Annotated in this window: 209 protein-coding genes and 9 tRNA genes (2 of these 218 cut by a window edge); 150 read left to right on the forward strand and 68 right to left on the reverse strand. The window is 71.7% G+C overall.

The genetic code is table 11. The features are described from left to right. Both QSJ60_RS10495 and QSJ60_RS10500 read left to right on the forward strand, forming a co-directional pair. Nucleotides 1–500, forward strand: partial view of a sensor histidine kinase gene (locus tag QSJ60_RS10495; RefSeq protein WP_285463577.1) — the end only. Its footprint begins 955 nt before the window's first position; 500 of the gene's 1455 nt are visible here — the last part of the coding sequence; its start codon lies off the left edge, out of view; the stop codon is at nt 498–500. A 38-nt stretch (nt 501–538) separates the two neighbouring features. Further along, nucleotides 539–1201, forward strand: a complete 663-nt coding sequence (locus tag QSJ60_RS10500) for a response regulator transcription factor (RefSeq protein ID WP_189084854.1) — start codon at nt 539–541, stop codon at nt 1199–1201. Between the two features lie 76 nt (nt 1202–1277). Here the strand turns inward: QSJ60_RS10500 and QSJ60_RS10505 are convergent, their stop codons facing one another. After that, nucleotides 1278–1763 carry a Dps family protein gene (locus tag QSJ60_RS10505; protein WP_189084855.1) on the reverse strand — a complete coding sequence of 162 codons (486 nt, stop codon included), beginning with the start codon at nt 1761–1763 and terminating at the stop codon, nt 1278–1280. Nucleotides 1764–1964: 201 nt separating this feature from the next. On the opposite strand from QSJ60_RS10505, the gene QSJ60_RS10510 reads away from it, so the two are divergent. The 7 genes from QSJ60_RS10510 to clpX all read left to right on the forward strand — a co-directional run bounded on the left by QSJ60_RS10510 (nt 1965) and on the right by clpX (nt 7250). After that, nucleotides 1965–2035: transfer RNA gene (locus QSJ60_RS10510), tRNA-Gly, on the forward strand. Between the two features lie 146 nt (nt 2036–2181). Continuing rightward, nucleotides 2182–2256, forward strand: a tRNA-Pro gene (locus tag QSJ60_RS10515). A 49-nt stretch (nt 2257–2305) separates the two neighbouring features. Next, complete coding sequence (gene tig / locus QSJ60_RS10520; protein WP_285463578.1) at nt 2306–3754, forward strand: trigger factor; 1449 nt, start codon at nt 2306–2308, stop codon at nt 3752–3754. A gap of 84 nt (nt 3755–3838) precedes the next feature. After that, nucleotides 3839–4336: a tetratricopeptide repeat protein gene (locus QSJ60_RS10525; RefSeq protein ID WP_230763307.1), complete on the forward strand. Its 498-nt coding sequence runs from the start codon at nt 3839–3841 to the stop codon at nt 4334–4336. 74 nt (nt 4337–4410) lie between these two features. Continuing rightward, complete coding sequence (locus QSJ60_RS10530) at nt 4411–4998, forward strand: ATP-dependent Clp protease proteolytic subunit (protein ID WP_189084858.1); 588 nt, start codon at nt 4411–4413, stop codon at nt 4996–4998. A 25-nt stretch (nt 4999–5023) separates the two neighbouring features. Then, nucleotides 5024–5701 (forward strand): ATP-dependent Clp protease proteolytic subunit, encoded by a 678-nt coding sequence (locus QSJ60_RS10535; protein WP_189085153.1) that lies wholly within the window; start codon nt 5024–5026, stop codon nt 5699–5701. Between the two features lie 271 nt (nt 5702–5972). Further along, the gene (clpX, locus tag QSJ60_RS10540) at nt 5973–7250 is read left to right on the forward strand and encodes an ATP-dependent Clp protease ATP-binding subunit ClpX (protein WP_189084859.1); all 1278 of its coding nucleotides are present in this window, start codon (nt 5973–5975) and stop codon (nt 7248–7250) included. Between the two features lie 91 nt (nt 7251–7341). Here clpX and sepH read toward each other — a convergent pair whose 3' ends face one another. Continuing rightward, complete coding sequence (gene sepH, locus QSJ60_RS10545; RefSeq protein ID WP_285463579.1) at nt 7342–8442, reverse strand: septation protein SepH; 1101 nt, start codon at nt 8440–8442, stop codon at nt 7342–7344. A 194-nt stretch (nt 8443–8636) separates the two neighbouring features. Between sepH and QSJ60_RS10550 the strand changes: the two genes are divergently transcribed. Continuing rightward, complete coding sequence (locus QSJ60_RS10550; protein ID WP_189084861.1) at nt 8637–8930, forward strand: DUF4193 domain-containing protein; 294 nt, start codon at nt 8637–8639, stop codon at nt 8928–8930. Nucleotides 8931–8945: 15 nt separating this feature from the next. On the opposite strand, the gene QSJ60_RS10555 is transcribed toward QSJ60_RS10550, so the two are convergent. After that, a complete protein-coding gene (locus tag QSJ60_RS10555; protein WP_230763311.1) occupies nt 8946–9392 on the reverse strand; it encodes a DUF3093 domain-containing protein in 447 nt (148 codons plus the stop codon). 38 nt (nt 9393–9430) lie between these two features. Here QSJ60_RS10555 and dut point away from each other — a divergent pair, with 38 nt between their 5' ends. The 5 genes from dut to dxs all read left to right on the forward strand — a co-directional run bounded on the left by dut (nt 9431) and on the right by dxs (nt 16391). After that, nucleotides 9431–9889: a dUTP diphosphatase gene (gene dut / locus QSJ60_RS10560; protein WP_230763313.1), complete on the forward strand. Its 459-nt coding sequence runs from the start codon at nt 9431–9433 to the stop codon at nt 9887–9889. Then, nucleotides 9886–10509 (forward strand): DUF3710 domain-containing protein, encoded by a 624-nt coding sequence (locus tag QSJ60_RS10565; protein ID WP_230763315.1) that lies wholly within the window; start codon nt 9886–9888, stop codon nt 10507–10509. Before dut ends, QSJ60_RS10565 begins: the two co-directional genes overlap by 4 nt. Next, a complete protein-coding gene (locus QSJ60_RS10570) occupies nt 10509–11354 on the forward strand; it encodes a DUF3159 domain-containing protein (RefSeq protein WP_285463580.1) in 846 nt (281 codons plus the stop codon). Before QSJ60_RS10565 ends, QSJ60_RS10570 begins: the two co-directional genes overlap by 1 nt. Nucleotides 11355–11510: 156 nt before the next feature. Then, nucleotides 11511–14321, forward strand: coding sequence for an aconitate hydratase (locus QSJ60_RS10575; RefSeq protein ID WP_285463581.1), 2811 nt, complete (start codon nt 11511–11513; stop codon nt 14319–14321). 123 nt (nt 14322–14444) lie between these two features. Next, nucleotides 14445–16391 carry a 1-deoxy-D-xylulose-5-phosphate synthase gene (dxs, locus tag QSJ60_RS10580; protein WP_230763319.1) on the forward strand — a complete coding sequence of 649 codons (1947 nt, stop codon included), beginning with the start codon at nt 14445–14447 and terminating at the stop codon, nt 16389–16391. Nucleotides 16392–16462: 71 nt separating this feature from the next. Here the strand turns inward: dxs and QSJ60_RS10585 are convergent, their stop codons facing one another. The 4 genes from QSJ60_RS10585 to QSJ60_RS10600 form a co-directional block, all read right to left on the reverse strand. Next, the gene (locus QSJ60_RS10585; RefSeq protein ID WP_285463582.1) at nt 16463–18604 is read right to left on the reverse strand and encodes a 3-hydroxyacyl-CoA dehydrogenase NAD-binding domain-containing protein; all 2142 of its coding nucleotides are present in this window, start codon (nt 18602–18604) and stop codon (nt 16463–16465) included. Between the two features lie 5 nt (nt 18605–18609). After that, entirely contained in the window at nt 18610–19815 is a 1206-nt protein-coding gene (locus QSJ60_RS10590; protein ID WP_285463583.1) for a thiolase family protein, read from the reverse strand. A gap of 77 nt (nt 19816–19892) precedes the next feature. Further along, entirely contained in the window at nt 19893–21089 is a 1197-nt protein-coding gene (locus tag QSJ60_RS10595; protein ID WP_189084869.1) for a ribonuclease D, read from the reverse strand. Then, a complete protein-coding gene (locus QSJ60_RS10600; RefSeq protein WP_189084870.1) occupies nt 21082–21666 on the reverse strand; it encodes a DUF3000 domain-containing protein in 585 nt (194 codons plus the stop codon). Before QSJ60_RS10600 ends, QSJ60_RS10595 begins: the two co-directional genes overlap by 8 nt. A gap of 91 nt (nt 21667–21757) precedes the next feature. Here QSJ60_RS10600 and QSJ60_RS10605 point away from each other — a divergent pair, with 91 nt between their 5' ends. After that, nucleotides 21758–22927 (forward strand): alpha/beta hydrolase family protein, encoded by a 1170-nt coding sequence (locus QSJ60_RS10605; protein WP_285463584.1) that lies wholly within the window; start codon nt 21758–21760, stop codon nt 22925–22927. 10 nt (nt 22928–22937) lie between these two features. Here QSJ60_RS10605 and QSJ60_RS10610 read toward each other — a convergent pair whose 3' ends face one another. Both QSJ60_RS10610 and QSJ60_RS10615 read right to left on the reverse strand, forming a co-directional pair. Then, nucleotides 22938–23372 (reverse strand): SufE family protein, encoded by a 435-nt coding sequence (locus QSJ60_RS10610; RefSeq protein WP_285463585.1) that lies wholly within the window; start codon nt 23370–23372, stop codon nt 22938–22940. 59 nt (nt 23373–23431) lie between these two features. Continuing rightward, nucleotides 23432–24331, reverse strand: a complete 900-nt coding sequence (locus tag QSJ60_RS10615; protein ID WP_285463586.1) for a sulfurtransferase — start codon at nt 24329–24331, stop codon at nt 23432–23434. Between the two features lie 142 nt (nt 24332–24473). Here QSJ60_RS10615 and zapE point away from each other — a divergent pair, with 142 nt between their 5' ends. The 3 genes from zapE to QSJ60_RS10630 all read left to right on the forward strand — a co-directional run bounded on the left by zapE (nt 24474) and on the right by QSJ60_RS10630 (nt 27561). Beyond that, complete coding sequence (gene zapE, locus QSJ60_RS10620; protein WP_189084873.1) at nt 24474–25529, forward strand: cell division protein ZapE; 1056 nt, start codon at nt 24474–24476, stop codon at nt 25527–25529. A gap of 146 nt (nt 25530–25675) precedes the next feature. Beyond that, nucleotides 25676–26938 (forward strand): ammonium transporter, encoded by a 1263-nt coding sequence (locus QSJ60_RS10625; protein WP_189084874.1) that lies wholly within the window; start codon nt 25676–25678, stop codon nt 26936–26938. A gap of 41 nt (nt 26939–26979) precedes the next feature. Continuing rightward, nucleotides 26980–27561: a type II toxin-antitoxin system PemK/MazF family toxin gene (locus QSJ60_RS10630; protein ID WP_285463587.1), complete on the forward strand. Its 582-nt coding sequence runs from the start codon at nt 26980–26982 to the stop codon at nt 27559–27561. A 69-nt stretch (nt 27562–27630) separates the two neighbouring features. Here QSJ60_RS10630 and QSJ60_RS10635 read toward each other — a convergent pair. Continuing rightward, nucleotides 27631–27706 (reverse strand) — tRNA-Val (locus QSJ60_RS10635). A gap of 271 nt (nt 27707–27977) precedes the next feature. Between QSJ60_RS10635 and QSJ60_RS10640 the strand changes: the two genes are divergently transcribed. From QSJ60_RS10640 to QSJ60_RS10660, 5 genes are all read left to right on the forward strand, one after another. Next, nucleotides 27978–28050 (forward strand) — tRNA-Gly (locus QSJ60_RS10640). A gap of 55 nt (nt 28051–28105) precedes the next feature. Further along, nucleotides 28106–28179, forward strand: a tRNA-Cys gene (locus QSJ60_RS10645). A 24-nt stretch (nt 28180–28203) separates the two neighbouring features. Beyond that, nucleotides 28204–28278: transfer RNA gene (locus QSJ60_RS10650), tRNA-Val, on the forward strand. A gap of 221 nt (nt 28279–28499) precedes the next feature. Beyond that, on the forward strand, nt 28500–30494 hold the full coding sequence (gene thrS, locus QSJ60_RS10655; protein WP_285463588.1) for a threonine--tRNA ligase: 1995 nt from the start codon (nt 28500–28502) through the stop codon (nt 30492–30494). Beyond that, the gene (locus QSJ60_RS10660) at nt 30491–31048 is read left to right on the forward strand and encodes an HIT family protein (protein WP_285463589.1); all 558 of its coding nucleotides are present in this window, start codon (nt 30491–30493) and stop codon (nt 31046–31048) included. The genes thrS and QSJ60_RS10660 overlap by 4 nt, the downstream gene beginning before the upstream one ends. A 30-nt stretch (nt 31049–31078) precedes the next feature. On the opposite strand, the gene QSJ60_RS10665 is transcribed toward QSJ60_RS10660, so the two are convergent. Both QSJ60_RS10665 and QSJ60_RS10670 read right to left on the reverse strand, forming a co-directional pair. Then, a complete protein-coding gene (locus QSJ60_RS10665; protein WP_229781603.1) occupies nt 31079–31708 on the reverse strand; it encodes a response regulator transcription factor in 630 nt (209 codons plus the stop codon). Next, complete coding sequence (locus tag QSJ60_RS10670; protein WP_230763341.1) at nt 31705–32910, reverse strand: sensor histidine kinase; 1206 nt, start codon at nt 32908–32910, stop codon at nt 31705–31707. Before QSJ60_RS10670 ends, QSJ60_RS10665 begins: the two co-directional genes overlap by 4 nt. A 160-nt stretch (nt 32911–33070) precedes the next feature. Between QSJ60_RS10670 and QSJ60_RS10675 the strand changes: the two genes are divergently transcribed. Next, nucleotides 33071–33547 (forward strand): hypothetical protein, encoded by a 477-nt coding sequence (locus QSJ60_RS10675; protein WP_285463590.1) that lies wholly within the window; start codon nt 33071–33073, stop codon nt 33545–33547. Nucleotides 33548–33616: 69 nt separating this feature from the next. Here the strand turns inward: QSJ60_RS10675 and pdxY are convergent, their stop codons facing one another. Together pdxY and QSJ60_RS10685 are read right to left on the reverse strand one after the other, a co-directional pair. Continuing rightward, nucleotides 33617–34468, reverse strand: coding sequence for a pyridoxal kinase PdxY (pdxY, locus tag QSJ60_RS10680; protein WP_285463591.1), 852 nt, complete (start codon nt 34466–34468; stop codon nt 33617–33619). 7 nt (nt 34469–34475) lie between these two features. Then, entirely contained in the window at nt 34476–35867 is a 1392-nt protein-coding gene (locus QSJ60_RS10685; RefSeq protein WP_285463592.1) for an aminotransferase class I/II-fold pyridoxal phosphate-dependent enzyme, read from the reverse strand. Between the two features lie 83 nt (nt 35868–35950). On the opposite strand from QSJ60_RS10685, the gene pdxS reads away from it, so the two are divergent. From pdxS to QSJ60_RS10740, 11 genes are all read left to right on the forward strand, one after another. Further along, nucleotides 35951–36841 carry a pyridoxal 5'-phosphate synthase lyase subunit PdxS gene (gene pdxS, locus QSJ60_RS10690; protein ID WP_279399732.1) on the forward strand — a complete coding sequence of 297 codons (891 nt, stop codon included), beginning with the start codon at nt 35951–35953 and terminating at the stop codon, nt 36839–36841. Then, nucleotides 36838–37473, forward strand: a complete 636-nt coding sequence (gene pdxT, locus QSJ60_RS10695) for a pyridoxal 5'-phosphate synthase glutaminase subunit PdxT (RefSeq protein ID WP_285463593.1) — start codon at nt 36838–36840, stop codon at nt 37471–37473. The genes pdxS and pdxT overlap by 4 nt, the downstream gene beginning before the upstream one ends. A 9-nt stretch (nt 37474–37482) precedes the next feature. Further along, complete coding sequence (locus tag QSJ60_RS10700) at nt 37483–38019, forward strand: DUF1697 domain-containing protein (protein WP_285463594.1); 537 nt, start codon at nt 37483–37485, stop codon at nt 38017–38019. An 87-nt stretch (nt 38020–38106) separates the two neighbouring features. After that, on the forward strand, nt 38107–38862 hold the full coding sequence (locus QSJ60_RS10705) for a YebC/PmpR family DNA-binding transcriptional regulator (RefSeq protein WP_230763351.1): 756 nt from the start codon (nt 38107–38109) through the stop codon (nt 38860–38862). A 10-nt stretch (nt 38863–38872) separates the two neighbouring features. Further along, nucleotides 38873–39487, forward strand: coding sequence for a crossover junction endodeoxyribonuclease RuvC (ruvC, locus tag QSJ60_RS10710; protein ID WP_189084885.1), 615 nt, complete (start codon nt 38873–38875; stop codon nt 39485–39487). After that, a complete protein-coding gene (ruvA, locus tag QSJ60_RS10715; RefSeq protein ID WP_285463595.1) occupies nt 39484–40104 on the forward strand; it encodes a Holliday junction branch migration protein RuvA in 621 nt (206 codons plus the stop codon). The genes ruvC and ruvA overlap by 4 nt, the downstream gene beginning before the upstream one ends. Then, nucleotides 40101–41156 carry a Holliday junction branch migration DNA helicase RuvB gene (ruvB, locus tag QSJ60_RS10720; protein WP_285463596.1) on the forward strand — a complete coding sequence of 352 codons (1056 nt, stop codon included), beginning with the start codon at nt 40101–40103 and terminating at the stop codon, nt 41154–41156. Before ruvA ends, ruvB begins: the two co-directional genes overlap by 4 nt. A 71-nt stretch (nt 41157–41227) precedes the next feature. Next, nucleotides 41228–41638, forward strand: a complete 411-nt coding sequence (gene yajC / locus QSJ60_RS10725) for a preprotein translocase subunit YajC (protein WP_285463597.1) — start codon at nt 41228–41230, stop codon at nt 41636–41638. 63 nt (nt 41639–41701) lie between these two features. After that, complete coding sequence (secD, locus tag QSJ60_RS10730; RefSeq protein ID WP_229781605.1) at nt 41702–43429, forward strand: protein translocase subunit SecD; 1728 nt, start codon at nt 41702–41704, stop codon at nt 43427–43429. After that, nucleotides 43429–44433 (forward strand): protein translocase subunit SecF, encoded by a 1005-nt coding sequence (gene secF / locus QSJ60_RS10735; RefSeq protein ID WP_285463598.1) that lies wholly within the window; start codon nt 43429–43431, stop codon nt 44431–44433. The genes secD and secF overlap by 1 nt, the downstream gene beginning before the upstream one ends. Before the next feature lie 67 nt (nt 44434–44500). Then, a complete protein-coding gene (locus QSJ60_RS10740) occupies nt 44501–46747 on the forward strand; it encodes a RelA/SpoT family protein (protein WP_189084890.1) in 2247 nt (748 codons plus the stop codon). Nucleotides 46748–46756: 9 nt separating this feature from the next. On the opposite strand, the gene QSJ60_RS10745 is transcribed toward QSJ60_RS10740, so the two are convergent. The 3 genes from QSJ60_RS10745 to QSJ60_RS10755 all read right to left on the reverse strand — a co-directional run bounded on the left by QSJ60_RS10745 (nt 46757) and on the right by QSJ60_RS10755 (nt 49521). Continuing rightward, a complete protein-coding gene (locus tag QSJ60_RS10745) occupies nt 46757–47299 on the reverse strand; it encodes a type IV toxin-antitoxin system AbiEi family antitoxin (protein ID WP_285463599.1) in 543 nt (180 codons plus the stop codon). A gap of 95 nt (nt 47300–47394) precedes the next feature. Continuing rightward, on the reverse strand, nt 47395–48627 hold the full coding sequence (locus tag QSJ60_RS10750) for a DUF349 domain-containing protein (RefSeq protein WP_285463600.1): 1233 nt from the start codon (nt 48625–48627) through the stop codon (nt 47395–47397). 120 nt (nt 48628–48747) lie between these two features. Then, the gene (locus QSJ60_RS10755) at nt 48748–49521 is read right to left on the reverse strand and encodes a peptidylprolyl isomerase (RefSeq protein ID WP_230763365.1); all 774 of its coding nucleotides are present in this window, start codon (nt 49519–49521) and stop codon (nt 48748–48750) included. 113 nt (nt 49522–49634) lie between these two features. On the opposite strand from QSJ60_RS10755, the gene QSJ60_RS10760 reads away from it, so the two are divergent. The 13 genes from QSJ60_RS10760 to nusB all read left to right on the forward strand — a co-directional run bounded on the left by QSJ60_RS10760 (nt 49635) and on the right by nusB (nt 62236). Then, a complete protein-coding gene (locus tag QSJ60_RS10760) occupies nt 49635–51143 on the forward strand; it encodes a replication-associated recombination protein A (RefSeq protein ID WP_285463601.1) in 1509 nt (502 codons plus the stop codon). A gap of 180 nt (nt 51144–51323) precedes the next feature. After that, nucleotides 51324–51947 (forward strand): 30S ribosomal protein S4, encoded by a 624-nt coding sequence (gene rpsD, locus QSJ60_RS10765; protein WP_189084895.1) that lies wholly within the window; start codon nt 51324–51326, stop codon nt 51945–51947. Nucleotides 51948–52094: 147 nt separating this feature from the next. After that, nucleotides 52095–52289 (forward strand): hypothetical protein, encoded by a 195-nt coding sequence (locus tag QSJ60_RS10770; protein ID WP_189084896.1) that lies wholly within the window; start codon nt 52095–52097, stop codon nt 52287–52289. 69 nt (nt 52290–52358) lie between these two features. Then, nucleotides 52359–55016, forward strand: coding sequence for an alanine--tRNA ligase (gene alaS, locus QSJ60_RS10775; protein ID WP_285463602.1), 2658 nt, complete (start codon nt 52359–52361; stop codon nt 55014–55016). Between the two features lies 1 nt (nt 55017). Then, on the forward strand, nt 55018–55497 hold the full coding sequence (ruvX, locus tag QSJ60_RS10780) for a Holliday junction resolvase RuvX (RefSeq protein WP_285463603.1): 480 nt from the start codon (nt 55018–55020) through the stop codon (nt 55495–55497). Then, nucleotides 55494–56933 (forward strand): endolytic transglycosylase MltG, encoded by a 1440-nt coding sequence (mltG, locus tag QSJ60_RS10785; protein ID WP_285463604.1) that lies wholly within the window; start codon nt 55494–55496, stop codon nt 56931–56933. Before ruvX ends, mltG begins: the two co-directional genes overlap by 4 nt. Further along, nucleotides 56930–57778 carry a shikimate dehydrogenase gene (locus QSJ60_RS10790; RefSeq protein WP_285463605.1) on the forward strand — a complete coding sequence of 283 codons (849 nt, stop codon included), beginning with the start codon at nt 56930–56932 and terminating at the stop codon, nt 57776–57778. Before mltG ends, QSJ60_RS10790 begins: the two co-directional genes overlap by 4 nt. A gap of 84 nt (nt 57779–57862) precedes the next feature. Beyond that, nucleotides 57863–59092, forward strand: a complete 1230-nt coding sequence (gene aroC / locus QSJ60_RS10795) for a chorismate synthase (protein WP_285463606.1) — start codon at nt 57863–57865, stop codon at nt 59090–59092. Continuing rightward, on the forward strand, nt 59089–59622 hold the full coding sequence (locus QSJ60_RS10800; protein WP_230763378.1) for a shikimate kinase: 534 nt from the start codon (nt 59089–59091) through the stop codon (nt 59620–59622). The genes aroC and QSJ60_RS10800 overlap by 4 nt, the downstream gene beginning before the upstream one ends. Beyond that, complete coding sequence (aroB, locus tag QSJ60_RS10805; RefSeq protein WP_285463607.1) at nt 59619–60713, forward strand: 3-dehydroquinate synthase; 1095 nt, start codon at nt 59619–59621, stop codon at nt 60711–60713. Before QSJ60_RS10800 ends, aroB begins: the two co-directional genes overlap by 4 nt. 34 nt (nt 60714–60747) lie before the next feature. Further along, nucleotides 60748–61185: a type II 3-dehydroquinate dehydratase gene (gene aroQ / locus QSJ60_RS10810; protein ID WP_230763380.1), complete on the forward strand. Its 438-nt coding sequence runs from the start codon at nt 60748–60750 to the stop codon at nt 61183–61185. Between the two features lie 74 nt (nt 61186–61259). Beyond that, entirely contained in the window at nt 61260–61823 is a 564-nt protein-coding gene (gene efp, locus QSJ60_RS10815) for an elongation factor P (protein WP_230763382.1), read from the forward strand. Further along, a complete protein-coding gene (gene nusB / locus QSJ60_RS10820) occupies nt 61823–62236 on the forward strand; it encodes a transcription antitermination factor NusB (protein WP_285463608.1) in 414 nt (137 codons plus the stop codon). Before efp ends, nusB begins: the two co-directional genes overlap by 1 nt. 64 nt (nt 62237–62300) lie before the next feature. Here the strand turns inward: nusB and QSJ60_RS10825 are convergent, their stop codons facing one another. Both QSJ60_RS10825 and QSJ60_RS10830 read right to left on the reverse strand, forming a co-directional pair. Beyond that, the gene (locus QSJ60_RS10825) at nt 62301–63659 is read right to left on the reverse strand and encodes an 8-oxoguanine deaminase (protein WP_285463609.1); all 1359 of its coding nucleotides are present in this window, start codon (nt 63657–63659) and stop codon (nt 62301–62303) included. A gap of 127 nt (nt 63660–63786) precedes the next feature. Beyond that, nucleotides 63787–65127 (reverse strand): MFS transporter, encoded by a 1341-nt coding sequence (locus QSJ60_RS10830; protein ID WP_285463610.1) that lies wholly within the window; start codon nt 65125–65127, stop codon nt 63787–63789. Nucleotides 65128–65231: 104 nt separating this feature from the next. Between QSJ60_RS10830 and pyrR the strand changes: the two genes are divergently transcribed. The 30 genes from pyrR (at nt 65232) to QSJ60_RS10980 (ending at nt 99622) form a co-directional block, all read left to right on the forward strand. Further along, a complete protein-coding gene (gene pyrR / locus QSJ60_RS10835) occupies nt 65232–65789 on the forward strand; it encodes a bifunctional pyr operon transcriptional regulator/uracil phosphoribosyltransferase PyrR (RefSeq protein ID WP_189084907.1) in 558 nt (185 codons plus the stop codon). Next, on the forward strand, nt 65786–66739 hold the full coding sequence (locus QSJ60_RS10840; RefSeq protein ID WP_189084908.1) for an aspartate carbamoyltransferase catalytic subunit: 954 nt from the start codon (nt 65786–65788) through the stop codon (nt 66737–66739). Before pyrR ends, QSJ60_RS10840 begins: the two co-directional genes overlap by 4 nt. Continuing rightward, nucleotides 66736–68076: a dihydroorotase gene (locus QSJ60_RS10845; RefSeq protein WP_285463611.1), complete on the forward strand. Its 1341-nt coding sequence runs from the start codon at nt 66736–66738 to the stop codon at nt 68074–68076. Before QSJ60_RS10840 ends, QSJ60_RS10845 begins: the two co-directional genes overlap by 4 nt. After that, nucleotides 68069–68617 carry a PH-like domain-containing protein gene (locus QSJ60_RS10850; protein WP_285463612.1) on the forward strand — a complete coding sequence of 183 codons (549 nt, stop codon included), beginning with the start codon at nt 68069–68071 and terminating at the stop codon, nt 68615–68617. Before QSJ60_RS10845 ends, QSJ60_RS10850 begins: the two co-directional genes overlap by 8 nt. Continuing rightward, nucleotides 68610–69764, forward strand: a complete 1155-nt coding sequence (gene carA / locus QSJ60_RS10855) for a glutamine-hydrolyzing carbamoyl-phosphate synthase small subunit (protein ID WP_230763399.1) — start codon at nt 68610–68612, stop codon at nt 69762–69764. Before QSJ60_RS10850 ends, carA begins: the two co-directional genes overlap by 8 nt. Continuing rightward, nucleotides 69764–73054: a carbamoyl-phosphate synthase large subunit gene (gene carB / locus QSJ60_RS10860; protein ID WP_285463613.1), complete on the forward strand. Its 3291-nt coding sequence runs from the start codon at nt 69764–69766 to the stop codon at nt 73052–73054. The genes carA and carB overlap by 1 nt, the downstream gene beginning before the upstream one ends. Continuing rightward, the gene (pyrF, locus tag QSJ60_RS10865; protein WP_285463614.1) at nt 73051–73929 is read left to right on the forward strand and encodes an orotidine-5'-phosphate decarboxylase; all 879 of its coding nucleotides are present in this window, start codon (nt 73051–73053) and stop codon (nt 73927–73929) included. Before carB ends, pyrF begins: the two co-directional genes overlap by 4 nt. After that, nucleotides 73922–74836 carry a guanylate kinase gene (gene gmk / locus QSJ60_RS10870; protein ID WP_230763405.1) on the forward strand — a complete coding sequence of 305 codons (915 nt, stop codon included), beginning with the start codon at nt 73922–73924 and terminating at the stop codon, nt 74834–74836. The genes pyrF and gmk overlap by 8 nt, the downstream gene beginning before the upstream one ends. Before the next feature lie 78 nt (nt 74837–74914). Next, entirely contained in the window at nt 74915–75172 is a 258-nt protein-coding gene (rpoZ, locus tag QSJ60_RS10875) for a DNA-directed RNA polymerase subunit omega (RefSeq protein WP_189084914.1), read from the forward strand. 30 nt (nt 75173–75202) lie between these two features. After that, nucleotides 75203–76447, forward strand: coding sequence for a bifunctional phosphopantothenoylcysteine decarboxylase/phosphopantothenate--cysteine ligase CoaBC (coaBC, locus tag QSJ60_RS10880; protein ID WP_285465303.1), 1245 nt, complete (start codon nt 75203–75205; stop codon nt 76445–76447). 2 nt (nt 76448–76449) lie between these two features. Beyond that, nucleotides 76450–77643: a methionine adenosyltransferase gene (metK, locus tag QSJ60_RS10885; RefSeq protein WP_285463615.1), complete on the forward strand. Its 1194-nt coding sequence runs from the start codon at nt 76450–76452 to the stop codon at nt 77641–77643. A 1-nt stretch (nt 77644) separates the two neighbouring features. Continuing rightward, a complete protein-coding gene (locus QSJ60_RS10890; protein ID WP_285463616.1) occupies nt 77645–79600 on the forward strand; it encodes a primosomal protein N' family DNA-binding protein in 1956 nt (651 codons plus the stop codon). A 60-nt stretch (nt 79601–79660) separates the two neighbouring features. Next, nucleotides 79661–80596 carry a methionyl-tRNA formyltransferase gene (gene fmt / locus QSJ60_RS10895; RefSeq protein ID WP_285465305.1) on the forward strand — a complete coding sequence of 312 codons (936 nt, stop codon included), beginning with the start codon at nt 79661–79663 and terminating at the stop codon, nt 80594–80596. Between the two features lie 112 nt (nt 80597–80708). Then, a complete protein-coding gene (locus QSJ60_RS10900; RefSeq protein WP_285465306.1) occupies nt 80709–82079 on the forward strand; it encodes a transcription antitermination factor NusB in 1371 nt (456 codons plus the stop codon). Between the two features lie 30 nt (nt 82080–82109). Continuing rightward, entirely contained in the window at nt 82110–82778 is a 669-nt protein-coding gene (gene rpe / locus QSJ60_RS10905; RefSeq protein WP_243568256.1) for a ribulose-phosphate 3-epimerase, read from the forward strand. Nucleotides 82779–82787: 9 nt separating this feature from the next. After that, nucleotides 82788–83051, forward strand: coding sequence for a phosphoribosyl-ATP diphosphatase (locus QSJ60_RS10910; protein ID WP_230763413.1), 264 nt, complete (start codon nt 82788–82790; stop codon nt 83049–83051). A 44-nt stretch (nt 83052–83095) separates the two neighbouring features. Next, complete coding sequence (gene hisG / locus QSJ60_RS10915; protein WP_189084919.1) at nt 83096–83935, forward strand: ATP phosphoribosyltransferase; 840 nt, start codon at nt 83096–83098, stop codon at nt 83933–83935. 10 nt (nt 83936–83945) lie between these two features. Continuing rightward, the gene (hisF, locus tag QSJ60_RS10920; RefSeq protein WP_285463617.1) at nt 83946–84707 is read left to right on the forward strand and encodes an imidazole glycerol phosphate synthase subunit HisF; all 762 of its coding nucleotides are present in this window, start codon (nt 83946–83948) and stop codon (nt 84705–84707) included. Next, nucleotides 84704–85084 (forward strand): phosphoribosyl-AMP cyclohydrolase, encoded by a 381-nt coding sequence (hisI, locus tag QSJ60_RS10925; protein WP_285463618.1) that lies wholly within the window; start codon nt 84704–84706, stop codon nt 85082–85084. The genes hisF and hisI overlap by 4 nt, the downstream gene beginning before the upstream one ends. Beyond that, nucleotides 85081–86610, forward strand: coding sequence for an anthranilate synthase component I (locus QSJ60_RS10930; RefSeq protein ID WP_285463619.1), 1530 nt, complete (start codon nt 85081–85083; stop codon nt 86608–86610). Before hisI ends, QSJ60_RS10930 begins: the two co-directional genes overlap by 4 nt. Continuing rightward, nucleotides 86607–87308, forward strand: a complete 702-nt coding sequence (locus QSJ60_RS10935; protein ID WP_285463620.1) for a Trp biosynthesis-associated membrane protein — start codon at nt 86607–86609, stop codon at nt 87306–87308. Before QSJ60_RS10930 ends, QSJ60_RS10935 begins: the two co-directional genes overlap by 4 nt. Before the next feature lie 31 nt (nt 87309–87339). Beyond that, nucleotides 87340–87570, forward strand: a complete 231-nt coding sequence (locus QSJ60_RS10940; RefSeq protein WP_189084924.1) for a DUF6704 family protein — start codon at nt 87340–87342, stop codon at nt 87568–87570. Nucleotides 87571–87572: 2 nt separating this feature from the next. After that, the gene (gene trpC / locus QSJ60_RS10945; RefSeq protein ID WP_189084925.1) at nt 87573–88343 is read left to right on the forward strand and encodes an indole-3-glycerol phosphate synthase TrpC; all 771 of its coding nucleotides are present in this window, start codon (nt 87573–87575) and stop codon (nt 88341–88343) included. A 1-nt stretch (nt 88344) separates the two neighbouring features. Next, entirely contained in the window at nt 88345–89550 is a 1206-nt protein-coding gene (gene trpB, locus QSJ60_RS10950) for a tryptophan synthase subunit beta (protein ID WP_189084926.1), read from the forward strand. Next, a complete protein-coding gene (gene trpA, locus QSJ60_RS10955) occupies nt 89550–90335 on the forward strand; it encodes a tryptophan synthase subunit alpha (RefSeq protein WP_285465309.1) in 786 nt (261 codons plus the stop codon). The genes trpB and trpA overlap by 1 nt, the downstream gene beginning before the upstream one ends. Nucleotides 90336–90394: 59 nt before the next feature. Further along, on the forward strand, nt 90395–91381 hold the full coding sequence (gene lgt / locus QSJ60_RS10960; protein ID WP_285463621.1) for a prolipoprotein diacylglyceryl transferase: 987 nt from the start codon (nt 90395–90397) through the stop codon (nt 91379–91381). A 109-nt stretch (nt 91382–91490) separates the two neighbouring features. Further along, nucleotides 91491–96065 (forward strand): glutamate synthase large subunit, encoded by a 4575-nt coding sequence (gltB, locus tag QSJ60_RS10965; protein WP_285463622.1) that lies wholly within the window; start codon nt 91491–91493, stop codon nt 96063–96065. Between the two features lie 53 nt (nt 96066–96118). Continuing rightward, complete coding sequence (locus QSJ60_RS10970; RefSeq protein WP_285463623.1) at nt 96119–97576, forward strand: glutamate synthase subunit beta; 1458 nt, start codon at nt 96119–96121, stop codon at nt 97574–97576. 67 nt (nt 97577–97643) lie between these two features. Continuing rightward, entirely contained in the window at nt 97644–99059 is a 1416-nt protein-coding gene (gene pyk / locus QSJ60_RS10975) for a pyruvate kinase (RefSeq protein ID WP_189084930.1), read from the forward strand. Nucleotides 99060–99154: 95 nt separating this feature from the next. Beyond that, a complete protein-coding gene (locus tag QSJ60_RS10980; RefSeq protein WP_285463624.1) occupies nt 99155–99622 on the forward strand; it encodes an SRPBCC family protein in 468 nt (155 codons plus the stop codon). A 38-nt stretch (nt 99623–99660) separates the two neighbouring features. On the opposite strand, the gene QSJ60_RS10985 is transcribed toward QSJ60_RS10980, so the two are convergent. After that, nucleotides 99661–99746, reverse strand: a tRNA-Leu gene (locus QSJ60_RS10985). A 36-nt stretch (nt 99747–99782) separates the two neighbouring features. Here QSJ60_RS10985 and QSJ60_RS10990 point away from each other — a divergent pair. The 5 genes from QSJ60_RS10990 (at nt 99783) to rpsA (ending at nt 107557) form a co-directional block, all read left to right on the forward strand. Beyond that, nucleotides 99783–100388: an ANTAR domain-containing response regulator gene (locus QSJ60_RS10990; RefSeq protein WP_189084931.1), complete on the forward strand. Its 606-nt coding sequence runs from the start codon at nt 99783–99785 to the stop codon at nt 100386–100388. Nucleotides 100389–100543: 155 nt separating this feature from the next. Then, nucleotides 100544–103222, forward strand: coding sequence for a DNA polymerase I (gene polA / locus QSJ60_RS10995; RefSeq protein ID WP_285463625.1), 2679 nt, complete (start codon nt 100544–100546; stop codon nt 103220–103222). A gap of 79 nt (nt 103223–103301) precedes the next feature. Continuing rightward, nucleotides 103302–104969, forward strand: coding sequence for a DUF885 domain-containing protein (locus QSJ60_RS11000; RefSeq protein WP_285463626.1), 1668 nt, complete (start codon nt 103302–103304; stop codon nt 104967–104969). After that, on the forward strand, nt 104966–105997 hold the full coding sequence (locus QSJ60_RS11005) for an epimerase (protein ID WP_285463627.1): 1032 nt from the start codon (nt 104966–104968) through the stop codon (nt 105995–105997). Before QSJ60_RS11000 ends, QSJ60_RS11005 begins: the two co-directional genes overlap by 4 nt. 108 nt (nt 105998–106105) lie before the next feature. Then, nucleotides 106106–107557 carry a 30S ribosomal protein S1 gene (gene rpsA / locus QSJ60_RS11010; RefSeq protein ID WP_189084935.1) on the forward strand — a complete coding sequence of 484 codons (1452 nt, stop codon included), beginning with the start codon at nt 106106–106108 and terminating at the stop codon, nt 107555–107557. A 67-nt stretch (nt 107558–107624) separates the two neighbouring features. On the opposite strand, the gene QSJ60_RS11015 is transcribed toward rpsA, so the two are convergent. Beyond that, nucleotides 107625–108239, reverse strand: coding sequence for a DUF4126 domain-containing protein (locus QSJ60_RS11015; protein ID WP_285463628.1), 615 nt, complete (start codon nt 108237–108239; stop codon nt 107625–107627). Between the two features lie 47 nt (nt 108240–108286). Here QSJ60_RS11015 and coaE point away from each other — a divergent pair, with 47 nt between their 5' ends. The 12 genes from coaE (at nt 108287) to QSJ60_RS11075 (ending at nt 122511) form a co-directional block, all read left to right on the forward strand. Next, on the forward strand, nt 108287–108898 hold the full coding sequence (gene coaE, locus QSJ60_RS11020; protein WP_230763433.1) for a dephospho-CoA kinase: 612 nt from the start codon (nt 108287–108289) through the stop codon (nt 108896–108898). Nucleotides 108899–108970: 72 nt separating this feature from the next. Next, nucleotides 108971–111037 carry an excinuclease ABC subunit UvrB gene (gene uvrB, locus QSJ60_RS11025; protein ID WP_285463629.1) on the forward strand — a complete coding sequence of 689 codons (2067 nt, stop codon included), beginning with the start codon at nt 108971–108973 and terminating at the stop codon, nt 111035–111037. 95 nt (nt 111038–111132) lie between these two features. Further along, complete coding sequence (gene uvrA / locus QSJ60_RS11030; RefSeq protein WP_285463630.1) at nt 111133–114039, forward strand: excinuclease ABC subunit UvrA; 2907 nt, start codon at nt 111133–111135, stop codon at nt 114037–114039. Between the two features lie 3 nt (nt 114040–114042). Next, a complete protein-coding gene (uvrC, locus tag QSJ60_RS11035; RefSeq protein ID WP_285463631.1) occupies nt 114043–115998 on the forward strand; it encodes an excinuclease ABC subunit UvrC in 1956 nt (651 codons plus the stop codon). Between the two features lie 35 nt (nt 115999–116033). Next, complete coding sequence (gene rapZ / locus QSJ60_RS11040) at nt 116034–116909, forward strand: RNase adapter RapZ (protein WP_285463632.1); 876 nt, start codon at nt 116034–116036, stop codon at nt 116907–116909. A gap of 42 nt (nt 116910–116951) precedes the next feature. Then, nucleotides 116952–117932 (forward strand): DNA-binding protein WhiA, encoded by a 981-nt coding sequence (gene whiA, locus QSJ60_RS11045; RefSeq protein WP_189084942.1) that lies wholly within the window; start codon nt 116952–116954, stop codon nt 117930–117932. A 104-nt stretch (nt 117933–118036) separates the two neighbouring features. After that, the gene (locus QSJ60_RS11050; RefSeq protein ID WP_189084943.1) at nt 118037–118663 is read left to right on the forward strand and encodes a superoxide dismutase; all 627 of its coding nucleotides are present in this window, start codon (nt 118037–118039) and stop codon (nt 118661–118663) included. Between the two features lie 99 nt (nt 118664–118762). Next, on the forward strand, nt 118763–119767 hold the full coding sequence (gap, locus tag QSJ60_RS11055; RefSeq protein ID WP_285463633.1) for a type I glyceraldehyde-3-phosphate dehydrogenase: 1005 nt from the start codon (nt 118763–118765) through the stop codon (nt 119765–119767). A 34-nt stretch (nt 119768–119801) separates the two neighbouring features. Further along, complete coding sequence (locus tag QSJ60_RS11060) at nt 119802–121016, forward strand: phosphoglycerate kinase (protein ID WP_285463634.1); 1215 nt, start codon at nt 119802–119804, stop codon at nt 121014–121016. After that, complete coding sequence (gene tpiA / locus QSJ60_RS11065) at nt 121007–121795, forward strand: triose-phosphate isomerase (RefSeq protein WP_230763441.1); 789 nt, start codon at nt 121007–121009, stop codon at nt 121793–121795. The genes QSJ60_RS11060 and tpiA overlap by 10 nt, the downstream gene beginning before the upstream one ends. Before the next feature lie 99 nt (nt 121796–121894). Then, a complete protein-coding gene (secG, locus tag QSJ60_RS11070; RefSeq protein ID WP_189084947.1) occupies nt 121895–122146 on the forward strand; it encodes a preprotein translocase subunit SecG in 252 nt (83 codons plus the stop codon). Continuing rightward, on the forward strand, nt 122146–122511 hold the full coding sequence (locus QSJ60_RS11075) for an RNA polymerase-binding protein RbpA (RefSeq protein ID WP_189084948.1): 366 nt from the start codon (nt 122146–122148) through the stop codon (nt 122509–122511). The genes secG and QSJ60_RS11075 overlap by 1 nt, the downstream gene beginning before the upstream one ends. Nucleotides 122512–122591: 80 nt before the next feature. On the opposite strand, the gene pgl is transcribed toward QSJ60_RS11075, so the two are convergent. From pgl to tkt, 6 genes are read right to left on the reverse strand one after another with little or no spacing between them, the layout of a single operon-like run. Further along, the gene (gene pgl / locus QSJ60_RS11080) at nt 122592–123362 is read right to left on the reverse strand and encodes a 6-phosphogluconolactonase (RefSeq protein WP_189084949.1); all 771 of its coding nucleotides are present in this window, start codon (nt 123360–123362) and stop codon (nt 122592–122594) included. Continuing rightward, entirely contained in the window at nt 123359–124318 is a 960-nt protein-coding gene (locus QSJ60_RS11085) for a glucose-6-phosphate dehydrogenase assembly protein OpcA (protein ID WP_189084950.1), read from the reverse strand. Before QSJ60_RS11085 ends, pgl begins: the two co-directional genes overlap by 4 nt. Next, a complete protein-coding gene (gene zwf / locus QSJ60_RS11090) occupies nt 124315–125856 on the reverse strand; it encodes a glucose-6-phosphate dehydrogenase (RefSeq protein WP_229781610.1) in 1542 nt (513 codons plus the stop codon). The genes QSJ60_RS11085 and zwf overlap by 4 nt, the downstream gene beginning before the upstream one ends. Before the next feature lie 17 nt (nt 125857–125873). Beyond that, complete coding sequence (locus QSJ60_RS11095) at nt 125874–127478, reverse strand: glucose-6-phosphate isomerase (protein ID WP_285463635.1); 1605 nt, start codon at nt 127476–127478, stop codon at nt 125874–125876. Further along, nucleotides 127475–128584, reverse strand: a complete 1110-nt coding sequence (tal, locus tag QSJ60_RS11100) for a transaldolase (protein ID WP_285463636.1) — start codon at nt 128582–128584, stop codon at nt 127475–127477. The genes QSJ60_RS11095 and tal overlap by 4 nt, the downstream gene beginning before the upstream one ends. A gap of 25 nt (nt 128585–128609) precedes the next feature. Further along, entirely contained in the window at nt 128610–130700 is a 2091-nt protein-coding gene (tkt, locus tag QSJ60_RS11105) for a transketolase (RefSeq protein ID WP_230763454.1), read from the reverse strand. A gap of 312 nt (nt 130701–131012) precedes the next feature. On the opposite strand from tkt, the gene QSJ60_RS11110 reads away from it, so the two are divergent. Further along, nucleotides 131013–131933, forward strand: a complete 921-nt coding sequence (locus tag QSJ60_RS11110) for a heme o synthase (RefSeq protein WP_230763456.1) — start codon at nt 131013–131015, stop codon at nt 131931–131933. A 273-nt stretch (nt 131934–132206) separates the two neighbouring features. Here QSJ60_RS11110 and QSJ60_RS11115 read toward each other — a convergent pair whose 3' ends face one another. Then, nucleotides 132207–133139 (reverse strand): COX15/CtaA family protein, encoded by a 933-nt coding sequence (locus tag QSJ60_RS11115; RefSeq protein ID WP_230763458.1) that lies wholly within the window; start codon nt 133137–133139, stop codon nt 132207–132209. Between the two features lie 226 nt (nt 133140–133365). Here QSJ60_RS11115 and sufB point away from each other — a divergent pair, with 226 nt between their 5' ends. The 6 genes from sufB to QSJ60_RS11145 all read left to right on the forward strand — a co-directional run bounded on the left by sufB (nt 133366) and on the right by QSJ60_RS11145 (nt 138394). Beyond that, the gene (gene sufB / locus QSJ60_RS11120; RefSeq protein WP_189084955.1) at nt 133366–134784 is read left to right on the forward strand and encodes a Fe-S cluster assembly protein SufB; all 1419 of its coding nucleotides are present in this window, start codon (nt 133366–133368) and stop codon (nt 134782–134784) included. A 3-nt stretch (nt 134785–134787) separates the two neighbouring features. Continuing rightward, complete coding sequence (gene sufD, locus QSJ60_RS11125) at nt 134788–135969, forward strand: Fe-S cluster assembly protein SufD (RefSeq protein ID WP_373292254.1); 1182 nt, start codon at nt 134788–134790, stop codon at nt 135967–135969. A 1-nt stretch (nt 135970) separates the two neighbouring features. Further along, nucleotides 135971–136297, forward strand: a complete 327-nt coding sequence (locus QSJ60_RS11130) for a non-heme iron oxygenase ferredoxin subunit (protein ID WP_230763462.1) — start codon at nt 135971–135973, stop codon at nt 136295–136297. A gap of 68 nt (nt 136298–136365) precedes the next feature. Then, nucleotides 136366–137136 carry a Fe-S cluster assembly ATPase SufC gene (gene sufC, locus QSJ60_RS11135; RefSeq protein WP_189084957.1) on the forward strand — a complete coding sequence of 257 codons (771 nt, stop codon included), beginning with the start codon at nt 136366–136368 and terminating at the stop codon, nt 137134–137136. Nucleotides 137137–137157: 21 nt separating this feature from the next. Next, on the forward strand, nt 137158–137487 hold the full coding sequence (locus QSJ60_RS11140) for a metal-sulfur cluster assembly factor (RefSeq protein ID WP_189084958.1): 330 nt from the start codon (nt 137158–137160) through the stop codon (nt 137485–137487). Between the two features lie 94 nt (nt 137488–137581). Further along, nucleotides 137582–138394, forward strand: coding sequence for a methyltransferase domain-containing protein (locus QSJ60_RS11145; RefSeq protein WP_285463637.1), 813 nt, complete (start codon nt 137582–137584; stop codon nt 138392–138394). 27 nt (nt 138395–138421) lie between these two features. Here the strand turns inward: QSJ60_RS11145 and QSJ60_RS11150 are convergent, their stop codons facing one another. From QSJ60_RS11150 to QSJ60_RS11180, 7 genes are all read right to left on the reverse strand, one after another. Then, nucleotides 138422–138661, reverse strand: coding sequence for a hypothetical protein (locus QSJ60_RS11150; protein ID WP_189084960.1), 240 nt, complete (start codon nt 138659–138661; stop codon nt 138422–138424). Next, the gene (locus QSJ60_RS11155; protein ID WP_230763469.1) at nt 138661–139110 is read right to left on the reverse strand and encodes a GNAT family N-acetyltransferase; all 450 of its coding nucleotides are present in this window, start codon (nt 139108–139110) and stop codon (nt 138661–138663) included. Before QSJ60_RS11155 ends, QSJ60_RS11150 begins: the two co-directional genes overlap by 1 nt. A gap of 20 nt (nt 139111–139130) precedes the next feature. Then, nucleotides 139131–141713 (reverse strand): valine--tRNA ligase, encoded by a 2583-nt coding sequence (valS, locus tag QSJ60_RS11160; protein WP_285463638.1) that lies wholly within the window; start codon nt 141711–141713, stop codon nt 139131–139133. Between the two features lie 101 nt (nt 141714–141814). Further along, nucleotides 141815–143443: a dipeptide ABC transporter ATP-binding protein gene (locus QSJ60_RS11165; RefSeq protein WP_285463639.1), complete on the reverse strand. Its 1629-nt coding sequence runs from the start codon at nt 143441–143443 to the stop codon at nt 141815–141817. Then, entirely contained in the window at nt 143440–144240 is an 801-nt protein-coding gene (locus QSJ60_RS11170) for an ABC transporter permease (RefSeq protein ID WP_285465311.1), read from the reverse strand. Before QSJ60_RS11170 ends, QSJ60_RS11165 begins: the two co-directional genes overlap by 4 nt. 89 nt (nt 144241–144329) lie before the next feature. Next, nucleotides 144330–145274, reverse strand: coding sequence for an ABC transporter permease (locus tag QSJ60_RS11175; protein ID WP_285463640.1), 945 nt, complete (start codon nt 145272–145274; stop codon nt 144330–144332). A gap of 4 nt (nt 145275–145278) precedes the next feature. Next, a complete protein-coding gene (locus QSJ60_RS11180) occupies nt 145279–146946 on the reverse strand; it encodes an ABC transporter substrate-binding protein (protein WP_285463641.1) in 1668 nt (555 codons plus the stop codon). A gap of 72 nt (nt 146947–147018) precedes the next feature. On the opposite strand from QSJ60_RS11180, the gene QSJ60_RS11185 reads away from it, so the two are divergent. The 5 genes from QSJ60_RS11185 to ndk all read left to right on the forward strand — a co-directional run bounded on the left by QSJ60_RS11185 (nt 147019) and on the right by ndk (nt 153378). After that, entirely contained in the window at nt 147019–147693 is a 675-nt protein-coding gene (locus tag QSJ60_RS11185) for a TetR/AcrR family transcriptional regulator (protein WP_285463642.1), read from the forward strand. A 216-nt stretch (nt 147694–147909) separates the two neighbouring features. After that, complete coding sequence (gene ileS, locus QSJ60_RS11190) at nt 147910–151215, forward strand: isoleucine--tRNA ligase (protein WP_285463643.1); 3306 nt, start codon at nt 147910–147912, stop codon at nt 151213–151215. Beyond that, nucleotides 151212–152588 carry a bifunctional folylpolyglutamate synthase/dihydrofolate synthase gene (locus tag QSJ60_RS11195; protein ID WP_285463644.1) on the forward strand — a complete coding sequence of 459 codons (1377 nt, stop codon included), beginning with the start codon at nt 151212–151214 and terminating at the stop codon, nt 152586–152588. Before ileS ends, QSJ60_RS11195 begins: the two co-directional genes overlap by 4 nt. Next, nucleotides 152585–152959 (forward strand): DUF4233 domain-containing protein, encoded by a 375-nt coding sequence (locus QSJ60_RS11200; RefSeq protein ID WP_189084970.1) that lies wholly within the window; start codon nt 152585–152587, stop codon nt 152957–152959. Before QSJ60_RS11195 ends, QSJ60_RS11200 begins: the two co-directional genes overlap by 4 nt. Continuing rightward, a complete protein-coding gene (gene ndk / locus QSJ60_RS11205) occupies nt 152956–153378 on the forward strand; it encodes a nucleoside-diphosphate kinase (protein ID WP_189084971.1) in 423 nt (140 codons plus the stop codon). The genes QSJ60_RS11200 and ndk overlap by 4 nt, the downstream gene beginning before the upstream one ends. Nucleotides 153379–153468: 90 nt before the next feature. On the opposite strand, the gene QSJ60_RS11210 is transcribed toward ndk, so the two are convergent. After that, on the reverse strand, nt 153469–154095 hold the full coding sequence (locus QSJ60_RS11210; protein WP_189084972.1) for a vitamin K epoxide reductase family protein: 627 nt from the start codon (nt 154093–154095) through the stop codon (nt 153469–153471). 297 nt (nt 154096–154392) lie between these two features. Here QSJ60_RS11210 and QSJ60_RS11215 point away from each other — a divergent pair, with 297 nt between their 5' ends. Further along, complete coding sequence (locus QSJ60_RS11215; protein WP_285463645.1) at nt 154393–156981, forward strand: Rne/Rng family ribonuclease; 2589 nt, start codon at nt 154393–154395, stop codon at nt 156979–156981. Nucleotides 156982–156987: 6 nt separating this feature from the next. Here QSJ60_RS11215 and QSJ60_RS11220 read toward each other — a convergent pair whose 3' ends face one another. Next, complete coding sequence (locus QSJ60_RS11220) at nt 156988–157272, reverse strand: DUF4031 domain-containing protein (protein ID WP_189084974.1); 285 nt, start codon at nt 157270–157272, stop codon at nt 156988–156990. Between the two features lie 243 nt (nt 157273–157515). Between QSJ60_RS11220 and rplU the strand changes: the two genes are divergently transcribed. From rplU to QSJ60_RS11270, 10 genes are all read left to right on the forward strand, one after another. Then, nucleotides 157516–157824 carry a 50S ribosomal protein L21 gene (gene rplU, locus QSJ60_RS11225; RefSeq protein ID WP_189084975.1) on the forward strand — a complete coding sequence of 103 codons (309 nt, stop codon included), beginning with the start codon at nt 157516–157518 and terminating at the stop codon, nt 157822–157824. A 27-nt stretch (nt 157825–157851) separates the two neighbouring features. Continuing rightward, entirely contained in the window at nt 157852–158109 is a 258-nt protein-coding gene (gene rpmA, locus QSJ60_RS11230) for a 50S ribosomal protein L27 (protein ID WP_189084976.1), read from the forward strand. An 83-nt stretch (nt 158110–158192) separates the two neighbouring features. Beyond that, entirely contained in the window at nt 158193–159701 is a 1509-nt protein-coding gene (gene obgE / locus QSJ60_RS11235; protein WP_285463646.1) for a GTPase ObgE, read from the forward strand. Beyond that, on the forward strand, nt 159698–160516 hold the full coding sequence (proB, locus tag QSJ60_RS11240) for a glutamate 5-kinase (RefSeq protein ID WP_285463647.1): 819 nt from the start codon (nt 159698–159700) through the stop codon (nt 160514–160516). Before obgE ends, proB begins: the two co-directional genes overlap by 4 nt. A gap of 9 nt (nt 160517–160525) precedes the next feature. Continuing rightward, nucleotides 160526–161788: a glutamate-5-semialdehyde dehydrogenase gene (locus tag QSJ60_RS11245; RefSeq protein ID WP_285463648.1), complete on the forward strand. Its 1263-nt coding sequence runs from the start codon at nt 160526–160528 to the stop codon at nt 161786–161788. A gap of 82 nt (nt 161789–161870) precedes the next feature. After that, the gene (locus tag QSJ60_RS11250; protein ID WP_189084980.1) at nt 161871–162077 is read left to right on the forward strand and encodes a hypothetical protein; all 207 of its coding nucleotides are present in this window, start codon (nt 161871–161873) and stop codon (nt 162075–162077) included. A 10-nt stretch (nt 162078–162087) separates the two neighbouring features. Continuing rightward, on the forward strand, nt 162088–162684 hold the full coding sequence (gene nadD / locus QSJ60_RS11255; RefSeq protein ID WP_189084981.1) for a nicotinate-nucleotide adenylyltransferase: 597 nt from the start codon (nt 162088–162090) through the stop codon (nt 162682–162684). Further along, a complete protein-coding gene (locus QSJ60_RS11260; RefSeq protein ID WP_285463649.1) occupies nt 162681–163730 on the forward strand; it encodes a hypothetical protein in 1050 nt (349 codons plus the stop codon). Before nadD ends, QSJ60_RS11260 begins: the two co-directional genes overlap by 4 nt. Before the next feature lie 48 nt (nt 163731–163778). Beyond that, the gene (rsfS, locus tag QSJ60_RS11265) at nt 163779–164174 is read left to right on the forward strand and encodes a ribosome silencing factor (protein WP_285463650.1); all 396 of its coding nucleotides are present in this window, start codon (nt 163779–163781) and stop codon (nt 164172–164174) included. Between the two features lie 90 nt (nt 164175–164264). Further along, nucleotides 164265–164340 (forward strand) — tRNA-Ala (locus QSJ60_RS11270). 93 nt (nt 164341–164433) lie between these two features. Here the strand turns inward: QSJ60_RS11270 and QSJ60_RS11275 are convergent. Beyond that, entirely contained in the window at nt 164434–165252 is an 819-nt protein-coding gene (locus QSJ60_RS11275; protein ID WP_285463651.1) for a TspO/MBR family protein, read from the reverse strand. A 226-nt stretch (nt 165253–165478) separates the two neighbouring features. On the opposite strand from QSJ60_RS11275, the gene QSJ60_RS11280 reads away from it, so the two are divergent. Next, on the forward strand, nt 165479–165994 hold the full coding sequence (locus QSJ60_RS11280) for a tetratricopeptide repeat protein (RefSeq protein WP_285463652.1): 516 nt from the start codon (nt 165479–165481) through the stop codon (nt 165992–165994). A gap of 20 nt (nt 165995–166014) precedes the next feature. On the opposite strand, the gene QSJ60_RS11285 is transcribed toward QSJ60_RS11280, so the two are convergent. Next, on the reverse strand, nt 166015–166338 hold the full coding sequence (locus tag QSJ60_RS11285; RefSeq protein WP_285463653.1) for a metal-sensitive transcriptional regulator: 324 nt from the start codon (nt 166336–166338) through the stop codon (nt 166015–166017). After that, a complete protein-coding gene (locus tag QSJ60_RS11290; RefSeq protein WP_285463654.1) occupies nt 166335–167987 on the reverse strand; it encodes an FAD-dependent oxidoreductase in 1653 nt (550 codons plus the stop codon). Before QSJ60_RS11290 ends, QSJ60_RS11285 begins: the two co-directional genes overlap by 4 nt. Before the next feature lie 98 nt (nt 167988–168085). Here QSJ60_RS11290 and QSJ60_RS11295 point away from each other — a divergent pair, with 98 nt between their 5' ends. Next, the gene (locus QSJ60_RS11295) at nt 168086–168220 is read left to right on the forward strand and encodes a DUF8730 family Cys-rich protein (protein ID WP_268243559.1); all 135 of its coding nucleotides are present in this window, start codon (nt 168086–168088) and stop codon (nt 168218–168220) included. 76 nt (nt 168221–168296) lie between these two features. On the opposite strand, the gene QSJ60_RS11300 is transcribed toward QSJ60_RS11295, so the two are convergent. Beyond that, nucleotides 168297–168809, reverse strand: a complete 513-nt coding sequence (locus QSJ60_RS11300) for a hypothetical protein (protein WP_230763504.1) — start codon at nt 168807–168809, stop codon at nt 168297–168299. Nucleotides 168810–169151: 342 nt separating this feature from the next. On the opposite strand from QSJ60_RS11300, the gene QSJ60_RS11305 reads away from it, so the two are divergent. After that, the gene (locus QSJ60_RS11305) at nt 169152–169619 is read left to right on the forward strand and encodes a hypothetical protein (RefSeq protein ID WP_285463655.1); all 468 of its coding nucleotides are present in this window, start codon (nt 169152–169154) and stop codon (nt 169617–169619) included. 24 nt (nt 169620–169643) lie between these two features. Here QSJ60_RS11305 and QSJ60_RS11310 read toward each other — a convergent pair whose 3' ends face one another. From QSJ60_RS11310 to QSJ60_RS11335, 6 genes are all read right to left on the reverse strand, one after another. Then, the gene (locus QSJ60_RS11310) at nt 169644–170954 is read right to left on the reverse strand and encodes a dihydrolipoamide acetyltransferase family protein (RefSeq protein ID WP_285463656.1); all 1311 of its coding nucleotides are present in this window, start codon (nt 170952–170954) and stop codon (nt 169644–169646) included. After that, nucleotides 170951–171979 (reverse strand): alpha-ketoacid dehydrogenase subunit beta, encoded by a 1029-nt coding sequence (locus tag QSJ60_RS11315; RefSeq protein ID WP_285463657.1) that lies wholly within the window; start codon nt 171977–171979, stop codon nt 170951–170953. Before QSJ60_RS11315 ends, QSJ60_RS11310 begins: the two co-directional genes overlap by 4 nt. After that, nucleotides 171976–173103: a pyruvate dehydrogenase (acetyl-transferring) E1 component subunit alpha gene (gene pdhA / locus QSJ60_RS11320; RefSeq protein WP_285463658.1), complete on the reverse strand. Its 1128-nt coding sequence runs from the start codon at nt 173101–173103 to the stop codon at nt 171976–171978. Before pdhA ends, QSJ60_RS11315 begins: the two co-directional genes overlap by 4 nt. A gap of 108 nt (nt 173104–173211) precedes the next feature. Continuing rightward, entirely contained in the window at nt 173212–173703 is a 492-nt protein-coding gene (locus QSJ60_RS11325) for an Lrp/AsnC family transcriptional regulator (protein ID WP_285463659.1), read from the reverse strand. A gap of 16 nt (nt 173704–173719) precedes the next feature. Beyond that, nucleotides 173720–174532, reverse strand: a complete 813-nt coding sequence (locus tag QSJ60_RS11330) for an oxygenase MpaB family protein (RefSeq protein ID WP_285463660.1) — start codon at nt 174530–174532, stop codon at nt 173720–173722. Nucleotides 174533–174611: 79 nt separating this feature from the next. Beyond that, a complete protein-coding gene (locus QSJ60_RS11335; protein WP_285463661.1) occupies nt 174612–175766 on the reverse strand; it encodes an aggregation-promoting factor C-terminal-like domain-containing protein in 1155 nt (384 codons plus the stop codon). Nucleotides 175767–175857: 91 nt separating this feature from the next. Here QSJ60_RS11335 and QSJ60_RS11340 point away from each other — a divergent pair, with 91 nt between their 5' ends. Both QSJ60_RS11340 and QSJ60_RS11345 read left to right on the forward strand, forming a co-directional pair. Next, entirely contained in the window at nt 175858–177021 is a 1164-nt protein-coding gene (locus QSJ60_RS11340; RefSeq protein WP_285463662.1) for a glycoside hydrolase family 3 N-terminal domain-containing protein, read from the forward strand. A gap of 133 nt (nt 177022–177154) precedes the next feature. Continuing rightward, entirely contained in the window at nt 177155–177718 is a 564-nt protein-coding gene (locus QSJ60_RS11345; protein ID WP_230763522.1) for a YceI family protein, read from the forward strand. Nucleotides 177719–177807: 89 nt separating this feature from the next. Here QSJ60_RS11345 and QSJ60_RS11350 read toward each other — a convergent pair whose 3' ends face one another. Next, nucleotides 177808–178914, reverse strand: coding sequence for a winged helix DNA-binding domain-containing protein (locus QSJ60_RS11350; RefSeq protein ID WP_285463663.1), 1107 nt, complete (start codon nt 178912–178914; stop codon nt 177808–177810). Nucleotides 178915–179031: 117 nt separating this feature from the next. On the opposite strand from QSJ60_RS11350, the gene QSJ60_RS11355 reads away from it, so the two are divergent. After that, complete coding sequence (locus QSJ60_RS11355) at nt 179032–180630, forward strand: ABC-F family ATP-binding cassette domain-containing protein (protein ID WP_285463664.1); 1599 nt, start codon at nt 179032–179034, stop codon at nt 180628–180630. A 54-nt stretch (nt 180631–180684) separates the two neighbouring features. Here QSJ60_RS11355 and QSJ60_RS11360 read toward each other — a convergent pair whose 3' ends face one another. Genes QSJ60_RS11360 through QSJ60_RS11370 form a run of 3 tightly spaced genes read right to left on the reverse strand, consistent with a single transcriptional unit; the run spans nt 180685 to nt 182098 of the window. Next, complete coding sequence (locus QSJ60_RS11360; RefSeq protein WP_285463665.1) at nt 180685–181545, reverse strand: SURF1 family cytochrome oxidase biogenesis protein; 861 nt, start codon at nt 181543–181545, stop codon at nt 180685–180687. Further along, complete coding sequence (locus QSJ60_RS11365) at nt 181542–181784, reverse strand: hypothetical protein (protein WP_189085001.1); 243 nt, start codon at nt 181782–181784, stop codon at nt 181542–181544. Before QSJ60_RS11365 ends, QSJ60_RS11360 begins: the two co-directional genes overlap by 4 nt. Further along, nucleotides 181781–182098, reverse strand: a complete 318-nt coding sequence (locus QSJ60_RS11370) for a DUF3099 domain-containing protein (RefSeq protein ID WP_285463666.1) — start codon at nt 182096–182098, stop codon at nt 181781–181783. Before QSJ60_RS11370 ends, QSJ60_RS11365 begins: the two co-directional genes overlap by 4 nt. A 144-nt stretch (nt 182099–182242) precedes the next feature. Between QSJ60_RS11370 and QSJ60_RS11375 the strand changes: the two genes are divergently transcribed. Both QSJ60_RS11375 and QSJ60_RS11380 read left to right on the forward strand, forming a co-directional pair. Further along, on the forward strand, nt 182243–182953 hold the full coding sequence (locus tag QSJ60_RS11375; RefSeq protein WP_189085003.1) for a beta-ketoacyl-ACP reductase: 711 nt from the start codon (nt 182243–182245) through the stop codon (nt 182951–182953). Between the two features lie 113 nt (nt 182954–183066). Next, entirely contained in the window at nt 183067–184533 is a 1467-nt protein-coding gene (locus QSJ60_RS11380) for an HNH endonuclease signature motif containing protein (RefSeq protein WP_285463667.1), read from the forward strand. 321 nt (nt 184534–184854) lie between these two features. Here QSJ60_RS11380 and serB read toward each other — a convergent pair whose 3' ends face one another. Both serB and glgC read right to left on the reverse strand, forming a co-directional pair. Next, nucleotides 184855–185523 carry a phosphoserine phosphatase SerB gene (serB, locus tag QSJ60_RS11385; protein WP_285463668.1) on the reverse strand — a complete coding sequence of 223 codons (669 nt, stop codon included), beginning with the start codon at nt 185521–185523 and terminating at the stop codon, nt 184855–184857. Continuing rightward, nucleotides 185520–186767 carry a glucose-1-phosphate adenylyltransferase gene (gene glgC / locus QSJ60_RS11390; protein WP_189086808.1) on the reverse strand — a complete coding sequence of 416 codons (1248 nt, stop codon included), beginning with the start codon at nt 186765–186767 and terminating at the stop codon, nt 185520–185522. Before glgC ends, serB begins: the two co-directional genes overlap by 4 nt. Nucleotides 186768–186859: 92 nt before the next feature. Between glgC and glgA the strand changes: the two genes are divergently transcribed. The 3 genes from glgA (at nt 186860) to QSJ60_RS11405 (ending at nt 189299) form a co-directional block, all read left to right on the forward strand. Beyond that, complete coding sequence (glgA, locus tag QSJ60_RS11395; protein ID WP_285463669.1) at nt 186860–188047, forward strand: glycogen synthase; 1188 nt, start codon at nt 186860–186862, stop codon at nt 188045–188047. A gap of 65 nt (nt 188048–188112) precedes the next feature. Further along, nucleotides 188113–188901 (forward strand): ABC transporter ATP-binding protein, encoded by a 789-nt coding sequence (locus QSJ60_RS11400; protein WP_189086806.1) that lies wholly within the window; start codon nt 188113–188115, stop codon nt 188899–188901. 143 nt (nt 188902–189044) lie between these two features. Next, the gene (locus tag QSJ60_RS11405; RefSeq protein WP_189086805.1) at nt 189045–189299 is read left to right on the forward strand and encodes a type B 50S ribosomal protein L31; all 255 of its coding nucleotides are present in this window, start codon (nt 189045–189047) and stop codon (nt 189297–189299) included. A 128-nt stretch (nt 189300–189427) separates the two neighbouring features. On the opposite strand, the gene QSJ60_RS11410 is transcribed toward QSJ60_RS11405, so the two are convergent. Beyond that, a complete protein-coding gene (locus QSJ60_RS11410; RefSeq protein WP_189086804.1) occupies nt 189428–190126 on the reverse strand; it encodes an exonuclease domain-containing protein in 699 nt (232 codons plus the stop codon). A 60-nt stretch (nt 190127–190186) separates the two neighbouring features. On the opposite strand from QSJ60_RS11410, the gene QSJ60_RS11415 reads away from it, so the two are divergent. Beyond that, nucleotides 190187–191077 carry an alpha/beta fold hydrolase gene (locus QSJ60_RS11415; RefSeq protein ID WP_189086803.1) on the forward strand — a complete coding sequence of 297 codons (891 nt, stop codon included), beginning with the start codon at nt 190187–190189 and terminating at the stop codon, nt 191075–191077. Continuing rightward, nucleotides 191074–192171: a glycosyltransferase family 4 protein gene (locus QSJ60_RS11420; RefSeq protein WP_285463670.1), complete on the forward strand. Its 1098-nt coding sequence runs from the start codon at nt 191074–191076 to the stop codon at nt 192169–192171. The genes QSJ60_RS11415 and QSJ60_RS11420 overlap by 4 nt, the downstream gene beginning before the upstream one ends. 7 nt (nt 192172–192178) lie before the next feature. Here the strand turns inward: QSJ60_RS11420 and QSJ60_RS11425 are convergent, their stop codons facing one another. Further along, nucleotides 192179–192787, reverse strand: coding sequence for a histidine phosphatase family protein (locus tag QSJ60_RS11425; RefSeq protein WP_285463671.1), 609 nt, complete (start codon nt 192785–192787; stop codon nt 192179–192181). Nucleotides 192788–192817: 30 nt separating this feature from the next. Continuing rightward, a complete protein-coding gene (locus tag QSJ60_RS11430) occupies nt 192818–193663 on the reverse strand; it encodes a Sir2 family NAD-dependent protein deacetylase (protein WP_189086800.1) in 846 nt (281 codons plus the stop codon). A gap of 103 nt (nt 193664–193766) precedes the next feature. Here QSJ60_RS11430 and QSJ60_RS11435 point away from each other — a divergent pair, with 103 nt between their 5' ends. Both QSJ60_RS11435 and QSJ60_RS11440 read left to right on the forward strand, forming a co-directional pair. Further along, entirely contained in the window at nt 193767–194594 is an 828-nt protein-coding gene (locus QSJ60_RS11435) for a TrmH family RNA methyltransferase (RefSeq protein WP_285463672.1), read from the forward strand. An 11-nt stretch (nt 194595–194605) separates the two neighbouring features. Then, entirely contained in the window at nt 194606–195967 is a 1362-nt protein-coding gene (locus QSJ60_RS11440) for a D-alanyl-D-alanine carboxypeptidase family protein (protein ID WP_285463673.1), read from the forward strand. Nucleotides 195968–195991: 24 nt separating this feature from the next. Here QSJ60_RS11440 and QSJ60_RS11445 read toward each other — a convergent pair whose 3' ends face one another. Further along, the gene (locus QSJ60_RS11445) at nt 195992–196834 is read right to left on the reverse strand and encodes an SGNH/GDSL hydrolase family protein (RefSeq protein WP_189086797.1); all 843 of its coding nucleotides are present in this window, start codon (nt 196832–196834) and stop codon (nt 195992–195994) included. Between the two features lie 113 nt (nt 196835–196947). Between QSJ60_RS11445 and QSJ60_RS11450 the strand changes: the two genes are divergently transcribed. Then, nucleotides 196948–198753 carry a DEAD/DEAH box helicase gene (locus QSJ60_RS11450; protein WP_285463674.1) on the forward strand — a complete coding sequence of 602 codons (1806 nt, stop codon included), beginning with the start codon at nt 196948–196950 and terminating at the stop codon, nt 198751–198753. A 12-nt stretch (nt 198754–198765) separates the two neighbouring features. Here QSJ60_RS11450 and QSJ60_RS11455 read toward each other — a convergent pair whose 3' ends face one another. Beyond that, on the reverse strand, nt 198766–200001 hold the full coding sequence (locus QSJ60_RS11455; RefSeq protein WP_285463675.1) for a trans-sulfuration enzyme family protein: 1236 nt from the start codon (nt 199999–200001) through the stop codon (nt 198766–198768). A gap of 109 nt (nt 200002–200110) precedes the next feature. Here QSJ60_RS11455 and QSJ60_RS11460 point away from each other — a divergent pair, with 109 nt between their 5' ends. The 3 genes from QSJ60_RS11460 to QSJ60_RS11470 all read left to right on the forward strand — a co-directional run bounded on the left by QSJ60_RS11460 (nt 200111) and on the right by QSJ60_RS11470 (nt 202704). Next, nucleotides 200111–200587, forward strand: coding sequence for an Lrp/AsnC family transcriptional regulator (locus QSJ60_RS11460; RefSeq protein WP_189086794.1), 477 nt, complete (start codon nt 200111–200113; stop codon nt 200585–200587). 206 nt (nt 200588–200793) lie between these two features. Next, on the forward strand, nt 200794–201882 hold the full coding sequence (locus tag QSJ60_RS11465) for a VIT1/CCC1 transporter family protein (RefSeq protein ID WP_189086793.1): 1089 nt from the start codon (nt 200794–200796) through the stop codon (nt 201880–201882). Nucleotides 201883–201957: 75 nt separating this feature from the next. Next, a complete protein-coding gene (locus QSJ60_RS11470; RefSeq protein ID WP_285463676.1) occupies nt 201958–202704 on the forward strand; it encodes an SDR family oxidoreductase in 747 nt (248 codons plus the stop codon). A 30-nt stretch (nt 202705–202734) separates the two neighbouring features. Here QSJ60_RS11470 and QSJ60_RS11475 read toward each other — a convergent pair whose 3' ends face one another. From QSJ60_RS11475 to QSJ60_RS11495, 5 genes are all read right to left on the reverse strand, one after another. Further along, nucleotides 202735–203601 (reverse strand): DUF3097 domain-containing protein, encoded by an 867-nt coding sequence (locus QSJ60_RS11475; RefSeq protein ID WP_230768804.1) that lies wholly within the window; start codon nt 203599–203601, stop codon nt 202735–202737. Nucleotides 203602–203672: 71 nt separating this feature from the next. Beyond that, nucleotides 203673–207104: an error-prone DNA polymerase gene (locus QSJ60_RS11480; protein ID WP_285463677.1), complete on the reverse strand. Its 3432-nt coding sequence runs from the start codon at nt 207102–207104 to the stop codon at nt 203673–203675. 13 nt (nt 207105–207117) lie between these two features. Beyond that, the gene (locus QSJ60_RS11485; protein WP_285463678.1) at nt 207118–208656 is read right to left on the reverse strand and encodes a Y-family DNA polymerase; all 1539 of its coding nucleotides are present in this window, start codon (nt 208654–208656) and stop codon (nt 207118–207120) included. Continuing rightward, nucleotides 208653–209354, reverse strand: a complete 702-nt coding sequence (gene imuA' / locus QSJ60_RS11490) for a DnaE2-dependent mutagenesis accessory factor ImuA' (protein WP_285463679.1) — start codon at nt 209352–209354, stop codon at nt 208653–208655. Before imuA' ends, QSJ60_RS11485 begins: the two co-directional genes overlap by 4 nt. Nucleotides 209355–209484: 130 nt before the next feature. Continuing rightward, nucleotides 209485–209569: transfer RNA gene (locus QSJ60_RS11495), tRNA-Leu, on the reverse strand. A 200-nt stretch (nt 209570–209769) separates the two neighbouring features. Here QSJ60_RS11495 and QSJ60_RS11500 point away from each other — a divergent pair. Continuing rightward, nucleotides 209770–211095, forward strand: coding sequence for a M20/M25/M40 family metallo-hydrolase (locus QSJ60_RS11500; protein WP_285463680.1), 1326 nt, complete (start codon nt 209770–209772; stop codon nt 211093–211095). 70 nt (nt 211096–211165) lie between these two features. After that, nucleotides 211166–211984, forward strand: a complete 819-nt coding sequence (locus tag QSJ60_RS11505) for an undecaprenyl-diphosphate phosphatase (protein WP_285463681.1) — start codon at nt 211166–211168, stop codon at nt 211982–211984. Nucleotides 211985–212030: 46 nt separating this feature from the next. On the opposite strand, the gene QSJ60_RS11510 is transcribed toward QSJ60_RS11505, so the two are convergent. Further along, nucleotides 212031–212942 carry a PAC2 family protein gene (locus tag QSJ60_RS11510; RefSeq protein ID WP_230768747.1) on the reverse strand — a complete coding sequence of 304 codons (912 nt, stop codon included), beginning with the start codon at nt 212940–212942 and terminating at the stop codon, nt 212031–212033. A gap of 77 nt (nt 212943–213019) precedes the next feature. Between QSJ60_RS11510 and QSJ60_RS11515 the strand changes: the two genes are divergently transcribed. The 9 genes from QSJ60_RS11515 (at nt 213020) to lnt (ending at nt 222945) form a co-directional block, all read left to right on the forward strand. Beyond that, nucleotides 213020–213727, forward strand: a complete 708-nt coding sequence (locus QSJ60_RS11515; protein WP_230768746.1) for an HAD family hydrolase — start codon at nt 213020–213022, stop codon at nt 213725–213727. Beyond that, complete coding sequence (locus tag QSJ60_RS11520) at nt 213724–214734, forward strand: tRNA (adenine-N1)-methyltransferase (RefSeq protein WP_189086785.1); 1011 nt, start codon at nt 213724–213726, stop codon at nt 214732–214734. Before QSJ60_RS11515 ends, QSJ60_RS11520 begins: the two co-directional genes overlap by 4 nt. Nucleotides 214735–214795: 61 nt before the next feature. Next, nucleotides 214796–215770 (forward strand): FKBP-type peptidyl-prolyl cis-trans isomerase, encoded by a 975-nt coding sequence (locus tag QSJ60_RS11525; protein WP_189086784.1) that lies wholly within the window; start codon nt 214796–214798, stop codon nt 215768–215770. A gap of 49 nt (nt 215771–215819) precedes the next feature. Next, nucleotides 215820–216836 (forward strand): helix-turn-helix transcriptional regulator, encoded by a 1017-nt coding sequence (locus QSJ60_RS11530; RefSeq protein WP_285463684.1) that lies wholly within the window; start codon nt 215820–215822, stop codon nt 216834–216836. Then, nucleotides 216836–217846, forward strand: coding sequence for a helix-turn-helix transcriptional regulator (locus tag QSJ60_RS11535; protein ID WP_285463686.1), 1011 nt, complete (start codon nt 216836–216838; stop codon nt 217844–217846). The genes QSJ60_RS11530 and QSJ60_RS11535 overlap by 1 nt, the downstream gene beginning before the upstream one ends. A 39-nt stretch (nt 217847–217885) precedes the next feature. Next, the gene (tatA, locus tag QSJ60_RS11540) at nt 217886–218116 is read left to right on the forward strand and encodes a twin-arginine translocase TatA/TatE family subunit (RefSeq protein WP_189086781.1); all 231 of its coding nucleotides are present in this window, start codon (nt 217886–217888) and stop codon (nt 218114–218116) included. 51 nt (nt 218117–218167) lie between these two features. Next, a complete protein-coding gene (tatC, locus tag QSJ60_RS11545; protein ID WP_189086813.1) occupies nt 218168–218920 on the forward strand; it encodes a twin-arginine translocase subunit TatC in 753 nt (250 codons plus the stop codon). Nucleotides 218921–218929: 9 nt separating this feature from the next. After that, nucleotides 218930–221362 (forward strand): DEAD/DEAH box helicase, encoded by a 2433-nt coding sequence (locus QSJ60_RS11550; RefSeq protein WP_285463688.1) that lies wholly within the window; start codon nt 218930–218932, stop codon nt 221360–221362. A 59-nt stretch (nt 221363–221421) separates the two neighbouring features. After that, on the forward strand, nt 221422–222945 hold the full coding sequence (gene lnt / locus QSJ60_RS11555; protein WP_285463689.1) for an apolipoprotein N-acyltransferase: 1524 nt from the start codon (nt 221422–221424) through the stop codon (nt 222943–222945). Between the two features lie 69 nt (nt 222946–223014). On the opposite strand, the gene QSJ60_RS11560 is transcribed toward lnt, so the two are convergent. The 4 genes from QSJ60_RS11560 to QSJ60_RS11575 form a co-directional block, all read right to left on the reverse strand. Beyond that, a complete protein-coding gene (locus QSJ60_RS11560) occupies nt 223015–223380 on the reverse strand; it encodes an RNA polymerase-binding protein RbpA (protein WP_189086779.1) in 366 nt (121 codons plus the stop codon). 85 nt (nt 223381–223465) lie between these two features. Beyond that, nucleotides 223466–224230 (reverse strand): glycerophosphodiester phosphodiesterase family protein, encoded by a 765-nt coding sequence (locus QSJ60_RS11565; protein ID WP_285463692.1) that lies wholly within the window; start codon nt 224228–224230, stop codon nt 223466–223468. Then, nucleotides 224227–225150 carry an SPFH domain-containing protein gene (locus QSJ60_RS11570; RefSeq protein ID WP_189086777.1) on the reverse strand — a complete coding sequence of 308 codons (924 nt, stop codon included), beginning with the start codon at nt 225148–225150 and terminating at the stop codon, nt 224227–224229. The genes QSJ60_RS11565 and QSJ60_RS11570 overlap by 4 nt, the downstream gene beginning before the upstream one ends. Further along, complete coding sequence (locus tag QSJ60_RS11575) at nt 225147–225620, reverse strand: NfeD family protein (RefSeq protein ID WP_229781856.1); 474 nt, start codon at nt 225618–225620, stop codon at nt 225147–225149. Before QSJ60_RS11575 ends, QSJ60_RS11570 begins: the two co-directional genes overlap by 4 nt. 119 nt (nt 225621–225739) lie before the next feature. On the opposite strand from QSJ60_RS11575, the gene QSJ60_RS11580 reads away from it, so the two are divergent. Continuing rightward, nucleotides 225740–226391: the 5' portion of an SDR family oxidoreductase gene (locus QSJ60_RS11580; RefSeq protein WP_230768740.1), read on the forward strand. 116 nt of this gene lie beyond the right edge of the window; the window shows 652 of its 768 coding nt (coding positions 1–652); it begins with the start codon at nt 225740–225742; the stop codon falls past the right edge of the window.

The following is a 226391-nucleotide window of genomic DNA, read 5'->3' on the forward strand; positions in this document are numbered from 1 at the left end:
TCATCGGCGAGGCGCGGGAGCAGGCGCGCGAGACGCTCGACGAGCTCCGCGCCCTCTCGCGGGGCTTCGCGCCGCCGCTGCTGCAGGACCGGGGCCTCGCGAGCGCGCTCGAGTCGCTCGCCTCCCGGAGCCCGGTGCCCGTCGTGTTCGAGAACCTCCTGCCCGCGGCCAGCGGGTTGCCGGCGGCGATCGAGCGCAACGCGTACTTCGTGGCGGCCGAGCTGCTGACGAACGTCGTGAAGCACTCCGACGCGACGAGCGTGCGGCTGCGGGTCGCCGTGCGCGACGCGGGCACCGCCGGGCACTGGCTCGATCTCTGGGTCACCGACAACGGCTCCGGCGGCGCGCGCCTGGAAGCTGGACACGGGCTCGCGGGGCTGCACGAGCGCGTGCTCGGACTCCGCGGCCAGTTCCTCGTCGACAGCCCTCCGGGCGGCCCGACGATCATCGGCGCGCACATCCCGTTCCTGCCGGAGACGCCGGGCACCGACGGCGTCTGACGTGTGGCGGGCCGGGCCGCGCCGCTAGGGTTGGGGGCATGCCAGACCCCGCCCGCGGCCAGCTCCGCGTCGTGCTCGCCGAGGACTCGGTGCTCCTGCGCGAAGGGCTCGTCCGGCTCTTCGACGAGGCCGGGTTCGAGACGGTCGGGTCCTACCCGGACGCCGAGCAGCTGCTCGCCTCGGTCGCCGAGGATCTGCCCGACGTCGCGGTGCTCGACGTGCGCATGCCCCCGAGCTTCCGCGACGAGGGCGTGCGCGCGGCGATCGAGCTGCGCCGCCGCTATCCGAGGCTCGGGGTGCTGCTGCTCAGCCAGTACGTCGAGGGCACCTACGCCCACGAGCTGCTGAGCTCCGGCGAGGGCGGCATGGGCTATCTGCTGAAGGACCGCGTCGCTTCGCTCGACGAGCTCGACGACGCCGTGCGCCGGGTCAGCGACGGCGGGACCGTGCTCGACCCGCAGGTCGTCCGCGAGCTGCTGAGCCGTCGTGCCGATCCGCTCGAGAGCCTCACGCCCCGTGAGCGCGAGGTGCTCGAGCTCATGGCCGAGGGGCGCACGAACGCGGGCATCGCCGCACAGCTGTTCATCGGCGTCGGCGCGGTCGAGAAGAACGTGACCTCGATCTTCCAGAAGCTCGGCCTCGAGGACTCCGGCACCGATCACCGCCGGGTGCTCGCCGTGCTCGCCTGGCTGCAGCGCTGATCCCCGGCCGGCGCCGGGCATGAGGAGGGGCCGGGATCCTCGCGGATCCCGGCCCCTCCGTCGTCGGTGCCGAGGCTCAGCTCACGCTGAGGTGCGCCGAGAGGAACCAGCGGTCCTTGTCGAGGCCCTGACGGATCGCGATCGCGATGTCCTGGCTCGACGGGTCGAGCGTCTCGAGGCCCTCGATCGCGGCGTTCACCTTCTCGGTCGCGACGTCGATCTGCGCGATCACGTCGGCGATGGTGTCCTCGGACGGCTTGAAGCCCGCCTTGGGGTTCGCGCCCGCGGTCTGCTTGGCGACGGTCGCGAGGCGGGCGTCGATCGGCAGGCCGAGTGCGATCACGCGCTCGGCGGCCTCGTCGGCCCAGCCCTGCGCGTGCTCCACGACGGTGTCGAGGAACTCGTGCACCGGCAGGAAGTTGATGCCGCGGACGTGCCAATGCGCCTGCTTGCCGTTCACGGCGAGCGTCACGAGCTCGTGCACGATCGGGGTGAAGAACTGGGCCACCCCGGAGGCGACCTCGGCGTTCGCGCCGGTCTTCGGAGCCATGGTGTCGGTCATCTGTTCCGCCTTCCCTTGGTCGTTGTCTGCTTCAACGCTACGCAGCTCGCGATCTATTTCAAGCAAGGGAAGGCAGGGCTTGCGAAGGGGAGGCGTACCTCACTACGGTCGGATGCCGCACTCGAACGAGCCGCGCACGCGCACCGTGCGCGGCGACCCCGCCGATGTGCACTACGATCGAACCGTGCCGTCAGGCGCATCGGGGATGTAGCTCAATGGTAGAGCCTCAGTCTTCCAAACTGATTACGCGGGTTCGATTCCCGTCATCCCCTCCGATTCAGCTCCGTCCGCGCTCGGCCGCGGCATCGCTCCAGGTGTCATGAGCAGCCCCGCGCCGTGCAGTAGACTTTCTCGGGTCATCCGCGTCCCGGCCTGCTTCGGCATGCCCTCGCGGGTGGCGACGAGTTGAGTAGCGACTCGGGGCGTAGCTCAGCTTGGCTAGAGCGCCCGCTTTGGGAGCGGGAGGTCGCAGGTTCGAATCCTGTCGCCCCGACGAGTCGCCTGGCTCGACACGAACTTCCACACAACAGGAGAACTTCCACATGCCGACCACTTCGGTTGAGAAGCTGAGCCCGACGCGCGCCAAGCTCACCATCACGGTGACGCCCGAGGAGCTGAAGCCCAGCATCGCCCACGCGTACGAGCACATCGCCGAGCAGATCAACGTGCCCGGGTTCCGCAAGGGCAAGGTGCCGCCGCCCATCATCGACCAGCGCGTCGGCAAGGCGGCCGTGCTCGAGCACGCCGTCAACGAGGGCCTCGACGGCTTCTACCGCGCCGCCGTCACCGAGCACGAGCTGCGCCCGCTCGGCCGCCCCGCGGCCGACATCGTGGAGTGGCCGAACGAGAAGGACTTCTCGGGCGACCTGCTGCTCTCGATCGAGGTCGACGTGCGCCCCGAGATCGAGCTGCCCGCCTACGACGGCCTCGAGCTCACCGTCGACTCGGTCGAGATCGACGAGAACGAGGTCACCGAGGAGCTCGACCGTCTGCGCAGCCGCTTCGGCACGCTGATCACGGTCGACCGTCCCGCGAAGACCGGCGACTTCGTGACGCTCGACCTCGTCGCCGAGATCGAGGGCGCCCAGGTCGACACCGCCAACGGCATCTCCTACGAGGTCGGCTCGGGCGAGCTCCTCGCGGGCATCGACGAGGCGCTCGACTCGCTCACCGCGGGTGAGACCACCACCTTCACCTCGAGCCTCCTGGGCGGCGAGCACGAGGGTGCCGAGGCCGAGATCACCGTCACCGTCACCGCCGTCAAGGAGCGCGAGCTCCCCGAGGCCGACGACGACTTCGCCCAGATCGCGAGCGAGTTCGACACCATCGCCGAGCTCACCGAGTCGCTCAAGGAGCAGGTCGGTCGCAACAAGACCTTCGGCCAGGGCACCCAGGCGCGCGACCTGCTCGTCGACAAGCTCATCGAGCTCGCCGACGTCCCGGTCGCCGACTCGGTCATCGAGGACGAGGTGCACCGCCACCTCGAGTCCGAGAACCGCCTCGAGGACGACGAGCACCGCGCCGAGGTCACCGAGGCGAGCACCAAGTCGTTCAAGTCGCAGATCATCCTCGACAAGATCGCCGAGGTCGAGAACGTCCAGGTCAGCCAGGACGAACTCACCCAGTACCTCGTGCAGGGCGCCGCCCAGTACGGCATGAACCCGCAGGAGTTCGTCCAGATCCTCAGCGAGCAGGGCCAGATCCCGGCGATGGTCGGCGAGGTCGCCCGCAACAAGGCGCTGGCGATCGCGCTCGGCAAGGCGAAGGTCACCGACGCCGACGGCAAGGCCGTCGACCTCAGCGAGTTCACCGCCGTCGGCGAGGCCGAGGCCGAGGCCGAGGTCGTCGCCGAGGCCGAGGAGATCGTCGAGGAGGCCGAAGAGGCCGAGAAGCCCGCGCCGAAGAAGCGCGCCACGAAGAAGGCGAGCGACGAGGCGGAGGGCGAGAAGCCCGCGCCGAAGAAGCGCGCCGCCAAGAAGTCGGACGCGTAAGCAGCTGATTCCGCGAGCGGGGGTCGGGCCGATGGCCCGGCCCCCGCTCGCATTCCGCCACGACGGCGAAGGGACGGACGCACGATGACCGCAGCGGACTGGCAGGACGCCGTCGACGCCGTCTGGGCGGATGCGGACGCCCTCGGCGACGCCGAGGTGATCCGGCGAATCGACGCGCTCGCGGCCGAGTTGCCCGACAGCGACCCTCGCGGCGCCTTCGAGGCGGCGGGAGCCCGCGATGCGGCGGGCTTGGAGGACGAGGCCGTCGCCGGCTACCGGCGGGCGCTCACCCTCGGGCTCGCGGGGAGGCCGCGGGTCGAGGCGCTGATCCAGCTCGCCTCGACGCTGCGGAACCTCGGCCGGCCGAGTGAGTCGCTCGCGCTGCTCGACGAGGCCTCGGTCGAGCCGCACGACCTCGGCGACGCGGTGACGGCGTTCCGGGCGCTTGCGCTCGTCGATCTCGGGCGCGAGCGGCGCGCGGCGGCCGAGCTCGTGGCCGCGCTCGTTCCGCACCTGCCGCAGTACCGCCGTTCGCTGGCCGCGTACGCCGCGGCCCTGGGCGGCGACGCGTCATCCGCCTAGGGCGAACAGCCCCGTTCCGCGCGGTTGCACCGGATAGATTCGATTCAACGCGACAACGAAACGGAGCGACATCCATGGCCGAACAGACCCCGCAGCCGGGTGTATTCGATCGACTGCTGAAGGACCGCATCATCTGGCTCGGTTCCGAGGTGCGCGACGACAACGCGAACGAGATCGCCGCGAAGCTCCTGCTGCTCGCCGCCGAGGACCCGAAGAAGGACATCTACCTCTACATCAACTCGCCGGGCGGTTCGATCACGGCGGGCATGGCGATCTACGACACGATGCAGTTCGTGCCGAACGACATCGTCACGGTGGGCATCGGCATGGCGGCCTCGATGGGGCAGCTGCTGCTGACCGCGGGCACCAAGGGCAAGCGCTACATCACCCCGAATGCGCGAGTGCTCCTGCACCAGCCGCACGGCGGCTTCGGCGGCACTGCGAGCGACATCCAGACCCAGGCCCAGCTCATCCTCGATATGAAGAAGCGCCTGGCGGAGATTACGGCGGCGCAGACCGGCAAGTCGGTCGAGCAGATCAACGCCGACGGCGACCGCGACCGCTGGTTCTCCGCGCAGGAGGCGCTCGAGTACGGCTTCGTCGACCACATCCGCGAGTCCGCGCTCGACGTCGCGGGCGGCGGCGGAACGAACCAGGCGTAACGAGAGAGAGAACGAGCGAATGACAATGCAAGCCTTCACCGGTCCTGCGAACGGCGGCACCGCCTTCTCCGGCGTGCAGGCGCCCGGCTCGCGCTACATCCTGCCGAGCTTCGAGGAGCGCACGGCCTACGGCTTCAAGCGCCAGGACCCGTACGCGAAGCTCTTCGAGGACCGCATCATCTTCCTCGGCGTGCAGGTCGACGACGCGTCGGCCGACGACATCATGGCGCAGCTGCTCGTCCTCGAGTCGATGGACCCCGAGCGCGACATCATGATGTACATCAACTCGCCGGGCGGCTCCTTCACCGCGATGACCGCGATCTACGACACGATGCAGTACATCCGTCCGCAGATCCAGACGGTCGTGCTCGGCCAGGCCGCCTCGGCGGCTGCGGTCATCGCCGCTGCCGGCACGCCCGGTCGTCGCCTCGCGCTCCCCAACGCCCGCATCCTCATCCACCAGCCCGCGATGGGCGAGGCGGGGCACGGGCAGGCCTCGGACATCGAGATCCAGGCGGCCGAGATCCTGCGCATGCGCACCTGGCTCGAGGAGACGCTCTCGAAGCACTCCAAGCGCAGCCAGGAGGAGGTCAACAAGGACATCGACCGCGACAAGATCCTCTCGGCCGAGGAGGCCCTGCAGTACGGTCTCATCGACCAGGTGCTGACCTCCCGCAAGACGCTGCCCGCGCTCACCAGCTGAGTCGGGGAACCCGGATGACGAACGGCGCGCTGGACGACCGGCGCGCCGTTCGCCGTCTCTTCGTCCGGCCGGATGGGGGTTGTGCCGCGTCGAGTGGGCGGAGCTCGAGATCGTGCAGCACGCCAGTTCGCTCCTCGGCGACCCCCGCCGGTATCTCCGGCACCTGATCGACTGAAGCGGATCGCCACGCCGTCGCCGATCCTGCGCCGCTCCGCCGCAACGACGCCGGCACGGGTTAGGCTCGGAGCAGACCGCTGAGAGGGAGGATGCGATGGCACGCATCGGAGAGAGCGCAGACCTGTTGAAGTGCTCGTTCTGCGGAAAGAGCCAGAAGCAGGTCCAGCAGCTCATCGCGGGCCCCGGCGTCTACATCTGCGACGAGTGCGTCGAGCTTTGCAACGAGATCATCGAGGAGCGTCTGGCCGAGGCCGGCGAGACCGAGGCCGGCGAGTTCGAGTTGCCGAAGCCGAAGGAGATCTTCTCCTTCCTCGAGGAGTACGTGATCGGGCAGGAGCCCGCGAAGCGCGCCCTCGCCGTCGCCGTCTACAACCACTACAAGCGCATCCGCGCGAAGACCACGCTGACCACCGCCGACCGCGCCCACGACGACGTGGAGATCGCCAAGTCGAACATCCTGCTCATCGGCCCGACCGGGTGCGGCAAGACCTACCTGGCCCAGACGCTCGCGAAGCAGCTGAATGTGCCGTTCGCCGTCGCCGACGCCACGGCCCTCACCGAGGCCGGCTACGTCGGCGAAGACGTCGAGAACATCCTGCTGAAGCTCATCCAGGCCGCCGACTACGACGTCAAGCGCGCCGAGACCGGCATCATCTACATCGACGAGGTCGACAAGATCGCGCGCAAGGCCGAGAACCCGTCGATCACCCGCGACGTCTCCGGCGAGGGCGTGCAGCAGGCGCTGCTGAAGATCCTCGAGGGCACGGTCGCCTCGGTGCCCCCGCAGGGCGGGCGCAAGCACCCGCACCAGGAGTTCATCCAGATCGACACGACGAACGTGCTGTTCATCGTCGCGGGTGCGTTCGCCGGGCTCGAGGACATCATCTCCTCGCGCGCGGGGAAGCGCGGCATCGGCTTCGGCGCACCGCTGCATTCGAAGCGCGAGGACGCGGAGCTCTTCAGCGAGGTGCTCCCGGAAGACCTGCACAAGTTCGGCCTCATCCCCGAGTTCATCGGCCGGCTTCCCGTCGTCGCGACCGTCACGCCGCTCGACCGCGAGGCGCTCATCGAGATCCTCACCGAGCCGAAGAACGCGCTCGTGAAGCAGTATCAGCGCATGTTCGAGCTCGACGGCGTCGCGCTCGACTTCGAGCAGGACGCGCTCGAGGCGATCGCCGACCTCGCCGTGCTCCGGCAGACCGGTGCCCGTGGACTCCGCGCGATCATGGAGGAGGTGCTCGGCCCGATCATGTTCGAGGTGCCGAGCTCCACGGGGGTCGCCCGGGTCGTCGTCACGAAGGCGGCGGTCATCGACAACGCGGCGCCCACGATCGTCCCGGCGAAGCAGCGCCGTCAGGAGAAGTCGGCCTGAGGCCGCTCGTCCTGGCGGCAGGGCGCTTCAGGACGCCGCGCCTGCGACGTCGGCGGCGACGGCGGCCACAGCGCGTTCGAGCAGCGTGAGATCAGGCGAGGTCGTCGTCCGGACGCGCGCCGAAGACGATCTCGTCCCAACTCGGCATGGACGCCCTGGAGCTCTTCTTCGCCGGGGTTGCGGCCCCACGCCCGCTGCTCTGCTGCTTGCCACCCCAGAGGCTGCGTGCGGCCTTGCCGGGCCGGTCCTCGCCGGGCTCGGCCTTCGTCTTCGGGCTCGACTCGGCGAGCGGTTCCGCGGGGAGCGGCAGCTCGGGCTGCTCGAGCAGCGGGGTCGCCTCGGCGGGCTTCGACGCCGCGGCCTCGCCGGCCGACTCGCGCTCGCCCCGGCGGCGGCGGAGCGCCTCCAGGAGGTCGGCCGTCTCGCCCATGACCGGAGCCGGCTCGTCGGCGCGCTTGATCGCGGCGCGGGTGACGGCCGGGCTCGACTGCGGCGTACTGCGGGCGTAGGGGAGCGGTTCGAGCTGCGGGGCGGTGTCAAACTCGCCGTGCTCCGGCTCCTCGAGCGTGAACGCGCCGCTGTCGAAGCGGGAGGCATCCCCGTCGACCGCGCGCAGGCGAGGGATCAGGCCGCCCTTGAGCTCGCCCTGCTGCGAAAGTGTGATCGCCTCGGAGTTGAGGGGCTGGAGCGCCTGCTTGCGCGGCTCGAAGCTCCAGCGGGCGTCATGGTCGATCTCGTCGACGGTGAACTCGAGCTTGACCATCCAGCCGCGCTCCTCGTCCTTCCAGCTCGCCCAGCGCTCACCGCTCGCGCCCAGGCGGGCGAGGCGGTCGCGGATGGCGGAGCCGAACGAAGCCGGCTCGTCGCCGTCGGGCTCGATCGCGGTCGCGACGGGCACGGCGAGGGCGGAGTTCACGATGTGCTCGCGCTCGGCGACCACGGGTCCTTCGAAACGGCGGATGTACTCGACCGCGGCTCCGGTGATCTCCGCGACGTCCTCGGCGGACAGCCCGGAGCGGATGTGTGCCTGGATCTCGCGGGGCGGGATCTTCGGCCCCTGGTGCTGCTCGGGCTGGGCCTGCCGGATGCGCGATTGCAGCACATCGTCCACCACGATCCGGAAGCGCGCGCCGTCCTCGGTCGCCACGAGGAGTGCGCCGTCCTCGACTCCGATCACCTTCAGTTCCTGCATCGCGAGAACCCTTCCGTGCGTGCGTTCCCGCCAAGGATGCCACGCGAACGGGCCGTGCTCCGGGAATACCCCGGGCGTGCCGGAAGTTGACCAGGCAGCGAGAGCCGAAGGGCTCTCGGGCGATGGTTTGCTTACGCCGATGATTTCATGCAGACTAACGCCGCCGAATCCTCGGCGTGAAGGAATGGATGGGAATGGCAACCGACTACGACGCCCCGCGGAAGACCGAAGACGACTCGGAGTCGATCGAGGCCCTCAAGGAACGCGTCCCCGACAAGATGTCGGGTGTGGTCGACGTCGAAGACGCCGACAACCCGGGTAGCTTCGACCTCGCCGGCGCCGACCTCTCGGACGTCGAGCTCGACGTCGTCGTGCTCCCGCCGCAGGCCGACGAGTTCACCTGTGTCAGCTGCTTCCTCGTGAAGCACCGCTCGCAGATCGACCACGAGACGAAGCTCGGGCCGATCTGCCTCGAGTGCGCCGCCTGAGCGACGCACCCGCACCTACTCCGGCCGTCGCGATCCGTTGATCGCGGCGGCCAGTTCTTTGGGCCGGCGGCTCGAGACGAGCCAGTACGGGGTGGGGTCGGCCGGGTCGACGATCGGGATGCGCACGACGGGCTGCACCCAACCCCGGATGACGAGGAACGCCCGCGCGTCGAGCCCGGTGCCCCGCTCCGCCCGCGCCGCGGCGTCCTCCGCTGCGACCGCCTCGCCGGTGTGCGCGAGGTCGATCTCGGCCCGCCCGGCGCGGAGTCGTCCGTCGCGCACCTCGACGGTCGGCGCCGTGAGGCTGAGAGCCCCGACCACGGCGAGGTAGAGCACGATCCCCGTGACGATGCCCGCCGGCATCGAGACCGGGGCGAGCACGAGGATGCTCGACGGGACGAGCAGCAGGCTCACGATGTAGATCCAGGGAGTGGGCCAGAGTTTCTCGCGGTACACGGGCATGTCTCTATCCCACCAGACTTCTGCACTACCCTCGAACGGTGAGCGATTCCGTCGACGTCCTGATCACGGCCGAGCGGGTCCCGAGCTACGCCCACCCGGGCGACGCCGGAGCCGACCTGCACGCCGCCGAGTCCATCGTCCTCGCCCCCGGTGAGCGCGCCACCGTCGGCACCGGGGTGTCCATCGCGCTGCCCGACGGCTACGTCGCCTTCGTGGTGCCGCGCTCCGGGCTCGCGTTCAAGCACGGCATCACCATCGTGAACGCGCCGGGCACCGTCGACGCCGGATACCGCGGCGAGATCAAGGTCGCGCTGCTGAACACCGACGCACGCGAGCCGTACGCCATCGAGGCGGGCGACCGCATCGCCCAGGTCGTCGTCATGCCGGTGAGCCGCGCGCGCTTCGTCGAGGTCGAGCGCCTGCCGGGCAGCGATCGCGGCGAGGGCGGGTTCGGATCGACGGGGTTCGGCGAGCAGAAGCAAGGAGCGAACGCGTGAGCGAGATCGAGAACGCCGGGAGCGCCGAGCGCCCCGTCGACCACCCCAAGTCGGCCCCCGAGGACCGTGAGACCGCCGGGCCGTTCGACGAGTCGGAGGCGAACCCCGTCCGCCCCTACGTCGACCTCGGCGGGGTCAAGGTGCTTCCTCGGGAGGGCCTGCACCTGCGCCTCGAGGTCGAGGAGGGCTCGAAGCGCGTCGTCGCGGTCGGCCTCGACTACGCGAACTCCACGCTGCAGGTGCAGCCGTTCGCGGCACCGCGCTCGAGCGGACTCTGGCACGAGATCCGGGAGCAGATCGCCGAGCAGATCGCGCGGCAGGGCGGCACCACGAGCGTCCGCGACGGGGCGTTCGGTCCCGAGCTGCTCGCGCAGATCCCGGTCGCGGCCGCCGACGGCGCCACCGGCCGGATGCGTCTCGCCCGCTTCGTCGGCGTCGACGGGCCGCGCTGGTTCCTCCGCGGCGTGATCGCGGGGGAGGCGGCGGTCGATCCCACTGCCGCGGCGCAGGTCGAAGACCTGTTCCGCTCGATCGTCGTCGTCCGCGGCACGACGCCGATGCCGCCGCGCGACCTGATCCCGCTGCGGATGCCGGCGACCGGCGCCCAGCCGCAGCAGTGATGTCGGGCGACGCCGAGCGGCGCGATGGCGCGCCGGCCGACGAGGCCTCCCTCGACGCGGCGCACCGTGCCGCCGGCTCCGACGGGGCGGACGGTTCCCGCTCGGCCGCGGAGCCGGGCGAGCGCTCCGAGCTCGCCGGGGAGTTCGGCCGTCAGCTGGCGGCGGCGGCGGAGCGCAGCGGGCTCGGTGCGCTCGCTCGCGACGAACGCCTGAGCGGGCGCGACCTGCTCACCGCGGTCGGCGGCGTCCGAGGCATCCTCGAGGCCCTGCTGCCCGGCCTCGTCTTCCTCGTCGTCTACAGCTCGCTGACGAGCTTCGCGCACCTCGAGACCCAGTCGGCGCTCATTCCGGCGCTCGCAGCGTCCGTCGGGCTCGCCGTCGTCTTCACGATCGCGCGGGTGGTGGTCAAAGGACAGCCGACGCAGGCGATCGCCGGCCTCGTCGGCGTGCTCGCCTCGGCCGGGCTCTCGCTCTGGACCGGGCGCGCCGAGGACAACTACGTGCTCGGCTTCTGGACGAACGGCGTCTACGCGACCGTGCTGCTCGTCTCGGTGCTCGTCCGCTGGCCGGTGATCGGGCTGATCGTCGGCTTCCTCATGAACGACGGCCTCGCCTGGCGGCAGGACCGCCGCAAGCTCCGCGCCGCGCAGTTCCTCACCCTCGTCTGGGTCGGGCTCTTCGTCGCCCGGCTCGCGGTGCAGCTGCCGTTCTACTTCGCGCAGAACGTCGAGGCGCTCGGGGCGACCCGACTGCTCATGGGGGTCCCGCTGTACGCCCTCGTGCTCGTCTTCACCTGGCTCGTCGTGCGCGCCGTGTACCCGGCGAAGGATGCCGCCGCCGAGTGATAGAGTTATCTCGACGTCGAGATAAATAGCTCGAACCCGCGGGGCGGGGCGGCGCTGGGGCCATTAGGTTACCCTTGCTGGATCGGCCCCCTGTCTGACGAGCAAGATGAAGTGCCGCGATGCGTTCGCGGCAGGCTTCGCGAAGGAGAGGACATCGTGTCTGCAGTGAACAGTTTCGGGGCGAAGGACACGCTCCGCGTCGGCGACGAATCCTACGAGATCTTCCGCATCGACACCGTGCCCGGGTACGAGAAGCTCCCCTTCAGCCTGAAGGTGCTGCTCGAGAACCTGCTGCGCACCGAGGACGGCGCGAATGTCACGAAGGAGCAGATCGAGGCGCTGGGCTCGTGGGTTCCCACGGCCGAACCCGACACCGAGATCCAGTTCACGCCCGCGCGCGTGGTCATGCAGGACTTCACCGGTGTGCCCTGCATCGTCGACCTCGCCACGATGCGCGAGGCCGTCGTCGCCCTCGGTGGCGACCCCAACAAGATCAACCCGCTCTCGCCCGCCGAGATGGTCATCGACCACTCGGTCATCGCCGATCTGTTCGGCACTGAGAACGCCCTCGAGCGCAACGTCGAGATCGAGTACGAGCGCAACGGCGAGCGGTACCAGTTCCTGCGCTGGGGCCAGACGGCCTTCGACGACTTCAAGGTCGTGCCGCCGGGCACCGGCATCGTGCACCAGGTGAACATCGAGCACCTCGCGAAGGTCATCTACGACCGCTCGGTCGACGGCGTCGTCCGCGCCTACCCCGACACCTGCGTCGGCACCGACTCGCACACCACGATGGTCAACGGCCTCGGCGTGCTCGGCTGGGGCGTCGGCGGCATCGAGGCCGAGGCGGCCATGCTCGGCCAGCCCGTCTCGATGCTCATCCCCAAGGTCGTCGGCTTCAAGCTCTCGGGCTCGATCCCGACCGGCGTGACCGCGACCGACGTCGTGCTCACCATCACCGACATGCTCCGCAAGCACGGCGTCGTCGGCAAGTTCGTCGAGTTCTACGGCTCGGGCGTCGCCTCGGTGCCGCTCGCGAACCGCGCGACCATCGGCAACATGAGCCCCGAGTTCGGTTCGACCGCCGCGATGTTCCCCATCGACGACGTCACGGTCGACTACCTGCGCCTGACCGGGCGCAGCGAGCAGCAGCTCGCCCTCGTCGAGGCCTACGCCAAGGAGCAGAAGCTCTGGCACGACGCCGAGAACGAGCCGGTGTTCTCCGAGTACCTCGAGCTCGACCTCTCCACGGTCGTGCCGTCGATCGCCGGCCCGAAGCGCCCGCAGGACCGCATCATCCTCTCGACCGCCAAGGAGCAGTTCGAGAAGGACCTGACGAACTACGCCGAGGTCGACCACGACCTCGTCGACCTCGAGATCGCCGAGTCGTTCCCCGCGTCCGACCCGCCCGCGAACTCGCCGGAAGACGAGTACAGCCAGCACGTGCACCACCACAAGAGCCACGCGCCGACCTCGATCTCGAAGCCGACGCAGGTCGTCGAGGCCGACGGCACCGAGTACACGCTCGACCACGGCGCCGTCACGATCGCGGCGATCACCTCGTGCACGAACACCTCGAACCCTTCGGTCATGCTCGCGGCGGGCCTGCTGGCCCGCAACGCCGTGAAGAAGGGCCTGAAGGCCAAGCCGTGGGTGAAGACCACGCTCGCGCCGGGCTCGAAGGTCGTCACCGACTACTACGAGAAGGCCGGCCTCACGCAGGACCTCGAAGACCTCGGCTTCTACACCGTCGGCTACGGCTGCACCACCTGCATCGGCAACTCGGGCCCGCTCATCGAAGAGGTCTCGGCCGCCATCCAGCAGAACGACCTCGCGGTGACCGCGGTGCTCTCGGGCAACCGCAACTTCGAGGGCCGCATCAACCCCGACGTGAAGATGAACTACCTCGCGTCGCCCCCGCTCGTCATCGCCTACTCGCTCGCCGGCTCGATGAACTTCGACTTCGAGACCGATGCGCTCGGCACCGACCCCGAGGGCAACGACGTCTTCCTGCGCGACATCTGGCCCGACGCGGCCGAGGTGCAGGCCACGATCGACTCGTCGATCAGCGAGGACATGTTCACCACGCAGTACGCGAGCGTCTTCGAGGGCGACGAGCGGTGGCGCACGCTGCCGACGCCGACCGGTTCGACGTTCGAGTGGGACGAGAAGTCGACCTACGTGCGGAAGCCCCCGTACTTCGAGGGCATGACCATGCAGCCCTCGCCGGTGTCCGACATCTCGGGCGCCCGCGTGCTCGCGAAGCTCGGCGACTCGGTCACGACCGACCACATCTCGCCCGCCGGCTCGATCAAGGCCGACAGCCCCGCCGGCCACTACCTGACCGAGCACGGCGTCGAGCGCAAGGACTTCAACTCCTACGGCTCGCGCCGCGGCAACCACGAGGTGATGATCCGCGGCACCTTCGCGAACATCCGACTGCGCAACCAGCTCCTCGACGGCGTCGAGGGCGGCTACACGCGCGACTTCACGAAGGCCGACGCGCCGCAGTCGTTCATCTACGACGCCTCGCAGAACTACCAGGCGCAGGGCACCCCGCTCGTCATCTTCGGCGGCAAGGAGTACGGTTCCGGCTCCTCGCGCGACTGGGCGGCGAAGGGCACGAGCCTGCTCGGCGTGAAGGCGGTCATCACCGAGAGCTTCGAGCGCATCCACCGCTCGAACCTCATCGGCATGGGCGTCGTCCCGCTGCAGTTCCCGGTGGGGGAGTCCGCCGACTCGCTCGGGATCGACGGCACCGAGATCGTCTCGATCTCGGGCCTCGAGCAGCTGAACGAGGGCACGACCCCGAAGACGGTGCACGTCGTCGCCGAGCCGAGCGAGCACTCGCCGGCCGGCAAGCAGACGATCGAGTTCGACGCGGTCGTCCGCATCGACACGCCCGGTGAGGCCGACTACTACCGCAACGGCGGCATCCTGCAGTACGTGCTGCGCTCGCTCGTCTGACACAGACGGCGACTCGGCGAGGCCGGGCGTTCCATTCAGGGAGCGCCCGGCCTCGGCCGTTCCGGTCGCGTAGAATCGACGGATGCCGCACCCCATTTCGCGGCGCACGGAAAGGCGGCGCAGATGACCCTGCTGGAGACGATCAGAGGTCCTCGCGACCTCGACGGTCTCACGAGGGAGCAGCTGGACCAGCTCGCGGTGGAGGTGCGCGAGCATCTCGTCGCGAACGTGGCGAAGACGGGCGGACACCTCGGCCCGAACCTCGGCGTGGTCGAGCTGACCATCGCGATCCACCGGGTGTTCTCGTCCCCGCAGGACGCCATCGTCTTCGACACCGGGCACCAGTCGTACGTGCACAAGCTGCTCACCGGGCGCCAGGACTTCTCGACCCTGCGCCAGAACGGCGGGCTCGCCGGCTATCCGCAGCGCAGCGAGTCCGAGCACGACATCGTCGAGTCCTCGCACGCGTCCAGCTCGCTGTCCTGGGCCGACGGCATCTCGAAGGCCTTCGAGATGACCGGGCAGCACGATCGTCATGTCGTGGCCGTCGTCGGCGACGGGGCGCTCACGGGCGGCATGACGTGGGAGGCCCTCAACAACATCTCCGACGACAACACCCGCAAGCTCATCGTCGTCGTCAACGACAACGGCCGCTCGTACGCACCGACCATCGGCGGCATGGCCCGCTTCCTGAACTCCGTGCGCACGAAGCGCACCTACCGCAATCTGCACCTCTCGAGCCGCGAGGCCTTCGAACGACTCGGCGGGCCCGCGAAGGCGTTCTACCGCGGGGTGCGCGGTGGCCTGCACGGCTTCCTCTCGCGCTTCACCGACAATGAGGCGCTCTACTCGAACCTCGACATCAAGTACGTCGGTCCGGTCGACGGGCACGACGAGCACGCCATGGAAGACGCCCTCCGGCAGGCGAAGAACTACGGCGCCCCGGTCATCGTGCACGCGATCACCGAGAAGGGTCGCGGCTACGAGCCCGCCCGCAACGACGTGGCCGACCAGTTCCACGCCGTCGGGCAGATCGACCCGGAGTCGGGCGAGCCGCTCGACACGAGCGGTGCGAAGAGCTGGACGAGCGTGTTCGCCGACGAGCTCGTGCAGCTCGCCGAGCAGAACGAGCGGCTCGTCGGCATCACCGCGGCCATGTTGCGCCCCACCGGTCTGCACCGCATGGCCGAGCGCTTCCCGTCCCGTGTCTTCGACGTCGGCATCGCCGAGCAGCACGCGGTCACGAGTGCGGCCGGGCTCGCCTTCGGCGGGCTCCATCCCGTGGTCGCCGTCTACGCGACCTTCATGAACCGCGCCTTCGACCAGTTGCTGATGGACGTCGCGCTGCACAAGGCGGGGGTCACCTTCGTGCTCGACCGCGCCGGAGTCACCGGGCCCGACGGGCCGAGCCACCACGGCGTCTGGGACCTCTCGATCCTGCAGGTCGTCCCCGGCATCCGGATCGCCGCCCCGCGCGACTCCATCCGGCTCGCCGAGGAGCTCGGCGAGGCGGTGCGCGTCGAGGACGCGCCCACGGTGCTCCGCTTCCCGAAGGGCTCCGTCGGCACCGAGTACCACGCGGTCCGGCGGACGGCCGACGGCGTCGACGTGCTCGTCGAGTCGGAGCGCCGCGACGTGCTCATCGTGACCGTCGGCCCGATGGCGGGCATCGGCCTCGACGTGGCGCAGCGGCTCGAGGCGCACGGCATCGGCGCGACCGTGATCGATCCGCGCTGGGTGGTCCCGGTGCCCGAGAGCGTCGTGCGCCTGGCCGCCGACTATCGCCTCGTGGTCTCGCTGGAGGACGGCGTGCGCGTCGGCGGCGTGGGCACCCGCATCCGGCAGGATCTCCGCGAGGCCGGCGTCGACACCGCCGTGACCGAACTGGGCCTGCCCGATGAGTTCCTCGACCACGGCTCGCGTGCCGAGATCCTCGAGCGCGTGGGGCTCACTCCGCAGCACATCGCTCACGACGTCACCGCGATGGTGCTCGGCACGAAGCTGCCGCACGCCCGCGGCGTCTCCGGCGACACCGGCGCCCAGCCGGTCGTCGCCCGCGCGGCCGACTGAGGGCGCCGGCACGCCGGAACGAGAACGGCCCGCGACGATCTCGTCGCGGGCCGTTCCGGTGTCTGCTCGGCTCAGTCGCCGACGCCGCGCACCGGCGGGTGGTGGAACGTGTCTCCGAAGACCCGCTCCGACGCGCCCACGCGGTCGAGGTACGGCGTCGCGCCGCCGGCCTGGAACGGCCAGCCGGCGCCGAGGATGAGGCAGAGGTCGATGTCCTCCGCCGCGGCGACGACCTGCTCCTCGAGCATGAGGTGGATCTCGCCGGCGAGCTCGTCCTCGACGCGGCGGAGGATCGTCGCGGCATCCACCGGGCTCTTGCCCACCGTGATCGCCTTCTTCGCCTCCTTGCTGAGGTCGACGACCTTGCCGTGCTTGTCCTTCTCGACGACGGGCGCACCGAGCTTCGAGAGCGCGTGCATGTTCTCGGAGGCGTAGAAGCGCTCGGGGAACTCCCGCACCATCGTGTCCTGCACGTGCGCCGCGACCGCCCAGCCGACGAGGTCGATCAGCTCGAACGGGCCCATCGGGAGGCCGATGGGCGCGAGCGCCTTCTCGACGACCGGCACCGGGGTGCCCTCGTCGACGGCGCGCGCCGCCTCGCCCATCACCTTGGCGAGCAGCCGGTTCACGACGAAGCCCGGGGCGTCGGCGGTGAGCACCGCGCTCTTCTTGAGCTTCGCAGCGGTCGCGAACGCGGTCGCGAGCGTCGCGTCGTCGGTCTTCGGCGTCTTCACGATCTCGATCAGCGGCATCACCGCGACCGGGTTGAAGAAGTGGAAGCCGACGAGGCGCTCGGGGTGCGCGAGCTTCGCGCCGATCTCCTCGACGGAGAGCGAGGAGGTGTTCGTCGCGATGATCGCCGTCTCGGCGAGGTGCGGCTCGACCTCGGCGAACACCTGCTGCTTCACCGCCAGGTCTTCGAACACGGCCTCGATGACCCAGTCGCAGTCGGCGAAGTCGGCCTTGTCGGTCGTGCCGCTGACGAGCGCGCGGAGCCGGTTCGCCTCGTCAGCGTCGATGCGGCCCTTCTGCTCGAGCGCACCGATCTCGTCGCGGATGTAGCCGAGTCCCTTGTCGACACGGGCCTGGTCGAGGTCGGTGATGACGACCGGCACCTGCAGACGGCGCACGAACAGGAGCGCGAACTGGCTCGCCATGAGCCCGGCGCCGATGATGCCGACCTTCGTCACCTTGCGGGCGAGCTCGCGGTCGGGTGCGCCCGCCGGGCGCTTGGCCCGCTTCTGCACGAGGTTGAACGCGTAGATCGAGGCGCGGAACTGGTCGCCTGCGATGAGGTCCGCGAGCACCTCGTCCTCACGCGCGAAGCCCTCGGCCTTGCTGCCGCTCTTGGCGGCCTTCAGCAGTTCCAGCGCCGCATAGGGCGACTTCGCGACCGAGCCGATGCGGGCTTCGAGCGTCTTGCGCGCGATGCCGATCGCGACGTCCCACTTGGCGAGCCGCTCGAGCTTGCCCGGCGTGTTCGGCCGCTTCGCCTGCACGCGCCCGCCGAGGACGCCGTCGGCCCACTTCAGAGACTCCTCGAGGAAGTTCACCGGCGCGAACATCGCGTCGGCGATGCCGAGCTCGAGGGCGTCCTTCGCCTTCAGCATGCGGTTGTTCTTGAGTGGGTTCTCGACGACGACCTTGAGCGCGTTCTCGATACCGATCAGGTTCGGCAGCAGGTACGCGCCGCCCCAGCCGGGGATGATGCCCAGGAACACCTCGGGCAGGGCGATGCCGGGCGCCGAGGAGTCCACCGTGCGGTAGTCGGAGTTCAGCGCGATCTCGAGCCCGCCGCCGAGGGCGAGGCCGTTGATGAAGCAGAACGAGGGCACGCCCAGCTCGCCGAGCTTGCCGAGCACGAAGTGGCCGAGCTGACCCATCTTGAGCGCCACCTCGCGGCTCGGGATCTCGCCGACCTTCGAGAGGTCGGCGCCGGCGGCGAGGAAGTACGGCTTGCCGGTGATGGCGACGGCGTCGATCTCGCCCGCCGCGGCGCGCGCCTGCAGCTCGACGAGCCGCTCGTCGAGCTCGAGCAGCGTGACCGGACCGAGCGTCGTGGGTCGGGTGTGGTCTCGCCCGTTGTCGAGCGTGATGAGCGCCAGGGTCTTGCCGGACGGCAACCGGACGTCGCGCACGTACGAGTGCGTGACGACCTCGTCGGCCGACATGGCGGCGAGCTCGGAGAAGTCGATCTTCGAGTAGTCGGTCATGTCGCTCAACGACCCTTTCCGTAGCGCTTGTGGTGCGGGTTCTCCCAGATGACGGTGCCGCCCTGGCCGAGGCCGACGCACATCGCGGTCACGCCGTAGCGCACGTCGGGGCGCTGCTCGAACTGGCGGGCGAGCTGCGTCATCAGGCGGACGCCGGAGGCGGCCAGCGGGTGGCCGACGGCGATCGCACCGCCCCAGGGGTTCACCCGCTCGTCGTCGTCGGCGATGCCGAAGTGATCGAGGAAGCTCAACACCTGCACGGCGAACGCCTCGTTCAGCTCGAACAGCCCGATGTCGGAGATGTCGAGGCCGGCGCGCTTCAGCGCCTTCTCGGTCGACGGGATCGGGCCGATGCCCATGACCTCGGGCTCGACGCCGGCGAAGGCGAAGCTGACCATGCGCATCTTCGTCGAGAGGCCGAACTCCTTCGCCGCGTCGGAGCTCGCGAGGATCGCGGCGGTGGCGCCGTCGGTGAGGGGTGAGGCGTTGCCCGCGGTGACCCGGCCGTGCGGGCGGAACGGCGTCTTCAGCGTCGCGAGGCCCTCCATGGTCGTCTCGGGGCGGCGGCCCTCGTCCTCCGTCGCGAGGCCCCAGCCCGACTCGGTGCGCAGGGCGACCGGCACGAGGTCGGGCTGGATGTGACCGGCGTCGTAGGCGGCTTGCACCTTCTGCTGGCTCAGCATGCCGAAGCGGTCGGCGCGCTCCTTGGTGAGCTCGGGGAAGCGGTCGTGGAGCCGCTCGGCGGTGTTGCCCATGTTGAGCGCGTCGGCGGCGACGAGCTTCTCGGCGAGGAACCGCGGGTTCGGGTCGGCGTCGAGGCCCATCGGGTGCCGTCCCATGTGCTCGACCCCGCCGGCGATGACGACGTCGTACTGGCCGAAGCCGATGCCGGACCCGGTGGTGGTGACGGCGGTCATCGCGCCGGCGCACATGCGGTCGATCGCGAAGCCCGGCACACTCATCGGCAGCCCCGCGAGGATCGCGGCGGTGCGACCGAGGGTCAGGCCCTGGTCGCCCTGCTGGGTGGTCGCGGCGATCGCCACGTCGTCCACCCGCGCCGGGGGTAGGGAGGGGTTGCGTTCGAGGAGCCCCGTGATGGTCTTGACCGCGAGGTCGTCGGCCCGGGTGTTCCAGTACATGCCCTTTTCACCGGCTCGTCCGAACGGGGTCCGGACCCCGTCGACGAACACGACATCAGCTCGTTCAGCCACGCTGCAGCTCCCTTTCGGATCAGGATGACTCGATCCTACGAAGCCGGCATCACGGCGACGGAATCGCTTGACGGAACCTACGAAGCGCTGTCCTCGGCGTCCAGAATGCTTTGTGCGGCCTCGCTAAAGGCCTCCGCGATTCTCTGTGCGGTGGCTTCAAGCTGCCACGGCCTGGCGCCGTGCTCGGCGAGCGCCGCCGAGATGGCCGCGGCATCGCGCTCGACGGGCGGGTGCCAGGCGACCCGGCGCAGCGTGTCCGGGGTCAGCAGGTTCTCGACCGGCATCCCGTACTCCTCGGCGATCTCGGCCACCGCCTCCTTGGCGAGACGGAGCCGTGCGTCGGCCTCGGGATTCCGCGCGGCCCACGCGCGCGGGGGCGGCGGGGCGTCGCTCGGCACGCGAGCGGCCGGCAGATCGTTCGTCTGGATGGCGGCCTCGACCGCCTTCCACCAGCGATCGAGCTCGCTGCGGCTCGCGCGCCCGTTGAAGTCCTTCATGTCGGCGAGCGCACGCCGGCTCCTCGGCATCGCCTTCGCGACCGTGAGGATCGAGGAGTCGGGGACGAGTCGACCGGGGGCGACGTCGCGCTCGACCGCGAGCTCGTCGCGGGCGAGCCAGAGCGAACGGGCGACGGCGAGGTTGCGGGGCGAGCGGAGCGCGTGGATGCCCGAGAGTCGGCGCCATGGCTCGTTCGTGGCGGGCTTGGGCTCACGATGCAGCACGGCGTCGAACTCCTGCGCGGCCAACTCGGCCTTGCCGGCGGCCACGAGCTCCTCGGCGAGGCGGTCGCGCACGTCGACGAGCAGCTCCACGTCCAGCGCCGCGTAGGTGAGCCAGGGCTGGGGGAGCGGCCGGGTGGACCAGTCCGCCGCCGAGTGCTCCTTGGCGAGGGTGACGCCGAGGAGTTCCTCGACGACGGCGGCGAGGCCGACGCGCTGCATGCCGAGGAGACGCGCGGCGAGCTCTGTGTCGAAGATGCGATCGGGATCGAGCCCGACCTCGCGCAGGCAGGCGAGGTCCTGGCTGGCGGCGTGCAGCACCCACTCGTCGTGGTGCACGAGTTCCTGCAGCCGATCGAACTCGCCGAGCGCGGGCGGGTCGAAGAGGAAGGTACCGGAGCCTCGACGGAACAACTGGATCAAGTACGCGCGCTGCGAGTAGCGGAATCCGCTCGCCCGCTCGGCGTCGACCGCGATGGGGCCGTCGCCGTCGGCGATCCGGTCGACCGCGGCCGCGAACGCTTCCGGCGTGTCGATCACCCGGTAGTCAGTCACGGTTCCTCCGTCTGAGTAGGGTCGTCACCCCTTCGGAACGGGGTGGGAGCCCGGCAAGCATGCACAGCAACTCGCCCCAGCCTTCCACATGCGCGTCGATCCGGGGGTCGAGCGGGGTCCACGAGGCACGCAGCTCGATCTGCGCGCCGTCGCCCTGCTGGGCGAGCTCGCCGAAGCCGGTGGAGAGGATCTTCGTGGCCGTTCCCGAAGCCGCCACGTAGCTCGCGCCCCTCGCGTCGAGGGCGTCGACGAGCCAGGACCAGGCCACGTCGGCGAGGAACGGGTCGAGGCCGATATCGGTCTCGAGCGGCGCCTGCGCGAAGCAGACGATGCGGAACCGTCCGCCCCACTGCTCCGGCTCGCTCGGGTCGTACAGCAGCACGAAGCGGCCGGTGCCGAGCTCGGAGTCGGCGTGCCGGCTCGGCAGCACGTCCGCGGAGAGCGCGGTGGCGTAGGGGGCGAGGGCCGCGGGCGCGGGGATCTCGGACACGCGGAGCTCGCTTCGGGGCGAGGCCGCTCGGATGGATTCGAGCGCGACCTCGAACTCGTGGGGCGGTCGCGTCGCTGAGTCGGGCACGAGTGCAGACTAGAGTCTGCGTCGAGGCGGATGTCGGCGGCACGCCGGTCCGACCGGCACCACCTCGACGGGTTCGACCGGAGGGGGACGTATGCCAGGGGGAGCACGCATCGCGAAGGGCGTGGGGATCGCGATCGGGGTGGTCGCGCTGACGGCGGCGGCCGCGGCGACGGTGACCGCTGCGATCGGGGTGCGGTTCGCGCGCAAGGTGGTCACTCCGCCGCTGGAACGCGAGGAGGACGTCCGCATCCTCGGCGTCGACCGCCCGAGGAACGAGATCCTGCTGGCGCCGTCGGACGAAGCGCGGATGGCCGGCCGCTACGGGTTCTGGTTCGACCGCGACGCCGGATACGCCCGACTCGGGGACGTCCTCGACGAAGGCCCGCGCGGCGTCCGGCGGGTCATCGAGTCGATCGACTTCGGCCGCCTCGAGCGCGCGCAGCGCGGGCGGATGAGCGGCTGGTACCACCTGGGTCCGTGGGAGCTCGGCATCCCGTACGAGAACGTCGCGATCCAGACGCCCGTCGGACCGGCGCCCGCCTGGCACGTCCCCGCCGAGGAGCCGGGCGGCGATTGGGTCATCCAGGTGCACGGCTGGGGAGCCCGGCGCCCCGAGGGGCTGCGCGGCGTCGCGCCGGCTCGCGCACAGGGCTGGGACACGCTGCTGATCTCCTACCGGAACGACGGCGAGGCGCCCGCCTCGGGGGACGGCCGCTTCGGCCTCGGCAGCACCGAGTGGCGAGACGTGGAGGCGGCCGTCACCTACGCGAAGGAGCGCGGCGCCCGGCGCATCGTGCTGATGGGCTGGTCGATGGGCGGCGGAACGGTGCTGCAGGCGATGCTCCGCTCGCCGAGCGTCGCCGAGGCGGTGTGCGGCCTCATCCTGGAGTCGCCGGCGGTCGACTGGGCGGACATCCTGCGCTTCCAGGGCACGCTCTACCGCCTGCCGGCGGAGTTCGCCGTCGTCGTCAGCCGGGTGCTGCGCGACCGGCTCGGCTCCGGCCTCGCGGGCCTGGCTGAGCCCATCGACCTCGCCGAGCTCGACGCCGCAGATCGAGCCGACGAACTCGCGGTGCCGATGCTGCTGCTGCACAGCGTCGACGACGGCTTCGTGCCGATCGACGGCTCGCGGCGACTGGCGGAGGCCCGTCCCGACCTCGTGCAGTTCGAGATCTTCGAGGGCGCGCGCCACACTAAGCTGTGGAACGAGGATCCGGAGCGCTGGAGCGCGCTCATCGCGGACTGGCTCGCCGCGCGCTGACCGCCGCCGATCAGGCGCTGCGCTCGGCGACCTGGCGCTTGATCCGCCCGAGCATGCCGGTCATGCCCCGCACCCGCAGCGGGGACACGGCCTGCCCGAGCCCGAGCGACTGCGGGTAGTCGGCCGGGACATCGAGCACCTCCTGCGGGGTGAGCCCGTCGAGCCCCTGCACGAGGATCGAGGCGAAGCCCCGGGTCGTCGGCGACTCCCGCGGCGCGGTCGCGTACAGGTGCACCCGGCCGTCGTCGACCTCGACGAAGAGGTAGACGGGGGACTGGCACTCCTCGACGCGCTCGAGCAGCTCGGGGTGGTCTGCGTAGCGCTCGGGCAGCTCCGGCAGCTCGTTCGAGAACTCGAGCAGGAGCTGGAGGCGGTCCTTCACCTCGAGCGCGAGGAAGTCGTCGCGGGTCTCGGCGAGCCGCTCGGGGAGTGCCGTGTCGTCCATCCCCTCGATTCTCGCACCGATCTGGCGCGCCGCGCCTGGACGGACGAGCGGCCGGCGGGTCAGCGCACGGGCAGCTCGCCTCGCGCCTCGCCCGTGACGATGGGGACGCGCACGGCGCTGCCCCACTCGGTCCACGAACCGTCGTAGTTCCGCACGTGCTCGAAACCGAGCAGGTGCGTGAGCACGAACCACGTGTGGCTCGAGCGCTCGCCGATCCGGCAGTAGGCGACGATCTCGTCGTCGTCCTCGAGGCCGACCTCGTCGCGGTAGATGGCGTCGAGCTCCGAGCGGGAGCGGAACGTGCCGTCGGACGCGGCGGCGCGCGCCCAGGGCACGGACGCCGCCGTCGGGATGTGCCCGGCGCGGAGCGCGCCCTCCTCCGGGTAGGCGGGTGCCGTCGTGCGCTCGCCCGAGTACTCCTCGGGGGAGCGGACGTCGATGAGCGGCCGCCCGAGGTGGGCGAGCACGTCCTCCTTGAAGGCTCGGACGACGGTGTCGTCGCGCTCGACGACCGGGTACTCGACCGGCGTGACCTCGGCCGGCGCCGTGGTGAGCTCGCGGCCCTCGGCGATCCAGAGGTCGCGGCCGCCGTCGAGCAGTCGCACGTCCTCGTGCCCGAAGAGGGTGAACACCCAGAGCGCGTAGGCGGCCCACCAGTTGTTCTTGTCGCCGTAGATGACGACGGTCGAGTCGCGGGCGATGCCCTTCGAGCCCAGCAGGGCGGCGAACTGCTCGCCGTCGAGGTAGTCGCGGACGACGGGGTCGTTGAGCTCCGTGTGCCAGTCGATCTTCACCGCACCGGGGATGTGGCCGGTCTCGTAGAGCAGCACGTCCTCGTCGGACTCGACCACCACGAGACCGGGTTCGCCCAGGCGTTCGGCGAGCCACTCGGTGGAGACGAGCCGCTCCGGGTGGGCGTACTCGGCGAACTTCTCGGCGGGATCGAACGCGACGGACATGCTGGCCTCCTGCGGGCGCCCGGTCGGGCGTGGGGTTCGGGGAGCGGACTAGGCTGGTGGCGAAATCCAACTCGAATCTACGCGGCGCGCCGGTCGAAGTCACAGGGGCCGTCATCGGATGCAACACGGGAGACCCCTGAACATGACCACGGCTGAGGCCAGCACGCTCGTTCGGCTCATCGAGCGGAACCCGACCATCACGGGCGCCGAGATCGCGGCCGCGCTGACCCCGCCGCCCCAGTTCGAGCACGCGTCCTTCGACTCCTACCGTCCCGACCCCGATTTCCCTTCTCAGCAGGCGGCGCTCGCCCGGCTCAAGGAGTTCGCGGGCGCGTGGCGCGCCGCCCAGCGGCCGGGCGGGTTCTTCTCGCGCAAGCGGCCGGCCCGTATCGAGCTGCCCGGCGTCTACCTCGACGGCGGCTTCGGTGTCGGCAAGACCCACCTCCTCGCCGCGCTCTGGCACGTCGCGCATGGCCCGAAGTACTTCGGCACCTTCATCGAGTACACGGCGCTCGTCGGCGCGCTCGGCTACGCGCAGGCGGTCGAGCTGCTCCGCGGGGCGAAGCTCGTCTGCATCGACGAGTTCGAGCTCGACGACCCGGGCGACACGATGCTCATGACCCGCTTCCTCGGCGAGCTGATGGCCGGCGGCACGCGCGTCGCCGCGACGAGCAACACCCCGCCGAACGCGCTCGGCGAGGGCCGCTTCGCCGCGGCCGACTTCCTGCGGGAGATCCACGCCCTTTCCGCCAACTTCGAGACGCTGCGCATCGACGGACTCGACTACCGCCGCCGCGACACCGAGGGGCACGCGGTCGTCGCGGGTGACGACGAGGCGGTCCGGCGCACGGCGGAGGCGCTCGCGGCCAACGGCCACCGCACCTCGCTCGACGGCTTCGACGAGCTCATCGCGCACCTCGCCACCGTCCATCCCTCGAAGTACGTGCGGCTCATCGACGGTGTCGAGGCGATCGCGCTGACCGGCGCGCACGAACTGAACGACCAGAACGCCGCACTGCGGCTCGTCGCCTTCATCGACCGTGTGTACGACGCCGAGGTGCCGCTCATCGCGAGCGGCATCCCGCTCGACGAGGTCTTCGACGCGGAGATGATGGCGGGCGGCTACCGCAAGAAGTACCTCCGCTCGATGAGCCGCATGATCGCGCTGACCTCGGGCGAACTGCCGCCGCACGACTGAGCGCGGCGCCGACCGCGACGAAACCTGCTGTTTACGCGAGCGCTCGCTCCGTAACCGGACCGAAACACGACGAGGCGTCGTTCGAAACCAGCTCTCGTGACACTGGGCCCACTGGATCCCCGGTTGCACCCGAGAGAGGTTTCGAGATGGACCAAGGCAACACTGCGTTCCTGTTGATCGCGGCGGCACTCGTGCTGCTGATGACGCCAGGGCTCGCGTTCTTCTACGGCGGCCTCGTGAAGGCGAAGAGCGTCATCAGCATGATGATGATGAGCTTCGGCGCGATGGGCCTCATCGGCGTGCTCTGGGTGCTCTTCGGCTACGCCATCGCGTTCCCCGCCGCCGAGGGGCTCAGCGCCCCCTGGGCGATCGACTGGTCGGCGCTCGGCTTGCAGAGCCTGCTCGAGACGCCGGAGGGCGCCGCGTTCCCGCCGCTCGCGTTCGTGGCCTTCCAGGCGACCTTCGCGATCCTCACGGTCGCGCTCATCTCGGGGGCGATCGCCGACCGGGCCAAGTTCGGCGCGTGGATGGTGTTCGCCGGCATCTGGGCGGTCGTCGTCTACTTCCCGGTCGCGAGCTGGGTGTTCAACTTCGGTCTGGCCGACGACGGCAGCTTCGCCTACGGCGGCTGGATCACGTACGGCCTGCAGCAGGCCTTCGGCGTCGGGGCGATCGACTTCGCGGGCGGCACCGCCGTGCACATCAACGCGGGCGCCGCGGCCCTCGCCCTCGCGCTCGTCCTCGGCAAGCGCGTCGGGTTCTCGAAGGGCGCCCACGTGCCGCACAACCCGCCGTTCGTGCTCCTCGGCGCCGGGCTCCTCTGGTTCGGCTGGTTCGGCTTCAACGCGGGCTCCGAGCTCGCCGCGGACGGCACCGCCGCCCTCGCCTTCGTGAACACCATCGCCGCCCCGGCCGCCGCGCTCCTCGCCTGGCTCCTCGTCGAGAAGATCAAGGACGGCAAGCCCACCTCGGTCGGCGCCGCCTCGGGTGCGGTCGCAGGCCTCGTGGCGATCACCCCGGCGTGCGCCTCCCTCACCCCGGTGTGGGCGATCGTGCTCGGCCTCGTCGCCGGCGCGGTGTGCGCCGTCGCGATCGACCTGAAGTTCAAGTTCGGTTTCGACGACTCGCTCGACGTCGTCGGCATCCACCTCGTCGGCGGTCTGATCGGCACGCTGTACCTCGGCATCTTCGCGAACGGCACCGGCCTCATCTACAGCGGCGAGCTCACCCAGCTCGCGGTGCAGGCGATCGCGGCGTTCGCGGTGCTGGCGTACTCGTTCGGACTGACCTTCGTCATCGGCTTCGCGATCCAGAAGATCATGGGCTTCCGGGTGCGCAACGAGGACGAGATCGCGGGCATCGACACCGCCGTCCACGGCGAGGACGCCTACAAGCTCGAGCTCGTCTAGCGCGGATCCGCCGCCCGAGGGCGGTGGGGTAGTGTGCCGGTGTGTCAGACACCAGCCGCTTCCTCACCGCCCTCGTTCGCGCCATCGGACAGGTGTTCCGAACGAGCGGTCAGGCGCGCACCGGCGGGGCGGGCGCCCCGTCGCGGGCGGCCCGCGCGAGCGGTGCATCCGGCCGGGGCGGCACCGCGACCGACACGCTGTCGCCGGGCCAGTCGGGTGCGTTCGCGACGGAGGAGATCGATCCTCGTGGCCTCGGTCGCGTCGCGCTGAGCTACGCCCCGACGCCGGACGGCGAGCCGGACCCCGGGGAGATCGTCTGGACGTGGGTGCCGTTCGAAGAGCACGACGGCCGGGGCAAGGACCGGCCGGTCGTGATCGTCGCCGCCGGCGAGGGGGATCGCTTCCTGGCCGTGCAGCTCACGAGCAAGGGCCGACCGGGGGATCGCGACTACCTGGGGCTCGGCACCGGGCCGTGGGACGCCGAGGGCCGGCCGAGCTGGGTGCGGCTCGATCGGGTCTTCCTCGTGCACGGCGACGGGATGCGCCGGGAGGCCGCCTCGCTCGACGAGGAGCGGTACCGGCTCGTGGCCGAGGCGCTGCGCACCCGCTACGGCTGGCGCTGACGGCGGTGCCGCACCGCGCGGCCTGCACCCGAGAACGACGAAGCCCCCAGCGTGTGCCGGGGGCTTCTCTGGTGGGCGATGCCGGGCTCGAACCGACGACCTCTTCCGTGTGAAGGAAGCGCGCTACCAGCTGCGCCAATCGCCCAATGGGATTCGGGCACGAACGCGTCGTGCCGCGGGTTCGATAGTAGCCGACGCCGAAGGGTGAATGCACATCGGGCGGACGGGCCTCGGATCCCGGGCGTGTCGGGCTCGGCGTCGCCGCTCCGAACGGAGCTCGAAACAGGCTCGACACGCCCGGGTTGCACGGCCGGATTCCAGCGCTGACCTGGCCGAACACTGGGGGAGCCATCCTCGGTTTGTGAATCGTTCACCCTTTCGGTTACAGTTTCTGTGTTGCCGGAAACGGCGACAACGCGGATGTGGCGCAGTTGGTAGCGCATCACCTTGCCAAGGTGAGGGTCGCGAGTTCGAGTCTCGTCATCCGCTCTGATCAGAATCGGGCGAAAGCCCGTTTCTGGTTTCTGGTGGTGAACCCAGACACGGTGGATTGGCCGAGAGGCGAGGCAGCGGCCTGCAAAGCCGTATACACGGGTTCGAATCCCGTATCCACCTCCAAGCCGAAACCTTTCGACTTGACACGGGCGATTGGCGCAGCGGTAGCGCGCTTCCCTGACACGGAAGAGGTCACTGGTTCGATCCCAGTATCGCCCACCACAGTAACGCCCCGGCAGACGCCGGGGCGTTCGTCGTTTCCGCGGCCGCCATGGTCGCCGGCGAGGCGCCGCGAGCACCCCCGCGCGGCGCGACGACGCCCGGCACGCGACTACAGTTGAGAGGCGGCGCGATGAGCGAGCTCCTCGCGCCGCGACATCCGGATATCGACGATCCCGGACCGCGGCGGGCGGGACGCCCGAGCGGCGGCCGGATCCAGCTGCATGGGAGTGGACCAGGTGACCGACGGCTTCGAGCTCTTCACCGACCGTTCCGTTGTCGCGATGCGCGTCAACGGCGAGCTCAAGGACCTGGCCACGACGGTCACGGAGACCGACGTCGTCGAGCCGGTCACGATCGACTCGCCCGACGGGCTGAACATCCTCCGGCACTCGACGGCCCACGTGCTCGCCCAGGCGGTGCAGAACGTGAACCCCGAGGCAAAGCTCGGCATCGGCCCGCCCGTCACCGACGGCTTCTACTACGACTTCGACGTCGCCGAGGCGTTCAGCACCGACGATCTGAAGGCGCTCGACAAGGAGATGTCGCGCATCGTCCGCGCCGGCCAGCGCTTCGTGCGCCGGGTCGTGAGCGACGACGAGGCCCGCGCCGAGCTCGCGCACGAGCCGTACAAGCTCGAACTCATCGGGCTGAAGGGCAGCTCCTCGACCGGCGACGACAACGAGAACGTCGAGGTCGGCGGCGGCGAGCTGACGATCTACGACAACGTCGACCCGAAGACCGGCGAGGTCGCCTGGAAGGACCTCTGCCGCGGGCCGCACCTGCCGAACACCCGCATGATCGGCAACGGCTGGGCGCTCATGCGCGTCGCCGGCGCGTACTGGCGGGGGAGCGAGAAGAACCCGCAGCTGCAGCGCATCTACGGCACCGCGTGGCCGACGAAGGACGAGCTGCGCGCCTACCAGCACCGCCTCGAGGAGGCCGCGAAGCGCGACCACCGCAAGCTCGGCAAGGAGCTCGACCTGTTCAGCTTCCCCGACGAGATCGGCTCGGGGCTCTCGGTGTGGCACCCGAAGGGCGGCATCATCCGCGGCGAGATGGAGCAGCACGCCCGTCGTCGGCACATCGAGGGCGGCTACACCTACGTGTACACGCCGCACATCTCGAAGGAGGACCTCTTCCTCCAGTCGAACCACCTCGTGACGTACCGCGAGGGCATGTTCCCACCGATCGTCATGGACGAGGAGCGCGACGACGAGGGCAACATCACGAAGCAGGGCCAGGACTACTACCTGAAGCCCATGAACTGCCCGATGCACATCCTCATCTACAAGGAGCGCGCGCGCAGCTACCGCGATCTGCCGATGCGCCTGGCCGAGAACGGCACGGTGTACCGCAACGAACTCTCGGGCGCGCTGCACGGGCTCACCCGCGTGCGCGGCTTCACCCAGGACGACTCGCACCTCTTCGTGACGCCCGAGCAGCTCGAGGCCGAGGCGACCCGCGTGCTCGAGTTCGTCATCTCGATGCTGCGCGACTTCGGTCTCGAGGACTTCGAGCTCGAGCTCTCGATGCGCGACGACGAGAAGTCCAAGTGGATCGGCTCGGACGAGTTCTGGGAGTACTCCACGAACGCCCTGCGCAACGTCGCGGTCGCGAGCGGGCTGAAGCTCACCGAGGTCCCCGGCGAGGCGGCGTTCTACGGCCCGAAGATCGACCTGAAGACCCGTGACGCGATCGGCCGCACCTGGCAGCTCTCGACCGTCCAGGTCGACCCGAACCTGCCCGAGCGCTTCGAGCTGGAGTACACCGGCTCGGACGGCGAGAAGCACCGCCCCATCATGATCCACCGGGCGCTGTTCGGCTCGATCGAGCGCTTCTTCGCCATCCTGCTCGAGCACTACGCGGGCGTGTTCCCGGTCTGGCTCGCCCCCGTGCAGGTGGTCGGCATCCCGGTCGCCGACGAGTTCGCGCCCTACCTCGGCGAGATCGTCGAGCGACTGCGGGCGGCGGGCGTGCGGGCCGAGCTCGACACGAGCGACGACCGCATGCAGAAGAAGATCCGCACGCACACCACGCAGAAGATCCCCTTCCAGCTCATCGCGGGCGAGAACGACCGCTCCGCGGGCACGGTGAGCTTCCGCTTCCGCGACGGCACCCAGGAGAACGGCGTCGCGGTCGACGAGGCGATCGAGCACGTGCTCGCGTCGATCCGCGACCACCGCCAGGTCACGAGCAGGGACGACCTGTTCGGATGACCGGGGCGCCCGACGAGGAGCTGCGCGTGCAGTCGTCCGAGGAGTTCGCGGCGGCGCCCGACGCGTTCCAGCGGCTCTGGACGCCCCACCGGATGGTCTACATCCAGCAGGGTGAACCGGAGACGCACGAGTGCCCGTTCTGCCGCGCGCCCGAGCGCAGCGACGAGGACGCCCTCATCGTCGCGCGCGGGCGCACGGCCTACGCCCTGCTGAACCTCTACCCGTACAACAGCGGCCATCTGCTCGTCTGCCCGTACCGGCACATCGCCACCTACGATCAGGCGACCCCGGAAGAGGTCGCCGAGATCGGCGAGCTCACGCAGACGGCGATGCGGGTCGTCCGCGCCGTCTCGCGCTGCGACGGGTTCAACCTGGGCATGAACCAGGGGCGCATCGCCGGGGCCGGAATCTCGGAGCACCTGCACCAGCACGTGGTGCCGCGCTGGGCCTCTGACTCGAACTTCTTCCCGATCATCGCCGGCACGAAGGCGCTGCCGCAGCTCCTCGGCGAGGTGCGCCGTACGATCGCGGAGGCCTGGCCCGCCACGGCCTGAGCCGGCACCCTCGGGACCGGGGACCCAGACTCAGATCCAGCCCTGCTGCCAAGCCTTCTCGGCGGCCTCGTGCCGCGACGCCGCGTCCAGCTTGGTCATGGCGGAGGAGAGATAGTTCCGCACGGTCCCCTGGGCGAGGTGCAGGCGCTCGGCGATCTGCTGCACGCTGAGCGTCGAGCGGCTGTGCCGCAGCGCGTCCAGCTCGCGGTCGGTGAGCGGGCAGCGTTCGGCCGTGAGCGCCGCCGCCGCGATCTCGGGATCGATGTACCGGCGCCCGGCGGCGACGTCGCGGATGACGTCGGCGAGACTCTCTGCCGGCGTCGACTTCGGCACGAAACCGGACACCCGTGCAGCGAGCGCGCGGCGGAGCACGCCGGGCCGGGCGTGCCGGGTGACGATGACGACGCGGGTCGGCACGGTCGCGAGGATGCGCGCGGCGGCCTCGACGCCGTCGGCCTCGGGCATCTCGAGGTCGAGCAGGCACACGTCGGGTCGCGTCGCGACCGCCTGCGTCACCGCGGAGGTGCCGGTGTCGGCGCTCGCGACGATCTCGATGTCCGGTTCGAGGTCGAGCAGTGCGACGAGTGCACCGCGGATCAGGTGCTCGTCGTCGGCGACGAGGAGGCGGATCGGCGGCGCGGCGGGATCGCGGCGGCTCACGCGGGCACCCCGGCGGACATCGGGACGCTCGCCACGACCTGGAACGTGCCGGCTGCGGCATCCGCCTCGGTGCTGAACGTCCCGCCGATCGTGGTCAGGCGCTCGCGGAGGCCGTCCAGCCCGCTGCCGGGGCCCTGATCGGGCCGTTGCGCCGGAAGCGCGGGTGCGGCGACGCCGTCGTTCGTGATCCGCAGCTCGCAGCGCTCACCGCTCGTCGCGAGCTCGATCGTGACCGTGCGCGCCTCGCTGTGCCGCAGGATGTTCGTCGTCGCCTCGCGGACCACCGAGCCGAGCGCGCGCTGCACCTCGTGGCCGCTCGGCACCGGGCCGAGCCGGAGCGTGCAGACGGCGCCGGAGGCGGCGAGCACCTCGCGCGCGTTCTCGAGCTCCTCGTCGAAGGCGACCTGGCGGTAGCCCGCCACGAGCGAGCGGGTCTCCTCGAGCGCCTCCTTCGCGATCAGGCGCACCTCGTGGACGAGTGCGCGAGCGCGCTCGGGGTCCCGCTCGAGGAGCCGTTCGGCGAGCTCGGACTTCAGCGAGATCACCTGCAAGTGGTGGCCCTGGATGTCGTGGAGGTCGGAGGCGAAGCGGAGGCGTTCCTGGGTGACGGCGAGCTCGCCGGCGGTGCGGCGATTCCGATCCAGCCGGACGACGACCTCCCACCACCAGATGCTCGCGAGGGCCATGACCGGGAGCATGACCGCGAAGAAGCCGATCATCCAGGCGGTGGACTGCTCCCGGGCCGTCTCGGCACCGCCGTGCAGTGCGACCGAGGCGAGCGCATGCGCCGCGGTGAGTGCAGCGCCACCCGCGAGCAGGAGGCCGCGACGCGGCCTCGGCAGCAGCGGCGCGACGAGCGTCAGCGCGGCCCAGAGCGGCATCGCGCTGGTGAGCGCCAGGCCGGGAGCGAGGAGCCCGAGCGCCCAGACGAGCGCCGCGGGGAGGAGTAGGGTGACGGTCCAGGCCGGGTGTGGAAGTCCGCCGCCGCGGCCGACGCGCAGGAACCAGCAGTAGCGGAGCTGCGCCGCGGTGGCGAGGAGCTGCAGCAGCAGGACCGCGAGGACGAGCGGGGTCCGTTCCGCGAGGTAGGCCTCGAAGAGCGTGAGTCCGACGATGAGATCGAAGAAGCCGTAGAAGAACACGATCGACACGAGCGTGTAGAGCCAGGTCGCGCGGACGCTGCGTGCGGGTTCGGGGGGCATGGCCCCGAGCCTATGGCAGTGACATTTGTCATGTCCGGGCGAGCGGAATCCCACGGCGTTCGCTGACGTCGCGGCACTGCCGCGGCGCGAGCGGGGCCGCGAGGCTGGAGGCATCCCGCTGCGGCTCGCAGCGGTGACCAGCACTCTCGAAAGGCCCGACATGATCGACGCGCTCCAGGACTTCGCCGGCTCCCTCCCTGCCTACCTCCAGTGGCTCGGGGTGATGCTCATCGCGGCGATCCCGTTCGTGGAGTCCTACTTCGGCTCGGTCGTGGGGGTGCTGATCGGACTGCCGCCGGCGGTCGCGATCGGCGTGGCCGTCATCGGCAACGTGGTGTCGATGCTGATCTTCGTGCTGACCGCGCACGGGGTGCGCTCGAAGGTCGTCGCCGGGAAGCAGCAGGCTCCTGAGGAGTCGCCGCGTCGCGAGAAGCTGCGCCGCGCCTTTGACAAGTACGGGGTGGCGGGCGTCAGCATCGTCGGACAGACGATCCTGCCGAGCCAGATCACCTCCGCGGCGATGGTCTCCTTCGGGGCCAGCCGAAACGCCGTCATCTTCTGGCAGATCGTCTCGATCGTGCTCTGGGGCGTTGTCTTCGGCATCCTCGCGACGCTCGGGGTCTCCCTCGTGCGCTGAGGCATCGCCCGGAGACGACGGATGCCCCGGCGGGATCGACCCGCCGGGGCATCCGTCGTCCGTGGCGGCTCAGCGCACCTGGCGCACCGAGAACTGCATGGCGGGGTTCGCGTAGTCCTCCTGCGACTCGACGAGCTGGAGCTCGCGCTCACCCGAGCGGTGCGTGCGCTCCAGGAGGCCGAACACGCTCGACGTCGTGCGCGCGAGCGCGTCCGCGGCGTCGCCGGTGCTGCGGTAGTGCGCGGTGAAGAGGGCGGCGGTGACGTCGCCCGATCCGTTCGCCTTGAGCGGCAGGAGCGGGGTCTGCACGATCCACGCGCCGTGCTCGTCGACGGCGAGCATCTCGATCGTGCCGGGTTCGCGGTCGGGGCGCTCGACGCTCGTCACGAGGACGGTTCGGGGCCCGGTCGCGCGGATGCGGTCGACCGCGTCGAGCGTCGACTCGAGGGTGTCGGGCTCCGTGTCCGTGAGGAAGCCGAGCTCGAACTGGTTCGGGGTGATCAGGTCGGCGGCGGGCACCACGCGATCGCGGAGCAGCACGGGGATCGCGGGTGCCACGAAGCAGCCCGACTTCGCGTTGCCCATGACCGGGTCGCAGGAGTAGATGGCCTCGGGATTGGCGGCCTTCACCTTCGCGACGGCCTCGAGGATGACGTCGGCGATGCCCTCGCCGCCCTGGTAGCCGGAGAGCACCACGTCGATCTGGGGGAGCACCCCGCGGTCCTCGATGCCGGCGATGACCTCGCGCACGTCGTCGGGGGCGATGAGGGGGCCGCGCCAGGCGCCGTAGCCGGTGTGGTTGGAGAAGTTCACCGTGTAGACCGGGAGGACCTCGACGCCGATGCGCTGCAGGGGGAAGACGGCGGCCGAGTTGCCCACGTGGCCGTAGGCGACCGCCGACTGGATCGAGAGGATCTTCATCCGACGATCATCCCACTTCGGCGAGGCGGGACGCGTCGAGTGGACCGCTCGCGCCCCGCGCCGCCCGGACCGACGCGCCGAGATCGCCGGCGAGTCGGCGCAGCTCCTCGTCGTCGAGCTCGTGGACCGTGAGGCGCAGCCGTTCGGGCGGCGCGCCGCCCGCGAGGGCGAACTCGTCGCCCGGCCGGGCGAGCCAGCCGCGGCGCATGAGCTGCTCGGTGACCGCCCGCGCGGGGGCGCCGAGGGCCACCCAGACGTTCAGGCCGTCACCGGGCTCGGCAGCGATCCCCTCCTCGGCGAGCTGTGCGGCGAAGGCTCGGTTGCGCTCCGCGTAGTGCGCGCCGGCGGCGTGGATGCCCGCCTCGACCGCGGGGTCGGTCGCGAGGGCGTGCACCAGCCGCTGGAGGAGGTGGCTCACCCAGGTGGTGCCGGGGGTGAGCCGCATGGCGAGCCGCTCGGCGGTCTCGGGGTCGGCGGCGGTGACGGCGAGGCACATGTCGGGGCCGAGGAACTTCGAGACGGAGCGGACGAGCGCCCAGCGCCGGTGCTCGGGGCCGATCAGCGAGTGGAAGGGCCGTTGCGAGAGCAGCGAGTAGTGGTCGTCCTCGATGACGAGCACGTAGGGGTGCTCGGCGAGTACCGTGCGCAGCTCGGCGGCGCGGCGCGCGCTGAGGCTCGCGCCCGTGGGGTTCTGCGCCCGCGGCGTGCAGATGACCGCGCGGACGCCCTGCTCGAGCGCGGCGCGGAGCCCGTCCACGGTCATGCCCTCCGCGTCGACCGGCACGGCGACCGGGCGGTAGCCGGCGACGCGGACCGTGTGGATGCTGGTGAGGAAGCACGGGTCCTCGAGCGCCACCGCGTCGTCGCGGGTGAGCGCCTGGGCGAGGAGCCGTTCGACGGCGTCGGCCGCCCCGGAGGTCACGGTGAGCTGCAGGGGCAGGCCCGGCGGCAGGTCGTGCCGCATCCAGTCGTCGGCCCAGCGCTCGAGACCGGGGTCGATGACCGGCTCGCCGTAGAGCACCGGGCGCCGGGCGATGCCGGCGAGGGCGCGGGAGGGATCGGGGATGCGGGCGGGGTCGGGGTTGCCGGTGCCGATGTCGCGGAGCGCGGTGTCCGCGGCGAAGCCCTCCTGCGGGACCGGCGCGCCGCCGGCGACCCGCGTCCCCGCGCGGCCCCGGGTGACGACGAGTCCGGAGGCGCCGAGCAGGCGGTAGGCGGCGACGGCGGTGTTCCGGTTCACGCCGAGCTGCTCGGCGAGGGAACGGACCGGGGGCAGCGCGTCACCGGGCCGGAGCCGGCCGCGCTCGATGAGCGCCCGCAGGCTGTCGGCGATCTCGGCGGCCGAACGCCCTTCGATCTCGGCGATCACGTCATGGTCCTTCCTCGTGTCCACGACCATGCTACATTTTGGCCTAGGACAATGATTCCGTTGGTCTGTTTCGAAGCGCGAGGTGGGCTCGTGCTCGATCGAGAGGATTCCCTGTGACGGTACCCGAGACGGGCTCGAGCCGCGTGAAGCGCGGCCTCGCCGAGATGCTGAAGGGCGGCGTCATCATGGACGTCGTCACCCCCGAGCAGGCGCGCATCGCCGAGGATGCCGGCGCCGTCGCCGTCATGGCGCTCGAGCGCGTGCCCGCCGACATCCGCGCCCAGGGCGGCGTCGCCCGCATGAGCGACCCCGACCTGATCGAGGCGATCATCGCCGAGGTCTCGATCCCGGTGATGGCGAAGGCGCGCATCGGCCACTTCGTCGAGGCCCAGGTGCTGCAGGCGCTCGACGTCGACTACATCGACGAGTCCGAGGTGCTCTCGCCCGCCGACTACGTGAACCACATCGACAAGTGGCAGTTCACCGTGCCGTTCGTCTGCGGTGCCACGAACCTCGGCGAGGCGCTCCGCCGCATCAACGAGGGCGCCGCCATGATCCGCTCGAAGGGCGAGGCCGGCACCGGCGACGTCTCGGAGGCGACGAAGCACATCCGCAAGATCACGAGCGAGGTCAACGCGCTGAAGTCGATGACGCGCGACGAGCTCTACGTCGCGGCGAAGGAGCTGCAGGCGCCGTACGAGCTCGTGCTCGAGGTCGCCGAGACCGGCAAGCTGCCCGTCGTGCTCTTCACCGCGGGCGGCGTCGCGACGCCGGCCGACGCGGCGATGATGATGCAGCTCGGTGCCGACGGCGTCTTCGTCGGCTCCGGCATCTTCAAGTCGGGCAACCCCGAGCAGCGCGCCGCGGCGATCGTGAAGGCCACGACGTTCTACGACGATGCATCCGTCATCGCCGACGTCTCGCGCGGCCTCGGCGAGGCCATGGTCGGCATCAACGTCGGCGACCTGCCCGCCCCCCACCGGCTCGCCGAGCGCGGCTGGTGACGACCACCCTCCGCGAGGAGTCGCTCGACGCGGGGTCCGGCGCCACCGGGCCCCGCGTGGGCGTCCTCGCCCTGCAGGGCGACTTCCGCGAGCACGCCCGCGTGCTCGCCGGGCTCGGCGCCCGGGTGACGCTCGTGCGGCGCCCGGCCGAGCTCGCCGAGGTCGACGGCCTCGTCATCCCCGGCGGCGAATCGAGCGTCATCGACAAGCTCGCGCGCACCTTCGGGCTCGCCGAGCCGCTCATCGCGGCCATCCGGGGCGGGATGCCGGTCTACGGCACCTGCGCCGGGCTCATCATGCTCGCCGACACCGTGCTCGACGCGAGCCCCGGCCAGCGCTCCTTCGGCGGGCTCGACATCGTGGTGCGCCGCAACGCCTTCGGCTCGCAGAACCAGTCGTTCGAGACGGAGCTCGACGTGCCCGAGCTCGGCGGAGCGCCCGTGCACGCCGCGTTCATCCGCGGTCCGGTGGTCGAGTCGCTCGGGCCGCTCGCGACGCCGCTCGCCGCACTCGCCGACGGCCGGGTCGTCGCCGTGCGCCAGGGCGCGCTCCTCGGTACGAGCTTCCACCCGGAGATCACGGGGGAGCACCGCTTCCACGAGTACTTCCTCGGGATGGTCCGCGCGCGCTAGCGTCGCCGTATGGGCACCTGGATCGCACTCCTGCGCGGCGTCAACGTCGGCGGGATCACCATCCGCTCGGCGGAGCTCCGCGACTGCTTCGCGGAGCTCGGCTTCGAGCAGGTCCGCACGGTGCTCGCGAGCGGCAACGTGGCCTTCGAGGCCGACGCGGAGGGCGCCGCGGCGGAGCGACGGCTGAAGGAGCGGATCGAGGCCGGACTCTCCGAGCGCTTCGGGTACGAGGCCTGGATCGTGCTCTGCTCCCGGGAGCGCTTGGCGGAGATCGTCGAGGCGTTCCCCTTCGACGCGAGCCGCGAGGGCTGGCATCCGTACGTGCTCTTCGCCTCCGACCCGGCGCCGCTCGTCGAACTCCTCGAGGCCGCGCCCTCGCTCGATCCCGCCGACGAGACCATCGCGCCGGGGGAGCAGGTCGTCTATTGGCACTGCCGTCGGGCGGTCGGCATCGACAGTGCGTTCTCCAAGCTCGTCGCGAAGGCTCGCTTCAAGCCGACGACGACGAACCGGAACCTCCGCACGCTGCAGAAGCTGCTGAAGTAGGCGCGCGGTTCCCGGGCCCCGCGGCGACGCTGCCGTAGAATGGGAGGCCGGCGGGCGCCCCCGCCGGGCAATCGATCCAGGAGCAGCATGTCCGGGCATTCCAAGTGGGCCACGACGAAGCACAAGAAGGCCGTCATCGACGCGCGTCGCGCGAAGTCCTTCGCCAAGCTCATCAAGAACATCGAGGTCGCCGCGAAGCTGGGCGGCGCCGACCTGAACGGCAACCCGACCCTGTACGACGCCGTGCAGAAGGCCAAGAAGACCTCGGTGCCGAACGACAACATCGACCGGGCGATCAAGCGCGGTGCGGGTATCGGCGGCGAGGCCGTCGAGTACCAGAGCATCACGTACGAGGCCTACGGCCCTTCCGGCGTCGCCCTCATGGTCGAGGTGCTGACCGACAACAAGAACCGTGCCGCCGCCGAGGTGCGCACGGGACTCAGCCGCAACGGCGGCACGCTCGCCGACCCGGGATCGGTCGCCTACAACTTCACCCGCAAGGGCGTCATCGTCGTCACCGGCGAGGGCACGACCGAGGACGACGTCATGATGGCGGCCCTCGAGGCGGGCGCCGAGGAGATCGAGCCGCACGCCGACGGCTTCGAGGTCATCACCGACCCGTCCGACATGGTCGAGGTGCGCAAGGCGCTGCAGGAGGCGGGGCTCGACTACGAGTCGGCCGACATCGAGTTCGTGCCGAACCTCAAGGTCGAGATCGACGCAGACACCGCGCGCAAGGTCTTCCGATTGATCGACGCGCTCGAGGACAGCGACGACGTGCAGAACGTCTACAGCAACTTCGACCTCACCCCCGAGGTGCAGGCCGAACTCGAGGCGGAGTAGGCCGATCGCCATGCGGGTGCTCGGCATCGACCCCGGGCTCACCCGCTGCGGCGTCGGCGTCGTCGACGTCGAGCCGAACCGGCGCGCACGGCTCGTCGACGTGATCGTCCTGCGCTCGCCCACCGACGCGCCGATCGAGCGCCGGCTCGCACGCATCGCGGACGGCCTCGAGGCCATCTTCGAGGAGCACCGGCCGCAGGCGGTTGCCCTCGAGCGGGTCTTCGCCCGCTCCGACGTCTCGACGATCATGGGCACCGCGCAGATCTCCGGCGTCTCGATGCTCATCGCGGCCAGGCGGGAGCTCCCGGTCGCGCTGCACACGCCGTCCGAGGTGAAGGCCGCGATCACCGGGTACGGGCGTGCCGACAAGAAGCAGGTCGGCGCGATGGTCGCGCGCATCCTCGGGCTCGAGGAGGTGCCGAAGCCGGCGGATGCCGCGGACGCGCTCGCGCTGGCGATCTGCCACGCCTGGCGCACCGGCGGAGTCGCCGGCGCGGCGATCCGGGACGCCTCGGCCGGGCGGGGCGAGCAGGATGCCTCGGGCCTCACGCCGGCGCAGCGCGCATGGCTCGCCGCGGAGCGCTCCGCCGCCGTGTCGGGGGCGGCCCGTAGGGTGAAGGAGTGATCTCCTCCCTCCGCGGGCGCGTGCTCGTCGCCGCCGGCAGCACCCTCGTCATCGACGTCGGCGGCGTCGGCTTCCAGGTCAACACCACCCCGGCGCTCGTCCTCGCCAGCCGGGTCGGCGAGGAGCTCTCCGTGCACACGGTCCTCATCGTCCGCGAAGACTCGCTGACCGTGTTCGGCTTCGGCACCCGCGACGAGCTCGAGGTGTTCGAGCTGCTGGTCGGCGTGAACGGCGTCGGGCCGAAGTCCGCGCTCGGCGTGCTCTCGGTGCTCTCGCCCGACGAGGTCGCCGCAGCGGTGCACCGCGAAGACGACGCGTCCTTCCGCAAGGTCAGCGGCATCGGCCCGAAGACGGCCAAGCTCATCGTCGTCTCCCTCGCCGGCAAGCTGGCCGCGCCCGCCGCACGCGCGGCGAGCGCCCCCGTGGCGAGCGGCAGCATCAGTGACAGCGTGCTCGCCGCCCTCACCGGCCTCGGCTGGTCCGAGAAGGTCGCGGCCGAGGCGCTCGACGAGACGATCCTCGCGGTGAGCGAAGCCGACGCGGCCTCCGTGCCGACGCTGCTGCGGCTGACGCTCGCGCGACTCGGACCGGCGCAACAGGGCGGTCGAGCGCGATGAATCACGACGATCTCGACCTCACCGACCCCGAGCTCGCCTCCGAGGCCGAACTCGCCTTCGAGGGCGCGCTGCGGCCGAAGAGCCTGCAGGAGTTCGTCGGGCAGAGCAAGGTGCGCGGGCAGCTGCAGCTGCTCCTCACGGCCGCCCAGCTGCAGCAGCGCACGCCCGACCACATCCTGCTGGCGGGGCCGCCCGGACTCGGCAAGACAACGCTCGCGATGATCGTCGCCCACGAGGGCGGCCGGCCGCTGCGCATGTCGAGCGGGCCGGCCATCCAGCACGCCGGCGATCTCGCGGCGATCCTCAGCTCCTTGGTACCCGGCGAAGTGCTCTTCATCGACGAGATCCACCGCATGGCGCGCTCGGCCGAGGAGATGCTGTACCTCGCGATGGAGGACTTCCGCATCGACATCATGGTCGGCAAGGGCGCCGGGGCGACCTCGGTGCCGCTCGACCTCGCGCCGTTCACCCTCGTCGGGGCGACGACGCGGGCCGGCCTCCTGCCGAACCCGCTGCGCGACCGCTTCGGCTTCACGGCGCACCTCGAGTTCTACGACCGGGGCGAGCTCGAGCTGGTGCTCGAGCGGGCCGCGCGCATGCTCGGGCTCGACATCGACGGCGAGGCGCTCGCCGAGATCGCCGGCCGCTGCCGCGGCACGCCGCGCATCGCGAACCGGCTGCTCCGCCGTGTCCGCGACTACGCGCTCGTGCACTCCGGCGGTGCGGGTGCCCGCGCCGACCTCGGCGCGGTGCGCGCCGCCCTCGAGCTCTACGACGTCGACGCGCTCGGGCTCGATCGGCTCGACCGCGCGGTCATGACGATCCTGCTCGAGCGCTTCGGCGGAGGACCGGTCGGGCTCAACACCCTGGCTGTCTCGGTCGGCGAGGAGTCCGAGACGATCGAGGCCGTCGTCGAGCCGTTCCTCGTGCGCATCGGGCTCATCACCCGGACCCCGCGGGGGCGGGTCGCGGCCCCCGCCGCATGGCGGCACTTCGGGCTCGCGGAGCACGCGCCGGGCGTCGAGCAGGCACTCCCCATCGATGACCTATAATCCAAGGAGGCTTCGGCCCCCTTGTCTCTGACTTCGCGCGCCGTCGCGCGCACCGGAAGGTTTCCCAGCTCATGCCCTTCGATCCGCTGACTCTCATCATGCTCGCCGTTCTCGCGGTGCTGATCTTCTTCATGTTCCGCAACTCGCGGAAGCGCCAGGCCGAAGCGCGCGAGCTGCAGTCGAAGGTGCAGCCGGGTGCGAAGGTGATGACGAACTTCGGCGTCTTCGGCACCGTCGTCTCGATCGACGACGAGGAGAACCGCGCCGAGCTCGAGGTGAGCCCGGGCACCGTGCTGACCCTGCACCGCCAGACCATCGCCCGCGTGATCGAGCCCGCCGAGGGCGCCGACGCCCCGGCGATCGAGTCCATCGACGACGAGCCGGAGTTCGGCGAGCGCATCGACGATGCGGCCGACGAGACGCCGAAGGCGGCCGACGAGGCGCCCAAGGGCGACGAGTCGCCGAAGAAGTCCGAGGACTAAACCCGTTCCCACTGGCTCGGCCCGCGCACTCGTGCGCGGGCCGACGCAGAGAAAGCAGAGCACGTGGCTGCAGCACCGAAGCGGTCATCACGGCCGACCCCCGTTCGCAAGGCCTGGCGGTCGCTGAGCTGGCTCGGCGTGATCATCGTCGGTCTGTTCGCGATCAACGCCGCGGGCGTGATCTGGGGCGGCGGGTCGTGGACGCCGAAGCTCGCGCTCGACCTCGAGGGCGGCACGCAGATCATCCTCGAGCCGAAGCTCGAGTCGGGGCAGACCGCCTCGCAGGAGCAGCTCGACCAGGCGGTGTCGATCATCCGCCAGCGCGTCGACGCCTCGGGCGTCGCCGAGCCCGAGATCAACACCGAGGGCTCGAACGTCGTCGTCCGCATCCCCGGTGAGCTCGACGAGCAGACGCGCAACCGCATCGAGCAGTCGGCGAAGCTCGAGCTCCGCCCCGTGCTGCTCGCGAGCGCCGCGACCGACCAGTCGATCAGCCCGAGCGAATCGCCGGCGCCGAGCGACGACGCCGCGCTCGAGGCCACGCCGACCGTGGAGCCGACCGACCCGAGCGACCCCTCGTGGATCACGCCCGCGCTGCAGAACGAGTTCGACACCTTCCAGTGCTCGAGCCTCGACGACCCCGACGCCAACGTCGCGCCGGCCGACGAGCCCCTCGTCACCTGCGACGCGAGCCGCACGGCCAAGTACATCCTCGGTCCCGTCGAGGTGAGCGGCGCGAACATCGTCGACGCCACCAACGGCGTCGTCACGACGCAGAACGGCGCCTCCACCGGTCAGTGGGCGGTGAACCTCGTCTTCGACGACGAGGGCACCAAGGCCTTCGCCGACGTCTCGACGCGCCTCTACGGCCTCAAGGGCCAGACCCCGCGCGACCAGTTCGCCTTCGTGCTCGACGGCGCCGTCATCTCGGCGCCCTCGATGAACGGCGTCATCACCGACGGCCGCCCGCAGATCACCGGCTCCTTCACGCAGGAGACCTCGAAGGCGCTCGCCGACCAGCTGAAGTTCGGCGCGCTGCCGATCAGCTTCACGGTGCAGTCGTCCGAGACGATCTCGCCGACGCTCGGCACGCAGCAGCTGCAGAACGGCCTGATCGCGGGCCTAATCGGCCTCATCCTCGTCGTGCTCTACAGCATCTTCCAGTACCGCGCCCTCGCCTCGGTGACGGTGGCCTCGCTCATCATCGCGGGCATCATCACCTACCTGATGCTGACGATCCTGTCCTGGCGCGAGGGCTACCGGCTCTCGCTCGCGGGCATCGCGGGAGTGATCGTGGCGATCGGCTTCACGGCCGACTCGTTCATCATCTACTTCGAACGCGTGAGAGACGAGCTGCGCGACGGCAGACCACTGGTCGGCGCCGTCGAGGCGGGCTGGAAGCGCGCCTTCCGCACCGTCCTCGCCTCGAAGGGCGTGAACCTGCTCGCGGCGATCGTGCTCTTCATCCTCGCGGTCGGCAGCGTGAAGGGCTTCGCCTACACGCTCGGGCTCACGACCATCATCGACGTCGTGATCGTTATCCTCTTCACGCACCCGATGCTGCAGCTGCTCGCGCAGACCCGCTTCTTCTCGGGCGGCAATCCGTGGTCGGGCCTCGACCCGAACGCGCTCGGCGCCGTCTACCGGGGCCGAGCGGAGTTCCGCAAGCCGTCCTCGGTGCCCGCGAAGAAGGCCGCGTCGAGCGCGAAGGAGGCGCAGCGCCGCCAGACGATCGCGGAGCGCAAGGCCGCCGAACAGCTCAGCTCGACGAGCGAAGGCAAGGAGTCCTGATGGCCAGCCGTCTCACCACCTTCGGCAACGACCTCTACACGGGCAAGCGCTCGTTCAACTTCGTCGGCGGACGACGCAAGTGGTACGTGATCGCGGCGGTGCTCGTCATCCTGTCGATCGTCGTCCCGCTCGTGCGCGGCGTGAACTTCAGCATCGAGTTCCTCGGCGGCTCGCAGTTCCAGATCACGAACGTGCAGAACGCCACGGCGGAGCCGGCGACCGAGGCCGTCGCGAGCGTCGTCCCGGACGCCACCGCGAAGGTCACCATCGTCGGCGACAGCGGTGTGCGCGTGCAGACCGACCAGCTCTCGCAACAGGACTCGCACGACGTCTCGGCCGCGCTGGCCGAGGCGTACGACGTGCCGGTGAGCGAGGTCACCTCGAGCTTCATCGGGCCGAGCTGGGGCGCCGACGTGACCCGTCAGGCCATCGTCGGCCTCATCGCGTTCCTCCTGCTCGCGGGCATCATCATGGCGATCTACTTCCGCACGTGGAAGATGTCGCTCGCCGCGATCCTCGCGCTCATCGGCGATCTCATCGTCACGGTCGGCGTCTACGCGGCCTACGGCTTCGAGATCTCCCCGGCCGCGATGATCGGTGTGCTGACGATCCTCAGCTACTCCCTCTACGACACCGTCGTGGTCTTCGACAAGATCCGCGAGAACACCGCGGACGACGGGGATGAATCGCGGCGCACTTTCGCCGAGTCGGTCAACCTGGCGGTCAACCAGACGCTGGTCCGCTCGATCAACACGAGCGTCATCGCGGCGCTGCCGGTCGCGGCCATCCTGTTCATCGGCGCGGGCGTCCTCGGCGCCGACACGCTGCGGGACATCTCGCTCTCGCTGCTCATCGGCATCCTCGTCGGCACGTGGTCGACGGTCTTCGTCGCGGCGCCGCTGTACTCGCAGCTGCGCGAGGGCGAGCCCGCCATCAAGCGCCACGACCAGAAGGTGCTCAAGGAGCGCGAGCGGGCGGGATCGTCGGTCGCCGTCGAAGCGTAGCCCGGGCCGCCGTGCGGGCTCCAGGGGGCTCCGAGAGTGGTAGGAATGGAACCCTGGAGGTGCTGAGATGACCGAGACGGGAGTGAACTCCACGGCGTCGCTGCGCCGTCTCGTGCCGCGGATCTTCTCCAAGGCGCAGCCCTCGGGGGCCGTGGAGACGCTGCTCCGCACGGTGCGCATGCACCACCCAAAGGCGGACCTCGCGCTCATCGAGCGCGCCTACCAGGTGGCCGACCGGGCGCACGAGGGCCAGAAGCGCAAGAGCGGCGAGCCGTACATCACCCATCCGGTCGCCGTGGCGCAGATCCTCGCGGATCTCGGCATCGGCTCGAAGACCGTGGCTGCGGCGCTCCTGCACGACACCGTCGAGGACACCTCCTACACCCTCGACCAGGTGCGCGCCGACTTCGGCGACGAGATCGCGATGCTCGTCGACGGCGTCACCAAGCTCGACAAGGTCAAGTACGGCGACTCGACGCAGGCCGAGACGGTGCGCAAGATGATCGTCGCGATGTCCAAGGACATCCGCGTGCTCATCATCAAGCTCGCCGACCGCCTGCACAACGCCCGCACCTGGGGCTTCGTCCCCGCCGCCTCGGCCACGCGCAAGGCGACCGAGACGCTCGAGATCTACGCGCCGCTCGCGCATCGCCTCGGCATCCAGACCATCAAGTGGGAACTCGAGGACCTCTCCTTCGCGGTGCTGTACCCGAAGCTCTACGCCGAGATCGAGAGCCTCGTGAAGCAGCGCACCCCGCAGCGCGAGGAGTTCGTCCAGAACGTCATCGACCTCGTGAACGACGATCTGAAGGCCGCGAAGATCCGTGGCAAGGTCATGGGGCGCCCCAAGCAGTACTACTCGATCTACCAGAAGATGATCGTGCGCGGCCGCGACTTCGACGAGATCTACGACCTCGTCGGCATCCGTGTGCTCGTCAACTCGGTGCGCGACTGCTACGCGGTGCTCGGTGCGATCCACGCCAGGTGGACGCCGGTGCCCGGCCGCTTCAAGGATTACATCGCGACGCCGAAGTTCAACCTCTACCAGTCGCTGCACACGACCGTGATCGGTCCGAAGGGGCGTGCGGTCGAGATCCAGATCCGCACCCACGACATGCACCAGCGCGCGGAGTACGGTGTCGCGGCGCACTGGAAGTACAAGGAGCGGATGACGAGCGGCCGCGTCGACGAGAAGCAGAGCAGCACCGACATGGCGTGGCTCGCGCACATCTCCGACTGGCAGGCCGAGACTGCCGACCCGGGGGAGTTCCTCGACTCGCTGCGCTTCGAGATCGGTGCGAAGGAGGTCTACGTCTTCACCCCGAAGGGGCGCGTCGTGGGCCTGCCCGCCGGCGCCACCCCGATCGACTTCGCGTACGCGGTGCACACCGAGGTCGGCCACCGCACGATGGGCGCGAAGGTCAACGGGCGCTTGGTCCCGCTCGAGAGCGAACTCTCGAGCGGGGACGTCGTCGAGGTGTTCACCTCGAAGAACCCCGACTCCGGCCCGAGCCAGGACTGGCTGAACTTCGTGAAGTCCGCGCGGGCGCGGAACAAGATCCGGCAGTGGTTCACGAAGGAACGGCGCGACGAGGCGATCGAGCAGGGCCGCGACGCCATCGCCCGCGCCATGCGCAAGCAGAACCTGCCGCTGCAGAAGCTGATGAGCCAGGAGTCGTTCGCCGAGGTCGCCGCGCAGCTGCGCTACGAGAACGTCTCGGCGCTCTACGCCGCGGTCGGTGAGGGGCATGTCTCCACGCAGTCGGTGCTGGAGAAGGTCGTCGCCCTGGTGCGCGACGTCGAGGGCGGGGACGAGCCCGAGCTCGCGATCCCGGTGCGGTCCCGTCCGCTGCCGCGCAACAGCGACTCCGGCGTCCTCGTGCGCGGCGCGCCCGACATTCTCGTGAAGCTCGCCCGCTGCTGCACCCCGGTGCCGGGAGACGAGATCGTGGGCTTCGTGACGAGGGGAGCCGGTGTCTCGGTGCACCAGGCGAGCTGCCACAACGTGCAGTCGCTGCTGCGCGAGCCCGAGCGCATGATCGACGTCGAGTGGGCGCCGAGCTCGAAGAGCGTCTTCCTCGTGCAGATCCAGATCGAGGCGCTCGACCGGGCAGGATTGCTCTCGGACGTGACCCGCGTGCTCTCCGAGCACCACGTGAACATTCTCTCGGCCAACGTCACGACCTCCACCGACCGGCTCGCGCTCAGCCGCTTCGTGTTCGAGATGGGCGACACCACCCACCTCGATCGCGTGCTGAACGCCGTGCGCCGCATCGACGCCGTGTACGACGTCTACCGCGTCAGCGACGGCTGAGCCCGCGGCTCAGGCGTTCAGCCCGCTGAGCCGGGCGAGGGCGAGCCGACGGTGCGGCACGCGTCGCTCGGGGGCGAAGCGCTCGCGGATGCGTGCCGGCAACCCGGGATCTGCACCGAGGAGATTCGCGAGCACCGGAGCGAGCCGCCGATCGTCGTAGCCGGGATCGCGCGCGAGGTCGAAGGCCGTGCGCTCGACGGAGGTGCAGCGGCATCCACCCGCGATCGTGAGGTCCTCCGTGGCGATCGTCACCTCGCGGATGAGCCGCCGCGGATCGCGGGAGCGGGCGACGCGCGCCCCGTGCGGGACGCAGAACTCGGCGATGGACGGCGGCACCGGCGTCGCGCCGTGCACCCACGCAGCCGACCAGCCGGCGATCGCGGGACCGTCGGGTGCGCCGCCGAGGGTTCGTGCGCGCACCGAGGGGAGGTCGGGGGCATCGATCGCGATCCACCGGTCGAGCACTGGCACGAGCTCGCCGTCGAGCCGAGCGGCGCAGAGCTCGGGCAGTGAGAACTCGGTGGTGTCGAGGACGTCGGGCAGACGGGGCATCCTGCGAGTCTGCCCGTGAAGGCGCCGAGAACGGCGACGGCCGGGGCGTTCTGTGGAGAACGCCCCGGCCGAGGGTCGGATCGGCGGACCGGTGCTCAGCCGCCGACGGCCTTGAGCCACGCCTGGCGAGCCTCGAGCGCCTCGCGCGCGGCGGCGATCGCCTTCGCGTCGCCGGCGGCCTCGGCGTCACGGAGCTCGGACTCGAGCTTCGCGATGGCGTCCTGCAGCTGGCCGAGCATGCCTTCCGAACGGGCCTTCTTCTCGGGGTCCTCGCGCTGCCAGCGCTCGTCCTCGAGTTGACGCACGTGCGTCTCGACCTTGCGCAGGCGATCCTCGATCACCCGGACCTGATCGCGGGGGACCCGCCCGATCTCGTCCCAGCGCAGCTGGATCGCATTCAGCGCCGGACGGGCGCGCTTCGGGTCCTTCTCGCTCAGGAGCTGCTCGGCCTCGGTGATGAGCTCGAGCTTCTGCTCGAGGTTCTCGCGGTACTCGGCGTCGTCGCGCGCGTCGATCTCGGCCTTCGCATGGAAGAGCACGTCGCCCGCGGCCTTGAACTTCGCCCAGAGCGCGTCGTCGACCTTCTTGCCGGCGCGGCCGGCCGCCTTCCAGTCGTCGAGGAGGGCGCGGTAGTCGCCGACGGCGTCGGCGCCGCGCGGCGCGAGCGCCTCGGCGCGCTCGATGAGCTGCTGCTTGCGCGCCCGCACCTCGCGGTGGGCGCTGTCGAGCTGGGCGAAGAACGCCTTACGGTGCGACTCGATGGTCGAGCGGGCCGTGCGGAACCGCTTCCAGAGTTCGTTCGCCTCGTTCTTGGGCAGGCGGGGGCCGTTCTGCTGGTGCTGCTGCCACTTGGCGAAGAGGGCGTCGAGCTCGGCGGACGTCTGCTTCCACTGCGTCTTCGCGGGGTCCTGGGCGGCGAGCGCCTCTGCGGCCTCGGCGATCGCGGTGCGCTCGGCGATGGCCTCGGCGAGCTGCGCCTTGGCCTCGGCCTGCTGCTGCTCGCTGAGCTCCTGGGTGGTGCCGGAGAGGGCGTCGAGCCGCCTGCGGAGGGCGTCGAGGTCGCCCACGGCCCGGGCGTCGGCCACGGATTCCTGCAGGGCGGCGACCGCCTTGGCCACGTCGGCCGCGGGGGCGCCGCGGCGGACGCGCTGCTCGAGGAGGCCGACCGCGCCGGCCAGGTCGGCGTACTTGCGCTCGAAGTAGGCGAGGGCCTCCTCAGCGGTGCCGTCGGGGTACTCGCCCACGGCCCGTTCGCCGTCGGCGGTCCGAACGAAGACCGTGCCCGTCTCGTCGACGCGGCCCCACGGTTGCTGATCTGATTCGGTCACGGCCTCACCCTGTCGTAGGTCGGTAGATGCCGCCTGACGGCGGCGGTGCGACATCAAGCCTATTGCACCTCCGGCGCGCGATGCCGGTCTTGCGGAGGCGCTCGGGAGCGCCCGCGCCGGTCACTGCAGCGTGAAGGAGTCGATCGTCACCGGCACGGCGGGCGCGCCGTCCCCGCCGCCGTCGGCCGTCCCCGCGTCGATCACCGCGGCGCGCAGCTCGTCGAGCCCGCTCGTCACGGTGCCGAGCACGGTGTAGCCGCCGGTGTCGCCGGGGAGCGTCGTGTCCTCGTAGACGATGAAGAACTGGCTGCCCTGCGAGTACTGCGAGGTGCTCCGCGCCATCGCGAGCGTCCCGGCCGGGTAGAGGCCGTCGGCGGGCGCGTTCTCGACCGGGCCGTAGTTGTAGCCGGGGCCGCCGGTGCCGTCGCCGTTCGGGTCGCCGCACTGCAGCACGAACAGGCCGGACGTGGTGAGCCGGTGGCAGCCGACGCCGTCGTAGAAGCCCGACTGCGCGAGGCTGATCTCGGAGGAGACGGCCTGCGGCGCGGCCGCGCCGTCGAGCTCGACCCCGAGCGGGATGCCGTTCAGGGTGAGCGTGCCCGTCCAGGTGCGCCCCTCGGCGAGGTCGGCCGAGGGGACGTCGCCCTGGTTCTCACCGGCCGGCTCCGTGGGCGCGGGGGTGTCGCTCGGCGTCGCCTCGGGGGCGCCGGGGCCGCCGCTGAAGTAGAACAGCTGCGCGGCCGTGGCGAGCACGAGGACCACGACGAGTGCGAGCACCGCGATCACATTGTCGCGGGTCCGCCGGCGCTGCTTGCGCGTGTGCACCTCTTGCCGTGCCTGGTAGGTGCGAAGCCTCGCGCGCTCCTCGCGCGCCTGACGGTCGTTCGATGCCACGCTGCTCCTTCTCGGGACTCCTGCGAGCCGACTCTACGCAAGCGCCCCGCACCGTGCCAATCACCGCGTCGCCGCGGGACGCCGTGTCGGCGGGCGTCGCTACGCTGGAGGGCATGGTGGACACCGGTACGGGGCTGCGCTCCGGCGCGACCCCGTTGGCGGTGCGCATGCGTCCGACGAGCCTCGACGAGGTCGCCGGTCAGCGGCACCTGCTGAGCCCGGGCTCGCCCCTCGTGGCGCTCGCGAGCGACCGAGCGGGCACGAGCGGCTCCGTCTCGGTGATCCTCTGGGGGCCGCCCGGCACCGGCAAGACGACGCTGGCGCAGGCGATCGCCCGCAGTTCCGGCCGACGCTTCGTCGAGCTCTCCGCGGTCACGGCCGGGGTGCGCGACGTCCGCCAGGTGATGGAGGAGGCGCAGTCGAGCCGCGATCTCTACGGGCTCTCCACGGTGCTGTTCCTCGACGAGATCCATCGCTTCACGAAGGCCCAGCAGGACGCGCTGCTGCCCGGCGTCGAGAACGGCTGGGTGATCCTCGTCGCCGCGACCACCGAGAATCCGTCCTTCTCGGTGATCTCGCCGCTGCTGTCCCGCTCGCTGCTGCTGACGCTCGAGCTGTTGAGCGACGACGACCTCGGCACGCTCGTCGATCGCGCCGCGAGCGACCCGCGCGGGCTCGCCGACGCCTTCGTGCTCGAGCCGGAGGCGCGCGAGGCGATCGTGCGCCTCGCCTCCGGCGACGCGCGCCGCGCGCTCACCGCGCTCGAGGCCGCGGCGAACTCGGCGATCGGCGAGTTCGCCGCCGCACAGGCCGAGGCGGAGACTGGGGCCGAGCCTGACGCCGACGCCGACGCGTCCTCCACCGAGGAGGCGGATGCCTCGGGCGATGCGTCGAGCTCGAGCGCCGACGACTCCGCCGACGCCGACTCCGCAGACGACGATGCCGCCGACGACCCCGCCGCATCCGCTCCCGCGCCGGCGAAGCCCACCATCACGGCCGAGACGGTCGCGCGCGCCGTGGACCGCGCACTGCTCCGCTACGACCGCAACGGCGACGAGCACTACGACGTCATCAGCGCCTTCATCAAGTCGGTGCGGGGGAGCGACGTCGATGCCGCCCTGCACTACCTCGCGCGCATGATCGAAGCGGGCGAGGACCCGCGGTTCATCGCCCGGCGCATCATCGTGCTCGCCTCGGAGGACATCGGCATGGCCGACCCGACGGCCCTCGGCGTCGCGGTCGCCGCGGCCGACGCGGTCGCGCTCATCGGCATGCCGGAAGGGCGCATCCCGCTCGCGCAGGCCGTCGTGCACCTCGCGACCGCGCCGAAATCCAACGCCTCGTACCTCGGCATCAACCAGGCCATCGCCGACGTCCGTGCCGGCAAGGCCGGCCGGGTGCCGAAGCACCTCCGCGACGCCCACTACGCCGGGGCGAAGCGGCTCGGGCACGGCAAGGGCTACCGCTACCCGCACGACGCGGAGATCGGCGTGGTGCCGCAGCAGTACCTCCCGGACACCCTGCGCGGGGCGCGGTACTACGAGCCCACGGAGCACGGCCACGAGCGCGAGCTCTCGGCGAGGCTCGCCAAGCTCCGGCGCATCGTGCGCGGCGAGGACTGAGCCCCGTGCTACGATTGCTGATGGCCTGAAGCCAGGTTTTCGCGTGCGGCTGCGCGATCTCCGACGGCGAAGTGGCGCGACCTGTAGCCGGTCGGCCCATGGCGAATCCCTCTGACTAGAGCTTTCCAGCGCGTTGTCGCGCGCCGGAACCCCGTTTCAGAACCTCCGAAAGGACCATTCGTGTCGAATCGTGCACGTAGCAAGACCCGCCTCTCGCGCGCGCTCGGCGTCGCCCTGACCCCGAAGGCCGCGCGCATCCTCGAGAAGCGTCCCTACGCCCCGGGCGAGCACGGCCGCACCAAGCGCAAGGCCGACAGCGACTACGCCGTCCGTCTCCGCGAGAAGCAGCGCCTCCGCGCCCAGTACGGCATCCGCGAGAAGCAGCTCCGCATCGCCTACAACGAGGCGAAGCGCATCGACGGCCAGACCGGTGAGAACCTCGTCGAGCTGCTCGAGATGCGTCTCGACGCCCTCGTGCTGCGCGCCGGCTTCGCCCGCACCATCGCGCAGGCTCGCCAGTTCGTGGTGCACCGCCACATCCTCGTCGACGGCAAGATCGTCGACCGCCCCTCGTTCCGCGTGAAGCCGGGTCAGCACATCGGCGTCAAGCAGCGCTCCGAGGGCACCGAGCCGTTCCAGGTCGCCGCTGCCGGCGGTCACGTGGACGTGCTGCCCAAGACCCCGGGCTACCTCGAGGTCCAGATCGACAAGCTGGAGGCGACCCTCGTGCGCCGCCCGAAGCGCGCCGAGGTCCCCGTCACCTGTGACGTGCAGCTCGTCGTCGAGTACTACGCCGCGCGCTGACCCAGCGTCGCGTGCAGGCCGGAGGGGTCGCGGGTTCGCCCGCGGCCCCTCCGTCGTCCCGGCGGGCGGGCCCTCGGCTCGCTTAGACTGGACGGAAGCGTCAGGGGCCGCGGCCCCTCGAACAGAGTTCGACCAGAGGAGCAATCGGTGAAGAGCGTGCTGTGGTTCGTCGCGGGCATCGCGGCGGGATTCGTCGTGGCCCACCAGGTGAACCAGACGGCCGAGGGCCGCAAGTTCTTCGAGTCGGTCGACGCCAAGGCCAGGGCGTTCGGCCAGGCCATCGCCGAGGGCTACCACGAGCGCGACGCCGAGCTCCGCGCCGCCGGCACCGACGAGCGCTGACCACTCGCGCCTTTCGCGCGCACAGTTCTCACCCCGCCGTCGCGGGGTGCAACGACCCGGAACGGAACCATGCAGACTGCCGAGATCAGCCGTCGCTACATCGACTACTTCGCCGAGCGCGGGCACACCGTCGTCCCCTCGGCCTCGCTCGTCTCCGACGACCCCACCCTGCTCTTCACGGTCGCCGGCATGGTGCCGTTCGTGCCCTACCTGACCGGCGTCGTTCCGGCTCCGTATCCCCGCGCCGTCGACGTGCAGAAGTGCATCCGCACGAACGACATCGAAGAGGTCGGCAAGACGGCGCGCCACGGCACGTTCTTCCAGATGCTCGGCAACTGGTCGTTCGGCGACTACTTCAAGGAGGGGGCGATCACCTACGCGTGGGAGCTCCTCACCCGCTCCGAGGCCGACGGCGGTCTCGGCTTCGACGAGCGCGACCTCTGGGTGACGGTCTACGAGACCGACGACGAGGCGGCGGAGCTGTGGCAGAAGCTGATCGGCCTTCCGGCCGAGCGCATCCAGCGGCTCGGCAAGGCGGACAACTACTGGCACACCGGCCAGCCCGGCCCCGGCGGTCCGAGCTCGGAGATCTTCTTCGACCGCGGACCGAAGTACGGCCGCGACGGCGGCCCGGCGGTCGACGACAGCCGGTTCATCGAGATCTGGAACCTCGTGTTCATGCAGGAGCTGCTGAGCGAGGTGCGCTCCAAGGTGGACTTCGACGTCGCCGGCCCGCTGCCGAAGAAGAACATCGACACCGGCATGGGCCTCGAGCGCGTCGCGTTCATCAAGCAGGGCGTCGAGAACATGTACGAGATCGACCAGGTGCGCCCGGTGCTCGACCGCGCCGCGGAGCTCTCCGGCCGGCGCTACGGCGCCGCGCACGAGGATGACGTGCGCATGCGCATCATCGCCGACCACGTGCGCTCCTCGCTCATGCTCATGAGCGACGGCGTGACCCCGTCGAACGAGGGCCGCGGGTACATCCTGCGGCGGCTGCTCCGCCGCTCGATCCGCGCGATGCGCCTGCTCGGCGTCGAGGGGCCGAGCTTCCACGAGCTCTTCGCGGCCTCGCGCGACGCGATGAAGTCGGCGTATCCGGAGGTGGCGACCGACTACGCGCACCTCGAGCAGCTCGCCCTCGGCGAGGAGGACACCTTCCTCCGCACGCTCGCCTCGGGCACGTCGATCCTCGACGTCGCGGTGACGAAGACGAAGGAGCAGGGCTCCGCCGAGCTCGCCGGCGACACCGCGTTCCTCCTGCACGACACTTACGGCTTCCCGATCGAGCTCACCCTCGAGATGGCCGACGAGGCGGGGCTCCGCGTCGACCGCGGGGAGTTCGACCGCCTCATGAAGGACCAGCGCGATCGCGCGAAGGCCGACGCCAAGTCGAAGAAGCGGGTGCTCGCGGACCTCTCGGTCTACGCCGACTACCGCGCCAAGGGCGAGACGATCTTCACCGGCTACACCGAGCTGCAGACGGAGTCGAGCGTGCTCGGCCTCCTCGTCGACGGGCGGCCGGTGCAGCGCGCCACGGCGGGCCAGACCGCCGAGGTCATCCTCGCCGAGACCGCGCTGTACGCGGAGTCCGGCGGACAGGCGCCCGACCGCGGCCGCATCGTCGGCGACGGCTTCGAGCTCGAGGTGCTCGACGTGCAGCGCCCCGTCAAGGGCCTGATCAGCCACACCGTGCGGGTCGTCCGCGGCGAGGTCGGCGTCGGCGAGACCGCGACGAGCCTCGTCGACGAGGACTACCGACGCGGCGCGACGCAGGCGCACTCGGGCACGCACCTCGTGCACGCGGCGCTGCGGCAGGTGCTCGGGCCGAACGCGCACCAGTCCGGCTCCTTCAACAAGGCCGGCTACCTCCGCCTCGACTTCGGCTGGAACTCGGCGCTCTCCACCGAGACCCGCACCGAGATCGAGGAGATCGCGAACTCCGCGATCCGAGACAACCTCGAGGTCGTCACCCGCGAGCTGCCCCTCGACGAGGCGAAGGCGCTGGGCGCCATGGCGCTCTTCGGCGAGAAGTACGGCGACGTCGTGCGGGTGGTCGACATCGGCGGGCCCTGGTCGCGCGAGCTCTGCGCCGGCACGCACGTGCGCACGAGCGCCGAGGTCGGCATGATCAACCTCATCGGGGAGTCCTCGGTCGGTGCGACGAACCGTCGTGTGGAGTCGCTCGTCGGCATCGAGGCCTTCCGGCAGTTCGCGGCCGAGCGGGCGCTCGTCGGCGAGCTCACGAGCTCGCTGAAGACTCGTCCCGAGCAGCTCGTCGACCGGGTCGGCGAGCTCGTCGCGAACCTGAAGGCGGCCGAGAAGAAGATTCAGGCCTACGAGGCGAAGGCGCTGAACGAGCGGGTCCCCGCGCTGGCCGCGACCGCGGTGCGCACGGGTGAGGTCCTCCTCGTCGCCGAGCACGTCGGCGGCCTCGGTTCCGGCGACGAGCTCCGTGCGCTCGCACTCTCCGTGCGCACCCAGCTCGGCGACGCCGCCTCGGTGGTCGCGCTGACGGCCGAGGTCGGCGGCAAGCCGCTCGCGATCGTCGCGACGTCGCCGGCGGCCCGCGAGTCCGGCGCGAACGCCGGTGCGCTCGCGAAGCGCATGGCCGGTGTGCTCGGCGGCGGCGGCGGCGGCAAGCCCGACCTGGCGCAGGGGGGCGGCACGGACGTCACGGCGATCCCTGCGGCCCTCGCCGCGGTGCGCGACGAGCTCGGCCGCTAGCGTGCGCGACGGCGTCCGCCTCGGCGTCGATGTGGGCCGGGCCCGCATCGGCGTCGCCCGCTGCGACCCGTCGGCGATGCTCGCCGTGCCGGTCGAGACGGTGCCGCGCGCCGCGGAGGGCTCTGACGCCGACGTCCGCCGCATCCTCGAGCTCGCCGAGGAGTACGGGGCGTTCGAGGTCGTGGTGGGGCATCCTCTCTCGCTCTCCGGCAGCGCGACGCCCTCGACCGACGACGCGGTCGCCTTCGCCGAGCGGCTCGCGCGCGGCGGTGCGGCGGTACGGCTGGTGGACGAGCGGATGTCGACGGTGACCGCGCAGCAGGCGCTCCGAGCGAGCGGGAAACGCGCCAAGCAGCAGCGGTCCATCATCGACCAAGCCGCAGCCGTTATCATTCTGCAACACGCCATCGACGCCGAACGCGCGTCGGGCAAGCCGCCGGGGCAGTCCCTCGGCACCGACGAAGGGCCACCACCCCTGTGACTCAGCTCCCCCCTGAGCAGCGCGCCGCGCGCGAGCCGACCGGTCTCGACTGGGACACGATCCTCACCGGCGACGAGTCCCGACCGCGGCGCGACGCCCGGGCGGGCGGCCCGTCCGGGCGCGAGTCCCAGGGGGGAGGCGATGACCCGTTCGTGCTACGCGAGCACCCGGTGGCACCGCGGACGAACGATCCGTTCGCCTCGGACGACGAGGTCCCGCTCACCCGGCGCGAGCGCCGGGAGCTGGAGGAGCGTCAGTCGCTGCTCGAGGCCGCCCCGACGACGGGTCCCAGCGAGGCGCAGCGGCCGAGCCGGGCGGAGCGGCGCTCGGCCGCCGGCATCGACGACCCCGGCGCCCCGACGAAGCCGAAGCGGCGCGGGGCCTGGGGCTGCTTGATCGCGTTGCTCGTCGTCGTGGCGCTCGGCGCCGGCGCGTTCTTGTTCCTGCAGGGCCCGATCTCCGCGGTCATCGAGCGGTTCCAGCCGGCGGCCGACTACGAGGGCACGGGCTCGGGCGAGGTCACCTTCATGATCCTGGAGGGCGACACCGGCTCCTCCATCGCGGAGAATCTCTACGAGGAGGGCGTCGTCGCGTCCTCGGAGGCCTTCTACGAGCTGCTGCTGCAGCAGGAGCCCGAACCGGAGTTCCACCCCGGCGCGTACCGGCTCGCCGAGAAGATGAGCGCGAAAGCCGCGCTCGAGGCGCTCGAGGACCCGGCGAACAAGCTCGAGAACACCTTCGTGATCCCGGAGGGCACGGCCACGGCCGATGCGCTGTCGATCATCGCCGAGGGCGCGGGGGTGCCGCTCGAGCAGATGCAGGCCGCGGCGGCCGAGTCGCCGCAGAGCTACGGATTACCGGCCGAGGCGCAGTCGCTCGAAGGCTTCCTCTTCCCGGCGACCTACACCGTCGACCCGGCGCTCGACGCCCGCGGTGTGCTGCAGACGCTCGTCGACCGGCAGTTCCAGGCCCTCGACGACGCCGGGGTCGCCCCCGCCGACCGGTGGCGCACGATCGTGCTCGCCTCCCTCATCCAGCGCGAGGCCGGGCTCCGGGACGACTACTACAAGGTCTCCCGCGTGTTCCAGAACCGCCTGGACCCGGCCCAGTGGGAGTCGGGACTCCTGCAGTCCGACGCGACGGTCGCGTACGGCACCGGGAACACCCACCGCGTCAGCACCACGGACGCCGAGCGCGCCGACGCCGGCAACCCGTACAACACCTACGTGCACCCCGGACTCCCCGTCGGGCCGATCTCCAACCCGGGCGACCTCGCGATCGACGCCGCGCTGCACCCCGCCGACGGCACCTGGCTCTTCTTCGTGACGTGGAACCTCGACACGGGTGAGACCATCTTCTCCACGACCGTCGAAGAGCACGATGCGGCCGTCGCGAAGTGGTTGGCCTGGATGGACGAGCACCCGGAGTACCAGTGAGCGACGGCGTCGGCGGCCCCGCCGCGCACCGGCTCGCCGTGCTCGGCTCGCCGATCGCGCACTCGAAGTCTCCGGCCCTGCACCGCGCCGCCTACGCGGCGCTCGGCTTCGACTGGCAGTACGAGGCCGTCGAGGTGGCGTCGGCCGGCCTGGCCGAGTTCGTGGGCTCGCGGGATGCCTCGTGGCGCGGGCTCTCGCTCACGATGCCCTTGAAGCAGGAAGTGCTCCCGCTCGTCGACGAGCTCGACCGCCGTGCCCGGCTCACGGGCGCCGCGAACACCCTGCGCTTCGACGGCCGACGCCGTCTCGGCTTCAACACCGACGTCGGGGGCATCGTCGGTGCGCTCGCGGATGCCGGGGTGACCGCGTCGGCTCGCGCCGGCGTCGTCGGCGGGGGAGCGACGGCCGCGTCCGCGATCGCCGCGATCGCGGAGCTCGGGGCGAGCGAGGTCGAGGTCTTCGTGCGCACCCCGGCGCGCGCGGCGGCGCTCGAACCGCTCGCCGGCTCGCTCGGGCTCCGGATCGTCGTGCGGCGACTCGACCAGCTGTCCGGTGCCGGAGGACTCGACCTCGTCGTGGCGACAGTGCCCGGCGGCACCGAGCTCGGTGTGCGGCCGAGCGCCGCGCTCATCGAGGGGGCCGCGCTGCTCGAGGTCGCCTACGACCCGTGGCCGAGCCCGCTCGCGGCGGCCTGGCTCGACGGCGGCGGCACCGTCGTGCACGGGCTCGGCATGCTCCTGCATCAGGCGCTGCTCCAGGTGCGGGTGTTCGCGAACGGCGACCCCGAGCTGCCGCTGCCCGGCGAGGCCGAGGTGCTCGCGGCGATGCGGTCGGCGATCGCCTGAGGCATCCGCCGCGTCGCCGTCCGACGCGCGCCGCCGCGGCGTCACGCGGAGGGCGCGCGCCCTCCGCTGTGGAAGGATAGAGCCATGCTTCGTTGGCTCACTGCCGGTGAGTCGCACGGCCCCGAACTCGTCGCGATCCTCGAGGGCCTCCCCGCCGGCATCCCCGTCTCGCTCGATCAGGTCCGAGAGGACCTCGCACGGCGCAAGCTCGGCTACGGCCGCGGCGCGCGCATGAAGTTCGAGCAGGACGAGCTCGCCATCTCGGGCGGGGTGCGCCATGGCCTGAGCCTCGGCAGCCCGATCGCCCTCCGCGTCGGCAACACCGAGTGGCCGAAGTGGCAGGAGGTCATGAGCCCCGAGCCGATCGATCAGGACCGACTCGGTCGTGGCCGCGGTGCGCCACTGACCCGGCCGCGGCCGGGCCACGCCGACCTCGTCGGCATGCAGAAGTACGGCTTCGACGAGGCCCGCCCGGTGCTCGAGCGCGCGAGCGCCCGCGAGACCGCGGCCCGGGTCGCGCTCGGCGCCGTGGCGAAGTCCTTCCTCGCGGAGCTCGGCATCCGCACCATCGCGCACACCCTGTCGATCGGGCCGGTGCGCGTGCCGGAGGGGGCCGCCCTGCCGGTGCCCGCCGATCTCGCGGCGGTGGACGCCGACCCGCTGCGCTGCTTCGACGCCGAGACCTCGGCACGTATGGTGGCCGAGGTCGACGACGCCCACAAGTCCGGCGACACGCTCGGCGGCGTCGTCGAGGTGCTCGCCTACGGCGTCCCCCCGGGGCTCGGCTCGCACGTGCACTGGGACCGCCGCCTCGACGGGCAGCTCGCCGCCGCGCTCATGGGCATCCAGGCGATCAAGGGCGTCGAGGTCGGCGACGGCTTCGAGACGACCCGCCGCCGCGGCTCCGAGGCGCACGACGAGCTGCACCTCGACCGCGGTCGCATCGTCCGCGCGAGCGACCGCGCCGGCGGCACCGAGGGCGGCATGTCCACCGGCACCGTGCTGCGGGTCCGGGCGGGCATGAAGCCCATCGCCACCGTCCCGCACGCGCTGCCGACGGTCGACGTCGCGACGGGCGAGCCGGCTCCCGCGCACCACCAGCGCTCCGACGTCTGCGCCGTGCCCGCGGCGGGCGTCGTCGCCGAGGCGATGGTCGCCCTCGTGCTCGCGAACTCCGTGCTCGAGAAGTTCGGCGGCGACTCGCTCGCCGAGACCCGCCGGAACCTCGAGGCGTACCTCGCCGCGATCCCCGAGGCGCTCACCAGCGCCGGGGCGGACGGCGGCGCCGGGCTCGCGGCCGGCGCGGTGGGATGACGGCGGCGGGCGCCGCGGCGCCCGGCGCGCCCGTGCTGCCGCTGGTGCTGATCGGGCCGATGGGGGCGGGCAAGTCCCGGGTGGGCCAGAAGCTCGCCGCCGAGATCGCTGCGCCGTTCGTGGACACCGACGCCCGCATCGTCGAGCGCTACGGACCCATCGAGGAGATCTTCGCCCGCGAGGGCGAGGAGTACTTCCGCATCGTCGAGCGCGAGATCGTCGCCGAGGCCCTCGCCGAGGAGGCGGTGGTCTCGCTGGGCGGGGGAGCCGTGCTGCATCCGGCGACGCGCATCGACCTCGCGGAGCTGCCCGTCGTGTGGCTGCAGGTGAGCGCCGCCGCGGTGGCGCCTCGCCTGGCCGGCAGCGCGCGCCCGCTGATCGCCCAGGGCGGGATCGACGCCTGGACCCGCATCCGCGACGAGCGGGCGCCCATCTACGCCTCCCTCGCCGACCTCGCCATCGACACCTCGCGCCGCTCGGTCGCGCGGATCGTCACCGACATCACCGAGCGCTTCGGAGGAACAGCATGACCGCAGTCGAGCCGCAGGCCGAGCCGACCGTGATCCGGGTCGGCGGCGACGAGGGCTACGACGTCGTGGTGGGCCGCGGCGTGGTCGCGCGCATCGGCGACGCGCTCGGGCCGGCCGTGCGCAAAGTGCTCCTCGTGCATCCGGCGACGCTCGGCGCCCGGGCCGCCGAGCTCCGCGAGTCGCTCACCGACCGCTTCGAGGTCATCCTCGCGGAGATCCCCGACGCGGAGGCCGGCAAGCGGGTCGAGGTCGCCGCGTTCTGCTGGCAGATCCTCGGCCAGGCCGACTTCACGCGCAGCGACGCCGTCGTCGGCATGGGCGGGGGAGCCGTCACCGACCTGGCGGGCTTCGTCGCGGCGACCTGGCTGCGCGGGGTCCGCGTGGTGCAGGTGCCGACGACCGTGCTCGGCATGGTCGACGCCGCCGTCGGCGGGAAGACCGGGATCAACACGAACGAGGGCAAGAACCTCGTCGGCGTCTTCCATGCGCCCGCCGAGGTCATCTGCGACCTCGACCTGCTCGACACGCTGCCGAAGAACGAGATCCTCGCCGGCTTCGCCGAGATCGTGAAGGCCGGGTTCATCCGCTACCCGGAGATCCTCGACACCATCGAGGCCGACCACGAGCGCGCCACTGATCCCGCGACGCCCGAGTTCCGCCGCGTCGTCGAGCTCGCGATCCGGATGAAGGCCGACGTCGTGACCGAGGACTTCAAGGAGGCAGGCCTCCGCGAGATCCTGAACTACGGCCACACGCTCGGGCACGCGGTCGAGCACGCCGAGCGGTACCAGTGGCGGCACGGCGCCGCCGTCGCGGTCGGCATGATGTTCGCCGCGGAGCTCGGCCGCCTCTCCGGCCGCCTGTCCGACGAGGTCGCCGACCGGCACCGGCGCGTGCTCGAGCTGCTGAGCCTGCCGACGAGCTACCCGGCGGGCCGGTGGAACACGCTGCTCGCCACCATGCAGCGCGACAAGAAGTCGCGCGGCGGACAGCTGCGCTTCATCGTGCTCGACGACCTCGCGAAGCCGACCGTGATGCAGGCGCCCGATCAGTCGATGCTCTTCGCGGCATACCAGGAGATCGGCTCGTGAGCCGAGCCATCCGGGCCGCCGCTAGGCTGAGCGCATGACGACGATCCTCGTGCTGAACGGGCCGAACCTCGGCCGCCTCGGCACCCGCGAACCGGAGGTGTACGGCAGCGAGACGCTCGCCGACATCGAGGCATCGCTGCGCGGCGAGCTGCCTGAAGGAGTCGAGCTCGAGCTGCGGCAGACCGACGACGAGGGCGAGCTCATCCGCTGGATCCACGAGGCGGTCGACCGGCGCACGCCCGTCGTCCTGAACCCGGCCGCGTTCACGCACTACAGCTACGGGCTCCGCGATGCCGCCGCCCTGCTGAAGCAGGCGGGCGTGCCGCTCATCGAGGTCCACCTCTCGAACCCCCACACCCGCGAGCGCTTCCGGCACACGAGCGTCATCTCGGCGGTCGCGACGGGCGTCATCGCCGGCTTCGGCAGCGACTCCTATCGCCTCGCCGTGCAGCAGCTGCTGCGCATCGTCTAGAATCGTTCGTCGGCCCGCGTGCGCCACCGCCTGCGGCCGAACGACTTCACCGAAACGGAACGGAATCCACGCGCATGGCATCGACCGCAGACATCAAGAACGGCGTCGTCCTCAGCATCGACGGCCAGCTCTGGAGCGTGATCGAGTTCCAGCACGTCAAGCCCGGCAAGGGCGGCGCGTTCGTCCGCACCAAGCTGAAGAACGTCGTCACGGGCAAGACCGTCGACCGCACCTACAACGCGGGCGCGAAGGTCGACATCGAGAACGTCGACCGCCGCGACTTCACGTACCTCTACAACGACGGCGACGGCTTCGTCTTCATGGACGCGGTCGACTACGACCAGCTCACCGTCCCCGCGGCGACCGTCGGCGACGCCGCGAACTTCATGCTCGAGAACCAGGCCGTCACCATCGCCCTGAACAACGGCAACCCGCTGTACGTCGACCTCCCCGCCTCGGTCGTGCTCGAGATCACCTACACCGAGCCGGGCCTGCAGGGCGACCGCTCGACCGGCGGCACCAAGCCCGCCACCGTCGAGACCGGCTACGAGATCCAGGTGCCGCTGTTCCTCGAGACCGGCACCAAGGTCAAGGTCGACACCCGCACGGGCGACTACCTCGGCCGCGTGAACGACTAGTGAGCGCACGGACCAAGGCTCGCAAGCGCGCGCTCGATCTGCTCTACGCCGCGGAGATGCGGGGGATGCCGGTCGAGCAGCTGCTCGTCGTCGAGGCCGAGAAGGCCGCCGGCGAACCGGAGCGCCAGGCGTCGTGGCTGTACGCCCGCGAGATCGTCGACGGCATCGTCGACCACCGGGCCGAGATCGACGAGCTCATCACGACGCACTCGCGCGGCTGGACGCTCGAGCGCATGCCCGCGGTCGACCGTGCGCTGCTGCGCATCGGCGTCTGGGAGATCGTCTACAACGACGAGGTGCCCGACGCGGTCGCGATCGCCGAGGCCGTCGAGGCGGCGACCGTGCTGTCGACCGACGACTCGGCCGGTTTCGTGAACGGACTGCTCGCCGCGGTCGCGCACGCGAGGGCCTGACGCACCGCGTTTCACACGCTCCACCCGCGACGGCGGGCCGCCCTGGCGGCCCGCCGTCCGGCGTTCAGCCGAGCACGAGGCGGCGGGCGGCCTTCGAGTGCGCCGAGATCAGCCCGTCGAGGTCGAGCCCCGGGATGCGGCCGTCGACGACCCGCCATTCGCCGCCCACCATGACGCGATCGGCGCGGTCCGCCCCGCAGAGCACGAGCGCCGCGATCGGGTCGTGGCTGCCCGAGAAGCGCAGCTCGTCCAGGGTGAACAGCGCGAGGTCGGCCTGCTTGCCGAGCTCGATCGACCCGAGCTCGCCGTCACGGCCGAGCGCCCGCGCTGAACCCAGGGTCGCCCAGCCGAGCGCCCGGGTGACGGGCACGTCGGCGCCGTAGCGGAGGCGCTGGAGGTAGAGCGCCTGACGCACCTCCTGGATGAGGTTCGAGGAGTCGTTCGAAGCGGAGCCGTCCACGCCGAGGCCGACGGGGACGCCGGCATCCTCCAGCTCGATCGCGCGCGCGATGCCCGAGGCGAGCCGCATGTTCGAGGTCGGGCAGTGCGCGACCCCGGTGCCCGCCGCGCCGAGGCGGGCGATCTCCTGCTCGTCGAAGTGGATGCCGTGACCGAGCCAGCTCTGCGGGCCCAGCCAGCCGACGCTCTCGAGGTAGTCGACGGTGCGCAGGCCGAAGCGCTCCCGGCAGAACTCCTCCTCGTCGAGGGTCTCGGCGAGGTGGGTGTGCAGCCGCACCCCGCGGCGCGCGGCGAGCTCGGCGCTCTCCGACATGATCTCCCGCGTCACCGAGAACGGCGAGCATGGCGCGAGCGCGATGTGGATATCGGCGCCGGGCGCGGTGGAGTGGTACCGGTCGATGAGACGCTCCGAGTCGGCGAGGATGACGTCGCCGTCCTGCACGACGCTCTGCGGCGGCAGCCCGCCGTCGCGCTGGCCGAGCGTCATCGAGCCGCGCGTGAGCGTCGCCCGCATGCCGAGGCGCCGCACGGACTCCACCTCGAGGTCGATCGCCTCGTCGAGGCCCTCGGGGAAGACATAGTGGTGGTCGGCCGCGGTCGTGCAGCCGGAGAGCAGGAGCTCGGCGAGCGCGACGGTCACGGCGAGCTCGAGGCTCTCCGGCGTGAGCCGCGCCCAGACCGGGTAGAGGCCCTGCAGCCAAGGGAAGAGCTTCGCGTCGGCGACGGGCGCCCAGGCCCGGGTGAGCGTCTGGAAGAAGTGGTGATGGGTGTTGATGAGCCCCGGGAGCACGACGTGGTTTGCCGCGTCGAAGACCTCCTCGACCGGCCTCGACGGGGCGGCGCCGGCGCGGAGGAGTTCGACGATGCGGCCGCCCTCGACGACGATGCCGCCGTCGGCGGCGCCGGGGGCGTGATCGGCGGCCGTGAAGACGGCGGCGGGGTTCTTGATCCAGACTCGTGCCATGAGCGGCATCCCTTCGATGGTGGAGGAGTGGTGCCAGCTCAGTGTTGACCTGTCTGCTGATCCAGGTCGCGCCAGACTATGGGCGCGGCGGATGCTGCGTCAACGCCTCACGATCGGAGCCTTCCGCTCAGGGCATGGGCGTGCGCGCGTCGTACTCCCGGAAGCCGCGCTGGAGGCGGAGGATCGCGACGGCCGCCGCGACGACGAGCAGCCCGCCGAACAGGGGCGGGAACCAGAGCGCGACGGCGGTCGCGAGGATGCCGACCCAGAGGTCCCCGAGGCGCGGACCGCCCGTGACGACGACCTGGAACACCCCCTGCATCCGCCCCTGCAGCTCGTCGGGCACCGCGGTCATCAGCATCGTGCTGCGGAAGATCGCGCTCACCTCGTCGGCGGCCCCCGCGCCGGCGAGGAGGACGGCGGCCACGAGCAGCGCCGGCAGGCTCAGTGCGGTGTCCCCGCTCGGTGACCGCCCGGCGAGCGCGATGGCGATCACCGCGCCGAAGCCGGCGATGCACGCGCCGTAGGCGATGACCGAGCGGCCGATCGCGAGGCCGTAGCGGCGCACGTGCATCACCCGCCCGCTCAGCAGGCTGGTGAGGAAGGTGCCGACGGCGAACGCGGCGGTGAGGGCGCCGGCGGTCGCCGCCCCGCCGCCGATCGCGACCGCGCCGACGGCCGGGAGAAGCGCATACGGGCGGCCGAAGGTCATGGCGGCGAGGTCGATCAGGAACCCGGCGCGGATGTTCGGCGCGCCGCGCAGGAATCGGAAGCCGTCCGCGAGGGCGGCGAAGCCCCTGCGTCGAGCGGCCCCCGCCTCGACCGGGCTCGGCGGCACGGCGGGCAGCGTGAGGATGCCGAGGAAGCCCGCGCTGAACAGCACGAGGTCCACGGTGAAGGTGAGGGGGTAGCCGATGGAGGCGACGAGCAGGCCGCCGAGCGCGGGGCCGAGCGTGAGTTGCACACCGATCCCGATCCCGCTGAGTGCGGCGGCCCGGGACACGAGGGCCGGGGCGAGCAGCCTCGGGGTCACCGCCGTCCGGGTGGCGCCGGTGACCGTCGCGCACACCGAGATCACGGTGGTGAGCGCGTAGAAGGGCCAGAGCGCGACCGCGCGGCCGGCCTCGTGCTCGGCCGCGCTGACGGCCGAGACGGCGACGAGCGCGGCGGTGGCCGCCCAGGTGGTGCTCGCGCTCGCGATGAGCAGGCGCCGGCGGTCGAGGGCGTCGGCGAGGACGCCGCCCCAGAGCCCGGCCACGAGCATCGGCAGCAGCGCGATGCCGCCGACCAGGCCCACCGCCAGCGTCGAGCGCGTGAGTTCGTAGAGCTGGAGGCCGACCGCGAGCACCGTGAGCTGCGCGCCGATGCCCGCGATCGTGCCGCCGATCCAGAGCCGGGCGAACGCCGGGGACTCCCGCAGCGGCGCGAGATCGACGAAGTGCGATCGCCGCGGCGGGGGAGAAGTCACCTGAGCATCGTACGCACGGTGAAACAGGACCGGGCGCGCTGCTAAACTCGACGGAGTTTGGCAACCTTTAAGGCCGTCCTGTGAGGCGGAGAAGGGAGGCCGCCGTGGCACGCGCCGTGCTCACCCAGGCGGACATCCAACGGGCGCTGACCCGCATCTCGCACGAGATCCTCGAATCCAACCGCGGGGGGAGCGACCTCGTCATCCTCGGCATCCCGACCCGCGGCGTGATCCTCGCCCGTCGGATCGCCGAGACGATCGCCCGCATCGAGCCCGACGCGGCACCGGTGCCGGTCGGCTCGATCGACGTCACGATGTACCGCGACGATCTGTCCCGCACCCGCACGCGGACGCCGCAGCCGACCGAGGTGCCCGCCGGGGGCATCGACGGACGCACGGTCGTCCTCGTCGACGACGTGCTGTACTCCGGGCGCACCATCCGCGCCGCCTTCGACGCACTCTCCGACCTCGGCCGCGCCCGCGCGGTGCGGCTCGCGGTGCTCGTCGACCGCGGCCACCGCGAGTTCCCGATCCGTGCGGACTTCGTCGGCAAGAACCTGCCGTCGTCCCACGACGAGCGCATCAACGTGCGGCTCGTCGAGACGGACGGCGACGAGGGCGTCGCGATCGAGACCGCCGACGGCGAGGGGGAGGCGAGGTGAACCATCTGCTGGGCACGCGCGAGCTCTCCCGCGAGCAGGCGGTCGAGCTCCTCGACATCGCGGAGGACATGGCGGCGGTGCAGGAGCGCGAGGTGAAGAAGCTGCCGACCCTGCGCGGCAAGACCGTAGTGAACCTCTTCTTCGAAGACTCGACCCGCACCCGGATCTCCTTCGAGGCCGCGGCGAAGCGGCTCTCGGCCGACGTCATCAACTTCAGCGCGAAGGGGTCCAGCGTCTCCAAGGGCGAGAGCCTGAAGGACACCGCGCAGACGCTGCAGGCGATGGGCGCGGACGGCGTCGTCATCCGGCACCCGGCCTCCGGCGCGCCGCTCACGCTCGCGACGAGCGGCTGGATCGACGCCGGCGTCGTGAACGCGGGCGACGGCACGCACGAGCACCCGACCCAGGCCCTGCTCGACGCGTTCACGATGCGCCGCCGGCTGCACGGCGCGGCCTCCCGCGGGCGCGGGCTCGACGGGGCGCGCGTGCTCATCGTCGGCGACGTGCTGCACTCGCGGGTCGCGCGCTCGAACGCCTGGCTGCTGCCCGCGCTCGGCGCCGAGGTCGAGCTCGTCGCCCCGCCGACGCTGCTGCCCGTCGACACGCGCCGCTGGCCCGTGACGACCTCGTACGACCTCGACGAGGCGCTCGGCCGCCGGCCGGACGTGGTCATGATGCTGCGCATCCAGGCCGAGCGGATGCACGGGGCCTTCTTCCCGAACAGCCGGGAGTACGCCCGCACCTGGGGGCTCGACGACGCGCGGTTCGACGCGCTTCCCGACACTACGATGGTCATGCATCCCGGACCGATGAACCGCGGTCTCGAGATCGCCGCCCGCGCGGCCGATTCGCCGCAGTCCACGGTGCGCGAGCAGGTCGCGAACGGAGTATCAGTGAGAATGGCCGCCCTCTATCTGCTGCTGTCCGGTGAACGGGGGGCGGCCGCATGAGCGAACGTCACCTGATCGTCGGGGCGCAGCTGCCGAACGGCGAACGCCGCGACCTCCTCCTCGAGGGCGGACGCATCGCCGAGCTCGGCACCGGGCTGGACGCCCGCGGGGCGGAGCGCGTCGACGCGGCGGGCCTCGTGGTGCTGCCCGGGCTCGTCGACCTGCACACCCACCTCCGCGAGCCGGGGTACGAGCAGAGCGAGACCGTGCTCACCGGCACCCGCGCCGCCGCGGCGGGCGGATTCACCGCGGTCTTCGCGATGGCCAACACCTCGCCGGTCGCCGACACGGCCGGGGTCGTCGAGCAGGAGCTCAGCCTCGGACGCGCCGCCGGCTACGCCACCGTCCAGCCGATCGGCGCCGTGACGGTGGGCCTCGCCGGCGAGCGCCTCGCCGAGCTCGGCGCCATGGCCCAGTCCCGTGCCCGCGTCCGCGTGTTCTCCGACGACGGCTTCTGCGTGCACGACCCGCTGCTCATGCGCCGCGCGCTCGAATACGTGAAGGCCTTCGACGGCGTCATCGCGCAGCACGCCCAGGAGCCGCGGCTCACCGAGGGCGCGCAGATGAACGAGGGCGCCCTCTCCGGCGAGCTCGGGCTGGCGGGCTGGCCGGCGGTCGCCGAGGAGTCGATCATCGCCCGCGACGTGCTCCTCGCCGAGCACGTCGGCAGCCGACTGCACGTCTGCCACGTCTCGACGGCCGGTTCGGTCGAGGTGCTCCGCTGGGCGAAGGCCCGCGGCATCGATGTCACCGCCGAGGTCACGCCGCACCACCTGCTCCTCACCGAGGACCGGGTCGCGAGCTACGACCCCCGCTTCAAGGTGAACCCGCCGCTGCGCCGCGCCGAGGACGTCGAAGCCCTGCGCGCCGCGCTCGCGGACGGCACCATCGACATCGTCGCCACCGACCACGCCCCGCACCCGGTGGAGGCCAAGGAAGGCGAGTGGGACGCCTCGGCGAACGGCATGGTCGGGCTCGAGTCCGCGCTGTCCGTCGTGCACCGCACGATGGTGGAGCCGGGACGCCTCGACTGGGCCGACGTCGCACGGGTGCTGAGCCAGGCGCCCGCCCGCATCGGCCGCCTCGCCGGCCAGGGCTGCGCGATCGAGCTCGGCGCGCCCGCCGAACTCGTCCTCTACGACCCCTCGGCGACGGGGGAGTTCGGCCTCGAGCGGCTCGCCGGACGCAGCACCAACTCGCCCTACCTCGGCGAGACGCTGCCCGGTTCCGTGCGCTGGACCTTCCACCACGGCTACGCCACGGTCCGCGACGGCGAGCTGCGCGAGAGCGCGGAGGTCGCCGGACTCGCCGCGGCAGCGGGGAGCGCTGATGGATAAGCTCATCGGCGCGATCGTCGCCGTCGTCATCGTCGCGGTCGTGATCTGGTTGATGGTCCGCTCCTGGCGACGACGACGGGCGCGCGACGCCCGCCTCGCGGCCTACCCGGTGCCCGCGACGCTCGCCGCCGCCGTGCTCGAGACCGAGGTCCTCTACGTCGCCTCGACTCCCGAGGACGAGCCCTTCGAGCGGCTCGCGGTCGACGGCCTCGCGTTCCGCGGGGCCGCGCACCTCGAGGTCTACGACGCGGGCGTGCTGCTCCGCATCGCGGGGGAGCCGGCGAGCTTCATCCCGGTCGAGCGCATCGTCGGGATCGGGGCCGCGAGCCACGCGATCGACCGCGGCGTCGAGGCCGAGGGCCTCGTGGCCATCACCTGGCAGCCGCACGAGTCGGAGCCCGGCGAGGTGCCGGTGCGCATCGACAGCTATCTTCGGGCGCGATACCCGGGCGACACCGCCCGGATCATCGACGCCGTCACGAACATCACCGCGGCCGAAGCGCCGCGGTCGCAACAGGAAGGCGAGGCCTCTGGTGACTGAGACCACGACCCGCACGGCCCCCGCCGTGCTCGTCCTCGAGGACGGAACCCGCTTCGAAGGGCGCGCGTACGGCGCCCTCGGCCGCACGCTCGGCGAGGCGGTCTTCGCGACCGGCATGACCGGCTATCAGGAGACGCTGACCGACCCGTCCTACGCGGGCCAGATCGTGCTCATGACCGCGCCGCACATCGGCAACACCGGCATGAACGACGAGGACATGGAGTCCAAGCAGATCTGGGTCGCCGGCTTCGTCGTGCGCGACCCCTCCCGCGTCGTGTCGAACTTCCGCTCGCAGCGGAGCCTCGACGACGACCTCGCGGACGCCGGCATCGTCGGCATCTCCGGCATCGACACGCGCGCCGTCACGCGGCGCATCCGCGACGCCGGCGCGATGCGGGCGGGCATCTTCTCCGGCGAGGATGCGAGCCTCACCGCGGGCGAGCAGCTCGACCTCGTGCTCGGCGGCGCCGAGATGGCGGGGCAGAACCTCTCCGGCGAGGTGTCCACGGGGGAGCGCTACTCGCTGCCCGCGACCGGCGAGCGCATCGGCTCGGTCGCGGTCCTCGACCTCGGGGTGAAGACCTCCACGCTGAACTTCCTCGCCGAGCGCGGCTTCGACGTCGAGGTGCTCCCGCAGACCGTCACGATCGAGGAGGTGCGGGCGCTCGAACCCGACGCGCTGTTCTTCTCGAACGGCCCCGGCGACCCGAGCGCGAGCGACCGGCACGTGCAGCTGCTCCGCGAGTCGCTCCGCGACGGCCGTCCGTACTTCGGCATCTGCTTCGGCAACCAGCTCCTCGGCCGCGCCCTCGGCTTCGGCACGTACAAGCTGCCGTTCGGCCACCGCGGCATCAACCAGCCCGTGCTCGACAAGGCGACCGGCCGCGTCGAGATCACGGCGCACAACCACGGCTTCGCCGTCGACGCCCCGATCGATCGCGTGAGCGAGTCGAGCGAGGGCTTCGGCCGTGTCGAGGTCAGCCACGTCGACCTCAACGACGACGTGGTCGAGGGCCTCAACTGCCTCGACATCCCCGCGTTCAGCGTCCAGTACCACCCGGAGTCGGCTGCCGGCCCGCACGACGCGAACTACCTCTTCGATCGTTTCCGCGAGCTGGTCATCGCGAGCAAGGAGAACCGCGACTAATGCCCAAGCGCGACGACATCAATTCCGTCCTCGTCATCGGCTCCGGCCCGATCGTCATCGGCCAGGCCGCTGAGTTCGACTACTCGGGCACCCAGGCCTGCCGGGTGCTCCGCGCCGAGGGCGTGCGGGTCATCCTCGTGAACCCGAACCCGGCCACCATCATGACCGACCCGGACTTCGCCGACGCGACGTACATCGAGCCGATCACCCCGGAGATCATCGAGTCGATCATCGTCAAGGAGCGCCCCGACGCCATCCTGCCGACCCTCGGCGGCCAGACCGCGCTCAACGCGGCCATCGCGCTGCACGACGCGGGCATCCTCGAGAAGCACGGCGTCGAGCTCATCGGCGCGAAGGTCGACGCCATCCGCAAGGGCGAGGACCGCCAGCTGTTCAAGGAGCTCGTGGTGGAGTGCGGCGCCGACGTCGCCCGCTCGCACATCGCGCACACCATGGACGAGGTGCTCGCCGCAGCGGATGACCTCGGCTACCCGCTCGTCGTCCGCCCCTCCTTCACGATGGGCGGCCTCGGCTCGGGCTTCGCGTACGACGAGACCGAGCTGCGCCGCATCGCGGGCGCCGGCCTGCACGACTCGCCGACCACCGAGGTGCTCCTCGAGGAGTCCATCCTCGGCTGGAAGGAGTACGAGCTCGAGCTCATGCGCGACACGCACGACAACACCGTCGTCGTGTGCTCGATCGAGAACGTCGACCCGGTCGGCGTGCACACGGGCGACTCGATCACGGTCGCGCCCGCGCTCACCCTCACCGACCGCGAGTACCAGCGCCTCCGCGACATCGGCATCGACATCATCCGCGCCGTCGGCGTCGACACCGGCGGCTGCAACATCCAGTTCGCCATCGACCCGTCGAACGGGCGCGTCATCGTCATCGAGATGAACCCGCGCGTCTCCCGCTCCTCGGCGCTCGCCTCGAAGGCGACCGGCTTCCCGATCGCGAAGATCGCGGCGAAGCTCGCGATCGGCTACCGGCTCGACGAGATCCCGAACGACATCACCCGGGTGACGCCCGCGAGCTTCGAGCCGACGCTCGACTACGTCGTCGTGAAGGTGCCGCGCTTCGCGTTCGAGAAGTTCCCGGCCGCCGACCCGACGCTCACCACGACCATGAAGTCCGTCGGGGAGGCCATGGCGATCGGCCGCAACTACGCGACCGCCCTGCAGAAGGCGCTCCGCTCGCTCGAGAAGCGCGGCTCCTCGTTCCACTGGGGCGAGGAGGAGCGCAGCGTCGAGGAGCTCCTCGAGCAGGCGCAGACGCCCACCGACGGCCGGATCGTGCTCGTGCAGCAGGCGCTCCGCAAGGGTGCCACGATCGAGCAGGCCTTCGAGGCCACGAAGATCGACCCGTGGTTCCTCGACCAGATCGTGCTGATCAACGAGGTCGCCGCGACGGTCGCCGCCGCAGAGGCGCTCGACACCGAGACGATCCTGCTCGCGAAGGACCACGGCTTCTCCGACGCGCAGATCGCCCAGCTCCGCGGCTTCGGCAGCGAGCAGGACGCGCGCGAGGTGCGGCACATCCTCGGCATCCGCCCGGTCTACAAGACGGTCGACACCTGCGCCGGCGAGTTCCCGGCGCTCACGCCGTACCACTACTCGAGCTACGACCAGGAGACGGAGGTCGCCGCGAGCGACCGGCGCAAGGTCGTCATCCTCGGCTCCGGCCCGAACCGCATCGGCCAGGGCGTCGAGTTCGACTACTCGTGCGTGCACGCCTCGTTCGCCCTGCACGACGCGGGCTTCGAGACGATCATGATCAACTGCAACCCGGAGACGGTCTCGACCGACTACGACACGAGCGACCGGCTCTACTTCGAGCCGCTCACCCTCGAGGACGTGCTCGAGGTCATCCACGCCGAGTCGCAGTCCGGCGAGCTCGTCGGCGTCGTCGTGCAGCTCGGCGGCCAGACCGCCCTCGGTCTCGCGAAGGGCCTCGAGGCGGCCGGCGTGCCGATCCTCGGCACTTCGCCCTCGGCGATCGACCTCGCGGAGGAGCGCGGCCTCTTCGCCGGCATCCTCGAGAACGCGGGCCTCCTCGCGCCGCGCAACGGCACCGCCGTCGACCTCGCGGGCGCGCAGCAGATCGCGGAGGGCATCGGCTACCCGGTGCTCGTGCGCCCGAGCTACGTACTCGGCGGCCGCGGCATGGAGATCGTCTACGACAGCGCGAACCTGGCCGAGTACTTCGACCGTGTCGAGGGCCAGGGCATCGTCGGCCCGAGCCACCCGCTGCTCGTCGACCGCTTCCTCGACGACGCCATCGAGATCGACGTCGACGCGCTCTACGACGGCGGCGAGCTCTACATCGGCGGCGTCATGGAGCACATCGAGGAGGCCGGCATCCACTCCGGCGACTCGAGCTGCACCCTCCCGCCCGTGACCCTCGGCCGCGCCGAGGTCGACCGAGTGCGCGAGGCGACGCGCGCGATCGCCGAGGGCATCGGCGTGCAGGGCCTGCTGAACGTGCAGTTCGCGATCGGCGCCGGGGTGCTCTACGTGCTCGAGGCGAACCCGCGGGCGAGCCGCACGGTGCCCTTCGTCTCGAAGGCGCTCGGCATCCCGCTCGCGAAGGCCGCCAGCCGCATCATGGTCGGTGCCACCATCCGCGAGCTCGTCGCCGAGGGCCTGCTGCCCGAGGTCGACGGCTCCCGCGTGCCGCTCGACGCCCCGGTCGCGGTCAAGGAGGCCGTGCTGCCGTTCCACCGCTTCCGCACCCGCGAGGGCGGCATGGTCGACTCGGTGCTCGGGCCGGAGATGCGCTCGACCGGCGAGGTCATGGGCATCGACCGCGACTTCCCGACGGCGTTCGCGAAGAGCCAGCTCGCCGCGTACGGCGGCGTGCCCGCCTCCGGCACCGTCTTCGTCTCGGTGTCCGACCGCGACAAGCGGGCGGCGATCCTGCCGGTGCTGCGCCTGCAGCAGCTCGGCTACGACATCGCCGCGACCGAGGGCACCGCCGAGGTGCTGCGCCGCAACGGCATCCGGGCGAGCGAGGTGCTGAAGTTCCACGACAAGCCCGACGCCGAGGCGACGAGCGTGGTCGAGCTCATCCATCGCGGCGAGGTCGACGTGGTCGTGAACACCCCGAGCGGCCGTTCCGCCCGGGCCGACGGCTACGAGATCCGCGCCGCGGCGGTGGCCGCGGGCATCCCGCTGTTCACGACGATCGCGGAGCTCTCCGCCGCCGTCGCCTCGCTCGACGTGGTCGGCGACGGCTTCGACGTGACGAGCCTGCAGGAGTACCAGCGCCGCCGGGAGGGGGCCGCGTGAGCGAGCCCGTCGCGTTCGGCGACCGCCTGGCGGCCGCCTTCGCCGCCTACGGCCGGCTGTGCGTGGGGATCGACCCCCACGCGCAGCTCCTCGAGAGCTGGGGCCTGCCAGACAGTGGCGAGGGCGTCCGCGAGTTCGGTCTCCGCGTGGTCGACGCGGCGGCCGGGCAGATCGGGATCGTGAAGCCGCAGGTGTCGTTCTACGAGCGGCACGGCGCGGCCGGCTACGCGGCGCTCGAGCGGGTGTTCGCCGAGGCGCGCGACGCGGGCCTCATCGTGATCGCCGACGCGAAGCGCGGCGACATCGGTTCGACGCTCGCGGGCTACGCGGATGCCTGGCTCCGCCCGGGCTCGACGCTCGAAGCGGATGCGCTCACGCTGAATCCCTATCAGGGGCTCGCCACGCTCGCCCCGGTCATGGAGCGCGCGGCGGCGGTCGGCAAGGGCGTGTTCGTGCTCGCCGCCACCTCGAATCCGGAGTCCGGGCCCGTGCAGACGGCCGAGCTCCGGCAGTCGAGCCGGGCCGGTCGCACGATCGCCTCCGCGATGGTCGACGGCGTCGACGCGTGGAACCGCGCTCGCCCGGATGCCTCGACCCGCACGCTCGGCGACGCGGGCGTCGTGATCGGCGCGACCGTCGACCTCCGCGGGGTCGGCATCGACCCCGACGCCTACGGTGAGACGCCCGGTCTGCCGGTGCTGGCCCCGGGCTTCGGGCACCAGGGCGGCGACGCCGCCCAGCTCGGCGAGCTGTTCGGCCGCCTCGCCGTCGGAGCCATCGTGAACGAGTCCCGCTCCGTGCTTGCCGCCGGCCCGGATGAGATCGGCGAGGCCGTCCGGCGCCGCGCCGGGGAGGTAGGATCGCTCGGTGCCTGATCGGACCCCCACCACCCCGCCAGAGGTCGACCGAGTCGCCGCGTCCCGGGCCGCCGTCGCGGCGCGCCGGGCCCGCGCGATCGTGAAGCAGGAGGTCGCCGACGGCGCTCGGAGCCCGCTCGATGTGCTCCGGGTCGCGTTCGACGAGCCCGACGGCGTCGAGGGCCGGCTGCGGGTCACGGAGTTCCTCGGGGCCATCCCGGCGATCGGCCGCACGAAGACCGAGCGGATCATGGACGAGCTCCAGATCTCGCCCGCCAAGCGCCTGGGCGGCCTCGGCCGCCTGCAGCGCCGGCGCCTGCGCGGCTTCGTCGCCGAATGGGTCGCCGCGCACGGCGGCACGGGCGACCGGCTCGTGGTCCTCGCCGGGCCCACGGCCGTCGGCAAGGGCACGGTCGCGGGGTATATCCGCGATCACTACCCAGAGGTGAAGCTCTCGGTCTCCGCGACGACGCGCGCCCCCCGCCCGGGCGAGGTCGACGGCGAGCACTACTTCTTCGTCGACGACGCCGAGTTCGACCGGCTGATCGAGACCGGCGAGCTGCTGGAGTGGGCGACCGTGCACAACGCCTCCCGCTACGGCACGCCGCGCGGCCCGGTGGAGCGCGCGATCGCCGCCGGCGACAGCGTGCTGCTGGAGATCGACATCCAGGGCGCGCGCTCGGTGCGCCGCGCCATGCCGGAGGCGACGCTCGTCTTCCTGCAGCCGCCGAGCTGGGACGAGCTCGTCCGCCGACTCGTCGGCCGCGGCACCGAGGGACCGGCGGAGCAGCAGCGCCGGCTCGAGACCGCGAAGGTCGAACTGGCCTCCGCCGACGAGTTCGATCACCAGGTCGTGAACCACGAGGTCTCCGAGGCCGCGCAAAAGGTCGTAGACTTGATGCGGCCCCGCAAGGGTCGTCATTGAGCTGCCCGCAGTTCGGGCGACCGGGCCACGATCTTTCGCGCACACCTCGTGCGCATCACCGAAGCGAGGAGTCACTCCATGGCTGAGAAGCTGTCCGGCATCATCGACCCGCCCATCGACGACCTGCTGTCGAAGGTCGACTCGAAGTACCAGCTGGTCATCTTCGCGTCGAAGCGCGCCCGCCAGATCAACGACTACTACGCCGACCTGCACGAGGGCAGCCTGTTCGACAACGTCGGCCCGCTCGTGGACTCGTCGATCGATGACAAGCCGCTCACCGTGGCGATGCACGAGATCAACGAGGACAAGCTGCGCCTGCGCCCCATCAGCGAGTAAGCCGCCGGCGTGGCGAGCACGACGGGCCGCTTGAACATCGTCGTCGGCATCACCGGCGGCATCGCCGCGTACAAGGCGGTCGCCGTCGTGCGCCAGCTCGTGCTGGCCGGCCATGACGTGCACGTCGTGCCGACCGAGGCGGCGCTCCGCTTCGTCGGCCGGCCGACGCTCGAGGCGATCTCGCGCAATCCGGTGCACACCGAGCTGTACGAGGGCGTCGCCGAGGTCCGGCACGTCGCCATCGGGCAGGCCGCCGACCTCATCGTCATCGCCCCGGCGACGGCGAACTCGATCGCGAAGCTCGCGGCCGGGCTCGCCGACGACCTGCTCGGCAACACCGTGCTCGCCAGCCGCGCCCCGCTCGTCATCGCCCCGGCGATGCACACCGAGATGTGGGAGCACCCCGCGACGCGCGCGAACGTGGCGCTGCTGCGCGAGCGCGGCGTCACGATCGTCGGCCCGGCCGAGGGGCAGCTGACCGGCACCGACCGCGGAGCCGGCCGGCTCGAGGAGCCCGAGGTCATCGTCGAGGCCGCCCTCGCGCGCATCTCCGCCGGGCGCGCGTCCGGCGATCTCGCCGGGCGCCGCGTCGTGGTGAGCGCCGGCGGCACGCGCGAACCGCTCGACCCCGTGCGCTTCCTCGGCAACCGCTCGAGCGGCAAGCAGGGCATCGCGATCGCCGAGGCCGCCCGCGCCCGCGGCGCCGAGGTGACGCTCGTGGCCGCGAACCTCGAGGTGCCGCGCCCCGAGGGCTGCGACGTCCGCGAGGTCAGCACGGCGCTCGAACTGCAGCGCGAACTCGTGGCCGCCGCCGCGGGCGCTGACGTGGTGGTCATGGCCGCCGCGGTCGCCGACTACCGCCCCGCCGCGGTCAGCGAGCAGAAGATCAAGAAGGACGCCTCGGACTCCGGACTCACCCTCGAGCTCGTGCGCAACCCCGACATCCTCGCCGGCCTCGGCGCCGCGCCGCACGACGGCACCCTGCTCGTCGGCTTCGCCGCCGAGACCGAAGCCGACGAGGGGCGCCTGCTGGAGCTCGGCCGCGGCAAGCGGCGCGCGAAGGGCGCCGACCTGCTGGTGGTCAACCGGGTGGGCTGGAGCGAGGGTTTCGCCGCCGACGAGAACCGGGTCGTCGTCATCGGGGCCGACGACTCGGTCGTCACACAAGCACACGGAAGCAAGGCGTCGGTGGCGGATGCCATCCTCGACGTGGTTGTCTCGAAGCTGAACCCCGCGGCGACTGCCGCACGCACTCCAGAAGGAACGACGAGCTGAACATGAGCGCACTCCGCCTCTTCACGTCCGAATCGGTCACCGAGGGGCACCCGGACAAGATCTGCGACCAGATCTCCGATTCCATCCTCGATGCGCTGCTCACCGTCGACCCGAACGCCCGCGTCGCAGTCGAGACGCTCGTCACGACCGGACTCGTGCACGTCGCGGGCGAGGTCTCGACCTCGGGCTACGTCGAGATCCCGGCGATCGTGCGCGAGCGGGTGACCTCGATCGGCTACGACTCCTCCGACGTCTGGTTCGACGGCCGATCCTGCGGCGTCTCGGTCTCGATCGGCGGGCAGTCGCCCGACATCGCGCAGGGCGTCGACCACGCCTTCGAGGCGCGCGAGCACGCGAGCGACGACGAGCTCGACCGTCAGGGCGCCGGAGACCAGGGCATCATGTTCGGCTACGCGGTGCGCGAGACGCCCGAACTCATGCCTGTGCCGATCTGGCTCGCCCATCGCCTCGCCGAGCGCCTCGCCGACGTGCGCAAGGCCGGCGAGCTCGACTACCTCCGCCCCGACGGCAAGACCCAGGTCACGGTCGGCTACGAGGGGCAGACGCCGCGCAGCATCGAGACCGTCGTGCTGTCGACGCAGCATTCGCCCAAGATCTCCACGGAGCAGCTCCGCGCCGAGGTCGAGGAGCTCGTCATCCGCCCGGTCCTCGACACGGTCGAACTGGCGCGGCCCGAGCTCCGCGTGCTCATCAACCCGACCGGTCGCTTCGAGATCGGCGGACCCCAGGGCGACGCCGGGCTCACCGGCCGCAAGATCATCATCGACACCTACGGCGGCGCGAGCCGGCACGGCGGCGGCGCGTTCAGCGGCAAGGACCCCTCGAAGGTCGACCGCTCGGCCGCCTACGCCATGCGCTGGGTCGCGAAGAACGCGGTCGCCGCGGGACTCGCCGACCGCCTCGAGGTGCAGGTCGCCTACGCGATCGGCGCGGCGGCGCCGGTCGGGCTCTACGTCGAGACCTTCGGCACCGCGCACGTGCCGGAGGAGCGCCTCATCGGAGCCATCCGCGAGGTGTTCGACCTGCGCCCGGCCGCCATCATCCGCGACCTCGAGCTGCTCCGGCCGATCTACGCGAAGACCGCGACGTACGGTCACTTCGGCCGCGAGCTGCCCGACTTCAGCTGGGAGCGGCTCGATCGCGTCGACGCGCTCCGTTCCGCCGCCGGGCTCTGAGATGGCGGGCGACCTCGTCGCCAGGGTGCTCGTCGACTCGCCCCTCCCGCAGCTCGACCAGCTCTTCGACTACCGGGTGCCCGAGCGGCTGCGCGAGGTCGTGCGCGCCGGCATGCGGGTGCGCGTGCCGCTCCGCACCGGCGGGCGCATCGCGAACGCCTGGCTCGTCGAGCTGGGCGATCACAGCGAGTTCGCGGGCCGGCTGAGCGAGCTCGACGATGTCGTCTCCGAGGCGCCGATGCTCACGCCGGAGGTGTGGCGGCTGGCGCGTGCCGCGGCCGACCGCGCCGCCGGCAATGCGAGCGACATCCTGCGGCTCGCGATCCCGGGGCGGTACGTGCGCGCCGAGCGCGCCTGGCTCACCGCGGAGCCCGATCCCGGCCCGCTGCCCGTCGACCCGCCCGCTCCGCCCGGCGGCATGGAGGGCGCGCTCGCGCGCGGGCTCGCCACGGGCGAGCGGATGGCCCTCGCGGCCGACGCCCGCCCCGTCCGGCTGCCCGACGGCACCTGGGTGGGGGCCTGGGCGAGCGAACTCGCCCTCGCGGCGGCGAACGTGCTCGCGAGCGATCGCAGCGCGATCCTCGTGGTACCCGACTACCGCGACCAGGAGCAGCTCGAGGCGGCGCTCGGGGCCCTCGTCGACGCGCGACGCGTGCTCCGCACCGACGCTCGGCAGACCGGTCCCGCGCGCTACCGGGCCTTCCTCGACGCGACGGGCGAGGCCGCGCGCATCATCGTCGGCAACCGTTCGGCCGTGTACGCCCCCGCGGCCCGGCTCGGCCTCATCGCCTTCTGGGACGACGGCGACGGGCTCATGAACGAGCCGCTCTCGCCCGGTGTGCACCCCAGGGACGCCGCCCTCATCCGTCAGGAGCAGTCGGGCGCCGCGCTCCTCTTCGCCGGCCACACCCGCAGCGTCGAGGTGCAGCGCCTGGTCGAGCTCGGCTGGGTGCACGAGGTGCCGCTGCAGAAGCCCGTGCGGCCGCGCATCGTCGTCACCGAGCGGCAGGCGCAGACCGAACCGGGCTCGGCCCGCATCCCCTCGGCCGCCTGGCGCGAGGCGCAGGAGGCGGCCGCGCTCGGCCCAGTGCTGGTGCAGGTCGCCCGGCCCGGCAACGCGCCGCTCCTGGTCTGCGACCGGTGCCGCGAACCCGCCAAGTGCGCCGCGTGCAGCGGTCCGCTCGCGATTCCGCGTTCGGGCGGAGCGGCCGTCTGCACGCTCTGCGGCACTGCGGCGAGCGCGTGGCGCTGCCCGGTCTGCGAGGGCACCAAGCTGCGCGCCGCGACCGTGGGGGCGAGCCGGACGGCCGAGGAGCTCGGGCGGGCGTTCCCGCGCACTAGGGTCATCCTCTCCGACGGCGAACGGCCGGTCCTGCGGGTGGGACCCGAGCCGGCGCTCATCGTCGCCACGCGGGGGGCCGAGCCGTTCGCCGAGGGCGGCTACCGTGCCGTGCTGCTGCTCGACGGCGAGCGGATGCTGCTGCGCGAGACGCTTCGGGTGGCCGAGGACTGTCTGCGCTGGTGGTCGAACGCCGCCGCGCTGGCCGTGCCCGGGGCGCCGGTGTTCCTCGTCGGCGTCGCCGGGGAGCTCGCCTCGGCGCTCGCGACCTGGCGGCAGCCCGAGTGGGCGGCGCACGAGCTCGCCTCCCGGCGCACGCTCCGCTTCCCGCCGGCGATCCGGGTGGCGAGCGTCACGAGCGGGCGCGAGCGGCTCGCGCGGGCGCTCGACGCCGTCACGGAGGCCGTGCCGGGCGTCGACGTGCTGGGGCCCGTTCCAGTGGAAGACGGGCTCGAACGCGCCCTCGTGCGCTTCGACTACGGGCAGGGCGCCGCCGTCGCCCGCACGCTCGAGGCGGAGATGATCCGCGCGGCGACCGAGCGGCGCAAGCCGGTGGCGGGTCGGCAGGTGAAGCGGCCGATCCTCAGGGTCCGCTTCGACGACCCGGAGGTGCCCTGAGCCGGTCCCGCCTCCGCGCGGCGCCTCCCGCGCATCCGGGAGAATGGCCGGGTGACCTCTCTGCGCCTCGTCTTCGCCGGAACCCCGGCCGCCGCCGTCCCGAGCCTCCGACGGCTCGCCGCCTCCCGGCACGAACTCGTCGGCGTCGTGACGCGTCCGGATGCCCCGCTCGGGCGGAAGCGCGTGCTGACCCCGTCTCCCGTCGCAGCCGCCGCGACGGAGCTCGACGTGCCGACGATCAAGGCCGCCCGTCTGGACGCCGAGGCGACCGCGTCGATCGCCGCCCTCCAGCCCGATCTCGGCGTGATCGTCGCCTACGGTGGCCTCGTCCGCGAGCCGCTGCTGAGCGCGCCCCGGCTCGGCTGGATCAACCTGCACTTCTCACTGCTCCCGGCCTGGCGCGGTGCGGCACCGGTGCAGCACTCGATCATCGCGGGCGACGACGAGCACGGCGCTGCGGTGTTCCAGCTCGTTCCGGAGCTCGACGCGGGCGCGGTGCTCGCCGAGCTCCGCCGACCCGCCGACCGGCTGGCGACGGCGGGGGAGACGCTCGACCGGCTCGCCGTCGAGGGCGCGGAACTGCTGGCCGGCGTCGTCGACGCGCTGGCCGACGGGACCGCGGTGGCCCGGCCGCAGTCCGGTGAGCCGAGCTTCGCCCCGAAGCTCTCGCTCGACGACGGACGGCTCGAGTGGACGCAGCCCGCGGCCCGGGTGCTCGACCGGTATCGCGGTGTCACGCCGGAGCCGGGCGCATGGGCGATGCTCGACGGCGTGCGGGTCAAAGTGCTCGAGGCCCGCCTCGCCGAGCCGAGCGGGGCGCCCGAGGCGGGTGCCGCGCTGGTGCCCGGAGAGTTGGCGCCGGAACGCCGGCGGCTGCTCGTGGGCACGGCCGACGCGGCGATCGAGCTCGTCCGCGTCCAGCCGGCCGGCCGCGGCGCGATGTCGGCCGCCGACTGGGGCCGGGGGCTGCCGGCCGGTGCCCGCTTCGAGGCCTGACGGTCGACGGTCCGCTGCGTCGCCCGGCCCGGGTCCGGGCCCGTACAGTTGACAGGTGGTCAGGAAGCAGGAGCGCAGCGGTGGACGCGAGCGGGGGACAGCGCCCCGTCAGGTGCGGGTGTCGCCCGCGCGGATCGTCGCGTACGAGGTGCTCGAGGCGGTACGCGACGACGAGGCGTACGCCAACCTCCTGCTCCCGAAGCGCATCGAGCGCTCCAAGCTGAGCCCGGCCGACGCGGCGCTCGCGACCGAGCTCACCTACGGCACCCTGCGGATGCAGGGCTACTACGACCGCATCATCGAGCTCGTCTCCGAGCGCGATCGCACGGCCATCGATCCCGTCGTGCTCGACATCCTCCGCCTCGGCGCGCATCAGCTGCTCGCCACCCGGGTGCCCCTGCACGCCGCGGTGAACGAGCAGGTCGTGCTCGCGAAGCGGCTTGCGCCCGCGGCCAGCGGCTTCGTGAACGGCGTGCTGCGCACCATCTCCCGCTCGACGCCGGAGGAGTGGCGCGGCTGGGTCGCCGACGAGACGACGGGCGGCGAGCTCGAGCGGATGGCGGTGCTCGAGAGTCATCCCGAGTGGATCGTCCGGGCCTTCGCGCAGGCGCTCGAGCGCGAGGGTCGAGCCGAGGAGCTGGCGTCGCTCCTGGCCGCCGACAACGCCGCGCCGCGGGTCAACCTGGTCGCGCTGCCCGGGCTCGGCGACGAGCCGGTGGCGGAGCTCGGCGCGCCGAACCGCTTCTCGCCGATCGGCTTCACGGCCGAGCGGCCGTTCGAGCTCATCGCCGCCCATGAGGGCCGGATCCGGGTGCAGGACGAGGGGTCGCAACTCGCGGCGCTCGCCCTCAGCCGGGCGCGCCCGGTGGAGCCGGGGGAGCGCTGGCTCGACCTCTGCGCAGGGCCCGGCGGGAAGACCGCCGTGCTGACGGCCGAAGCGCTCGCGGCCGACGCGGTGCTCGTCGCGAACGAGCTCGGCGAAGCGCGCGCGGAACTCGTGCGCAAGGCTGTCGCCGGCGTGCCGCTCGACGTGCCCGTCCGCGTCGGCGACGGCCGGTCGGTGGCAGCCGCCGAGCTGGACGCGCCCGCCGGCTTCGACCGGATCCTGCTCGATGCGCCGTGCACCGGGCTCGGCGCGCTCCGTCGCCGTCCTGAGGCGCGCTGGCGCAAGCAGCCGGGCGACGTGGCCGAACTCACCGCCCTGCAGGGCGAGCTCTTCGATCACGCCGTGGAACTGCTCGCGCCGGGCGGGCTGCTCGCCTACGTGACGTGCTCGCCGCACACGGGCGAGACCCACGGCACCCTCGCCGCCGCGATGCGCCGCTGGGGCGGCGTCGTCGAGCCGGTGGACACCCGCTCCGTCGTCGCGTCCGTCGCGCGGGACGAGCTCGACCTCGCCGGCGGGCCCGAGACCGTGCAGCTCTGGCCGCACCGCCACGGCACCGATGCGATGTTCATCGCCCTCGTGCGCCGCGTCGGGTGAGTCACCCCGACGCTCGCTAGGCTTCGAGCCATGACGACGCGCATCAACCCGAGCATCCTGGCCGCCGACTTCGCGAACTTCGAGCGCGAGCTCGGGCGCATCGCCACGGCCGATCTCGTGCACGTCGACATCATGGACAACCACTTCGTCCCGAACCTCACCTTCGGGCTGCCGATGGTGGAGCGGCTGCAGCAGGTCAGCCCGATCCCGCTCGACGTGCACCTCATGATCGACGATCCGGACCGCTGGGCGCCGGGCTACGCCGAGGCGGGCGCGGCGAGCGTCACCTTCCACGCCGAGGCCGTCGCCGACCCGGTGGGGCTCGCCCGCCGGCTCCGCGAGATCGGCGCCCGCGCCGGCATCGCGCTGAAGCCCGGCACCGCGGCGGAGCCCTACCTCGAGCTGCTGCCCGAGTTCGACCAGGTGCTCGTGATGACGGTGGAGCCGGGCTTCGGCGGCCAGTCCTTCATGCCCGAGACGATGCCGAAGCTGCGCCGCGTCGCCGACGCCGTGCGCGCCGCGGGCCTCGACGTCTGGCTGCAGGTCGACGGCGGCGTCACGGTCGACACGATCGGCATCGCGGCCGAGGCGGGCGCGGACACCTTCGTCGCGGGCTCCGCGGTGTTCCGCGGGGTTCCCGAGGAGCAGATCGCGGCGCTGCGGGCGGCGGCGTCGTCGCACGGTCACGCGCACCGGTAGCCTAGGAGGGTGAAGACCTTCGACGACCTCTTCGTCGAGCTCAGCGAGAAGGCCAGGACCCGCCCCGAGGGTTCCGGCACCGTGCGCGAGCTCGACGCCGGCGTGCACGCCATCGGCAAGAAGATCGTTGAGGAGGCGGCCGAGGTCTGGATGGCTGCCGAGTACCAGAGCGACGAGGAGACGGCCGGCGAGATCTCGCAGCTGCTCTACCACCTCCAGGTGCTCATGCTGGCCAAGGGCCTCGCGCCGGCCGACGTGTACCGACATCTGTGATCGCGCCCATGCCCGATCCACTCCGTCGACACGAAAGTCAGGACATGCTCCGCATCGCCGTGCCCAACAAGGGCTCGCTCTCCGACACCGCCGCCCAGATGCTCTGGGAGGCGGGGTACACCGGTCGCCGCGACCCGCGCGACCTCCACACCGCCGACCCGCGCAACGGGGTCGAGTTCTTCTACCTCCGCCCGCGTGACATCGCGACGTACGTCGGCTCCGGCGCCCTCGACGTCGGCATCACGGGCCGCGATCTGCTGCTCGACTCCGGGTCCGACGCGACCGAGATCGCCTCGCTCGGCTTCGGCGACTCGACGTTCCGCTTCGCGGCGCCCGCCGGCGGCTTCTCGACGCTCGAGGACCTCGAGGGGGTGCGGGTCGCCACGAGCTACCCGGGTCTCGTCGGCGACTTCCTCGCCCGCCACGGCGTCACCGCCAAGCTCGTCAAGCTCGACGGCGCCGTGGAGTCCGCCGTGCGGCTGGGCGTCGCCGACGCCGTCGCCGACGTCGTCTCCACGGGCTCCACGCTGCGCAAGGCCGGTCTCGAGATCTTCGGGCCGGTCATCCTGCAGTCCGAGGCCGTGCTGATCGGCTCGGGCGTCGACAAGCCCGGCACCGGCACGCTCGTGCGCCGTCTGCAGGGCGTGCTCGTCGCCCGCCAGTACGTGCTGCTCGACTACGACGTCCCGGTCGCGCACCTCGAGCAGGCCACCGCGGCCGCCCCGGGCTTCGAGTCGCCCACGGTGTCGCCGCTGCACGACCCGGACTGGGTGGCCGTCCGGGTGATGATCCCGCGCACCGACATGAACCACGTCATGGACGCGCTGTACGAGATCGGCGCCCGCGCCATCCTCGTCTCGGCGATCCACGCGGCCCGGTTGTGAGGGCGGCGCGATGAGCCTCGCCGTCCGGGTCATCCCGTGCCTCGACGTGGCCGCCGGCCGCGTCGTGAAGGGCGTCAACTTCCAGAACCTGCGCGACGCGGGCGATCCGGTGGAACTCGCCGCGCGCTACGCCGAGCAGGGCGCCGACGAGCTCACCTTCCTCGATGTGACCGCGACGGTCGACGACCGCTCGACGACGTACGACATGGTGCAGCAGGTCGCCGAGCAGGTCTTCATCCCGCTCACCGTGGGCGGCGGGGTGCGCTCCGCCGAGGACGTGGCGCGCCTGCTCGGCCACGGCGCCGACAAGATCGGCGTGAACAGCGCCGCCATCGCCCGGCCCGAGCTCGTCGCCGAGATCGCGGACCGCTTCGGCGCGCAGGTCGTGGTGCTCTCGCTCGACGTGAAGCGCTCGGAGCGCACGCCCTCCGGCTTCGTCGTCACCACGCACGGCGGTCGCACCGAGACCGAGCTCGACGCCCTCGACTGGGCTCGTCGGGCGATCGAGCTCGGCGCGGGGGAGCTGCTCGTGAACTCGATCGACGCCGACGGCACGAAGGCCGGCTTCGACCTCGAGCTGACGGCCCTCATGCACGAGCTGTCGAGCGTGCCGGTGATCGCGTCGGGCGGGGCCGGGCGGGTCTCGGACTTCGCGCCGGCGATCGCCGCGGGCGCCGACGCGGTGCTCGCCGCCTCGGTGTTCCACAACGGCGAGATCACGATCGGCGAGGTGAAGGCGGCGCTGGCCGCCGACGGGAGGACCGTGCGATGACGAGCACGACGGATGCCGCGATCGAGCGGGCCGCGTTCAACGCCGACGGGCTGCTGCCCGCCGTCATCCAGCAGTGGGACAGCGGCGAGGTGCTCATGCTCGGCTGGATGGACCGCGAGGCGCTGCGCCGCACGCTCAGCGAGGGCCGCGTGACGTTCTGGTCGCGCTCGCGTCAGGAGTACTGGCGCAAGGGCGACACCTCGGGCCACGCGCAGTACGTGAAGTCCGCCGCGCTCGACTGCGACGCGGACACCCTGCTCGTGCGCGTCGAGCAGATCGGCGCCGCGTGCCACACCGGAACCAGGACCTGCTTCGACGGCGACCCGGTGCCGGTGGTCGTGGGCGACGCGCCGGATGCCTCGGGAGGCGACGCATGACGAGCACGGCGACGACCACGTTCGAGGGCTTCCAGACCCTCCTCGGCGGGCGCCGTGTGGTGCCCGTGGTGCGGGAGCTCTTCGCCGACGGCGAGACGCCGGTGGGCATCTACCGGAAGCTCGCGGAGGGGCGACCGGGCAGCTTCCTGCTCGAGTCCGCCGAACAGGGCGGCATCTGGTCGCGCTACTCCTTCGTCGGCGTCGCCTCGCACGGCGTGCTGACCGAGCGCGACGGGCAGGTCGAGTGGCTCGACTACGGGCTGCCCAGGGAGCGCGCGCTCGGCGAGGCGGCCGAGCTCGCGCCGCTGGCCGCCCTCGAGGCGCTGTACGAGCGCTGGGCCACGGAGGACGTGCCCGGTGCGCCGCCGCTCACCGGCGGACTCGTCGGCTTCATCGGCTGGGAGGCGATCCGTCAGATCGAGCGGCTGCCGAACCAGCCGCCCGCGGATTTCCGGGTCCCCTCGCAGGCGTTCGCCTTCGTCTCCGAGCTCGTGGTCATCGACCACCGCACGGGCACCGTGCAGCTCGTCGCCTCGGCGCTGAACGACGGCGTCGACGACGCCGAGACGCTCTGGGCCGATGCGCAGGCGCGCCTCGACCGCATGCAGGGCGGTTTGGCGCAGCCGGCCGAGGCGCGTCTGGCGCAGGTCGACCTCGGCCTCGCCGCGGCGCCCCGGCACCGCACCGATCGCGAGGACTTCCTCGCCGCGGTCGATCGCTCGAAGGCGTACATCCGTGACGGCGACGTGTTCCAGGTCGTGATCTCGCAGCGCTTCGAGCAGGAGGTCACCGCCGAGCCGGTCGACGTCTACCGGGTGCTGCGGAGCCTCAACCCGAGCCCGTACATGTACCTGCTCCACCTGGAGGACACCGCGGGGGAGCCGTACTGGATCGTCGGCTCCTCGCCCGAGGCGCTCGTGAAGGTCGAGGACGGCCGCGTCTACACGCACCCCATCGCCGGGTCCCGCCCGCGGGGCGCGACGCCGGAGGAGGACGCCACGCTCGAGGCCGAGCTCGAGGCCGATCCGAAGGAGCGCGCCGAGCATCTGATGCTCGTCGACCTCGCCCGCAACGACCTCGCGAAGGTGTGCGTCGCCGGCTCCGTCGAGGTCACCGAGTTCATGCGCATCGAACGCTTCAGCCACATCATGCACATCGTGTCCTCGGTCGAGGGCGACCTCGCGCCGGGGCGGAACGCGGTCGACGTGTTCCGGGCGACCTTCCCGGCCGGCACGCTCTCGGGCGCGCCGAAGCCGCGCGCCCTGGAGATCATCGACGAGCTCGAGCCCGCGCAGCGCGGCGTCTACGGCGGCGTCGTCGGCTACTTCGGCTTCGGCGGCGACGCCGACCTCGCGATCGCCATCCGCACCGCGCTCATCCAGGGCGGCGTCGCCCGCGTGCAGGCCGGGGGCGGCCTCGTCGCCGACTCGGTGCCCGAGGCGGAGTTCCAGGAGTCCGTCAACAAGGCCGCGGCCCCGCTCAAGGCGGTCGCGGTGGCGAACGCGATGCGGCGGGTGGGCGCATGACGCCGGGACGGTCGAAGCTCACCGCCATCCTGGGGGCGATCCTCGGCGGCGGCCTCGCCATGCTGAGCTGGAGCCAGAGCTGGTTCGAGCTGCACCTCGTGGCCGGTGCCGGCGGCGACGGCACGGCGATCGCGGTGAGCGGGCAGCTCGCCTCGCCGGCGCTCGCGGCGCTCGGCCTCGCGGCCCTCGCGCTGTCCGCCGCCCTCGCCCTCGCCGGCACCGGCCTGCGGATAGTGCTCGGCGTGCTCGAGTTCCTGCTGGGCGGCTGCGTCGTCCTCGCCGCGGCGCTCACCCTCGGCGACCCCGTGGCCGCCGTCGCCCCCGCGGTGACCGAAGCGACCGGGGTGGCCGGCTCGGAGCCGACCGCCGCGCTCGTGGCGAGCGTCGACGCGAGCCTCTGGCCGCTCGCCGCCTTCGCCGGCGGCGCCCTGCTCGTGCTCTCCGCACTCCTCGTCTTCGTGACGGGCGCGAAGTGGCCGGCTTCGTCGAGCCGCTACGGCAGCACCAAGCTCCGTCAGGATGGCGCAGCAGCACCGGTGTCGAGCCGCGACCGCGCCGTCGAGGAGTGGGACGAGCTGACCCGCGGAGACGACCCCACCGATGAGGGTCAGGAGCCCGCCGAGGCGCAGGCCGACCCTGACGACCACCCCGACCGGCCGACCGCGCGGGGCGACGAGCCCGGCGCGGCCGACCGGTAGACTTGCCGAGACCCCGCAACGAAGGAGCACCATGACCACTGAGCACGCAGACCCCGGCCACGGACACTCGCCCGCGGCGTGGACGGCCGTCGTGATCATGCTCGTCGCGTTCACGATCGGCACGGTCGCGTTCTTCTTCGAGCTCGAGTGGCTCGTCTGGGCCTCGGCGGGCCTGCTCGTCGTCGGCGCACTGGTCGGCTGGGCGCTGGCCAAGGCCGGCTACGGCGTCGGCGGGGCCAAGAGCTCCGTCAGCTCGCACTGACCGTGCTCGCCGAGCTGACGGCCAACGCCGTCGCCGACGCCGAGGCGCGCCGGCAGACTCGTCCGCTCGCCGAGGTCGAGCGCGCCGCACTGGCGCGCCCGGCCGCCATCGACGCGCTCGAGGCGCTGCGACCGGCCGATCGGGTGAAGGTGATCGCCGAGATCAAGCGCTCGAGCCCCTCGCGGGGCGCGCTCGCCACGATCACCGACCCGGCCGCGCTCGCGCGCGACTACGAGCTCGGCGGCGCGAGCGCGATCAGCGTGCTCACCGAGGGCCGTCGCTTCGGCGGCTCGCTCGACGATCTCGAAGCGGTCCGCGAGGCGGTCGCGCTCCCGGTGCTGCGCAAGGACTTCCTCTCGACGCCGTACCAGGTGTTCGAGGCCCGCGCGGCCGGCGCCGACCTCGCGCTGCTGATCGTCGCCGCGCTCGACGACGCGACGCTCGCCGAGCTCTACGCGCTCATCACCGAGCTCGGCATGACCGCGCTTGTCGAGGCGCACTCGGCCGAGGAGCTCGATCGCGCCGCCGCGCTCGGCGCGAAGCTGATCGGTGTGAACGCGCGCGATCTGAACACCTTCGAGCTCGACCGCGATCTGTTCGGCCGGCTCGTCGACCGCTTCCCCGACGGCGCGATCCGCGTCGCGGAGTCCGCGGTGCTCTCGCCCGACGACGTGGCGCACTACCGCCGGGCCGGCGCCGACGCCGTGCTCGTCGGCGAGGCGCTCGTCACGAGCGACCCGGTGGCCACCCTCTCTGCATTCCTGGCGGTGTGACATGGCGCTCCGAGACGCCCACGGTCCGTACTTCGGCGACTTCGGCGGGCGATTCGTGCCCGAGTCCCTCGTCGCTGCGCTCGACGAGCTCTCCGAGGCCTACGAGCTCGCGAAGCTCGACCCGGCCTTCCACGAGGAGCTCGCCGAGCTGGGGCGCAGCTACACCGGCCGCCCCTCGATCATCACCGAGGCGCCCCGCTTCGCGGAGCACGCGGGCGGCGCCCGCATCATCCTGAAGCGCGAAGACCTCAATCACACGGGCTCGCACAAGATCAACAACGTGCTCGGCCAGGCGCTGCTGACCAAGCGGATCGGCAAGCCGCGCGTGATCGCCGAGACCGGGGCGGGACAGCACGGCGTCGCGACCGCGACCGCCGCCGCGCTCTTCGGCCTCGAGTGCACGATCTACATGGGCGAGGTCGACACCGAGCGCCAGGCGCTGAACGTCGCCCGCATGCGCCTGCTCGGCGCCGAGGTCGTGGCCGTGAAGACCGGCTCGCGCACGCTGAAGGACGCGATCAACGACGCGATGCGCGACTGGGTCACGAACGTCGAGACGACGAACTACGTCTTCGGCACCGTCGCCGGTCCGCACCCGTTCCCCGAGATGGTGCGCGACTTCCAGAAGATCATCGGGGAGGAGGCACGGGCGCAGGTGCTCGAGCTGACCGGCGCACTGCCGACCGCGGTGGCGGCCTGCGTGGGCGGCGGCTCGAACGCGATCGGCATCTTCCACGCCTTCCTCGACGACGCCGACGTTCGGCTCATCGGCTTCGAGGCGGGCGGCGAGGGCGCCGAGACGCCCCGGCACGCGGCGACCATCACGAAGGGCCGCCCCGGCGTGCTGCACGGGGCGCGCAGCTACCTGCTGCAGGACGAGGACGGCCAGACCATCGAGTCGCACTCGATCTCCGCGGGCCTCGACTACCCGGGCGTGGGGCCAGAGCACTCGTGGCTCGCGGCGCTCGGCCGGGCCGAGTACCGCCCGGTCACCGACGCCGCCGCCATGGAGGCGCTGCGGCTGCTCACCCGCACCGAGGGCATCATCCCCGCGATCGAGTCGGCGCACGCGCTCGCGGGCGCGCTGGAGCTCGGTCGCGAGCTCGGCCCCGAGGCCGTCATCCTGGTGAACCTCTCGGGCCGCGGCGACAAGGACATGGACACGGCCGCGGAGTACTTCGGCCTCTACGACGGGGAGCAGGCGTGATGCGGACGGTCGGCGAGGTCATCGCCCGGCGCAATCGCGAGGCGGCCGGCGCGCTCATCGGCTACCTGCCGGTCGGCTTCCCCACGCTCGACGAGAGCGTCGAGGCGGCCGTCGCGCTGGTCGAGAAGGGCGTCGACGTGCTCGAGCTCGGCCTGCCGTACTCCGACCCCGTCATGGACGGCCCGGTCATCCAGGCCGCGACGCAGCAGGCGCTGCAGAACGGCTTCCGCATCGCGGACGGCTTCGAGGCGGTGCGCCGCATCACCGAGCGCACGGATGCCCCGGTGCTGATCATGACGTACTGGAACCCCGTCGTGCAGTACGGGGTCGACCGCTTCGCGGACGAGCTCGCCGCCGCCGGGGGAGCCGGGCTCATCACGCCCGACCTGATCCCCGACGAGGGGGCCGACTGGCTGGCCGCCACCGAGCGCACCGGCCTCGATCGGGTGTTCCTCGCCGCACCGACGTCGACCGACGCCCGCCTGGTCAAGACCGTGGAGGCGAGCCGCGGCTTCGTCTACGCCGTCTCGACGATGGGCATCACGGGCGCGCGCTCCGACGTCGACCGCGCCGCCCGCACGCTGGTGTCGCGCCTGCACGACGCGGGCGCCGAGGCCGCCTGCGTGGGCGTGGGCATCTCGACCGCGGCGCAGGTCGCCGAGGTGCTCGAGTACGCCGAGGGCGCCATCGTCGGCTCCGCGCTCGTCGCGGCGGTCGCCCAGGGCGGCGCCGAGGCCGCCGGTCGGCTCGCGGCCGAGCTCGCGCGCGGCACGCGCCCGCAGTGAAGTACGCTCATGTGGGCCGCCGTGGCGGCCGCACCACCTGACGAAAGGCAGTCGACGGCGTGATCGCACCGTTCAGCATCCCGAGCCCGGACTACTCGTGGCAGGTCTTCGAGCTCAACCTCTTCGGGTGGCAGCTCAACATCCACACCTACGCGCTGTGGATCCTGCTCGGCATCATCCTCGCGGTCGTCATCACCTCGCGCCGGCTCACGAAGCGCGGCGCCGAGCCGGGCATCGTGCTCGACATCGCGCTCTGGGCGGTGCCGCTCGGCATCATCGGCGCCCGGTTCTACCACGTCTTCACCCACCCGAACGACTACTTCGCCGGCCAGGAGTGGTGGAAGATCTTCGCGATCTGGGAGGGCGGCAACGCCATCTACGGCGCGCTCATCGGCGGTGCGGTCGGCGTGCTCATCGCGTGCCGCATCACGGGCCTGCGCTTCCTCTCCTTCGCCGACGCGCTCGCGCCGGGCCTCCTCGTGGCCCAGGCCGTCGGCCGGCTCGGCAACTGGTTCAACCACGAGCTGTTCGGCTCGCCGACCGATCTGCCCTGGGGCCTCGAGATCGAGTACTCGAACCCGGCGTGGCCGCAGGGCCTGCCCGAGGGCACGCTGTTCCACCCGACGTTCCTCTACGAGATCATCTGGAACCTCGCCGGCGTCGCCGTGATCCTGCTCCTCGAGCGCAAGGGCGGCCTGCGCTGGGGCAAGGCCTTCGCGATGTACCTCATCTGGTACGGCCTGGGGCGCTCGTTCCTCGAGTCCATCCGCGTCGACCCGAGCGAGATGCTCTTCGGCATCCGCTCGAACGTCTGGGCGTCCTTCGCGGCCGTCGTGATCGGCGTCATCCTGCTGATCGTGCAGTCGCGCCGGCACACCGGGCTGGAGCCGAGCGTCTACGCACCGGGCCGTGAATGGCAGCGGCCCGATGCTGTTGTAGACTCTGACGAAATCGAGTCCGAATCGGACTCGCTCGACGACGGCGTCGAGTCCGAGAACGCCCCTGAGTCGGCCGCCACAAGCCCAGGCCGCTCGTCCTCCGTCTAGGAGTCAGTCCCCGTTCTCCCGCAGCGGCGCCGCACCTCGTGCCGTGCAGATCCCTTGCGAAGGGCCGACGGCGTCCCCTCCTTTTCCGCTTGCTGAGAGGACGGTTCCCGTGTCGCTCACCCCTCCCTTCTCGCGGTTCGGCACCGTGCCGGCCGCACAGGGCCTGTACGACCCAGCCGCCGAGAAAGACGCCTGCGGGCTCGCGATGGTCGCGACGCTCCGCGGCACCGCCGGGCACGACATCATCACCGCGGCGCTCGACGCGCTGCGTCATCTGGAGCACCGCGGGGCCATCGGCTCCGACGCCGGCACCGGTGACGGCGCGGGCATCATCACCCAGATCCCCGACGAGTTCCTGCGCGCGGTGACCGAGTTCCCGCTGCCCGCGGCGGGGGAGTACGCGGTCGGCAACGCCTTCCTCCCGGTCGACCCGACGTCGCGCAGCCGCATCAAGCAGTCGCTCGCCCGGCTCGCCGCCGAGGAGGGGCTGACGGTCCTCGGCTGGCGCGAGGTGCCCGTGCGACCCGAGCAGCTCGGCACGCTCGCCCGTCAGGCGATGCCCGCCGTGCAGCAGCTCTTCGTGCGTGCGGCGAACGCCGAGGGGGCGCCAGCCGTCGCCGGCATCGCGCTCGACCGGCTCACCTTCCGGCTGCGCAAGCGCGCCGAGCGGGAGCTCGAGCTGTACTTCGCCTCGCTGTCGGCGCGCACGCTCGTCTACAAGGGCATGGTCACGACGCTCCAGCTCGAGCCGTTCTACCCCGACCTCTCCGACGAGCGCTTCGCGTCGAAGCTGGCGCTCGTGCACTCGCGCTACTCGACGAACACCTTCCCCTCGTGGCCGCTCGCGCAGCCGTTCCGCATGATCGCGCACAACGGCGAGATCAACACGATCCAGGGCAACCGCAACTGGATGCGGGCCCGGCAGTCGCAGCTCGAGTCCGAGCTCCTCGGCGAGCTCGACCCGATCCTGCCGATCGTGACGCCCGGCGCGAGCGACTCCGCCTCCTTCGACGAGGTCGTCGAGCTGCTCACGCTCTCCGGGCGCAGCCTCCCGCACGCCGTGATGATGATGGTGCCGGAGGCCTGGGAGAACCAGGCCGGCATGGATGCCGAGCGCCGCGCCTTCTACGAGTACCACTCGATGCTCATGGAGCCGTGGGACGGCCCCGCGGCGATCGTGTTCACCGACGGCTCGCTCGTCGGGGCGACGCTCGACCGCAACGGCCTCCGCCCCGGCCGCTACCTCGTCACCGACGACGGCCTCGTCGTGCTGGCGAGCGAGATCGGCGTGCTCGACATCGATCCGTCCCGCGTGGTCCGCAAGGGCCGCCTGCAGCCGGGCCGCATGTTCCTCGTCGACACCGAGGCCGGCCGGCTCATCGAGGACGACGAGATCAAGCGCGAGCTCGCCGCCGCGGAGCCGTGGGGCGAGTGGCTCGACGAGAGCCGCATCCGCCTGGCCGACCTCCCGGAGCGCGAGCACATCGTGCACCCGCCGGCCTCGGTGAACCGCCGCCAGCGCACCTTCGGCTACACCGAGGAAGAGGTGAAGATCCTGCTCGCGCCGATGGCGCGCACGGGGCAGGAGCCGCTCGGGGCGATGGGCTCCGACACGCCGATCGCGGTGCTCGCACAGCGCCCGCGCCTGCTGTTCGACTACTTCACGCAGCAGTTCGCGCAGGTGACGAACCCGCCGCTCGACTCGATCCGCGAAGCGGTCGTGACCTCGCTCGGCACGGGGCTCGGGCCGGAGCGCAACCTGCTGACGGCCGGCCCGGAGCATGCCAGGCAGGTCTCGCTCGACTTCCCGGTGATCGACAACGACGAGCTCGCGAAGATCGTGCACATCGACCCGATGCCTGGCTCGCGCACGACGGTCACGATCCGCGGCACCTACCGCTTCGACGAGGGCCCCGACGCGCTGCGCGACCGGCTGGCCGCCATCTGCCGCGAGGTCGACGAGGCGATCGCCGAGGGCGCCTCCTTCATCGTGCTGAGCGACCGCGACTCCAACAAGGACCTCGCCCCGATCCCGTCGCTGCTCATGCTCTCGACGGTGCATCACCACCTCATCCGAGCGGAGACGCGGATGCGCGTCGGGCTCATCGTGGAGGCGGGCGACGTGCGCGAGGTGCATCACGTCGCGCTCCTCATCGGCTACGGCGCCTCCGCCGTGAACCCGTACCTCGCGATGGAGACCTGCGAGGACCTCGTGCGCTCCGGCGTCATCAGCGGGGTGAGCCCGGAGGACGCGGTGCACAACGTGATCAAGGCGCTCGGCAAGGGCGTGCTGAAGATCATGTCGAAGATGGGCATCTCGACCATCGCCTCCTACGCGGGGGCGCAGGCCTTCGAGGCGATCGGCCTCTCGCAGGAGTTCATCGACGAGTACTTCACGGGCACCACCTCGAAGCTCGGCGGCATCGGCATCGACGTCATCGCGGCCGAGAACCTGAGCCGGCACACCGAGGCCTATCCCGAGGACGTCGCCGTGCGCGCCCACGAGCGGCTCGCGACGGGTGGCGAGTACCAGTGGCGCCGCGACGGCTCGCCGCACCTCTTCAACCCCGAGACCGTGTTCCGCCTGCAGCACTCGACGCGCAACCGTCGCTACGACGTGTTCCGGGAGTACACCGATCTCGTCGACTCGCAGGCCGAGGAGCTCATGACGCTCCGCGGCCTGTTCGCCCTCCGCAGTGGGGTGCGCCCGCCGGTGCCGCTCGACGAGGTCGAGCCGGTGTCGTCGATCGTGAAGCGTTTCTCCACCGGCGCGATGAGCTACGGCTCGATCTCGAAGGAGGCGCACGAGACGCTCGCCATCGCGATGAACCGGCTCGGCGCCAAGTCGAACACGGGCGAGGGCGGCGAGGACCTCGAGCGGCTGCTCGACCCCGAGCGGCGCAGCGCGATCAAGCAGGTCGCCTCCGGCCGATTCGGCGTGACGAGCATGTACCTGACGCACGCCGACGACATCCAGATCAAGCTCGCGCAGGGCGCGAAACCGGGCGAGGGCGGCCAGCTGCCGCCGACGAAGGTGTACCCGTGGGTGGCGCGCACGCGGCACGCGACCGCGGGCGTCGGCCTGATCTCGCCGCCGCCGCACCACGACATCTACTCGATCGAAGACCTGAAGCAGCTCATCTTCGACCTGAAGCGCGCGAACCCGAAGGCGCGCGTGCACGTGAAGCTCGTGAGCCAGTCGGGCATCGGCGCGGTCGCCGCCGGCACGGCCAAGGCCCTCGCCGACGTCATCCTGGTGTCCGGCCACGACGGCGGCACCGGCGCGAGCCCGTTGAACTCGCTGAAGCATGCGGGCACCCCCTGGGAGCTCGGCCTCGCCGAGACCCAGCAGACGCTCATGCTGAACGGCATGCGCGACCGCGTCGTCGTGCAGGTCGACGGGCAGCTCAAGACCGGCCGCGACGTCATCATCGGCGCCCTGCTGGGGGCCGAGGAGTTCGGCTTCGCCACGGCGCCGCTCGTGGTCGAGGGCTGCATCATGATGCGCGTCTGCCACCTCGACACCTGCCCCGTCGGCGTCGCGACGCAGAACCCGGAGCTGCGCAAGCGCTTCACGGGCAAGCCCGAGTTCGTCGTGACCTTCTTCGAGTTCATCGCGGAGGAGGTGCGGGAGCACCTCGCGGCGCTCGGCTTCCGCTCGCTCGACGAGATCATCGGCCGCCGCGAACTCCTCGACGTCGACCGCGCGGTCTCGCACTGGAAGGCCTCGGGCCTCGATCTCACCCCCGTGCTCATCGGTCCGGACTTCGCCGACGCCGAGCCGCGCAAGCACGGCCGCGAGCAGGACCACGAGCTCGACGAGCACTTCGACAACGAGCTGATCTCCCGGGCCCGCCAGGTGCTCGAGCAGGGCGGCCACGTCGAGATCGAGCTGCCGATCAAGAACACCGAGCGCGCCGTCGGCACGATGCTCGGCCACGAGGTCACCGCGCGGCACGGTGCGAACGGCCTTCCCGAGGGGGCCATCGAGGTCACGCTCTCGGGCTCGGCCGGGCAGTCGCTCGGGGCGTTCCTCCCGGCCGGCATCACGCTGCGGCTCGAGGGCGACTCCAACGACTACGTCGGCAAGGGCCTCTCGGGCGGACGCATCGTGGTGCGCCCCGCGCCGACGGCGAGCTTCGCCGCCGAGCGCAACGTCATCGCCGGCAACGTGATCGGCTACGGCGCGACCCAGGGCAGCATGTTCATCCGCGGCATCGTGGGCGAGCGCTTCCTGGTGCGCAACTCGGGCGCCACCGCCGTCGTCGAGGGCGTGGGCGACCACGCGCTCGAGTACATGACGGGCGGGCTGGCGCTGATCCTCGGCGCCACGGGACGCAATCTCGGTGCGGGCATGTCGGGCGGCACGGCGTACGTCCTGGGTCTCGACGAGGCCCTCGTGAACCGCGAATCGCTCGCCAACGGCGAGCTGGAGCTCCTGGCGCTCGGTTCGGCCGACCGCGAGATCGTGCGCGACCTGCTCGAGCAGCACCTCGCCGAGACGGGCTCCGCGGTCGCGGCCTCCCTGCTCGAGGAGGGCGACGCGGCGTTCGACCGCTTCACCAAGGTGCTCCCGCGCGATTACGCCGCGGTGCTCCGCACCCGGCAGAGCGCCGTCGACGAGGGGCTCGACCCCGACGGCGAGATCGTCTGGACCCGCATCCTGGAGGTGACGGGTGGCTGAGACGATCGCGAACACGAATCCGAACGGCAACACGAGCGGTATGGAGGTGACGGGTGGCTGACCCGAAGGGCTTTCTGAAGGTCACCGAACGGGAGCTGCCCAAGCGGCGCCCCGTTCCGGTGCGGATCATGGACTGGAAAGAGGTCTACGAGCCGGGCGACTCCGCCCAGCTGCGCCGGCAGGCCGGCCGTTGCATGGACTGCGGCGTCCCGTTCTGCCACCAGGGCTGCCCGCTCGGCAACCTGATCCCGGAGTGGAACGACCTCATGTGGCGCGGCGAGGGTCGCGCCGCGATCGAGCGGCTGCACGCCACGAACAACTTCCCGGAGTTCACGGGTCGGCTCTGCCCGGCCCCGTGCGAGTCGGCGTGCGTCCTCGGCATCAACCAGCCGGCCGTCACGATCAAGCAGGTCGAGGTCTCGATCATCGACCAGGCCTTCGGCAACGGCTGGGTGCAGCCGCAGCCGCCCGGCCGACTGACCGGCAAGACCGTCGCCGTCGTCGGCTCCGGGCCCGCGGGCCTCGCCGCCGCGCAGCAGCTCACCCGCGCGGGCCACACGGTCGCGGTCTTCGAGCGCGACGACCGCATCGGCGGCCTCCTGCGCTACGGCATCCCCGACTTCAAGATGGAGAAGCGCCACCTCGACCAGCGCCTCGCGCAGATGACGGCCGAGGGCACCCGCTTCCGCGCGGGCGTCGACATCGGCACCGACATCTCCTGGGACGAGCTCCGCTCGCGCTACGACGCCGTCGTGGTCGCGACGGGCGCGATGGTCCCGCGAGATCTGCCGATCCCCGGACGCGACCTGCCGGGCGTGCACTTCGCCATGGAGTACCTCGTGCAGGGCAACCGCGCGGCCGCCGGCGATCCGGTCTTCGACCAGATCAGCGCCGAGGGCAAGCACGTCGTCGTCCTCGGCGGCGGCGACACCGGCGCCGACTGCATCGGCACCGCGCACCGCCAGGGTGCGCTGAGCGTGACGAACCTCGCGATCGGCCGGCAGCCGGGCGAGGCGCGCAGCGCGGCGCAGCCCTGGCCGATGCATCCGACCCTCTTCGAGATGCAGAGCGCGCACGAGGAGGGCGGCACGCGCGAGTACCTCGTGTCGACCGTCGAGTTCCTCGCGAACGACGCGGGCGAGCTCCGCGCCGTGCGCGTGGCCGAGACCGAGTTCGTCGACGGACGCCGCGTGCCGAAGTCGGGCACCGAGCGCGAGATCCCGGCGGACCTCGTGCTGCTCGCCCTCGGCTTCACCGGGCCGGAGACCGAGACCATCCAGCCGCAGCTCGAGCTCGGCGTGACCGACCGCGGCGCCCTCGCCCGCGACGCGCAGTACGCGACCGAGCAGCCCGGCGTCTTCGTCGCCGGCGACGCCGGTCGTGGGCAGTCGCTCATCGTGTGGGCGATCGCCGAGGGCCGGGCGGCGGCGGCGGCCGTCGACCGGTACCTTGAAGGGGACACGAGATTGCCGAGCCCGATCCCTGCGACGGCTCGCGCCTTCTCCGTCTGAGCGTCGGCGGCGCGAGCCGCCGGCACCGCACCGCGTTCGCGCGGAACACCTGGGAGCACATACGAATATGAGACGAGCGAAGATCGTCGCCACCCTCGGGCCGGCGACATCGAGCTATGAACAGATCCGAGCGATCATCGATGCGGGCGTCGACGTCGCCCGCATGAACCTGAGCCACGGCACGTACGACGTGCACGAGGCCGTCTACCAGAACGTCCGCAAGGCGGCGAACGACTCCGGTCGCGCCGTGGCGGTGCTGGTCGACCTCCAGGGCCCGAAGATCCGTCTCGGCAAGTTCGAGGGAGGACCCTACGAGCTCGCCGAGGGCGACATCTTCAAGATCACGACGGAGGACGTCGTGGGCACGAAGGAGCTCGTCGGCACGACGTTCAAGGGCCTGCCGCAGGACGTGGCGCCCGGCGACTTCCTGCTGATCGACGACGGCAAGGTGCGCGTGCAGGTCGTCGAGACCGACGGCGTGGTCGTGACCACCAAGGTCGTCGTCGCCGGCCCGGTCTCGAACAACAAGGGCATCAACCTGCCCGGCGTCGCCGTGAACGTCCCGGCGCTCTCCGAGAAGGACGAGGCCGATCTCCGCTGGGGCCTCGAGCTCGGCGCCGACCTCATCGCGCTCTCCTTCGTGCGGAACGCCGAGGACATCGTCCGCGTCCACGAGATCATGGATGAGGTCGGCCGGCGCGTGCCCGTCATCGCCAAGATCGAGAAGCCGCAGGCGGTCGACCACCTCGAGGGCATCATCGAGGCCTTCGACGCGATCATGGTCGCCCGCGGCGACCTCGGCGTCGAGCTTCCGCTCGAGGCCGTGCCGATCGTGCAGAAGCGGGCGGTCGAGATCGCCCGTCGACTCGCGAAGCCCGTCATCGTCGCGACGCAGATGCTCGAGTCGATGATCCACAGCCCGGTGCCGACGCGCGCCGAGACGAGCGACGTCGCGAACGCGGTGCTCGACGGCGCCGACGCGGTCATGCTGTCCGGCGAGACGAGCGTGGGCGAGTACCCGGTCATCACGGTGCAGACCATGGCGCGCATCGTCGAGTCGACCGAGAAGCACGGCCTCGAGCGCGTCCCGCCGCTCGGCACGAAGCCGCGCACCCAGTCCGGCGCGATCACCGCGGCCGCGGTCGAGGTCGCCGACTTCGTCGACGCGAAGTACCTGTGCGTGTTCACCGAGTCGGGCGACTCCGCCCGCCGGATGGCCCGCCTGCGCAGCGACATCCCGATCCTCGCGTTCACGCCGGATCAGGCCATCCGCCGCCGCATGGCGCTCTACTGGGGCGTCGACACCTTCGTCGTCGAGCGCGTCACCCACACCGACCAGATGGTCGAGCAGGTCGACGAGGCGCTCGCGAAGTCGGGTCGGGCCGCGGAGGGCGAGACGGTCGTCATCGTCTCCGGTTCCCCTCCCGGCATCCCCGGCACGACGAACGACGTGCGCGTGCACAAGGTCGGCGAGGTCCTCTAGGCCCGACGACCCTGCGGCGGCCCGATCCCTCGGATCGGGCCGCCGTTCCGCGTCCGCCGCGGTCGCAGGCTCGCGGGCCGTGCGAGGATGGCGGCGTGACCGTCGAGTTCGAGTGCGCCACCCGCATCGCGGCGCCGCCCGAGGCGGCGTTCGACGCCTCGTGCGACATCGATCTCCACCTCGAGTCGATGCGGTCGAGCGGCGAGCGGGCCGTCGCCGGCGTCACGTCCGGGCGGATCGGGCCGGGGGAGCAGGTCACCTGGCGCGCACGGCACTTCGGGGTCCGCTTCCGGATGACGAGCCGCATCACCGCGTACGAGCGCCCCCACCGCTTCGTCGACGAGCAGCTGCGCGGGCCGTTCGCGGCGTTCCGCCACGAGCATCGCTTCGAACCAGTGGACGGGGGCACCGTGATGCGCGACCAGGTGCGGTTCCGAGCGCCGTTCGGGCCCCTCGGCCGCCTCGTCGAACCCGTGCTCGGGCGGCATCTGCGGCGACTCATCGCGGAGCGGAACCGGCACGTCGCCGCCGCCGCGGAACGGGCCGCGGCGGACCTCGACTGAGCCGGCACGACGCGCCCGGCTGGCGGGCGACCGCACACTGGTGCCGGTGGTGGGGGTCGAACCCACACGCCCTTTCGGGCAAAGCATTTTGAGTGCTCCGCGTCTGCCATTCCGCCACACCGGCCAGAGGCCTCGCTCAGAATACCGTAGGCTTTCTGGCGTGACTGACACCGAATCAACCCAGCCCGCACCGCGTCGCGTGGTCGTGGCCGAAGACGAGTCGCTCATCCGCCTCGACATCGTCGAGATCCTGCGGGACAACGGCTACGAGGTCGTCGGCGAGGCGGGTGACGGCGAGACCGCCGTGCAGCTCGCGACGGAGCTGCGGCCCGACCTGGTCATCATGGACGTGAAGATGCCGCAGCTGGACGGCATCTCTGCCGCCGAGCGGCTCTCGAAGGGGCACATCGCCCCGGTCGTGCTGCTCACCGCGTTCAGCCAGAAGGAGCTCGTCGAGCGCGCCAGCGAGGCCGGTGCCCTCGCCTACGTCGTGAAGCCGTTCACCCCGAACGACCTGCTGCCCGCGATCGAGATCGCCCTGGCCCGCCACGCGCAGATCATCGCGCTCGAGGCGGAGGTCGGCGACCTCGTCGAGCGCTTCGAGACCCGCAAGCTCGTCGACCGCGCGAAGGGCCTGCTGAACGAGAAGATGGGCCTCACCGAGCCCGAGGCGTTCCGCTGGATCCAGAAGGCCTCCATGGACCGCCGCCTCACCATGCGCGACGTCTCGCAGGCGATCATCGAGCAGCTCTCCGCCAAGAAGTGACGCGAGAACGTCCGGCCGACGGCCGGGCGTTCCCTCCGACTCAGGATGCCCCGACGGCCACGTGCCGGCGGGGCATCCGCCGTTTCCCCGTGCGCGCCGCTCCGCGCCGCCGACGACGGACTTCGGGTGTCGGCGGCCGCTTGTAGGCTGTCCGAGTGACGGACGCAGCAAAGCCCACCCTCCTCGTCGTCGACGGCCACTCGCTGGCCTTCCGAGCCTTCTACGCCCTGCCGGTCGACAGCTTCCAGACCCGCGACGGGCAGCACACGAACGCCATCCACGGCTTCCTGTCGATGCTGCTCCTGCTGCTGCAGAACGAGAAGCCCACCCACCTCGCGGTCGCGTTCGACAAGTCGCGCGTCTCGTTCCGCACGCGCGAGTACGAGGAGTACAAGGGCAACCGCGGCGAGACGCCGATCGAGTTCAAGGGCCAGGTGCCGATCCTGCAGGAGGCGCTGAAGGCGCTGAGCATCACGACCCTCGAGAAGGACGACTTCGAGGCCGACGACATCCTCGCGACGCTCGCCGCCCGCGGCCAGGCCGAGGGGTACCGCGTGCTGCTCGTCTCCGGCGACCGCGACACCATCCAGTTGGTGAACGACGACGTCACCCTGCTGTACCCGAACACCCAGGGCGTGTCGCAGCTGAAGCGGTACGACCCCGAGGCGGTCGTCGAACGCTACGGTGTGCCGCCCCAGCAGTACCCCGAGATCGCCGCCCTCGTGGGTGAGACGAGCGACAACCTGCCCGGCATCACGAAGGTCGGCGAGAAGACTGCGGTCAAGTGGCTGAAGCTCTACGGCGATCTGCAGGGCATCCTCGACCACATCGACGAGATCAAGGGCGTCGTCGGCGACAACCTGCGCCGCGAGCGCGAGAACGCGATCCGCAACCGCAAGCTCAACCGCCTCGTCACCGATGTCGAGCTCGAGCTCGAGCTGGCCGATCTCGAAGCCCGGCCGATCGACGAGGACGCCGTGCATGAGCTGTTCGGCCGGCTCGAGTTCAAGACCCTGCTCGATCGCGTCATGAAGATCGCCCGCGGCGAGACCAACGCCGCCGCGCGCGCCGCCGCGGCCCCTGTCGAGCGCGAGCCCGCCATCGCGGCTCCCGTGCCCACGCGACCCGTGGGCGAGGAGCTGGCGGCCTGGCTCGAGCGGGCGCAGCAGGCGGCCCCGGCCGGGCTCGGGCTGCACGTCGAGACCGCGGGCGGCGAGGTCGCGACGATCGGTGTCGCCACGACCGACTCTTCGATCGAGCTGCCGTGGCAGGCGGGCCGTGCCGAGTTCGGTCCGTTCGAGGCCTGGCTGGCGAGCGACGCGCCCAAGATCATGACCGACGCGAAGGCGCAGCTGAAGGCGCTCATCCGTGGCGGGCTCTCCGTCGACGGCCTCGTCGTCGACCCGCTGTTGGCGGCCTGGCTCGTGCGGCCGAACCTCACCGAGAAGAATCTGATCGAGCTCGTCGACCGGTACCTCGGCGAGACGGTGCCCGTCGGCGACCCCTCGCAGCTCGTCCCCGAAGAGGGCAGCGACTCCGGGGCTCCCGAGTTCGCCTGGTACTCGGCGCGGCTCGCCCCGCTCGTGCTCGCCGCCCTTGACGAGGGCCCGCGCCGCGTGCTCGCCGAGATCGAGATGCCGCTCGTGCCCGTGCTCGCCGCGATGGAGCTCCGCGGCGTCGCGGTCGACCACGAGGCGCTCGCCGCGCTGTCCGCCGAGCTGGGGGAGCGCGCCGCCGGGCTCGCCGCCGCGGCCTACGCCGAGATCGGCCGCGAGGTGAACCTCGGTTCGCCGAAGCAGCTGCAGGAAGTGCTCTTCGACCAGCTCGGCATGCCGAAGACCCGCGCCACGAAGACGGGCTACACGACCGACGCCGGTGCGCTCGCCGATCTCCAGGAGTCGAACCCGCACCCCTTCCTCGGCCTGCTGCTCGAGCACCGCGATGCCACGAAGCTGCGGCAGATCGTCGAGTCGCTCGACAAGTCCATTGCCGCCGATGCGCGCATCCACACCACGTACGGGCAGATCGGCGCGGCGACCGGTCGCATGTCGTCGAACGACCCGAACCTGCAGAACATCCCGATCCGCACCGAAGACGGCCGGCGCATCCGTGTCGCGTTCCGCCACGGGGCCGAGTACACCGAACTGCTCACCGCCGACTACTCGCAGATCGAGATGCGCATCATGGCGCACCTCTCCGGCGACGCCGGACTGATCGAGGCGTTCAACGCGGGCGAGGACCTGCACCGCTTCGTCGGCGCGCGCATCTTCTCGGTCGATCCGGCCGACGTGACGCCGCTCATGCGCACCAAGGTCAAGGCGATGTCCTACGGTCTCGCGTACGGCCTCAGCGCATTCGGCCTGTCCAAGCAGCTGCGCATCGACCGCGCAGAGGCGACCCAGCTGATGAAGGACTACTTCGAGCGCTTCGGCGCCGTGCGCGACTACCTCCGAGGCGTCGTCGAGCAGGCGAAGATCGACGGATACACCGAGACGATCTTCGGCCGCCGCCGCCCGTTCCCCGATCTGAACAGCCCGAACCGGGTGCTGCGCGAGAACGCCGAGCGGGCCGCGCTCAACTCGCCGATCCAGGGCTCGGCCGCCGACATCATCAAGGTCGCCATGACGGGCATCGAACGCGACGCGCGCGAGCGCGGGCTCGCCTCGCGCATGCTGCTGCAGGTGCACGACGAGCTCATCTTCGAGGTCGCCGCAGGCGAGAGCGACGAGCTCGAGGGCATCGTGCGCGCCCGCATGGCGAATGCGGCCGAGCTGCTCGTCCCGCTCGACGTGCAGGTCGGGCGCGGCGCGAACTGGGACGACGCCGCGCACTGAGCCTCGGGCGCCGGCACCCGGGCTCCCGTCCGGGTGCCGCTGCCTGCGCGGCCGGCCGGGCGGCGGCTAGGCTCGGCCCATGGCAGAACGCGCGCAGACCGAGATCGATCGAGTCGCGGAGGGCTGGGTCGACACGCTCGTCGACCTCGACCCGACCGTCGGCACCTACATCGGCCGAAATGAGGCCGACGACCGGCTGCCCGACTACTCGCCGCAAGGCCACGAACGGGCGAGCGAGGCGACGCGTGCGGCGCTGTCGGCGCTGCGGGCCGCACCGGTCGTCGACTCCGTCGACCGGGTCACCCGCGACGATCTCGGCAGCGAACTGGAGCTCGCGCTCGAACGCGACGCCGCCCAGCTGCACCTTCGCGACCTGAACGTCATCGCGAGCCCGGCGCAGGAGATCCGCGAGGTGTTCGACCTGATGCCGACCGCGTCGCTCGACGACTGGTCGCGCATCGCGACCCGACTCGCCGCGGTGCCCGAGGCCGTCGGCGGCTACGCCGAGACCCTCCGCGAGGGCATCCGCCGCGGGGTAGTTCCCGCCGTCAGGCAGGTGCGGGAGGTCGCCGCGCAGGCGCGCCGCACGGCCGCGAGCGACGGCTTCTTCGCGGACTTCGCCTCCTCGGCGAACGCCGACGGCAGTGCGCTGCCCGACTCCCTGCAGCAGGACCTCGAGCGTGCCGCGAGCGCCGCCGCCGAGGCGTACCGCGGCCTCGCCGAGTTCCTCGAGGGGGAGCTCGCCCCGGCCGCGGGGCAGAGCGACGGGGTGGGCCGGGAGATCTACGCCCTCCAGTCCCGCCAGTTCCTCGGCGCGGTCGTCGATCTCGACGAGACGTACGAGTGGGGCATCGAGGAGCTCGCGCGGATGGTCGCCGAGCAGGAGTCGATCGCCCGCGAGATCGTGCCGGGCGGCGGGGTGCGCGAGGCGATCGCCGCGCTCGAGGCCGACCCGAGCCGCAAGCTCGTCGGCACCGAGGCGCTGCAGCGCTGGATGCAGGAGACGAGCGACCGCGCGGTGGCCGAGCTCGGCGCGAGCCAGTTCGACATCCCGGAGGAGATCCGCACCCTCGAGTGCATGATCGCTCCGACCCAGGAGGGCGGCATCTACTACACGGGCCCCACCGACGATTTCTCCAGGCCCGGGCGGATGTGGTGGTCGGTGCCCGAGGGCGTCACCGAGTTCGACACCTGGCGGGAGCTCACGACCGTGTACCACGAGGGCGTCCCCGGGCATCACCTGCAGATCGGGCAGGCGGTCGTGAACCGGGGCACGCTGAACCTCTGGCGCCGGCAGCTGGCCGGCACCTCCGGCCACGCCGAGGGCTGGGCGCTCTACGCGGAGCGGCTCATGGAGGAGCTCGGCTACCTCGACGACCCGGCGGACCGGCTCGGCATGCTCGACGGGCAGCGGATGCGCGCCGCTCGCGTCGTGCTCGACATCGGCGTGCACCTCGGCAAGCAGCGGCCGGACGGGCAGGGCGCCTGGACGGGCGACTACGCCTTCGAGTTCATGGGCCGGAACGTCGCGATGAACGACGGCTTCATCACCTTCGAGGTGAACCGCTACCTCGGCTGGCCGGGGCAGGCGCCGTCGTACAAGGTCGGGCAGCGCATCTGGGAACAGCTGCGCGACGAACTGCGCCGCCGTGAGGGCGCCGACTTCGACATCCGCCGCTTCCACAGCCGGGCGCTCACGCTCGGCGGCGTCGGGCTCGACACGCTGCGCTCCGCGCTGCTCGGGTGACCGTGGAGGCAGGCCGCCCGGGCCGCGTCGTCGTCGGGGGAGCGAGCGGCTTCCTCGGCCGGGCGCTCGTCGCGCACGCCCGACGTGCTGGCCGTGAGCTCGTCACCATCGGTCGGGGCGACGCCGACGTGGGATGGCACGACGCCGACGGCATCGCCAGGGCGGTCGACGGCGCCGTGCTCGTCGTCGGCCTCGCGGGGAAGAGCGTCGACTGCCGGTACACGGCGGCGAACCGCGCCGAGATCCTGGATTCCCGACTGCTGACGACGGCGGCGCTGCACCGGGCGATCGGCCGGGCCGAACGCCCGCCCGCGCTCTGGGTGAACTCCTCGACGGCGACGATCTACCGGCACGCCGAGGACCGGGCGATGACGGAGTCGGCGGGCGAGCACGGCGAGGGCTTCTCCGTCGCGGTCGCCGAGGCCTGGGAGGCCGAGCTCTTCTCCGGCGCGCTGCCCGGAACCCGACGGGTCGCGCTGCGCACGGCGATCGTGCTCGGTCGCGGCGGCGCGCTGGCGCCGCTCGTCCGTCTGACCAGGCTCGGGCTGGGCGGGCCCCAGTACGACGGTCGCTGGCCGGTGTCGGCGGGCCGTCGTGCGGCGGGCACCGCGCATCGCTTCCGCCCGACCAAGGGGCGCCAGTGGTTCAGCTGGATCCACCTCGACGACGTGGTCCGGGCGATCGACTTCCTGGAACTGCACGCCCTCGAGGGTCCGGTGAACCTGAGCTCGCCGAACCCGGTGCAGAACCGCGAGCTGATGGCGACCCTGCGGCGCATCGTCGGGATGCCGTTCGGCGCGCCGCAGCCGCGCTGGCTGCTCGAGCTCGGCGCCGCGATGATCGGCACGGAGACCGAGCTGGTCCTGAAGAGCCGCCGGGTGCTGCCGGAGCGGCTCGAGGCCGCCGGGTTCCGATTCGCGTATCCCGAGCTCGAGCCGGCCCTGCGCTCGATCGTGCGTGGCCCGGCGGGCGGGCGCGAGCGGGGGAGCGGGACGGCCGCATTGCCCCGTCCGTCCGAAATCGGTTAGGATGGGACGTCACTCGTGTGACATTCCTGTCCGCATGCCCATCGCGGAACACACACACGCTCTACCTTCGCGACGGGCCCGATATTGTCCATTCGGAGCAATTACTTCATGACAACCGCAACGACCAAGGCGCCCAAGCAGGTCGCGATCAACGACATCGGATCTGCTGACGATTTCCTCGCCGCGGTCGAGAAGACGCTCAAGTTCTTCAACGACGGCGACCTCATCGAGGGCACCGTCGTCAAGATCGACCGCGACGAGGTCCTCCTCGACGTCGGGTACAAGACCGAGGGTGTCATCCCCTCGCGTGAGCTTTCCATCAAGCACGACGTCGACCCCAGCGAGGTCGTCGAGGTCGGCGACACCGTCGAGGCCCTCGTTCTCCAGAAGGAGGACAAGGAAGGCCGCCTGATCCTGTCGAAGAAGCGTGCGCAGTACGAGCGCGCGTGGGGCGACGTGGAGAAGATCAAGGAGTCCGACGGCGTGGTGACCGGTTCGGTCATCGAGGTCGTCAAGGGCGGCCTGATCGTCGACATCGGCCTCCGCGGCTTCCTCCCGGCGTCGCTCATCGAGCTCCGCCGCGTGCGCGACCTCACCCCGTACCTCGGCCAGGAGCTCGAGGCGAAGATCCTCGAGCTCGACAAGAACCGCAACAACGTGGTCTTGTCGCGTCGCGCGCTGCTCGAGCAGACCCAGTCGGAGTCGCGCTCGACCTTCCTCGCCAACCTGCACCCGGGCCAGATCCGCAAGGGTGTCATCTCCTCGATCGTCAACTTCGGTGCGTTCGTCGACCTGGGCGGCGTGGACGGCCTCGTGCACGTCTCCGAGCTCTCGTGGAAGCACATCGAGCACGCCAGCGAGGTCGTCGAGGTCGGCCAGGAGGTCACCGTCGAGGTGCTCTCCGTCGAGCTCGACCGCGAGCGCGTCTCGCTCTCGCTCAAGGCGACGCAGGAAGACCCGTGGCAGGTCTTCGCCCGCACCCACGCGATCGGTCAGGTCGCGCCGGGCAAGGTCACGAAGCTGGTTCCGTTCGGTGCGTTCGTCCGCGTCGCCGACGGCATCGAGGGCCTCGTGCACATCTCGGAGCTGTCGGGCAAGCACGTCGAGCTGGCCGAGCAGGTCGTCTCGGTGGGCGAAGAGGTCTTCGTCAAGGTCATCGACATCGACCTCGAGCGTCGCCGCATCTCGCTCTCGCTGAAGCAGGCGAACGAGGGCGTCGACCCCGAGGGCACCGAGTTCGACCCGGCGCTCTACGGCATGCTCACCGAGTACGACGAGCAGGGCAACTACAAGTTCCCGGAGGGCTTCGACCCCGAGACGAACGAGTGGAAGGAAGGCTTCGAGGCCCAGCGCGAGAAGTGGGAGCAGGACTACGCTGCCGCCCAGGCTCGCTGGGAGGCGCACAAGAAGCAGGTTGCTGCTTCGCTCGCCGCTCAGGCCGCCGACGACTCGTTCTCGGCCGGTGGCGCGTCCTACTCGAGCGAGACCGCCGGCGCGGGCACCCTCGCCGACGACGCTTCGCTCGCGGCGCTCCGCGAGAAGCTCTCGAGCAACAACTGATCGTTCCTGCGATCACCGGAAGGCCGGCTCCCTCGGGAGCCGGCCTTCCGCCGTTTCCGGGCCCGGTTCAGGCGGATGCGTCGGGCTCCGGCCGGCTGCGCGCCGACCGCCGTCTGCGCCGGCGACGGACGAGCCAGACCGTCGCGGCGACCGCGGCACCGACCGCCAGGAGCACGAGGATCGGCGCCAGCACCGCCGCGACGACGATGAGCACGCTCCCGGCATCCTCGGCGGTGCTCGTGATCGGCGCGGCGACGCCGGCGGTCGCCGCGTTCAGGATCGGGCGGGCCCCGGCCTTCAGCAGATGCACGAGCAGCGCGAGCACGACGCCCACCGCGATCGGCACCCACTGCTGCGTGGCGATGAAGGTCTCGGGGTCCGTGACGGCGACCGTGGTCGCGCCCAGGCCCGAGCCGAACGCGATCCCGCCGGCGGTCGGGCGAACGACCGTCTGCACGACATCGTTGACGGTGTCCAGTCCTGGGACCTTGTCGGCCAGGAACTCCACGACGAGCAGCACCACGAGGACGAGCAGCACCCACTCGTTCGCCAGCCACGACCAGGCGGGCGGGAGCTCGACGAGGCCGGTGAAGCGGTCGAGCGCGCCGAGGAGCACGAGCGGGATCCACGCGTTGAGGCCGGCCGCGAGCGCGAGCCCGGTGGCCGTCAGCAGTTCCAGCATGCGGCCTCCTTCCGCCGGCACGAGTCTCGCACGGCTAGAGTGAGGCTGTGTACCTGATCGGCCTCACCGGCGGCATCGCGTCCGGCAAGTCCACCGTCGCCCGGCGTCTCTACGAGCACGGCGCCGTGCATCTCGACGCCGACCAGCTCGCGCGCAAGGTCGTGGAGCCCGGCACGCCGGCGCTCGCGGCGATCGCCGAGACCTTCGGCCCCGAGGTGCTCCGCGCCGACGGCTCGCTCGACCGGGAGCGCCTCGGCCGCATCGTCTTCGGCGACGACGCCGCGCGGGCGAAGCTCAACGCCATCGTGCACCCCGCGGTGCGCGAGCTCTCGGGCCGCCTGATCGCGAAGGCCGAGGCCGAGAACCCCGACGCCGTCGTGGTCTACGACGTGCCGCTCCTCGTCGAGGCGAACGTCGACCATCCCTTCGACCTCGTCGTCGTGACCGACGCCCCGAAGCGTACCCAGGTCAAGCGGCTGGTCGAGCAGCGCGGTCTCGATCCGCTGCAGGCCGAGGCGCGCGTCGACGCGCAGATCGACCGCGAGGCGCGGCTGAAGGTCGCCGACGTCGTCATCGACACCGACGGTTCGCTCGGCCACACGATGAGCCAGGCCGACGCGCTCTGGTCGCGGGTGACGTCGGAGCTCGCGGCGCGCTGATCGGGTTCGCCCTGCGCGAAGGGATGCCTCGAGCCGGCCGTCGTGTCGGTGGCCGAACCTAGACTTGAGGGCATGGAATCCACCCGCTCCGTGCGCCCGTTCGAGGTCGTCAGCGAATACCAGCCGAGCGGCGACCAGCCGCAGGCGATCGCCGAGCTCGCGGCCCGAATCAACGCGGGTGAGACCGACGTCGTGCTGCTCGGCGCGACCGGCACCGGCAAGTCGGCGACCACCGCGTGGCTCATCGAACAGGTGCAGCGGCCGACGCTCGTGCTCGCTCACAACAAGACCCTCGCCGCGCAGCTCGCGAACGAGTTCCGCGAGCTCATGCCGCACAACGCGGTCGAGTACTTCGTCTCGTACTACGACTACTACCAGCCTGAGGCCTACGTGCCGCAGACCGACACGTTCATCGAGAAGGACTCGTCGATCAACGCCGAGGTCGAGCGGCTGCGCCACTCCACGACGAACTCGCTGCTGTCCCGGCGCGATGTGGTCGTCGTCTCCACCGTGTCGTGCATCTACGGTCTCGGTACGCCGGAGGAGTACCTGAACGCGATGATGCCGCTGCAGGTCGGCCAGCGCGTCGACCGCGACTGGCTCATCCGCAAGTTCGTCTCGATGCAGTACCAGCGCAACGACGTCGACTTCTCCCGAGGCAACTTCCGCGTGCGCGGCGACACGATCGAGATCATCCCGGTGTACGAAGAGCACGCGATCCGCATCGAGATGTTCGGCGACGAGATCGAGGCGCTGTACAGCCTGCACCCGCTCACGGGCCAGGTCATCCAGAAGCTCGACGCCGTCCCGGTCTTCCCCGGTTCGCACTACGTCGCCTCGACCGACGTCATGCAGCGGGCGATCGGCACCATCCGAGACGAGCTCGACGAACGGCTCGTCGAGCTCGAGCGCGAGGGCAAGCTCCTCGAGGCGCAGCGGCTGCGCATGCGCACCACCTTCGACCTCGAGATGATGGAGCAGATCGGCTTCTGCTCGGGCATCGAGAACTACTCGCGGCACATCGACGGGCGCTCGGCGGGCGAGCCGCCGCACTGCCTGCTCGACTATTTCCCCGACGACTTCCTCGTCGTCATCGACGAGTCGCACGTGACCGTTCCGCAGATCGGCGCCATGTACGAGGGCGACTCCTCGCGCAAGCGCACCCTCGTCGAGCACGGCTTCCGGCTGCCGAGCGCGCTCGACAACCGCCCGCTGAAGTGGGACGAGTTCAAGCACCGCATCGGCCAGTCGGTCTACCTGTCGGCGACCCCGGGGCGCTACGAGCTCGGCATCGCCGACGGCGTGGTCGAGCAGATCATCCGCCCGACCGGCCTGGTCGACCCCGAGATCGTGGTCAAGCCCTCGAAGGGGCAGATCGACGATCTACTCGAAGAGATCCGGGTGCGCGCCGAGCGCGACGAGCGCGTGCTGGTGACGACGCTCACGAAGAGGATGGCCGAGGAGCTCACCGACTTCCTCACCGAGGCCGGAGTGCGGGTCCGGTATCTGCACTCCGACGTCGACACCCTCCGGCGCGTCGAACTGCTCACGGAGCTGCGCGCCGGCGTCTACGACGTGCTCGTCGGCATCAACCTGCTGCGCGAAGGCCTCGACCTCCCCGAGGTCTCGCTCGTCGCGATCCTCGATGCCGACAAGGAGGGCTTCCTGCGCTCCTCGACCTCGCTCATCCAGACCATCGGTCGTGCGGCGCGAAACGTCTCCGGCCAGGTGCACATGTACGCCGACGTCATGACCGACTCCATGACGAACGCCATCGAAGAGACCAACCGGCGTCGCGAGAAGCAGATCGAGTACAACCGGGTGAACGGCATCGATCCGCAGCCGCTGCGCAAGCGGATCGCCGACATCACCCAGGTGCTCGCGCGCGAGGAGGCCGACACCGCGGCGCTCCTCGCCGGCCGTGACGCGAAGAAGACCTCACCCGTGCCGAACCTCCGTCGCGAGGGCATCGCCGCCGAGGGTGCGAACGACCTCGAGAGCCTCATCCGCGACCTGAACGGGCAGATGCTCGAGGCCGCGGGGGAGCTCAAGTTCGAGCTCGCCGCGCGCTTGCGCGACGAGGTCTCCGAGCTGAAGCGCGAGCTGCGGCAGATGGAGAAGGCCGGCCACCTCGGCTGATCGGCGCAGGCCCCGCAGGCCTGATTCGAACGTGTGTTCGCCCACAGCGCAGCCGTCGGGGGAGGAGTGTCGGTGGTCGTCCCTAGACTCGTAGGGTGCCAGTTTCACGTCTCGATGCCCACTCCCGACTGAGCGTTCGTGGTGCCCGCGTGCACAATCTCCACGACGTCGATGTCGAGATCCCGCGCGATGCGATGGTCGTCTTCACCGGGCTCTCCGGCTCGGGCAAGTCGTCGCTCGCGTTCGACACGATCTTCGCCGAGGGGCAGCGTCGCTACGTCGAGTCGCTGTCCGCGTACGCCCGCCAGTTCCTGGGGCAGGTCGACCGGCCCGACGTCGACTTCATCGAGGGGCTGAGTCCCGCCGTCTCCATCGACCAGAAGTCGACCAACCGCAACCCGCGGTCCACCGTCGGCACGATCACCGAGATCTACGACTACATGCGCTTGCTCTGGGCGCGCATCGGCGTGCCGCACTGTCCGGTCTGCGGTGAGCGCATCCAGCGTCAGACCGTGCAGCAGATCGCCGACCAGCTCATGGAGCTCGCCGACGGCACGCGCTTCCAGGTGCTGAGCCCGGTGGTGTCGAAGAAGAAGGGCGAGTTCGTCGACCTGTTCCGCGAGCTGGCCGCGCAGGGCTTCTCGCGCGCGGTCGTCGACGGCGAGGTCATCCGCCTCGACGAGCCGCCGAAGCTCAAGAAGCAGGTCAAGCACGACATCTCGGTCGTCGTCGACCGGCTCGTCTCCTCGCCCGACATCCTGGGCCGGCTCACCGACTCGCTCGAGACCGCACTGCGCCTGACCGACGGCCTCGTCCAGATCAACTACGTCGACGAAGACGGGCCCGAGGCGTGGCAGACCTTCTCCGAGAAGCTCTCCTGCCCGAACCAGCACCCGATCCAGCTGACCGAGATCGAGCCTCGCACCTTCTCGTTCAACGCCCCGTTCGGCGCCTGCCCCGAGTGCTCCGGCCTCGGCACCCGCATGTCCGTCGACGAAGAGCTCCTGCTCGGCGACCCGGCGCTCTCCATCGCCGAGGGCGTCATCCTGCCGTGGACCTCGCAGGGCAAGAGCCTCTACAACTACTACGAGAAGCTGCTGTCCGGACTCGCCCGAGACCTCGACTTCTCGCTCGACACCCCGTGGGAAGCGCTCGCGCCCGAGGCGCGCGCGGCGGTGCTCCGCGGCGACAACTTCGAGGTCAAGGTGCGCTGGCGCAACCGCTACGGCCGCGAGATGAGCTACACCTCTGGCTTCGAGGGCGTCGTGCCCTACATCGAGCGGCAGTACGTGCAGGCCGAGACCGACCAGCAGCGCGCCCGCTGGGCCGAGTACCTCCGCGAGGTGCCGTGCCCCGTCTGCGACGGCAATCGCTTGAAGCCGGAGGTGCTGGCCGTGCACATCCACGAGCGCAGCATCGCCGAGGTCTGCCGGCTGAGCCTCACCGACGCGCGCGCCTTCATGGACAAGCTCGAGCTCACCGACCGCGAGCAGGCGATCGCCGCGCAGGTGCTGCGCGAGATCAAGCTCCGCCTCGACTTCCTCATCCGGGTCGGGCTGAGCTACCTCGATCTGGCCCGCGCCGCGGGCACCCTCTCCGGCGGCGAGGCGCAGCGCATCCGGCTCGCGACGCAGATCGGCTCCGGGCTCACGGGCGTGCTCTACGTCCTCGACGAGCCGAGCATCGGCCTGCACCAGCGCGACAACCGGCGGCTCATCGACACGCTCATCGCGCTCCGCGACCTCGGCAACACCCTCATCGTCGTCGAGCACGACGAGGACACCATCCGCACCGCCGACTGGATCGTCGACATCGGCCCTGGCGCCGGCGTGAACGGCGGCACGGTCGTGCACTCGGGCAGCTACGCCGAGCTGCTCGCGAACACCGACTCGCTGACCGGCGACTACCTCTCCGGCCGCAAGGAGATCGCGATCCCCGAGTCCCGTCGGCCCGTCGACCCCGAGCGCATGATCACGGTCGAGGGCGCCGCGGCGAACAACCTGCGCAACGTCGACGTGCGCTTCCCGCTCGGCACGCTGACCGCGGTCACCGGCGTCAGCGGCTCCGGCAAGTCCTCGCTCGTCAACGACATCCTCTACCGGGTGCTCGCGAACCGGCTCAACGGGGCGCGCAAGGTGCCGGGCAAGCACCGGCGCGTGAGCGGCCTCGAGCACCTCGACAAGGTCGTGCACGTCGACCAGGCGCCGATCGGGCGCACGCCCCGGTCGAACCCCGCCACCTACACGGGCGTGTTCGACCGCATCCGCACGCTGTTCTCCGAGACGGCCGAGGCCAAGGCGCGCGGCTACCTGCCGGGCCGCTTCAGCTTCAACGTCAAGGGCGGCCGCTGCGAGGCGTGCTCGGGTGACGGAACGATCAAGATCGAGATGAACTTCCTGCCCGACGTCTACGTCGCGTGCGAGGTTTGCGGCGGCAAGCGCTACAACCGCGAGACCCTGCAGGTGCACTACAAGGGCAAGAACATCGCCGAGGTGCTCGAGATGCCGATCAGCGAGGCGGCCGAGTTCTTCGAGCCGATCTCGGCGATCCACCGCTACCTGAAGACGCTCGTCGACGTCGGTCTCGGCTACGTGCAGCTCGGCCAGAGCGCGACGACCCTTTCGGGCGGTGAAGCGCAGCGCGTCAAGCTCGCCACCGAGCTCCAGCGCCGCTCGAACGGCCGCAGCGTGTACGTCCTCGACGAGCCGACCACCGGCCTGCACTTCGAAGACGTGCGCAAGCTGCTGAAGGTGCTCGGCAAGCTCGTCGACAAGGGCAACTCGGTCATCGTCATCGAGCACTCGCTCGACGTGATCAAGTCGGCCGACTGGATCATCGACCTCGGCCCCGAGGGCGGCTCCGGCGGCGGTCAGATCGTCGCCACGGGCACGCCCGAGCAGGTCGCCGACGTCGAAGAGAGCCACACCGGCTTCTTCCTGCGCGAGATCTTCGAGGCCCAGGCCGCCGTCGAGCAGCCCACCGCTCGGCGGGCGGCCGGCTAGCCGATGGCCGGCACCGTCCCGTACCGGCCGAAGGCCGGGGAGATCCCGACCTCGCCGGGGGTGTACCGCTTCCGCGATGCGGAGCGGCGCGTGCTGTACGTCGGCAAGGCGAAGAACCTCCGGGCACGGCTGTCGAACTACTTCGCGCCGCTGCACACTCTGCACGAGCGCACCCGGCGCATGGTGACCACGGCGGCCTCGGTCGAGTGGACCGTCGTTCGCAGCGACGTCGAGGCGCTCCAGCTCGAGATCACCTGGATCAACGAGTGGAAGCCGCCGTTCAACGTGCGTTTCAAGGACGACAAGTCCTACCCCTACCTCGTGGTGACGCTCGGCGACGAGGCGCCGCGGGCGATGGTCTCGCGCAAGCGAGGCATCCCGGGGGCCAGGTACTTCGGCCCGTACCCGAAGGTGTGGGCCGTGAGCGAGACGCTCGAGATCCTGACGAAGCTGTTCCCGATCCGCACGTGCAAGGACAGCGACTATCGGCGGGCGATGGCGAGCGGCAAGCCGTGCTTCGCCGGGCAGATCGGCCGCTGCTTCGGACCGTGCTCGGGCAAGGTGACGATCGAGGAGCACCGGCAGAACGTCGACCGCTTCGTCGCGTTCATGCAGAACCAGGACACGGCGATCCTCGGCGACCTCGAACGGGAGATGCGCGAGGCCGCTGCGGCGCAGGACTACGAGACGGCCGCGCGCCGCCGCGACCAGCTCCAGGCCGCGCGCGAGTTCTTCGAGAAGAGCGCGATGGTGCTCGGCGAGAAGGTCGACCTCGACGTCTTCGGCATCGACCACGACGAGCTGCAGGCGGCCGTGCAGATGTTCGCGGTGCGCGGCGGCCGCGTGCGCGGCGTCCGCTCGTGGACCGTCGACAAGGAGCTCGACGTGCCGCTCGGCGAACTCGTCGACGTCGTCCTGCAGAACGCGTACGCCGACGAGCTCCGCCCGCCGGGCGAGGTGATCGTGCCGGTGCTGCCCGACGACGCTGAGGCGGTCGAGGCGTGGCTCGGCGATCACGCCGGCCGCAAGGTGCGCCTGCGCGCCGCCCAGCGCGGCGACAAGGCGGCGCTGCTGGCGACCGCCGAGCAGAACGCCAAGCAGAACCTCATGCTCTACAAGACGCGGCGCAGCGCCGACTTCACGACGCGCTCGCGGGCGCTCGAGGACATCCAGGAGGCGCTGGGCATGGCGGATGCCCCGCTCCGCATCGAGTGCTACGACGTCTCGCACCTGAGCGGCACGAACATCGTCGCCTCGATGGTCGTCTTCGAAGACGGTCTGCCCCGCAAGGACCAGTACCGGCGGTTCACGATCCCGAGCTCGACCGACGACACCGATTCGATCCACCAGGTGCTCACGCGGCGGCTCGCCTACCTGCGCGACACGGGGGAGCCGGCGACGGATGCCGCGGACGATTCGTCCGTGGCTGCCGGCACCGTCGGCGAGCTCGGTGCCGATCCGAGCGACGCCGACGCCGTGGTCGAGCCCGCGCGGCGCAAGAAGTTCGCCTACCCGCCCAACCTGCTCGTCGTCGACGGCGGGCAGCCGCAGGTGGCCGCCGCCGAGCGGGCGCTGCGCGAGTCGGGCGTGCAGGGCATCTACCTCTGCGGCATCGCGAAGCGCCTGGAGGAGATCTGGACCCCCGAGTCCGACTTCCCGGTGATCCTGCCCCGCAACAGCGATGCGCTCTTCCTGTTCCAGCGCATCCGCGACGAGGCGCACCGCTTCGCGATCACGCATCAGCGCCAGCGCCGCAAGCGCGACATCGGCACGGTCCTCGCCGAGATCCCGGGCCTCGGGCCCGCCCGCGTGAAAGAGCTGCTCCGCCACTTCGGCTCGGTGGCGCGCCTGAAGGGGGCGACGCCGAGCGAGATCGCCGAGGTGAAGGGCATCGGGCCGGTCCTCGCGGAGACGGTGCACGGGCATCTGCAGACCGTGCGCGCCCCCGCGCCCCGGTAGGCTGGAGCTTCAGAAACGAAGGGGGCGGCCGGCTGATGGCAGACGAGACGGAGCACCAGGAGATGCTCATCGTCACCGGGATGAGCGGAGCGGGTCGATCCACCGCCGCGAACGCTCTCGAAGACCTCGGCTGGTACGTCGTCGACAACCTCCCGCCGCAGATGCTCCGGCCCCTCGTCGAGCTCGTCGAGCGGGCCGGCAACTCGCTTCCCCGCATCGCCGCGGTCGTGGACATCCGCGGCCGCGACTTCTTCTGGGAGCTGCAGGAGATCATCCAGGCGCTCCGAACGGGCGTGAACGTGCGGGTGATGTTCCTCGACGCCACCGACGCCGCGCTCGTCCGGCGCTTCGAATCGGTCCGTCGTCCGCACCCGCTGCAGGGCGACGGCACGCTGCTCGACGGGATCGGCGCGGAGCGGGCCAGAGTGGCGGCGATCCGGGAGTCGAGCGACTTCGTCGTCGACACCTCCGACCTGAACATCCACCAGCTCGCGACGCTCGTCACCGACACCTTCGCCGAGGCCGATCGGGCGGGGCTCCGAGTGACGGTGCTGAGCTTCGGCTTCAAGTACGGCATCCCGACCGATGCCGACCACGTGGCGGACGCGCGCTTCCTTCCGAACCCGTTCTGGGAGCCCGAGCTGCGGGCGCTGACGGGGGAGGACGAACGGGTCGCCGGCTACGTGCTGGGGCAGCCGGGGGCGATGGAGTTCATCGACGCCTACGCGGCGGCGCTCGCGCCCGTCCTGGCGGGGTATCAGCGCGAGAACAAGCGACACGCGACGGTCGCGATCGGCTGCACCGGCGGCAAGCACCGCTCGGTCGCGATCGTGCGGGAGATCGCCGGGCGACTCGGGCAACTGCCAGGGGTCGCCGTCAGTATCAAAGACCGCGACCTCGGACGAGAATGATCCTCGGGGGAGCGGCGGCAACAACGGAAGATTGGGAACCACGTGGCATTGACGGCTGATGTGAAGGAAGAGCTGGCTCGCGTCGAAGTCGCGAAGACGAGCGTCAGGGCCGCTGAGCTCGCCACGATCCTGCGTTTCGCGGGCGGGCTGCACATCATCTCGGGTCGCATCGCGATCGAGGCCGAGCTCGACTCGCCGACCCTCGTGCGCCGGGTCACCCGCGACCTCGCCGAGCTCTACGGGGTGCGTCCCGACGTCTCGGTCTCGGCGGCCGGCGGCGTGCGCCGCGGCAACCAGTACCTCGTCCGCGTGCTCGAGGGCGGCGAGACGCTCGCCAGGCAGACCGGCTTGCTCGATGCCCGGCGCCGGCCGGTGCGCGGCCTGCCGAACCGCCTCACCACGGGCTCGCGCGACGAGGTCGCGGCGGTCTGGCGCGGGGCGTTCCTCGCGAGCGGCAGCCTCACCGATCCCGGCCGCTCGGCGGCCCTCGAGATCACCTGCCCGGGCAATGAGACCGCGATGGCGCTCGTGGGCGCTGCCGGACGGCTCGGCATCGCGGCGAAGGCCCGCGAGGTGCGCGGCGTGCACCGGGTCGTGGTCCGCGACGGCGAGGCGATCAGCGCCATGCTCCAGGTGATGGGCGCGAGCGGCACCGTCCGCAACTGGGAGGAGCTCCGCCAGCGGCGCGAGGTGCGCGCCACCGCGAACCGCCTCGTGAACTTCGACGACGCCAACCTCCGGCGCTCGGCGCAGGCCGCGGTCGCCGCGTGCGCGCGCGTCGAGCGCGCGATGGAACTGCTCGGCGACGACATCCCCGACCATCTGAAGTACGCGGGCGAGCTGCGCCTCGCGCACCGCGACGCCAGCCTCGACGAGCTCGGCCACCACGCCGATCCGCCGATGACGAAGGACGCGGTCGCGGGGCGCATCCGCCGTCTCCTGGCGATGGCCGACAAGCGGGCGGCCGACCTCGGGGTGCCAGGCACAGAGGCGAGCCTGCCCGCCGACCTCGACGAGGTGTGACGTCAAGGCCCGGCCCCGGTCGGGCCTTCGGGCATAGACTCGGAGAGGCCGAGGTTGGACCAGGCAGAGGCCCGGACGACCCCGGCATCTGACAAGGAGAAGCAATGGCTGACTACACCCTCCCGGATCTTCCGTACGACTACGCGGCGCTCGAGCCGGCGATCAGCGGTCGCATCATGGAGCTGCACCACTCGAAGCACCACCAGGCCTACGTGACCGGCGCGAACACCGCGCTCGCGCAGCTCGCCGAGGCGCGCGAGACGGACAACCTCGCCAACGTGAACAAGCTCGAGAAGGACCTCGCGTTCAACCTCGGCGGACACGTCAACCACTCGATCTTCTGGACCAACCTCTCGCCCGAGGGCGGCGACAAGCCGAGCGGCGAGCTCGCCGCAGCGATCGACGACCACTTCGGCTCCTTCGACGGGTTCCAGAAGCACTTCACCGCCACGGCGCTCGGCGTGCAGGGCTCCGGCTGGGCCGTGCTCGCGTGGGACTCGATCGGGCAGCGCCTGATCATCGTGCAGTTCTTCGACCAGCAGGCGAACTTCCCGGCCGGCATCGTGCCGCTGCTGATGCTCGACGTGTGGGAGCACGCGTACTACCTCGACTACCAGAACGTGCGCGCCGACTACGTCAAGGCGTTCTGGACCATCGTGGACTGGGCGAACGTGCAGAAGCGCTGGCAGGCGGCCACCGAGAAGACCGCGGGCCTGCTGCTACTGTCGTAGCGGATGGGTGTCCCCGGACCCGGTCCGGGGACACCGCCGTCCGTGCCTCATCCTTCCCAAACGGCGCGTTCGCGCCCAGTCCAATCAGGAGACCTTCCCGTGTCCGTCAAGATCGGCATCAATGGATTCGGCCGCATCGGCCGAAACTTCTTCCGCGCAGCGCTCGCCCAGGGCGCCGACCTCGAGATCGTCGCGGTCAACGACCTCACCGACAACAAGACCCTCGCCCACCTGCTGAAGTACGACTCGATCACGGGTCGCCTCGACGCCAGCGTCGAGTACGACGACGAGCACCTCATCGTCAACGGCACCAAGCTCAAGGCCTTCGCGGAGCGCGACCCCGCGAACCTGCCCTGGGGCGAACTCGGCGTCGACATCGTCATCGAGTCCACCGGCTTCTTCACCAAGGCCGCCGACGCGCGCAAGCACCTCGAGGCCGGTGCCAAGAAGGTGCTGATCTCGGCGCCCGCGACCGACGAGGACGCGACCTTCGTGATCGGCGTCAACGAGCAGGACTACGACCCCGAGACGCAGCACATCATCTCGAACGCCTCGTGCACCACCAACTGCCTCGCCCCGCTCGCCAAGGTCTTCAACGACGCCTTCGGCATCGAGCGCGGCCTGATGACCACGGTCCACGCGTACACCGCAGACCAGAACCTGCAGGACGGCCCGCACAAGGACCTGCGCCGCGCCCGCGCCGCGGCAATCAACATCGTGCCGACCTCGACCGGCGCCGCGAAGGCCATCGGCCTCGTGCTGCCCGAGCTCGTCGGCAAGCTCGACGGCTTCGCGCTCCGCGTCCCGGTGCCCACCGGCTCGATCACCGATCTCACGGTCACCGCCTCGCGCCCGGTCACGGTCGACGAGGTGAAGGCCGCGTACAAGGCTGCCGCCGAGGGGCCGATGAAGGGCATCCTGAAGTACACCGAGGACGAGATCGTCTCGAGCGACATCGTCTCCGACCCGCACTCGTCGATCTTCGACGCCGGCCTCGTGCGCGTCATCGGCGACCAGGTCAAGCTCTCGAGCTGGTACGACAACGAGTGGGGCTACTCCAACCGCCTCGTCGACCTCGCCGAGTACGTCGGCGAGCGTCTCTGATCCGGCCACGCGCCGGCGACCGAAACGGAGCACAGTGACTCTGCGAACCATCGATTCCCTCGGTGAGCTCGCCGGCAAGCGCGTCGTCGTCCGATGCGACCTCAACGTCCCCCTGGACGGCGAGACCATCACGGACGACGGCCGCGTGCGGGCCTCGCTGCCGACGCTGAACGCCCTGCTCGCGCAGGGCGCCCGCGTCGTCGTCATCTCCCACTTGGGCCGGCCGAAGGGCGAGCCGGAGGCGAAGTACAGCCTCCGGCCCGTCGCGGCCCGCCTCGGCGAGCTCCTCGACGCGCCCGTCGACTTCGCCGCCGACACGGTGGGCGAGGACGCCCAGGCGAAGGTCGCGGCCCTCGGCGACGGCGAGGTGCTCGTGCTCGAGAACCTCCGCTTCAACCCGGGGGAGACCGCGAAGGACGACGCCGAGCGGCGCGCCTTCGCCGAGCAGCTTGCGGCGTTCGCCGACGTCGTCGTCTCCGATGGCTTCGGCGTCGTGCACCGCAAGCAGGCGAGCGTCTACGAGCTCGAGCAGCTGCGGCCGAGCGCCGCCGGTCTTCTGATCGCGGCCGAGCTCGAGGTGCTCGACCGGCTCACCGAGACGCCCGAGCGGCCGTACACGGTGGTGCTCGGCGGCTCGAAGGTCTCCGACAAGCTCGGCGTCATCGCCCACTTGCTCCCGCGCGTCGACACCCTGCTCGTCGGCGGCGGCATGCTGTTCACGTTCCTCGCCGCCCAGGGGCACAAGGTCGCCTCGAGCCTGCTCGAGGCGGACCAGCTCGACACGGTCCGCGGCTACCTCGCCGAGGCCGCCGAGCGCGGCGTCGAGCTTGTGCTGCCCAGCGATGTCGTCGTGGCGGCCTCGTTCTCGGCGGACGCCGAGCACGTGGTGACCGCCGCCGACGCCATCGAGGAGACGCCGTTCGGCGCCGCCGGGCTCGGTCTCGACATCGGCCCCGAGACGGCGGCCGACTTCGCGGCCCGCATCCGCGGCTCGAAGACGGTGTTCTGGAACGGGCCGATGGGCGTGTTCGAACTGGCGCCCTTCGCCGCCGGCACCCGTGCCGTGGCCGAGGCGCTCACCGAGGTCGACGGCCTGAGCGTCGTCGGCGGCGGCGACTCCGCCGCCGCGGTCAGGCAGCTGGGCTTCGACGACGCCCAGTTCGGTCACATCTCCACGGGCGGGGGCGCGAGCCTCGAGTTCCTGGAAGGCAAGCAACTCCCCGGACTGGAGGTCCTCGGATGGCAGTGAAGCGCACCCCGTTCATCGCGGGCAACTGGAAGATGAACCTCGATCACCTGCAGGCGATCGCGTTCGTCCAGAAGCTCGCCTGGAGCCTCGCCGACGCGAAGCACGACTACGCGGACGCCGAGGTGGCGGTGTTCCCGCCGTTCACCGACCTCCGCTCGGTGCAGACCCTCGTCACGGCCGACTCCCTGCCCATCGGCTATGGCGCGCAGGACCTGTCGAAGCACGACTCCGGCGCGTACACGGGCGAGATCTCGGGCGCGTTCCTCAAGCAGCTCGACTGCGGCTACGTCATCATCGGCCACTCGGAGCGGCGCACGCTGCACGCCGAGAGCGACGAGGACGTGAACGCCAAGGTGATCGCCGCGCACCGCCACGGCCTCGTGCCGGTGCTCTGCGTCGGTGAGACGGCGGAGGATCTGGAGGCCCACGGTGCGAGCGCCGTTCCGGTCGCGCAGCTCCGTCGCGCGCTCGAGGGCGTGGATGCCTCGAAGGGGCTCGTCGTCGCGTACGAACCGGTCTGGGCGATCGGTTCCGGTCAGGCCGCGACGCCGGCGCAGGCCGAGCAGGTCGCCGCCGCGCTCCGCACGGTCCTGGCGGAGCTCGCCGGCGACGAGGTCGCGCAGGCCACGCGAATCCTCTACGGCGGCTCCGTGAAGGCCGCGAACATCGCGGCGTTCCTGCGCGAGCCGAACGTCGACGGCGCCCTCGTCGGCGGTGCGAGCCTCGACATCGACGAGTTCTCGGCGATCGTCCGCTTCAAGAAGCACGTCGGCGCCTGATCGGGCGCGGCCCGGGGCGCCGACGCGCTCCCGGGCCGCCGCCCGGCTATACTCGATTGTCGGCACCGACCAGTCCGTCGTGCCCGGAAAGGTTTCACCGTGGAGATTCTCCAGGTCGTCCTGCAGGTCCTGCTCGGCCTCACGAGCCTGCTGCTGACCCTGCTCATCCTGCTGCACAAGGGTCGCGGTGGCGGCCTCTCCGACATGTTCGGCGGCGGCGTGACCTCCAACCTCGGCGCCTCCGGTGTTGCGGAGCGCAACCTCAACCGGATCACGATCATCCTCGGCCTCGTCTGGGTGACCTGCATCGTGGTGCTCGGCCTCATCACCAAGTTCGAAGCGGGCATCTGATGGTCTCGGGAAACAGCGCGATCCGCGGCTCGCGCGTCGGCGCCGGGCCCATGGGCGAGCAGGACCGCGGCTTCCACGCCGACCGCGTCGCCGTCAGCTACTGGGACGCCCAGGGCAACGAGACGGTCCGCTACTTCGCGGCGAACCTCCCCGACGAGGAGATCCCCGAGGTCATCGACAGCCCCTCGACCGGCCTCCCCGCCGGCCGCGACAAGGCGAACCCGCCGTCGTTGTCCAAGGCTGAGCCGTACAAGACGCACCTCGCCTACGTGAAGGAGCGCCGCACCGAGGAGGAGGCGGCCGCCCTGCTCGAGGAGGCCCTCCAGCAGCTCCGCGCGCGCCGCGGCACGAGCGCGCCCGAGTAACCCCGGCACCTCCCGCAGACACGAAACGGCGGGCGGATCCATTCGGATCCGCCCGCCGTTCTGCGCCGCCGTGGCTCGGTTCAGTACTCGGGTGCGATGAGCTGCTCCGGCACCTCGGCGGCCGCGTCGCGGTCGACGAAGAACACGGTGCGGCGGCGGCCCTTGATGCCCGCGACGGGCACCTCGTCGCGGCTCGCGCCAGCGAGCGCGAGGCCGAGCGCCGAGGCCTTGTCGGCGCCCGCGAGCACGAACCAGACGCGCTGCGAGGAATTCAGCACCGGGCGGGTGAGGCTCAGGCGCTCCGGCGGGGGCTTCGGCGAGTTCCGCACGGCGATGACGGTGCGGTCCGTGACCTGGATGCCCGAGCGGTGCGGGAACAGCGAGGCGATGTGCCCGTCGGGTCCGACGCCGAGGAAGGTGATGTCGAAGATCGGGTAGGGCTGCCCGTCGACGCCGTGGGCGGCGAGTTCGGCCGCGTAGACCTCGGCCGCGACGTCGAGCTCCAGCCCGGAGTCGGAGGCGGGGAACGGGTGCGCGTTGCCCTCGGGGAGTTCGAGCGCATCGAGGAGAGCCTCGAACGACTGCGCGTCGTTGCGCTCCGCGTCTCCCGCGGGCACCCAGCGTTCGTCGCCCCACCAGAAGTGCACGCGCGTCCAGTCGATGCTCGTACGGGCTGGCGAGGAGGCGACCGCCTCGAGCACCGCGCCGCCCATGGAGCCGCCCGTGAGGACGATGTGGGCGACCGCCTGCTCGTCGAGGATGTCGAGGAGCTTCGTCATGAACCGCGCGGCCACGGCGGCCGCGAGCGCGGGCTTGTCCGGGTGCACGAGCACCCGTCGGTCGTTGGTCATCCTCGTCCACCTTCCGTTCCGTCGGCGAGCAGCGGCAGGCCGACGGTGATCACTTCGCCGTAGAGTTCGTCCGGGTCGAGCCGGCGCAGCTCGTCGGCGAGGCAGTCGCGCAGGCTCCGTCGGGGGAGCGCGAGATCGTGCACGGGCTGTCCTGGCTGGCGCAGTGTCGCGACACCTGGGACGTCGCGGATCAGCTCGATGCCGCCGCTGGCTCGCTCGAGCTCGACTCCGTGGATGCCGTGCAGCCCGCTCTCGGCACCGGCGAGGCTGCAGCTCGTCTCGGCCTGCAGCTGGAGCTTCAGCCACGCGGCGAGCAGCGTCGTCGAGGGGGAGTCGACCGCGCCGGAGACGTGCACGCGCGTCACGGACTCGTAGGGCGGCTGATCGAGCACCGCGGCGAGCTGGGCGCGCCACAGGGTGAGCCGCGTCCACGCGAAGTCCGCGTCGCCCGGGCGGTAGCTGCGCTCCAGTGCCGCGAGGGCGGCCTGCGGGTCGGGCTGGGCCGAGGCATCCGTGATCCGTCGATGCGCGATGCGCCCGAGCGGGGCGAGCGCCGGGATCTCCGGCGCCTTGCCCGGCCACCAGGTGACGACGGGCGCGTCGGGAAGGAGCAGCGCCATCACGAGGCTCTCCTCGTCGCTCGCGACCTCGCCGAATGCGCGCAGCACGATGACCTCGCTCGCGCCGGCGTCGCCGCCGACGCGGATCTCGGCATCCAGCCGCGGGGCGACGCCCGCCCCGTCGGCGCCCGGCTCCGAGGCGACGACGATGACGCGCATCGGGTGCTCGCGGGAGGCGTCGTTCGCCGCCTCGATCGCCTCCTCCTCGCGCCCGGCCTGGGTCGCGATGATGAGGGTCAGCACCCGGCCGAGGGCGACGACGCCGCCCTCCTCGCGGATCTTCACGAGCGCCTTCGAGACCTGGCTGGTCGTGGTGTCTGGCAGGTCGACGATCATGGGCGCCTCCAGCTGCGTCCGTCGCGGGCGAGGAGGTCGTCGGCCGAACTGGGACCCCAGGAGCCGGGGCGGTACTGCTCGGGACGGCCCTGCGTGGCCCAGAAGTGCTCGATCGGGTCGAGGATCTTCCAGGAGAGCTCGACCTCCTCCTGGCGGGGGAAGAGCGGCGGGTCGCCGAGCAGCACGTCGAGGATGAGCCGCTCGTACGCCTCCGGGCTGGCCTCGGTGAAGGCGTGCCCGTAGCCGAAGTCCATCGTCACGTCGCGCACCTGCATGCCCGCGCCCGGCACCTTCGAACCGAAGCGGATCGTGACGCCCTCGTCGGGCTGCACCCGGATCACCAGTGCGTTCTGGCCGAGCTCCGAGGTCTGGCTGTCGGCGAACACCTGCTGCGGCGCGCGCTTGAAGACCACCGCGATCTCGGTGACGCGGCGACCGAGCCGCTTGCCGGCGCGCAGGTAGAACGGCACCCCGGCCCAGCGGCGGGTGCCGATCGTGAGCTTCATCGCCGCATACGTCTCGGTCGTCGAGTCGGGGTTCATGCCGTCCTCGTCGAGGAAGCCGACGACCTGCTCGCCGCCCTGCCAGCCGCCCGCGTACTGGCCCCGGGCGGTGCCCGTCGCGAGATCCTCGGGCAGGCGCACGGCGGCGAGGATCTTCTCCTTCTCGGCGCGGAGGTCGGCCGCCTCGAAGGAGATCGGCTCCTCCATCGCCGTGAGCGCCAGCAGCTGCAGCAGGTGGTTCTGGATCACGTCGCGCGCCGCGCCGATGCCGTCGTAGTACCCGGCCCGGCCGCCGACGCCGATGTCCTCGGCCATCGTGATCTGCACGTGGTCGACGTAGTTCGCGTTCCAGATCGGCTCGTAGAGCTGGTTCGCGAAGCGCAGCGCCAGGATGTTCTGCACCGTCTCCTTGCCCAGGTAGTGGTCGATGCGGAACACCGAGTCGGGCGGGAAGACGGAGGCGACGACGTCGTTCAGCTCGCGCGCGGTCTGCAGGTCGCTGCCGAAGGGCTTCTCGATGACGACGCGGCGCCACTGGCCCTCGCGCTGCTCGGTGAGCCCGGAGCGCTTCAGCTGCTCGGTGACGAGCGGGAAGGACTTCGGCGGGATCGACAGGTAGAACGCGTGGTTGCCCATCGTGCCGCGCTCCCGGTCGAGGGACTCGACCGTCTCGCGCAGCCGGTCGAAGGCGTCGTCGTCGTCGAAGGTGCCGGTGACGAAGCGGATGCCTCGGGCCAGCTGCTGCCAGACGTCCTCGCGGAACTCCGTGCGCGCGTACTGCTTCACCGAGTCGTGCACGACCTGGGCGAAGTCCTCGTTCTCCCAGTCGCGACGGGCGAAGCCGACCAGCGCGAAGCCGGGGGGCAGGAGCCCCCGGTTCGCGAGGTCGTACACCGCGGGCATCAGCTTCTTGCGGGAGAGGTCGCCCGTCACGCCGAAGATGATGAGGCTCGAGGGGCCGGCGATGCGATTTAGCCGGTAGTCCTTCGGAGAACGCAGCGGGTTGTGGCCCGCCTCGATGAGTGCCGGTTGCACTGCGGTGGCTCCTGCCGTCAGTCGATCGCGGCGACGAGGGACGCGAGGTTCGCCGCGGGGTCGGTGAGCGTGAGCGTCAGCACCGGCCGGCCGTGCTCGGCGAGCACGCTCGCGTCGCCGGAGGCCTGGGCCGCGATCAGCTCGCCGAAGGTGAACGGGCGCTCGGGGATCGTGAGATCCTCGGCGGGTCGCTGCGTGAGCTGCAGGAACACGCCCACCGCGGGGCCGCCCTTGTGGAACTGCCCGGTCGAGTGCAGGAACCGCGGACCCCAGCCGAAGGTGACCGGTCGGCCGGCCCGCGCCGCGAGCAGCTCGCGCAGCTGCGCGAGCTCGGGGTGCGCGACCCGGTCGACGTAGGCCTGCACCGAGAGGTAGCCGTCGGCCGGCAGCTCCTCGAGCAGCACCTCGATCGCGGAGGCGAGGTCGCTCGCCGCGCCGATCACCTCGGGCGTGCCGCGCACCTCGATGCCCTCGGCGACGAACGCCGCCGGGGCGGGCTCGGGCCGGGCGTCGAGGAGGCCGCGCGCCGCGATCTTCGCCGATTCGACGTCGGGCTGGTCGAAGGGGTTGATGCCGAGCAGGCGCCCCGCGACGGCCGTCGCGTACTCCCAGACGAGCAGCTGCGCGCCGAGGGTGCCGCTGACGCGGATCTCGTCGTTCTCGTCGTCGCGGAAGACGTGGGTGCCCGCGTCGTCGACGAGGCGCACGAGCTGGAGGTCGGAGAGGCCCCCCGAGAGCTCCGGCGCGCCGGGCTCGAGCACGACGGGAAGCAGGCCCGTGCCCTCCTTGCCGGTGGACTCGGCGATCAGCTGCTCGGCCCAGTCGGCGAAGCCGACGATGTGGGTGCCGTCGGCGACGATCGCGAGCTTGTCGCGGAGCGGCTGCGTCGCGGCGATCGCGGCGCCGAGCACGAGACCGGGGTTCTCCTCGGTGTCGACCGCGAGGGGCAGCTCCATGGCCTCGGCCTCGTCGAGGATCTCGGCGATGTCCACGCCGGCGAGGCCGGAAGGGACGAGCCCGAACGCGGTGAGGGCGGAATAGCGGCCGCCGACGTTGGGGTCGGCGTTGAAGACGCGGTAGCCGACGGCGCGCGCCGACTCGTCGAGGGGCGAGCCCGGGTCGGTGACGATCACGATGCGGCCGACGGGGTCGATGCCCTCATCGCGGAACGCCTGCTCGTAGACGCGTCGCTGGCTGTCGGTCTCGACCGTCGAGCCGGACTTCGACGAGACGACGAGCGCGCTCGAGGCGAGTCGGTCGGCGAGCGCCGCACGGACCTGCCCGGGCTCGGTCGAGTCGAGCACGGTCAGCTGCACGCCGGCGGTGCGGGTGATGACCTCCGGGGCGAGCGAGGAGCCGCCCATGCCCGCGAGGACGATGTGGTCGACCCCGGCGGCGTGGAGTTCGTCGCGGAGCTCGAGGATCTCGGGGACGAGCGGGCGCGAGATCGCGACGGCCTCGGTCCAGCCGAGCCGCTTCGCGGACTCCTCCTCGGCCGCCGGGCCCCAGAGCTCGGGGTCCTGCGCCGTGATGCCGCTCGCGACGCGGTCGGCGACGAGCTGGGGGACGACGCGGCGGACGGCCTCAGCCGCCGCACCGCCGACCGAGATGCGGAAGCTCATCGTGCCGCCCCCAGCGCCTGGCCCACGGACTCGAGCAGCTCGGACCACGAGACGACGAACTTCTCGACGCCCTCGCGTTCGAGCAGCGCGGTGACGTCGTCGTAGTCGACGCCGACCTTCGCGAGCGCGTCGAGCACGGCACCGGCCTCGGCGTAGGCACCGGTGACGGTGTCGCCGGTCACGACGCCGTGGTCGAAGGTGGCCTCGAGGGTCTTCTCGGGCATCGTGTTCACGACGCCCGGGGCGACGAGCTCGGTCACGTACAGGGTGTCGGGCAGGGCCGGGTCCTTGACGCCGGTGGAGGCCCACAGCGGACGCTGGCGGTTCGCGCCGGCGTCGAGCAGGGCCGCGGCGCGCTCGCTCGCGAAGGTCTCCTCGTAGAGCTCGTACGCGAGCCGCGCGTTGGCCACACCCGCCTTGCTCTTGAGAGCGAGCGCCTCATCGGTGCCGATGGCGACGAGCCGCTGGTCGATCTCGGTGTCGACGCGCGACACGAAGAAGGAGGCCACCGAGTGGATGGTGGACAGCTCGTGGCCGGCGGCCTTCGCCTGCTCGAGGCCGGCGAGGTAGGCCTCCATCACGGCGCGGTAGCGGTCGAGGCTGAAGATCAGGGTCACGTTGACGCTGATGCCGGCGCCGATGGTCTCGCGGATGGCGTCGAGGCCCTCGACGGTCGCGGGGATCTTGATCATGGCGTTCGGGCGGTCGACGCGCTCCCAGAGGGTCTTCGCCTCGGCGACGGTGCCGGCCGTGTCGTGGGCGAGGCCGGGGGCGACCTCGATCGACACGCGACCGTCGAAGCCGCCGGAGCGGTCGTAGACCTCGCGGAAGACGTCGGCCGCGGTCCGGACGTCGTCGGTCGTGATCTCGAACACGGCGCGGTCGACGTCGGCGCCCGAGGCGGCGAGCGAGGCGACCTGCTCGGCATAGCGCTCGCCCTTCGACAGGGCCCCGGCGAAGATCGTCGGGTTCGTCGTGACGCCGACGACGTTGCGCTCGGCGATCAGGCGGGCGAGGTCGCCCGTCTCAATGCGCTCGCGCGAGAGGTCGTCGAGCCAGATGCTGACGCCGGCCTCGGAGAGCGCGGCGGTGGGAGTGGTGCTCATGGGTTCGTTGCTCCTTCGTGCCCGCTCAGGCGGCGAGCGATTCCTTGGCGGCGGCGACGACGGCGTCCGTCGTGATGCCGAACTCGCGGAACAGGGTCTTGTAGTCGGCGGAGGCGCCGAAGTGCTCGATCGACACGGCGCGGCCGCGGTCGCCGAGGTAGCGCTGCCAGCTGAGCGCGAGGCCTGCCTCGACCGAGACGCGCGCGGTGACCGCGGCGGGCAGGACCTGCTCGCGGTAGGCGGCGTCCTGCTCCTCGAACCACTCCAGGCTCGGGGCGGACACGACGCGCGCGGCGATGCCCTCGGCGGCGAGCTGCTCGCGGGCCGCGACCGCCAGCTGCACCTCGGAGCCGGTGGCGATGAGGATGACGTCGGGGGTGCCCGACGCCGCCTCGGCCAGCACGTAGGCGCCCTTCGAGACGTTGGCGGCGCTCGCGAACACCTCGCCGGAGGCGTCGCCGTCCCCGCGCTCGAACACCGGGATGTTCTGGCGGGTCAGGGCGATGCCGGCGGGGCCGCCGCGGCGCTTCAGGATCTCGAGCCAGGCGTACGACACCTCGTTGGCGTCGGCGGGGCGCACGACGTCGAGGCCCGGGATGGCCCGGAGGCTCGCGAGCTGCTCGATCGGCTGGTGCGTCGGGCCGTCCTCGCCGAGGGCGACGGAGTCGTGCGTCCAGACGAAGATCGAGGGCACCTGCATGAGGGCCGCGAGACGCACGGCGGGCCGCATGTAGTCGCTGAAGATCAGGAAGGTGCCGCCGAAGGCGCGCGTCGGGCCGTGCAGCACGATGCCGTTCAGGATGGCGCCCATGGCGTGCTCGCGGATGCCGAAGTGCAGCACGCGACCGTAGGGGTTGCCCGCCCACTCGTGGGTGGAGTGCTCGCTCGGCACGAACGATCCGCCCCCGTTGATGGTGGTGAGGTTCGACTCCGCGAGGTCGGCCGAGCCGCCCCAGAGCTCGGGGAGCTCGGCGGCGAGGGCGTTGATGACCTTGCCGGACGCGGCGCGGGTGGACACCTCGGTGCCCGCCTCGAACACCGGCAGGACCTGCTCGAGGCCCTCGGGCAGCTCGCCGGCCTCGAGCCGGTCGAGCAGCGCCTTGCGCTCCGGATTGGCCGCCGCCCACGCGTCGTAGGAGGCCTGCCACTCGCGGTGCAGGGCCGCGCCGCGCTCGCGGGCGCCGCGGGTGCGCTCGATGACGTCCTCGGCGACGACGAAGCTCTGCTCCGGGTCGAAGCCGAGCACCTCCTTGGTGGCGGCGAGCTCGGCGGCGCCGAGCGCCGAGCCGTGGATCTTCCCGGAGTTCTGCTTGCCGGGGGAGGGCCAGCCGATGATCGTCTTCAGGATGATGAGCGAGGGCTTCGCCTGCTCGCCCTTCGCCGCCTCGATGGCTGCGTGCAGCTCGGCGACGTCCTCGACGTACTCGCCCGTCTTCTTCCAGTCGACGGTCTGCACGTGCCAGCCGTAGGACTCGTAGCGCTTCGCGACGTCCTCGGTGAAGGCGATGTTCGTGTCGTCCTCGATCGAGATCTGGTTCGAGTCGTAGATCACGACGAGGTTGCCGAGCTGCTGGTGGCCGGCGAGCGAGGAGGCCTCGCTCGTCACGCCCTCCTGCAGGTCGCCGTCGCCCGCGACGACGTAGACGAAGTGGTCGAACGGGCTCTCGCCCGCCGGCGCCTCGGGGTCGAAGAGCCCGCGCTCGTAGCGGGCCGCGTAGGCGAAGCCCACGGCGGACGCGAGGCCCTGGCCGAGGGGACCGGTCGTGATCTCGACGCCGGCGGTGTGACCGTACTCCGGGTGGCCCGGGGTCTTCGAGCCCCAGGTGCGGAGCGCCTTCAGGTCGTCGAGCTCGAGGCCGGAGCCCTCGAGGTAGAGCTGCACGTACTGCGTGAGCGAGGAGTGGCCCGCGGAGAGGATGAAGCGGTCGCGTCCGAGCCAGTCGAGGTCGGAGGGGTCGCGGCGCATCACCTTCTGGAAGAGGAGGTAGGCCGCCGGGGCGAGGCTCATCGCCGTGCCCGGGTGTCCGTTGCCGACCTTCTCCACGGCGTCGGCCGCGAGCACGCGAGCCGTGTCGACCGCGCGATCGTCGAGGGAGTCCCATTGCAGAGTTGCCACGAGGTTGCTGTTCCTTCCGGTCGTGGCGGGGTCGCGGGGAGCCGACCGGCCCCCGGGCCCGCCAGGGAATCGCTGCGGCGCGGTGGAGCCCAGACCGTCGGCCCCGACCGTCGACGACTCGTCGGCAGCTCGGCACCGCGCCATCGGGCGCGCTCTCCCCCAGTATATGGAGTGGGGGACTCGGCCGTGGCCGTTCGTGACGTCGCGGGCCCCGGCGACGCGGTGGGCCCCGCGGTGGCGCGGGGATGGCCTAGAATCGGAGGCGGCGTGCCCGCGCGCGATCACCAGCGCGGCGTCACCGGAAGAGGAGCGATGCAGGCAACAGGCGAGACCACCGAGACCCGGGCCCCGTCGACCTTCCGCCGCAAGCTCGGCGCCTACGTGGCCCTCACGAAGCCGCGCGTGATCGAGCTCCTGCTCGTCGTCACCGCGCCGACCATGATCCTCGCCCAGCAGGGCCTGCCCGATCTCTGGCTGCTCATCGCGACGCTCATCGGCGGAGCCATGAGCGCCGGCAGCGCCGGGGCCTTCAACTGCTATATCGATCGCGACATCGACCGGGTGATGAAGCGCACGCAGGGCCGCCCGCTCGTCACGGGCGAGCTGAGCGACCGCGAGGCCCTCGTCTTCGCCTACGGGCTCGGCGCGGCATCCATCGTCTGGCTCTGGGTGTTCACCAACTGGCTCGCCGCGCTGCTCTCGCTCGCCGCCATCCTGCTGTACGTCGTCTTCTACAGCCTCATCCTGAAGCGCCGCACCGCGCAGAACATCGTCTGGGGCGGCATCGCGGGCTGCATGCCCGTGCTCATCGGCTGGGCCGCGGTCACCGAGGACCTCAGCTGGCCGCCGGTCATCCTCTTCCTCATCATCTTCCTGTGGACGCCGCCGCACTACTGGCCGCTGTCCATGAAGTACAAGGCGGACTACGCCGCCGCGGGCGTGCCGATGCTCGCGGTCGTGCGCGGTCGCGCGCAGGTCGGGCTCCAGGTCATCCTCTATGCGTGGGCGACCGTCGCGTGCTCGCTGCTGCTCATCCCGATCGCTGGCATGGGGCTGGTGTACTCGACCGTCGCGGTCGTCACCGGTGCCTGGTTCATCTACGAGACGCACCGCCTCTACAACCTCGCCATCCGGCACGAGCAGGTCTCGCCGATGCGCGTGTTCCACGGCTCGATCGTCTACCTGTCGCTCGTCTTCCTCGCCGTCGGCATCGACCCGCTGCTGCCCTTCTAGTACCCGTCTCGCCCGCGGCGCGGGCTCGGCCGCTCCCGAAGGGGCCCGGCGTCGCCGAGCGCCCGCCTGCGGCGCCCCGCCTTCTCGTCGATCCCTCGCAGCTTCACGGCGGGAGGAGATCCCCGGCAGGGGAGGTGCCCGTGGCGAACTCGATCCTCCGGTGGCGCCGCACTCCTCCGGAACCGCCGGGCTCGGGGCGGCGCAGCCGGGTTCCGGACGGGGCGACGCCCGTCCCTCAGACCGCGGCGGCGCTGCCGCTACCGCGGTCGCTGATCAGGCGGCGCTGACCGCCTCGGCGCGCTCCGACTCCGCGGCGCCCTGGGCGACGGGGCGCTTCAGGTGCAGCACGACCAGGGTGAGCGCCGCCGCGGTGAGCGCCGCGAGCACCATGTGGATGCCGACAGCGAGCACCGGGAGGCCGTTGCGCGCCTGGTAGAGGCCGACGCCGACCTGCACGAGCTCGGCGGCGAGCAGCACCAGGGTCCACTTGAGCGTCGGCAGCTTGCGGATGCCGGCGACGACGGCGAGCACGACCGTCAGGGCGAGCAGCAGGTAGCCGGGCCAGGCGTGGATGTGCTCGAGGATCTCGGCCTCGAAGCCGTTGCGGCCGGCCTCCGAGTCGCCCGAGTGCGGCCCCGCCCCCGTCGTGAGGACGCCGAAGGCGATCGAGACGGCCATGACCAGGGTCGTCACGTGGGTGAGGATCGCGTACCAGCGGGGGACGGCGAGCTCGCGCGGCCCCGGCGCCGCGTCGAGACGGGCGAGGAACGCCGCGGTGATGCAGACGAGCACGAGCGAGGAGACGTAGTGGAAGCCGACGATGAACGGGTTGAGCCCGGTCCAGACGGTGATGCCGCCGACGATCGCCTGCGCGACGATGCCGCCGATGACGACGAGGGAGAGCACCCAGAGGTCGCGGCGCTCGCGGCGGAGACGCCAGACGAGCAGTACGACCACGAGTGCGATGATGCCGACGACGCCCGTCATCAGGCGGTTCCCGAACTCGATGAGGCTGTGGTAGCTGAGCTCCTCGGTCGGCACGAGCGAGCCGGGCGTGCACGTCGGCCACGTCGGGCAGCCGAGGCCCGAGCCGGTGAGTCGGACGGCGCCGCCCGTGGCGATGATGGTCGTCTCCGCGATGAACGACAACCAGGCGAAGATCCGCAGGCTCGTCGGGATGTGCAGGCCGGTGCTCGGGCGGTTCACGCGGAGTTCCTCATCCGGGTCGCGTGGAACGGAGCCAGTGTCGGGGCGACCCTATAGACTTGATCAGATGGCGGGCCCCGCGCGGAGAATCGCGCGCTCGGCCACTCTGCCATCTTAGGTTCGCAATGGAGCCGCCCGCACATCACCAGTCGTCGCGAACACCTCGATTCACGGCGCACGGTGAGCCGGTCTGATAGCCGGTCGCAGGGAAGGAGAAGAGGAGAGCATGACGGACGTACTGATCGACCGCCCAGAGCTCGAAGGACTCGGCGTGTACGAGTTCGGCTGGGCCGACTCGGATGCCGCCGGGGCTTCGGCCCGCCGCGGACTCTCGCAGGAGGTGGTCGCCGACATCTCGCGTCTGAAGGAAGAACCGGAGTGGATGCTCCAGCGTCGCCTCCGCGCCCTCCAGCTCTTCGACCGCAAGCCGATGCCCAGCTGGGGCGCCGACCTCTCGGAGATCGACTTCGAGAACATCAAGTACTTCGTGCGGTCCACCGAGAAGCAGGCCCAGAGCTGGGAGGACCTGCCCGAGGACATCCGCAACACCTACGAGCGCCTCGGCATCCCCGAGGCCGAGCGTCAGCGCCTCGTCGCCGGCGTCGCCGCGCAGTACGAGTCCGAGGTCGTCTACCACCAGATCCGCGAGGACCTGGAGGAGCAGGGCGTCATCTTCCTCGACACCGACACCGCGCTCAAGGAGCACCCCGAGATCTTCGAGGAGTACTTCGGCACCGTCATCCCGGCCGGCGACAACAAGTTCGCTGCGCTGAACACCGCCGTCTGGTCGGGCGGCTCGTTCGTCTACGTGCCGAAGGGCGTCCACGTCGAGATCCCGCTGCAGGCCTACTTCCGCATCAACACGGAGAACATGGGCCAGTTCGAGCGCACGCTGATCATCGCCGACGAGGACAGCTACGTGCACTACATCGAGGGCTGCACGGCGCCGATCTACAAGAGCGACTCGCTGCACTCGGCCGTCGTCGAGATCATCGTGAAGAAGAACGCGCGCGTTCGGTACACGACGATCCAGAACTGGTCGAACAACGTCTACAACCTCGTCACCAAGCGCGCCGTCGCCCACGAGGGCGCCACCATGGAGTGGATCGACGGCAACATCGGCTCCAAGGTGACGATGAAGTACCCGTCGATCTTCCTGATGGGCGAGCACGCCAAGGGCGAGACCCTCTCGGTCGCCTTCGCGGGCCCCGGCCAGCACCAGGACGCGGGCGCGAAGATGATCCACATGGCGCCCTACACGCAGTCGTCGATCGTCTCCAAGTCGATCGCCCGCGGCGGCGGCCGCGCCGGCTACCGCGGCGAGGTCCGCGTCGACGCGAACGCGCACCACGCGGCCAACACCGTGCGCTGCGACGCGCTGCTCGTCGACACCATCTCGCGCAGCGACACCTACCCGGCGATCGACATCCGCGTCGACGACGTGCAGCTCGGTCACGAGGCCACGGTCTCGAAGGTCAGCGAGGAGCAGCTCTTCTACCTGATGGCTCGCGGCATCCCCGAGGACGAGGCGATGGCCATGATCGTGCGCGGCTTCATCGAGCCCATCGCGCGCGAGCTGCCCATGGAGTACGCGATGGAACTCAACAAGCTCATCGAGATGGGCATGGAAGGATCGGTCGGCTAAGCAATGACCGTCGCAACGCAGAGCACCGCCATGCCCACCGCCGGCCAGCACGGCCTCGTCGCGCACTCGGACGGCCCCGTCGTCCCGGTGCAGACCCGCTCCGAGCGCTTCCGCTCGGTCGACGTGGCCGACTTCGCCCCCGTTACGGGCCGCGAGCACGAATGGAAGCTGTCCCCGGTCGCCGCCTTCGCCGACCTCACCTCGGGTGAGCTCGACGGGGCGCGCCTCGACCTCGAGACCGCGGGCGCCGAGGGCGTCGCGGTCGAGTGGATCGCCCGCGACGATGCCCGCATCGGCACCGCGGGCACGCCCGAGGAGCGCGCCTCGGCCAACGCCTGGACGAACTTCGGCGAGGCCCTCCTCATCCGGGTCACCGGCGAGGACGAGAAGATCGCCACTGTCACCCGCACGGGCCTCGGCGCCACGCCGCGCGCCGCGCACACCGTGATCGAGGCGGCGCCCAACAGCCGCGGCCTCGTGGTGCTGGGCGGCACCGGTTCCGCCCGGCTCTCCGAGAACGTCGAGGTGATCGTCGGCGAGGGCGCGAACCTCACCGTCGTCTCGGTGCAGGAGTGGGACGACGACGCCGTGCACCTCGCGAGCCACTTCGCGCGCATCGGCCGCGACGCCAAGCTCAAGCACATCGTCGTCTCGCTCGGCGGCAAGGTCGTGCGGGTGAACCCGTCGACGCACCTCGCCGAGCAGGGCGGCGACGTCGAGGCCCTCGGGCTGTACTTCTCCGACGCGGGCCAGCACCTCGAGCAGCAGGTGTACGTGCACCACGACGCCCCGAACACCCGCAGCCGCGTCACCTACAAGGGCGCGCTGCAGGGCGAGGGCGCGCGCAGCGTGTGGATCGGCGACGTCCTGATCGGCAACGCGGCGGTCGGCACCGACAGCTACGAGCAGAACCGCAACCTCGTGCTGAGCGACGGCACCCGGGCCGACTCGATCCCGAACCTCGAAATCGAGACGGGCGACATCGCGGGCGCCGGGCACGCCTCGGCCACCGGGCGCTTCGACGACGAGCAGCTGTTCTACCTCATGGCCCGCGGCATCACGGAAGAGGAGGCCCGCCGTCTCGTCGTGCGCGGCTTCCTCACCGAGATCGTGCAGCAGATCGGCGTGGCGGAGCTCGAAGAGCGCCTCACCGCCGCCCTCGAAGCCGAACTGCAGGGCGCCTGAGATGGCCGCCGTCCGAGTCTGCGGGGTCGACGAGCTCGTCGAGAACCAGGCGTCGCGCTTCGTCGTCGACGGCGTGCCGATCGCGGTGGTGAAGGACTCCGCCGGCGACGTGTTCGCCATCGGCGACACCTGCACCCACGGCGACATCTCGCTCGCCGAGGGCTTCGTGGAGGACGACACGCTCGAGTGCTGGGCCCACGGCTCGAAGTTCTCGCTGCGCACCGGCAAGCCGCTCACCCTCCCGGCCTACGAGCCGGTCCCCGTCTACCAGGTCGAGATCTCGGGCGGCGACGTCCTGATCGACCCCGCGGTCACCGTGACCGTCTGAGCGACCCGCTCAGCCCAAGCATCCAGTCGGCCGAGCGCCGAACGACGAAAGAGACCAGAAACCAGATCATGTCCGTGCTCGAGATCAAGAACCTGCACGTCAACGTCGAAACCGACCAGGGCACCCGCGAGATCCTCCGCGGCGTCGACCTCGTCATCAACGAGGGCGAGATCCACGCCATCATGGGCCCGAACGGCTCCGGCAAGTCCACCCTCGCGTACACCATCGCCGGCCACCCGAAGTACACCGTGGTCGAGGGCGAGATCCTCCTCGACGGCGAGAACGTCCTCGAGATGTCCGTCGACGAGCGCGCCCGCGCCGGCCTCTTCCTGGCCATGCAGTACCCCGTCGAGATCCCCGGCGTCACGGTGACGAACTTCCTCCGCACCGCCAAGACCGCGATCGACGGCGAGGCGCCGAGCGTGCGCCACTGGGTCAAGGACGTCCGCACCGCCATGGGCAACCTCAAGATGGACTCGGCCTTCGCCGAGCGCAACGTCAACGAGGGCTTCTCCGGCGGCGAGAAGAAGCGCAACGAGATCCTCCAGCTCGAGCTGCTGAAGCCGAAGTTCGCGGTGCTCGACGAGACCGACTCCGGCCTCGACGTCGACGCGCTCAAGATCGTCTCGGAGGGCGTCAACCGCGCCAAGGAGAACACCGGCCTCGGCATCCTCCTGATCACCCACTACACGCGCATCCTCCGCTACATCAAGCCGGACTTCGTGCACGTCTTCGTGGCCGGCAAGATCGCCGAGCAGGGCGGCCCCGAGCTCGCCGACCGCCTCGAGGAAGAGGGCTACGACCGCTACCAGGTCGCCGAGACCGCCTCGGCGGAGTAGCCCGGGGCGTAGGATCTGACCATGGTCACCTCACTCGCTCCGGAGCGCTACGACGAGGTCGAAGAGGCGCTGAAGGACGTCGTCGACCCCGAGCTCGGCGTCAACATCGTCGATCTCGGCCTCATCTACGATCTCGGCTGGGACGACGAGAACGACGCGCTCGTCATCCACATGACGCTCACGAGCGCCGGCTGCCCCCTCACCGACGTGATCGAGGAGCAGACCGCGCAGGCGCTCGACGGCCACGTCGACGCCTTCCGCATCAACTGGGTGTGGATGCCGCCGTGGGGCCCCGAGCGGATCACCGACGACGGCCGCGACATGATGCGCGCGCTCGGCTTCGCGATCTGACACGAACCACCCCGGATGCCCCGGTCAGCAGCTGCTGGTCGGGGCATCCGTCGTCCGGCGTCACAGAGGGCCGAGCGCGCGTAATGTTGCCGATATGACGACCACGCCCCGCGACGCTTACACCCACGGACACCACGAGAGCGTGCTGCGCATCCACTCCTGGCGCACGGTGGAGAACTCGGCCGCATACCTCGTGCCGCACCTCCGGCCCGGCCTCGAGGTGCTCGACGTGGGCAGCGGTCCCGGCACCATCTCGATCGACCTCGCCCGTCGGGTCGGCCCGGGCCGGGTCACCGGGGTGGATGCCTCGGCCGACGTCGTCGCCCAGGCCGCGGGCCTGGCCGAGAGCGAGGGCGTCTCGAACGTCTCGTTCGCCGTCGGCGACGCGTACGCGCTCGACTTCCCCGACGACAGCTTCGACATCGTGCATGCGCACCAGGTGCTGCAGCACCTCGGTCGACCCGTCGACGCGCTGCGGGAGTTCCGCCGGGTGCTCCGCCCGGGCGGCGTGCTCGCCGCTCGCGACGTCGACTACGGCGGGCTGATCTGGAGCCCCGAGTCGGCGGGCCTCGACCGCTGGCTGGAGCTCTACGACGCGGTGCACCGCTGGAACGGCGGCGAGCCGAACGCCGGCCGCCGCCTGACCGCGTGGGCCCGCGAGGCGGGATTCTCGGGTGTCACCGGAACCGGCGCGGTGTGGGTGTTCGCCTCGGAGCTCGACCGCGAGTGGTGGGGCGGCTCCTGGGCGGTGCGCGCGACGGAGTCGAACTTCGCGGCACACGCCATCGAGTCCGGGCACTCCAACCCGGAGGAGCTGGCGCGCATCGCCCAGGCGTGGCGCGACTGGGCCGCCGACCCCGACGGCTGGCTGCTGATGCCGCACGGCGAGATCATCGCCACGAAGTAGTGCGGGCGGGACGGCGGGGGAGACCGACTACCAGTCGTCCTCGTCGTCCGGATCGCCGAATGCGGCGGCATCGCGCAGCGTGTCGCCGTCGATCACGGTGCCGTCGTCGAGCTCGGCGATCGCGCGCCCCTCGAGCCAGGTGAGCGTCCAGGTGCGTCCGGCGCCGTCGGCGCGGGTCGCCTCGAGCGCGGCGACCCGCGCGCGGGTGTCGGCCGGCACCGAGGCCGGCGGCGTGCTGCCGAACGGCCAGCGGGTGCCGAGCTGCATCAGGCGTCCATCTCGTAGGTGACCCACGAGGTGCGGCGGGCGATCCGGTCGTAGAGCGCCTGCGCCGGCTCGTTGTCGGCCGCGGTGATCCAGCTGACCCCGCCCTGCCCGAGCTCCGCGGAGCGGGCGTGCACGAACTCGATGAGGGCGCGTCCGGCGCCGCTGCCGCGCACCTCCTCGGCGACGTAGAGGTCGTCGAGGTAGACGCCGGTGGTCGCGCTCAGCGTGTCCGGCACGGCGCGGAAGTGCGCGAGGCCCACGGGCGTGCCCTCGGCGTCCACCGCGAGCGCTGCGCGCAGCGGATGCTGCTCGTCCTGGAGCCAGGTCCAGACGGTGAGCGCCTTGCGGTCGTCGAGCTCGGTCTCGTAGAAGCGGCAGTACGCCTCGAAGAGCGGGAGCCAACCGAAGAAGTCGCCCTCTTCGGCCAGACGGATGTCGATCGTGGTCATGCTTCCCCCATGGTTCCAGGTCATTCGGCCGGCGTCGCCAGCTCCACGTCGCGCACCTCGAGCGCCTCGGCCGAGGCGAACTCGAGCGTGTCGATGCGTCCCACCGCGCGCAGGTCGCCAGCGGCGGCCTCGAGCAGCGCGACGGCGTCGGCGGGCGCGGCGATCACGGCGCGCGACACCGGCGTCTTCTGCGAGGCCTTCGCGTCGGTCTTCGCCCGGCGGATGCCGGTGAGCGCGAGGCTCGCGAGCTCGAGGAGCTCCACGCCGGCTTCGCCGCGCGCGGCGAGCTCCTCGGCGGCGGGCCACTCGGCGGTGTGCACCGATCCCTCGTTCGACCAGCTCCACGCCTCTTCGGTCGCGAAGGGGATGACGGGGGCGAACAGGCGCAGGAGCACCGACAGCGCGGTCTTCAGCGCGGCGACGGCGGAGGCCTGCTCGGGGCTCTGCTCGCCGTACGCGCGCTCCTTGACGAGCTCGAGGTAGTCGTCGCAGAAGGTCCAGAAGAAGGTCTCGCTGAGCTCCAGGGCCCGGGCGTGGTCGTAGCCTTCGAGCGCCTTCGTCGCCTGCTGCACGACGGTCTCGAGCGCGGCGAGCATGCTGCGGTCGATGGGCTCGGTGACCGGCGCATCCGCGTCGCCCTCGAAGGTGAGGATGAACTTCGCGGCGTTCAGCACCTTGATCGCGAGCCGGCGGCCGATCTTCACCTGCGTCGGGTTCTGCGGGTCGAAGGCGGCGTCGGTGCCGAGGCGCGAGGACGCGGCCCAGTAGCGCACCGCGTCGGAGCCGTGCTGCTCGAGGAGCCCGGCCGGGGTGACGACGTTGCCCTTGGACTTCGACATCTTCTTGCGGTCGGGGTCGACGATGAAGCCGGAGATGGAGGCGTTCGACCAGGGGGCGACGCCGTGCTCGAGCTCGGCGCGGAGCGCGGTCGAGAACAGCCAGGTGCGGATGATGTCCTGGCCCTGCGGGCGCAGCGAGTACGGGAAGACGAGCTCGAACAGCTCGGTGTCGCGCTCCCAGCCGCCGGCGAGCTGCGGGGTCAGCGAGGAGGTCGCCCAGGTGTCCATGACGTCGTGCTCGCCGATGAAGCCGCCGGGTGCACCGCGCTGGGCCTCGTCGAACCCGGGCGCGGGCGTCGAGGACGGGTCGACGGGCAGCTGCTCGCGGCTCGCGACGATGGGCTCGTCGAAGCGCGGGTTGCCCTCGGCGTCGAGCGGGTACCAGACCGGGATCGGCACGCCGAAGAAGCGCTGGCGGGAGACGAGCCAGTCGCCCGAGAGCCCGCCGACCCAGTTCTCGTAGCGCACGCGCATGAAGTCCGGGTGCCAGTCGATCTCGCGGCCGCGGCCGAGCAGGCGCTCCTTCAGGTCTTCGTCGCGGGCGCCGTTCACGATGTACCACTGCCGGGTGGAGACGATCTCGAGGGGGCGGTCGCCCTTCTCGAAGAACTTCACCGGGTGGGTGATGGCCTTCGGCTCGCCGAGCAGTTCGCCAGAGGCGCGGAGGAGCTCCACGACGGCCTGCTTGGCCGAGAAGGTCGTCTTGCCGGCGAGCTGGGCGTACGCCTCGCGGCCGGACTCGCTCGTGATCGCCTCGGGGGCCTCGGCGACGACGCGGCCGTCGAAGCCGATGATCGCGCGGTTCGGCAGCTGCAGCTCGCGCCACCAGACGACGTCGGTGACGTCGCCGAAGGTGCAGATCATCGCGATGCCGGTGCCCTTGTCCTTCTGGGCGAGGTGGTGGGCCACGACGGGCACCTCGACCCCGAACACCGGGGTCGTGACGGTGGTGCCGAAGAGCGGCTGGTAGCGCTCGTCGTCGGGGTGGGCGACGAGGGCGACGCAGGCGGGGAGGAGCTCCGGACGGCTCGTCTCAATCTCGACGGTGCCGCCGTCGGGGCGCCGGAACGCCACGCGGTGGTAGTGGCCGGGCTGCTCGCGGTCCTCGAGCTCGGCCTGCGCGACAGCGGTGCGGAACGTGACGTCCCACAGCGTCGGCGCGAGCGCCTGGTAGGCCTCGCCGCGCTCGACGTTGCGGATGAAGGCGAGCTGCGAGGTGAACAGGGCCTCGTCGGCGATGGTGCGGTAGGACTGGGTCCAGTCGACGGAGAGGCCGAGGCTGCGCCAGAGTGCCTCGAACTGCTGCTCGTCCTCGACCGTCAGTCGCTCGCAGAGCTCGATGAAGTTGCGTCGCGAGATCGGCACCTGGTCGGCGGCCTTGACGCTCTTGCCCTCGCCGCCTTCGAACGGCGGGATGAAGCCGGGTTCGTAGGGGAGCGTGGGGTCGCAGCGCACGCCGTAGTAGTTCTGCACCCGGCGCTCGGTGGGCAGGCCGTTGTCGTCCCAGCCCATCGGGTAGAAGACCTGCTTGCCGCGCATGCGCTGGAAGCGGGCGACGACGTCGGTGTGCGTGTAGGAGAACACGTGGCCGATGTGCAGCGAACCGGACGCGGTCGGCGGGGGAGTGTCGATCGAGTAGATGCACTCGCGGGTCGCCGAGTCGCGGTCGAAGCGGTAGGTGCCCCGGTCTTCCCAGACGCCGCCCCACTTCGTCTCGAGGCCCTCGAGGGCCGGCTTCTCGGGGATTCGCGCGGTGTCGGTCATGGTGCTCCGGTTCGGTATGTGCGGCACCGAGTCCATGGGGGTGCCTGAATATGCGACGCTCCAGCCTACCGGGTGCTGGCGGGGCCGTGCGCATCGCCGTCTCAGGCGAGTCGCGGAGAATGCCTGATGAGGGCGGCGGTATACGCGTGCTGCGGGGCGGCGAAGAGCTGGCCTGCGTCACCGTGCTCGAGGATGCGCCCGTGCCGCATGACCGCGAGCTCGTCGCTCATGTGCCGGACCACGCCGAGGTCGTGCGAGATGAACAGCATCGCGAGCCCGCGCTCGCGCTGAAGCTCGTCGAGCAGGTCGAGCACGGCCGCCTGCACGGTCACGTCGAGGGCCGACACGGGTTCGTCGGCGATCAGGATCTCCGGTCGCGCGGCGAGCGCCCGCGCGATCGCGACCCGCTGGCGCTGGCCGCCGGAGAGCTCGAGCGGATGACTCGCCGCGATCGCGGTCGGCAGGCGCACGAGGTCGAGCAGCTCGTGCACCGCCCGCTCGTCGCTCTCCTGCCCGCCCACGCTCAGCGCGTCGCGGAGCAGCCGGGCCACGCCCCAGCGAGGGTCGAAGGAGCCGTAGGGATCCTGCCAGATGGCGCCCATGCGCCGCCGAACGGGCCGTCGCGCGGCCTCGCTCGACTCGCTCCACGGGCCGCCGTCGAGGCGGACTGCGCCCGCGTCGGGGCGCTCCAGGGCGAGGAGCAGGCGCGCGAGGGTCGTCTTGCCGGAGCCGGACTCGCCGACGAGCCCGAGCGTGCGGCCCGGACGCAGCGCCAGGGAGACGTCGTCGACCGCGACGAGCTCGGTGCCTCTGGAGCGGTACACCCGACGAAGGCCGCTCGCCTCGAGGATCGGTGCGGAATCGGCGGTCGAGCCGGCCGGCGCCCCCGACGCCGCCGGGAGCGGCGCGTTCGGATCGTCGAGCCGCGCCGCCGCCAGCAGCGGCACGCCGCGTGGCACCTCCGTCGGTACGGCGGCGAGCAGCGCCCGGGTCGCCGGGTGCCGGGGCGCGCCGAGCACCTCGGCCGTCGGGCCGCGCTCGACCACCGCGCCGTCCGCGAGCACGAGCACCTCGTCGGCGATGCCCGACACGACCGCCAGGTCATGGCTGATCAGCAGCACCGCCGTGCCCCGGTCGGCCGCCTCGCGGAGCAGCTGCAGAACCGTCGCCTGGACGCCGACGTCGAGCGCCGTCGTCGGTTCGTCGGCGATGAGCACCGGGGGATCGAGCACGACCGCCGCCGCGATCAGCGCGCGCTGGCGCATCCCGCCGGAGAGCTCGCCCGAGCGGCGGTCGATGGTCAGCGTCGGGTGCGGCAGCTCGAGCCGCTCGAGGAGTTCGAGCACGCGCTGCCGTGCTGCAGCGGGTCGGAGACCGAGGTGCAGCCGGAGCGCATCGCCGATCTCCCGGCCGATCGGACGCAGGGGGTCGAGCGAGGCGAGGGCGTCCTGGAGGACCAGCCCGACCTTCGCGCCCCGCAGGCGTCGCCAGCGCCGCTCGCCGGCGCCGCGGACGTCCTCGCCGTCGAGCTCGAAGCGCTCGGCCTCCACCTCGGCGCCGCGTCCGGCCAGACCGAGCAGGGCCCGCGCCGTGACGCTCTTGCCGGAGCCGGACTCGCCGACCAGGGCTACGATCCGGCCGGGGGCGAGATCGAGGTCGACCCCGCGCACGACCTCCGTCCCGTCGAATCCGATGCGGAGGCCGCGCACCGTCAGCGCCGCGCCGCTCATCGCCGGGCTCCGTCGCGGGCGGTGAGCGCCCGGCCGAGCACCGTCGTCGCGAGAGTCGTGGCGACGATCATGAGGCCGGGGAACACCGTGAGCCACCACGCGGTGCCGAGATACGTGCGACCGGCCGAGAGCATCGCGCCCCACTCCGCGGCGGGCGGCTGCGCGCCGAGCCCGAGGAAGCTGAGCGAGGAGGCCCACACGACGGCCTGCCCGATGCCGAGCGTCGCGAGCGCCGCGATCGGCACGAGCGCGTTCGGCAGGATGTGCGCGGCCAGGATCTTCGCACGGCCGTGGCCGAGCACGCGGGCCGCCTCCACGTAGCCGGAGCCGCGGATGGCGAGCAGCTGGCCGCGGATGATCCGGGCGTAGCCGGGAGCCGTCGACAGGCCGACGGCGACGGTCGCGGTCACCGGCCCCGGGCCCCACAGCACGATGACGAGCAGGGCGAGCAGAATGCCGGGGAAGGCGAACAGCACCTCGTTCACCCGGCCGATGAGGAAGTCGAGGACCCGGCCGCCGAGGGCGGCGATGCCGCCGAGCAGCAGGCCGAGCGCGAGTCCGATCGCGGTCGCGAGCACCCCGATCAGCAGCGAGGGGGCGGTGCCGGCGACGACGCGGCTGTAGACGTCCCGCCCCGATTCGTCGGTGCCGAACCAGTGCGAGGCCGACGGGGGCTGGAACGCCTCGGCGGGGGAGATGGCGTCGGGCGGCGCGGTCTCGAGCAGGCCGGGCCAGGCGACGGCGAGGAGCAGGAAGCCGACGAACGCCGCGGCGAGGACGACGCTCGGCCGGGGCATCCGCCGCCGCCCGCCGAGCCGGCCGTCGCCTGCGCGCGCCGTGCGCGGCGCGTCGGCGGGTGAGGCGCCCGCGCGGAGCTCGAGGTCGCTCATGCCTCCGCCGTCCGCACCCGCGGGTCTGCGAGCGCCGCGACGAGATCGGTGAGGACGGTCATCAGCACGTAGACGAGCGCCACCACGAGCACGACACCCGTCACGAGCGGCACGTCGCGCAGCTCGGTGGCGCGGAGCAGGGTGCGGCCCAGCCCGGGCCGCGCGAAGATCGTCTCGACGACGACCGCGCCCGAGATGAGATAGCCGATCGCCCAGCCGGAGAGCTGTACGGCGGGGAGCGCGGCATGCCGCAGGGCGTGCCGGAGGCGGATCCCGCTCGCCGACTCACCGCGGGCGAGCGCGGACACCGTGAACGGCCGCTCCAGGGCGTCGAGCAGGTGCTCGCGCATGAGCTGGGCGAGGAATCCCGCGAGCGGCACCGCGAGCGTCACGACCGGCAGCACCAGGCCGCTCGCACCGCCGTTCGCGACCGGCGGCAGCCAGCCGAGCCCGGTCGCGAACACGGCGATGAGCACCGTCGCGAGCCAGAAGTGGGGGAGCGCCGCCGCGGTCAGTTCGATGGCTCCGGCCACACCGCGGGCGACGCGTCCCGGGGCGCTCGACCAGAGGGCGAGCCCGATGGCGATGACCCAGGCGAGCGCGAGCGCGGCGAGCGCGAGGGTCAGCGTGCCCAGGAGCTGTCCGCCGATGAGCTCGGCGACGGGCGCCTTCAGCGAGTACGAGGTGCCGAGGTCGCCCGTGAGCAGGCGGCCGAGCATCGCCGCGTACTGCACGACGAGCGGCTGATCGAGGCCGTACTCGGCGCGCACCCGGTCGAGCGTCTCCTGCGGGGCCTGCGAGCCGGGCCCGCCGAGGATCGCCTGCGCGGGGTCGCCCGGAACCAGGTGGATCGCGAAGAAGGTCAGCGTCGCGACCGCCCACAGCACGAACAGCGCCCCGCCGAGGCGGAGCGCGATCGCGCGGATCCGGCGAGCCCGCATCGCGTCAGTCGGCGAGCCAGGCGTCGGCGAACCAGGGCGTCGATACCGTGGGCAGCGCTCGGGCGCCCTGCACGGCGTCCCGGTGCAGGTAGTGGTTCTGCTGGTCGTAGAGCGGCAGGGCGTAGAAGCCCTCGAGGATGATCCGCTGGGCGGCCTCGTAGTCCGCGGCGCGCTCGGCCGGGTCCGACGCCGAGGCGGCGTCGGTGAGCAGCGCGTCGAGCTCGGGGTTCGAGAGCTGCGCCAGGTTCGCGAAGTAGCCGCTCGGCGCGGGCACGATGCTGTCGCTGTGGTACAGGATGCGCAGCACGTCGGGCCCGATCTTCGTGTAGGGCGCGCTCACGAGCTCGTACTCGTGGCTGAACAGCGCCCCGTACCAGCTGGAGAGGTCGAGGGGCTCGAGCTGCACCTCGAAGCCGGCCTCCTTCGCAGTCGCCTGGATCTGCTCGAACAGCGACTGCTCGGCCGGGATCGACTGGTTCGTCGAGACGGGGAAGCGCAGCACGAGCCGGGCGCCGTCCTTGGTGCGGATGCCGTCGGCGTCCTTGGCCGACCAGCCCGCCTCGTCGAGCAGCGCGTTCGCCTGCTGCAGGTCGGGCTCGAAGAGGCTCGGGTCGGAGTAGGCGAGCGGCTCGACGCTGGAGAGCACCGAGTGGCTCCGCTCGGCGGTGCCGAAGAAGAGGCTGTCGATGCCGTCGTCGACCTGGACGGCGCGGATGAACGCCTCGCGCACCCGCTCGTCGTCGAACGGGGCCTGGCCGGAGTTCAGCTCGATCCGGTTCGACGCGCCCGGGCGGGGTGCGTCGATCTCGACGAGGCCGGCCGCGCCCTCGCGGGCCTGACGCAGGGCGTCCGGCTGGGCGTTGTCGATCACGTCGACCTGGCCGGCCTGGAGCGCCGCGTAGCGCGACGCGGCGTCGGGCAGGAAGCGCCACTCGATCGCCTCGAGATACGCGGCCCCGTCGCGGCCGCGGTCGGCGGGGCCGCCGTGGTAGTCCTCGTTGCGGACGAGGGAGACGTGGTCCTGCGGCACCCAGGCGTCGATGACGAAGGGGCCCGATCCGATCGGCGCCTGGCAGTTCTCGTCCATGCCGCGCGCGATGCCGGCGGGCGACTCCATCGCGGTCCACGGCTGGGCGAGTGATTCGAGCAGTGCGCTGTCGGGGGCGGAGAGGTGGAAGCGGGCGGTCGTGTCGTCGACGACCTCGACCGAGGCGACCTTGCCGACCGCGAGGTAGCCGGTCGACGACTGCGTCGCGGGGTCCTGCAGGTGCTCGATGTTGGCCTTCACCGCCGCGGCGTCGAACGGCGTCCCGTCGGTGAACTCGACATCGTCGCGGAGGGTGAAGTCCCAGCTCAGGCCGTCGTCGCTCGTGGTCCAGGCCTCGGCGAGCCACGGGATGACCTGACGGTCCTCGTCGAGCGAGACCAGCGACTCGAGCACCTGGCCGGCGAGGAGGGCCTGCGGGTAGTTGCCGCCGACGTGCGGGTCGAGGCAGTCCGGTTCCGCGTCGCCCGTGGCGTAGACGAGCGTGCCGCCCGGCTTCGGGGTCGACGGCACCGCGCCCGGCTCGGCCGCGGTGCAGCCCGCGAGCGCGAGGGCCGCGACGGCGGCGAGCGGGATGGCGAGGCGGACGGCGGCGCGGGCGCCTGGGCGACGGCTGGTGGCGGGCATGCGCGAGTGAGCTCCTGAACGACGGACGAGGGATGGTCGGACGAGTTTCGGTACTCAGTCCATAATGAGTCTATGACCAAATCGAGCGCGAGCGGCACGGCGGCGACCTCCGCGTCCGCCGCCGTGCGCTCCGGCCGCGGCGGACGACCGCGCGCGTCCTCGCGTCGCACGCTCGAGGATGCCGCGGGCGAGCTGTTCCTCGAGCAGGGCTACGCGCGAACGACGATCGACCAGATCACCCAGCGCGCCGGGGTCGGCCGCAACACCTTCTTCAACTACTTCGCCACGAAGTCGGACCTGCTCTGGCTCGACGTCGACGACACCCTGCGCGCGCTGCCGGAGGTGCTCGCCGCGGTCCCGGCCGGTCGCGCCCCGAGCGCCGCGCTCCGGGAGGCGCTGCTCGGCCTGGCCGCGCGGCACCCGCACCGCGGCATCCCGCTCGCCCTCAGCCAGCGCGAGGCGATCGGCGCGGAGGCGGAGTTCCGCGCCTCGGGCCTCGAGCGCTTCCTCGGCGTCGCGGCCGAGCTCGGAACGTTCCTCGCCGCCCGTTCGGGGAGGGCTCCGAGCGACCCGCTCGTGCGCGCCGCGTCGAGCGCCGCCGTCGCCGCGCTCGTGAGCGGCGCCGCCGACTGGGCGCTCGCCGGGGTCGAGCGCGGTGCGCTCGCCGACGCCGTGCGCGACGCCGTCGACCCCGTCTGCCGGGGCTACGCCCTGGCGCTCGACGCAGCACCGGCCGCGACCCGGTAGACTCGGCGCAGCGACTGCGATCCGGCCATCACCGGGGAGTCTCCGGAAGAACGCCACGGGTCCGCCCGCGGTCAGTAGAACCGGACGGGACCAGCCCGTCACAGCTGAAGAGCGAGCGGTCGCATCCACGGCGGGTGCGGCAAGCGGGGTGGTACCGCGGTGGCGTTCGAGGAACGCGCCGTCCTCGTGACCAGGAGATCACTGCAGGAGCGAGCGTTGTACCCCAAGGGTCAGGACCCCGAGTCATCCGTCACGCCGTCGCCGTCGTTCCCGGCGGTCGAGCAGGAGGTGCTCGCCTTCTGGAAGGCCGACCGCACCTTCCAGGCCTCGATCGACGAGCGCGAGGGCGCCCCCGAGTGGGTCTTCTACGACGGCCCGCCGTTCGCGAACGGCCTGCCGCACTACGGCCACCTCCTCACCGGCTACGCGAAGGACGTGTTCCCGCGCTTCCAGACGATGCGGGGCAAGCAGGTGCACCGCCGCTTCGGCTGGGACACGCACGGCCTGCCCGCCGAGCTCGAGGCCGAGCGGCAGCTCGGCATCACCGACAAGAGCCAGATCGAGGAGATGGGCATCGCGGCCTTCAACGAGGCCGCGCGCACCTCCGTGCTCCGCTACACCAAGGAGTGGGAGGAGTACGTCACCCGGCAGGCGCGCTGGGTCGACTTCGAGCACGACTACAAGACCCTCGACACCGGTTTCATGGAGTCCGTCGTCTGGGCGTTCAAGACCCTGCACGACAAGGGGCTCGCCTACGAGGGCTACCGCGTGCTGCCGTACTGCTGGCGCGACCAGACGCCGCTCTCCAATCACGAGCTGCGCATGGACGACGACGTCTACAAGATGCGCCAGGACCAGACGGTCACGGTCACCTTCCCGCTCACGGGGGCCAAGGCCGAGGCGCTCGGCCTCACCGCGGTCCGCGCCCTCGCCTGGACGACGACGCCGTGGACGCTGCCGACGAACTTCGCGCTCGCGGTGGGCCCCGACATCGAGTACGCCGTGGTGCCGGCGGGCCCCGCGGGCACGCCCGACGCCACCGTGCTGCGCGAGGCCGCCGAGGGTGCGACTCCCGCGCCCGAGGTGCTCGGCGCCGAGTACCTCATCGCGATCGACCTTCTCGGCAACTACGCGAAGGAGCTCGGCTACGCGAGCGCCGAGGAGGCGCGAGCGGCGGTCACCCGCACGGTGCGCGGCGCCGAGCTCGAGGGCGTCAGCTACGACCGCCTCTTCGACTATTACGCCGACGTCGAGGCCTGGGGGCTCGAGCAGGCCTGGCAGATCCTCGTGGCCGACTACGTCACGACCGAGGACGGCACGGGCATCGTGCACCAGGCGCCCGCCTACGGCGAGGAGGACCAGAAGGTCTGCGAGGCCGCCGGCATCCCCGTCATCATCTCCCTCGACGACGCCGGCCGCTTCCTGCCCGAGGTGAGCGACGTCGCCGGGCAGCTCTGGAGCGACGCGAACAAGCCGCTCACCCAGCGGCTGAAGGCCGAGGGCCGGCTGCTGCGCCAGGCGAGCTACGAGCACTCGTACCCGCACTGCTGGCGCTGCCGGAACCCGCTCATCTACAAGGCCGTGTCGAGCTGGTTCATCCGCGTGCCCGAGTTCCGCGACCGCATGGGCGAGCTGAACCAGCAGATCACCTGGGTGCCCGAGAACGTCAAGGACGGCCAGTTCGGCAAGTGGGTCGCCGGCGCGCGCGACTGGTCGGTCAGCCGCAACCGCTACTTCGGCTCGCCCATCCCGGTGTGGAAGAGCGACGACCCGGCCTACCCGCGCACCGACGTGTACGGCTCCCTGGCCGAGCTCGAGCGCGACTTCGGCCGGCTGCCGCTGAACGGCGCGGGCGAGCCCGATCTGCACCGGCCGTACATCGACGAGCTCACCCGGCCGAACCCCGACGACCCCACGGGGAAGAGCACCATGCGGCGCATCCCCGACGTGCTCGACGTCTGGTTCGACTCCGGCTCGATGCCGTTCGCCCAGGTGCACTACCCGTTCGAGAACCGCGAGTGGTTCGACACGCACCACCCCGCCGACTTCATCGTGGAGTACATCGGTCAGACCCGCGGCTGGTTCTACGTCATGCACGTGCTCTCGACCGCGCTCTTCGACCGTCCCGCGTACCGCAACGTCGTGAGCCACGGCATCGTGCTCGGCAGCGACGGGCAGAAGATGTCGAAGTCGCTGCGCAACTACCCCGACGTGAACGAGGTCTTCGACCGCGACGGCTCCGACGCGATGCGCTGGTTCCTGATGTCGAGCTCCGTGCTGCGCGGCGGCAACCTCGTCGTCACCGAGGAGGGCATCCGCGAGGGCGTCCGTCAGCTGATGCTGCCGCTGTGGAGCACCTGGTATTTCTTCTCGCTCTACGCCAACACGGCCCGCGAGGGCGGCTACGACGCGTCGCGCTCGACGTCGTCGACCGACGTGCTCGACCGCTACCTGCTCGCGAAGCTGCGCGATCTGGTCGAGGCCGTGACCGCCGACCTCGACGCGTTCGACTCGCCGCTCGCCGCGCAGAAGCTGCGCGACTTCGGCGACGTGCTCACGAACTGGTACGTGCGCCGTTCGCGCGACCGCTTCTGGTCCGGCGTCGACGCCGACGGCCGGGGCGCCGAGGCGTTCGACACGCTGTACACCGTGCTCGAGACGCTGACCCGCCTCACCGCCCCGCTCCTCCCGCTCGTCAGCGAGCGGGTCTGGAAGGACCTCACCGGCGGTCGCAGCGTGCACCTCGCCGACTGGCCGGAGGCCGAGGAGTTCCCGGCAGACCCCGAGCTCGTCGCGGCCATGGACGCGGTCCGCGAGATCACGGGCGTGGCCCTGGCGCTGCGCAAGCAGGCCGGCCGCCGGGTGCGGCTCCCGCTCGCGAAGCTCACCGTCGTCACGGCGGATGCCGCGGCGCTCGCGCCCTTCGAGGGCATCCTCCGCGACGAGCTGAACGTGAAGGCGGTCGAGATCGTCGCCCTCGCACCCGACAGCGCCGAGGCGTTCGGGATCGAGAAGCGACTGACCGTGAACGCGCGCGCCGCGGGCCCGCGCCTCGGCAAGCAGGTGCAGCAGGCGATCCAGGCCGCGCGCGGCGGCGACTGGTCGGTCACGGCCGACGGCGTCGTCGCCGGCGGCATCGCACTTGAACCCGGCGAGTACGAGCTCGTGCTCGAGGCCGGCGGCAGCGCCGACGGCGAGACCGCGCTCGGCCTGGTCGGCGACGGCGGGTTCGTGATGCTCGACACCGCGGTCACCCCCGAGCTCGAGGCGGAGGGGGTCGCCCGCGACCTCGTCCGCGCCGTGCAGGACGCCCGCAAGGCCGCCGGCCTCGAGGTCGGCGACCGCATCCGGCTGGAGCTCCGCCTCGACGAGGCGGGCACCGCTGCGGCCGAACGGCACCGCGAGCTCATCGCCGGCGAGACGCTCGCGACGGCGGTCGAGCTGCGCCCGCTGCCCGTCGGCAGCACGGCGAAGCCGCTCGCGGGCGGCACCGTGGTCGAGATCGGAGTGGAGCGCGCATGAGCGAGGGATACGAGGGCGACTTCGACGAGGAAGCGCGCGACGCGGCCGACGCCGTGTACGCCGCGCTCCTCGAGCGGGTCGGCGAGGCGGCGCCCGAGCGCCGGCTCGGGGCGACCCGGCGCGCCGTGGAGCTCCTGGGCGATCCGCACCGCGCGGCGCCGGTCATCCATCTGACCGGCACGAACGGCAAGACCTCCACGAGCCGCATGATCGCGAGCATTCTCGGCGCCTACGGGCTCCGCACCGGGATGCTCACGAGTCCGCACCTGGAGCGCTTCACCGAGCGGATCCTCATCGACGGGGAACCGATTGCCGACGAGGCGATCGCGCGCAACTGGAACGAGATCGAGCCTTACCTCGCGATCGTCGACGCCGAGCTCGAGGGCGCGGGCCAGCCGCCGCTGACGTTCTTCGAGACGATGACCGTGCTCGCCTTCGCCTGCTTCGCCGACGCCCCGGTCGACGTCGTCGTCCTCGAGGTCGGCATGGGCGGCGAGTGGGACTCCACGAACGTCGCCGACGGGCAGGTCGCCGTGATCACGCCGATCGACCTCGACCACCAGTCCAAGCTCGGCTCGACCGTGGCCGAGATCGCCCGGACGAAGGCGGGCATCATCAAGCCGGCCTCCTCGGTCGTCTCCGCGGCTCAGCAGCCCGAGGCGCTCGCCGAACTGCAGCGCGCGGCGGAGCTCACCGAGTCGAGCCTCGCCGTCGAGGGCGAGGCCTTCGCCGTGCTCGACCGCCGTCCCGCGGTCGGCGGGCAGCTCGTGTCGGTGCGCGGGCTCGCGGGGGAGTACCGCGACCTCGTGCTGCCGCTCTTCGGCGCCCACCAGGCCCAGAACGCCGCCGTCGCGATCGCCGCGGTCGAAGCGTTCCTGGGCGGCGGCTCGACCGCGCTCTCCGAGGACGCCCTGCGCGACGGGCTCGCCGCGGCGACCTCGCCGGGACGGCTCCAGCGCATCGGCCAGCAGCCGACGGTCCTGGTCGATGCGGCGCACAACCCGCACGGTGCGAGGGCGCTCGTCGCGGCGCTGGCCGAGTCCTTCGACTTCGACGAGCTCGTCGTGGTCTTCGGCGTCCTCGGCGACAAGGACGCCGCGGGCATCGTGCGCGAACTCGCCGCGAGCGGGGCCGGTTTCATCGTGACGCAACCGGAGTCCGACCGGGCGCAGTCCGCCGAGACGCTCGCCGCGGTCGTCGCGGGTGCCGTCGGTTCCGAGCGGGTGCAGCTCGCGGAACGGCTCGACGACGCACTCGAGCTGGCCCGCGAGTGGGCCGGAGAGGACGAGCGCCGCGCCGTCCTCGTGGCCGGCTCGATCGTGCTCGTGGGCGAAGCCATGGCGATCGCCGACGACCGGGGGTGGCTCGCATGAACTCCGTCCGCCGGAGCCTCGCCTCGATCGTGCTCGGCTTCGAGACGATCGTCGTCTTCCTCGCCGCGCTCGTGCTGTGGGGGCTGACCCCGCCCGAGGGCGGCCCGTTCGGGCTGCCCGCCTGGGCGGCGCTCGTCACCGGCGGCGTCATCCTCGTCGGGCTCGTGGCCGCGATCGGCGGCCTCCGCGCCGGCTGGGGCTACGGCGTCGGCTGGGCCATCCAGGCCCTCATCATCCTCGCCGGGCTCGTGAACCCGGCGATGTACTTCGTCGGTGCGCTCTTCGGCGGCATGTGGTGGTACTGCATGGTCACCGGCGCTCGCATCGACCGGCAACGTGCGGCCTACGCCGCCGGGAAGGAACAGGAATGACCACCGTCATCGAAGAGACCCTCGTGCTCGTGAAGCCGGACGGCGTCGCACGCAACCTCACGGGCGAGATCCTCCGCCGCATCGAGGCGAAGGGCTACTCGCTCGTCGACCTCCGGCTCGTGCAGGCCGACCGCGAACTCCTCGCCAAGCACTACGAGGAGCACGAGGGCAAGCCGTTCTACGAGCCGCTCATCGAGTTCATGCAGTCGGGCCCGACGGTCGCCATCCGCGTCGCCGGCAACCGCGTGATCGAGGGCTTCCGCTCCCTCGCCGGCACCACCGACCCGACGACCGCCGCGCCCGGCACCATCCGCGGCGACTTCGGCCGCGACTGGGGCCTCAAGGTGCAGCAGAACCTCGTGCACGGCTCCGACTCCGTCGAATCGGCCGAGCGCGAACTCGCGCTCTGGTTCGGCTGAGCGCGAGTTCTGACCGACGCGAACGGCGGGGCGACGATCATCGTCGCCCCGCCGTTCGGAGTTTCGCCGGGGTTCGGCGTCGCGCCGGGCTCAGCGGAAGAGGTTCTGCAGATCGAGCAGCACGCGCGGGATGGCGTCCATCTGCACCTGCGCGAGGAAGATGACGATCGCGTAGCAGACCACGGTGATGAGCGGGATCCAGCCGAACCAGGACGCGGCGAGCCGCTTGACCCGCGCGGACGCCGGGAGGTTGCCCTCGCGCAGATTGTGCAGCGTGACCACCCAGAAGGTCGGGATCGTGACCGCCCAAGTGAGCATGCACCAGGGGCACAGCACGTCGAGCACGTAGATGCTCTGGAAGATGAGCCAGCCGACGAAGACGAGGGCCCCGGCGACGCCCACGTTGAGCCCGACCCAGAACCAGCGCGCGAAGCGGGCGCCCGCGAGGATGCCGATCGCGATCGTGATGACGACGGGCCACGCCGCCACGCCGATGAACGGGTTCGGGAAGCCGAACACCGAGCCCTGCCACGACTCGAGGTTCGTGGCGCAGCCGACCAGCACGCCGACGTTGCAGTTCGGCACGTGCGTCGGATCGATGAGCGTGAGCACTTTCTCGACCGAGAGCTCCCACGCGGCGAGGAGCCCGAGGGCGCCGGCGATGAGCAGGAAGACGGCGAGGCCGATCGGGCGCGTGCGGCGAGCGGAGTCGGGCATGGTCGTATTCTGACACGCCCGCCGGGGGCGCAGCTGCGGGGATTCCACCCGCGCGGCGGCGGGCGTGCGATAATCGGAGGGAAGTCGGTTCGGACCAGCCCGGTCCAGCGCCGGCGAAGGCTTTGAGGATGCCCAGGCATCCGAGACGCGGCGAACCCGCCGCGGAGATGTCGCGACCGAGGCACCACCCGCCCCGTCGCAGAGAAGAGTTGGCGGTCACCCGCACGCGGGGGCCGCTCCGAGGAGTACGGAGGCCGGCCGACGAGGTCGAGCCACCGGTGTAGGAGTGCACCAGAGATGGTGGAAGGCAACAACGAGAACCCCACGAACGATTCGGCCCGCGGGGCCAAGCGACTCGGCGGCCTGTTCGGCGCCCGGCGCGGCGGCCGGCGAGCGACGCTCGTGCCCCGCGCCGACGAGCTCGCCGCCGCGCCGACGGACGACGCTGCGGTGGCCGAGCCCACCGAGGCCCCGGCATCCGCAGTGACGGATGCCGCCGTCGAGACGCCCGCCGCAGATGCGGCCGAGACGCCGGCGGCAGCGGCGGCCGAGGCGCCCGTCGCCGAGGAGGTCCCGGCCGCCGACGCCGGCGCCGGCGCCGCGGCGCCGAGCGGCGCGTCCGACGACGCCGCGAGCGCCGAGCCCGAGCCGGCCGCGGAGCTGCGGCCGATCACCGGCCCGATCTCGACGACGTCGCTGATCTTCCGGGCGCCGCCCGTCCTCGTCGTGCCGGAGCGCGCCGAGTCCGACGCCGATCCCGACGAGTCGTCGAGCGTGCGCCGGCGCACCCGCCGCCGCAGCGGCGAAGAGGCCCGTTCGAACGGCGACGCCCCGGCGAACAACGTCGTCAAGGTGCGCAAGCCGCGCGAGCCCGAGCTCATCACCGAGCCGCAGAAGGTCAAGGGCTCGACCCGCCTCGAGGCGAAGAAGCAGCGCCGTCGCGACGGTCGGGACGCCGGTCGCCGCCGCGCGGTCATCACCGAGTCGGAGTTCCTCGCCCGCCGCGAGGCCGTCGACCGGCAGATGGTCGTCCGCCAGAAGGGCGGCCGCATCCAGATCGGCGTGCTCGAGGACAGCGTGCTCGTGGAGCACTACGTCGCACGCAACCAGGACGCCTCGCTCATCGGGAACGTGTACCTCGGCCGCGTCCAGAACGTGCTGCCGAGCATGGAGGCCGCGTTCGTCGACATCGGCCGCGGCCGGAACGCGGTGCTCTACTCGGGCGAGGTCGACTGGGAGGCCGCCGCCGAGAACGGCGAGAAGAACCAGCCCCGCCGCATCGAGCTCGCGCTGAAGCCCGGCGACCGCGTCCTCGTGCAGGTCACGAAGGACCCGGTCGGCCACAAGGGCGCGCGCCTGACGAGCCAGATCTCTCTGCCCGGCCGCTACCTCGTCTACGTGCCGAACGGCTCCATGAACGGCATCAGCCGCAAGCTCCCCGACACCGAGCGCGCCCGGCTGAAGAAGATCCTCAAGGAGGTGCTGCCCGAGAACCAGGGCGTGATCGTGCGCACCGCGGCCGAGGGCGCCACCGAGGAGCAATTGACCCTCGACGTGAACCGGCTGATCTCGCAGTGGTCCGAGATCTCGGCGACCCTCGAGAAGGTGCAGGCGCCCGCGCTGCTGCACTCCGAGCCCGATCTGCTGATCAAGATCGTCCGCGACGTCTTCAACGAGGACTTCCAGAAGATGATCATCTCGGGCGACGAGGCCCGCGAGACCATCGAGCGCTACCTGCGGCAGGTCGCCCCCGACCTGCTCGAGCGCGTCGAGGCCTACGAGGGCGAGAAGGACGCCTTCGACGAGTACCGCATCTCGGAGCAGATCGAGAAGGCGCTCGACCGCAAGGTGTGGCTGCCCTCGGGCGGTTCGCTCGTCATCGATCGCACCGAGGCGATGACGGTCGTCGACGTCAACACGGGCAAGTTCGTCGGCTCCGGCGGCAACCTCGAGGAGACGGTCACCAAGAACAACCTCGAGGCGGCCGAGGAGATCGTGCGGCAGCTGCGCCTCCGCGACATCGGCGGCATCATCGTGGTCGACTTCATCGACATGGTGCTCGAGTCGAACCGCGACCTCGTCCTGCGCCGTCTCGTCGAGTGCCTCTCGCGAGACCGCACCAAGCACCAGGTCGCCGAGGTCACCTCGCTCGGTCTCGTGCAGATGACCCGCAAGAAGCTCGGCCTGGGCCTCCTGGAGTCGTTCTCGGAGCCGTGCGAGACCTGCGCCGGCCGCGGCATCATCGTGCACCACGAGCCCGTCTTCCGGCACCGCGCACCGCAGCAGCAGCCCGAGCGCCGTCGCGGTCGCGGCAACGGCGGTGGCAACGGGGGCGGTCGGGACCGTGAGCCGCAGCCGCAGCAGTCCCAGCCGGACAAGTCGGCTTCCGCGGGCACCCACGGCATCACCGAGGACGCGAAGCACGCCCTCGCGCAGATCGCCGCGTCGACACTCGCGGGCGGCGAGCCCCGCGAGGCGGAGCAGGCGGCGGTCGATGCCGCGCCCGCCGAGCCCCGCTCCTCGCGCCGTCGCGGCCGCCGCCGCGCGAGCAGCGCCCAGCAGGGTGCCGAGCAGCAGGGCGAGGCGAGCGTCGACGGCGCGGATGCCCCGCAGGAGCGCCCCGCGCGTGAGCGCGAGGCCGGAGCGGCCGCACCCGCTGCGGAGCCCGTCGCTGCGCCGATCGTCCCGGTGATCGAGCTCCCGGAGGCGCCCGTGCGCAGCCGGCCGAACCCGCCGGTCGACACCGAGCACCTGCTCGACTCCGTCCTCGACGCGCTGCCCGCGCCGAAGAAGGCGGGGGAGGGCCGCACCCGCAGCCGGCGGGTGAGCACGGCGTCGAGCGCCGGCGGCGAAGCGCCGGTGATCACCCGCCCGCAGGAGGACTGAGCCCGGTCACGCCGAGGCGCGGCGCTCCCGGCGCTCCCTCGGCGTGACGCGCAGCCCGCTCGCCTGCAGCCGACGGACGAGCTCGCGCGGCTCGACGGGCACCGCCCCGGCCGCGACGAGGTCGTCGTACCGCTCGACGGGCACGTCGTAGTGGTCGAGATCGAAGCTCCGCGGAGGCAGGCCGGCGCGCTCGGCGAAGGCCTGCAGTTCGGCGATCGAGTCGTCGCTCACGAGGTGCGCCCACACCGTGCCGTGCTTCGGCCAGAGCGGCGTGTCGATGAGGACGGTCATGGCGCCGATCCTATGCCCGCACGAGTGCGAGGGATCCGCTCGGACGGGCGGGACGCGCCGGGGCCGCCTGTTTGCGAGGCTCTCCGGCATCCGGTAAACTCGACCGTTGGTGCCGCCGCTTATCCCGGCGTGCCCGACAGTTTTCTGGCAGTCATCACCCTTCTTTTCCCACTGGGGCGACCGCGCAGTGACATCCCATGAGACAAACGGAGCCCAGAGGCTCCCCGGAGTTAGGTACGAGTAGTGGTTTACGCAGTAGTGCGCGCCGGCGGTCGGCAGGAGAAGGTCGAAGTCGGCACCATCGTGACGATGGACCGCGTCAAGGCGGGCGAGGACGGCAAGGTCCAGCTCGTTCCGGTCCTCCTCGTCGACGGCGACAAGATCACCTCCGACGCCAAGTCGCTCGCGAAGGTCACGGTCACCGCCGAGGTCCTCGAGGACCTGCGCGGCCCGAAGATCGTGATCCAGAAGTTCAAGAACAAGACCGGCTACAAGAAGCGCCAGGGCCACCGTCAGGAGCTCACGCGCGTCAAGGTCACCGGCATCAAGTAACGACCAGGCTCGCAAGGAGAGACTGACATGGCACACAAAAAGGGAGCGAGCTCCACTCGCAACGGTCGTGACTCGAACGCCCAGCGCCTCGGCGTGAAGCGCTTCGGCGGCCAGGTCGTGAAGGCCGGCGAGATCATCGTCCGCCAGCGCGGCACCCACTTCCACCCCGGCGCGAACGTCGGCCGTGGCGGCGACGACACCCTGTTCGCCCTCGAGGCGGGTGCCGTCGAGTTCGGCGCGAAGGGCGGCCGCAAGGTCGTCAACATCGTGGCGGTCGGCGAGTAGTCGAGCGATTGCTTTCGTGAGGGCGGGCTTCGGCTCGCCCTCACGTGTTTTCCGAGCGAGGCTCGGAGAGAGGATGACGCGGCATGGTCAGCTTCGTCGATGAGGTGCGTCTGTTCGTACGCGCCGGCCACGGCGGCAACGGCTGCGTCTCGGTCCGTCGGGAGAAGTTCAAGCCCCTCGCGGGCCCCGATGGCGGCAACGGCGGCGACGGCGGCGACATCGTGCTCGTCGCCGATCCGCAGGTCACGACGCTGCTCACGTACCACGGGCGCCCGCACCGCACTTCGCCGAACGGCCAGCCCGGCATGGGCGACAACCGTTCAGGCGTGACGGGCGAGGACGTCATCCTCCCGGTCCCCGTCGGCACGGTCGTGAAGGACGAGTCGGGCGAGGAGCTCGCCGATCTCGCCGAGCCCGGCATGCGCTTCGTCGCGGCCCAGGGCGGCCAGGGCGGCCTGGGCAACGCCTCGCTCGCGACGACGAAGCGCAAGGCCCCCGGCTTCGCGCTGCTCGGCACGCCCGGCTTCGAGGGCGAGATCATCCTCGAGCTCAAGACGATCGCCGACGTCGCGCTCGTGGGCTACCCGTCCGCGGGCAAGTCGAGCCTCATCGCCGCCATGTCGGCCGCGCGACCGAAGATCGCGGACTACCCGTTCACGACGCTGCACCCGAACCTCGGCGTCGTGGAGGCGGGCGACCACCGCTTCACCGTCGCCGACGTGCCCGGCCTCATCGAGGGCGCGAGCGAGGGCAAGGGCCTCGGGCTCGAGTTCCTCCGCCACGTCGAGCGCTGCTCGGCCCTGCTGCACGTGCTCGACTGCGCCACGCTCGAGCCGGGGCGCGACCCGATCAGCGACCTCGACGTCATCCTCGCCGAGCTCGCCGCCTACCCGGTTCCCGAGGGGCAGGTGCCGCTCCTCGAGCGTCCGCAGCTCATCGCGCTGAACAAGGTCGACGTGCCCGAGGCGAAGGAGCTCGCCGAGTTCGTGAAGCCCGAGCTCGAGGCGCGCGGCTACCGGGTCTTCGAGATCTCGACCGTGAGCCACGAGGGCCTGCGCGCCCTCGGCTTCGCGCTCGGCGCGGTCGTCGACGAGGAGCGCGCCCGCCAGGCCGAGAAGCCGGAGCCCGAGCGCATCGTCCTGCGCCCGAAGGCGGTGAACGCGCCCGAGTTCGTGGTCCGCCCCGAGGGCGGCAGCTACGGCACGATCTACCGGGTGCTCGGCACGAAGCCCGAGCGCTGGGTGCACCAGACCGACTTCGCGAACGACGAGGCCGTCGGCTACCTCGCCGACCGGCTCGCCCGACTCGGCGTGGAAGACGAGCTCGTCCGCGCGGGGGCCACGGCCGGTTCGACCGTGGTCATCGGCCCCGGTGCGGGCATCGTCTTCGACTGGGAGCCGACGCTCACCTCGACGGCCGAGCTCATCACCTCGCCGCGCGGCACCGACACGCGCTTCGACGACAACCGTCGCGCGACCCGCGCGGAGCGCCGCAGCGACTACCACGACCGCATGGACGCGAAGGCCGAGGCCCGCGCCGAGCTCGAGCGCGAGCGGGAGGCGGGGATCTGGTCCGACGAGGAGCAGGGATGACGCCCATGGAGCGGGAGGACGTGCCCGCCGCGACGCGCATCGTCGTCAAGGTCGGCTCCTCGTCGATCAGCGGCGAGAACGCCGGACAGATCGCCCCGCTCGTCGACGCGCTCGCGGCCGCCCACGGCCGCGGCGCCGAGGTCGTCCTGGTCTCCTCTGGGGCCATCGCGACCGGGATGCCCTACCTGAAGCTCGACGCGCGGCCCGACGACCTCGCCACCCAGCAGGCCGCGGCCTCCGTCGGGCAGAACCTGCTCGTCTTCCGGTATCAGCAGTCCCTCGATCGCTTCGGCATCATCGCGGGCCAGGTGCTGCTCACCGCGGGCGACCTCGAGAACCCGACGCACCGCTCGAACGCCCAGCGCGCCATGGAGCGGCTGCTCGGCCTGCGCATCCTGCCGATCGTGAACGAGAACGACACCGTCGCGACGCACGAGATCCGCTTCGGCGACAACGACCGGCTGGCGGCGCTCGTCGCGCAGCTGATCGGCGCCGAGCTGCTCGTGCTCCTCTCCGACGTCGACGCGCTCTACACGAAGCCGCCGCATCTGCCAGGGGCCGAGCGCATCGCCCGGGTCCCCTTCGGCGACGCCCTCGCGGGGGTCGAGATCGGCTCCGTCGGCCGTGCGGGCGTGGGCACGGGCGGCGCCGAGACGAAAGTCTCCGCCGCGCGCATCGCCGCCGAGGCCGGCACCTCGGTACTGATCACCGCGACGCCGCTCGTCGACCGGGCGCTCGCGGGGGACGACGTCGGCACCTGGTTCGAGCCGGACCCGGCCCGTCACACGGCCGCCGAGGGCGCCGCCCTCGCCTAGGCTTGGGGCATGCCGGATCTCGATCTCCAGGTGCTCGACGGTCGCTTCGCCGCGGCGAAGGAGGCCTCGCGCGCCCTCGGCCGCGCGACCACCAGCACGAAGGACGGGGCGCTCGAGCAGGTCTCGCGTCTGCTCCGCGAGCGGGCGGCCGAGATCGTGGCGGCGAACGCCGGCGACCTCGACGCCGGCCGTGAGCAGGGCCTGTCCACCGGGCTGCTCGATCGACTGACGCTCGACGAACGGCGCATCGGCGCCATCGCCGACGCCGTGCTCGAGGTCATCGGCCTCGACGATCCGGTGGGGGAGTCCGTGAGCGGGCGCTCGCTGCCGAACGGCGTCCGCATCGACCAGGTCCGGGTCCCGCTCGGCGTCGTCGGCGCGATCTACGAGGCCCGTCCGAACGTGACCATCGACATCGCCGTGCTCGCGCTGAAGAGCGGCAACGCCGTCGTGCTCCGCGGCGGCAGCGCGGCGGAGCGCACGAACGCGGTCCTCGTGCAGCTGCTCCGCGACGCCCTCGAGGCGGCCGGACTGCCGGGCGAGGCGGTGCAGACCGTCGACGACTTCGGCCGAGCCGGCGCGAACCACCTCATGCAGGCGCGAGACTTCGTCGACGTGCTGATCCCGCGCGGGAGCGCCGGGCTCATCCGCGCCGTCGTCGAGCAGGCGAAGGTGCCCGTCATCGAGACCGGAGCCGGCGTCGTGCACATGTACCTCGACGAGAGCGCCCGCGAGGACTGGTCGGTCGAGCTCGTGCACAACGCGAAGGTGCAGCGCCCGAGCGTCTGCAACGCGCTCGAGACGCTGCTCGTGCACCGCGGAGCCGCCGAGCGGCTGCTCCCGCCCGTGCTCGCGAGGCTCGAGGCGGCCGGCGTGACGGTGCACGCCGACGAGACGGTGCGCGCGATGCGCCCCGAGCTCGCGCCGGTCACCGAGGAGGACTGGGCGACGGAGCACATGAGCCTCGAGATCTCGGTCGGCGTCGTCGACTCGCTCGACGACGCCCTCGCGCACATCCGTCGCTACTCGACGAAGCACACCGAGTCGATCGTGACGAACGACCTCGCGAACGCCGAGCGCTTCCTCGACGAGGTCGACGCGGCCGCCGTCATGGTCAACGCCTCCACCCGCTTCACGGACGGCGCCGAATTCGGCTTCGGCGCCGAAGTCGGCATCTCGACGCAGAAGCTCCACGCCCGCGGTCCGATGGGCCTCCCGCAGCTCACGAGCACGAAATGGCTGGTCCGAGGCGCGGGGCACGTGCGCGGCTGATCCGTCGAACCGTCTCCGTACTCGGTAGACTGGCCGGAGCGTTCTGCGCGAATCCCGCGCGGGCTACGAAAGGAATCCACGAATGAGCCTGATGGCCGTTGTTTTCGCCGAGACGGTGCACGCGCGGGAGCTCCCCGTCGAGACCTACGTGTACGGGCTCGTCGCGCTCATCGTGTTCTTCGCGCTCGGCATCGTGACGTACTCGTACCGCGACGTCGCCAACCGGCACCGTGCGAAGGCCGAGGCGTACGCGAAGCGCCACGGCGGGAGCGAGCACGGCGGCCACTGAGGGTCCTCGAATGAGCGGTGATCGCCGCCCCAGAGTGGGGGTCATGGGCGGAACCTTCGACCCGATCCACCACGGTCACCTGGTGGCGGCGAGCGAGGTCGCCCAATCGTTCGACCTCGACGAGGTCGTCTTCGTCCCGACCGGGGAACCGACCTACAAGACCGTGGTCACGCCGGCCGAGCACCGCTACCTGATGACGGTGGTCGCCACCGCCTCGAACCCGCGGTTCACCGTGAGCCGCGTCGACCTCGACCGGGGCAAGCCGACCTATACGATCGACACTCTCCGCGACATCCGCGCGCAGCGTCCCGACGCCGACCTGTTCTTCATCTCGGGGGCCGACGCGATCGCGCAGATCCTCTCCTGGAAGGACGTCTCGGAGCTCTGGGAGCTCGCGCACTTCGTGGCGGTCACGCGCCCCGGCCATGTGCTGTCCGTGACCGGTCTGCCGGAGCAGGACGTAAGCTTGTTGGAGGTCCCGGCACTGTCGATCTCCTCGACCGACTGCCGCGACCGCGTGAACCGGGGTTTCCCGGTGTGGTATCTGGTGCCCGACGGGGTCGTGCAGTACATCTCGAAGCACCATCTGTATCGGAGTGTCGAATGACGTCGCAGGAACCGCCGCTGACCCGGCGCGAGGCGCGCGAGCGCGAGCGACGGCTGCAGGAGCAGGCCGCCGGAGGGGCCGAGCGCGCCTCCGAGGAGGAGACCGCGGCACCGGCCGCCCCCGAGACCTCCCCGCAGGCACGTCCCGTTCCGGCCGCTGCACCGCCGCAGCCGGCCGTGCCGGCTCCGCCGCAGGCGGCAGTCCCAGCTCCGCCGCAGCGCGTCGTGCAGACGGCGCCGAGCGCCTTCGCGCCGCCGCCGAAGCGCGACGCCGCGTCCGACGCAGGCCCTGTCGCGCCTCGGCCCGCGGGCGGCCAGGGCCCGGCCCGCAACGCTCCGGAACGCACCCTGACCCGCCGCGAGCTCCGCGCCATGCTCGACACCCACCAGCTCGACGACGTCGATGACGCCGACGCGATCGACGACCCGGCGCCCGCGCGTCCCGCCGAGGCGCCGCGGGCTGCTCCCGAACCGGCGAAGGCCGCCGAGCCCGCGAAGGCACCGACCGCAGATCCCGGATCGGCTGCGCGCCCGGGTGCCGCGCCCGCCGAGCCGGCGCCGAACACGGGCCACTGGAGCCTCCAGATGGCCGCCGACGACGAGGATGACGCGGCGGAGCCCTTCGATCAGCTGCTGAGCCGAGGGGGAGTCTCCCGCGGCGTGCCGACCACGACGAACGCGCTCATCCTGCCGTCGTTGCCCGACGGCGCGACGATCATGCCGCCGGCCGCGGCCGGCGATGACGTCATCGTCACCGGATCCATCGATCTTCCGCGCAGCTTCGGCGCGACCGGCGTGCACCCGAGCCAGGTCGACTCGTCCGACATTGACCGGCTGCTCGACCACGTCGAGGACGCCGCGACCGCGGGCGTCGCGCCGGTCTCCGCGACCAAGGCCATCAGCACGCAGACGACGTCGAAGCAGATGATGGCGCCGCCGAAGAAGGACGGCGCCAACGTTCCGCTCGTCCTCGCCATCACGGCGGGCGTCCTCGCCCTCGGCGTCGTCGCGACGCTCGTCATCGGCGCGGTCTTCCGCCTGTTCTGAGCCGACCATGACCATCCTTCCCGTCTTCTCAGCTTCGAAAGCGAGCGCATGACCGCTTCTCAGCACGCCCACGACCTCCTCGCCGTCGCAGTCCGCGCGGCGGATGCCAAGGGCGGTGAGGACTTCGTCGCCCTCGACGTGTCCGAGCAATCGCCGTTCACCGACGTCTTCCTCCTCGTCAACGGCTCGTCGGAGCGCAACGTCGTCGCGATCTCCGAGGGCATCGAGGACGCCCTGCTCGAAGCCGGCTCGCGCACGCTCCGCCGCGAGGGACGCGATGGCGGCCGCTGGGTGCTGATCGACTTCGGCGACCTCGTCGTGCACGTGTTCCACGGCGAGGAGCGCATGTACTACGGGCTCGAGCGGCTCTGGCTGGACTGCCCGGCCATTCCGGTGGCCGATCTCGTGCCGCACGCCCCGGGCACCTCCGCGGCGGGGGAGTGAGGCCCGCTCGGATTCGCGAGCGCGCCGAAGGTGGTGTAATCTGAATCTGTTGCCGCGAGAGCGGGAACACCGCGAGGTGAAAGCCTCACTGGGTCTGTGGCGCAGCTGGTAGCGCACCTGCATGGCATGCAGGGGGTCAGGGGTTCGAGTCCCCTCAGATCCACCAAGAACCCCCGGTCTTCCTCGGAAGCCCGGGGGTTTTTCGTGCTCGGCGACGAAGAACCGCGCTGACCGCCATCCTGGCCGTCCGCTGCTCGAGTCAGCCGCGCACGCGACGCTCGGCGCGAATCCGCGCGAACGCGGTCGCCGCGATGACGACCGCGGCGGCTAGCAGTGCGACCACCGCCGTCACCTCGGACCGCGGTTCGTCGGCGGCCCTGGCGACCGCGACCCAGCAGATGCCCCAGCAGAGCGACAGGGTCGGCGCGATGCGTCCGCCGCCCCAGAGCGCCAGCGCGACGCCGACCGCGGCCGCCACCGCGAGGACCAGGGCCGCCCAGAGCTCGGGCGCCAGCCCGAAGCCGCGGAAGCCCGCCGCAGTGAGCACGGCCGCAGCGTTCGCCGCCGTGGCGATGATCACCCAGCCGAGGTACAGGCCGATCGAGCCGTCCGCGACGACGGCCTCGACCCGGTTCTTCGGGCTGATGCGCCGCAGGAGCACAAAGAGCCGGCAGAGCACGGCGAGCAGCAGCGCGATGATCGGCAGGCTGAGCCAGAGCAAGTCGAGCTGCACGGTGAAGATCCAGACCGCGTTGAGCAGGAGCGACGCCGTCACCCACCAGCCGAGGCGGCGCTGGCGCTCGTCGTGCCGTTGCGCGGGGAGCGCCTGCCAGATGGCGTAGGCGAGCATCCCCGCGTAGATCACGCCCCAGATGCGGAACGCCCCGGTCCCCGGCGCGACCAGGGTGGCGTCGGCCGAGAGGCACCCGCCCGCGGCGTCCTGGATCGGCGTGCCGATGACGACGCCGGAGCCGAGGAAGGCCGCGCCGATGGCGAGCACCGAGCTGACGAGGACGATCGCCTGCCGGGCCGCGTCTGGCGTGGCAGTGCGCGATCCATCGGTTGGGGTGGCGGTCATGTGCTCGTCCTCTCCTTCGCCGTTCCGGTGAGCGGGGGTGCGCCACTCTCCCACGAGCGCGACCGCACCGGCGCACGGTTGACACGGCCGGCTCCGACGCGTAGGCACGGACGCGTAGGCACGGCGGGAGCGTCCAGTCCGCGATCGCTCGCGGCGCGGGCCCGCCGTAGGATGAGCCGCGAGAGCGCGCCGCCGGGCGACGCGAGGGATGCGTCGAGGGGACGACATGGCGACCGAGCTCAGCACCGAACTCGCGGAGGCGATCCGCCTCGGCTACGAACGCCGTGATCGCGCGGACATGGCCCCGACCATCCGGTACTTCAGCGAGTTGCTCGCGGCGCACCCGGACCACCCGGTGCTCGTGTACGAGCTGGGCGGCGCGTACGACACCGCCGGCCAGGAGGCGCTCGCGCGAACGCACTACGAGCGCGCCCTGCGGCTGGGACTCGAAGGCGACGTGCTGCGCCGGTGTCTCTGCCAGTACGGCAGCACCCTGCGCTGGCTCGGTGAGCTCGACGCCTCGCGCGAGGTGCTCGACCGAGCGCGAAAGGAGTTCCCGGAATCGGACTCGGTGCGCGTGTTCTCCGCGCTCACTCGGCTGGAGGCCGCGGATGCGGACGGAGCCGTCGCCGAACTGCTCGAGGTGATCACCGGCCACGCGGACGCCACCGACCTCGGGCGGTGGCGTACCGGGCTGCGCGGGCTCGCGGGCTGGCTCGCAGCCGGCCGGCCCGAGGGGTAGCCCGAGCCGGCCGGCCGAACTCAGGCGAGCGAGAGGAAGAGCTTCTCGACCTCGTCGAGGCTCAACCGCTCGGTCCCCTCGCGACCCGGGGCGCCGGCGTCTGCGGCGTCCTCGTCGCTCAGGCAGTCCTGCATCGCGTGGGAGATGATCAGGAAGCCGGCACGATCGAGCGCGCCGACCACGGCGGAGAGCCGCTGCACGACCTCGCGGCAGTCGGCACCGGACTCGACCGCTTCGATCACGCCGGCGAGCTGCCCCTGCGCGCGCTTCAGCCGATTGGCGACGAGGCGATCGGCGGGCTGCCGCCGCTCGGCCGTCGTCGTGGACTGCTCGGTGTCGCTCATCGTGCCTCCATCGTCTCGGATGCGGCGAGCTCCGCCGCGCGTCCGGCGGACCAGGTGCGGTACCCGCCGTCGAGGTTGCGTGCGTCCACGCCGTGCTGCACGAGCAGGCGCGCCGCCGTGTGACCGCGCTGGCCGACCTGGCAATACACCACGACGGGCGCGTCGGGCAGTTCGTCGAGCCGCTCGCGCAGCTCGTCGAGGGGGATGCCGAGGGCTCCCGGAATCGCCCCCGATGCACGCTCGGCATCACTGCGGACGTCGACCACGGCGGCACCGTCGCGCTGCAGCGCCGGCAGCTCATGCCACTGCACGGTCGCCGTCGTGCCGGTGCGCACGTTGTCGGCCACGTAGCCGAGCTGGTTGATCGGGTCCTTCGCCTGGCCGTACTGCGGCGCATAGGCGAGCTCCAGCCGCGCGAGACCGGACGCGGTGATGCCGCCCGCCATCGCGACGGCGAGCACGTCGATCCGCTTGTCGACGCCTGCGCCGCCGACCGCCTGCGCCCCGAGGATGGCGTCGTCGGCCGGGTCGATCAGCAGCTTCAGCGCCATGCGCTCGGCGCCCGGGAAGTACGCGGCGTGCGACATGGGATGCGTGTGCACGGCCCGGTACGGACGCCCCGCGCGCTGCAGGCGCCCTTCGGACCAGCCGAGCGACGCCGCCGTGAGGCCGAAGACGCGGACGACGGTCGTACCGAGTGCGGGGGAGTTCCGCTCCGGCCGGCCGGCGATGACGTCGGCGGCCGTGCGACCGTGCCGGTTGGCGAGCCCCGCCATCGCGACGAGGGCGTCCTCGCCGTCGAGGCCGATCTTCTCGACGCCGTCCCCGACGGCGTACACGTGCGGATCGCTCGTGCGGTTCTGCGCGTCGACGGCGATACCGCCGTTGGCTCCGAGCCGCAGCCCGGCCGCGCGGGCGAGACCGGTGTTGGGGGTCGCGCCGCTCGCGTTCACGATGAGCCGGGGCCGCAGCAGCTCGCCGTCGCTCAGCCGCACCGCGTCGCGGTCGACGGACTCGATCTCGGTCGAGGTGCGCAGCTCGACGCCGTTGGCGCGCAGTTCGTCCTCGACAAGCACGGCGAGCTCGGGGTCGAGGGTGGCGAGCACGTGCGGACCGCGGTGCACCAGTGTGGTGGGCACGCCCCGCCGCACGAGGTTCTCGGTGGCCTCGATGCCGATGTAACCCCCGCCGACGACGAGCGCCGTCGCGGCGCCGTCGCGGGGGAGCAGCGCGTCGATCGCGTCGACGTCGTCGACCGTGCGGAGCGTGTGGACGGGGATGCCTGCGGCCTCGAGCGGATTGGCGGACGCCCCCGCTGCCAGCACGAGCACGTCGTAGTCCAGCTCGACGAGCGCGCCGGAGCGGTGATCCATGACCTCGACCCGCCGGGCCGCACGATCGATCGCGATCGCCTCATGCTGCGTGCGGACATCGAGCCGGAACCGCGCGGTGAGCGACTCGGGGGTGTGCAACAGCAAGTCGGCGCGGTCCTCGATCTCACCGCCGACGTAGTAGGGCAGGCCGCAGTTGGCGTACGAGACGTAGCTGCCCTGTTCGAGGACGACGATCTCGGCCGATTCGTCGAGCCGCCTGAGCCTCGTCGCCGCGGACATGCCGCCCGCCACTCCACCGATCACGATCACCCGCACGGGCCGCTCCTCTCACGCGACGCGAGGCGTCGCCGTTCCGTTGTGTACAGTGTAGTCATACCCCGGGGGTATCCGGGAATCGAGAGAGGAACGCACGCATGTGCTCACCCATCACCTGCCAGCAGTGCGGCAAGACGACGTGGTCCGGCTGCGGCCAGCACATCGACGAGGTGCAGCGCGGCGTGCCCGCCGATCGCTGGTGCGACGGAACCCACGCGCAGACCGGCCGCTGAAGCGGGCCGGACAAAGCCGTGGGCCCGGCGACCGAAGTCGTCGGGCCCACGGTGTGGAGCGGTTCGGGTCGCTCGCTCAGGGGCACGCCCAGTAGCCGACGCCGTCGTACACGATCCACTCGAGCGTCTCCGCGGGGCAGGGTCCGCAGTTGCTGTTGTCCGGTCGTGGTGACGTCGGCTGGGGTGCAGCCTCAGCAGGCGCCGCGGCGGCCGCGGGTGCGGCCGTCCCGGCGGAGCCACCCGACCACGAGCCCTCGTCGGACCAGGAGGCGTCGTCATCCCCCTGAGCGACGAACCCGGCCTCGGCGTCGGCAGCGGCCTGGGCCGCAGCAGCGTCGGCCGCAGCCTGCGCCGCCGCGGCATCCGCCGCAGCCTTCGCCTCGGCAGCGGCGCGAGCCGCTTCGAGTCGAGCATCGTGATCGGCTTGTGCGCTCGCACGGTACCCGGAGACATCCGTCCCCGGATTGTCGCCGAAGCCCGCCGCGTGCACCGCGACCGCTGGTGCGGCCGCGGGCTGGGCGGCCTGGGCCGCGATGCCGGGCACGAGTGCGCCGGCGAGGATGAACAGGGCGACGACAGTGGGTTTCATACCGCGTGTCCTTCCGTGCATGCACAGCCTCACAGCGGTCGCCGTGAGGCGAACGGTGACTGATCCGAGGGTTGGACACCTGCATCCGCCGACCGAACGGTCGATGAACACGGGCGTCCGCGCCTCAGGCATGCGCGGTACGACGTCAGCTTCGAGCGGGTACTCTCAGCTTCTCGCCCCCGAACGAGTTCCCATCTGCCTCCGATTCTGTCGGAAGGCACGGGCCCGGCGAAAGCTCGAAACGTAGCCAGTTCAGGGGACACGGGCGGCCGATCGCCTTGACCGACCCCACGCCGCGACCCCACAATGGGGGACGTATCGTCCGTCGGCCAGGAGGAAACGATGTCCGAGCCCGCACCCGCCTCGCCCACGATCGACCCATTCGGCACCGGCGATCCCGCCGCAGCCGCCCCGCAGCGCGATCGCGGTCCGTGGGGGCGCGACCTCAGGTTCATGCTCGTCGTGCTCGCCGCGATCGTCGCCCTGTTCCTGGCGTTCGCGCTGCTCGTCGCGTTCGCGCCGAACGGGGCGGCCATCAGCGCCCTCGCGATCATCGCAGCCCCGATCGCGACCATGGTCGCCGCGTACTACGGCATCTCGCTCGCGCTGAAGCAGGTCGCGGACGCGCGTGAGGCCGCCGAGGCCGCCGAGTCCCGCGCTCGCGCGGCGGAGACCAGCGCGCGCGAGTCGGATGCCTGGGCCGCGCAGATGGAGTCCGGGCTCCGTGTCGCCGTCGCGAAGCTGCGCGACGCCGGTCGCGACACGAGCGACGTCGAGCGTGCCGCGGGCACGCCCGACGAGTTCTTCTGAGCCGCAGGCCGACCGCAGCGGGGCTTAGAGCTCGGCCAGCAGCGTCATCGGCCGCTCGATGCACCCGGCGACGAAGGTCAGGAACGCCGCCGCCTCCGCGCCGTCGCACACCCGGTGGTCGAAGCTCAGTGTCAGCTCGGTCACGGTGCGGGGAACGATCGCGCCGTCGACCACCCAGGGGCGCTCGAGGAAGCGCCCGACGCCGAGCATGGCGGCCTCGGGGTGATTGATGATCGCCGCCGAACCGTCGACGCCGAGCGCGCCGTAGTTGTTCAGCGTGAAGGTGCCCCCGCGCAGGCGCGCGCTTCCCACCTCCAGCTCGCCGGGTACGGCGGCGATCGCGTCGCGGAGTCCGCGCAGACTGAGCGAACCCGCGTCCGCGATCACCGGCACCACGAGGCCGCGCGGCCCCTGGGTCGCGAGCCCGAGGTGCACGGCGCGGTGCTGGACGATCTCCTCGCGCTCCGCGTCGAAGCTCGAGTTCAGGATCGGATGCCGCGCGAGGCCCGCGACCGCGAAGCGGGCGATGAGCGCGGTGAGCCCGAAGCGCTCGCCGGTCGCTTCCAGCAGCTCCCGGCGCGCCGCGACGAGCCGGGACGCATCGACGTCCATCCAGACCGTCGCCTCGGGGATCTCGCGCCGCGATCGGGTGAACTGGGCCGCGGCAGCGCGTCGCATCCGGTCGAGCGGGATCCGCTCGTCGCCCGCGTTCGACGACGCCGAGGCGGCATCCACCACCGCCTGCTCGGACACGGGCGCCACACCCTGCGCGAGATACGCCTCGACGTCCCGCCGGAGCACGAGATGGTCCGGCCCGGTGCCCTCGAGCCGGCTCGCGTCAAAGCCGTTCTGGCGCGCGAGCCGGCGCACGATGGGCGACACGACGGGGGAGCGCCGCCCCGGATCGAGGCGAGGACGCGGGGCGGTGAGCCCGGCACCGAGCGGATGTGCGGAGCCCCGCCGGCCGAACCGTGCCGGGGCGTCGGCCGGTCGGGCCGACGCCGCGGTCGAGACCGTGCCGTAGCCGACGAGGACGGCCCCGGACGTCTCCTCAGGAGCGGATGCCTCGTCGCGCCGCTCAGTCCCGGCGGCATCGCCCGCGGGCTCGAGCGCGAGCAGCACAGCACCCTCGTGGAGCACGGTGCCCACCTCGCCGCCGAGCCGGCTCACGACGCCGTCGAACGGGCACGGCAGCTGGACGACCGACTTCGCCGACTCGAGCTCGACCACGGGCTGGTCGACGGCGACCGTGTCGCCAGGGGCGACGAGCCACGCGACGATCTCGGCTTCGCTCAGTCCCTCGCCGAGGTCGGGCAACAGGAACTCGCGGCTCATGCGAGGTCCCAGTTCCAGCCGGCGAGCGCGTGCAGCACCCGGTCGGCGGTCGGCAGGTGGAAGGACTCGAGCTTGGGCGAGGGGTACGGGATGTCGAACCCCGCGACCCTCAGCACGGGCTCCGCGAGCCAGTGGAAGTTGCGCTCCGTCACGCGGGCCGCCACCTCGGCGCCGTAGCCGCCGAACTGCGCCGCCTCGTGGATGACCGCCGCGCGCGAGGTCTTCCGCACCGATGCGCTCACGGTCTCGTCGTCGAAGGGGGAGAGGCTGCGGAGGTCGATCACCTCGATCGAGAGGTCCTCCGAGGCCGCGGCGTCCGCGGCATCCAGGGCCGTCTTCACCGTCGGCCCGTAGGCGAGGAGCGTGACATCGGTCCCCTCGCGGAGCACCAGCGCGCGGTCCATCGGCGCGGTCGTGACCGGCAGTGCGAGCTCGGCCTTGGCCCAGTAGCGGCTCTTGGGCTCCATGAACACGACGGGGTCGTCGCTCGAGATCGCCTCGCGCAGCATCGAGTAGGCGTCCGCCGGGTTCGAGGGCGTCACCACCGTCAGCCCCGGGGTCGCGGTCCAGTAGGCCTCGGAGGAGTCGGAGTGGTGCTCGACACCGCCGATCGCCCCGGCGCAGGGGATGCGGATCACCATCGGCAGCTGCAGCCGGCCCTTGGTGCGGTTCCGCATCTTCGCGACGTGCGAGACGATCTGCTCGAACGCGGGGTAGCTGAACGCGTCGAACTGCATCTCCACCACGGGACGGAGGCCGTACATGGCCATGCCGACCGCGGTGCCGACGATGCCGGACTCCGCGAGCGGGGAGTCCCAGATCCGTTCGTCGCCGAACTCGGCCTGCAGCCCGTCGGTCACTCGGAAGACACCGCCGAGCGGACCGACGTCCTCGCCGTAGACGACGACGCGGTCGTCCTCCGCCATCGCGTCGCGCAGGGCGCGGTTGAGTGCGGCCGCCATGGTCACCGGGCCCGGCGCAGTCGAGGCCTCGGGCGCAGGAGCGGCTTCGGCGAGCGCGCTCATCGCTGCGCTCCGCTCGGCTCGAGCTCGGCCGCCAGCTCGGAGGCGAGTCGTTCCCGCTGCTCGGCGAGCTGGCGCCGAGGGCTCGCGTAGACGTGGTCGAACAGTTCCAGCGGCGAGATCTCCGCTTCGGCGGACATCGCCGCCCGGGTGCGCGTCGCGAGCGCTTCGGCCGCCTCGGTGATCTCCTCGCGCAGTGCATCGCCGAGCGCCCCCTCGGACACGAGGTACTTCTCGAGCCGCTCGATGGGGTCGCGCCGCTTCCAGTGCTCGACCTCGCGCTGCTGGCGGTACCGCGTGGGGTCGTCCGAGTTGGTGTGCGACTCGACCCGGTAGGTGACGCCTTCGATGAAGGTGGGGCCGAGGCCGGCCCTCGCGCGTTCGACGGCCGCCCGCGTGACGGCGTAGACGGCGGCGACGTCGTTGCCGTCGACGTGGTACCCGGGCATCCCGTAACCGACGGCCTTGTCGGCGAGGGTGCGGGCGTGGGTCTGCCGTGAGAGCGGCACGCTGATGGCGTACTGGTTGTTCTGCACGAGGAACACGGTGGGCGTCTGCCAGACGGCGGCGAAGTTGAAGGCCTCGTGGGCGTCGCCTTCGCTCGTCGCGCCGTCGCCGAGAAAGGCGAGGGCAGCGATCGGGTCGTGCCGCAGTCTGGCGGCGTGGCCGAGGCCGACGGCGTGCAGCGCCTGGGTCGCGAGCGGCGTCGCCTGGGCCGCGGTGCGGTGCGCGCGCTGGTCGTAGCCGTTGTGCCAGTCCCCGCGGAAGGAGACGAGGATCTCGGCGGGGTCGATGCCGCGGGTGAGCAGCGCCACGCTCTCGCGGTAGGTCGGGAAGAGCCAGTCGTCCGCGTCGAGCGCCGAGACGGCGCCGATTTCGCACGCCTCTTGACCGAGGGCGGAGGGGTAGGTGGCGAGGCGTCCCTGCCGGGTGAGCGCCGTGACCTGCACGTCGAAGCGGCGGGCGATCACCATGCGCCGGTAGAGCTCGACGAGTGTGGCGAGGTCAGGGAGGGCGAATCCGCCGGTGTCGCGACCGGTCACCGCGTGTCCGGCGTTGTCGAGCAGCCGGAGCGGTTTCTCCGGCGGCAGGGTGCGGGTGGGCGGCAGCTCGACGTTGAGGCTCATGACGCCATCGTCGGGCAGCTTCGCGCCCCGCGGAGGCCGTGTCGCGCAAGGAGGAACGAACGGCTCTCACTGGGCGGAACGCGTGACGTGCGTCCACCCGACGCGGCGTCAGCTGCGCCAGATGTCCAGGGATTGTGCGGGCGGACGGCCCTCGATCTCGGCGAGGATGAGGTGCGATCGCGTGGACACGACGCCGGGCATGTCGTGGATGTCGCGGAGGATCGCCTGGCTCAGCTGCTCGTGGTCCGGCGCGCTGACGGTGAGGATGATGTCGATGTCGCCGGAGACCGCCTGCACCTTCTCGACGAAGGGCAGGGTCGCGAGCTGCTCGACGATCTGTTCCCAGGGCACGTCGCCGACGCGCACCACGACGAGCGCGGAGATCTCGAGCCCGATCGCCTTGCGGTCGATCTGGGCGCCGAAGCCGCTGATCACCCCGCGGCGCTGGAGCGCCTGGAGCCGGTTGTGGGCCGCGGTGCGGGAGACGTGCACGCGCTCGGCGAGGGTGCGCACCGACAGCCGGCCGTCCTGACTGAGCTCGGCGACGATGCGCCGGTCGATGTCGTCGAGCGGTTCGCGGCGCGGCTGGTGCGTGGTCATGTCTCCTGCTGGGTCGTCATCGTCCTCGAGGCTCAGCGTACTCGGTGGCCAGCGCGGCGCGCCGGAGCGCCTGTCGCAGCGGCAGCTCGCGGATGCCTCGGGGGAGCACACGCCTCGCGACCCCGACGACCCGGAGCCAGGCCGCGCCGGCCGCGAGGACCCGAGGGGCCGACGACAGTCCGTAGCCGCGGCGGACCGGGTCGGGGAGGAGGGCGACGGTCATCAGCCGCACCGGCGGCATCAGCAGTCGAGCGCCGAGGGGGAGCGCCCGGGCCTCGAGCAGTGCGCGGGCGATGCGCCGCGCGTCGTCGCCCACCTCGAGTTGCGCGAGCCGCTCGGCCCACCACGTTTCGAACTGGGCCCTGGTGTCGGGCCAACCGGCGCTCGTCGCCTGGAGACGCCCGCCGAGCGCGCCGAGTCGCCGGACGATGAGATCGGCCTCCGCGTGAGGGAGCGGGCCGGCGAGCCGTTCGTGCAGCTGCAGCGTCATCGCCGTGATGGTCGCGGCCACCCAGCGCTGGGCGTCGGGGTCGAAGGCGCTGTAGCGAGCTCCGCCAGCTACGGCGCGACCGTGCACCGGACGGTGCCGCTCATCGACGCGGCGGGCCATCCGCTCCGCCAGCTCCGGTGCGCCGAAGCCGACGGCGTAGAGATAGTCGAGGGTGCCGAGCAGTCGATCGAACGGCCGGTTCACGAAGTCGCTGTGCGCGGCGACGCCGGCGGCGACGCGCGGATCGGCGAGCTGGAGGAGGATGGCGGCGGCACCGCCGGCGAGCAGGCTCGCGTCGCCCGCATGTCTGCGGAAGATCGCCTGCTCCTCATGCTCCATCCCTCCAGTGTGGCGCGCAGCGCCTGAACACCGACCGCACGCCGGGGTACGGCGGGGTGCGGCGGGGGAGCAGTCCGGCTCAGTACCAGTTGACCGCTTCGGAGTGCGCCCAGGCTCCGCACGGCGCGCCGTACCGACCGGAGATGTAGGCGAGCCCCCACTCGATCTGCGTCGCCGCGTTCGTTCGCCAGTCCGCGCCGGCCGAGGCCATCTTGCTGCCGGGCAGCGATTGCGGGATGCCGTACGCGCCGCTCGAGGCGTTGTACGCGTCAGCCCTCCAGCTCGATTCCCGGGTCCAGAGGCGAACCAGGCACTGGTACTCCCCGTCGCCCCAGCCGTAGCGGGCCACCGCCTGCCGTGCGTACGCCTTCGCACCGTCGGGGTCCACCACGATCCCTGGCGGCGGCGCCGGCGTCATCCCGCCGTTCGCCTCGGCCTCCGCCGCGGCACGCGCGTCCGCCTCGCGTTGGGCGTCGAGCCCGATCTGGTAGCGGCGTTCGAGCTCGACCGAACGATCGCGGAGGCTGGCGAGCTGGGCATAGAGCGTGTCGAGGGTCGCCTGCTGCGCTGCGACGTCGGCCTCGGCGCGGGCGTGCGCGGCTTCCGCCGCCTCCGCCTGGCTGCGGGCGGCCTCGGCCCGGCGCGACCGCTCGTCCTCGGCGACGGCCGCTTGGGCGCTCAGCGCGTCGGCGTTCGCCTTGGCCTCGGTCGCGACGGCCGCGATGCCCGAGGACAGGTCCGCGAGGCGTTCGGTGCGGGACAGGGCCATCAGCGTTCGGCTCGGATCCCCGCTCGCCTCCGGGTGGGCGCTCTCGGTGAGGAGCGTGAGCAGACCGTTCGTCGAGCCGGAACGGGCCAGCAGCGCCGACGCCCGTCCGAACTGCGCCGCGGCTTCGGCCGCGGTGCTGTTCGCGGCACCCGCCGAGGCCTGAAGCTCCTCGGCGCGATCGCTCGCCTCCGCGAGGGCGGCGTCCGCCGCGGCGGACTCCGAGGCGGCGACCACCGCCGCGTCGCCGAGCCGGCCCGACTCCGCCTGGAGCGTGGCGACGAGCGCGTCGATCCGTGCCGCTTCCGCGGTCCGGCTGGACACGTCGGACTTCGCCGCCTCGACCTCGTCCCAGCTCGGGTAGTCGTCGGCGGCGACGGCGGGCGGCGCTGCCAGGCCGAGCAGTCCGGCCAGCAGGAGCGCAGCACCGGCGGCGGCGCCGCGGCGGAAGGTGCGGCGAGAACGCATCAGAAACCCACCTCCGCGGTCGTCGGCGCGGCGAGTCTACCCGCGGGCCTCCGAGCCGCCGTTCGGGACACGCCCCGTAGACTCGATGCCCATGCGGAGCACACGCGCCGGGCTGCTCGCCCTCGTCGCCGCCGGCGTCCTGGCGGTCTCGGCTTGCAGCGCGGCGCCCGCGCCGTCGAGTCCGCCGACCGCGGCACCCTCGTCGGTACCGTCGACGTCCGCGCCGCCGACCGCAGCCGAGTGGGCGGCGGAGCGCCTCGACGGGATGAGCCTCGAGCAGAAGGCCGCGTCGCTCCTCATGCTGCACGCTCCGGGGACCGACCCGGCCCCGCTCCGCGCCCTCGCCGGACAGGGGCTCGCCGGACTCATCCTGATGGGCGACAACATCCCCGACGATCCGGCAGCGCTCGCAGCGCTCACCGGCGCGGTGCAGAGCGATCCGGAGGCGCGCATGCTCATCGGCATCGATGAGGAGGGCGGCGACGTCCAGCGGATCCCCTGGGACCCCGCCCCCGGAGCGGATGCGCTGCGCGGCGGCTCGGCGGCCGACGCGACCGCCGCGTTCCGCACGCGCGGCGAAGTGCTCGCCGCGGCCGGCGTCGACGTGAACTTCGGGATCGTCGCCGATGTCACGGACGACCCCAACTCCTTCATCTTCGACCGGGTGCTCGGCACCGATGCGGCGAACGCCTCCCCGCTCGTCGCCGCCGCGGTGCAGGGTGAGCACGGGCTGGTGGGATCCACGCTCAAGCACTTCCCGGGGCACGGCCAGGCGCCCGGCGATTCCCACGAGAGCCTGCCGACGAGTCCGCTCGACCTGGCGCAGTGGCGGGCGATCGCCGCGCCGCCGTTCCAGGCCGGCATCGACGCCGGCAGCGAGTTCGTCATGACCGGCCACCTCGTCTTCCCGGCCGTCGACGCGGCTCCGGCGTCCTTGTCGACGGAGTGGCACCGCATCCTGCGCGAGGAGCTCGGCTTCGAGGGCGTCGTCGTCACCGACGACATGCTGATGCTGCAGCACAACGGGCTCGCGGACTACCAGGATCCGGGGGAGAACGCGATCCGCGCGGTCGCCGCCGGCTCGGACCTGCTGCTGTACGTGCTGCCGGAGGATCCTTCGGAGTTCGGCATCTCTGTCGACGGGCTGACGCGCGCCATCGCCGACGCCGTGCGCTCCGGCCGCATCCCCGAGGCCCGCGTGGACGACGCCGCGCTCAGGGTGCTGACGCTCCGTCGCGAGCTCACCATCGGCTGAGCCGCACGTGCTCAACGGCGACGATCCCTTCACCGAAAATTTTCGTATGCATTGGAATACATCTCGGGATTCCATGCGTTGTCATCGAAGCGGGCCGACCGGCCCCGACGAATCGACATCGGAGACCACCCTCATGACGACGACCGCACCCAGCATCGACATCCCCGGCTACCGCGCCGGCACCTGGACCATCGACCCCGCCCACAGCGAGGTCGGCTTCCAGATCCGCCACCTCATGATCAGCAAGGTCAAGGGCAAGTTCGAGCGCTTCGACGCCACCTTCGTGACCGCGGAGAACCCCCTCGACTCGTCCGTGACCGCCTCCGCCGAGGTCGCGTCCGTGTCGACGAACGAACCGAACCGCGACGCGCACCTGCGCACCGGCGACTTCTTCGAGGCCGAGACCTACCCGACGATCGACTTCGTCTCGACCGGCGTCCGCGTCGAGGGCGGCGACTTCAAGGTCGACGGCGACCTCACCATCCGCGGCATCACGAAGCCCGTCACCTTCGACTTCGACTTCGGCGGCTTCGGCGGCGACCCGTACGGAAACTACAAGGCCGGCGCGACCGCCAAGGCGGTCATCAACCGCGAGGACTTCGGCCTGCACTACAACGCCGCGCTCGAGACCGGCGGCGTGCTGCTCGGCGACCAGGTGACCATCACCCTGGAGCTGCAGGCGCAGCTCGCGCAGTAATCCCGCGCGAAGACGAGGGGCCGGGCGCTGCGATCGCCCGGCCCCTCGTCGCATCTCCGCGGTGCGGCGTACGGGATGACCCGCCCGCGTCAGTCCGCGAGCGCCACCTCGTCGAGCGTCAGCGACCAGAACGCCGCCCATCGCTCGAACGCGGGTCGGAACTCGTCGAGCGGCGGCATCGCCTCGAACGCCGTCACGTCGACCCCGACCGCACCGCGTCGCGGCGGCCGGCGCTTCCAGGTGCCGACGACCTCGCCGTCGGCGACCAGGAGCGGCAGGAACAGCCCGTTCTTGCCCGGGACGACCCGCAGCGCATCGGCCTCGGAGCAGAACGTCGAACGATCGCCGTAGCCGAGGAAGTACTCGTCGAACGGCGCCAGCACATGCCGTCCCGTCGGCGTCGTCGGTGCCGCCGAGGCATCCGCCGCGACGAAGCGCTCCGCATCGAACGCGGCGACCGCATCGCCCGCGGCGGCGAGCCCCGTGCGCGCCTGCGCCATCGTGAGCCCGCCCCACCAGGCGAAGTCGCGCACCGTGACCGGGCCGTGGCCGCGCGCGTAGCCGAGGAAGAACCGGGCGAGCGCCTCCTCCTCGTCGACGACCGGGCCGGGCGCGGCCGGCGACCACTCGTCGAGGAGCACGAAGCGCTGCCTGGCGCGCGTCTCGATCGGGCCGCAGCAGAGCAGCCCCTCGTTCGCGAGCCGCCACAGCAGGTGGTAGCCGCGCTGGCCTTCGATCGGGATGCCGGCGCCGTCCCACGCCGCCTGGAGCTCCTCGCGCGTCGCCGATCTGCCGCCCTCGAGCTCGGCGACGGCCACCGTGCGCGCCCGGGCGACGACCTCGTCGTCGATCCCTTCGCGCCGGTGGACCGTCGTCGCCCGCTGAAGCACGCGCTGCGCCGTCAAGCGGAGGATCGGCCGGTACAACTCTGGCGAGACGAAGTGCAGCGTGCCCCGCATTGGCCAGGACCGAAGGAGCTCGGCGCCGTCGATCGCCTCGTCGATGAGCGCCTCGGAGCTGCCCGGGATGCGTGCGCCGAGCACCCACTTCGCCGCGGCCAGGTCCTGCGCCTGCACGCAGACGAGGCGGTCGACCACCTGGGCGGGGGAGGCGAGTCCTTCGTCGAGCCCCTGGGCGGCGAGCCGCGTCGCACGGACGGCACTGGATGCGGCATCCGCGGTCGTGGAGTTCGTCATGCCCAGAGTCTGCCGGAGCCCGCCGACGCCCGGCGGCGACGCACCGTCCGCAGGCGCGATAGACTGGGAGGCTGTGCCGCTCGGCACACGATCCCCACCCCTCCAGGAGGCCCCGCCGTGCTCGCCGTCACCGATCTCGAGATCCGCGTCGGCGCCCGGCTGCTCATGGAGGACGTCTCGTTCCGGGTCAGCCCCGGCGACAAGATCGGCCTCGTCGGCCGCAACGGCGCCGGCAAGACCACGCTGACGAAGACCCTCGCGGGGGAGACCCTGCCGACGGGCGGCCGGATCGACCGCTCAGGGGAGATCGGCTATCTCCCGCAGGACCCGCGCTCGGGCGACCCCGAGATGCTCGCGCGCACGCGCATCCTCGACGCCCGCGGCCTCGGCACCCTCGTGCTCGGCATGCGCGAGGCGTCCGAGCAGATGGGGTCCGACGATCCTGCGATCGCCGAGAAGGCGATGAAGCGCTACGGCACGCTCACCGACCGCTTCACGGCGCTCGGCGGATACGCGGCCGAGGCGGAGGCCGCGTCGATCGCCTCCAATCTGAACCTGCCCGACCGCATCCTCGACCAGCCCCTGAAGACGCTCTCCGGCGGCCAGCGACGACGCATCGAGCTCGCGCGCATCCTGTTCTCCGACGCCGAGACGATGATCCTCGACGAGCCGACGAACCACCTCGACGCCGACTCCGTCGTCTGGCTCCGCGAGTTCCTGAAGAGCTATCGCGGCGGCGTCATCGTGATCAGCCACGATGTCGAGCTCGTCGGCGAGGTCGTGAACCGGGTGTTCTACCTGGATGCGAACCGTTCGGTCATCGACATCTACAACATGGGCTGGAAGCACTACCTGCGCCAGCGCGCCGCCGACGAGGAGCGCCGTAAGAAGGAGCGCGCCAACGCCGAGAAGAAGGCCGACGCGCTGCGCCTGCAGGCCGCCAAGTTCGGGGCCAAGGCGTCCAAGGCCGCGGCGGCGCACCAGATGGTGGCGCGCGCCGACAAGCTGCTCGCCGGGCTCGAGGAGGTGCGCGCGGTCGACCGCGTCGCGAAGCTCCGCTTCCCGACGCCCGCCGCGTGCGGGCGCACCCCGCTGCAGGCGTCCGATCTCTCGAAGAGCTACGGCTCGCTCGAGATCTTCACGGCCGTCGACCTGGCCATCGACCGGGGCTCGAAGGTCGTCATCATCGGCCTGAACGGCGCCGGCAAGACGACCCTGCTGCGCATCCTGGCAGGCGTCGACCAGCCCGACACCGGACAGCTCGAGCCCGGGCACGGCCTGCGCATCGGCTATTTCGCGCAGGAGCACGAGACCATCGAGGTCAAGCGCACCGTGCTCGAGAACATGGTGTCCTCCTCGCCGGCGCTCACCGAGACCGAGGCGCGCAAGGTGCTGGGCTCGTTCCTCTTCACGGGCGACGACGTGCACAAGCCGGCCGGGGTGCTCTCCGGCGGTGAGAAGACCCGACTCGCGCTCGCGATGATCGTCGTCTCCGGCGCCAACGTGCTGCTGCTCGACGAGCCCACCAACAACCTCGACCCCGCCAGCCGCGAGGAGATCCTCGACGCGCTCGCGCACTTCGAGGGCGCGGTCGTGCTCGTCTCGCACGACCCGGGCGCCGTCGAGGCGCTGAACCCCGAGCGGGTGCTGATCCTGCCCGACGGCGTCGAGGACCACTGGAGCGCCGAGTACCAGGAGCTCATCGAGCTCGCCTGAGCCGCACGGCTCGTAGCCGGCGCCTCATCAGGCGACCGCGGCTCGGCGCCGACCTCAGCGCCGGTCGAGGATCTCGTCCTCGGTGTCCGCGTCGTGGTCGCGCTTCGCCGGTTCCTTGCGGCGCGGCGCGCGGTGCTGGGTGCGAGTGGCCGAGCCATCCGCGCGGACCTCGTCGAGCCCGGCCTCCTCGCGCGCCTTGCGCTCCTGGTTCGCCGCCCAGCCGAGGCCGATGAAGGCGAGCAGCGCGAAGACGTACCACTGCAAGGCGTAGGAGAGGTGCGGTCCCTCGTCGCGCTCGGGGCGCGGGGCGCCGAGCGGCGGCTCCGCGGCATCCGCTCCGTCCTGCACGAGGATGCCGTAGGCGCCCGTGTAGCTCGGCGCGCCCACTCGCTCCGCGAGCTCCTCGAGGTCGATGGTCGCGAACTCGCGACCCGTCGAGGTGCGGCCCGCGATGCGCCCCTCGCCCGCCTTGAGCCGCGCGGTGACGTCGACCTTGCCGCTCGGCGGGGGAGGCACCTCGCTCGGACGGCCGTCCGAGTTCTGCGCGACCCAGCCGCGGTCGACCATGAAGACGTCGCCGTTGTCGAGCCGGAACGGCGTGACCACCTCGAAGCCCGTCGTGCCGGAGAAGGGTCGGTTGCGGACGACGACCTCGTCCTCCGCGAGGTACTCGCCACGGAGCTCGACGACCTGCCAGCGCTGCTCGACGTCGAAGGCGTCGAGCTCGGGGAGCGCCTCGGCCAGCGGGATCGGATCGGCGTCGTAGTTGGCGTCGATGCGGGCCACCTCCGCGAGGGCCTCGGCACGGCGGTTCAGCTGCCAGGTGCCGAGGGCGGAGCACACGATCGCGAACACGATCACGAGGGCGAGGTACCCGGCCCAGCGCGGGGCGATCAGGAAGCGCCAGCGGCTCATTCATCTCCTCCGGGAGCGGCGGCCGGTGCGACGAACCGGCTGACGGCGACGGGAAAGCTGCGGGCCTCGACGAAGCCGCGCAGGTACTCGACGTGGTCGTCGCAGGCGAGCCAGGTCTTGGTGCGGCCGTCGGTGTGGATGCGCGGATTGCTCCACTCGACCCGCCACCGCGCGGGCGCGCTGCAGCCGGCCCGCGAGCAGACGGCTTCGGCCGGGCCGCCGCCCAGTCCGCCGATCATGCTGCGCCCCCGGCAGATGAATCGGGTCGGTCGGCGTCGTCGCCGCGGGTCTGCGTCGGCGCGGCGGGAAGCGCCCGCTCGGGGGAGACGATCTGCCCCGCGCGGCCGGAGCCCTGCGCGTTGGCGAGCACGACGGCGACGTAGGGCAGGAAGATCGCCCCCGCCGCGAAGATCGCGAGCCACCAGCCCTGCACGAAGAGCATGGCGAAGATGCACCCGACACGGATCGTCATCGCGATCGTGTACTTGAGCATGCGCGCGCGCCGCTCCTGATCGGGGGAGGGCGGCAGCGAGGTGATCGACTGCTGCTTCATGATGGTCGCCGGGCTCTGACGGCGCTCCTCCTCTCAAGCCTACGTCCGTCTCGGCCGAGCGGATGCCGGGAATGGACGACGTTCTATGCTGGGACGGGCCTCGGGCGAGGTCCGCCTTCTCTTCCGACTCGAAATGGAGCCGATATGACGACGAGCCGCACCGTGCTGGTGACCGGGGGCAACCGGGGGATCGGATACGCGATCGCCGAGGAGTTCCTCGCGCAGGGCCACCGGGTGGCCGTCACGGCGCGCTCGGGCGAGGGTCCCGCCGGCTCGCTGACGGTTCGCGCCGATGTCACCGACAGCGAGTCGGTCGACCGCGCCTTCGCCGAGATCGAGGCGGAGCTCGGGCCGGTCGAGGTCGTCGTCGCGAACGCCGGCATCACCCGCGACACGCTGCTCATGCGGATGAGCGACGAGGACTTCGAACAGGTCGTCGACACCAACCTCGGGGGCGCGTTCCGCGTGGTGAAGCGCGCCTCGAAGGGCATGCTGAAGGCCCGCTTCGGCCGGGTCGTGCTCATCTCCAGCGTCGTCGGCCTCTACGGCTCCGCCGGGCAGGTCAACTACTCGGCGTCGAAGGCCGGCCTGGTCGGCATGGCTCGCTCGCTCACCCGCGAGCTCGGCGCGCGCGGCATCACCGCGAACGTCGTGGCGCCCGGCTTCATCGAGACCGACATGACGGACGCCCTCCCCGAGGCGCAGCAGGCCGAGTACAAGAAGAACATCCCCGCCGGCCGCTTCGCGGTGCCGAGCGAGGTCGCGAAGGTCGTCGCGTGGGTCGCCTCCGACGACGCCGCGTACATCTCGGGCGCCGTCATCCCCGTCGACGGCGGCCTCGGGATGGGGCACTGAGCGGAGCTGGCCTCACGCGTGTCTTGCGTGGCGCGCCTGGTCCGACGTCTTCGAGTTCGCAAGCGCGCCACTTTGGTGGTGAGTTTCGAAGCTGTGTTCGATAGTGTCGGGGTATGCCCGATGCGCTGCACCCCGACGACCCGGCCGACCCGGCCGCGGTCAGTGCTGCCGAGTGGGCTGAGGCTGAGTGGGCTGATCCTGATTGGCCGTCGTTGGATGGGTGGCGGGTCGCGTCGGCCGCTGGCGGGTCGCGGGCCGTGTTCGCCGAACTCCAGGCCACGCTGGATGCCGCCGAGGGCGCCCAGTTGGAAGCGAATCGCATGCAGGCCGTGCAGCTCGACGCGTACCGGCAGGCGTTCGCGCTCGCCGACACCCACCCCGAACTCTACGTCCACCCCGACGCGCACCACACCGAGTCCCGCGGCGGCATCCCGGTCGCAGAGCTCGCCGCCCGCTCGGTCGCGGCGGAACTGTCGATGCGGCTGCAACTGCCGGCCGCGACGATCCGCAACCGTGCCCACCACGCTGCTGTCGCCCACCGGTATCTGCCCCGCCTGTGGGCGAGGTTCCGTGACGGCATCGCCTCGTACGCCGAGGTACGTGCCGCGCTCGACACCCTCGACGGAGTACCCCTCAACGACCCGCACCGCACCCCGGCCGATGCCGCCCGGCACGCCGCCGCACTCGCAGAGTTCGACGACACCCTCGCCGGTCTTGCCGGCACGATCCCGTTGCCCCGGTTCCGGCAGCGTGCCCGACGGCTCCGCACCCGACTCGAACCCCCAGAGACCGCAGCAGCCCGACACCAGCGCGCCCACACCACCCGACGGCTGATCCTCGAGCCCGCCCCCGACGGGATGGCGTGGATCAGCCTCTACGTCTCCGCCGTCGACGCGGCCCGCATCCACGCCCGCGTTCACGCCACCGCCACCCACCAGTCAGGCCAGCCCGGTGAGACCCGAACCCTCGACCAAGTCCGCGCCGACACCGCGACCGACTGGCTCACCGGCCACGGAACCCCCACCGCCGTGCGCACCGAGATCCTCATCACCATCCCCGCCTTCACCCTCACCCGCACCACCCCACCCGACGGCAGCTACACGCCGGCCGAGCTCGACGGCCACGGCCCCATCGACGACGACACCGCCCGACACCTCTTCGCCCACGCGCCCACCTTCCTCCGCCTGATCACCGACCCCATCACCGCCGCCCCACTCACCCTGGACCGCACCCGATACCGCACCACCACCGCCCAACGCCGCTGGCTCACCCACCACTACGGCACCTGCACCAGACCCGGCTGCACCAGACCCGCCCACCAAAGCGACCTCGACCACCTCCACCCCTGGGCCGCAGGCGGCCCCACCAACACCACCAACCTCGCCCCCACCTGCCGCACCGACCACACCCTCAAACACCACACCAAGTTCCGCATCACCCGCACCCCCGACGGCACCATCACCTGGCACACCCCCACCGGCCACACCGCCACCACCACACCCCAACACCTGCACCCACCCCAACACTCCACCGAGCACCCACCCGAACCCCAGCGCTACCCCGAACCCGCACCCTTCTAAACACGCCCGCTGGCGTCGCTGTGCGCGCGACGGTACGGCCGGGCACATCCACGCCGGGACATCGACTGCGTCCCCGCGCGGGCACGCCACAGTGCGTCGCAATGGTCGGCGCGGCGCAATCGTGGGCGCGGCGCAATCGTGGGCGCGGCGCAATCGTGCAGGGAGCGGCCACTCCGCGACTCGGCACCGATCGGCCCCTCCGGGCACTCGGTCCGCATCCGAGATCAGGGCACCCCGTCACCCCGGATCAGCGGCGCCCGACCGGCGAGGGCCTGGTCAGGCATCCCACCCCGTTCAGCGCACCGGGGAACCACCGCGTCCCTACCCGGCGTCGGCGAGCCCGGCGAGGGGGAGGAGCTGCGAGAGGTCCGGTCGATCGATGACGACATCGGCGCGACTGCGCACGACCGGCTTCGCGCAGAACGCGACGCCGAGCGCCGCGGTCTCGAGCATCCGCAGATCGTTCGCGCCATCGCCCGCGGCGATCGTCCGAGCGATCGGGATGCCGCCGGCCGCCGCCCACTCGGCGAGCGCGACCGCCTTCGCCTCCGCATCGATGATCGGACCGAGCACGCGCCCGGTGAACCGCCCGCCGTCGATCTCCAGCCGGTTCGCCCGGGAGTGGTCGAGGCCGAGTCGTTCGGCTAGCGGATCGAGGAGCTCATGGAAGCCCCCGGAGACGACGCCGATGCGCCCGCCCGCGGCATGCACGCCCGCGATGAGGCGGTCGAGACCCGGCGTCGGGGTCATCCGCTCCCGCACGCGGGGGAGGATCGAGGCATCCAATCCGGCGAGCGTCGCCACCCGCTCGCGCAGGCTCTCGGCGAAGTCGAGCTCGCCGCGCATCGCCCGTTCGGTGACGGCCGCGACGTGCGCGAGCGTTCCGGCCTCTTCGGCGAGCAGCTCGATCGCTTCCTCACGGATGAGGGTCGAGTCCGCATCGAGCACGACGAGCGGGCCGCGCGAGGCGGCCGGGGCTGCGGCGCTCACGCGCGAGCCCGGATGCGCGAGCCCTTGCCCACGACGGTGATGCCGCTCTCGGTCACGATGAAGCCGCGCGCGAGATCCTGCTGCCGGTCGATGCCCACCTGGGCGCCCTCCTCGACGACGACCTCCTTGTCGAGGATGGCCCGGCGCACCGTGGCACCGCCCTCGATTCGGGCGCGGTCGAAGAGGATCGAGTCCGCCACGTGGGCGCCGGAACCCACCATCGCCCACGGCCCGATGACGCTGCGTTCGAGATGAGCGCCGGAGATGACCGAACCGAGCGAGACGATCGAGTCGATGACGGTGCCGAGGGCGCCGCGGGCGTCCCTCGTGAACTTCGCCGGAGGCGAGTTGAGCTGCTGGCTGAAGATCGGCCACTCCCGGTTGTAGAGGTTGAACACGGGCAGCACCGAGATGAGGTCCTGGTGCGCCTCGAAGTACGAGTCGATGGTTCCGACGTCGCGCCAGTAGTAGCGGTCGCGGTCGGTGGCGCCGGGCACGTCGTTGCGCTGCAGGTCGTAGACGCCGGCGCGCCCTTCCTCGACGAAAGCCGGGATGATGTCGCCGCCCATGTCGTGCCCGGAGTCGGCGCGGTCCCCGTCCCGCTTCACCGCGTCGATGAGCGCGTCGGCGTCGAACACGTAGTTGCCCATCGAGGCGAGCACCGACCCTGGCGCGTCGGGGAGGCCGACCGGGTGGGTGGGCTTCTCGAGGAAGCGCGAGATGCGGTCGGGCTGATCGGCGTCGACCTCGATGACGCCGAACTGGTCGGCGAGCGAGATCGGCTGGCGGATGGCGGCGACCGTGGCGGCGGCGCCGGACTCGACGTGGGCGTCGACCATCTGCGCGAAGTCCATGCGGTACACGTGATCGGCACCCACGACGACGATGAGATCGGGCCGCTCGTCGTGGATCAGGTTCAGGCTCTGCAGGATGGCGTCCGCGGATCCGGAGAACCAGCGCTTGCCGAGCCGCTGCTGCGCGGGCACCGAGGCGACGTACGAGTTCAGCAGCCCGCTCAGACGCCAGGTCTGCGAGACGTGGCGGTCGAGGCTGTGCGACTTGTACTGCGTGAGCACGACGATCTGGCGCAGCCCCGAGTTCAGCAGGTTGGAGAGCGCGAAGTCGATGAGCCGGTACTGCCCGCCGAAGGGCACGGCCGGCTTCGCACGGTCCTCGGTTAGGGGCATCAATCGCTTGCCCTCGCCGCCGGCGAGGACGATCGCGAAGACCTTGCGCGCAACCATGGTCCCCAGCGTAACGAGCGGCGGCCGGATTCGTCCCCTCCGAGTCGAACCGAGTCCAGCGCGGCCGCACCACGCTGCGCTAGCGTGGCGGCATGCTGGTCGATCTGCTCACCAGGGAGTACCCGCCGGAGGTCTACGGAGGCGCCGGCGTGCACGTCGCCGAACTCGTCCGGGCGCTCCGTCGCGACCTCGAGGTCCGCGTCCGCTGCTTCGGCGCTCCGAGAGCGGAACCCGGCACCTTCGCGTACGCGCCGCCGGCCGAGTTCGACGGCCGCAACGCCGCGCTCGGCACGATGGGCGTCGACCTGCTCATGGCCGGCGACGTCGCCGGCGCCGAGCTCGTGCACTCGCACACCTGGTACGCGAACTTCGCCGGCTTCACCGCGAAGCGGCTGCACGGCATCCCGCACGTCGTCACCGCGCACAGCCTCGAGCCGCTGCGACCGTGGAAGGCCGAGCAGCTCGGCGGGGGATACGCCCTGTCGTCGTGGGCGGAGCGCACCGCCTTCGAGGACGCCGACGCCGTGATCGCGGTGAGCGAGGGGATGCGTCGAGACATCCTCCGCGCCTACCCGGCGATCGACCCGGCCCGCGTCGAGGTCGTCTACAACGGCATCGACCTCGTGGACTGGGCGCCGAACGACGACGCCGCGCTCGTGCGTGCGCTGGGCGTCGATCCCGACCGCCCCTCGGTCGTGTTCGTCGGGCGGATCACCAGGCAGAAGGGGCTGCCGTACCTGCTCCGCGCCGCGCGCCGGCTGCCCGCCGACGCCCAGCTCGTGCTCTGCGCGGGCGCGCCGGACACCCCAGAGATCATGGCCGAGGTCACGGGGCTCGTCGAGGAGCTCCGTCGCGAGCGCGACGGCGTGGTCTGGATCGACCGGCACCTGCCGCGGGGCGAACTGACGGCGCTGCTCACCGCGGCCACCGCGTTCGTCTGCCCCTCCATCTACGAGCCGCTCGGCATCGTGAACCTCGAGGCCATGGCGTGCGGGGCGGCTGTCGTCGGCACGGCCACCGGCGGCATCCCGGAGGTCGTCGAGGACGGGGTCACCGGCGTGCTCGTGCCGATCGAACAGGCCGATGACGGCACTGGCACGCCCCTCGATCCCGAGCGCTACGTCGCCGATCTCGCCGCCGCGCTGGAGCGGGTGCTCGCCGATCCCGACTGCGCGCGTCGGCTCGGCGCGGCCGGCCGGGAGCGGGCCGAGGCGCACTTCGGCTGGGCCGCCATCGCCGAGCGCACCCGCGAGGTGTACCGCGCGGCGCTCGCGCGCTGACGGGCCCGGCTCACGGGTTCGGGCGTGGGCCATCGAGGCCCCCGGCTGCCGATAGCATGGATCGCATGGCGAGCACGGTTCTGAAGTTCAGCGATGTGTCGGTGGTCCGCGATGGGAACACCATCCTCGACGGGATCGACTGGACGGTCAGGGCCGACGAGCGCTGGGTGGTGCTCGGCCCGAACGGCGCCGGCAAGACCACGCTGCTGCAGATCGCCGCGGCCGCGATGCACCCGACTTCGGGCGAAGCCGAGGTGCTGCTCGAGTCGCTCGGCAAGGTCGACGTCTTCGAACTCCGCCCGATGATCGGCTTCGCCTCGTCCGCGATGGCCCGCAAGCTGCCGAAGTCCGAGACCGTGCTCGACGTCGTCCTCACCGCCGCCTATTCGGTCGCGGGCCGCTGGAACGAGGAGTACGAGGAGATCGACCTCCGTCGCGCGCAGCGCGTGCTCTCCGAGTGGGGCCTCGAGCGCTTCGCCGATCGCCGCTTCGGCAGCCTCTCCGACGGCGAGCAGAAGCGCGTGCAGATCGCCCGCGCCGTGATGACCGACCCCGAGCTGCTGCTGCTCGACGAGCCGGCCGCGAGCCTCGACCTCGGCGCCCGCGAGGAGCTCGTCGGACTCCTCGGCGGCTACGCGTCGTCGACGGCCTCACCGGCCATCGTCATGGTCACCCACCACGTCGAAGAGATCCCGCAGGGGTTCACGCACGCCCTCCTGCTCAAGCAGGGGGAGGTCGTCGCGTCGGGCCCGTTCGCAGAGGCGCTCACCGCCGACACCCTGAGCGAGACCTTCGGCCTGCCGATCGAACTGAGCGAGAACGACGGCCGCTTCGCCGCGCGGGCGACCGCCTGAGGGCGGCATCGCGCTGCGTCTGCTAAACTCGTGAGCTGGCCCGAGGGCCACTGAGCTTCCCTGCCGCCGTACTGCGCCAACCGAGCAGTCGGCCACGGCGGCGGAATCCCCATCCATCTCGATTACTGATCAAGGAAGTCTTCATGAAGACCGACATCCACCCCGAGTACAACGCCATCGTCTTCCGCGACCTGGCGTCGGGCGCCACGTTCCTCACGCGTTCGACCGCGACGAGCGACAAGACGATCGAGCTCGACGGTGCCACCTACCCGGTCATCGACGTCGAGATCTCGAGCGAGTCGCACCCGTTCTACACGGGCAAGCAGCGCATCATGGACTCGGCCGGCCGCGTCGAGAAGTTCAACCAGCGCTTCAAGGGCTTCGGCGGCTCCAACTAAGACCACCGCGACACGGGCGGGCGACCTTCGGGTCGCCCGCCCGTTCGTCGTTCTCGGGCGGATGGCCGGGCGCGACGCCGCGCGGCGAGCCGGGTTCCCGCAGCGGCCGGGCTACCGCAGCGGCCGGGCTACCGCAGCGGCCAGGCGCCGACGGCGACGAATTCGGGCTCACCGTTGCGCCGCCGCCAGTCCTGATAGCTCTCGGCCTGCAGGCGCGCCCAGTCGACCTGCCGTTCGTGCAGCTCGGCCGCGGCCAGCACTGCCACCTCGGGGTACCTGCGGGCGATCGCCTGCGCCACCCGGCCCGCCGCCGCGGCGTCGGCACCGGCGTCATGGGCATCGACGAGTTCGACCCCGTAGTGCGCCGCCGCAGCGGTCAGCGTGCGCTTGCCGCGCCGGTAGCGGTCGACCGCCTTGTCGATGACGAGCGGATCGACGACGGGCCCGGGGCCAGGCAGGGGAGCGACCCCGTAGCGCTCGGCCTCGCGCGACAGCACGGAGAGGTCGTACGCGGCGTTGTACGCGACGATCGGCAGCCCGCGAGCCGCGGCGTCGGCGAGGGCCGCGACGATCTCGGCGACGACGCGCGCCGCCGGCAGTCCCTCGGCCCGGGCGCGCTCCGTCGAGACGCCGTGGATGAGGCTCGCGGCGGTGGGGATCTCCACCCCCGGGTCGGCCAGCCAGCTGCGCTGCTCGACGACCCGCCCGTCGCGGTCGAGCACGCCGACGTAGGCGGTGACGATACGACAGGTGTCGATGTCGATGCCCGTGGTCTCGAGGTCGAAGACGGCGAGGGTGTCGGCCCAGTCGGCGGTGGCATCGATCATGCCGTCACCCTACGTGCGGCCTCCGACAGCTCCGAGCTGCCGCGCCGTAGACTGGAACGGATGACCGCCTCGCCCTACGCCGCCCAGCTCGAGCGCATCCCCGTGCGCGAACACCGCACCACCGTGCTCGGCTCGACGACCGCCTGGTGGGAGTACGGCGAGCCGGGCGCGCCCGTGATCGTGCTCGTGCACGGCTTCCGCGGCGACCACCACGGGCTCGAGCCGATCGTGGCGAACCTCCCGGGCTTCCGCATCGTCTCGCCCGACCTTCCGGGCTTCGGCGAGTCCGCCCCGCTCGACGGCCCCCACGACATCGCCGGCTACGCCGCGTGGCTCGACGCCTTCGTCGCCTCGCTGGAGCTCGGCGGCGCCTACACGCTGCTCGGGCATTCGTTCGGCTCGATCGTGGCGTCGGCAGCGGTCGCCGGCGGGCTCCGTCCCGAGCGCCTCGTGCTGGTGAACCCGATCGGGGCGCCTGCGCTCGAGGGCCCCCGGGGCATCATGACGCGGCTCGCCGTCGCCTACTACCGCGCCGCCGCGGCACTCCCGGAACGGGCCGGCTTCGCGGTGCTGAAGAGCCGGGCGATCGTGCGCGTCATGAGCGTGACGATGGCGAAGACGCGGTCACGGGAGCTGCGCCGTTTCATCCACGACCAGCACGACCGCTACTTCTCGGCGTTCAGCGATCGCGACAGCCTGCTCGAGGCGTTCCGAGCCTCGGTGAGCCATGACGTGCGCGAGTTCGCGCCGCGGATCGACGTGCCCGTGCTGCTCGTCGCCGCCGAGCGCGACGACATCACGCCGCTCTCGGCGCAGCACGTGCTCGTCGGGCGCTTCCCCGACGCGCGCCTCGAGGTCATCCCCGAGGTCGGACACCTCATCCACTACGAGGCGCCGGGCGACGCCGCCCGACGCATCCTCGGGTTCGTGCCGCACGGAGCGGCCGCGTGAGGATCGTCTTCGACTGCAGGTACACCCGCATCGGGCAGCACGACGGCATCAGCCGGTTCACGGCGGGCCTCGTCGGCGAGCTCGGCAAGCGCCATCCCGTCACCATGCTGATCAACGACCACCGCCAGCTCGAGCTGCTGCCCGAGCTGCCCTGGCAGCTCGTGAGCGGACCGACGAGCCCGCTCGAGCCGTTCGTCGCGCTGCAGGTGAAGCGGCTGAAGCCCGACCTCGTGTTCTCGCCGATGCAGACCATGGGCTCGCTCGGCCGCGACTACCGGCTGCTGCTCACCCTGCACGACCTGATCTACTACGAGAACCGGACCCCGCCGCGCAACCTGCCGTGGCCGGTCCGGCTGCTCTGGCGGCTCTACCACCTGGCGTGGTGGCCGCAGCGGGTGCTCCTGAACCGCGCCGACCGCGTCGTCACGGTCTCCGAGACCACGGCGGGGCTCATCGCCGAGCACCGGCTCACGAAGCGCGAGGTCACCGTCGTGCCGAACGCCTCGGACGAGCTCGGCCGGCCCGAGCTGCCGCGGCAGCGCCCGACCCGCGGCCGGCTCGTCTACATGGGCTCGTTCATGCCGTACAAGGGCGTCGACACGCTCGTGCGGGCGGCGGCGAAGCTGCCGGACCACGAGCTGCACCTGATGAGTCGGATCGACGACGAGGAGCGCCGCCGGCTCACCCGGCTCGCCCCGGACGCGCGGATCGTGTTCCACGACGGCGCGAGCGACGAGGAGTACGCCGAGCTGCTCTCGAACGCGACCGCGCTCGTGCACGCCTCGCGCGCGGAGGGCTTCGGCATCCCGCTCGTCGAGGCGATGCGCGTCGGCACGCCGATCGTCGTCAGCGACATCCCCATCTTCCGGGAGATCGGCGGCGACGCCGCCCTCTACTTCGACCCGAACGATCCCGACGACCTCGTCCGCGCGGTGCGCGACCTCGAAGCCGAGGACCAGTGGCCGCGGCGATCCGAGCTCGCCGTGGAGCGCGCGGCGGGCTACACCTGGGCGGCGTCCGCGGAACGACTGCTCGAGCTCATGCAGCGCACGGTCGCCGAGGAGGGCGGCCGGCGCACCCGACGACGCGCCTGAGCGCGCGTCAGTCGCCGGTGCCGGTCAGCCGCTCCGGCTCGACGAGCTCGAGCGCCCCGTCGACGACGCGCACGAGATGCACCGAACCGTTGTCGATGCGGTAGCCGGGGGCGGGAAGCGTCCAATCGCTGAGGTGCAGGATCAGCGAGTGGATGACGCCGCCGTGCGCGACCGCGAGCACGCGTCCGCCCGGGTGCCGCTCCGCGAGCGCGAGGAGCGCCGCCGAGCTGCGCTCGATGACGGCGGATCGGGGCTCCAGTCCCTCGATCGTCGCTGCGGATGCCTCGAGCGCGGCCCGGCCCTCTGGATCGAGGCCCTCGAGCGCGCCGTGCCGCCGTTCGACGAGCTCGGGAACGTGCACGGGCTCCGCGAGGCCGAGCCCGGCCGCCATGATCGACGCCGTCTCGGCCGCACGCGACAGCGGGCTCGCGTAGATCGCATCCCACGACTCGTCGCGGAGCGCCTCGGCCGTCGCGGCCGCCTGCTGCCGGCCGGTGTCGTTCAGCGGGATGTCGGTGAGCCCCTGGATGCGCCGCTCACGGTTCCAGTCGGTCTCGCCGTGCCGGACGAGCGCGATCGTGACGGGCTGGAGCGGCATCCTGCTGAGCTCGGTCATCCGACCATGCTCGCAGACGCGCCTGCGTGTTCACGACGCGAGGGCATCGGCGATCGCGGTCAGGGTCTCGGTGGTGCCGGCGTCGATCTTCACCGCGGCCCGGCCGTCGCCCTTCGTCTCGCCGCGGTTCACGACGACGATCGGCAGACGCCGCCGCCGGGCGAGCTCGATGAGGCGGATGCCGGAGTTCACGACGAGCGAGCTGCCGGCGACGAGGAGCGAGTCGGCCGCCTCGACCACGCCGGCCGCGGAGCGGAAGGTCTCGACCGGCACGAACTCGCCGAAGAAGACCACGTCGGGCTTCAGCATGCCCCCGCAGACGGAGCACTCGGGGATGCGCATGCCCGCCACGTCGTCGACCTCGACGTCGCCGTCCGGGTTCGTGCGCATGGCCCGTTCGAGCTCGGGCTCGAGTCCTGGGTTCAGCGCGGTGAGCCGCTCGGCGATCGCCTCGCGCGCGAAGAGCTGACCGCAGGCGAGGCAGATGACGCGGTCCATGCCGCCGTGCAGCTCCACGACGCGGCGACTGCCCGCACGGCGGTGCAGCCCGTCGACGTTCTGCGTGACGACGCCGCTCGCCACCCCGGACGCCTCGAGGCGCGCGAGCGCGCGGTGGCCGTCGTTCGGCTGCGCGGAGCCGAAGGAGCGCCAGCCGAGGTGGCTGCCCGCCCAGTAGCGCTTGCGCGCCGGCTCGGAGCCGACGAAGGTCTGGAACGTCATCGGCGAGCGCCGCGGGGCCCCCTCGCCGCGGTAGTCGGGGATGCCCGAGTCCGTGCTCACGCCGGCCCCGGTGAGGACGGCGACGGTGCCGGCGCCGAGCACGTCGATCGCGCGGTCCAGGCCCGCCACGGCGGGCTCTGCAGTGCTGGTGCTCACACGGCTCCAATCGACGGCGTTCACAGGACGTCTCCCACGATGGTAAACACCGCGCTTTTCGAGTTTGTTTCCTGGGATGGCAGGCTTGGGGCCGGGAGGACCATTGCACGTCAAACGAGTGCGCGACGCGGCATCCGACGCCGTCGCCGATTACGCCGATCTCACGGACGTCGCGCTGCGCAGCGCGACCGAGCCGGAGCGCGGCATCTACCTGGCCGAGTCCGCCAAGGTCATCGCCCGCGCGCTCGCGGCCGGGCACCGGCCGCGCTCCGTGCTGATGGAGGAGAAGTGGCTCGCGGGGCTCGAGCCGCTGCTCGCCGCCTACGACGTGCCCGTGCACCTCGCCGACGCGGCCCAGCTCGAGCAGATCACTGGCTACCGCGTGCACCGCGGCGCCCTCGCCGCGTTCGAGCGGCCCGAGCTCCCCGCCCCGGCCGAACTGCTCCGCGACGCCCGGCGCGTCGTCGTGCTCGAGGACATCGTCGATCACACCAACGTCGGGGCGATCTTCCGCTCCGTCGCCGGCCTCGGCGCGGACGCGGTGCTCGTGAGCCCCCGCTGCGCCGACCCGCTCTACCGCCGGAGCGTCCGGGTCAGCATGGGCACCGTGTTCCAGGTGCCGTGGACGCGGCTTCCGGACTGGGACGAGGCCGCCCCGCTCCTCCACGAGCACGGCTTCGAGATCGCCGCGCTCGCCCTCGCCGACGACGCCGTCTCGCTGCGCACGCTCGCGAAGGACCCGCCGGAACGGCTCGCGCTCGTCTTCGGGGCGGAGGGCGACGGCCTCAGCCGACGGGCGCTGTCCGCCGCCGACCGCATCGTGACGATCCCGATGCTGCACGAGGTCGACTCGCTGAACGTCGCCGCCGCCGCCGCGGTGGTCCTGTACGCGCTGACCGACCTCCAGCCCGAACACGGCTCCGACGGCTAGGCTCGCACTCGATGACGACCGAAGCCCCCGGCCGCGAGGCCGAGCACGACGCCGCGCGCCCGCCCCGCGCCGGCACCGAGCCAGCCGAGTCCGCCAGCGATCCAGCCGCGGCCGCGCGGCAGGCCAGGGCGCAGGTGTACCGTCGCCGCCGGATCGTCGTATTCGGCGCGCTCGCGATCGTCCTCGCCCTGCTCGTCTCGGGCGGCGTCTACGTCGGGCGGGCGCTCGGCGCGCCGATCCCCGCGGCCGCGGCGGTCGTCACCGCGCCGCAACCGGTCGCCCAGGCGGCCCAGCCGCTCGCACTGCCCGGCTTCGGCGGGTACGCGGTCGGCGCGGTCGGCTTCGACGGGCTCCTCGTCGGCGGCTCGGCGGATGCGCCGCTGCCGACGGCGAGCATCACCAAGATCATCACCGCGCTCGTCGTGCTCGACGCCAACCCCGTCGCCGCGGGGGAGAGCGGACCGGAGCTCGCCTACACGGAGGCCGACGTCGAGCTGTACTGGGACATGATCGCCCAGAACGGCTCCGTCGCCCCCGTGGAGCCCGGCATCTCGCTGAGCCTCGTGCAGAGCCTCGAGGCGATGCTGCTGCCGTCCGGCAACAACTACGCCATCTCCATCTCGAACTGGGCGTTCGGCTCGCAGGAGGCCTTCCTCGAGCGCGCCAGGACCTGGCTCGCCGACCATGGCTTCCAGCACACCGTGATCGCCGACTCCAGCGGCCTCTCCCTCGACAACACGAGCACGCCGGCCGAGCTCGTCCGGCTCGGCGAGCTCGCGCTCGAGAACCCCGTCGTCGCCTCGATCGTCGCGACCCAGCAGGTGGAGCTGCCGGAGCTCGGCGCGATCGAGAACTCGAACAAACTGCTGGGCACGCACGGCGTCGACGGCATCAAGACCGGCACCACCGACGACGCGGCGAACCTGCTGTTCTCCGCCGACGTCCCGGTCGGCGACGAGTCGGTCACGATCGTCGGCGTCCTGCTCGACGCCCCCGACCACGCGAGCCTGCGCGAGGCGGTCGCGGCGCTCCTGGACAGCGTCGCGCCCGGCTTCCGCGAGGTCACCGTCTTCGACGAGGGCGCGGACCTCGCGAGCTACGCCACCCCGTGGGGCCAGACCGCGCACGCCGAGGCGAGCGAAGCCGCCCGGCTCGTCGTCTGGAGCGACACCCCGGTCGAGGTCGCCGTCGACGCAGCCTCGGTCACGACCGCCGCCGACGGCAGCGACGTCGGCACCGCGACCGTGACCGCCGGAGCCCGCTCGATCGTCGTGCCGCTGCGGCTGGACGCCCCGCTCGAGGACCCGGGCGCCTGGTGGCGGCTCGGCAACCCCGGCGCCCTCGACGCCCCGGCGAGCGCCGGGCGCGGCTGAGCGCCCGCGCGGTCGTCCGCCCGGTCAGCCGCGCTCGGTTCCGCCCGGCACGGCGTACGGACCGGCATCCGGCCGCTTGGCGGTGACGAAGTCGCCCGAGGACTGGTGGCGGATGCGCCGCACCACCCAGGGCACGAGGTACTCCCGCGCCCAGGCGAGGTCGCCCACCCGCGCCTCGCGCCAGCTGCGGGCCGGGAGCGGCTCGGGCGTCGAGGGCTCGAGGTCGTTGTCGACGTTGAGCGTCGCGAGCACCATGCGGGCGACCGTGTGGTGGCCGAGCGGGTTCAGGTGCAGCCGGTCGGGGGCCCACATGCGCTGGTCCTGGATCTCGGTGAGCGCCCACTGATCGGCGACGAGCAGGTCGTGCTTCGCCGCGATCGCGCGAAGGTTCTCGTTGTAGATCGCGACCTTGCCGCGGATGCCGCGGAACACGGGGGAGAAGCCGACGTCGACGCCGGTGAACAGCACGATCGTGGCCCGGTCGCGGGAGAGCCGCTCGACGGCGTACTCGAAGCGGGCGGAGATCTCGTCCGGGTCGGTGCCCGGACGGATGACGTCGTTGCCGCCGGCCGAGATCGTGATCAGGTCGGGGCGGAGCGCGAGCGCGGGCTCGATCTGCTCGTCGATGATCTGCTGGATGAGCCGACCACGGATGGCGAGGTTCGCGTAGGCGAAGTCGTCGTCGCCCTGCGCGAGCACCTCGGCGACGCGGTCCGCCCAGCCGCGATGCCCGCCCGGCACGGTCGGCTCCGGGTCGCCGATGCCCTCGGTGAAGGAGTCGCCCAGGGCGACGTAGCGCGACCACGGGTGGCGCGGCTCGAGGGGCGCCGCCTCGGCGGATTCATTGGACGTTGCTCCGACTGGCATTCCTCCATTCTGCACACGTCGCCGGAGCGCGCGGCTCGCTTCGACGGCGCGCCACGCCCGGTCGGCGATCCGGCTTCGCCCGGGTCGGATGCCTCAGGTAACCTCGTATCCTCATGAGCTCAGTGATTCCGAACGGCGCCCACCCGGGCACCTCGGCCGCCGAGCACCTCTCGCCGTCCTATCCCGAGCGCGCCGCCTGGGGCACCGCGTCCAAGCTCCGCGCCTGGCAGGCCGAAGCCCTCGAGCACTACCTCGAGCAGCTGCCCCGCGACTTCCTCGCGGCGGCCACGCCCGGCGCCGGCAAGACGACCTTCGCGCTCCGCCTCGCGGCCGAGCTGCGCGCGCGGCGCATCATCGACCGCATCACCGTCGTGGCGCCCACCGACCACCTGAAGCGGCAGTGGGCCGACGCCGCCGACCGCGTCGGCATCCGCCTCGACCCCGGCTTCCGCAATGCGCACGGCCGCTCCGCGCGGCACTTCCACGGCGTCGCCGTGACGTACGCGCAGGTCGCGATGCGCCCCGCCCTGCACCGCGAGCTCACGCTCTCGGGTCGCAGTCTCATCATCCTCGACGAGGTGCACCACGGCGGCGACACCCTGTCCTGGGGCGACGCCATCCGCGAGGCCTTCGAGCCCGCCACGAAGCGGCTCTCGCTCACCGGCACGCCCTTCCGCAGCGATACCGCGCCCATCCCGTTCGTCGAGTACGCCCCGGACGCGAAGGGCGTGCGCGTCTCCCGCACCGACTACGCCTACGGCTACGACCGGGCCCTGGCGGACGGCGTCGTCCGCCCCGTCATCTTCATGGTCTACGCCGGCCACATGCGCTGGCGCACGAAGGCCGGCGACGAGATGGAGGCCCGGCTCGGCGAGGACAACACGAAGGACATCACCTCCGCCGCCTGGCGCACCGCCCTCGAGCCGAGCGGGGAGTGGATCCCCGCCGTGCTGAAGGCCGCCGACCGACGTTTGAGCGAGGTGCGCCAGTCGATCCCCGACGCCGGCGGACTCGTGCTGGCGACCGATCAGACCGTCGCCCGCGCCTACGCGCAGCAGCTCGAGCAGATCTGCGGCGAACGGGTCACCGTCGTGCTCTCCGACGACAAGGAGGCCTCGGCCAACATCGAGGCGTTCTCGGCGTCGACGAGCCGGTGGATGGTCGCGGTGCGCATGGTGTCGGAGGGGGTCGACGTGCCGCGGCTCGCCGTCGGCGTGTACGCGACGAGTTCCTCGACGCCACTGTTCTTCGCGCAGGCCATCGGCCGCTTCGTGCGCGCCCGGCGCCGCGGGGAGACGGCCTCCGTCTTCCTGCCGAACGTGCCGGTGCTGATGGCGCTCGCGAGCGAGCTCGAACGGCAGCGCGACCATGCGCTCGACCGTCGCGACGGCGACGGGGGAGACGACCCGGGCCTGGACGACGGCCTGCTCGAGGCGGCGAATCGCGAGGAGAAGGCGTCCGACGAGCTCTCCGCCGAGTTCACCTGGCAGGCGATCGCCTCTGACGCCACCTTCGACCGCGTCGTGTACGACGGCACCGAGTTCGGCACACTCGCCGAGCCCGGCAGCGACGAGGAGTTCGACTTCATCGGCATCCCGGGCCTCCTCGAGCCCGAGCAGGTGTCCGAGCTGCTCCGCCATCGCCAGGCCCGGCAGGCACGCCGCGCCGGCGAGCGCCGCAAGCACACCGTCGCCGACGAGGAGCATGCCGAGCCCGTCGCCCTCTACCGCACGCTGAAGGAGCAGCGTGCGCTGCTGAACAGCCTCGTCGGGCTCTGGGCGCGGCAGACCGGCGAGCCGCACTCGCAGGTGCACTCCGAGCTGCGGCGCATCTGCGGCGGCCCCGCGGTCGCGCAGGCGACGGTGACCCAGCTCCAGGCGCGCATCGAGTTCGTGCGCAAGCGGCTCGGCGCCCGCTGACGCCGCCGGCGCTCAGTCCGCGGCGGCCGCCGCGAACTCGCGCCGGTCCGACGCCGCCGGGGCCACCGTGAGCGCGGCGACGTCGAGCGCCCGCAACAGATCCTCGGCGAGGTCGTCGACGTGCTCGAGCCCGATCGAGAGCCGGACGACGCCCGCCGCGGGCTTCGCCTCGCCTGCGACCGGTCGATGCGTGAGCGACGCCGGATGCTGCACGAGCGAGTCCACCCCGCCGAGCGAGACGGCGTGCGTGACGAGCTCGCACGCCTCCACGAAGCGCTGCGCCGCCTCGAAGCCGCCGTCGAGATCGAGCGCGATGATCGAACCGGGCCCCGCCTGCTGGCGGCCGACGAGCCCCAGCGGGTCCTGACCGGGCAGGCCCGGATAGTGCACCCTCGAGACGGCCGGGTGCGCGGCGAGGCGCTGCGCGAGCTCGCCCGCGGTCGCTTGCTGCGCGCGCACCCGTACCGGCAGGGTGCGGAACCCCCGGTGCAGCAGGTACGCCGCGAACGGATGCAGCAGCCCGCCGGTGAGCGCGCGAACCTGCCGCAGACGTTCGACCCACTCGCGATCGCCCGCGACGACGCCGCCCATGACGTCGCCGTGCCCGCCCAGGTACTTCGTGGCGCTGTGCAGCACGAGCGCGGCGCCGTGCTCGATGGGGCGCTGCAGTACAGGCGTCGCGAAGGTGTTGTCGACGAGGAGGGGAACCGGGCCCGCCGCGCGAGCGAGCGCGGCGAGGTCGATGAGCTCGAGGGTCGGATTGGCCGGCGACTCGACGACGACGAGCCCGGTGTCGGCTCGGACCGCGTCGGCCACTTCATCGACGGTCGCCCAGCTCACCTCGGTGCCGAGGAGCCCGGTGTCGAGCACGTGGTCGGTGCCGCCGTAGAGCGGGCGCACCGCCACGATGTGCGGACGCCCGGCGCTCGCCGTCGCGATGAGCAGGGCCGAGAGCGCCGCCATCCCGCTCGCGAAGGCGACCGCGCCGTCAGCCCCCTCGAGTTCCGCGAGGGCTGACTCGAAGCGGGCGACGCCCGGTTGCCAGAGCCGCTGGTAGACCGCCGAGCGGTCGTCGCCGAGATCCTGGCCGCCGGCGAGCTCCTCGTAGGAGCGCCCGCCGAGCTCGACCGAGGGCAGTGGATTCGTCGTGGAGAGGTCGATGGGAGGAACATGGGAGCCGAGTTCGCGAACGCCGTCCATCCCGGCGTGCACGGCGCGCGTCTCGAAGCGCGAGGTCGAAGTCTGCATTCCGCCAATGAAGCAGGATCTGCAGAGTTCATCAAGATCTGTCGCAGCTTCCCTCGTACTGATAGAATTTCTCGCAGATTCATCGAGTTACTTCCTGAAGGAGCGTGCGATGGCGCAGAAAGCCGAACTCGATCGCGTCGACCGGGCACTGATCGCCGCCCTCTCGTCGAACGCCCGCGCCTCCGGCGCAGCCCTGGCCGCCGAGGTCGGGGTCGCCGAGTCCACGGTCTCGCTCCGGCTCCGCCGCCTGCAGAGCCTCGGCATCATCCGCAGTTTCCGCGTCGACGTCGACCTCGCCGCCCTCGGGGTCTCCCTGCAGGCGCTCATCGCCGTGCGCCTCGTGAAGCACGACCGCAGCGAGATCGATGCCTTCCGGCAGGCCGTGCCGCACCTGCCCGGCGTGCTCGCCGTCTTCCACATGGCGGGCGCCGAGGACTACCTGCTGCACGTCGCCGCGCGCGACGCCGAGGAACTGCGGGAGTTCGTGCTCGCTCACCTCACCGGGCACCCCGCCGTCGCCCACACCGAGACGAACCTCATCTTCGAGTACGCCGCCGGCGACGGCTGGCAGCACCTCGTCGGCTGAGTCGCGCCGGTGGCGGCCGCCGCCCTCGCCGCGGACCCGGGATGCTTCGGCGGACCGAAGGACGTTCGGGAATCCGAAATGCTGCGAATCCCGCCGTTTCAGGCCGTTTCGACCGGCCGCGCCGGTAACTTGGCTGAGGCCGCGAGCGCGGCCCACGCGATGGCGCGGGCCGACGTCGTCGACGCGCGCCCGTGAGAAGGAGCAGCATGAGCACGCCGCAGGGCACCGCAGCGGATCGCGCCAGGTGGCGCCGCTATCTCGCCGACGAGCGCGCCGAAGCCGCCGTCTACCGCGAGCTGGCGGCCCGTCGTGAGGGGGAGGAGCGCGAGATCCTGCTCGCCCTCGCCGCGGCCGAGGGCCGTCACGAGGCGCACTGGCTGGGGCTGCTCGGCGGAGACGAGCGCGGCGTCCCGCGTGCGGACATCCGTACCCGCCTGCTCGGCGGGCTCGCCCGCCGCTTCGGCTCGATCTTCGTCCTCGCGCTCGCCCAGCGGGCGGAGGCCCGTTCGCCCTACGCGAGCGACCCCGACGCGACCGCGGCGATGGCCGCCGACGAGCGGATCCACGGGGAAGTCGTCCGCGGTCTGGCCGCGCGCGGTCGGCGGCGTCTCGCGGGGACCTTCCGCGCCGCCGTGTTCGGGGCGAACGACGGACTCGTCTCCAACCTCGCGCTCGTGCTCGGCATCGGCGCGACGGGCGTCCCCGCCCCCGTCGTGCTGTTCACGGGCATCGCCGGGCTCCTCGCCGGCGCGCTCTCGATGGGCGCGGGCGAGTACGTGTCCGTGCGATCGCAGCGCGAGCTGCTCGAGGCGTCCGCGCCGGACCCGACCGCGCGCGAGGCGCTGCCCGACCTCGACATCGATGCCAACGAGCTGGCGCTCGTCTATCGCGCCCGCGGGATGGATCCGGCGGAGGCGGCCGAGCACGCCGCCCTCGTCGTCGCGAGAGTGCACGCCGTCGAGCAGCAGCCGACCCCGACCGATGCCCTGGGCGTCGCCGAGCACGACGACGAGGCGGTGGGCACCGGGCTCGCCGCGGCGCTCTCGAGCTTCTGCTTCTTCGCCTCCGGCGCGCTCATCCCGGTGCTGCCGTACCTCTTCGGCATGACCGGGCTGCCCGCGGTGCTCCTCGCGACCGTGCTGGTCGGCATCGCGCTGCTCGCGACGGGCGCGACCGTCGGCCTGCTGTCCGGGGCCTCGCCCCTGAAGCGAGCGCTGCGCCAGCTCGCGATCGGCCTCGGCGCCGCCGCCGTGACCTACGTGCTCGGCCTCGCCTTCGGCACCACGATCGGCTAGCGTGGCGACTCGTGCCGCCGGCCGGGCGGCACGAGTCAGTCGAGCCGCGCGCCGCAGGCGCCGAGGAGGAGCCGCATGCCCGTCGCACTCGTCACCGGAGCCGGCCGCCGAAACGGCATCGCGCACGCGATCGCCGTCGCCCTCGCCGGCGACGGCTGGGATGTGGCCGTGACGAGCTCGGCCGAACGCGATCGGGAGCTGCCCTACGGCGGGGACCCCGACCGCGACCCGGCGCTGCTCGAGGCCGAGCTCGCCGCGCACGGCGTCCGCAGCCTGCGGCTCGACGCCGATCTCGCCGACCCCGCCGCGCCGGCACGGCTGCTCGCCGAGGTGGGCGCGGAGCTGGGCCCCGTCTCCGCGCTCGTGCTCTCCCACGCGTACAGCGTCGACTCCGGTCTGCTCGACACCACCCTCGAGAGCTTCGATCGACACTTCGCGGTGAACACCCGGGCGGCCTGGCTGCTGATCCGCGCCTTCGCGGAGCAGATCCCCTCGGGCGGCGGCAGCGTCGTGGCGCTCACCAGCGACCACACCGTCGGCAACCTGCCCTACGGAGCGAGCAAGGGCGCGCTCGATCGCATCGTCGTGGCCGCGGCCCGCGAGCTCGGCGGCCTCGGCATCCGATCGAACCTCGTGAACCCGGGACCGGTCGACACCGGCTGGATGGACGACGCGACCCGCACCGCCCTCGTCGCGGAGCAGCCGAGCGGGCGGCTCGGGACCCCGGAGGACGCCGCGCGCCTCGTCCGATTCCTCGTCTCCGAGGACGGGCGCTGGGTGACCGGTCAGCTGATCCACAGCGACGGCGGCTTCTCGGTCTGAGCCGGTGCCGGGCGGCCGAACGGGAACCGGCTACGGCGCGGTCACGAAGTCGATCAGCTCCTCGACTCGCCCGAGCAGGGCGGGCTCGAGATCGCCGTAGCCGCGCACCCGGCCGAGGATGTGCTGCCAGGCCCGGGCGATGTCGGCCTGCTCGGCGTGCGGCCAGCCGAAGGCCGCGCAGATGCCGTGCTTCCACTCGGTGCCGCGGGGGATGACGGGCCACGCCTCGACCCCGAGCCGTTGGGGTTTCACCGCCTGCCAGATGTCGATGTAGGGGTGCCCGACGACGAGCACGTGCGCGCCGTGCGGCCCGCGGGCCACGGCGTCCGCGATGCGCTGCTCCTTGGACCCCGGCACGAGGTGATCGACGAGCACGCCGACCTTGCGCTTCGGGCCGGGCCGGAAGTCTGCGAGCGTGTCGGCGAGCACGTCGACGCCCTCGAGGTACTCCACGACGACGCCCTCGACGCGGAGGTCTGCGCCCCAGATCTTCTCCACGAGCTCGGCGTCGTGCCGCCCCTCGACGAAGATGCGGCTCGGCAGCGCCACCCTCGCGGGCGCCGCCTCGGCGACGAAGGAGCCCGAGGCGGTGCGCAGCCGACCGGCCGGCGCCTTCGGCTTGGGCGCGACGAGCCGCACGGCGCGCCCGTCGAGGAGGAAGCCGTGGCCGAGCGGGAACAGCCGGCGCCCGCCGAAGCGGTCCTCGAGCACGACGTTGCCCTGCTCGATGCCGAGGATCGCGCCGCAGAAGCCCGAGTCCGCGAGCTCCACCACGAGGTCCCGCTCGGCCGCGACCTCGGGGATCGTCGGGCGTCCCCTGGCCTTCCAGTCTCCGGCGAGCACATCGCTGCCGTAGCGGTCGTGGGGGTCGTGATCGAAGGGCGGGGTGGCGGGCACCGGTCGAGGCTAACCGACCCGCTCGGCCCAGGGGCGGAGACACGGCGATCGCGCGGGGAGTGGGGCGGGGCTCAGCGGAAGTCCCGCGAGCGATGCGGCGCCTGCACGGTGAGCCGCTCGAAGCGGTCGACCACGAGGTTCGTCACGCCTTCCGGCGAGCGCTCCAGGATGCCTCGGACGACCATCGCCGGCGCCTCCCGCGCGATCCGCCGGTACCGGTTCCAGACGCCGACCCCGGCGATCACGTTGAGGGTGCCCGACTCGTCCTCCAGATTCAGGAAGGTGATCCCCGAAGCGGTCGCCGGACGCTGCCGATGGGTGACGACCCCGCCGACCTCGACGCGCCGTCCCGACTCCACCGCCTGCAGTCGGTCGATCCGCACCGCGCCGCGCGCGTCGAGCTCCTCGCGCGCGTGCCGGATCGGATGGTCGTCGGGGGAGATGCCCGTCGCCCAGAGGTCGTACACCACCTGCTCGGCCTCGCTGAGGATGGGCAGCAGCGGCGGCTGCACCACCACGACGGAGCCCGGCAGGAACTCCGCCCGGTCCTGCGCGGCCTCGCCCGCGAGCCACAGCGCCTCGCGCGGCGCCAGCCCGAACGTCTCGAAGGCGCCGGCGGCGGCGAGCGCCTCGAGCTGCTCGGTGTCGAGTCCGGCCCGGCGCGCCGTGTCGGCCATGTCTCGGTAGGGGCCGCCGGACTCGCGCTCGGCCACGATGCGCTCGGCCACCGCCGTGCCGATCGAGGCGACATCGGCGAGCCCGAGGCGCACGGCGAAGGCGCCGTCGCGGCGGTGCTCGGCCGAACGGTCGGGCGCCGCCCGGTCGAAGTCGCCGACCTCCGGCTGCTCCGCGTCGCAGCATCCGTCCAAGCCGCTCGGCGGCCGCCCAGGATCGCCGAGCGGACCTCGGACGTCGACCCGGTCGAGCGGCTCGAGCCCCGCGTGCACCGCGGAGCGGAGGATGTCGGGCCGGAGCATGCGGACCCCGTGCCGCCGGGCGTCGGCGGTCAGGGTGTGCGGCGAGTAGAAGCCCATCGGCTGCGCCCGCAGCAGCGCGGCGAGGAACGCCGCCGGATAGTGCAGCTTCAGCCACGAGCTCACGTAGACGAGCAGCGCGAACGCCAGGGCGTGGCTCTCGGCGAAGCCGAAGTTCGCGAAGGCCTCGATCTTGCCGTAGATCGCGTCGGCGTCCGCCTGGGAGAGCCCGTTGCGGGCCATCCCCGCGTAGAGCTTCTCCTGCAGCTCCGAGATCTTCTGCACGCCCCGCTTCGAGCCCATCGCCCGGCGCAGGAGATCGGCGTCGGCCGCCGTGCAGTCGCCCACGGCGACGGCCATCTGCATGAGCTGCTCCTGGAAGAGCGGCACCCCGAGGGTGCGCTTCAGCACCGGCTCGAGCTTCGGGTGCAGATAGCTGACCGGTTCCTCGCCCGTGCGCCGTCGGATGTACGGGTGCACCGCACCGCCCTGCACCGGGCCCGGCCGGATCAGCGCGATCTCGACCACGAGGTCGTAGAAGCAGCGCGGCTTCAGCCGGGGGAGCGTGCCCATCTGCGCCCGGCTCTCGACCTGGAACACGCCGATGGAGTCGGCGCGGCAGAGCATGTCGTAGACGGCCGGCTCCTCCTTCGGGATGGAGTGCAACTCCCAGTGCTCGCCGGTGCGGGCCTCGATCAGGTCGAAGGCGTACTGCAGCGCGGCGAGCATGCCGAGGCCGAGCAGGTCGAACTTCACGAGGCCCATCCAGGCGCAGTCGTCCTTGTCCCATTGCAGCACCGTGCGCCCCGGCATGCGGGCGTGCTCGATCGGGCAGACCTCGCCGACCGGGCGGTCGGTGAGCACCATGCCGCCGGAGTGGATGCCGAGATGCCTCGGGAAGGTGAGCAGCTGCTCGGCGAGCTCGACCACGGGACCCGGGATGTCGTGGTCGTCGGTCTCGACGACGGCGCCCCAGCGCTCCACCTGCCGCGACCAGGCGTCCTGCTGACCGGTGCCGTAGCCGAGCGCCTTCGCCATGTCGCGCACGGCCGCCTTCGGCCGGTAGCTGATCACGTTCGCGACCTGGGCCGCGTTCTGCCGGCCGTACTTCGCGTACACGTACTGGATGATCTCCTCGCGCCGGTCGGAGTCGAAGTCGACGTCGATGTCGGGCTCCTCGTCGCGCAGGGCGGAGAGGAAGCGCTCGAAGGGCAGGTCGAACTTGATCGAGTCCACCGCGGTGATCCGCAGCGCGTAGCAGACGGCCGAGTTCGCGGCGGAGCCGCGACCCTGGCAGAGGATGCCCCGCCGGCGCGCCTCGGCGACGAGATCGTGCACGATCAGGAAGTAGCCGGGGAAGTCCTTCTGCTCGATGACTGCGAGCTCGTGGTCGAGACGCCGCCGCACGTGCTCGGGCACGCCGGGGTAGAGCTCCTCGGCGCCCTGCCGGACGAGCTCGCGCAGCCAGCTCATCGGGGTGTGCCCCGCCGGCACCTCCTGTCTCGGCAGCCGGGGCCGGGCGCTGCGGAGGGTGAAGCCGAGCTCCTCGGCGAGCACGACGGAGCGCTCGACCGCCCCCGGGTACCGGGCGAAGCGCGCGAGCATCTCGGCGCCGCTGCGCAGGTGCTGCTCGTTCGAGGCCGGCAACCAGCCGTCGAGCTCGTCGAGGCTGCGCCTGGCCCGCACCGCCGACAGGGCGTTCGCGAGGCGGTGCTCGCCCGGCGTCGCGTAGTGCACGGCGTTCGTGGCGAGCAGCGGCACCCCGGCACTCGCCGCGATCGCCGCGAGCCGGTCGTTCGCGCGCTGGTCGCCGGGATGCCCGTGGTCGAAGAGCTCCATCACCACCTGCTCCCGGCCGAACAGGGCGATCAGCCGGTCGAGCTCGCGCCGGGCCCCCTCGTCGCCCTCGGCCGTGAGAGCCCGGCGCACCGCGCTCTTGCGGCATCCCGTGGGCACGACCCACTCGCCCCCGGCCTGCTCGGCGAGCCGCTCGAGCTCGTAGACGGGGCGTCCCTTCTCGCCCCCGGCGAGCTGCGCCGCCGTGATGGCCGCCGCGAGCCGGTGGTACCCGGCCTCGCCCCGGGCGAGGACGAGCAGATGCTCGCCTTCGGGGTCGGCGGCGCCCAGCTGCGGGGCGGAGAGACCGAGGGAGAGCTCGGCGCCGTAGACCGTGCGCAGCTCGGGGAAGCTCTCGGCCGCCTCGGCGAAGCGGACGATGCCGTAGAAGCCGTCGTGGTCGGTGATCGCGAGGCCGGAGAGCCCGAGCCGCCTCGCCTCCTCCACGAGCTGCTCGGGCTGGGAGGCGCCGTCGAGGAAGCTGTAGTTGGAGTGCACGTGCAGCTCCGCGTAGGGCACGAGCGGCCCGCTCGGGGCGACGAGCCCCTCGCTCGGCCGGTACGGGGCGCGCTTGCGGCTGAACGCCGGGCCGTCGCCGCCGTCGGCGATGAGTTTCGACGGCGTCGGCCGGCGGCGGTCGGACAGCTTGCGCTCGAGCTCGGACCACGGGATCTCCGGATTGTTCCAGCCCATCAGCCGCGCCCCATCAGTCGTACCTCGCCTCGGCCCACCAGCCCTCGGCGTCGCGGAGCAGCAGCCAGGCGCAGCCGTCGTGGTCGACGAGCTGGAAGCGGTGCACCCGTCGTGCGCGCTCCGGATCCCACCAGCGTTCGACGACGGGCCACGGGCCGGCCCAGGCGCGCACCTCGGCGAGCTGCCGCCCGGCGAGGGCGAAGCCCACCGGCGGCGAGCCGATGGCCCCGCGCTCGTCGATCGTGACGGAGTCGCCGGCCGCATCGCGGACGAGCACCGGGACCGGCTCGTCGAAGACGCTCGCCGGCGCCCGCGCGGGCAGGGTGCCCGGCCACGGCCCGGGTCGGACCGCCGGGGCGCGGTCACCCCAGGGGACGAGCACCTGCCGGTCGACGAGGAGCCGCCCGCCGCCGACGGCCGGAGTGGCGACGCCCTCGTGCCCGAGAAGCCCCTGCACGCGGGTCAGCGCATGATGCACCCGTTCGTCGGGCCCGCCGCCCCAGAGCCCGGGCTCGTGGTCTCCGGTCGAGTCGAGCCGCTCGGGGACGATGCGCACCCGGGTCACCGCCGCGGCGAGCCCGGCCTCGGCGCTGCCCGCGCCCTGCAGCTGCCAGCGCACCCGGTCGAGCACCTCCGGGGCGGTGAACCAGCGCGGGTGCAGCCAGCTGCGCCCGGAGTGACCGCCGCGGTCGTCCTCCAGCTCGACCCGGAGCGCGGTGCAGACGAGCCGTGACTCGCGGATGCGGTCGATGAACCGTTCGGCCGAGACCCGGAACGCGAAGGCGAGCTGATCGATCCGGTCGATCGGCGGCTCGAAACGCTGCTCCACCTCGAACTCCGGCGGGGGCGTGCGGGCCGCCACCTCGGACTGCTCGCGTCCGGCGGCCCGTTCGTGCGCGAACGCCCCGGCCGGGCCGAAACGACGGCGCACGTCGGCGGCCGGCAGCGCCGCGAGCTCCCCGAGCGTGCGCACCCCGAGCCGCAGGAGCAGCGTGCGGGTGCGCTGATCGACGACGAGCGAGACGGGCAGCGGTGCCAGGAACTCGGCCGAGCCGCCCTCGGGGACGACGCCGACGGGGGAGCGCAGCGCGGTGCGGGCCGCCTGCTCGGCGGCGAATGGGCCGTCGGCGATGCCGATCTTCGCCCCGGGCACCCCGAGGGCGTCGACGGTGCCGAGCAGGGCGCTCGCCGCCTGCGCCTCGCCCCCGTAGTAGCGGACCGGGCCGCGGGCCCGCATCGCGAGCGTGCCGGGGCGCACCAGCTGCACGGCGGGCACCGCCTGCTCCACCCCGCGCACCACGGGCTCGAAGGCGCGATGATCGAGCACCGGGTCGTAGGGGAGCACGAGGAGCTCGGGGGAGCGGTACTGCGCCTCCCGCAGTCGGAGGCCCCTGGCGACCCCGTCGCGGCGGGCCGCAGCCGAGCAGGAGTGCACGGCGCCGCCCTCGACGAGCGCGATCGGCCGTGCCGGGTCGATCCCGGCCTCGCGCGCCGCGGCGAGGACCGGCCAATCGGGGCACCACAGCACGATGGTGCGGGTGTGCCGGATCATCCCGCCCGCCGTTCTGCGCCGAGCCGGCGGACCTCGGCCAGCGGCTGCACCTCGGCGAAGCCCCTCGCCTCCGCTGCGAGCCGCAGCCGCGCCCGCCGCCCGCTCGCGAAGCCGCCGCGACCGGAGGCGCGCACGAGCAGCTCGTGGTCGGCGAGCAGGCCGTGCCCGCGCTCGAGCCCGCTCCAGCCGCTCGACTCGACGCCGAGGCTCGCGTCGCTGCCCGGCCAGCCGCCGGCCACGAGGAGGGCGGCGCCGCGTTCGCGGAGCCTGGCCGCGAGCCTCGACGCCTCGGCCGGCTGCACCCGCCCGCCGGGGCGGACGGCGACGAGCGGAATGGCCTCGGCGAGCGTCGCGACGACGGTGAACCAGTGCCGGCCCGGCCGGGGCACGAGCGCGAGCCGATCGAGGTCGAGCCCGAAGCGCTCGGCCGCCTCGACCCCGAACTCGGGGATGCCGACGACCGCGCACCAGCGCCCGGCGGCGCTCGCCTCGGCGAGCAGGGCCATCAGCAGCGAGCCGGAACCGTGGACCTCGGTGACCGTTCCTTCGCGCAGCGCCCCGCCGGGGAGGAGTTCCGAGAACGCAGGATGCGTGGGCAGCGAGCGCCCCTCGAGCTTCGTCGCCTGCATGCCGTGGATGCGGCTCTGCAGCTCGGCGACCCGCTCGAGGCGGGTGCGCTGGGGAAGGGTCGAGGTCACCCATCAAGTTTCGAACAGAGATTCGAAAACGGCAAGTCCGTGATCGAACAGGTATTCGACTCTCCGAATGGGAATCGAACCCGGAAAACGCGAAAGGGCCGGATCTTTCGATCCGGCCCTTTCGACCACGTGCGCGAGGGGGGACTTGAACCCCCACGCCCTATACGGGCACTAGCACCTCAAGCTAGCGCGTCTGCCAATTCCGCCACCCGCGCGTGGTTTCCCGCTGATCACTCAGCGGGCCGTAGAAGACATTAGCACGGTTTCGGAGGGCTGTTTGACCACCACGGGCAGCCGTGGCATCCGCCCCTCCGAAAGCGCAGATCACGCTGCTGAAACTCGTTCTCCGACCGCGCAGCGCCGGGGCGATCGGGGGAGTGGGGGAGAACGAGGCGGGCACGGTAGCGTGGAGCGCATGGCCGAGGCAGCGACGACCCCCGCGATCACCGACGAGCTCGACGAGACGGCGAGCATCGCGCAGGAGCTGATCCGCTTCGACACCACGAACTACGGCGAAGGCCGGGCGAACGGCGAACGCGAGGCCGCCGAGTACGTCGAGGCCAAGCTCTCCGCCCTCGGCCTCGCCCCGCAGCTGTTCGAGTCGGCCCCGCGCCGAGCGAGCGTCGTGGCGCGCGTGCCGGGCCGCAATCCCGAGAAGCCGGCGCTCGTGCTGCACGGCCACCTCGACGTGGTCCCCGCCGACCCGCGCAACTGGAGCGTCGACCCCTTCGCCGGCGAGGTGCGCGACGGCATGCTCTGGGGCCGCGGCGCGGTGGACATGAAGGACATGGACGCCATGATGCTCACCGCACTCGGCGACATCCTGCGCAGCGGCCGCCAGCCGGAGCGCGAGCTCGTCGTCGCGTTCTTCGCCGACGAGGAGGCCGGCGGCGACTACGGCGCGCACTGGCTCGTCGAGCACCACCCCGAGCTCTTCGCCGGCGCCACCGAGGCCATCAGCGAGGTCGGCGGCTACTCCATCACCGTCGGCGGCACCCGGGCCTACCTTCTGCAGACCGGGGAGAAGTCCCTGCTCTGGGTGCGGCTCGTCGCGACCGGCACCGCCGCGCACGGCTCCCGCCTCATCCACGACAACGCCGTCACGAAGCTCGCCGAGGCGGTCGCACGGATCGGTCGCGCCGAGTGGCCGCTGCGCCTCACCGGCACCACCACGGAGCTCCTCGCCGCCGTCGCCGGCGTCCTCGGTGTCGACCCCCAGCAGGTCTCGCCCGACGAGCTCGCCCTCGCCACCGGCTCCGCCTCTGGCTTCATCACCGCGACGCTCCGCACGACGAGCAACCCGACCCTGCTCGAGGCCGGCTACAAGCACAACGTCATCCCCGACCGGGCCGAGGCGCTCGTCGACATCCGCACCCTCCCGGGCGAGGAGGAGGAGGTGCTCGCCGCGATCCGCGAGCTCGCCGGCGAGGGCGTCGAGGTCGAGATCGTGCACCGCGACGTCGGCCTCGAGGCCTCCACGACCGGCCCGCTCGTCGACGCGGTCGCCGGGGCGATCAGCCGGCACGACCCGGGCGCCCCCGTGTTCCCGTACCTGCTCTCGGGCGGCACCGACAACAAGGCGCTCTCCAGGCTCGGCATCGCCGGCTACGGCTTCGCCCCGCTCCGCCTCCCGGAGGGGATCGACTTCCCGGCGATGTTCCACGGCGTCGACGAGCGCGTGCCGCTCGACGCGCTCTCCTTCGGGCACCGCGTGCTCCGCGACCTGCTGCTCGAATACTGAGCCCGCCCACGGAGGGGGCTTACGATCGTCTCCGTCGCCGCACGCCATCGACCGAACGGACACACGACACGTGATCGAAGCCCTCATCCTCGGGTTGGTCCAGGGACTGACCGAGTTCCTCCCCATCTCCTCGAGCGCCCATCTGCGCATCCTCGGGGAGCTCCTGCCGGGCGCGCAGGACCCGGGCGCGGCGTTCACCGCCATCACTCAGATCGGCACCGAGGCGGCGGTCGTCGTGTTCTTCTGGCGCGACATCGTGCGGATCATCTCGCACTGGTTCGGCTCGTTCACCGGCCGGGTGCCGCGGAACGACCCCGATGCCCGGATGGGCTGGCTCATCATCGTCGGCTCGATCCCGATCGTGGCGCTCGGCATCGCCTTCCGAGACGAGATCGAGACGACCTTCCGCTCGCTCTGGATCGTCGCGACGATGCTCATCGTCTTCGGCATCATCCTCGGCCTCGCCGACTGGGCCGGCCGCAAGACCCGCACCCTGGAGCAGCTGAACGTGCCGCACGGCATCCTGTTCGGGATCGCGCAGGCGCTCGCGCTCATCCCCGGCGTCTCGCGCTCGGGCGGCACGATCTCGATGGGGCTCTTCCTCGGCTACGAGCGGGCCGCCGCCGCGCGCTACGCGTTCCTGCTGGCGATCCCCGCGGTCTTCGGCTCCGGCTTCTACCAGCTCTTCAAGAGCATCGGCGAACCGAGCGTCTACGGGCTCGTCGAGACGGGCGCGGCGACGCTCGTCGCCTTCGTGGTGGGGCTGCTCGTGATCGCGTTCTTCATGAACTACATCTCGAAGCGCAGCTTCCTGCCCTTCGTGATCTACCGGATCCTGCTCGGCGGGCTGCTCCTCGTGCTGCTCGGCACGGGCGTGCTGAGCGCCTGAGCCCCACCCGGCTCGCCTGAGCGCGGACCGCGGCGCGCCGCCCGGCTCAGCCTTCCCGAGGCCGCCAGGGCTCGTCGCCGGCCGGGCCGTCACCACGACGGCGCAGGTACCGCTCGAACTCCTTGGCGATCGCCTCGCCGCTCGCCTCGGGGGCGTCGACCGCGTCGCGGGCCTCCTCGAGCTGGGCGATGTACGCGGCCATCTCGTCGTCCTCCGCGGCGAGGGCGTCGACGCCGGCCTCCCAGGCCTTCGACTCGATCTCGAGCGAGCCGCGGGGGATCGAGAGCCCCGTCAGCTCCTCGAGCTTGCCGAGCAGGGCCAGGACCGCCTTCGGCGAGGGCGCGTTGTGCACGTAGTGCGGCACCGAGGCCCACAGCGAGACGGTCGGGATGCCGGCGCGCTCGGCCTGGTCGGCGATGACGCTGAGGATGCCCACGGGCCCCTCGTAGCTCGAACGCTCGACGCCGAGCGCGGTGCGCACCTCGGGGTTCTCGCTCGAGGCGAAGACCGCGAGCGGCCGGGTGTGCGGGGCGTCGGCGAGCATGGCGCCGAGCAGCACGATGCCGTCGATATCCGCAGCGAGGGCGGCGTCGACGAGCTCGGCGGTGAACGCCTTCCAGCTGCGTGCCGGCTCGGCGCCGAGCAGCACGTGCAGTCCCTCGGCGCCGGGGCCGGTCAGCTGCTCGTCCGCCTCGTCGAGCTCCGGCTCGCCGCCGGGGCCGAGGATCGCAGCGCCCGGCCACTCGATCCGCCGCACACCGTCATCGCCGGAGACGATCGACGGGCGGGAGAACTGGAAGTCGAAGTACAGCTCGGGGTCGACCGCGGCGATCTCGACGAGCCCGAGCCGACGGACGAGCAGCTTCGCCGCGCCGGTCGCCGCCTCGCCCGCGTCGTTCCACCCCTCGAAGGCCACGACGAGGAGTCGTCCGCCGTCGAATCCGACCGGATGGTCCACTGGCGTCGCCCCGCTTCCTGCGCCCGGACGATCCGGGTTCGGTTCCACAATAGGCGGTGCCCGTAGACTTGCCCGTTGTGACCACTCGCCTTCCCGCCGCCGTCCTCTGGGACATGGACGGCACGCTCGTCGACACCGAACCGTACTGGATCCGCGCCGAGGCCGAGCTCGTCCGCTCGTACGGCGGCGTCTGGACCGAGGAGGACGGGCTGCAGCTCGTCGGATCCGGCCTCTGGGACTCCGCCGCCGTCTTCCAGCGGGCGGGCGTCGAGCTCTCCGCCGACGAGATCGTGCACCATCTCACCGGCCGCGTGCGCGAGCAGATCGTCGCCGAGGGCGCGCCCTGGCGGCCCGGCGCGCGCGAGCTCCTGCGGGAGATCCGCGAGGCGGGCGTGCCGACCGGTCTCGTCACGATGTCGCTGCGCGCGATGGCGGAGGACATCGTCGCCGCCACCGGCTTCGAGGCGTTCGACGTGCTCGTCGCCGGCGACATGGTGGACCACCCGAAGCCGCACCCGGAGCCCTACCTGCGCGCCGCCGAGCGGCTCGGCGTCGACATCACCGCCTGCATCGCGCTCGAGGACTCGCCGCCCGGAGTCGCCTCCGCGGCCGCTTCCGGAGCGTTCGCCCTCGGCATCCCGCACATCGCCTCGCTGGACGGCAGCGACGCGCACCTGCTGTGGCCGACGCTCGAGGGCCGCACGAGCGCCCAGCTGTTCGCGGCCGCCGGCGCCCACCTCGCCGCGCGGCCCTTCGCCGACGAGCCCGAGGAGGCCAGCGCGTGAACGAGAGCCGCGGCGAGCGGAGCGGGCCCTTCCGGGTCGGCGACCGCGTCCAGCTCACCGGCCCGAAGGGCCGCATGCACACCATCACCCTGGAGCCCGGCAAGGTCTTCCACTCGCACAAGGGCGGCATCGCCCACGACGCCGTGATCGGACTGCCCGACGGCTCGGTCGTCGCGAACGAGGTCGGCGTCGAGTACCTGGCGCTCCGGCCGCTGCTCAGCGACTTCGTGATGTCGATGCCGCGCGGCGCGGCGATCGTCTACCCGAAGGACGCGGCCCAGATCCTCGCCCAGGCCGATGTGTTCCCCGGCGCCACCGTCGTCGAGGCCGGCGTCGGCTCCGGCGCGCTCTCGCTGTGGCTGCTCCGGGCGATCGGCCCGGAGGGCCGCCTGCACTCCTTCGAACGGCGCGAGGAGTTCGCCGAGGTCGCCCGCGGCAACGTCGCGACCTTCCACGGCCGCGACCCGGAGAACTGGTCGATCACCCTCGGCGATCTCGCCGTGGCGCTGCCGGAGACCGTTGCCGACGGCTCGGTCGACCGCGTCGTGCTCGACATGCTCGCGCCCTGGGAGTGCATCGGCGCCGTATCCCGCGCCCTGAAGCCCGGCGGGGTCGTGCTCTGCTACGTCGCGACGGTCACGCAGCTCTCCCGGGTCGCCGAGGCCATCCGGGCGACGGGGGAGTACACCGACCCCGACGCGAACGAGACCATGGTGCGCGGCTGGCACGTGCAGGGTCTCGCGGTCCGCCCGGACCACCGCATGATCGCGCACACCGGCTTCCTCATCACCGCCCGTCGGCTCGCGCCGGACACCGTGCTGCCCGAACTCAAGCGCCGCCCCTCGAAGACGGAGTTCAGCGACGAGGACGTCGAGGCGTGGACGCCTGGCGCCCTCGGCGAGCGGACGGTCAGCGACAAGGCGCTGCGCAAGCGCGTCCGCGCCGCCGACACCGCGGCCGGGCACGCCCGCGCCCCCATCGACGAGGCCCCCGGCGATGCCGGGTAGGCTTTCAACGCTCACCGCCGCCCAGGCGGCTTCCGTGACCGCATCCCAGAATCGAGGATCCGTGCGCTCGTCTCTCGCGCTCATCGCCGCCCTCGGCGTCGCCGTCGCCCTCTCCGCCTGCTCGACCGGCCCTGCGCCGGAGGCCGCCCCCGGCGCCTCCAGCGAGGCGGTCACCGTGACGGGCGACTTCGGCTCGGAGCCCAAGGTGGAGTTCCCCACGCCGCTCACCCCGGGCGAGACCCAGTGCGAGGTGCTGCAGGAGGGTGAAGGCGAGCCCATCGCCGAGGGCCAGCTCGTCGAGGTGGCGTACGTCGCGTACGACGGCGGCACCGGTGAGAAGCTCGGCGGCGGCGGTTTCGGCGACTCGGGGGGCCAGCTCCTCGTCCGCGGTGGCTCGGACTCGATCCCCGCCATGGACAAGGGACTGAGCTGCGCCAGCGAGGGGTCGCGGGTCGTGTTCGTCGCGGCCGACTACGACGCGAGCGGTGCCGGCGAGCCGACGCCGGGCGCCGACCCGAAGAACGGAGTGGTGTTCGTCCTCGACGTGCTCCGCGCCTTCCCGACAAAGGCCGAGGGCGCGCCGCAGCTCACCCGCGACGGCTTCCCCGCGGTCGTGCTCGCACCCGACGGCCGCCCCGGCATCACCGTGCCGAAGGCCGACCCGCCCGCCGACGCCACGGACACCACCGCGGTCGAGACGCTGAAGGGCGGCAACGGCCCGGTCGTGAAGGACGGCGACACCGTCGTCGTGCAGTTCACCGCGGTGAACTGGGACGACAACCAGGTCATCTCCCAGCTCTCCACCTGGGAGCAGGGCGCCCCCGCCCGCGTCGGGGCCACGAGCGACGCGAAGACCGCGATGCAGATGGGGCTGCCGGTCGGCCTGACCACGGCGCTCATCGGCCAGCAGGTGGGCTCGCAGCTCGGCCTCATCATCCCGGCCGGAGAGGCCTACGGCGAGCAGGGCGCCGGCAACGGGGTCATCGCCCCGAACGCCACCCTGTTCTTCGTCGTCGACATTCTGGGCGTCCTCTGATTCCCGCACGGCGGCGACCGGCCTCGGCCGGTTCAGTATGATCGCTGCTGTGGCGGAGAAGTCTCGGGGAACGCCCCGCATCCAGGTCGAGGACCGCCTCTTCAGCCTCGTGCTCGCGCTGCTCGCGACCGAGACCGGGCTGCTGAAGTCGGAGATCCTCTCGACCGTGCGCGGCTACGCCGAGCGCTACGACCCCTCGGGCGCGAACGCGAGCCTCGAGCGCCAGTTCGAGCGCGACAAGGACGAGGTGCGCGAGCTCGGCATCCCGCTCGAGACGATCGAGTCGCCCGACCGCCCCGGCGACAACCAGTCCCTTCGCTACCGCATCCCCAAGGGCCGCTACGACCTGCCCGACGAGGTCACGTTCACCCCCGACGAGCTCGCCCTGCTCGGCCTCGCCGCCGAGGTGTGGCGCGAGGCATCCCTGTCCTCCGACTCGCAGCGCGCGCTCACGAAGCTCCGCGCCCTCGGTATCGAGCCCCGCGAGCCGGTCATCGGCTACGCGCCGCGCCTGCGCGTGCGCGACGCCGCCTTCGAGCCGCTGCGCCAGGCCCTCGACCACCGGCAGGCCGTGTCCTTCCGCTACTTCAAGCCCGGCGAACCCGCTCCGCGCCTCCGCCGCGTCGAGCCGTACGCCGTCGTGCTGCACGAGGGCCGCTGGCATTTGCACGGCCGCGACCGCGACGCCGACGGCCTGCGCACCTACCTGCTCTCCCGCATCGTCGGGCCGGTGGAGGTGCTGCCCGGGGTCTCCTTCGAGGCGCCGCCCGCCGGTGTGCAGGACCGCATCCTCGGCGAGCTCGAGGCGCTCCGCCTGCAGAACACGGCCGATCTGGCCGTCACCGCGGGCAGCGACGCCGAGGTCCGCCTCGGCAAGCGGGCCGTGCTCCGCGACGACGACCGCGGGGTGATCAGTCTGCACTACACCGACGCGGCCGTCTTCGCCGACGAGCTCGCCGCCTACGGCCCGGAGGTGCGCGTGATCTCGCCGCCCGAGCTCCGCGACGCGGTGCGGGCGCGCCTCGCGATCGTCGTGGCGGCGCACGACGAGGCAGGGCTCGGCTGATGGCCGCACGCAAGCCGCTGCGCGCCTCCGACAAGCTCGTCTTCCTGCTCGCCTTCGTGCCGTACCTGCTCGAACGGCGGGTGGTCGACGTCTCCGAGGCGGCGGAGTACTTCGGGCTGAGTGAGGGCGAGATCCGGGACGCGGTCCGGCTGATCGCGACCTCGGGCCTGCCGGGTGAGACGGGCACCTACCAGCCGAACGACCTCTTCGACATCGACTGGGACTCCTTCGAGGACGACGACGTGATCGTCATCGTGCACCACGTGGCGATCGACGACGCACCGCGACTGTCGGCGCGCGAGGCGAGCGCCCTCATCGCGGGCCTCCAGTACCTCTCCGCATCGCCGGAGAACGCCGGCAGCGCGAGGCTCGCCGCCCTGCTCGAGAAGCTCCGGCTCGGCACCACCGGCGCCCCCACCCAGCTCGCGGTGGCCGAGCTGGAGGCGGACGCCTCGCTCGCACGCATCCGCGAGGCGGTCGCCGCGGGACGCCAGCTCGAGTTCGACTACCGCAACGCGCTGGGGGAGCAGGCCCGGCGTCGCGTCGACCCGCTGCGCATCGCCTCGCTCGGTGCGGACTGGTACCTCCAGGCCTACGACCACGGCCGGGAGGACATGCGAAACTTCCGCGTCGACCGGATGACGGGACTCCTCGTGAGCGAGCTGCCGATCGCCGACCACAGCGGACGCGAAGTGCCCGACACGCTCTTCCACGGCTCCGACACCGACCTCGACGTCGTGGTCGACGTGGCCGAGGAGACCCTGCCCCTCCTCGCCGACTATCTGGCCGACTCCAGCAGCGAGCCGGCGGGGGACCGGCTGCGGGTGACGCTGCGCGTCGCGCACTACCACGGCCTCAAGCGGCTCATCGCCGGGCTGCCGGGGCTCGTCACGGTCGTCGCCCCCGCCGAGGCCAGGGCGGCGGTCGCGGAGTGGGCGCGCGCGGGCCTCGCCGGGTACGAGACACCGGACGTCCCGACCGGCGGCTCGGGCATTGGTCCGACCGGCTAGACTGTTCACCACGAGTTTCCGAACATTGGACGAGCCCCCATGTTTCAAGGTTTCACCGGTTGGCACGCGCTGATCATCCTTGTGGTCATCCTGCTGCTGTTCGGCGCGCCCAAGCTGCCGGCCCTCGCACGCAGCCTCGGCCAGTCGATGAAGATCCTGAAGAGCGAAGTCCGTTCCGACCAGTCCGGCGACGACGCCGCGGACGGCACGGCCAAGTCGAGCGAGGAGCAGCCCAAGGCCGGCAGCACGGACCCCGGCAAGAACGCCTGACCTCCCGTGACCGCGGTGAGAGAGCGCGGTGAGAAGAACCGCGAGAAGCGGATGTCGCTCGGAGCGCATCTGATCGAGCTGCGCAAGCGGCTCTTCATCTCCGCCATCGCGATCGTCGTCGGCGCCGTCGGCGGCTGGGTGCTCACCGACCTGTTCGTGTGGGACGCGATCCAGGAACCGGTGCACCGGGTCGCCGAGGCGACCGGCAAGCAGGCCGAGATCGTCTTCCCGACGATCGGCAGCGCCTTCGACCTGCGCCTGCAGATCGCCTTCACGATCGGCATCGTGATCTCGAGCCCGGTGTGGCTGTACCAGATCTTCGCGTTCCTCGTCCCCGGGCTGAACACCCGGGAGCGCAAGTTCACGCTCGCGTTCTTCGCCTCCGCGATCCCGCTCTTCCTGCTCGGCTGCGCGGCCGGATGGTTCGTGCTGCCGAACATCGTCAAGGTGATGACGAGCTTCGTCCCCGACACCTCGCCGGCCTGGCTGACCGCGAAGGAGTACGTCGACTTCGTGCTGAAGCTCGTGCTCGCCATCGGCGTCGCCTTCGTCGTGCCCGTCTTCATCGTGCTGCTGAACTACGCGGGCGTCTTCAGCGCCGCGGCCATCCTCAAGGCCTGGCGCGTCGCCATCCTCGTCATCATCCTGTTCACGGCGATCGCGACCCCCTCGGCCGACGTCGTCTCGATGTTCCTGCTCGCGATCCCGATGATCCTGCTGTACTTCGTCGCGTGGTTCCTCTCCTTCCTGCACGATCGCCGTGTCGCGAAGCGGAATGCCGCCGAGTTCGGAGCGGCTGTCTAGGCTGGACGGGTGACGACCTCCTCTCCGTCGGAGCGGTACGCCCTCTCGCGGCAGCAACGCAGGCAGCCGCGGGTCGCGGAGTTCCAGGCGACCATCCGATTCGACCTCGACCCCTTCCAGCGGGCCGCGTGCAGCGCCCTCGACGAGGGGCGGAGCGTGCTCGTCGCCGCCCCGACGGGCGCCGGCAAGACGATCGTCGCGGAGTTCGCGGTGTTCCTCGCCATGCAGGAGCCCGGGACCAAGGTGTTCTACACGACCCCGATCAAGGCGCTGTCGAACCAGAAGTACCAGGAGTTCGTCGACGCCTGGGGCGCCGAGCAGGTGGGGCTGCTCACGGGCGACACGAACGTCAACTCGAGCGCACGCATCGTCGTCATGACGACCGAGGTGCTGCGCAACATGCTCTACGCCGACTCGCCGCTCCTCGACCGCCTCGCGTACGTCGTCATGGACGAGGTGCACTACCTCGCCGACCGCTTCCGCGGCGCGGTCTGGGAGGAGGTCATCATCCACCTTCCCGAGGCCGTCCGCCTCGTCTCCCTGAGCGCGACCGTGTCGAACGCGGAGGAGTTCGGCGACTGGCTCCAGGCCGTGCGCGGCGACACCGACGTGATCGTGTCCGAGGAGCGGCCGGTGCCGCTCGAGCAGCACGTGCTCGTGCGGCAGAAGCTGCTCGACTTGTTCGACTCGTCCGGCCAGGCGGCGACGCACCGGGTGAACCCCGAGCTCAAGCAGCTCGCCCGCGCGAGCAGCCGCTCCCTCGGCGGTCGTTCCCAGCGCGGGCGGCGGGGGAGCGACCGGGGCGGCTACCACCGCGGGCAGCAGGGGAGCGGGCGGATGGATCGCCCGGAGCTCGTCGCCATGCTGCAGCAGAAGCACCTGCTGCCGGCGATCGTCTTCATCTTCTCCCGCGCCGGCTGCGACCAGGCCGTCCGCCAGCTGCTGCGCAGCGGCCTCCGGCTCACCGAGGCGCCCGAACGCGATGAGATCCGCAAGATCGTCGAGGCGCGCGTGCGCACCTTCCGCGACGAGGACCTCGCGGTGCTCGGCTACTGGGAGTGGCTCGAAGGCCTGCAGCGCGGCGTCGCGGCGCACCACGCGGGCATGCTGCCGGCGTTCAAGGAGATCGTCGAGGAGCTCTTCCAGCAGAAGCTGCTGAAGGTCGTGTTCGCCACCGAGACGCTCGCGCTGGGCGTGAACATGCCGGCGCGCTCGGTCGTGCTCGAGAAGCTCGAGAAGTTCAACGGCGAGGCGCGGGTGCCGATCACGCCGGGGGAGTACACCCAGCTCACCGGGCGCGCGGGCCGCCGCGGCATCGACGTCGAGGGGCACTCGGTCATCCAGTGGGTGGAGGGGCTCGACCCCGAGGCGGTCGCCGCGCTCGCTTCGCGCCGCAGCTACCCGATGAACTCGAGCTTCAAGCCGACGTACAACATGGCGGTGAATCTGATCGACCAGTTCGGCCGGGAGCGCACCCGGCAGATCCTCGAGCTCTCCTTCGCCCAGTTCCAGGCCGACCGCGCGGTCGTCGACCTCGCGCGGACGCTCCGCAAGCAGGAGGAGTCGCTCGCCGGCTTCGAACAGGCCATGCGCTGCCACCTCGGCGACTTCGGCGAGTACGCTGGCATCCGGCGGAACATCGCCGAACTCGAACGCAAGCAGGCCAAGGGCAATCCCACGAACGCCCAGCGCGAGCGGATGCAGCGGGAGATCGCCGGCCTGCGCAAGGCGCTCCGCGCCCACCCCTGCCACGGCTGCGCCGAGCGGGAGGCGCACGCGCGCTGGGCCGAGCGCTGGTGGCGGCTCCGCAAGGAGCACGACCAGCTGCAGTCCCAGATCCGCACCCGCACCGGCCAGGTCGCGAAGCGCTTCGACCGGGTGACCGAGGTGCTCGAACGGCTGGGCTACCTCGAGCGGGACCGCCACGGCGCCCTCGTCTCCACGCCGGACGGCCGCATCCTCAAGCGCATCTACGGCGAACGCGACCTGCTGGTCGCCGAGTCGCTGCGCCGCGGGCTCTGGACCGAGCTCGACGCGCCCGGGCTCGCCGCCATGGCGGCGGCGCTCGTGTACGAGCCGCGCCGCGACGACCGCGGAGTGGAGTACCGGCTTCCGCGCGGCGGGTTCCGGGAGGCCTTCGACCGCACGACCGACGTCTGGTCGGAACTCGACGACCTCGAGCGCGACCACCGCCTCAGCGGCCCCGAGCAGCCGTCTCCCGCGCTCGCGCAGGCGATGCACGCGTGGGCGCGCGGCGTGCCGCTCGGCGTCGTCCTGGAGGACATCGAACTCGCCGCCGGCGACTTCGTGCGTCTGACGAAGCAGGTCATCGATCTCCTCGACCAGATCTCGATCGTCGCGGACTCCGAGCTCGCCATCCGCGCCCGGGACGCGATCGACGGAGTGCGTCGCGGCGTCGTGATCGACACGGTCGTCGCGTGAGCGACGCGACGATCGCGAGCGCGGCCGACCCACAGCTTCCAGCGCCTAGGATTTCCCCCGTGCCAGAACGCCCTCGCTCGCTGCTGCCCTGGTGGGCGGCGCTCCCCGTCGCCGTCGGCGCCGCCTTCGTCTACGACCTCGGCTTCCCCGGCGCGAGCATCTGGCCGCTCGCCTTCGTCGGCATCGCGCTCGCGCTCCTGACGCTGGTCGGGCGCAGCATCGGCGGGGCCCTGCTCATGGGCTACGTCTTCGGCGCCACCTTCTACCTCGTCGACGTCTCCTGGACGGGACGCTACCTCGGTCCGATCCCGTGGCTCGCCCTCTCGCTCTTCGAGGCGGTCTTCGTCGCGGTCGGCGCGCTCGCGATCGCGCTGGCGTACCGGTGGATGCCTCGTGCCGCCCCCGGTCGGTTCGGTCGGCTCGTCGCCCTGCCCGCGCTCGTCGCGGGCCTCTGGGTGCTCCGCGAGAACGTGGTGGGCTCGGTGCCGTACGGGGGATTCCCGTGGGCGAGAGCGGCACTCAGCCAATCCGAGAGCCCCTTCGCCCAGCTCGTCTCCTGGGTCGGCTCCTCGGGCCTCGGCTTCGTGATGGTCTTCCTCGTGGCGGCGATCATCGAATGGCTCCGCGCCCGCTCCTGGAACGACTGGCGCGGTGCGCTGCCCGTCGCCGCCACGCTCGTCGTCGCGCTCCTCCTGCCGGCCTGGCCCACCGCGCCGAACGGCGAGTTCCGCGTCGCGAGCGCGCAGGGCAACGGCCCGGCCGGGTACTTCGACGAGCGCGAGCCCGGTGAGGTCTTCCGCAGCCAGCTCGACGCGAGCGAACCGCTGTTCGGCGCCGAAGACGTCGACGTGCTGCTCTGGCCCGAGGGCTCGGTCGACCTCGACCCGCTGGGGGATCCGAGCGCCGCGGCAGCGCTCGACCGGATCGCGGAGCGGGTCGACGCCCCGTTCATCATGAACGCCGTCAGCTACCGCGACGAGAAGTTCTACAACACCTCGATGCTCTGGCGCGCCGGCGAGGGAGCGACCGCCCTCTACGACAAGCGGAACCCCGTGCCGTTCGGCGAGTACATCCCCGATCGCGACTTCTACATGCTCTTCGCGCCGGACCTCATCTCCCTGGTGCAGCGCGGATATTCGGCGGGCACCAATCCGCCGGTGTTCGACCTCGACGGCACCCTGGCCGGCCTCGCCATCTGCTTCGACGTCATCTACGACAACCTCATCTGGGAGGGCGCCCGCGACGGCGCCGAGGTCTATCTGCTGCAGACGAACAACGCCGACTTCCGCGGCACCGACGAGAACCTGCAGCAGCTCGCGATCGCGCGGCTCCGGGCGATCGAGACCGGGCGCTCCGTCGTGAACCTCTCGACCGTGGGCACGAGCCAGGTGATGGATCCCACGGGTCGCACGATCGACGGCCTGAAGGCCGATGTGCCCGGCGCGATGCTGACCGACGTGGAGCTCCGCACCGGCCTCACACCGGCGGTCTTCCTCGGGCCGTGGGTGCCCGGCGCGATCGGCGTGCTCTCGTTCGCGGGGCTCATCGCCGCGGGCATCGCGGCCCGTCGTCGACGGAGTTGAGCGGCCAGTCCGTTCGAGAAATGACGAACGCCCCGCTGCTGCGGGGCGTTTCGTCGTGTCGGAAGGTGCTCAGGCGCCGATCTTCTGCTGGCCGCGACGGGCGCGCAGGTAGTTGAGGCGCTCGGCGAGCAGCTCTTCGAGCTCGGGGATCGTGCGGCGCTCGAGCAGCATGTCCCAGTGGGTGCGCGCGGCCTTCTCGCCGGAGCGGTCGACCTCGACGGGCTTGGAGTCGACGAGCAGCGTCGCCTCCGCACCGCAGAAGCGGCACTCCCACACTTCGGGGAGCTCGGCCTCGGTGGAGAAGACCATGACGGTCTCGCGCTCGCACGTCGCGCAGCGGTAGGTGTACTCGGCGCGGTCGGCGAACACCACGCCGTCTTCACTCTGCAGGCTCTGCGAACCGATTCGCATGCCTCGAAGGCTCCGGTCGGCCATGGTGGGCTCCTCTCGATCGCTTACAGTTCTAAACGATCAAGCTGGGCGTTCCCTTGCCAGCGGCCGTGGAATTGTCGGGGAATTCTCAGTGTTGCGCGATCAGCTCGAGCGCGATGTCCGCCCGATCGGTCACGAGACCGTCGACGCCGAGGGCGAGCAGCCGACGCATGTCGATCGGATCGTTCACCGTCCACACGTGGGTCTCCACGCCGAGCTCGTGCAGCGCTCGGAGGAAGCGCGGCGTGACCAGCCGGATGCCGTTCGCCCGCTCGGGGATCTGCAGCGCCCGCGCGCCCCGCAGTGCGCGGCGGAGGAGCGCCCGGTTGCCGCTCAGCGCCGCGGAGCGGGCCGCCAGGACGCTGCTGCCGCCCGCGGACGTCGCGACCCCGGGGATCGCTGTGGCGAGGCGCAGCCGACGGCGCTCGGAGAAGCTCGTGAGCAGCACGCGGTCGGCGGAGCGAGTGCGCAGCACCGCCTCGATCGTGGGCGCCACCGCCCCCTCGGTCTTCACGTCGATGTTGAACCGGGTCTCGCCGAAGCCGTCGAGCGCCTCGGCCAGGCTCGCGAACCCCTGTCCCTCGCCGAGCTCGACGCGCCGGAGCTCGGGCATCGTGAGCTGGTCGACGCGGACCGGACGGTCGGCGACCCGCTCGAGGCTCGGGTCGTGCGCGATGACCGCGACGCCGTCGTGCGAGACGTGCACATCGGTCTCGACGTGGGTGACGCCGATCGCGACGGCCTTCGCGAAGGCGAGCAGGGTGTTCTCGGGAGCCTCGAGGGCGAGCCCCCGGTGCGCCAGTACGCGCGGGGGCTCGCCCTCGAAGTACGCCGTCGTGACGTCGTCGCTCACTGCGGAGGCTGGCCCTCCGTACGGGCGCCGGGCGCGCCGCCGGGGGTGAACGCCTTGCCGATGCCCTTCAGCGCCTCGGTGAGCTCGCTCGGCACGATCCAGAGCTTGTTGGCCTGGCCCTGCGCGAGCTGGGGGAGCGTCTGCAGGTACTGGTAGGCGAGCAGCTTCGGATCGGCGTCGCCCTCGTGGATGGCGCGGAAGACCGTCTGGATGGCCTCGGCCTCGCCCTGCGCGCGCAGCACGGCGGCCTTGGCGTCGCCCTCCGCGCGGAGGATCTCGGCCTGGCGGAGGCCCTCCGCCTCGAGGATGGCGGACTGCTTCGTGCCCTCGGCGGTGAGGATCGCGGCACGGCGGTCGCGCTCGGCGCGCATCTGCTTCTCCATCGAGTCCTGGATGGACACGGGCGGGTCGATCGCCTTCAGCTCGACGCGCGAGACGCGGATGCCCCACTTGCCGGTGGCCTCGTCGAGGACGATGCGGAGCTGCCCGTTGATGTTGTCGCGGCTGGTGAGCGCCTCCTCGAGGTTCAGCCCGCCGACCACGTTGCGGAGCGTGGTGGTCGTCAGCTGCTCGACGGCGCCCAGGTAGTTCGCGATCTCGTAGGTGGCCGCGCGCGCGTCGGTCACCTGGAAGTAGACGACCGTGTCGATCGAGACGACGAGGTTGTCCTCGGTGATCACGGGCTGCGGCGGGAACGAGACCACCTGCTCGCGCATGTCGACGAGCGGGCGCAGCCGATCGATGAACGGCACGAGCACGTTCAGCCCGGGCGTGAGCGTCTTGTGGTAGCGGCCGAGGCGCTCGACGACGCCGGAGTAGGCCTGGGGGATGATCCGGATCGAGCGGGCGAGGATCACGATCACGAAGATCGCGATCGCCACCACGACGACCGTCAGGATGATGGTGGGGACGTCGATCACGACGCGGCGCTCCTCTCTACCGGCACGACGACGGCCGTCGCACCGTCGATGCCGGTGACGAGGACCTTCTCGCCGACCGCGACATCGCGCTGTTCGGTGATGGGGGAGAGCCTGGCGGTCCAGGTCTCCCCGTTCTGCAGGCGGACCTGGCCGCCGGCCTGGGTGAGCGTGCTGACGACGGCGCCGTCTGCGCCGATCAGGGCGTCGATGTTGCTCCTGGCCGGATCGCCGCCGCGTCGCAGCCTCCGCAGGAGCGGCGGGCGGAGGGTGAAGATGAGCACGACGGCGACGATGGCGGCGACGAGGAACTGCGCCCACCAGGGGATGCCGAACGCGCCCGAGACGAGTCCGGCGACGCTGCCGAGCGCGAGCATCAGGAAAGTCATCTCGAGCGTGAAGACCTCGATCGTCGCGAACGCGAGGATCAGCACGATCCACGCGATCCAGGCGTACTCGGTCAGTACATCCACTTTCCTTCTCCTTCGAACGCCCCACTCGAAACTAGCAGCCCGACCTCGGCATACGGGGATTGATATCCTCGGGTTCGGCGTCCGTTCGGGCGCCCGAACCGACCCCGAGGAGTCCGCCAGTGACCAGCCCGCTCGCCCCCGCAACGCTCGACGGCAAGGTCGCGCTCGTGACCGGTTCGTCCCGGGGCATCGGCGCCGACACGGTGCGGTATCTCGCCGCCGCCGGCGCCTCGGTCGTCGTGAACTACCGCAGCAAGGCCCCGCGCGCCGAGAAGGTCGTCGCTGAGATCACCGAGGCCGGCGGCCGCGCCATCGCGGTCGGCGCCGACCTCACCGATGCGGCCTCCGTCACCGCGATGTTCGAGCGCACCGTCGCCGAGCTCGGCCGAGTCGACCTGCTCGTGCTGAACGCCTCCGGCGGCATGGAGTCCGGCATGGGCGAGGACTACGCCATGCGGCTGAACCGCGACGCGCAGCTCAACGTCGTCGAGCAGGCCATGCCGTTCCTCGCCGAGGGCGCGCGGATCGTCTTCGTGACGAGCCACCAGGCCCACTTCATCCGCACCACCCCGACGATGCCCGAGTACGAGCCGGTGGCGCTGTCGAAGCGCGCCGGAGAGGACGCGCTCCGCGCGAAGCTCCCCGAGTTCGACGCGGCGGGCATCGAGTTCGTGGTCGTCTCGGGCGACATGATCGAGGGCACCATCACCGCCACCCTGCTCGAGCGTGCGAACCCCGGCGCCATCGCCGCCCGCCGTGAGGACGCGGGCC

The sequence above is a fragment of the Agromyces sp. NBRC 114283 genome, from assembly GCF_030268405.1.
Lineage (GTDB): Bacteria > Actinomycetota > Actinomycetes > Actinomycetales > Microbacteriaceae > Agromyces > Agromyces mediolanus.

Bases quoted from the DNA above. Each gene is read 5' to 3' on its own strand.
- QSJ60_RS10500 (WP_189084854.1), top strand. From the start codon at position 539: ATGCCAGACCCCGCCCGCGGCCAGCTCCGCGTCGTGCTCGCCGAGGAC.
- QSJ60_RS10505 (WP_189084855.1), bottom strand. From the start codon at position 1,763: ATGACCGACACCATGGCTCCGAAGACCGGCGCGAACGCCGAGGTCGCC.
- tig (WP_285463578.1), top strand. From the start codon at position 2,306: ATGCCGACCACTTCGGTTGAGAAGCTGAGCCCGACGCGCGCCAAGCTC.
- QSJ60_RS10525 (WP_230763307.1), top strand. From the start codon at position 3,839: ATGACCGCAGCGGACTGGCAGGACGCCGTCGACGCCGTCTGGGCGGAT.
- QSJ60_RS10530 (WP_189084858.1), top strand. From the start codon at position 4,411: ATGGCCGAACAGACCCCGCAGCCGGGTGTATTCGATCGACTGCTGAAG.
- QSJ60_RS10535 (WP_189085153.1), top strand. From the start codon at position 5,024: ATGCAAGCCTTCACCGGTCCTGCGAACGGCGGCACCGCCTTCTCCGGC.
- clpX (WP_189084859.1), top strand. From the start codon at position 5,973: ATGGCACGCATCGGAGAGAGCGCAGACCTGTTGAAGTGCTCGTTCTGC.
- sepH (WP_285463579.1), bottom strand. From the start codon at position 8,442: ATGCAGGAACTGAAGGTGATCGGAGTCGAGGACGGCGCACTCCTCGTG.
- QSJ60_RS10550 (WP_189084861.1), top strand. From the start codon at position 8,637: ATGGCAACCGACTACGACGCCCCGCGGAAGACCGAAGACGACTCGGAG.
- QSJ60_RS10555 (WP_230763311.1), bottom strand. From the start codon at position 9,392: ATGCCCGTGTACCGCGAGAAACTCTGGCCCACTCCCTGGATCTACATC.
- QSJ60_RS10570 (WP_285463580.1), top strand. From the start codon at position 10,509: ATGTCGGGCGACGCCGAGCGGCGCGATGGCGCGCCGGCCGACGAGGCC.
- dxs (WP_230763319.1), top strand. From the start codon at position 14,445: ATGACCCTGCTGGAGACGATCAGAGGTCCTCGCGACCTCGACGGTCTC.
- QSJ60_RS10585 (WP_285463582.1), bottom strand. From the start codon at position 18,604: ATGACCGACTACTCGAAGATCGACTTCTCCGAGCTCGCCGCCATGTCG.
- QSJ60_RS10605 (WP_285463584.1), top strand. From the start codon at position 21,758: ATGCCAGGGGGAGCACGCATCGCGAAGGGCGTGGGGATCGCGATCGGG.
- QSJ60_RS10610 (WP_285463585.1), bottom strand. From the start codon at position 23,372: ATGGACGACACGGCACTCCCCGAGCGGCTCGCCGAGACCCGCGACGAC.
- QSJ60_RS10615 (WP_285463586.1), bottom strand. From the start codon at position 24,331: ATGTCCGTCGCGTTCGATCCCGCCGAGAAGTTCGCCGAGTACGCCCAC.
- zapE (WP_189084873.1), top strand. From the start codon at position 24,474: ATGACCACGGCTGAGGCCAGCACGCTCGTTCGGCTCATCGAGCGGAAC.
- QSJ60_RS10625 (WP_189084874.1), top strand. From the start codon at position 25,676: ATGGACCAAGGCAACACTGCGTTCCTGTTGATCGCGGCGGCACTCGTG.
- thrS (WP_285463588.1), top strand. From the start codon at position 28,500: ATGGGAGTGGACCAGGTGACCGACGGCTTCGAGCTCTTCACCGACCGT.
- QSJ60_RS10660 (WP_285463589.1), top strand. From the start codon at position 30,491: ATGACCGGGGCGCCCGACGAGGAGCTGCGCGTGCAGTCGTCCGAGGAG.
- QSJ60_RS10670 (WP_230763341.1), bottom strand. From the start codon at position 32,910: ATGCCCCCCGAACCCGCACGCAGCGTCCGCGCGACCTGGCTCTACACG.
- QSJ60_RS10675 (WP_285463590.1), top strand. From the start codon at position 33,071: ATGATCGACGCGCTCCAGGACTTCGCCGGCTCCCTCCCTGCCTACCTC.
- pdxY (WP_285463591.1), bottom strand. From the start codon at position 34,468: ATGAAGATCCTCTCGATCCAGTCGGCGGTCGCCTACGGCCACGTGGGC.
- QSJ60_RS10685 (WP_285463592.1), bottom strand. From the start codon at position 35,867: ATGGTCGTGGACACGAGGAAGGACCATGACGTGATCGCCGAGATCGAA.
- QSJ60_RS10700 (WP_285463594.1), top strand. From the start codon at position 37,483: ATGGGCACCTGGATCGCACTCCTGCGCGGCGTCAACGTCGGCGGGATC.
- QSJ60_RS10705 (WP_230763351.1), top strand. From the start codon at position 38,107: ATGTCCGGGCATTCCAAGTGGGCCACGACGAAGCACAAGAAGGCCGTC.
- ruvC (WP_189084885.1), top strand. From the start codon at position 38,873: ATGCGGGTGCTCGGCATCGACCCCGGGCTCACCCGCTGCGGCGTCGGC.
- ruvB (WP_285463596.1), top strand. From the start codon at position 40,101: ATGAATCACGACGATCTCGACCTCACCGACCCCGAGCTCGCCTCCGAG.
- yajC (WP_285463597.1), top strand. From the start codon at position 41,228: ATGCCCTTCGATCCGCTGACTCTCATCATGCTCGCCGTTCTCGCGGTG.
- secF (WP_285463598.1), top strand. From the start codon at position 43,429: ATGGCCAGCCGTCTCACCACCTTCGGCAACGACCTCTACACGGGCAAG.
- QSJ60_RS10740 (WP_189084890.1), top strand. From the start codon at position 44,501: ATGACCGAGACGGGAGTGAACTCCACGGCGTCGCTGCGCCGTCTCGTG.
- QSJ60_RS10745 (WP_285463599.1), bottom strand. From the start codon at position 47,299: ATGCCCCGTCTGCCCGACGTCCTCGACACCACCGAGTTCTCACTGCCC.
- QSJ60_RS10760 (WP_285463601.1), top strand. From the start codon at position 49,635: ATGGTGGACACCGGTACGGGGCTGCGCTCCGGCGCGACCCCGTTGGCG.
- alaS (WP_285463602.1), top strand. From the start codon at position 52,359: ATGCAGACTGCCGAGATCAGCCGTCGCTACATCGACTACTTCGCCGAG.
- aroC (WP_285463606.1), top strand. From the start codon at position 57,863: ATGCTTCGTTGGCTCACTGCCGGTGAGTCGCACGGCCCCGAACTCGTC.
- QSJ60_RS10800 (WP_230763378.1), top strand. From the start codon at position 59,089: ATGACGGCGGCGGGCGCCGCGGCGCCCGGCGCGCCCGTGCTGCCGCTG.
- aroB (WP_285463607.1), top strand. From the start codon at position 59,619: ATGACCGCAGTCGAGCCGCAGGCCGAGCCGACCGTGATCCGGGTCGGC.
- aroQ (WP_230763380.1), top strand. From the start codon at position 60,748: ATGACGACGATCCTCGTGCTGAACGGGCCGAACCTCGGCCGCCTCGGC.
- efp (WP_230763382.1), top strand. From the start codon at position 61,260: ATGGCATCGACCGCAGACATCAAGAACGGCGTCGTCCTCAGCATCGAC.
- QSJ60_RS10825 (WP_285463609.1), bottom strand. From the start codon at position 63,659: ATGGCACGAGTCTGGATCAAGAACCCCGCCGCCGTCTTCACGGCCGCC.
- QSJ60_RS10845 (WP_285463611.1), top strand. From the start codon at position 66,736: ATGAGCGAACGTCACCTGATCGTCGGGGCGCAGCTGCCGAACGGCGAA.
- QSJ60_RS10850 (WP_285463612.1), top strand. From the start codon at position 68,069: ATGGATAAGCTCATCGGCGCGATCGTCGCCGTCGTCATCGTCGCGGTC.
- carB (WP_285463613.1), top strand. From the start codon at position 69,764: ATGCCCAAGCGCGACGACATCAATTCCGTCCTCGTCATCGGCTCCGGC.
- rpoZ (WP_189084914.1), top strand. From the start codon at position 74,915: ATGGCTGAGAAGCTGTCCGGCATCATCGACCCGCCCATCGACGACCTG.
- metK (WP_285463615.1), top strand. From the start codon at position 76,450: ATGAGCGCACTCCGCCTCTTCACGTCCGAATCGGTCACCGAGGGGCAC.
- QSJ60_RS10890 (WP_285463616.1), top strand. From the start codon at position 77,645: ATGGCGGGCGACCTCGTCGCCAGGGTGCTCGTCGACTCGCCCCTCCCG.
- rpe (WP_243568256.1), top strand. From the start codon at position 82,110: ATGACGACGCGCATCAACCCGAGCATCCTGGCCGCCGACTTCGCGAAC.
- hisG (WP_189084919.1), top strand. From the start codon at position 83,096: ATGCTCCGCATCGCCGTGCCCAACAAGGGCTCGCTCTCCGACACCGCC.
- hisF (WP_285463617.1), top strand. From the start codon at position 83,946: ATGAGCCTCGCCGTCCGGGTCATCCCGTGCCTCGACGTGGCCGCCGGC.
- hisI (WP_285463618.1), top strand. From the start codon at position 84,704: ATGACGAGCACGACGGATGCCGCGATCGAGCGGGCCGCGTTCAACGCC.
- QSJ60_RS10930 (WP_285463619.1), top strand. From the start codon at position 85,081: ATGACGAGCACGGCGACGACCACGTTCGAGGGCTTCCAGACCCTCCTC.
- QSJ60_RS10935 (WP_285463620.1), top strand. From the start codon at position 86,607: ATGACGCCGGGACGGTCGAAGCTCACCGCCATCCTGGGGGCGATCCTC.
- QSJ60_RS10940 (WP_189084924.1), top strand. From the start codon at position 87,340: ATGACCACTGAGCACGCAGACCCCGGCCACGGACACTCGCCCGCGGCG.
- trpB (WP_189084926.1), top strand. From the start codon at position 88,345: ATGGCGCTCCGAGACGCCCACGGTCCGTACTTCGGCGACTTCGGCGGG.
- trpA (WP_285465309.1), top strand. From the start codon at position 89,550: ATGCGGACGGTCGGCGAGGTCATCGCCCGGCGCAATCGCGAGGCGGCC.
- pyk (WP_189084930.1), top strand. From the start codon at position 97,644: ATGAGACGAGCGAAGATCGTCGCCACCCTCGGGCCGGCGACATCGAGC.
- QSJ60_RS11000 (WP_285463626.1), top strand. From the start codon at position 103,302: ATGGCAGAACGCGCGCAGACCGAGATCGATCGAGTCGCGGAGGGCTGG.
- rpsA (WP_189084935.1), top strand. From the start codon at position 106,106: ATGACAACCGCAACGACCAAGGCGCCCAAGCAGGTCGCGATCAACGAC.
- QSJ60_RS11015 (WP_285463628.1), bottom strand. From the start codon at position 108,239: ATGCTGGAACTGCTGACGGCCACCGGGCTCGCGCTCGCGGCCGGCCTC.
- uvrB (WP_285463629.1), top strand. From the start codon at position 108,971: ATGGAATCCACCCGCTCCGTGCGCCCGTTCGAGGTCGTCAGCGAATAC.
- uvrC (WP_285463631.1), top strand. From the start codon at position 114,043: ATGGCCGGCACCGTCCCGTACCGGCCGAAGGCCGGGGAGATCCCGACC.
- rapZ (WP_285463632.1), top strand. From the start codon at position 116,034: ATGGCAGACGAGACGGAGCACCAGGAGATGCTCATCGTCACCGGGATG.
- QSJ60_RS11050 (WP_189084943.1), top strand. From the start codon at position 118,037: ATGGCTGACTACACCCTCCCGGATCTTCCGTACGACTACGCGGCGCTC.
- tpiA (WP_230763441.1), top strand. From the start codon at position 121,007: ATGGCAGTGAAGCGCACCCCGTTCATCGCGGGCAACTGGAAGATGAAC.
- QSJ60_RS11075 (WP_189084948.1), top strand. From the start codon at position 122,146: ATGGTCTCGGGAAACAGCGCGATCCGCGGCTCGCGCGTCGGCGCCGGG.
- pgl (WP_189084949.1), bottom strand. From the start codon at position 123,362: ATGACCAACGACCGACGGGTGCTCGTGCACCCGGACAAGCCCGCGCTC.
- QSJ60_RS11085 (WP_189084950.1), bottom strand. From the start codon at position 124,318: ATGATCGTCGACCTGCCAGACACCACGACCAGCCAGGTCTCGAAGGCG.
- QSJ60_RS11095 (WP_285463635.1), bottom strand. From the start codon at position 127,478: ATGAGCTTCCGCATCTCGGTCGGCGGTGCGGCGGCTGAGGCCGTCCGC.
- tal (WP_285463636.1), bottom strand. From the start codon at position 128,584: ATGAGCACCACTCCCACCGCCGCGCTCTCCGAGGCCGGCGTCAGCATC.
- QSJ60_RS11110 (WP_230763456.1), top strand. From the start codon at position 131,013: ATGCAGGCAACAGGCGAGACCACCGAGACCCGGGCCCCGTCGACCTTC.
- sufB (WP_189084955.1), top strand. From the start codon at position 133,366: ATGACGGACGTACTGATCGACCGCCCAGAGCTCGAAGGACTCGGCGTG.
- sufD (WP_373292254.1), top strand. From the start codon at position 134,788: ATGACCGTCGCAACGCAGAGCACCGCCATGCCCACCGCCGGCCAGCAC.
- QSJ60_RS11130 (WP_230763462.1), top strand. From the start codon at position 135,971: ATGGCCGCCGTCCGAGTCTGCGGGGTCGACGAGCTCGTCGAGAACCAG.
- sufC (WP_189084957.1), top strand. From the start codon at position 136,366: ATGTCCGTGCTCGAGATCAAGAACCTGCACGTCAACGTCGAAACCGAC.
- QSJ60_RS11140 (WP_189084958.1), top strand. From the start codon at position 137,158: ATGGTCACCTCACTCGCTCCGGAGCGCTACGACGAGGTCGAAGAGGCG.
- QSJ60_RS11145 (WP_285463637.1), top strand. From the start codon at position 137,582: ATGACGACCACGCCCCGCGACGCTTACACCCACGGACACCACGAGAGC.
- QSJ60_RS11150 (WP_189084960.1), bottom strand. From the start codon at position 138,661: ATGCAGCTCGGCACCCGCTGGCCGTTCGGCAGCACGCCGCCGGCCTCG.
- QSJ60_RS11155 (WP_230763469.1), bottom strand. From the start codon at position 139,110: ATGACCACGATCGACATCCGTCTGGCCGAAGAGGGCGACTTCTTCGGT.
- valS (WP_285463638.1), bottom strand. From the start codon at position 141,713: ATGACCGACACCGCGCGAATCCCCGAGAAGCCGGCCCTCGAGGGCCTC.
- QSJ60_RS11165 (WP_285463639.1), bottom strand. From the start codon at position 143,443: ATGAGCGGCGCGGCGCTGACGGTGCGCGGCCTCCGCATCGGATTCGAC.
- QSJ60_RS11170 (WP_285465311.1), bottom strand. From the start codon at position 144,240: ATGCCCCGGCCGAGCGTCGTCCTCGCCGCGGCGTTCGTCGGCTTCCTG.
- QSJ60_RS11175 (WP_285463640.1), bottom strand. From the start codon at position 145,274: ATGCGGGCTCGCCGGATCCGCGCGATCGCGCTCCGCCTCGGCGGGGCG.
- QSJ60_RS11180 (WP_285463641.1), bottom strand. From the start codon at position 146,946: ATGCCCGCCACCAGCCGTCGCCCAGGCGCCCGCGCCGCCGTCCGCCTC.
- QSJ60_RS11185 (WP_285463642.1), top strand. From the start codon at position 147,019: ATGACCAAATCGAGCGCGAGCGGCACGGCGGCGACCTCCGCGTCCGCC.
- QSJ60_RS11195 (WP_285463644.1), top strand. From the start codon at position 151,212: ATGAGCGAGGGATACGAGGGCGACTTCGACGAGGAAGCGCGCGACGCG.
- QSJ60_RS11200 (WP_189084970.1), top strand. From the start codon at position 152,585: ATGAACTCCGTCCGCCGGAGCCTCGCCTCGATCGTGCTCGGCTTCGAG.
- ndk (WP_189084971.1), top strand. From the start codon at position 152,956: ATGACCACCGTCATCGAAGAGACCCTCGTGCTCGTGAAGCCGGACGGC.
- QSJ60_RS11210 (WP_189084972.1), bottom strand. From the start codon at position 154,095: ATGCCCGACTCCGCTCGCCGCACGCGCCCGATCGGCCTCGCCGTCTTC.
- QSJ60_RS11215 (WP_285463645.1), top strand. From the start codon at position 154,393: ATGGTGGAAGGCAACAACGAGAACCCCACGAACGATTCGGCCCGCGGG.
- QSJ60_RS11220 (WP_189084974.1), bottom strand. From the start codon at position 157,272: ATGACCGTCCTCATCGACACGCCGCTCTGGCCGAAGCACGGCACGGTG.
- rpmA (WP_189084976.1), top strand. From the start codon at position 157,852: ATGGCACACAAAAAGGGAGCGAGCTCCACTCGCAACGGTCGTGACTCG.
- obgE (WP_285463646.1), top strand. From the start codon at position 158,193: ATGGTCAGCTTCGTCGATGAGGTGCGTCTGTTCGTACGCGCCGGCCAC.
- proB (WP_285463647.1), top strand. From the start codon at position 159,698: ATGACGCCCATGGAGCGGGAGGACGTGCCCGCCGCGACGCGCATCGTC.
- QSJ60_RS11245 (WP_285463648.1), top strand. From the start codon at position 160,526: ATGCCGGATCTCGATCTCCAGGTGCTCGACGGTCGCTTCGCCGCGGCG.
- QSJ60_RS11250 (WP_189084980.1), top strand. From the start codon at position 161,871: ATGAGCCTGATGGCCGTTGTTTTCGCCGAGACGGTGCACGCGCGGGAG.
- nadD (WP_189084981.1), top strand. From the start codon at position 162,088: ATGAGCGGTGATCGCCGCCCCAGAGTGGGGGTCATGGGCGGAACCTTC.
- QSJ60_RS11260 (WP_285463649.1), top strand. From the start codon at position 162,681: ATGACGTCGCAGGAACCGCCGCTGACCCGGCGCGAGGCGCGCGAGCGC.
- rsfS (WP_285463650.1), top strand. From the start codon at position 163,779: ATGACCGCTTCTCAGCACGCCCACGACCTCCTCGCCGTCGCAGTCCGC.
- QSJ60_RS11275 (WP_285463651.1), bottom strand. From the start codon at position 165,252: ATGACCGCCACCCCAACCGATGGATCGCGCACTGCCACGCCAGACGCG.
- QSJ60_RS11280 (WP_285463652.1), top strand. From the start codon at position 165,479: ATGGCGACCGAGCTCAGCACCGAACTCGCGGAGGCGATCCGCCTCGGC.
- QSJ60_RS11285 (WP_285463653.1), bottom strand. From the start codon at position 166,338: ATGAGCGACACCGAGCAGTCCACGACGACGGCCGAGCGGCGGCAGCCC.
- QSJ60_RS11295 (WP_268243559.1), top strand. From the start codon at position 168,086: ATGTGCTCACCCATCACCTGCCAGCAGTGCGGCAAGACGACGTGGTCC.
- QSJ60_RS11300 (WP_230763504.1), bottom strand. From the start codon at position 168,809: ATGAAACCCACTGTCGTCGCCCTGTTCATCCTCGCCGGCGCACTCGTG.
- QSJ60_RS11305 (WP_285463655.1), top strand. From the start codon at position 169,152: ATGTCCGAGCCCGCACCCGCCTCGCCCACGATCGACCCATTCGGCACC.
- QSJ60_RS11310 (WP_285463656.1), bottom strand. From the start codon at position 170,954: ATGAGCCGCGAGTTCCTGTTGCCCGACCTCGGCGAGGGACTGAGCGAA.
- QSJ60_RS11315 (WP_285463657.1), bottom strand. From the start codon at position 171,979: ATGAGCGCGCTCGCCGAAGCCGCTCCTGCGCCCGAGGCCTCGACTGCG.
- pdhA (WP_285463658.1), bottom strand. From the start codon at position 173,103: ATGAGCCTCAACGTCGAGCTGCCGCCCACCCGCACCCTGCCGCCGGAG.
- QSJ60_RS11325 (WP_285463659.1), bottom strand. From the start codon at position 173,703: ATGACCACGCACCAGCCGCGCCGCGAACCGCTCGACGACATCGACCGG.
- QSJ60_RS11330 (WP_285463660.1), bottom strand. From the start codon at position 174,532: ATGGAGCATGAGGAGCAGGCGATCTTCCGCAGACATGCGGGCGACGCG.
- QSJ60_RS11335 (WP_285463661.1), bottom strand. From the start codon at position 175,766: ATGCGTTCTCGCCGCACCTTCCGCCGCGGCGCCGCCGCCGGTGCTGCG.
- QSJ60_RS11340 (WP_285463662.1), top strand. From the start codon at position 175,858: ATGCGGAGCACACGCGCCGGGCTGCTCGCCCTCGTCGCCGCCGGCGTC.
- QSJ60_RS11345 (WP_230763522.1), top strand. From the start codon at position 177,155: ATGACGACGACCGCACCCAGCATCGACATCCCCGGCTACCGCGCCGGC.
- QSJ60_RS11350 (WP_285463663.1), bottom strand. From the start codon at position 178,914: ATGACGAACTCCACGACCGCGGATGCCGCATCCAGTGCCGTCCGTGCG.
- QSJ60_RS11360 (WP_285463665.1), bottom strand. From the start codon at position 181,545: ATGAGCCGCTGGCGCTTCCTGATCGCCCCGCGCTGGGCCGGGTACCTC.
- QSJ60_RS11365 (WP_189085001.1), bottom strand. From the start codon at position 181,784: ATGATCGGCGGACTGGGCGGCGGCCCGGCCGAAGCCGTCTGCTCGCGG.
- QSJ60_RS11370 (WP_285463666.1), bottom strand. From the start codon at position 182,098: ATGAAGCAGCAGTCGATCACCTCGCTGCCGCCCTCCCCCGATCAGGAG.
- QSJ60_RS11375 (WP_189085003.1), top strand. From the start codon at position 182,243: ATGACGACGAGCCGCACCGTGCTGGTGACCGGGGGCAACCGGGGGATC.
- QSJ60_RS11380 (WP_285463667.1), top strand. From the start codon at position 183,067: ATGCCCGATGCGCTGCACCCCGACGACCCGGCCGACCCGGCCGCGGTC.
- glgC (WP_189086808.1), bottom strand. From the start codon at position 186,767: ATGGTTGCGCGCAAGGTCTTCGCGATCGTCCTCGCCGGCGGCGAGGGC.
- glgA (WP_285463669.1), top strand. From the start codon at position 186,860: ATGCTGGTCGATCTGCTCACCAGGGAGTACCCGCCGGAGGTCTACGGA.
- QSJ60_RS11400 (WP_189086806.1), top strand. From the start codon at position 188,113: ATGGCGAGCACGGTTCTGAAGTTCAGCGATGTGTCGGTGGTCCGCGAT.
- QSJ60_RS11405 (WP_189086805.1), top strand. From the start codon at position 189,045: ATGAAGACCGACATCCACCCCGAGTACAACGCCATCGTCTTCCGCGAC.
- QSJ60_RS11410 (WP_189086804.1), bottom strand. From the start codon at position 190,126: ATGATCGATGCCACCGCCGACTGGGCCGACACCCTCGCCGTCTTCGAC.
- QSJ60_RS11415 (WP_189086803.1), top strand. From the start codon at position 190,187: ATGACCGCCTCGCCCTACGCCGCCCAGCTCGAGCGCATCCCCGTGCGC.
- QSJ60_RS11425 (WP_285463671.1), bottom strand. From the start codon at position 192,787: ATGACCGAGCTCAGCAGGATGCCGCTCCAGCCCGTCACGATCGCGCTC.
- QSJ60_RS11440 (WP_285463673.1), top strand. From the start codon at position 194,606: ATGACGACCGAAGCCCCCGGCCGCGAGGCCGAGCACGACGCCGCGCGC.
- QSJ60_RS11445 (WP_189086797.1), bottom strand. From the start codon at position 196,834: ATGCCAGTCGGAGCAACGTCCAATGAATCCGCCGAGGCGGCGCCCCTC.
- QSJ60_RS11450 (WP_285463674.1), top strand. From the start codon at position 196,948: ATGAGCTCAGTGATTCCGAACGGCGCCCACCCGGGCACCTCGGCCGCC.
- QSJ60_RS11455 (WP_285463675.1), bottom strand. From the start codon at position 200,001: ATGCAGACTTCGACCTCGCGCTTCGAGACGCGCGCCGTGCACGCCGGG.
- QSJ60_RS11460 (WP_189086794.1), top strand. From the start codon at position 200,111: ATGGCGCAGAAAGCCGAACTCGATCGCGTCGACCGGGCACTGATCGCC.
- QSJ60_RS11465 (WP_189086793.1), top strand. From the start codon at position 200,794: ATGAGCACGCCGCAGGGCACCGCAGCGGATCGCGCCAGGTGGCGCCGC.
- QSJ60_RS11470 (WP_285463676.1), top strand. From the start codon at position 201,958: ATGCCCGTCGCACTCGTCACCGGAGCCGGCCGCCGAAACGGCATCGCG.
- QSJ60_RS11480 (WP_285463677.1), bottom strand. From the start codon at position 207,104: ATGGGCTGGAACAATCCGGAGATCCCGTGGTCCGAGCTCGAGCGCAAG.
- QSJ60_RS11485 (WP_285463678.1), bottom strand. From the start codon at position 208,656: ATGATCCGGCACACCCGCACCATCGTGCTGTGGTGCCCCGATTGGCCG.
- QSJ60_RS11500 (WP_285463680.1), top strand. From the start codon at position 209,770: ATGGCCGAGGCAGCGACGACCCCCGCGATCACCGACGAGCTCGACGAG.
- QSJ60_RS11535 (WP_285463686.1), top strand. From the start codon at position 216,836: ATGGCCGCACGCAAGCCGCTGCGCGCCTCCGACAAGCTCGTCTTCCTG.
- tatA (WP_189086781.1), top strand. From the start codon at position 217,886: ATGTTTCAAGGTTTCACCGGTTGGCACGCGCTGATCATCCTTGTGGTC.
- tatC (WP_189086813.1), top strand. From the start codon at position 218,168: ATGTCGCTCGGAGCGCATCTGATCGAGCTGCGCAAGCGGCTCTTCATC.
- QSJ60_RS11560 (WP_189086779.1), bottom strand. From the start codon at position 223,380: ATGGCCGACCGGAGCCTTCGAGGCATGCGAATCGGTTCGCAGAGCCTG.